This is a genomic window from Azospirillum thermophilum (genome assembly GCF_003130795.1).
Classification (GTDB): Bacteria; Pseudomonadota; Alphaproteobacteria; order Azospirillales; family Azospirillaceae; genus Azospirillum; species Azospirillum thermophilum.
In genome coordinates, this window is record NZ_CP029354.1 from 56,743 (window position 1) to 282,372 (window position 225,630).

203 protein-coding genes and 4 pseudogenes (2 of these 207 cut by a window edge) are annotated in these 225,630 nt (G+C 71.0%); 117 read left to right on the forward strand and 90 right to left on the reverse strand.

What is annotated here, in order from left to right; all coding sequences use genetic code 11:
• Positions 1 to 6,207, reverse strand: the 5' portion of a protein-coding gene (locus DEW08_RS18555; RefSeq protein WP_168220424.1) for an Ig-like domain-containing protein. The gene continues 2,133 nt to the left of window position 1, outside the view; 6,207 of the gene's 8,340 nt are visible here — the first part of the coding sequence; the start codon lies at positions 6,205 to 6,207; the stop codon falls past the left edge of the window.
• Positions 6,208 to 6,506: 299 nt separating this feature from the next.
• Here DEW08_RS18555 and DEW08_RS18560 point away from each other — a divergent pair, with 299 nt between their 5' ends.
• Both DEW08_RS18560 and DEW08_RS18565 read left to right on the forward strand, forming a co-directional pair.
• Positions 6,507 to 8,273 carry a type I secretion system permease/ATPase gene (locus DEW08_RS18560; protein WP_146214724.1) on the forward strand — a complete coding sequence of 589 codons (1,767 nt, stop codon included), beginning with the start codon at positions 6,507 to 6,509 and terminating at the stop codon, positions 8,271 to 8,273.
• The gene (locus DEW08_RS18565; RefSeq protein WP_109330079.1) at positions 8,270 to 9,613 is read left to right on the forward strand and encodes an HlyD family type I secretion periplasmic adaptor subunit; all 1,344 of its coding nucleotides are present in this window, start codon (positions 8,270 to 8,272) and stop codon (positions 9,611 to 9,613) included. The genes DEW08_RS18560 and DEW08_RS18565 overlap by 4 nt, the downstream gene beginning before the upstream one ends.
• A gap of 21 nt (positions 9,614 to 9,634) precedes the next feature.
• Here DEW08_RS18565 and DEW08_RS18570 read toward each other — a convergent pair whose 3' ends face one another.
• Positions 9,635 to 10,822 (reverse strand): hypothetical protein, encoded by a 1,188-nt coding sequence (locus tag DEW08_RS18570; RefSeq protein WP_109330080.1) that lies wholly within the window; start codon positions 10,820 to 10,822, stop codon positions 9,635 to 9,637.
• Positions 10,823 to 10,922: 100 nt separating this feature from the next.
• On the opposite strand from DEW08_RS18570, the gene DEW08_RS18575 reads away from it, so the two are divergent.
• Both DEW08_RS18575 and DEW08_RS18580 read left to right on the forward strand, forming a co-directional pair.
• A complete protein-coding gene (locus DEW08_RS18575) occupies positions 10,923 to 12,002 on the forward strand; it encodes an HlyD family secretion protein (protein ID WP_109330082.1) in 1,080 nt (359 codons plus the stop codon).
• Positions 12,003 to 12,077: 75 nt separating this feature from the next.
• On the forward strand, positions 12,078 to 13,001 hold the full coding sequence (locus DEW08_RS18580) for a hypothetical protein (RefSeq protein WP_109330084.1): 924 nt from the start codon (positions 12,078 to 12,080) through the stop codon (positions 12,999 to 13,001).
• A gap of 10 nt (positions 13,002 to 13,011) precedes the next feature.
• On the opposite strand, the gene DEW08_RS18585 is transcribed toward DEW08_RS18580, so the two are convergent.
• Complete coding sequence (locus DEW08_RS18585) at positions 13,012 to 14,313, reverse strand: glycosyltransferase family 2 protein (RefSeq protein ID WP_109330086.1); 1,302 nt, start codon at positions 14,311 to 14,313, stop codon at positions 13,012 to 13,014.
• A 251-nt stretch (positions 14,314 to 14,564) separates the two neighbouring features.
• On the opposite strand from DEW08_RS18585, the gene DEW08_RS18590 reads away from it, so the two are divergent.
• Positions 14,565 to 14,855: a DUF4339 domain-containing protein gene (locus DEW08_RS18590; protein ID WP_146214725.1), complete on the forward strand. Its 291-nt coding sequence runs from the start codon at positions 14,565 to 14,567 to the stop codon at positions 14,853 to 14,855.
• A 169-nt stretch (positions 14,856 to 15,024) separates the two neighbouring features.
• Entirely contained in the window at positions 15,025 to 16,200 is a 1,176-nt protein-coding gene (locus DEW08_RS18595) for a CaiB/BaiF CoA transferase family protein (protein WP_109330090.1), read from the forward strand.
• A gap of 85 nt (positions 16,201 to 16,285) precedes the next feature.
• Here DEW08_RS18595 and DEW08_RS18600 read toward each other — a convergent pair whose 3' ends face one another.
• The 4 genes from DEW08_RS18600 to DEW08_RS18615 form a co-directional block, all read right to left on the reverse strand.
• Entirely contained in the window at positions 16,286 to 17,731 is a 1,446-nt protein-coding gene (locus DEW08_RS18600) for a replication initiation protein (RefSeq protein ID WP_109330093.1), read from the reverse strand.
• 1,077 nt (positions 17,732 to 18,808) lie between these two features.
• A complete protein-coding gene (locus tag DEW08_RS18605; RefSeq protein WP_109330095.1) occupies positions 18,809 to 20,113 on the reverse strand; it encodes a TRAP transporter large permease in 1,305 nt (434 codons plus the stop codon).
• A gap of 30 nt (positions 20,114 to 20,143) precedes the next feature.
• On the reverse strand, positions 20,144 to 20,647 hold the full coding sequence (locus DEW08_RS18610; RefSeq protein WP_109330097.1) for a TRAP transporter small permease: 504 nt from the start codon (positions 20,645 to 20,647) through the stop codon (positions 20,144 to 20,146).
• A gap of 228 nt (positions 20,648 to 20,875) precedes the next feature.
• Positions 20,876 to 21,847 (reverse strand): TRAP transporter substrate-binding protein, encoded by a 972-nt coding sequence (locus DEW08_RS18615; RefSeq protein WP_109330099.1) that lies wholly within the window; start codon positions 21,845 to 21,847, stop codon positions 20,876 to 20,878.
• 335 nt (positions 21,848 to 22,182) lie between these two features.
• Here DEW08_RS18615 and DEW08_RS18620 point away from each other — a divergent pair, with 335 nt between their 5' ends.
• On the forward strand, positions 22,183 to 22,707 hold the full coding sequence (locus DEW08_RS18620; RefSeq protein WP_109330101.1) for a winged helix DNA-binding protein: 525 nt from the start codon (positions 22,183 to 22,185) through the stop codon (positions 22,705 to 22,707).
• Between the two features lie 63 nt (positions 22,708 to 22,770).
• On the opposite strand, the gene DEW08_RS18625 is transcribed toward DEW08_RS18620, so the two are convergent.
• The 13 genes from DEW08_RS18625 to DEW08_RS18675 form a co-directional block, all read right to left on the reverse strand.
• On the reverse strand, positions 22,771 to 23,382 hold the full coding sequence (locus DEW08_RS18625; protein ID WP_109330103.1) for a LysE family translocator: 612 nt from the start codon (positions 23,380 to 23,382) through the stop codon (positions 22,771 to 22,773).
• A 102-nt stretch (positions 23,383 to 23,484) separates the two neighbouring features.
• The gene (locus DEW08_RS18630; RefSeq protein WP_109330105.1) at positions 23,485 to 24,255 is read right to left on the reverse strand and encodes a LamB/YcsF family protein; all 771 of its coding nucleotides are present in this window, start codon (positions 24,253 to 24,255) and stop codon (positions 23,485 to 23,487) included.
• Between the two features lie 47 nt (positions 24,256 to 24,302).
• The gene (locus DEW08_RS31745; RefSeq protein ID WP_211107265.1) at positions 24,303 to 24,524 is read right to left on the reverse strand and encodes a hypothetical protein; all 222 of its coding nucleotides are present in this window, start codon (positions 24,522 to 24,524) and stop codon (positions 24,303 to 24,305) included.
• The gene (locus DEW08_RS18635; RefSeq protein WP_211107267.1) at positions 24,455 to 25,321 is read right to left on the reverse strand and encodes a 5-oxoprolinase subunit C family protein; all 867 of its coding nucleotides are present in this window, start codon (positions 25,319 to 25,321) and stop codon (positions 24,455 to 24,457) included. The genes DEW08_RS31745 and DEW08_RS18635 overlap by 70 nt, the downstream gene beginning before the upstream one ends.
• On the reverse strand, positions 25,318 to 26,070 hold the full coding sequence (gene pxpB, locus DEW08_RS18640; protein WP_109330112.1) for a 5-oxoprolinase subunit PxpB: 753 nt from the start codon (positions 26,068 to 26,070) through the stop codon (positions 25,318 to 25,320). The genes DEW08_RS18635 and pxpB overlap by 4 nt, the downstream gene beginning before the upstream one ends.
• 116 nt (positions 26,071 to 26,186) lie before the next feature.
• Positions 26,187 to 27,299, reverse strand: a complete 1,113-nt coding sequence (locus DEW08_RS18645) for a CgeB family protein (RefSeq protein ID WP_109330115.1) — start codon at positions 27,297 to 27,299, stop codon at positions 26,187 to 26,189.
• On the reverse strand, positions 27,296 to 28,399 hold the full coding sequence (locus DEW08_RS18650) for a CgeB family protein (protein ID WP_109330117.1): 1,104 nt from the start codon (positions 28,397 to 28,399) through the stop codon (positions 27,296 to 27,298). Before DEW08_RS18650 ends, DEW08_RS18645 begins: the two co-directional genes overlap by 4 nt.
• Before the next feature lie 23 nt (positions 28,400 to 28,422).
• Entirely contained in the window at positions 28,423 to 28,617 is a 195-nt protein-coding gene (locus DEW08_RS32650) for a glycosyltransferase family protein (RefSeq protein ID WP_245986739.1), read from the reverse strand.
• Positions 28,618 to 28,636: 19 nt separating this feature from the next.
• Complete coding sequence (locus DEW08_RS18655; RefSeq protein ID WP_245986740.1) at positions 28,637 to 29,569, reverse strand: CgeB family protein; 933 nt, start codon at positions 29,567 to 29,569, stop codon at positions 28,637 to 28,639.
• A gap of 7 nt (positions 29,570 to 29,576) precedes the next feature.
• Positions 29,577 to 30,764, reverse strand: a complete 1,188-nt coding sequence (locus DEW08_RS18660) for a glycosyltransferase (protein WP_109330119.1) — start codon at positions 30,762 to 30,764, stop codon at positions 29,577 to 29,579.
• Positions 30,761 to 32,059 (reverse strand): TIGR04295 family B12-binding domain-containing radical SAM protein, encoded by a 1,299-nt coding sequence (locus DEW08_RS18665; protein ID WP_109330122.1) that lies wholly within the window; start codon positions 32,057 to 32,059, stop codon positions 30,761 to 30,763. Before DEW08_RS18665 ends, DEW08_RS18660 begins: the two co-directional genes overlap by 4 nt.
• Positions 32,056 to 34,242: an NAD-dependent epimerase/dehydratase family protein gene (locus DEW08_RS18670; RefSeq protein WP_245986741.1), complete on the reverse strand. Its 2,187-nt coding sequence runs from the start codon at positions 34,240 to 34,242 to the stop codon at positions 32,056 to 32,058. Before DEW08_RS18670 ends, DEW08_RS18665 begins: the two co-directional genes overlap by 4 nt.
• Positions 34,239 to 35,357 carry an NAD-dependent epimerase/dehydratase family protein gene (locus DEW08_RS18675; protein ID WP_109330124.1) on the reverse strand — a complete coding sequence of 373 codons (1,119 nt, stop codon included), beginning with the start codon at positions 35,355 to 35,357 and terminating at the stop codon, positions 34,239 to 34,241. The genes DEW08_RS18670 and DEW08_RS18675 overlap by 4 nt, the downstream gene beginning before the upstream one ends.
• Before the next feature lie 640 nt (positions 35,358 to 35,997).
• On the opposite strand from DEW08_RS18675, the gene DEW08_RS18680 reads away from it, so the two are divergent.
• Positions 35,998 to 36,627: a calcium-binding protein gene (locus tag DEW08_RS18680; RefSeq protein WP_109330126.1), complete on the forward strand. Its 630-nt coding sequence runs from the start codon at positions 35,998 to 36,000 to the stop codon at positions 36,625 to 36,627.
• A gap of 266 nt (positions 36,628 to 36,893) precedes the next feature.
• The gene (locus tag DEW08_RS18685; protein WP_109330129.1) at positions 36,894 to 37,388 is read left to right on the forward strand and encodes a hypothetical protein; all 495 of its coding nucleotides are present in this window, start codon (positions 36,894 to 36,896) and stop codon (positions 37,386 to 37,388) included.
• Between the two features lie 36 nt (positions 37,389 to 37,424).
• On the opposite strand, the gene DEW08_RS18690 is transcribed toward DEW08_RS18685, so the two are convergent.
• Positions 37,425 to 38,468 (reverse strand): histone deacetylase family protein, encoded by a 1,044-nt coding sequence (locus DEW08_RS18690; protein WP_109330131.1) that lies wholly within the window; start codon positions 38,466 to 38,468, stop codon positions 37,425 to 37,427.
• A 240-nt stretch (positions 38,469 to 38,708) separates the two neighbouring features.
• Here DEW08_RS18690 and DEW08_RS18695 point away from each other — a divergent pair, with 240 nt between their 5' ends.
• Positions 38,709 to 39,695 (forward strand): LysR family transcriptional regulator, encoded by a 987-nt coding sequence (locus tag DEW08_RS18695; protein ID WP_245986746.1) that lies wholly within the window; start codon positions 38,709 to 38,711, stop codon positions 39,693 to 39,695.
• Between the two features lie 49 nt (positions 39,696 to 39,744).
• Positions 39,745 to 40,725 carry a D-erythronate dehydrogenase gene (denD, locus tag DEW08_RS18700; RefSeq protein ID WP_109330133.1) on the forward strand — a complete coding sequence of 327 codons (981 nt, stop codon included), beginning with the start codon at positions 39,745 to 39,747 and terminating at the stop codon, positions 40,723 to 40,725.
• Here the strand turns inward: denD and DEW08_RS18705 are convergent.
• The 4 genes from DEW08_RS18705 to DEW08_RS18720 form a co-directional block, all read right to left on the reverse strand.
• Complete coding sequence (locus DEW08_RS18705; RefSeq protein WP_146214726.1) at positions 40,722 to 41,069, reverse strand: hypothetical protein; 348 nt, start codon at positions 41,067 to 41,069, stop codon at positions 40,722 to 40,724. The genes denD and DEW08_RS18705 overlap by 4 nt on opposite strands.
• 130 nt (positions 41,070 to 41,199) lie before the next feature.
• Complete coding sequence (locus DEW08_RS18710) at positions 41,200 to 41,559, reverse strand: hypothetical protein (RefSeq protein WP_146214727.1); 360 nt, start codon at positions 41,557 to 41,559, stop codon at positions 41,200 to 41,202.
• Between the two features lie 122 nt (positions 41,560 to 41,681).
• Positions 41,682 to 44,900 carry a type 2 lanthipeptide synthetase LanM family protein gene (locus DEW08_RS18715; RefSeq protein WP_109330139.1) on the reverse strand — a complete coding sequence of 1,073 codons (3,219 nt, stop codon included), beginning with the start codon at positions 44,898 to 44,900 and terminating at the stop codon, positions 41,682 to 41,684.
• A 127-nt stretch (positions 44,901 to 45,027) separates the two neighbouring features.
• Complete coding sequence (locus DEW08_RS18720; protein ID WP_109330141.1) at positions 45,028 to 45,210, reverse strand: CstA-like transporter-associated (seleno)protein; 183 nt, start codon at positions 45,208 to 45,210, stop codon at positions 45,028 to 45,030.
• Positions 45,211 to 45,458: 248 nt separating this feature from the next.
• On the opposite strand from DEW08_RS18720, the gene DEW08_RS18725 reads away from it, so the two are divergent.
• The gene (locus DEW08_RS18725) at positions 45,459 to 45,935 is read left to right on the forward strand and encodes a universal stress protein (protein ID WP_109330143.1); all 477 of its coding nucleotides are present in this window, start codon (positions 45,459 to 45,461) and stop codon (positions 45,933 to 45,935) included.
• A gap of 24 nt (positions 45,936 to 45,959) precedes the next feature.
• Here DEW08_RS18725 and DEW08_RS18730 read toward each other — a convergent pair whose 3' ends face one another.
• From DEW08_RS18730 to DEW08_RS33550, 5 genes are all read right to left on the reverse strand, one after another.
• Positions 45,960 to 46,610 (reverse strand): YitT family protein, encoded by a 651-nt coding sequence (locus DEW08_RS18730; protein WP_109330146.1) that lies wholly within the window; start codon positions 46,608 to 46,610, stop codon positions 45,960 to 45,962.
• A 22-nt stretch (positions 46,611 to 46,632) separates the two neighbouring features.
• Positions 46,633 to 47,805 (reverse strand): amino acid aminotransferase, encoded by a 1,173-nt coding sequence (locus tag DEW08_RS18735; RefSeq protein ID WP_109330148.1) that lies wholly within the window; start codon positions 47,803 to 47,805, stop codon positions 46,633 to 46,635.
• A gap of 197 nt (positions 47,806 to 48,002) precedes the next feature.
• Positions 48,003 to 49,076, reverse strand: coding sequence for an aldose epimerase family protein (locus DEW08_RS18740; RefSeq protein WP_109330151.1), 1,074 nt, complete (start codon positions 49,074 to 49,076; stop codon positions 48,003 to 48,005).
• Between the two features lie 284 nt (positions 49,077 to 49,360).
• Entirely contained in the window at positions 49,361 to 50,302 is a 942-nt protein-coding gene (locus tag DEW08_RS33545; protein ID WP_342760784.1) for a methyl-accepting chemotaxis protein, read from the reverse strand.
• On the reverse strand, positions 50,266 to 51,462 hold the full coding sequence (locus DEW08_RS33550; RefSeq protein ID WP_342760785.1) for a methyl-accepting chemotaxis protein: 1,197 nt from the start codon (positions 51,460 to 51,462) through the stop codon (positions 50,266 to 50,268). Before DEW08_RS33550 ends, DEW08_RS33545 begins: the two co-directional genes overlap by 37 nt.
• A gap of 558 nt (positions 51,463 to 52,020) precedes the next feature.
• Here DEW08_RS33550 and DEW08_RS18750 point away from each other — a divergent pair.
• Together DEW08_RS18750 and DEW08_RS18755 are read left to right on the forward strand one after the other, a co-directional pair.
• Positions 52,021 to 54,876 carry a PAS domain S-box protein gene (locus DEW08_RS18750; RefSeq protein ID WP_109330153.1) on the forward strand — a complete coding sequence of 952 codons (2,856 nt, stop codon included), beginning with the start codon at positions 52,021 to 52,023 and terminating at the stop codon, positions 54,874 to 54,876.
• A 224-nt stretch (positions 54,877 to 55,100) separates the two neighbouring features.
• Positions 55,101 to 56,699, forward strand: a complete 1,599-nt coding sequence (locus DEW08_RS18755; protein ID WP_342760786.1) for a methyl-accepting chemotaxis protein — start codon at positions 55,101 to 55,103, stop codon at positions 56,697 to 56,699.
• A gap of 72 nt (positions 56,700 to 56,771) precedes the next feature.
• On the opposite strand, the gene DEW08_RS18760 is transcribed toward DEW08_RS18755, so the two are convergent.
• From DEW08_RS18760 to DEW08_RS18780, 5 genes are all read right to left on the reverse strand, one after another.
• The gene (locus DEW08_RS18760) at positions 56,772 to 57,269 is read right to left on the reverse strand and encodes a RidA family protein (RefSeq protein WP_109330157.1); all 498 of its coding nucleotides are present in this window, start codon (positions 57,267 to 57,269) and stop codon (positions 56,772 to 56,774) included.
• Between the two features lie 47 nt (positions 57,270 to 57,316).
• Positions 57,317 to 57,781, reverse strand: a complete 465-nt coding sequence (locus DEW08_RS18765; RefSeq protein ID WP_181449460.1) for a c-type cytochrome — start codon at positions 57,779 to 57,781, stop codon at positions 57,317 to 57,319.
• 56 nt (positions 57,782 to 57,837) lie between these two features.
• Positions 57,838 to 59,421 (reverse strand): flavin monoamine oxidase family protein, encoded by a 1,584-nt coding sequence (locus DEW08_RS18770; RefSeq protein WP_425429125.1) that lies wholly within the window; start codon positions 59,419 to 59,421, stop codon positions 57,838 to 57,840.
• Between the two features lie 323 nt (positions 59,422 to 59,744).
• On the reverse strand, positions 59,745 to 62,207 hold the full coding sequence (locus tag DEW08_RS18775) for a hypothetical protein (protein WP_109330162.1): 2,463 nt from the start codon (positions 62,205 to 62,207) through the stop codon (positions 59,745 to 59,747).
• A 162-nt stretch (positions 62,208 to 62,369) separates the two neighbouring features.
• On the reverse strand, positions 62,370 to 62,981 hold the full coding sequence (locus tag DEW08_RS18780) for a TetR/AcrR family transcriptional regulator (RefSeq protein ID WP_109330164.1): 612 nt from the start codon (positions 62,979 to 62,981) through the stop codon (positions 62,370 to 62,372).
• Positions 62,982 to 63,087: 106 nt separating this feature from the next.
• Between DEW08_RS18780 and DEW08_RS18785 the strand changes: the two genes are divergently transcribed.
• A complete protein-coding gene (locus tag DEW08_RS18785) occupies positions 63,088 to 63,324 on the forward strand; it encodes a putative antibiotic biosynthesis monooxygenase (RefSeq protein WP_109330166.1) in 237 nt (78 codons plus the stop codon).
• A 41-nt stretch (positions 63,325 to 63,365) separates the two neighbouring features.
• Here DEW08_RS18785 and DEW08_RS18790 read toward each other — a convergent pair whose 3' ends face one another.
• The gene (locus DEW08_RS18790) at positions 63,366 to 64,172 is read right to left on the reverse strand and encodes a DeoR/GlpR family DNA-binding transcription regulator (protein WP_109330168.1); all 807 of its coding nucleotides are present in this window, start codon (positions 64,170 to 64,172) and stop codon (positions 63,366 to 63,368) included.
• A 570-nt stretch (positions 64,173 to 64,742) separates the two neighbouring features.
• Here DEW08_RS18790 and glpD point away from each other — a divergent pair.
• The 15 genes and pseudogenes from glpD (at position 64,743) to DEW08_RS18865 (ending at position 82,919) form a co-directional block, all read left to right on the forward strand.
• Entirely contained in the window at positions 64,743 to 66,302 is a 1,560-nt protein-coding gene (glpD, locus tag DEW08_RS18795) for a glycerol-3-phosphate dehydrogenase (RefSeq protein WP_109330170.1), read from the forward strand.
• Positions 66,299 to 67,402 carry an ABC transporter ATP-binding protein gene (locus tag DEW08_RS18800; protein WP_109330172.1) on the forward strand — a complete coding sequence of 368 codons (1,104 nt, stop codon included), beginning with the start codon at positions 66,299 to 66,301 and terminating at the stop codon, positions 67,400 to 67,402. Before glpD ends, DEW08_RS18800 begins: the two co-directional genes overlap by 4 nt.
• Positions 67,403 to 67,412: 10 nt before the next feature.
• Positions 67,413 to 68,498 carry an ABC transporter ATP-binding protein gene (locus tag DEW08_RS18805; protein ID WP_109330174.1) on the forward strand — a complete coding sequence of 362 codons (1,086 nt, stop codon included), beginning with the start codon at positions 67,413 to 67,415 and terminating at the stop codon, positions 68,496 to 68,498.
• Positions 68,499 to 68,546: 48 nt separating this feature from the next.
• Positions 68,547 to 69,422, forward strand: a complete 876-nt coding sequence (locus tag DEW08_RS18810) for a carbohydrate ABC transporter permease (protein ID WP_109330176.1) — start codon at positions 68,547 to 68,549, stop codon at positions 69,420 to 69,422.
• Positions 69,419 to 70,288, forward strand: a complete 870-nt coding sequence (locus tag DEW08_RS18815) for a carbohydrate ABC transporter permease (protein WP_109330178.1) — start codon at positions 69,419 to 69,421, stop codon at positions 70,286 to 70,288. The genes DEW08_RS18810 and DEW08_RS18815 overlap by 4 nt, the downstream gene beginning before the upstream one ends.
• A 13-nt stretch (positions 70,289 to 70,301) precedes the next feature.
• On the forward strand, positions 70,302 to 70,580 hold the full coding sequence (locus tag DEW08_RS18820; RefSeq protein WP_211107269.1) for a DUF2160 domain-containing protein: 279 nt from the start codon (positions 70,302 to 70,304) through the stop codon (positions 70,578 to 70,580).
• Positions 70,581 to 70,761: 181 nt separating this feature from the next.
• The gene (locus DEW08_RS18825) at positions 70,762 to 72,423 is read left to right on the forward strand and encodes an ABC transporter substrate-binding protein (protein ID WP_425429128.1); all 1,662 of its coding nucleotides are present in this window, start codon (positions 70,762 to 70,764) and stop codon (positions 72,421 to 72,423) included.
• A gap of 127 nt (positions 72,424 to 72,550) precedes the next feature.
• Positions 72,551 to 74,053 carry a glycerol kinase GlpK gene (gene glpK, locus DEW08_RS18830; RefSeq protein WP_109330182.1) on the forward strand — a complete coding sequence of 501 codons (1,503 nt, stop codon included), beginning with the start codon at positions 72,551 to 72,553 and terminating at the stop codon, positions 74,051 to 74,053.
• A 177-nt stretch (positions 74,054 to 74,230) separates the two neighbouring features.
• Entirely contained in the window at positions 74,231 to 75,238 is a 1,008-nt protein-coding gene (locus tag DEW08_RS18835) for an HlyD family secretion protein (RefSeq protein WP_109330184.1), read from the forward strand.
• Positions 75,235 to 77,984: pseudogene (gene rbbA, locus DEW08_RS18840) on the forward strand (ribosome-associated ATPase/putative transporter RbbA). The gene DEW08_RS18835 and the pseudogene rbbA overlap by 4 nt, the downstream one beginning before the upstream one ends.
• 3 nt (positions 77,985 to 77,987) lie before the next feature.
• Positions 77,988 to 79,076, forward strand: coding sequence for an ABC transporter permease (locus DEW08_RS18845; RefSeq protein ID WP_425429126.1), 1,089 nt, complete (start codon positions 77,988 to 77,990; stop codon positions 79,074 to 79,076).
• Positions 79,077 to 79,231: 155 nt separating this feature from the next.
• Positions 79,232 to 80,767 (forward strand): PAS domain-containing sensor histidine kinase, encoded by a 1,536-nt coding sequence (locus DEW08_RS18850; RefSeq protein ID WP_245986748.1) that lies wholly within the window; start codon positions 79,232 to 79,234, stop codon positions 80,765 to 80,767.
• Entirely contained in the window at positions 80,764 to 81,450 is a 687-nt protein-coding gene (locus DEW08_RS18855) for a response regulator transcription factor (RefSeq protein ID WP_109330186.1), read from the forward strand. The genes DEW08_RS18850 and DEW08_RS18855 overlap by 4 nt, the downstream gene beginning before the upstream one ends.
• A 133-nt stretch (positions 81,451 to 81,583) precedes the next feature.
• On the forward strand, positions 81,584 to 81,982 hold the full coding sequence (locus tag DEW08_RS18860; RefSeq protein ID WP_245986749.1) for a response regulator transcription factor: 399 nt from the start codon (positions 81,584 to 81,586) through the stop codon (positions 81,980 to 81,982).
• A gap of 190 nt (positions 81,983 to 82,172) precedes the next feature.
• Positions 82,173 to 82,919: a helix-turn-helix domain-containing protein gene (locus DEW08_RS18865; RefSeq protein WP_109330188.1), complete on the forward strand. Its 747-nt coding sequence runs from the start codon at positions 82,173 to 82,175 to the stop codon at positions 82,917 to 82,919.
• 9 nt (positions 82,920 to 82,928) lie between these two features.
• Here the strand turns inward: DEW08_RS18865 and DEW08_RS18870 are convergent, their stop codons facing one another.
• From DEW08_RS18870 to atpD, 9 genes and pseudogenes are all read right to left on the reverse strand, one after another.
• A complete protein-coding gene (locus tag DEW08_RS18870) occupies positions 82,929 to 83,801 on the reverse strand; it encodes a F0F1 ATP synthase subunit gamma (RefSeq protein ID WP_109330190.1) in 873 nt (290 codons plus the stop codon).
• Positions 83,798 to 85,303: a F0F1 ATP synthase subunit alpha gene (locus DEW08_RS18875; RefSeq protein ID WP_109330193.1), complete on the reverse strand. Its 1,506-nt coding sequence runs from the start codon at positions 85,301 to 85,303 to the stop codon at positions 83,798 to 83,800. Before DEW08_RS18875 ends, DEW08_RS18870 begins: the two co-directional genes overlap by 4 nt.
• Positions 85,272 to 86,030 (reverse strand): F0F1 ATP synthase subunit B family protein, encoded by a 759-nt coding sequence (locus DEW08_RS18880; protein ID WP_109330195.1) that lies wholly within the window; start codon positions 86,028 to 86,030, stop codon positions 85,272 to 85,274. The genes DEW08_RS18875 and DEW08_RS18880 overlap by 32 nt, the downstream gene beginning before the upstream one ends.
• A gap of 22 nt (positions 86,031 to 86,052) precedes the next feature.
• A complete protein-coding gene (locus DEW08_RS18885) occupies positions 86,053 to 86,292 on the reverse strand; it encodes a F0F1 ATP synthase subunit C (RefSeq protein ID WP_109330197.1) in 240 nt (79 codons plus the stop codon).
• A gap of 6 nt (positions 86,293 to 86,298) precedes the next feature.
• Positions 86,299 to 86,973: a F0F1 ATP synthase subunit A gene (locus DEW08_RS18890; protein ID WP_109330199.1), complete on the reverse strand. Its 675-nt coding sequence runs from the start codon at positions 86,971 to 86,973 to the stop codon at positions 86,299 to 86,301.
• Positions 86,970 to 87,266, reverse strand: coding sequence for an N-ATPase subunit AtpR (locus DEW08_RS31285; RefSeq protein WP_168220421.1), 297 nt, complete (start codon positions 87,264 to 87,266; stop codon positions 86,970 to 86,972). The genes DEW08_RS18890 and DEW08_RS31285 overlap by 4 nt, the downstream gene beginning before the upstream one ends.
• 5 nt (positions 87,267 to 87,271) lie before the next feature.
• Complete coding sequence (locus DEW08_RS18895) at positions 87,272 to 87,622, reverse strand: AtpZ/AtpI family protein (RefSeq protein WP_109330201.1); 351 nt, start codon at positions 87,620 to 87,622, stop codon at positions 87,272 to 87,274.
• 100 nt (positions 87,623 to 87,722) lie between these two features.
• Positions 87,723 to 88,073 (reverse strand): annotated as a pseudogene (locus tag DEW08_RS18900) (F0F1 ATP synthase subunit epsilon); the annotation flags it as partial.
• Between the two features lie 11 nt (positions 88,074 to 88,084).
• A pseudogene (gene atpD / locus DEW08_RS18905) lies at positions 88,085 to 89,535 on the reverse strand (F0F1 ATP synthase subunit beta).
• A gap of 190 nt (positions 89,536 to 89,725) precedes the next feature.
• On the opposite strand from atpD, the gene DEW08_RS18910 reads away from it, so the two are divergent.
• Both DEW08_RS18910 and DEW08_RS18915 read left to right on the forward strand, forming a co-directional pair.
• Positions 89,726 to 91,219, forward strand: coding sequence for a thymidine phosphorylase family protein (locus DEW08_RS18910; RefSeq protein ID WP_109330203.1), 1,494 nt, complete (start codon positions 89,726 to 89,728; stop codon positions 91,217 to 91,219).
• Positions 91,220 to 91,242: 23 nt separating this feature from the next.
• On the forward strand, positions 91,243 to 92,856 hold the full coding sequence (locus tag DEW08_RS18915) for an MBL fold metallo-hydrolase RNA specificity domain-containing protein (protein ID WP_109330205.1): 1,614 nt from the start codon (positions 91,243 to 91,245) through the stop codon (positions 92,854 to 92,856).
• Positions 92,857 to 92,896: 40 nt separating this feature from the next.
• Here DEW08_RS18915 and DEW08_RS18920 read toward each other — a convergent pair whose 3' ends face one another.
• The 3 genes from DEW08_RS18920 to DEW08_RS18930 form a co-directional block, all read right to left on the reverse strand.
• Positions 92,897 to 93,142 (reverse strand): hypothetical protein, encoded by a 246-nt coding sequence (locus tag DEW08_RS18920; protein ID WP_109330207.1) that lies wholly within the window; start codon positions 93,140 to 93,142, stop codon positions 92,897 to 92,899.
• A 145-nt stretch (positions 93,143 to 93,287) separates the two neighbouring features.
• Positions 93,288 to 93,950: a pentapeptide repeat-containing protein gene (locus DEW08_RS18925; protein ID WP_109330209.1), complete on the reverse strand. Its 663-nt coding sequence runs from the start codon at positions 93,948 to 93,950 to the stop codon at positions 93,288 to 93,290.
• Between the two features lie 66 nt (positions 93,951 to 94,016).
• On the reverse strand, positions 94,017 to 95,903 hold the full coding sequence (locus tag DEW08_RS18930) for a methanol/ethanol family PQQ-dependent dehydrogenase (protein ID WP_109330211.1): 1,887 nt from the start codon (positions 95,901 to 95,903) through the stop codon (positions 94,017 to 94,019).
• Positions 95,904 to 96,444: 541 nt separating this feature from the next.
• Between DEW08_RS18930 and DEW08_RS18935 the strand changes: the two genes are divergently transcribed.
• On the forward strand, positions 96,445 to 97,776 hold the full coding sequence (locus DEW08_RS18935) for an ATP-binding protein (protein WP_245986751.1): 1,332 nt from the start codon (positions 96,445 to 96,447) through the stop codon (positions 97,774 to 97,776).
• The gene (locus tag DEW08_RS18940) at positions 97,773 to 98,405 is read left to right on the forward strand and encodes a response regulator (RefSeq protein ID WP_109330213.1); all 633 of its coding nucleotides are present in this window, start codon (positions 97,773 to 97,775) and stop codon (positions 98,403 to 98,405) included. The genes DEW08_RS18935 and DEW08_RS18940 overlap by 4 nt, the downstream gene beginning before the upstream one ends.
• A 45-nt stretch (positions 98,406 to 98,450) precedes the next feature.
• Here the strand turns inward: DEW08_RS18940 and DEW08_RS18945 are convergent, their stop codons facing one another.
• The 11 genes from DEW08_RS18945 to DEW08_RS18995 form a co-directional block, all read right to left on the reverse strand.
• Complete coding sequence (locus DEW08_RS18945; protein WP_109330215.1) at positions 98,451 to 98,960, reverse strand: hypothetical protein; 510 nt, start codon at positions 98,958 to 98,960, stop codon at positions 98,451 to 98,453.
• Positions 98,961 to 99,031: 71 nt separating this feature from the next.
• Entirely contained in the window at positions 99,032 to 100,207 is a 1,176-nt protein-coding gene (locus tag DEW08_RS18950; protein WP_109330216.1) for a hypothetical protein, read from the reverse strand.
• Positions 100,208 to 100,470: 263 nt separating this feature from the next.
• Positions 100,471 to 101,646: a CsgG/HfaB family protein gene (locus DEW08_RS18955; protein WP_109330219.1), complete on the reverse strand. Its 1,176-nt coding sequence runs from the start codon at positions 101,644 to 101,646 to the stop codon at positions 100,471 to 100,473.
• A gap of 168 nt (positions 101,647 to 101,814) precedes the next feature.
• Complete coding sequence (locus tag DEW08_RS18960) at positions 101,815 to 102,261, reverse strand: curli assembly protein CsgF (protein WP_109330221.1); 447 nt, start codon at positions 102,259 to 102,261, stop codon at positions 101,815 to 101,817.
• 340 nt (positions 102,262 to 102,601) lie between these two features.
• Positions 102,602 to 103,885, reverse strand: coding sequence for an NAD(P)/FAD-dependent oxidoreductase (locus DEW08_RS18965; RefSeq protein ID WP_109330223.1), 1,284 nt, complete (start codon positions 103,883 to 103,885; stop codon positions 102,602 to 102,604).
• A gap of 6 nt (positions 103,886 to 103,891) precedes the next feature.
• A complete protein-coding gene (locus tag DEW08_RS18970) occupies positions 103,892 to 105,127 on the reverse strand; it encodes an MFS transporter (RefSeq protein ID WP_181449461.1) in 1,236 nt (411 codons plus the stop codon).
• Between the two features lie 41 nt (positions 105,128 to 105,168).
• Positions 105,169 to 106,011, reverse strand: a complete 843-nt coding sequence (locus tag DEW08_RS18975) for a class I SAM-dependent methyltransferase (protein ID WP_109330225.1) — start codon at positions 106,009 to 106,011, stop codon at positions 105,169 to 105,171.
• A gap of 21 nt (positions 106,012 to 106,032) precedes the next feature.
• Complete coding sequence (locus DEW08_RS18980; RefSeq protein WP_109330227.1) at positions 106,033 to 106,959, reverse strand: PLP-dependent cysteine synthase family protein; 927 nt, start codon at positions 106,957 to 106,959, stop codon at positions 106,033 to 106,035.
• A 92-nt stretch (positions 106,960 to 107,051) separates the two neighbouring features.
• A complete protein-coding gene (locus tag DEW08_RS18985) occupies positions 107,052 to 107,813 on the reverse strand; it encodes an alanyl-tRNA editing protein (protein ID WP_109330229.1) in 762 nt (253 codons plus the stop codon).
• 106 nt (positions 107,814 to 107,919) lie between these two features.
• On the reverse strand, positions 107,920 to 108,549 hold the full coding sequence (locus tag DEW08_RS18990; RefSeq protein WP_211107271.1) for a serine O-acetyltransferase: 630 nt from the start codon (positions 108,547 to 108,549) through the stop codon (positions 107,920 to 107,922).
• Between the two features lie 615 nt (positions 108,550 to 109,164).
• Positions 109,165 to 109,662 carry a hemerythrin domain-containing protein gene (locus DEW08_RS18995; RefSeq protein WP_109330233.1) on the reverse strand — a complete coding sequence of 166 codons (498 nt, stop codon included), beginning with the start codon at positions 109,660 to 109,662 and terminating at the stop codon, positions 109,165 to 109,167.
• Between the two features lie 163 nt (positions 109,663 to 109,825).
• Between DEW08_RS18995 and DEW08_RS19000 the strand changes: the two genes are divergently transcribed.
• The 16 genes from DEW08_RS19000 (at position 109,826) to hemC (ending at position 121,948) form a co-directional block, all read left to right on the forward strand.
• On the forward strand, positions 109,826 to 110,536 hold the full coding sequence (locus DEW08_RS19000) for a Crp/Fnr family transcriptional regulator (RefSeq protein WP_109330235.1): 711 nt from the start codon (positions 109,826 to 109,828) through the stop codon (positions 110,534 to 110,536).
• A gap of 101 nt (positions 110,537 to 110,637) precedes the next feature.
• Positions 110,638 to 111,027 (forward strand): DUF1858 domain-containing protein, encoded by a 390-nt coding sequence (locus DEW08_RS19005; RefSeq protein WP_109330237.1) that lies wholly within the window; start codon positions 110,638 to 110,640, stop codon positions 111,025 to 111,027.
• Positions 110,990 to 111,367: a metal-sulfur cluster assembly factor gene (locus tag DEW08_RS19010; RefSeq protein ID WP_211107273.1), complete on the forward strand. Its 378-nt coding sequence runs from the start codon at positions 110,990 to 110,992 to the stop codon at positions 111,365 to 111,367. The genes DEW08_RS19005 and DEW08_RS19010 overlap by 38 nt, the downstream gene beginning before the upstream one ends.
• Positions 111,342 to 112,493, forward strand: coding sequence for a hypothetical protein (locus DEW08_RS19015; protein WP_211107275.1), 1,152 nt, complete (start codon positions 111,342 to 111,344; stop codon positions 112,491 to 112,493). The genes DEW08_RS19010 and DEW08_RS19015 overlap by 26 nt, the downstream gene beginning before the upstream one ends.
• A 92-nt stretch (positions 112,494 to 112,585) precedes the next feature.
• Positions 112,586 to 113,287, forward strand: a complete 702-nt coding sequence (locus tag DEW08_RS19020) for a Crp/Fnr family transcriptional regulator (RefSeq protein ID WP_109330241.1) — start codon at positions 112,586 to 112,588, stop codon at positions 113,285 to 113,287.
• Between the two features lie 47 nt (positions 113,288 to 113,334).
• Positions 113,335 to 114,126 carry a cyclic nucleotide-binding domain-containing protein gene (locus tag DEW08_RS19025; protein ID WP_109330243.1) on the forward strand — a complete coding sequence of 264 codons (792 nt, stop codon included), beginning with the start codon at positions 113,335 to 113,337 and terminating at the stop codon, positions 114,124 to 114,126.
• Positions 114,127 to 114,231: 105 nt separating this feature from the next.
• On the forward strand, positions 114,232 to 115,014 hold the full coding sequence (cobA, locus tag DEW08_RS19030; RefSeq protein ID WP_109330245.1) for a uroporphyrinogen-III C-methyltransferase: 783 nt from the start codon (positions 114,232 to 114,234) through the stop codon (positions 115,012 to 115,014).
• Positions 115,007 to 115,393 carry a c-type cytochrome gene (locus tag DEW08_RS19035; RefSeq protein ID WP_245986753.1) on the forward strand — a complete coding sequence of 129 codons (387 nt, stop codon included), beginning with the start codon at positions 115,007 to 115,009 and terminating at the stop codon, positions 115,391 to 115,393. The genes cobA and DEW08_RS19035 overlap by 8 nt, the downstream gene beginning before the upstream one ends.
• Complete coding sequence (locus tag DEW08_RS19040; RefSeq protein ID WP_109330247.1) at positions 115,390 to 116,619, forward strand: cytochrome D1 domain-containing protein; 1,230 nt, start codon at positions 115,390 to 115,392, stop codon at positions 116,617 to 116,619. Before DEW08_RS19035 ends, DEW08_RS19040 begins: the two co-directional genes overlap by 4 nt.
• Positions 116,616 to 117,074 carry an Lrp/AsnC family transcriptional regulator gene (locus tag DEW08_RS19045; protein ID WP_109330249.1) on the forward strand — a complete coding sequence of 153 codons (459 nt, stop codon included), beginning with the start codon at positions 116,616 to 116,618 and terminating at the stop codon, positions 117,072 to 117,074. Before DEW08_RS19040 ends, DEW08_RS19045 begins: the two co-directional genes overlap by 4 nt.
• Positions 117,062 to 117,622, forward strand: a complete 561-nt coding sequence (ahbB, locus tag DEW08_RS19050) for a siroheme decarboxylase subunit beta (RefSeq protein WP_245986755.1) — start codon at positions 117,062 to 117,064, stop codon at positions 117,620 to 117,622. Before DEW08_RS19045 ends, ahbB (DEW08_RS19050) begins: the two co-directional genes overlap by 13 nt.
• Entirely contained in the window at positions 117,619 to 118,110 is a 492-nt protein-coding gene (locus tag DEW08_RS19055) for an Lrp/AsnC family transcriptional regulator (protein WP_109330254.1), read from the forward strand. The genes ahbB (DEW08_RS19050) and DEW08_RS19055 overlap by 4 nt, the downstream gene beginning before the upstream one ends.
• Complete coding sequence (ahbB, locus tag DEW08_RS19060; RefSeq protein ID WP_109330256.1) at positions 118,107 to 118,631, forward strand: siroheme decarboxylase subunit beta; 525 nt, start codon at positions 118,107 to 118,109, stop codon at positions 118,629 to 118,631. Before DEW08_RS19055 ends, ahbB (DEW08_RS19060) begins: the two co-directional genes overlap by 4 nt.
• Before the next feature lie 30 nt (positions 118,632 to 118,661).
• Positions 118,662 to 119,846: a heme d1 biosynthesis radical SAM protein NirJ gene (nirJ, locus tag DEW08_RS19065; RefSeq protein ID WP_109330258.1), complete on the forward strand. Its 1,185-nt coding sequence runs from the start codon at positions 118,662 to 118,664 to the stop codon at positions 119,844 to 119,846.
• Positions 119,843 to 120,634 carry a CbiX/SirB N-terminal domain-containing protein gene (locus tag DEW08_RS19070; protein ID WP_168220425.1) on the forward strand — a complete coding sequence of 264 codons (792 nt, stop codon included), beginning with the start codon at positions 119,843 to 119,845 and terminating at the stop codon, positions 120,632 to 120,634. The genes nirJ and DEW08_RS19070 overlap by 4 nt, the downstream gene beginning before the upstream one ends.
• Positions 120,635 to 121,009: 375 nt before the next feature.
• Entirely contained in the window at positions 121,010 to 121,948 is a 939-nt protein-coding gene (gene hemC / locus DEW08_RS19075) for a hydroxymethylbilane synthase (protein ID WP_109330262.1), read from the forward strand.
• Between the two features lie 18 nt (positions 121,949 to 121,966).
• Here the strand turns inward: hemC and DEW08_RS19080 are convergent, their stop codons facing one another.
• The 4 genes from DEW08_RS19080 to ccoG all read right to left on the reverse strand — a co-directional run bounded on the left by DEW08_RS19080 (position 121,967) and on the right by ccoG (position 126,337).
• Entirely contained in the window at positions 121,967 to 122,686 is a 720-nt protein-coding gene (locus tag DEW08_RS19080) for a helix-turn-helix domain-containing protein (RefSeq protein ID WP_109330264.1), read from the reverse strand.
• A gap of 237 nt (positions 122,687 to 122,923) precedes the next feature.
• Positions 122,924 to 123,247 carry a hypothetical protein gene (locus DEW08_RS19085; RefSeq protein WP_245986757.1) on the reverse strand — a complete coding sequence of 108 codons (324 nt, stop codon included), beginning with the start codon at positions 123,245 to 123,247 and terminating at the stop codon, positions 122,924 to 122,926.
• A gap of 98 nt (positions 123,248 to 123,345) precedes the next feature.
• On the reverse strand, positions 123,346 to 124,797 hold the full coding sequence (locus tag DEW08_RS19090) for an aminotransferase-like domain-containing protein (RefSeq protein WP_109330266.1): 1,452 nt from the start codon (positions 124,795 to 124,797) through the stop codon (positions 123,346 to 123,348).
• A gap of 103 nt (positions 124,798 to 124,900) precedes the next feature.
• Positions 124,901 to 126,337 (reverse strand): cytochrome c oxidase accessory protein CcoG, encoded by a 1,437-nt coding sequence (ccoG, locus tag DEW08_RS19095; RefSeq protein ID WP_245986758.1) that lies wholly within the window; start codon positions 126,335 to 126,337, stop codon positions 124,901 to 124,903.
• 290 nt (positions 126,338 to 126,627) lie between these two features.
• Between ccoG and DEW08_RS19100 the strand changes: the two genes are divergently transcribed.
• Positions 126,628 to 127,239, forward strand: coding sequence for a GNAT family N-acetyltransferase (locus tag DEW08_RS19100; RefSeq protein WP_109330904.1), 612 nt, complete (start codon positions 126,628 to 126,630; stop codon positions 127,237 to 127,239).
• A 333-nt stretch (positions 127,240 to 127,572) separates the two neighbouring features.
• Here the strand turns inward: DEW08_RS19100 and DEW08_RS19105 are convergent, their stop codons facing one another.
• Positions 127,573 to 128,097, reverse strand: a complete 525-nt coding sequence (locus tag DEW08_RS19105) for a hypothetical protein (RefSeq protein WP_109330270.1) — start codon at positions 128,095 to 128,097, stop codon at positions 127,573 to 127,575.
• A gap of 181 nt (positions 128,098 to 128,278) precedes the next feature.
• Between DEW08_RS19105 and DEW08_RS19110 the strand changes: the two genes are divergently transcribed.
• The gene (locus DEW08_RS19110; RefSeq protein ID WP_168220426.1) at positions 128,279 to 129,424 is read left to right on the forward strand and encodes an ABC transporter substrate-binding protein; all 1,146 of its coding nucleotides are present in this window, start codon (positions 128,279 to 128,281) and stop codon (positions 129,422 to 129,424) included.
• Between the two features lie 15 nt (positions 129,425 to 129,439).
• On the opposite strand, the gene DEW08_RS19115 is transcribed toward DEW08_RS19110, so the two are convergent.
• Positions 129,440 to 130,639 (reverse strand): ROK family transcriptional regulator, encoded by a 1,200-nt coding sequence (locus tag DEW08_RS19115; protein WP_109330274.1) that lies wholly within the window; start codon positions 130,637 to 130,639, stop codon positions 129,440 to 129,442.
• Between the two features lie 196 nt (positions 130,640 to 130,835).
• Here DEW08_RS19115 and DEW08_RS32655 point away from each other — a divergent pair, with 196 nt between their 5' ends.
• The 18 genes and pseudogenes from DEW08_RS32655 (at position 130,836) to DEW08_RS19200 (ending at position 147,987) form a co-directional block, all read left to right on the forward strand.
• Positions 130,836 to 131,627, forward strand: a complete 792-nt coding sequence (locus DEW08_RS32655) for an ATP-binding cassette domain-containing protein (RefSeq protein ID WP_245986761.1) — start codon at positions 130,836 to 130,838, stop codon at positions 131,625 to 131,627.
• Positions 131,606 to 132,361: an ATP-binding cassette domain-containing protein gene (locus tag DEW08_RS32660; RefSeq protein ID WP_245986762.1), complete on the forward strand. Its 756-nt coding sequence runs from the start codon at positions 131,606 to 131,608 to the stop codon at positions 132,359 to 132,361. The genes DEW08_RS32655 and DEW08_RS32660 overlap by 22 nt, the downstream gene beginning before the upstream one ends.
• Positions 132,358 to 133,362 carry an ABC transporter permease gene (locus DEW08_RS19125; protein ID WP_109330276.1) on the forward strand — a complete coding sequence of 335 codons (1,005 nt, stop codon included), beginning with the start codon at positions 132,358 to 132,360 and terminating at the stop codon, positions 133,360 to 133,362. Before DEW08_RS32660 ends, DEW08_RS19125 begins: the two co-directional genes overlap by 4 nt.
• A 23-nt stretch (positions 133,363 to 133,385) precedes the next feature.
• Complete coding sequence (locus DEW08_RS19130; protein ID WP_109330278.1) at positions 133,386 to 134,339, forward strand: substrate-binding domain-containing protein; 954 nt, start codon at positions 133,386 to 133,388, stop codon at positions 134,337 to 134,339.
• A gap of 62 nt (positions 134,340 to 134,401) precedes the next feature.
• Positions 134,402 to 135,249, forward strand: a pseudogene (locus tag DEW08_RS19135) (sugar phosphate isomerase/epimerase family protein); the annotation flags it as partial.
• 56 nt (positions 135,250 to 135,305) lie between these two features.
• The gene (locus tag DEW08_RS33885; protein ID WP_425429129.1) at positions 135,306 to 135,455 is read left to right on the forward strand and encodes a hypothetical protein; all 150 of its coding nucleotides are present in this window, start codon (positions 135,306 to 135,308) and stop codon (positions 135,453 to 135,455) included.
• A gap of 252 nt (positions 135,456 to 135,707) precedes the next feature.
• Positions 135,708 to 136,655, forward strand: a complete 948-nt coding sequence (locus DEW08_RS19140) for a Gfo/Idh/MocA family protein (protein ID WP_342760787.1) — start codon at positions 135,708 to 135,710, stop codon at positions 136,653 to 136,655.
• 26 nt (positions 136,656 to 136,681) lie between these two features.
• The gene (xylA, locus tag DEW08_RS19145) at positions 136,682 to 137,989 is read left to right on the forward strand and encodes a xylose isomerase (protein ID WP_109330280.1); all 1,308 of its coding nucleotides are present in this window, start codon (positions 136,682 to 136,684) and stop codon (positions 137,987 to 137,989) included.
• A gap of 24 nt (positions 137,990 to 138,013) precedes the next feature.
• A complete protein-coding gene (gene xylB / locus DEW08_RS19150; protein ID WP_109330282.1) occupies positions 138,014 to 139,510 on the forward strand; it encodes a xylulokinase in 1,497 nt (498 codons plus the stop codon).
• A 10-nt stretch (positions 139,511 to 139,520) separates the two neighbouring features.
• On the forward strand, positions 139,521 to 140,285 hold the full coding sequence (locus tag DEW08_RS19155; RefSeq protein WP_109330284.1) for an SDR family NAD(P)-dependent oxidoreductase: 765 nt from the start codon (positions 139,521 to 139,523) through the stop codon (positions 140,283 to 140,285).
• 609 nt (positions 140,286 to 140,894) lie between these two features.
• The gene (gene rpoH, locus DEW08_RS19160; protein WP_245986763.1) at positions 140,895 to 141,791 is read left to right on the forward strand and encodes an RNA polymerase sigma factor RpoH; all 897 of its coding nucleotides are present in this window, start codon (positions 140,895 to 140,897) and stop codon (positions 141,789 to 141,791) included.
• Between the two features lie 522 nt (positions 141,792 to 142,313).
• Positions 142,314 to 143,756: a flagellin N-terminal helical domain-containing protein gene (locus DEW08_RS33275; RefSeq protein WP_281262063.1), complete on the forward strand. Its 1,443-nt coding sequence runs from the start codon at positions 142,314 to 142,316 to the stop codon at positions 143,754 to 143,756.
• Positions 143,757 to 143,929: 173 nt separating this feature from the next.
• The gene (gene flaF / locus DEW08_RS19175; protein WP_109330288.1) at positions 143,930 to 144,319 is read left to right on the forward strand and encodes a flagellar biosynthesis regulator FlaF; all 390 of its coding nucleotides are present in this window, start codon (positions 143,930 to 143,932) and stop codon (positions 144,317 to 144,319) included.
• A complete protein-coding gene (locus tag DEW08_RS19180) occupies positions 144,309 to 144,743 on the forward strand; it encodes a flagellar biosynthesis repressor FlbT (RefSeq protein WP_109330290.1) in 435 nt (144 codons plus the stop codon). The genes flaF and DEW08_RS19180 overlap by 11 nt, the downstream gene beginning before the upstream one ends.
• 4 nt (positions 144,744 to 144,747) lie before the next feature.
• Positions 144,748 to 145,128, forward strand: a complete 381-nt coding sequence (locus DEW08_RS19185) for a FlaG family protein (RefSeq protein ID WP_181449462.1) — start codon at positions 144,748 to 144,750, stop codon at positions 145,126 to 145,128.
• On the forward strand, positions 145,125 to 145,931 hold the full coding sequence (locus DEW08_RS19190) for a DUF1217 domain-containing protein (protein WP_109330292.1): 807 nt from the start codon (positions 145,125 to 145,127) through the stop codon (positions 145,929 to 145,931). Before DEW08_RS19185 ends, DEW08_RS19190 begins: the two co-directional genes overlap by 4 nt.
• Before the next feature lie 28 nt (positions 145,932 to 145,959).
• Positions 145,960 to 147,063: a hypothetical protein gene (locus DEW08_RS19195; RefSeq protein WP_245986764.1), complete on the forward strand. Its 1,104-nt coding sequence runs from the start codon at positions 145,960 to 145,962 to the stop codon at positions 147,061 to 147,063.
• Between the two features lie 285 nt (positions 147,064 to 147,348).
• Positions 147,349 to 147,987 (forward strand): hypothetical protein, encoded by a 639-nt coding sequence (locus DEW08_RS19200; protein WP_146214728.1) that lies wholly within the window; start codon positions 147,349 to 147,351, stop codon positions 147,985 to 147,987.
• A 56-nt stretch (positions 147,988 to 148,043) separates the two neighbouring features.
• Here DEW08_RS19200 and DEW08_RS19205 read toward each other — a convergent pair whose 3' ends face one another.
• Complete coding sequence (locus tag DEW08_RS19205) at positions 148,044 to 148,745, reverse strand: hypothetical protein (protein WP_109330296.1); 702 nt, start codon at positions 148,743 to 148,745, stop codon at positions 148,044 to 148,046.
• Positions 148,746 to 148,757: 12 nt separating this feature from the next.
• Entirely contained in the window at positions 148,758 to 150,104 is a 1,347-nt protein-coding gene (gene fliI / locus DEW08_RS19210; protein WP_109330298.1) for a flagellar protein export ATPase FliI, read from the reverse strand.
• Between the two features lie 111 nt (positions 150,105 to 150,215).
• On the opposite strand from fliI, the gene DEW08_RS19215 reads away from it, so the two are divergent.
• The 8 genes from DEW08_RS19215 to DEW08_RS19250 all read left to right on the forward strand — a co-directional run bounded on the left by DEW08_RS19215 (position 150,216) and on the right by DEW08_RS19250 (position 156,624).
• Positions 150,216 to 150,608 (forward strand): flagellar basal body rod protein FlgB, encoded by a 393-nt coding sequence (locus tag DEW08_RS19215; RefSeq protein WP_109330300.1) that lies wholly within the window; start codon positions 150,216 to 150,218, stop codon positions 150,606 to 150,608.
• A 17-nt stretch (positions 150,609 to 150,625) separates the two neighbouring features.
• Entirely contained in the window at positions 150,626 to 151,045 is a 420-nt protein-coding gene (gene flgC, locus DEW08_RS19220; protein WP_109330302.1) for a flagellar basal body rod protein FlgC, read from the forward strand.
• Between the two features lie 11 nt (positions 151,046 to 151,056).
• Positions 151,057 to 151,428, forward strand: coding sequence for a flagellar hook-basal body complex protein FliE (gene fliE, locus DEW08_RS19225; protein WP_109330304.1), 372 nt, complete (start codon positions 151,057 to 151,059; stop codon positions 151,426 to 151,428).
• Between the two features lie 27 nt (positions 151,429 to 151,455).
• A complete protein-coding gene (fliQ, locus tag DEW08_RS19230; RefSeq protein WP_109330306.1) occupies positions 151,456 to 151,722 on the forward strand; it encodes a flagellar biosynthesis protein FliQ in 267 nt (88 codons plus the stop codon).
• Positions 151,719 to 152,543, forward strand: coding sequence for a lysozyme family protein (locus tag DEW08_RS19235; RefSeq protein ID WP_109330308.1), 825 nt, complete (start codon positions 151,719 to 151,721; stop codon positions 152,541 to 152,543). Before fliQ ends, DEW08_RS19235 begins: the two co-directional genes overlap by 4 nt.
• A 119-nt stretch (positions 152,544 to 152,662) precedes the next feature.
• Positions 152,663 to 154,756, forward strand: coding sequence for a flagellar biosynthesis protein FlhA (flhA, locus tag DEW08_RS19240; protein WP_109330310.1), 2,094 nt, complete (start codon positions 152,663 to 152,665; stop codon positions 154,754 to 154,756).
• Positions 154,757 to 154,766: 10 nt separating this feature from the next.
• Positions 154,767 to 155,522, forward strand: a complete 756-nt coding sequence (locus DEW08_RS19245; protein ID WP_109330312.1) for a flagellar biosynthetic protein FliR — start codon at positions 154,767 to 154,769, stop codon at positions 155,520 to 155,522.
• Between the two features lie 10 nt (positions 155,523 to 155,532).
• Positions 155,533 to 156,624 (forward strand): EscU/YscU/HrcU family type III secretion system export apparatus switch protein, encoded by a 1,092-nt coding sequence (locus DEW08_RS19250; RefSeq protein ID WP_109330314.1) that lies wholly within the window; start codon positions 155,533 to 155,535, stop codon positions 156,622 to 156,624.
• Between the two features lie 9 nt (positions 156,625 to 156,633).
• Here DEW08_RS19250 and DEW08_RS19255 read toward each other — a convergent pair whose 3' ends face one another.
• Positions 156,634 to 157,236, reverse strand: a complete 603-nt coding sequence (locus DEW08_RS19255; protein ID WP_245986767.1) for a YitT family protein — start codon at positions 157,234 to 157,236, stop codon at positions 156,634 to 156,636.
• A gap of 393 nt (positions 157,237 to 157,629) precedes the next feature.
• Here DEW08_RS19255 and DEW08_RS19260 point away from each other — a divergent pair, with 393 nt between their 5' ends.
• Positions 157,630 to 158,070 carry a hypothetical protein gene (locus DEW08_RS19260; protein ID WP_245986769.1) on the forward strand — a complete coding sequence of 147 codons (441 nt, stop codon included), beginning with the start codon at positions 157,630 to 157,632 and terminating at the stop codon, positions 158,068 to 158,070.
• A 32-nt stretch (positions 158,071 to 158,102) separates the two neighbouring features.
• Here DEW08_RS19260 and DEW08_RS19265 read toward each other — a convergent pair whose 3' ends face one another.
• The 8 genes from DEW08_RS19265 to DEW08_RS19300 all read right to left on the reverse strand — a co-directional run bounded on the left by DEW08_RS19265 (position 158,103) and on the right by DEW08_RS19300 (position 166,620).
• The gene (locus DEW08_RS19265; RefSeq protein ID WP_109330316.1) at positions 158,103 to 159,248 is read right to left on the reverse strand and encodes an MFS transporter; all 1,146 of its coding nucleotides are present in this window, start codon (positions 159,246 to 159,248) and stop codon (positions 158,103 to 158,105) included.
• A 59-nt stretch (positions 159,249 to 159,307) separates the two neighbouring features.
• Entirely contained in the window at positions 159,308 to 160,642 is a 1,335-nt protein-coding gene (locus DEW08_RS19270; protein WP_109330910.1) for an HdeD family acid-resistance protein, read from the reverse strand.
• Positions 160,643 to 160,813: 171 nt separating this feature from the next.
• A complete protein-coding gene (locus DEW08_RS19275) occupies positions 160,814 to 161,338 on the reverse strand; it encodes a flagellar protein FlgN (protein ID WP_109330319.1) in 525 nt (174 codons plus the stop codon).
• The gene (locus DEW08_RS19280) at positions 161,335 to 161,670 is read right to left on the reverse strand and encodes a rod-binding protein (RefSeq protein WP_109330321.1); all 336 of its coding nucleotides are present in this window, start codon (positions 161,668 to 161,670) and stop codon (positions 161,335 to 161,337) included. The genes DEW08_RS19275 and DEW08_RS19280 overlap by 4 nt, the downstream gene beginning before the upstream one ends.
• 19 nt (positions 161,671 to 161,689) lie before the next feature.
• Positions 161,690 to 162,817 carry a flagellar basal body P-ring protein FlgI gene (locus tag DEW08_RS19285; RefSeq protein WP_425429127.1) on the reverse strand — a complete coding sequence of 376 codons (1,128 nt, stop codon included), beginning with the start codon at positions 162,815 to 162,817 and terminating at the stop codon, positions 161,690 to 161,692.
• Between the two features lie 30 nt (positions 162,818 to 162,847).
• On the reverse strand, positions 162,848 to 163,951 hold the full coding sequence (locus tag DEW08_RS19290) for a flagellin (RefSeq protein ID WP_109330325.1): 1,104 nt from the start codon (positions 163,949 to 163,951) through the stop codon (positions 162,848 to 162,850).
• Positions 163,952 to 163,955: 4 nt separating this feature from the next.
• Positions 163,956 to 165,368, reverse strand: coding sequence for a flagellar hook-associated protein FlgK (flgK, locus tag DEW08_RS19295; RefSeq protein ID WP_109330327.1), 1,413 nt, complete (start codon positions 165,366 to 165,368; stop codon positions 163,956 to 163,958).
• Between the two features lie 25 nt (positions 165,369 to 165,393).
• Positions 165,394 to 166,620, reverse strand: a complete 1,227-nt coding sequence (locus tag DEW08_RS19300; protein ID WP_109330330.1) for a flagellar hook protein FlgE — start codon at positions 166,618 to 166,620, stop codon at positions 165,394 to 165,396.
• Between the two features lie 247 nt (positions 166,621 to 166,867).
• Between DEW08_RS19300 and DEW08_RS19305 the strand changes: the two genes are divergently transcribed.
• Complete coding sequence (locus DEW08_RS19305) at positions 166,868 to 167,302, forward strand: hypothetical protein (protein WP_109330333.1); 435 nt, start codon at positions 166,868 to 166,870, stop codon at positions 167,300 to 167,302.
• Between the two features lie 16 nt (positions 167,303 to 167,318).
• Here DEW08_RS19305 and DEW08_RS19310 read toward each other — a convergent pair whose 3' ends face one another.
• The 3 genes from DEW08_RS19310 to DEW08_RS19320 all read right to left on the reverse strand — a co-directional run bounded on the left by DEW08_RS19310 (position 167,319) and on the right by DEW08_RS19320 (position 171,863).
• Entirely contained in the window at positions 167,319 to 168,341 is a 1,023-nt protein-coding gene (locus DEW08_RS19310; protein WP_109330335.1) for a flagellar motor protein MotB, read from the reverse strand.
• Between the two features lie 195 nt (positions 168,342 to 168,536).
• Positions 168,537 to 169,241, reverse strand: a complete 705-nt coding sequence (locus tag DEW08_RS19315) for a motility-associated protein (protein ID WP_245986773.1) — start codon at positions 169,239 to 169,241, stop codon at positions 168,537 to 168,539.
• 87 nt (positions 169,242 to 169,328) lie between these two features.
• The gene (locus tag DEW08_RS19320) at positions 169,329 to 171,863 is read right to left on the reverse strand and encodes a hypothetical protein (protein WP_245986775.1); all 2,535 of its coding nucleotides are present in this window, start codon (positions 171,861 to 171,863) and stop codon (positions 169,329 to 169,331) included.
• A gap of 143 nt (positions 171,864 to 172,006) precedes the next feature.
• On the opposite strand from DEW08_RS19320, the gene flgF reads away from it, so the two are divergent.
• The 5 genes from flgF to DEW08_RS19355 are packed head-to-tail and all read left to right on the forward strand — an operon-like array spanning position 172,007 to position 175,519.
• Complete coding sequence (gene flgF, locus DEW08_RS19335; RefSeq protein ID WP_109330339.1) at positions 172,007 to 172,738, forward strand: flagellar basal-body rod protein FlgF; 732 nt, start codon at positions 172,007 to 172,009, stop codon at positions 172,736 to 172,738.
• Between the two features lie 15 nt (positions 172,739 to 172,753).
• Complete coding sequence (gene flgG, locus DEW08_RS19340) at positions 172,754 to 173,539, forward strand: flagellar basal-body rod protein FlgG (protein ID WP_109330341.1); 786 nt, start codon at positions 172,754 to 172,756, stop codon at positions 173,537 to 173,539.
• Positions 173,540 to 173,544: 5 nt separating this feature from the next.
• The gene (gene flgA / locus DEW08_RS19345) at positions 173,545 to 174,252 is read left to right on the forward strand and encodes a flagellar basal body P-ring formation chaperone FlgA (protein WP_109330343.1); all 708 of its coding nucleotides are present in this window, start codon (positions 173,545 to 173,547) and stop codon (positions 174,250 to 174,252) included.
• Positions 174,253 to 174,296: 44 nt separating this feature from the next.
• Complete coding sequence (flgH, locus tag DEW08_RS19350) at positions 174,297 to 175,028, forward strand: flagellar basal body L-ring protein FlgH (protein ID WP_109330345.1); 732 nt, start codon at positions 174,297 to 174,299, stop codon at positions 175,026 to 175,028.
• Positions 175,029 to 175,042: 14 nt separating this feature from the next.
• Positions 175,043 to 175,519, forward strand: coding sequence for a hypothetical protein (locus DEW08_RS19355; protein WP_109330348.1), 477 nt, complete (start codon positions 175,043 to 175,045; stop codon positions 175,517 to 175,519).
• A 27-nt stretch (positions 175,520 to 175,546) separates the two neighbouring features.
• On the opposite strand, the gene DEW08_RS31290 is transcribed toward DEW08_RS19355, so the two are convergent.
• The 7 genes from DEW08_RS31290 to DEW08_RS19385 all read right to left on the reverse strand — a co-directional run bounded on the left by DEW08_RS31290 (position 175,547) and on the right by DEW08_RS19385 (position 181,710).
• Positions 175,547 to 176,011 carry a hypothetical protein gene (locus DEW08_RS31290; protein WP_168220428.1) on the reverse strand — a complete coding sequence of 155 codons (465 nt, stop codon included), beginning with the start codon at positions 176,009 to 176,011 and terminating at the stop codon, positions 175,547 to 175,549.
• Positions 176,012 to 176,477: 466 nt separating this feature from the next.
• Entirely contained in the window at positions 176,478 to 177,185 is a 708-nt protein-coding gene (locus tag DEW08_RS19360; RefSeq protein ID WP_109330350.1) for a flagellar hook assembly protein FlgD, read from the reverse strand.
• Positions 177,186 to 177,200: 15 nt separating this feature from the next.
• On the reverse strand, positions 177,201 to 178,667 hold the full coding sequence (locus DEW08_RS19365; protein WP_109330352.1) for a flagellar hook-length control protein FliK: 1,467 nt from the start codon (positions 178,665 to 178,667) through the stop codon (positions 177,201 to 177,203).
• Between the two features lie 18 nt (positions 178,668 to 178,685).
• On the reverse strand, positions 178,686 to 179,420 hold the full coding sequence (locus DEW08_RS19370; protein ID WP_109330354.1) for a MotE family protein: 735 nt from the start codon (positions 179,418 to 179,420) through the stop codon (positions 178,686 to 178,688).
• Positions 179,417 to 180,151, reverse strand: coding sequence for a DUF6468 domain-containing protein (locus DEW08_RS31555; RefSeq protein WP_181449463.1), 735 nt, complete (start codon positions 180,149 to 180,151; stop codon positions 179,417 to 179,419). The genes DEW08_RS19370 and DEW08_RS31555 overlap by 4 nt, the downstream gene beginning before the upstream one ends.
• Positions 180,132 to 181,172 carry a flagellar motor switch protein FliM gene (gene fliM, locus DEW08_RS19380; RefSeq protein WP_109330356.1) on the reverse strand — a complete coding sequence of 347 codons (1,041 nt, stop codon included), beginning with the start codon at positions 181,170 to 181,172 and terminating at the stop codon, positions 180,132 to 180,134. The genes DEW08_RS31555 and fliM overlap by 20 nt, the downstream gene beginning before the upstream one ends.
• A 28-nt stretch (positions 181,173 to 181,200) precedes the next feature.
• Positions 181,201 to 181,710 carry a flagellar basal body-associated FliL family protein gene (locus DEW08_RS19385; protein WP_109330358.1) on the reverse strand — a complete coding sequence of 170 codons (510 nt, stop codon included), beginning with the start codon at positions 181,708 to 181,710 and terminating at the stop codon, positions 181,201 to 181,203.
• Positions 181,711 to 181,897: 187 nt separating this feature from the next.
• On the opposite strand from DEW08_RS19385, the gene fliF reads away from it, so the two are divergent.
• From fliF to DEW08_RS19465, 16 genes are all read left to right on the forward strand, one after another.
• Positions 181,898 to 183,628, forward strand: a complete 1,731-nt coding sequence (gene fliF / locus DEW08_RS19390) for a flagellar basal-body MS-ring/collar protein FliF (protein ID WP_109330360.1) — start codon at positions 181,898 to 181,900, stop codon at positions 183,626 to 183,628.
• The gene (locus tag DEW08_RS19395) at positions 183,628 to 184,353 is read left to right on the forward strand and encodes a FliH/SctL family protein (protein ID WP_109330362.1); all 726 of its coding nucleotides are present in this window, start codon (positions 183,628 to 183,630) and stop codon (positions 184,351 to 184,353) included. Before fliF ends, DEW08_RS19395 begins: the two co-directional genes overlap by 1 nt.
• Entirely contained in the window at positions 184,341 to 184,700 is a 360-nt protein-coding gene (fliN, locus tag DEW08_RS19400) for a flagellar motor switch protein FliN (RefSeq protein ID WP_109330364.1), read from the forward strand. The genes DEW08_RS19395 and fliN overlap by 13 nt, the downstream gene beginning before the upstream one ends.
• A gap of 8 nt (positions 184,701 to 184,708) precedes the next feature.
• On the forward strand, positions 184,709 to 185,494 hold the full coding sequence (fliP, locus tag DEW08_RS19405) for a flagellar type III secretion system pore protein FliP (RefSeq protein ID WP_109330366.1): 786 nt from the start codon (positions 184,709 to 184,711) through the stop codon (positions 185,492 to 185,494).
• A gap of 4 nt (positions 185,495 to 185,498) precedes the next feature.
• Positions 185,499 to 185,768 carry a hypothetical protein gene (locus DEW08_RS19410; RefSeq protein ID WP_146214729.1) on the forward strand — a complete coding sequence of 90 codons (270 nt, stop codon included), beginning with the start codon at positions 185,499 to 185,501 and terminating at the stop codon, positions 185,766 to 185,768.
• A gap of 9 nt (positions 185,769 to 185,777) precedes the next feature.
• Positions 185,778 to 186,806, forward strand: coding sequence for a flagellar motor switch protein FliG (locus tag DEW08_RS19415; RefSeq protein ID WP_109330370.1), 1,029 nt, complete (start codon positions 185,778 to 185,780; stop codon positions 186,804 to 186,806).
• 129 nt (positions 186,807 to 186,935) lie between these two features.
• Positions 186,936 to 187,688, forward strand: a complete 753-nt coding sequence (locus DEW08_RS19420; RefSeq protein WP_245986777.1) for a hypothetical protein — start codon at positions 186,936 to 186,938, stop codon at positions 187,686 to 187,688.
• Positions 187,689 to 188,161: 473 nt separating this feature from the next.
• A complete protein-coding gene (locus DEW08_RS19425; RefSeq protein WP_109330372.1) occupies positions 188,162 to 188,989 on the forward strand; it encodes a response regulator transcription factor in 828 nt (275 codons plus the stop codon).
• Positions 188,990 to 189,306: 317 nt separating this feature from the next.
• A complete protein-coding gene (locus DEW08_RS31560) occupies positions 189,307 to 190,731 on the forward strand; it encodes a PAS domain-containing protein (RefSeq protein ID WP_109330376.1) in 1,425 nt (474 codons plus the stop codon).
• Complete coding sequence (locus DEW08_RS19435) at positions 190,635 to 191,588, forward strand: sensor histidine kinase (RefSeq protein WP_245986792.1); 954 nt, start codon at positions 190,635 to 190,637, stop codon at positions 191,586 to 191,588. The genes DEW08_RS31560 and DEW08_RS19435 overlap by 97 nt, the downstream gene beginning before the upstream one ends.
• Positions 191,585 to 193,195, forward strand: a complete 1,611-nt coding sequence (locus DEW08_RS19440; protein ID WP_109330378.1) for a sensor histidine kinase — start codon at positions 191,585 to 191,587, stop codon at positions 193,193 to 193,195. Before DEW08_RS19435 ends, DEW08_RS19440 begins: the two co-directional genes overlap by 4 nt.
• Before the next feature lie 10 nt (positions 193,196 to 193,205).
• The gene (locus DEW08_RS19445) at positions 193,206 to 193,658 is read left to right on the forward strand and encodes a response regulator (RefSeq protein WP_245986779.1); all 453 of its coding nucleotides are present in this window, start codon (positions 193,206 to 193,208) and stop codon (positions 193,656 to 193,658) included.
• Positions 193,659 to 193,673: 15 nt separating this feature from the next.
• The gene (locus tag DEW08_RS19450) at positions 193,674 to 195,056 is read left to right on the forward strand and encodes a GGDEF domain-containing response regulator (RefSeq protein WP_109330380.1); all 1,383 of its coding nucleotides are present in this window, start codon (positions 193,674 to 193,676) and stop codon (positions 195,054 to 195,056) included.
• A 58-nt stretch (positions 195,057 to 195,114) separates the two neighbouring features.
• Positions 195,115 to 198,411 (forward strand): PAS domain S-box protein, encoded by a 3,297-nt coding sequence (locus DEW08_RS19455; protein ID WP_109330382.1) that lies wholly within the window; start codon positions 195,115 to 195,117, stop codon positions 198,409 to 198,411.
• The gene (locus DEW08_RS19460; RefSeq protein ID WP_109330384.1) at positions 198,408 to 200,132 is read left to right on the forward strand and encodes a sensor histidine kinase; all 1,725 of its coding nucleotides are present in this window, start codon (positions 198,408 to 198,410) and stop codon (positions 200,130 to 200,132) included. The genes DEW08_RS19455 and DEW08_RS19460 overlap by 4 nt, the downstream gene beginning before the upstream one ends.
• The gene (locus DEW08_RS19465) at positions 200,122 to 200,571 is read left to right on the forward strand and encodes a response regulator (protein ID WP_109330386.1); all 450 of its coding nucleotides are present in this window, start codon (positions 200,122 to 200,124) and stop codon (positions 200,569 to 200,571) included. The genes DEW08_RS19460 and DEW08_RS19465 overlap by 11 nt, the downstream gene beginning before the upstream one ends.
• Positions 200,572 to 200,594: 23 nt before the next feature.
• Here the strand turns inward: DEW08_RS19465 and DEW08_RS19470 are convergent, their stop codons facing one another.
• The 3 genes from DEW08_RS19470 to DEW08_RS19480 all read right to left on the reverse strand — a co-directional run bounded on the left by DEW08_RS19470 (position 200,595) and on the right by DEW08_RS19480 (position 202,885).
• Positions 200,595 to 201,236, reverse strand: coding sequence for a TetR/AcrR family transcriptional regulator (locus DEW08_RS19470; protein ID WP_109330388.1), 642 nt, complete (start codon positions 201,234 to 201,236; stop codon positions 200,595 to 200,597).
• Positions 201,237 to 201,323: 87 nt separating this feature from the next.
• Positions 201,324 to 202,160, reverse strand: coding sequence for a universal stress protein (locus tag DEW08_RS19475; RefSeq protein ID WP_109330390.1), 837 nt, complete (start codon positions 202,158 to 202,160; stop codon positions 201,324 to 201,326).
• Positions 202,161 to 202,207: 47 nt separating this feature from the next.
• A complete protein-coding gene (locus DEW08_RS19480) occupies positions 202,208 to 202,885 on the reverse strand; it encodes a TetR/AcrR family transcriptional regulator (protein ID WP_109330392.1) in 678 nt (225 codons plus the stop codon).
• Positions 202,886 to 203,050: 165 nt separating this feature from the next.
• Here DEW08_RS19480 and DEW08_RS19485 point away from each other — a divergent pair, with 165 nt between their 5' ends.
• The 3 genes from DEW08_RS19485 (at position 203,051) to DEW08_RS19495 (ending at position 208,945) form a co-directional block, all read left to right on the forward strand.
• Entirely contained in the window at positions 203,051 to 204,250 is a 1,200-nt protein-coding gene (locus DEW08_RS19485) for an efflux RND transporter periplasmic adaptor subunit (RefSeq protein WP_109330394.1), read from the forward strand.
• A 16-nt stretch (positions 204,251 to 204,266) separates the two neighbouring features.
• Entirely contained in the window at positions 204,267 to 207,410 is a 3,144-nt protein-coding gene (locus tag DEW08_RS19490) for an efflux RND transporter permease subunit (protein WP_109330396.1), read from the forward strand.
• A 65-nt stretch (positions 207,411 to 207,475) separates the two neighbouring features.
• Positions 207,476 to 208,945 carry an efflux transporter outer membrane subunit gene (locus DEW08_RS19495; protein WP_109330398.1) on the forward strand — a complete coding sequence of 490 codons (1,470 nt, stop codon included), beginning with the start codon at positions 207,476 to 207,478 and terminating at the stop codon, positions 208,943 to 208,945.
• Between the two features lie 19 nt (positions 208,946 to 208,964).
• Here the strand turns inward: DEW08_RS19495 and mbfA are convergent, their stop codons facing one another.
• Complete coding sequence (gene mbfA / locus DEW08_RS19500) at positions 208,965 to 210,008, reverse strand: iron exporter MbfA (RefSeq protein WP_109330400.1); 1,044 nt, start codon at positions 210,006 to 210,008, stop codon at positions 208,965 to 208,967.
• 221 nt (positions 210,009 to 210,229) lie between these two features.
• Here mbfA and DEW08_RS19505 point away from each other — a divergent pair, with 221 nt between their 5' ends.
• The 13 genes from DEW08_RS19505 to DEW08_RS19565 form a co-directional block, all read left to right on the forward strand.
• Positions 210,230 to 211,012, forward strand: a complete 783-nt coding sequence (locus DEW08_RS19505) for a FadR/GntR family transcriptional regulator (RefSeq protein WP_109330401.1) — start codon at positions 210,230 to 210,232, stop codon at positions 211,010 to 211,012.
• A 280-nt stretch (positions 211,013 to 211,292) separates the two neighbouring features.
• Complete coding sequence (locus tag DEW08_RS19510; RefSeq protein ID WP_245986780.1) at positions 211,293 to 212,555, forward strand: four-carbon acid sugar kinase family protein; 1,263 nt, start codon at positions 211,293 to 211,295, stop codon at positions 212,553 to 212,555.
• Entirely contained in the window at positions 212,552 to 213,586 is a 1,035-nt protein-coding gene (gene pdxA / locus DEW08_RS19515; protein WP_109330403.1) for a 4-hydroxythreonine-4-phosphate dehydrogenase PdxA, read from the forward strand. Before DEW08_RS19510 ends, pdxA begins: the two co-directional genes overlap by 4 nt.
• 9 nt (positions 213,587 to 213,595) lie before the next feature.
• Complete coding sequence (locus tag DEW08_RS19520) at positions 213,596 to 214,732, forward strand: iron-containing alcohol dehydrogenase (protein ID WP_109330405.1); 1,137 nt, start codon at positions 213,596 to 213,598, stop codon at positions 214,730 to 214,732.
• Positions 214,733 to 214,783: 51 nt separating this feature from the next.
• A complete protein-coding gene (locus tag DEW08_RS19525; RefSeq protein ID WP_109330407.1) occupies positions 214,784 to 215,674 on the forward strand; it encodes a dihydrodipicolinate synthase family protein in 891 nt (296 codons plus the stop codon).
• Positions 215,675 to 215,751: 77 nt separating this feature from the next.
• Positions 215,752 to 216,756, forward strand: a complete 1,005-nt coding sequence (locus tag DEW08_RS19530) for a TAXI family TRAP transporter solute-binding subunit (RefSeq protein WP_109330409.1) — start codon at positions 215,752 to 215,754, stop codon at positions 216,754 to 216,756.
• A gap of 100 nt (positions 216,757 to 216,856) precedes the next feature.
• A complete protein-coding gene (locus DEW08_RS19535; RefSeq protein ID WP_109330411.1) occupies positions 216,857 to 218,809 on the forward strand; it encodes a TRAP transporter permease in 1,953 nt (650 codons plus the stop codon).
• Between the two features lie 117 nt (positions 218,810 to 218,926).
• Entirely contained in the window at positions 218,927 to 220,108 is a 1,182-nt protein-coding gene (locus DEW08_RS19540; RefSeq protein WP_109330413.1) for a sialidase family protein, read from the forward strand.
• Between the two features lie 82 nt (positions 220,109 to 220,190).
• On the forward strand, positions 220,191 to 220,949 hold the full coding sequence (locus DEW08_RS19545; protein WP_168220429.1) for a fumarylacetoacetate hydrolase family protein: 759 nt from the start codon (positions 220,191 to 220,193) through the stop codon (positions 220,947 to 220,949).
• On the forward strand, positions 220,946 to 221,665 hold the full coding sequence (locus tag DEW08_RS19550) for an SDR family NAD(P)-dependent oxidoreductase (RefSeq protein ID WP_109330417.1): 720 nt from the start codon (positions 220,946 to 220,948) through the stop codon (positions 221,663 to 221,665). The genes DEW08_RS19545 and DEW08_RS19550 overlap by 4 nt, the downstream gene beginning before the upstream one ends.
• Before the next feature lie 114 nt (positions 221,666 to 221,779).
• Positions 221,780 to 222,355 carry a sigma-70 family RNA polymerase sigma factor gene (locus DEW08_RS19555; RefSeq protein ID WP_211107279.1) on the forward strand — a complete coding sequence of 192 codons (576 nt, stop codon included), beginning with the start codon at positions 221,780 to 221,782 and terminating at the stop codon, positions 222,353 to 222,355.
• Between the two features lie 86 nt (positions 222,356 to 222,441).
• Complete coding sequence (locus DEW08_RS19560) at positions 222,442 to 223,434, forward strand: FecR family protein (RefSeq protein WP_168220430.1); 993 nt, start codon at positions 222,442 to 222,444, stop codon at positions 223,432 to 223,434.
• Positions 223,435 to 223,593: 159 nt separating this feature from the next.
• On the forward strand, positions 223,594 to 225,630 hold the 5' portion of the coding sequence (locus DEW08_RS19565) for a TonB-dependent siderophore receptor (protein WP_109330422.1). The gene runs 486 nt beyond the window's last position; only the first 2,037 of its 2,523 coding nucleotides appear in the window; the start codon lies at positions 223,594 to 223,596; its stop codon lies beyond the right edge, outside the window.

Genomic DNA, 225,630 nt, shown 5'->3' on the forward strand with positions numbered 1-225,630 from the left:
GCCGGCCCCGCCGGTCAGCGTGTCGCCGCCGCCCGAGCCGCCGGACAGGCTGTCGTCGCCGTCGCCGCCGTCGAGGTCGTCGTCCCCGCCGCCACCCGCAATGGTGTCGTTGCCCAGCCCGCCATGGACGGTGTCGGCGCTGCGGTTGTCGATGGTGACCAGATCGTCGCCGGCCCCGGCATCGATCACACCGGCCACCGACACCCCGGCCAGCGCGGTCAGCAGGATGGCATCGTTGCCCGCTCCGCTGGCGACGCGCACCGTCCCGGCGGCCCCGCTGCCCGCGACCGCCGCACCGGCGCTGGTGAACTCGATCCGGTCGTTGCCGGAGCCGGTGTTGACGGTCCCCGACAGTCCGTCACGGACGGTGACCGAGGAGTCGCCGCCGTCGGCCATGTCGATGTCGCTGCTGACGAACTTCTGCGTGGTGACGCTGGCGCCGCCCTGGCTCGCGACATGGACGTTGCGGACGGTGCCGAAGCCCTTGTCGGCGGTGACCGTCGGATTGTCGGCGGCGTCGCGCACCACCGACACCGTGCTGTCGGCCGCGACACCGGCGATGTCCATGGTGGTGCCGTCGACGGTCCGCCGGGTGGACGGACCGGCATAGGACAGGACATAGCCGTCGCTGCGGTCCTGCGCGCCCGATGCATCGACCGCGTTGCTGACCACGATGCGGTTGGGGCCGTCCACCACCGCCACATGCAGCGCCGCCGCCGTCGCCGCGGTGGAGCCGTCGCTTTCACGCGCGGTGGCGGTCACGGACAGCTCGAAGCTGCCGGCCTGTCCGGCCGGCGGCGTCAGGGTCAGGCCGGCGAGCTGCTGCTGGCTCAGCGTCCAGCTTCCATCGGCATTGCGGGTGCCGGCCGACAGGCTCGCCCCGGCGGGAAGGCCGGCGACGGTGACAGACAGGCTCTCCGACCCGTCGAGGTCGGCGAGCGCGGCCGCGATGTCGAGCGCCACCGGCTCGTTCACGCCGCCCGTCGCCGCCGTGACGGCCAGCGTCGGGGCGTCGGCCACCGGGGTCACGGTGACCGGCAGCGGCGCGGTGACCGTGGCCTGCGTCCCGTCGGGCAGCGGCGAGGAGACGGAGACCGTCAGTTCCAGCGCACCGCTGTAGTTCGGCGGCGCCACCAACGCCAGCGCGCCCAGGTCCCAGCCCGTCAGGTCGGCGGGCGTCAGCCCGTCGGCGGTCAGGCTGTGTACGCCGTCCGACAGCCGCGCCCCGGCCGGCAGGCCGGCGACGGTGACGAAGACCGGCAGGTCCGTGCCCTCCGGCGGCGCCGCCGTGATGGCCAGCGCGATCGCCGCATCCTCCGCCCCCGTCGCAGGCGCGACGGCGAGGATCGGATCGTCCGGCACCGGCGCCACCGCGACGGTCAGCGTCGCGGCCGGCGTGGTGGCGGTCTTGCCGTCGCTCTCGCGGCTGGTGGCGGTGACGGACAGGGTGAGGTCGCCGTTGAAGTCGCGCGGCGGGGTCACCGTCAGGCCGGCGAGGTCGCTGGCCTGCACCGTCCAGCTTCCGTCCTCGTTGCGCGTGCCGGCCGACAGCACGGCCTCGGCCGGCAGGCCGGCGATGGTGACCGACAGCGTCTCCGACCCGTCGGTGTCGGTAAGCGCCGCCGCGACGTCGAGCGCGATGGCGGTATCCTCGTCGCCCGCGGCATCCCGCACCGACAGCGTCGGCAGGTCGGCGACCGGGGTCACGGTGACGGTGAGCGCGGCGGTCGCGATGACGCTGCCGCCGCCCTGCTCGGTCGCGGTGGCGGTCACGCCGAGCGCGATGTCGCCGCTGAAGTTCGCGGGTGGAGTGAGGGTCAACCCGTCGAGCTGGACCGCCGTCAGGGTCCAGGTGCCGTCGGCGTTCTTCGTACCGGCCGACAGGCTGGCGTCCGCGGGAACCCCGGTGATGGTGACGGTCAGGCTCTCCGACCCGTCGGTATCAGCCAGGGCGGCGGAGAGGTCGAGGGGGATCGCCGAATCCTCGGCGCCGCTCGTGTCCGCCGCGGCCAGGACCGGTGCGTCGGCGACCGGCGTGACGGTCACCGCCAGCTCCGCCCTGCGGGTGGCCCGGCTGTCGCCGTCCGCCGCGGTGGCCGCGACGGTCAGGGCCAGGGTGCCGCTGTAGTCGGCGGGCGGCGCCAGGCTCAGCCCCTCGAGGTCGGCCGGCCGCAGGCTCCAGCTTCCGTCCGGATTGCGGGTGCCGGCGGACAGGGAGGCGCCCTCCGGCAGGCCGGCGACGGTGATCGACAGCGTCTCCGACCCGTCGAGGTCGGTCAGCGCGGCACGGATGTCGAGCGCGATGGCGCCGTCCTCCGCACCCGTCGCCGCCGTGACGGCAAGGTCGGGCGTGTCGGCGGCCCCAGCCACCGAGACGGTCATCGTGCCGCTGCGCGCCGTCGTGGCGCCATCCGATTCGGTGGCGGTGGCGGTCACGGCAAGGACGAGGTCGCCGCTGAAGTCCCTCGGCGGCGTGACGGTGACCGTCGCCGCCTCGGCCGCCGTCAGCAGCCACACGCCGTCGGGACCGCGGCTGCCGGCGGACAGCGTCGCTCCCTCCGGCAGGCCGGCGATGGCGACGGTCAGGCTCTCCGACCCGTCGGTGTCGATCAGCGAGGCGTCGATGCCAAGCGCGATGGGCTGGTCCTCCGCCCCGGTCACGTCGGACAGGGCGAGCAGCGGCGCGTCGGCGACCGGCGTCACGATGACCGCCATCACGGCGGCGGTGCTGGCCGTGGAGCCATCGGCCTCGCGGCTCGTCGCCGTCACCGACAGCGTCAGTTCACCGCTGAAGTTCGCCGGAGGCGTCAGCGTCAGGCCGTCGAGCTGTCCGGCGGTCAGCGTCCAGCTACCGTCCGCGTTGCGCGTGCCGGCCGACAGCGTGGCGCCGTCCGGCACGCCGTCGATGCTGATCGACAGCGTCTCCGATCCGTCGGCATCGCTCAAGGCGGCCGACAGATCCAGCGCGACGGCGCTGTCCTCGTTGCCGGTCGCGTCCCGCGCCGACAGGTCCGGCGCGTCGGCAACCGCCGCGACCGAAACGGCAAGGGTTGCGCTGGTCGTCGCCGTGGCGCCGTTCGTCTCGGTGCTGGTCGCGGAAACGGAGAGCGCCAGCGTGCCGCTGAAGTCCTTGGGCGGCGTCAGCGTCAGGTCGGTGAGGTCGGCCTCCGCCAGCGTCCAGGTGCCATCCGCGTTGCGCGTGCCGGCCGACAGGCTCGCTCCGTCCGGCACGCCGGCGATCGTGACCGACAGGCTTTCAGAGCCGTCGAGGTCGCCAAGCGCCGCGGTGATGTCCAGCGCGACCGCCCGATCCTCGCTGCCCGCGGCGTCTTCCACCGCCAGCGCCGGCGCGTCGGCGACCGGGGTCACGGTGACGGTCAGCACGGCGCTGGTGGTCGCGGTGTCGCCGCGCCACTCGGTGGAGACGGCATTGACGGTCAGAACGATCTTGCCGCTGAAATCCTTGGGCGGAACGAGGGTCAGGCCGTCGAGGTCGGCCGGGCCCAGCGTCCAGGTGCCGTCGGCGTTGCGGGAGCCGGCCGACAGGCTCGCCCCCTCCGGCACGCCGGCGACGGTGAAGGACAGGGTTTCCGAATCGTCCAGGTCTGTGAGCGCGCCGGAAATGTCGAGCGCCACCGCATGGTCCTCGGCACCCGTCGCATCGGCCACGGCAAGGGTGGGGGCGTCGGTGACCGGCGTGATGGCGAAGGTCAGCGACTCCGCCCGTACGGACTGGGCGCCGTTGCTCTCGGTGCTGATCGCGGTCACCGTCATGGTGATCTCGCCGCTGAAGTCCTTCGGCGGCGTGAAGGCGAGGTCGCGGAGCTGCTCCGGCGTGATGCTCCAGGTGCCGTCCGGATTCTTCACGCCCTTGTTGAAGACGACGCCGTCCGGCACGTCGGAGATGGTCAGCGACAGGCTCTCCGACCCGTCGAGGTCGGTCAGGCCGGCCGCGATGGTCAACGGGATCAGCGTGTCCTCGGTCCCCGTCGCATCGGCGACCGACAGGGTCGGCATGTCGGCCAGCGGAGCGACGGACACCGCCATCCCGGCGGTCACGCTGCGGCTGTCGCCGCCGCGGTCGGTGCTGGTCGCCGTCACCGTCAGCGCGATGTCGCCGGACCAGCCGTCGGCCGGCGTCAGGGTCAGCCCGTCGAGATCGGCCGCGGTCAGCGTCCAGGTGCCGTCGGCATTGCGCGTTCCGGCGGACAGGCTGGCGCCCTGCGGCACGCCGGCAAGGGTGACGCTCAGGCTCTCGGAGCCGTCGGCGTCGCCGACCGCGGCCCGGATGTCGAGCGCGATCGCCTCGTCCTCGCCGCCGTCGGTGTCCGTCACGGCAAGCGTCGGTGCGTCGGCCACCCCGGCGATGGACAGGGCGAGCGTGCCGGAGGTCGAGGCGCGGTCGCCGGTCCTCTCGGTGCTGGTGGCGGTGACGGTCAGGGTGAGGTCGCCGCTGAAATCCTTCGGCGGAGTCAGGGTCAGCCCGGCCAGATCATCGCGGGACAGGCTCCAGGTGCCGTCCGGATTGCGGTTGCCGGCGGACAGGCTGGCCCCGGCGGGCAGGCCGGCGAGGGTCAGCGACAACGTCTCGGACCCGTCCGTGTCGGTCAGCGCCGCCCGGAGATCGAGCGCGATGGCGCTGTCCTCCCGCCCGGTCACGTCATGCACGTCGAGCAGGGGAGCGTCGGCGACGGCGGTCACCGTCACGGTCGCGGCGGCGGATGCGGAGGCCGTCGCACCACCGTTCGACTCGGTCGAGGTGGCGGTGACGGACAGGGCGATGCTGCCGCTGAAGCCGGCCGGCGGAACCAGCTTCAGGCCGGGGAGATCGTTCGCCGACAGCGTCCAGGTCCCGTCCGCGTTGCGCGTGCCGGCCGACAGGCTGGCCCCGCCCGGCAGGCCGCCGACGGTGAGCGACAGACGCTCCGACCCGTCGGTGTCGGTCAGCGCCGCGGCCAGGTCGAGCGCGATCGCCTGGTCCTCCAGCCCGGCGGCCGGCTGGACGGCGAGCATCGGGGTGGAGGCGGTGGCGTCGACCGACATCGGGGTGGCGGTGACCGACCGCAGCAGGAAGTCGCTGTTGTTGCCGGAGCGGCCCGCGCCGTCGTTCAGGGGGGCGAGGGCGACCGATCCGATGGCGCCGCCGAACTGGCTGGCGGTCAGCGTGACGCTGGCGAGGCCGTTGATCGTCCCCGTCACCTCGACGGTGCCCAGCACCTGTCCGCCGGTGCCGAAGACGACGACCTGCGCCCGCTCCACATAGCCGCTGTCGTAGGGACCGCGGTCGGCGCCGGCGATGGCCGGATCGTCCTTGCCGTCGAACAGGGCGGAAAGCTGGATGGTGACCGACTGCATCGGCCGTTCGAAGGACAGGGCCATCAGCTCCGTCGTGGCGGAGGTGCCGCCGCTGATGGTGTCGATCTCGCCGCCGTCGATGCCGTTGCCGGAATTGACGCCGAGGCCGGAATACCGGTAGCTGCCCTGGATCGAGCCGTCGGTCGTGTTGGCGCCGGTGATCGAGAAGCTGACCGTCTTGGTGCCGAGCGCCGTCTGCTGCCAGGAGGCGGGGTTCCCCGCCTCGCCGACCAGCGCGCGGACGAAGACGCCCTGCTCGGCCCATTGCGACACCACGGCGGCGGTGTTGGCGTTGCTGTCCGGGGTGGTGACGCTGACGGTCGCCGGGACCGGCTCCGCACCGCCGCCCGTACCGCCACCCGTACCGCCACCAAGCAGGCCCAGGTCGAAGACCTTGTCGTCGACCGTGACGCGCAGATCCTCCCACCCCGCCGCCTTCAGGCCGAGGGCGGAGAAGGTGCCGATATGGTCATAGTCGCTGCCCCGGGTCTCGCCCTTGTGGTCGGCGATGAAGGCCTTCAGCGCCAGCAGGTCGGCGACGATCTTCGGGTCCTTGAGCTGGGCCGAGGACAGGCGGATCTCCAGCGTGTCGTTGCCCTGGCCGCCGAAATAGAAGTCCCAGCCCTTGGTGTCGGTGCGCAGGTCGTGGATGCCCAGGTCGTTGCCCGCCCCGCCATCGACCCAGTCGTTGCCGGCACCGCCGTTCAGCGTGTCGTTGCCCGCCCCGCCGAACAGCAGGTCGCCGCCGGTGCCTCCGGTCAGTTTGCTGGACGCGGCGCCATCCACAAGCGCGCGCGGGGCGTCGGTCCCGGCCCCACCACCTTTTCCCGGATTGCTCTTGCTGGTCGACACGGCTGCACCACGATCTGGACGGACTCCCGGATCCACACACCCAGGAATGCTCAATTTTTACATATATTTTTAGGATTCGGCAATCATGATGGCAGAACGAATGGTCGCGCTGATAAGGTATTCGTGCCTTTTGATTGCGCCATTCGGAGTCAAGGCCGCAGAAAACACGTAAACCGTGACTGATCGCGTCAAGTACACGACCACAATTGATCAACTGAAACCATTTGTGACGAAATGTGACGTCTCGGCGAACAGTCGGGCGGGAACCGGGACACAGGCGGATTGAAGGGCATGGCATTGTGAGCCGGGACTCGAGCAGGACGAAGGACACGGGCCTGCGGGCCGCGCTGCGGCGCTGCATGCCGGCCGTCGGCTTCTGCGCGCTGTTCAGCGGCGCCATCAACCTGCTGTCGCTGGCCGCCCCGCTCTACATGATGCAGGTCTACGACCGGGTCCTGAACAGCGGCAACCTCTCCACCCTCTTCGCGCTGACCCTGGCGGTCGCCGCCGCCCATATGGCGCAGGCGACGCTCGATTCGGTCCGCGGCCGCCTTCTGGCGCGTGCCGGCGTCATCCTGGAACGCGGGATGCGCGAGCGCGTCTTCCAGGCGGAACTGGCGGGCGCCGTGGAACCGCGCACCGGCCGGGACGGCCCCATCGGCGGGCAGGGGGCCCGCGACCTCGACCAGATCCGCCAGTTCCTCGCCGGACCGGCCGTCCTGGCGGCGATGGATGCCCCGTGGGTCCCGCTGTTCGTGCTGGTCATCGCCCTGATCCATCCCTGGCTCGCGGTGACGCTGATCGGCGGCGCCCTCCTTCTGCTCGTGCTGGCCATCCTGAACGAGGCGCTGATCGCCGGCCCGATCGGCAACGGCACCCGGAGCGCCATGGAGGCCCAGACCGTCTTCGACGCGGCGATCCACAACGCGCCGGTGGTGCGCGCCATGGCGATGGACGATGCCCTGACCCGGCGGTGGAGCGGCCGGCGCGACGAGGCGGTCGCCAGCCTGACCCGCGCCGCCGACCGCGGCGGCGTCCTGTCGGCCCTGGTGAAGTTCAGCCGCCTGTTCCTGCAGAGCCTGGTCCTCGGGCTGGGCGCCCTGCTGGCGCTGGAGCAGCAGATCTCCGCCGGCTCCATCTTCGCCTCCACCTTCCTGCTGGCCCGGGCGCTCGCGCCGGTGGAGCTGGTGGTGGGCTCCTGGCGATCCATCGTCACGGCCCGTCAGGCGTGGCGCCGTCTCAGCGTGCTGCTGCTGCGCCACCCGCCGGAAGCCGGCGGCATGGAACAGCCGCAGCCCCGCGGCGCCCTGGCGGCCGACCAGCTCGGCTGGGCGCCGGAGCCCGGGGCCGCACCGATCCTGCGCGGGATCTCCGTCTCGCTGGAGCCCGGGGAGGCGCTCGGCATCGTCGGTCCCAGCGGAGCGGGAAAATCCACGCTGCTGCGCCTGCTGGTCGGCATCCACCGGCCGGGGGCGGGCAGCGTGACGCTGGACGGGGCCGACCTGGCGGCGTGGAACCGCGCCCAGCTCGGCCGGCTGATCGGCTATCTGCCGCAGGATGTCGAGCTGATCGCCGGCAGCGTGCGCGACAACATCGCCCGCTTCCAGGACGCCTCGCCCGAAGCGGTGGTCGCCGCGGCGGAGGCTGCCGGCTGCCACGAGATGATCATGGCCCTGCCCAAGGGCTACGACACGCAGGTCGGGGATAACGGGCAGATCCTGTCGGGCGGCCAGCGCCAGCGCGTCGGGCTCGCCCGCGCCCTGTTCGGCACCCCGAAGCTGGTGGTGCTGGACGAGCCGAACGCCAACCTGGACGCCATGGGGGAAGACCGGCTGATGGCCAGTCTGCGCCACCTGAAGGAGGCGGGAACCACCCTCGTCATCGCCGCCCAGCGCCCGCGCGTGCTGGAGTTGGCCGACCGCATGCTGGTGATCCGCGACGGCGTGCCGGAGATGCTGGGCGACCGCGCCTCCGTGCTGGCCCGCCTGATGCGGCCGCAGGCGTCCGCGGCCCTCCCCGCCGCCGGCAGGACGGTGGTCAGCCTGAAGGGCGGGGGTGGCGCATGACCATGCTGACCGGCAACGACGCCGGCCCCAGCGGACCGCGGTCCGACGGGGTGCTCGCCACCGCGTCGGTCGGGCTGGCCGTCATCGCGCTGTTCTTCGGCGTGATGCTCGGCTGGGCGGCGCAGGCGCGGCTTGCGGGTGCCGTCATCGTCTCCGGCGTGGTCAAGGTGATCTCCGACCGCCAGCCGGTGAAGCACCAGGAAAGCGGCATGGTGGCGGAGGTCGCGGTCGCCGAGGGGCAGGAGGTGGCGGCCGGCCAGCTTCTGCTGAAGCTGGAGTCGACGCAGGCGAAGGCGCTGGCCGACCAGCTCGCCGGCCAGCTCGACCGGCTGTCGGCGGAGGAGGCGCGGCTCGCCGCGGAGCGCGACGGGCTGGAGGAGATCCTGTTCCCCGAATTCCTGACCGCAAGGGCGGCCGACAGCCGGGCGATGCAGGTGATGGCGACGGAGCGCGCGCTGTTCGCCAGCCGGCGGGAGGCGCTGGAGGGGGAAATCGGCCTGCTGCGCCAGAGCATCCGCCAGATGGAAGAGCAGATCGCCGGCCGCCAGGGCGAGATCCGCAGCCTGGATCGCCAGCTCGGGCTCATCCTGCAGGAGACGCAGGACATCCGCTATCTCTTCGACAAGGGCTACGCGCCCAAGAGCAAGCTGCTGGCGCTGGAACGGGCCGCGGCGGCGCTGGAAGGACAGCAGGCCTCCCTCCGGGCCGGCGTGGCGGAGACCGGGAAATCGATCGAGCAGGCCCGCATGCGCATGGCCCAGCTCTCCCACGACCGGCTGGCCGAGGTGAACGACCAGCTCAGCCAGACCCGCTCCGCCCTGCGCGACACCGAACCCCGGCTGCGCGCGGCGCTGCGCCAGCTCGACCTCACGGAAATCCGGGCGCCGCTCGCGGGTCGCGTGATGGCGCTGTCGGTGCGGGCGCCGGGGCGGGTGATCCAGCCGGGCGACCTGCTGATGGAGATCGTGCCGTCCAGCCAGGCGCTGGTCGTCGAAGGCCCCGTCCGGCCGGAGGACATCGACGACATCGAGACGGGGATGGGCGCCGAGGTGAAGCTGGTCGGGCTGAACCAGCGCCTCGCCCCCCGCCTGCCGGCCCGCGTCGCCACCATCTCCGCCGACCGCATGACCGACCCGCGCACCGGCTCGCCCTTCTACCAGGTGCAGCTCACGGTCGACGACAGCGCGCTGGCCGAGACCGGCCGCTCGCTGGGGCACCGCGTCTCCCTGCTGCCGGGCATGCCGGCACAGGTCGCCATCGCGACCCGGGAACGCACGGTGCTGGACTATCTGCTCTCCCCGATCACCGAAGGGCTGGACCGGGCCCTCAGGGAACCGTGACGCCCCCGTCCGCGGCGGGCGTCACATGATCGGTTTGTCGCCCGCCGGCAGGAAGCCGTCGTCGCTGCCGTTGCCGGCCCCCTTCGCCGGCTTCGCGCCGTCGGCCGGGTCCCCGGCGGCGGCCCCCGTGCCCAGGCTGCCGGCGACCCGGCTGGCCCGGGCGATGAACTCCGACAGCGGCCGTCGGCCGGACGGGGAGCGGGGCTTGACGGGGCGGTCCTGGTCCTCCGGAGCGGCCGGCGGCTCCAGTTCGAAGGTGGGCTCGGACACGGGTTCGGCCGCGGGTCCGGGCGCCGGCTCGGCGACGGCCGCGGCCGGGGTGGCCTCCTCCGGTTCGGCGACGATCTCGTCGCGCGGCACCTCCACCGCCGGCACGACGGCCGGTTCCACGATGGAGGAGGTCTCGACCCGCAGGGCGCCGACCCGCTCCGCGACATCGCCCGGCAGGCACAGCAGATCCGCGACCGGCATCACCGATCCGGCGAAGCGGCGCAGCCAGGACAGGATGCGCAGCCGGTCGGCCAGCGCCAGCCGGTCGTCGGCCACCGCCGCGGTGAAGCGCGCCATCCGCTGGTCGCACAGGATGGCCGCGTCGGTGTCGAGCCGCGGCATCTCGATCTCGATCCCGCCGGCGGCGGCGAAGGCCTTGGCCGCCTCCCGCTGCCAGACCCCGAAGCTTGCCGCCTCGAACAGGCCGTTGCGCACGGCGACCACCGTGGCGCCGGTCCCCAGCGTCTCCGCCAGCCAGGGGGCGGTGTGGAAGTCGGACGGGCTCGGCGTCATCACGTTGACCAGCACCAGCCGGTGGCCCATGGATGCGGCGCAGGCGGCGAACTCCTTCACCGCGACGGCCGGGTTCGTCACGCTCATCAGCCCGGCGATGTCGGTGCGGAAGCCGGCAGGCAGGTCGTGCAGGATGACCTCCACCCCCGGAAAGGCCAGGCTGTTCAGCAGGAAGTCGCGGCCGAAGCGGCGGTCGCGCGCGTCGTACAGGATGCACCCCTGCCGCGGGTCCTGCCGGTCGAGAGGCAGGGAACGGCCCTTCTCGTCGGAATTGCGGAAGAACTTGAACAGGCTGCGCGCCAGCCAGTCGCCATCGAACAGTGCTGCCGACCGCTCCGACAGGCGGTACAGGTCGGCAAGGCCGCGCGCCCAGGTGGACTTGCCGGTGCCGCCCTTGTCACCAACAACGCAGACGATGGTCGCCATTCGGATCTCCGCGGCACTGCAGCCGCATTCTGGAAGGTTTTAACTATTGGCAAGCTGTCCGGGGGCAATCATGGCCCCAACCGGTAAATGATTTCTGATTATGCTGAAAGCCCGTCACGCCGCCAACTACCGACGCCCGGCCCCGCGCATCCGCGTGGCGCGGATCGCGCTGCTCGGCATGCTGGGCGCCACCTTCGGCTGGCTGGCGCTCGTCAACCAGATCCGGGTGGTCGGCGTCGGCCATATCCGGGCCGAGGAGGCGATCGTCTCCACCCTGTTCGAGGGACGGATCCTCGCGCTGCGCGCCACCTGCAACGACCGCGTGGCGAAGGGCGACCTGCTGGCGCTGGTCGGCGATCCGGTGCGCGACCACGCCTACCGCGGCGAGATGATCGCGGAGGAAACGATGGCCCGCGTCCGCCGGATCGTCCAGCGGTCGCGCATCGCGGTGGCGGGGTCGCTGGTGGCCATCTCGGAGCGCCACGCCGCCGCCGCCCGCCGCCATGACGAAAATGCCGCAGCCCTCGCCACCGCCATCGAACAGGCCTGGCGGGCGGAGGCCGTCCCGCTGAAGGAGCGCGTCGCCGTCCTGTCGGCCCGTGACCGCGCCCGCGAAGGGCTGGCCGAGGCGGAGGCGACGCTGCGTCGCCGTCATGCCGAGCTGGAACGGCTGCGTGCCGAAATGGCGGCCCAGACCGCCGGCTTCGCCGAGCGGGTGGCGGCGCGGCAGGTCCTGGCCGGCCTTGGCGGCAACGAGGAGATCCGCGCGCCGTTCGACGGGGTGGTCACGGAATGCCCGCGCAGCCTGGGCGACGTGATCCGTCCCAGCGTCGCCATCGTCCGCCTGCAGCGCGCCGGCAGCGCCCGCATCTTCGTCTGGGTGCCGGCGGTGGAGCTTTCCCGTCTCAGGGAAGGGATGGCGGCGGACATCGTCGTCTCCGACAGCGGCCGGACGCTGGAGGCCCGCGTGATCCACCTGCCCCTGGAGGTCGGACCGCTGCCCGACAGCCTGCGGCGCTACTTCTGGCAGAACCAGACCTGGCAGCAGTATGCGAGGATCGAGGTGGAGCCGGCCGATCCCGCGGAGGCCGCGACCCTGCCGGGCGACGCCCGCGTCGACGCGATCATCCGCCTCACCCGGGAGCGCTGGCTGCCCCGCGACCTGATGAAGGCCCTTTGAACCGACGATGCATGCCCCCGGGATGCCCAGCCCATCACTCTCAACCCATCACTCTCAACCCATGACGGTCAGCCCATGACGCTCAGCCGCCGTACCCTGATGGCCGCCCCGCTTGCCGCCGCAGCGGCGCTCGCCGCCGGAGATCCCGGGCGCGCCGGTGCCGCTGCCGCCGGGACGGCCGGGGACAACGCCCTGTGGATCTGGAACACCGGCCGGGCGGACTGGCCGAGGGTCGCCGGGACGATGCGGCGGGAGGGGTTCGGCACGGCGTACCTCTCGATCCCGCCGGCCGACCGGGCGGGGATGACCGGTCCGGCGCTCGACGCCGCGCTGGCCACCTTCGCCGGGCGCGGCATCACCGTGCTGCTGGTCGGCGGCGATCCCGGCTGGGCGGACGGCCGCGCCCAGCCGCCGGCGCTGGCGGAGTTGCTGCGTCTGGCGGCCGCCGCGCGCGGCGTGGCCGGCGTCCAGCTCGACATCGAGCCCTACACGCTGCCGCTGTGGAAGTCGGGGGCGGAGGGCCGCGCCCGCATCGCCGCCGCCCTGGCCGACCGCCTGGCGGAGGCGCGCGGCGCGCTGTCCGGCTCGGGAAAGCGGCTCGGCATGGTGCTCCACCCGGCCTTCGCCAACGCGCCCGGCGCCGGCCGGGGCAATGCCGGCTTGGGAAACAGCGGCCTGGACACGCTGGCCGACGCGGTGGCCGCGCTCTCGGACGAGCTGGTGGTCATGGCCTACCGCAACCGGCCCGATGCGACGGAGCGCTTCGCGGCGAGGCTGCTGGCTTCGCTGGACGCCGCCCCCAAGCCCTGGCGCTTCGGCGTCACCGTGCAGGGCGGACCGGAACAGGCGACCATCAGCTATGCCGACGCGCCCTATCAACGGGTGAAGGACGACATGGCGGCGCTCGACACGCTCGCGCGCGCCCGGCCGGCGGGGGCGCAGTACCGCGGGGTGGCGGTCCATGCCTGGGCCTCGCTGGCGCCGAAGCTGGAGCGCTGAGGCCGCCCCGTCACCAGTGCGGCGTCTGCCGCCAGATCTTCTCCGGCACATAGCCGTGGCGCAGGCCGATGCGCAGCATCTCCTTCACGATGGCCGGCATCAGCGACAGCTTCAGCCCCAGCCGGTAGAGCGGCACGAGGGGCGCCAGCGGCAGGGCCGCCAGCCGCGGCACCCCCAGCACGTCGTTGGCCGCCAGCATGCGCAGCAGCGTCTCCCACACATGGATCCAGTACATGAAGGTCAGGATCCGCGAGGTGATGAAGGGATCGGTGGCGATGTACCAGAACAGTCCGGCCAGGAAGGCCAGCGGCAGCAGGAAGCGCACCAGGATCTGGTCGGCCATCATCAGGAAGTTGCTGAAGCCGAACAGGGAGACGCGCAGGATGTCGATCTGCTTGCGCAGCCGGATCTTGATCATGTTGCGCTCCCACCGGCTGCGCTGGCGGATCAGCCCGCGCCAGGTCGCCGGACAGTCGACCCAGATGACGGCATAGGGGGCGAAGACCAGCCGCCAGCCCGCCTTGCGCAGCCGCATCGTCAGGTCGGTGTCGTCGCCGAGCCCGGTGTCGTAGCCGCCGAGCGAGCGGATGGCGCCGGCCCGGAACATGCCGCCGGCCCCCGCGATGATCGACAGGATGCCGAGATGCGAGCGCCACAGGCGGCTTGCCGCCACGTTGAAGGCGTATTCGATCTCCTGCATGCGGGTGATCAGCGTGTCGCGCGCGTTGCGCACCCTGAGATGGGCGGTGACGGCGCCGACACGCGGGTCGTCGAAGGGGATCAGCATCTCGTGGATGGCGCCGATCTGCACGTCGGCGTCGGCGTCGACGATCATGATGTACTCGCCGCGCGCCCGCTGGATGCCGATGTTGAGGCAGCTCGGCTTGCCGGAATGGGTGGCGGCGCGGAAGCAGCGGACATGGCCGGTGCCGACGAAGCTGCCGGCGATCTCGAAGGTGTCGTCGGTCGAGCAGTCGTCGACGAAGATGATCTCCATCCGCGGATAGCTGCAGGCGAGCAGCGAGCGGATGGTGCCGGCGATGCCCGCCGCCTCGTTCCGGCCGGCGATCACCACCGAGACCAGCGGCAGCGGTCCCGGCCGGCGCTGCGGCGGTTCGGGGAACAGGCGGTGCGGCACCAGCAGGTTGGCGAGCCACAGCGCGATCATCGGCCCCTGGAAGCGCACCAGGGGCGCGATCACGAAGGCGACGAACAGGATGTTGTACCAGGGAAGATTCGGAAGGGCGTTGACCGTCAGGATGATGTTCACCGGGTCGATGCCTTCGACGAAATACCGGAAGAACTCCTGCACCGGTTCCTCACCACCTGTTTCGGGCCCGCAACCCCGGTCCCACGGAGCGCAGGACGGCGCAGCATGGACGCCGACCGGTTAAGAAAGGCCTGTTTTTCCGGTCCTTCCGCCAACCTCCGGGCCCGTCCCGACTTGCCGCGTCACAGTTTGATTCAATTTTCGTAACTTCCGGCATTGTGCGGCCGTCGCCTGCAGGATTAGGTTGACCGGCAGTAAGCGTATTGCGTGTCCCTCGTCGCAAACGGTCGGTCATGTCCGGAACCTATTACCTGATGCTGAAGGGAAAGAGCGTCGGCCCGCTGCGGGCCGAGCAGTTCCCCCGGCTGGCGGAAGAGGGCCTGATCACCCACCGCAGCCTGGTGCGCCAGCAGGGGACCGGCGACGCCCGTCCGCTCTACCGTCATCCCGACCTCGTCCGGGCCGTCTTCGGCCGCAAGGCCCCGCTGGTCTCGCTGAAGGGCCGGCTTGAGGATGCCCGCACCCGCCCGCTGGTCGGCGTCGCCGCCAGCCTGCTCGTCGGGATGCTGGCGACCTTCCGGTAAGCGCCTCCCCCCTCTCGTTTCCCCGGCTATCCCCGGTGTTCCATCGTGATCCGTTATGGGACGGATCATGAATATGTGTTTGTCATAATAGCTTTCGCCACGGCACAGTGCCGGCCAATCCACAACGACGCCGCGCCGGTCCCGCGCGGCGCAGCGGAAGGGAGCGACCGTGCCTGGACCCTTGTCGCATCTGCGCATCCTCGACCTGTCCCGCGTGCTTGCCGGCCCGTGGTCGACCCAGTTCTTCGCCGACCTCGGCGCGGAGGTGATCAAGGTCGAGCGGCCGGGGCTCGGCGACGACACGCGCGGCTGGGGTCCGCCCTTCGTCGTGGATCCCGACCCGGAGGCGGGGGAGGCCGGCATGGCCGCCTACTTCACCTGCGCCAACCGCGGCAAGAAGTCGGTCGCCATCGACTTCACCACGCCGGAGGGAGCCGCCAAGGTCCGCGAGCTGGCGGCCACCGCCGACGTGGTGGTGGAGAACTTCAAGCGCGGCGGCCTCGTCAAGTACGGCCTCGACTACGAGGCGCTGCGGGCGGTCAAGCCGGACCTCGTCTATTGCTCCATCACCGGCTTCGGGCAGGACGGCCCCTATGCCGACCGCGCCGGCTACGACTTCATGATCCAGGGCATGGGCGGGCTGATGAGCATCACCGGCCAGCCCGACGGCGAGCCGGGGGCCGAGCCGCTGAAGGTCGGCGTGGCGGTGGTGGATCTGTTCACCGGCATGTACGCCGCCTCCGGCGTCCTGGCCGCCCTGTCCCACCGCGACCGCACCGGCGAGGGCCAGCACATCGACGTGGCGCTGCTGGACGTGCAGGTGGCGATGCTGGCCAACCAGGCGGCCAACTTCCTCGCCTCCGGCAAGGCGCCCGGCCGCCTCGGCAACGCGCATCCCAACATCTGCCCCTATCAGGCCTTCGCCACCGCCGATGGCCATCTGATCCTGGCGGTCGGCAACGACCAGCAGTTCCGCCGCTTCTGCGAGGTGGCCGGGGCGCCGGAGCTCGGGGCCGACGAGCGCTTCGCCACCAACCGGCAGCGCGTCGCCAACCGGGTGGAGCTGGTGGCGCTGCTGCGTCCGCTGCTGGCCGCCCGCCCCCGCGGCTGGTGGATCGGGACGCTGGAGGAGGCCGGGGTTCCCTGCGGCCCGATCAACAGCATCGCCGACGTCTTCGCCGACCCGCAGGTGGTCGCCCGCGGCCTGAAGGTGGAGGGGACGCTGGAGGACGGCACCCCCGTCGCCATGGTCGCCAACCCGCTGAAATTCTCCGCCACGCCGCTCGGCCCCTGGGGCGTCCCGCCGACGCTCGGCCAGCACGACACGGAGATCCTGGGGGAGTAGGGCCGGCCCGGCGCCCCCCGATCCTTACCTCCCGGGGGCGCCGCCGCGTCCCTCCGGTCCCTCCATCCTTACGCCTTGGGGGCCCTTACGCCTTGGGGGCGGCTTTCGGACGGGCGGCGCGCTTGCCCGCCGCTTCGGCCGCCACCTCGAAGGCCACGTCGGTGATCAGCCCGTTGGTCAGCGAGGCCAGGGCCGACTTGAAGGTCGGCCAGTGGTTGTTGCGGGCGGTGTCCGCCACCACGGCGCTCTTGGCGTTGAGCGCGAGCCGCCGGCCGCCCTGCGGCGCCTCCTCCACCCGGCCGGGCTCCAGCGCCGCGAGCAGCGGGCCGGGGACCTTGCCCTTCAGCGCATGCAGGGCGGCGGCCCACAGGGCGTGGACGTCGTCGGCGTCGGGCAGGGGGCCGAGATCGGCCGGCCCGGCGGCCTCCGCCGCCACCTCGTCGGCGGGGGCGACCTGCTCCACCTTGCCGATGCGGCGCGCCCGGCGGCCGGCACTGTGGCGCTCGCGCTCCAGGAAGGTCTCGGCCGCCTCCTCCTCGTCCTTGGCGAGGAACTCCAGCGTCACCTTCTCCACCTTGCGGCCGCGCCGCTTCATCTTGTCTTCCGGCATCGAGACCCGGAAGGGGGCGAGCTGGTTCACCTCGGCGATGGCGCGGTCGATGGTGCGGGTGCGCAGGATGCCGAAGTCCTTGTAGGCCCCCTCCGGCACGTTCATCAGCTTGCGCAGCGTGTCGATGTCCAGCTCCAGCGACGGATAGTCCATCTGGTAGCGCTGCATGCCGATCTCGTAGAGCTTCAGCGCGTAGGTGCTGGTGACCTTGACCATCGCCGGCCCCGACAGCTTCGCCCAGAGCTGCGAGGTGCGCTGCAGCTCCAGGAAGGCGTCGGTGAACTGGAAGTGGATGTCGGCGGCGTCGCTGTCCTCCTCCTCCTCCGGGCGGACGTAGCTGGAGAGGATGCGCAGCTCGGCCCGCGACCGCCGGCCGCGGAAGGGGCCGATGACCACCAGGCTGGAATCGAAGATTTCCTTCAGCGCGTCGAAGATCCGCTCGTTGCCCTTGTGGTTGCCGCGCACCACCCGCTTGGGCAGCCGGTAGAGCTTGTTGGCGAAGTTCTGGCTGCCGGCGAGGTGGATCATGAAGTTCAGCATCTTCTGCGCCGGCAGCGACAGGCGCGTGCCGTTCGCCGGATAGCTGTAGACCGCCTCCGCCGCCTTGATCAGGTGCTTGTAGCCGTCGCGCTCGAAGGTCGCGCTGGCGACGCGGGCGGTCAGCCCGGCCACCGGGGCGCTGCCGTCGGGAACGGTGGCGAGCGCCGGTGGGGAACCGGCCGCCGCCTTCTCGCCGCCCGCCGCACCGGCCGCCGCGCCGGCATCGAAGCCGGCGGCGGGACCGGCGGGCGCGCCGGCGCTGTCGATGATGGCGCCGCCGCCGCCCAGATCCTCGGGCGCCAGCACGACGAGGTCGGTGCCGGACGGACCGCTCCCGTCATCCCCCGCCTTGCGCGTCTTCCTGCGCCCTGTCGCCGCCATCGCTCCCCCCGAACCGGATCGACGGAGGCTAAATCAATCCTTACATTGAAAACAAGTAAGGAAAGGGTCTTTTCCCGCTTTCACGTTCCTCCAACTGCGGCGCCCCGGGGCGCCGTTGTGCGGATTGTGCAGCGATCACTTTGCGCACAACGGCATCAGGACCGATTTCATGCCGTCTCTTCAAGGGCTTGGCCGGACCCGTCGGTACGCTGCCATTGTGCGGCCCCTGCCCCGTGGCGCGCCGCGGGAGCGGCAGCGCTGCAACACCCGACGACGCCGTGACGGCCCCGGCGATCGCCGGACGGCGGCTGCCGCGGGCGAGACAAGGCACAGGACGGGCGGTGATGTCCGGAATCCTAACGCAGCGGCCGGGGCGGAGCAAGGCACCGGCGAAACGCCGCGGTTCCTGCCGATCCTTACTCCCTGGGGGCGCATCCTTACCGCGTGGGGGCCGACCCTTACGCCCCGGGGGGTGCGGGAACCGCCCCCGTCCGGTAAGGCGAACGCCCCCGGCTGGTAAGGAAGATTCGCACCGACTCGCCGGACTCCCTCGCGATTCCGGCCGACGAATCCTTCAAAGGGGAACAGAGTCACAAAAACGGTTTTCAGATTCTGGAGGATGGGGGACTTCGCACGCCGTCGCCGGCTCCATCCTTACCGCCTGGGGGCGTCGGTGGAGAGGGCTTAAGTGCTTGAAACGACTCGAGCTTGGCCGGAGTGACCGGACGGGGGCCCGTATCCTTACTCCCTGGGGGCACGGAGCCGGACATCCGCCCCCAAGCGGTAAGGATGACGGCCTTCCGGCGCTTCCGAGTCGCGAATCGGGCTCGGATCGGGTTTACAGCGAGTCGCCCGCCCCCGGGAGGTAAGGAGCGGAGACCGGGCCGGCTGTGGCGAAAGTGCGGATCCGCCCCCAGGGAGTAAGGATCGGATATGGCCGGACGACGCCCCCAAGCGGTAAGGATGAACGTCCGCGCCCCCGGCCCGCCGGCCCGGCCGGACCCGGAAGCGGGCAAAGAAAAAGGGGGCCGAAGCCCCCTTGCCGGTTTCCGGCGCGCCTGTGCGGCCCGGTTCCGGTCAGCCTCCCAGCATCTGCCGCGGCAGGGCGGTCACCATCCCGGGGAACAGGACGACCAGCACCGTCATCACCACCAGCACCAGGAAGAAGGGGAGGGCGGCCCGGCTGATGTAGAGGATGTCGCGGTTGGTCAGCCCCTGGATGACGAACAGGTTGAAGCCGACCGGCGGGGTGATCTGCGCCATCTCCACCACCAGCACGACGAAGATGCCGAACCACAGCAGGTCGATGCCCGCCGCCTTCACCGCCGGCAGGATGATCGAGGTGGTCAGCACCACCATCGAGATGCCGTCGAGGAAGCAGCCCAGCAGCACGAAGAAGACGGTCAGCACCGCCAGCAGCGCATAGGGCGAGAGCTGCATGCCGGTGATCCACTGGGCGAGCGCCGCCGGAATGCCGGTGAAGCCCATGGCGACCGTCAGGAAGGAGGCGCCGGTCAGGATGAAGGCGATCATGCAGGAGGTGCGCGTCGCCCCCAGCAGGCTGTCCATGAAGGTCTTCACGCTGAGCGAGCCCGACGCCCAGGCCAGCAGCAGCGAGCCGAGGACACCCACCGCCGCGGCCTCCGTCGCGGTGGCGATGCCGGCGTAGATGGAGCCGATGACCGCGGCGATCAGCAGCACGACGGGGATCAGCAGCCGGCCGCGCCACAGCTTCTCGCCCAGGCTCAGCGTCTCCGTCTCCTGCGGCACCCTGGCGGGGTTCAGCAGCGACCACAGGGCGATGTAGCCGGAGAACAGCGCCATCAGCACCAGCCCCGGCAGGATGCCGGCGATGAACAGCTTCGCCACCGACACCTCGGCCGCCACGCCGTAGACGATCATGATGATGGAGGGCGGGATCAGCAGGCCCAGCGTGCCGGCGCCGGCCAGCGAGCCGATGCTCATCCGCTCGTCATAGCCGCGCGAGGACAGCTCGGGCAGCGAGATGCGCCCGATGGTGGCCGCGGTGGCGGCCGAGGAGCCGCTGACCGCCGCGAAGATGCCGCAACCGATGACGTTGGAATGCAGCAGCCGGCCGGGCAGCGTCTGCAGCCAGGGCGACAGGCCGGTGAACATGTCCTGCGACAGCCGGGTGCGGTAGAGAATCTCGCCCATCCAGATGAAGAGCGGCAGCGCCGTCAGCGTCCAGCTCGCACTCGACCCCCAGGTGGTGGTCGCCAGCACCGACCCGGCGGGCGAGGAGGTGAAGCCGAGCATGGCGACCAGCGCCACCCCCAGCAGCGACAGCGCCACCCAGACGCCGGTACCCAGGAAGAACAGCAGCAGCGACATCAGCGTCGCGGCGATCCAGAGCTTGTCCATGAGGTGAGGGTCCCTGTTCCCGGCTGGTCGTTATTCGGTGCGGGCGGCTTCGACGGACTGGCGCAGGTCGCCGCCGCGCAGCAGGCGGATCAGCTCGTCCAGCAGGGCGACCGCGATCAGCACGACCCCGACGGCCATGCCCGACTGCGGGATCCACAGCGGAACCGCCAGCACGCCCATGGAACGGTCGCCGAACTCGTAGGATTCGAGGACGAACAGGACGCTGTGGACGGCGAAGTAGACGCCGATCGCCCCCCCGACCAGATGCGCCCAGATCTCGAACAGCCGGCGCCGGGCCGGGCGCATCCGGTCGGTCAGCAGGCTGACGCGGATATGCTCGCCGCGGCGCAGCGTGGCGGCCAGCGCCAGGAAGCTCGACGCCGCCATGCACCAGCCGGCGAGGTCGTCGCCGTCGGGAACCGAATAGCCCGCCAGCCGGCCGCCGATCTGCGCCAGGATGACGACGGCGATCATCGCCAGGAAGATGGCAGCCAGATAGCCGGCCGCCGTGAAGATGCGGTCGAGTATGCTCATGGAATGCTCCGGAGAGGGGCGCCGGCCGTAGGGCGCCGGCCATATGGCACCGGAAGGGGTGCTGAACGGGTCCCAATTGCTGGCCGCCCCGGACCTGTCGTCCGATGTCCGCGGCCCCTGTCGCTGAAAAACCGCCTGCGTCGAACCGGACCGGCCGCGGCGGGACGGAGCCCGGCCTGTGGGCGCCGTCCCGCGCCGGTCCCTACGTCACCTCGGTCCGGCCGGGCCTTACTGGGTCTTGAAGCCGGTCAGCACCTTGCTGCCGTCCTCGCCGGCCTTGGTCGCCCATTCGCCCGACATCTGCACGCCGATGGCCTCCAGCTCCTTCTGGAAGGCGGCCGACGGCTTCTGGATGGACATGCCGCCCTGGCGCAGCTTGCCCAGCAGCTCGTCGTTGGCCTTGCGGGCGGTCTCCCAGCCGCGGGTCTCGGCATCGGCGGCCGCCTTCAGGACGGCCTTCTGCGTGTCCTCCGGCAGCTTGCGGAAGGCGCGCTCGTTGACGAAGACGACGTTCTTCGGGATGAAGGCCTGGACGTCGTAGTAGTTCTTCACGAAGTCCCAGGCCTGGGTGTCGACGCCGGTCGCCGGCGAGGTGATCATTGCCGAGATCAGGCCGGCGGAGAAGGCCTGCGGCACCTCGGCGGCCTGCACGGTGGCGGGCACGGCGCCGATCAGCTCGGCGAAGCGCGAGGTGGAGGCGTTGTAGGTGCGCAGCTTGACGCCCTTCAGGTCGGCCGACTGGGCCACCGGGTTCTTGGTGTAGAGGCCCTGCGGCGTCCACGGCACGGTGAACAGGACGCGCAGGCCGGTCTTCTGGAAGCGCTGCTCGACGAAGGGGCGGCTGACCTTGGCGAGCTTGTCGGCCTGGTCGAAGCTGGTGGCGAGGAAGGGAACCGAATCCACCTCGAACATCGGATCCTCGTTGGCGAGGATCGACATCAGCACCTCGCCCGCCTGGACCTGGCCGGTCTGGACGGCGCGCTTGATCTCCGGATGCTTGAACAGCGAGGCGTTGGAGTGGATGGTGATCTCCAGCCCGCCGTTGGTCGCCGCCTTCACGTCCTGGGCGAAGCGGCGGATGTTCTCGGTGTGGTAGTTGCCGTCGGGATAGGCGGTCGGCATGTCCCACTTCTCCGCCAGCGCGGCGGTGGAAAAGCCGAAGGCCAGGCCAGCGGCGACCAGTGCGGCAAACGTCTTCATTAGACCTCCCCGGTGTTCAGCCCGCCGGTGCGCGCCATGCGCACCGAGCAGGGCAGATGTTGTCATTTTGCCGATAAAATGCCAATAAGGAAATGACACAACCTCATCGATTCCGCGGGTCGCTTCGACATAAACTTGCGCATTTTTCGGGCAGACTGCCCCTTTGGTGGCAATCCGCCGCCGGAAAATGCCTTTTCCTGTCGGGACGCGCGTCGGGAGCCGTTTGGGGCATGGCGGAATTTGCCGACGCGTTATAAATAAGGTGTCGATAAAAACGTTTTCGTTTCGCCTGCGATACAGCCCGCCCCGCCCGAGAACCTGCGGAGTCCCGCCCGATGAACGCCCCGACCACCCCGTCCCAGCCGATCGTCTCCTCGGCCCATCTGGTGTCCGAGAGCAGTGCCGAGACCAGCGAGTTCGAGTATGGCCTGATCGTCGCGGGCAACGCCTTCAACCGCTGGGTCGTGCGCTGCATGGCCGCCGCCGGGATCGCCGAGCTGTCGGCGCTGGAGGTCCTGCTGCTGCACAGCGTCAACCACCGGGCGCGCGACAAGAGCCTTGCCGACATCTGCTTCGTCCTCAACATCGAGGACACCCATGTCGTGAACTACGCATTGAAGAAGCTGCACCGGCTGGGGCTGGTCGAGCGGGGCAAGCGCGGCAAGGAGGTGACCTACCGCACCTCGGAGAAGGGCAAGGAGGCGGTGGCGCGCTATCGCCAGATCCGCGAGGACTGCCTGATCGCGACGCTGCAGGCGCTGGGCACGCTCGACAACCGGCAGATCGGCGAGGCGGCCGGCATCCTGCGCGCCCTGTCCGGCCTCTACGACCAGGCGGCGCGGGCGGCGACCTCGCTCTGACCAAGGGCAAGGGGGCTGTGACGGACGGGGCGGCGACGGCCCCCGCCCCCGTCCCGTCCGGCCTCAGCGCTCGGCGAGCGCAAGCTTCGCCCCCAGCGCCGCGAAGGCCCCGGCGAAGGCGCGGCGCATCCAGGTCAGCACCCAGGGGCGGGAGACGATCCGGCTGCGGATCGCCGCGGCGAACAGGCCGTAGCCGACGAACACCACGAAGGTGACGGCCATGAAGACGGCGCTCAGCTCCGCCATGGCGGCGAGCGGCCGGGCGTCGTCGGCGCTGACGAACTGCGGCAGGAAGGCCAGGAAGAAGATCGACAGCTTCGGGTTCAGGATGTTGAGCAGGACCGCCGACAGGATCACCCGTCCGGCCGGGCGCGGCGTCACGTCCTGCTGCACCTGGAAGGTGCCGCGGTCGCGCAGGGTGGCCCAGGCCATGTAGAGCAGGTAGGCGACGCCGAGATATTTCAGGATCTGGAAGGCCAGCGCCGAGGTGTGCAGCACGGCCGCCAGCCCGAGGATCGCGGCGGCGATGTGCGGGACGATGCCCAGCGTGCAGCCGAAGGCGGCGACGATGCCGGCCTTCGATCCGCGCGACAGCCCGGCGGCCAGCGTGAAGAGGACGCCGGTGCCCGGCGAGATGGCGACGATCAGCGAGGTGATCAGGAAGTCGAGGCTCACGGGGCGGGTCCTCCCTGGCGCAAGGCGCTTGCCCGACGGACGGCGGGCGGCGATGCCCATGCTTCGCCCGGCACCCTGCGGTTGTCCAGCCGAAAGCGCGCGTCAGGCCGGCGCCAGCGGCGCGACGGTCACCCCGGCCGCCTCCAGCGCCGCCCGCACCTTGCGGGCCATGGCGACGGCGCTGGGGGTGTCGCCATGGACGCAGACGGTCTCGGCGGCGATGGGGACCGGCCTGCCGGTGCGGCTGGCGACGGCACCGTCCAGCACCATGCGGACCACGCGCGCCGCCGCCTCGTCCGGGTCGTGGATCACCGCCCCCGGCTGCGACCGCGGGGTGAGGGTGCCGTCCTCCTCGTAGGAGCGGTCGGCGAAGGCCTCGCGCGCCACCCGCAGGCCGGCGTCCCGCCCGGCGCGCTCCATCGCGCTGAAGGGCGGCACCACCAGGACCAGGGCGGGATCGACCGCCTTGACCGCGCGGGCGATGGCGCCGGCGACCTCCGGCTCCACCGCCGCGACATTGTAGAGGGCGCCGTGCGCCTTCACATGGCCGACGCGGTGCCCGGCGAGCGCGGCGCAGCCCTGCAGCGCGCCGACCTGGTAGGCGATCATCCGCTCGATGTCCTGCGGGCCGTCGCCGCGGATGACGCGGCGGCCGAACCCCCAGAGGTCGTTGAAGCCGGGATGGGCGCCGATGCGCACGCCCTTCTCGCGCGCCAGCCGGGCCGTCTCCGTCATGATCAGCGGGTCGCCGGCGTGGAAGCCGCAGGCGACGTTGGCGGAGGTCACGATGTCGAGCATCCCGGCATCGTCCCCCATCTTCCAGGGGCCGAAGCCTTCGCCCATGTCGCAGTTCAGATCGATCGTCGGCGCCATCCGTCCCGTCCTCCCATCCTTACCTGACCCGGTCCTGCCCGCCCCGTTCAGGCGAAGGCATCCACCATGCCGTCCACGAGGTTGAGCGACAACAGCCGCTCGCTGTCCAGCAGGTCGGCGCCCGCCGGCCTCACCAGCCCCGGCAGGGCGTCGATCGCCTTGCGGAACCCGGCATAGGCGACGCGGGCCTCCGCCGCCGTCACCCGGCGGAAACGGACCGACTCTCCCGGCCGCATCTGGGCCAGCGCCGCCAGATCCGGCGCCAGCACGCAGCCGATCTTGGATAGCCGCCGGTGGTCTGGCGGTCGGCCAGCAGCACGATGGGGCGGCCGGTGCCCGGCACCTGGACGGCGCCCGGCGGAATGCCGTCCGAGGTGATGTTGAAGCCGCGGGCATGCTCGATCGGCGGCCCGTCGAGGCGGTAGCCCATGCGGTCGGCCTCGTGCCCGATGCGGTAGGGCTGGCCGAAGAAGGTCTCCAGCCCGGCGGCGGTGAAGGCGTCGTCCTGCGGGCCGGGCAGCACGCGCAGCTCCGTCCCGCGCCGCGGCAGGCCGGCCGGATCGAGCGCCGCGTCGATGCGCTCGGGCGCCTGCTCCAGCCGCAGGGGGAGCCGGTCGCCGGGGCCGAGCGGCCGCCCGTCGAGGCCGCCGAGGCGGCTGCGCACATGGGTGGCGACGCTGCCCAGCACCGGCCGGAGCGCGAAGCCGCCGGCCGCCGCCAGATAGCCGCGCACGCCCGAGCGCAGCGCCCCGACCGCCAGCCGCTGCCCGCGGGTCAGGCGGTGGCTGCGCCAGGGCTGCGCCGGCTGCCCGTCGATGGTCACCACCGCATCGCCGGCCACGGCGACGAGGCAGCTTTCGGCCTCCACCACCAGCCGGTCGCCCAGCAGGGTGAACTCCACCGCGCCCTCGGCCGGGGCGTTGCCGACCAGCGCGTTGGCGGCGGCATGCAGCAGCGGATCGGCGGCACCGGCCACCGAGACGCCGAAGCGCTGGTAGCCGACGCGGCCGGCATCCTGGATGGTGGAGCTGGGGCCGGCGGCCTCGACGAGCAGTGCCGCCATCATGCCATCTCCTCGACGTCCGGCATCAGGTCGCTGCGGTCGGCCTCGGCGGCGAGGCGGTCATAGGTGGCGGCGTCGATCGGCGTCAGCCGCACCCGGTCGCCCGGCGCCAGCAGGAAGGGCGGGTCGCGGCGCACGTCGAAGCCCTTGATCGGGGTGCGGCCCAGCAGGTGCCAGCCGCTCGGCATCTCCACCGGCGACAGCGCCGCCTGGGCGCCGCCCTGCATGATGGAGCCGGCGGGCGTCCGCATCCGCGGATTCTCCCGCCGCGGCAGGTGCAGCGCCTCCGGCAGGCCGCCGAGATAGGAGAAGCCCGGCGAGAAGCCCAGCATGTAGACGCGGTAGTCGGCGGCGCAGTGCAGCTCGATCACCCGCTGCGCCGTCAGGCCGGTGCGGCGCGCCACCTCCTCCAGATCCTCGCCGTGGGCGCCGCCGAAGCAGACCGGCAGGATCCAGCGCCGGCCGCGCCGTTCGCCGGGGCCGCCGCCGGCCGAGGCGAGCCGCCGCAGCGAGGCGGCCAGCCTGTCGGCGTCGGTGGCCAGCGGATCGAAGGCGACGAGCAGCGAGCGGTAGGTCGGCACCGTCTCCACCACGCCGGGCAGGGCGGCCTCCGCCACCAGCCGGTCGAGCCGGTGGACGCGGTCGTTGAGGGCGGGATCGACGCCGTCGCCCAGCTCCACCACCAGGGCCTGATCACCCGCCGGCAGGATCTTCGGCTCCGGGTAGCGGAGGATGTCCGACGCGGCGCTCATCGCCCGCTCCTGCGGCAGCAGTCGTTCATGCGTCCCGTCTCCCGATCCGGTCCTGTGGCCCGGGGAAGACGTTCGCATTACATCGACAAAATGTCAACGTTATGTCAGCAAAGACACTAGGAGGCCACCCGCCGCGCCTCGCGTGCCTCCAGGACGTAGCCTTCCAGCGCCTGGGCGCGGTGCAGCGGCGTGTGGCCGTCGAGGAAGCGGCGGCGGGCGGCGAGGCCCATGGCGCGGCGCTCCTCCTCGTCCATGCCGCTCAGCGTGGCGAGCGCCTGCCCGGCGCTGTCGGCGATGACGATCTCGCGACCGGGGACGAACAGCTCGTCGAGCCCCTCCCAGCGGTCGCTGATGATCGGCACGCCGCAGGCCGCCGCCTCGAACAGGCGGACGCTGGGCGACCAGCCGGCGGCGATCATGTCGGCGCGGGTGACGTTCAGCGTGAAGCGCTGGGCGGTGTAGAAGGCGCGGTGCTCGCGCGGCGGCATGTGCTCGATGCGTAGCACGTTGGCCGGCCAGAGGATGTCCGCCGGATATTGCGGCCCGACCACCGCGAAGCGTCCCTCCTCCCAGCGGCGCGCCGGCTCCAGCAGCAGCCGGTCCAGCGTGGGCTGGCGGTCGGTGCTGTAGGTGCCGAGATAGCCGAGGTCCCAGCGGACCGCGGCGTCGGGATCGGGGAAATAGGCGTCCGGATCGGCGGAGCAGTAGAGCGGCCGGGCCATCGGCGAGCCGAACTCCCGTTCCAGCCGGCGCAGGGTCGGGCCGCCGGTGAAGGAGAGATAGAGGTCGTAGCCGGGGATCAGGTCCGGCGTCAGATACTCCCGGTCGCCGCGGGCCAGCCGGGCGAGCGTCACCGGCGTGTCGATATCGTAGAAGGCGGTGATGCCGCGCGCCGTCTCCTGCACCCAGTGGCCGACCTCCACCCCGTCCGGCACATAGGAGCCGACCACCGCCAGATCGGCCGAGCGGACCAGGTCGCGGAAGCGGGCGGCGAGGTCGGCGGGGTCGCCGTAGAGCTCCGTCCGGCAGCCTTCGGGCTGCGGGCAGTCGCGGTTGTCGCGGTACCAGGGCTTGTCGCATTCGAGGAAGGTCACCCGGTGCCCCCGCGCGGCAAGCGCCCGGATCAGCGCCCGGTAGGTGGTGGCGTGGCCGTTGCCCCAGGAGGAGGTGATGGTCAGCCCGACGATGACGATGGCGAGCGGGCTGTCGCTGCGGGAGGGAACCGTCATGCCGGCACCCGGTCGGCAGCGGCGCGGCGCCCGGTCAGCAGTGCCTCCACCTGCACCGCCCGGCTGGCGTAGGTGTGGTCGGCGAGCACGCGGCGCAGCGCCGCCTCGCCGATGGCGCGGGCGCGTTCCGGCGTCAGGGCGGCGACATGCTCCGCCACCGCGGCACCGTCCTCCGCCACCAGGATCTCGTGGCCCGGTTCGAAGAACAGCCCGATGCCTTCCCAGGCGTCGGTGATCAGGCAGGCGCCGGCGCCGGCCGCCTCGAACACGCGGGTGGCGGGGGAGAAGCCGGTGCGCGCCATGCTCTCCCGGCTGATGTTCAGCACGGCCAGCGCCGAGACGTTCAGCGCGTTGTGGTCGGCCGTGTAGACGTGGCCGAGGTCGGTGACGTTGGGCGGCAGGCCCTTGTCCGCCCAGCCGCTGCCGCCCAGCAGGAAGCGGCGGTCGGGCAGGCGCTGCGCCGCCTCCAGGAAGAAGGCCTCGACCCGCGCCTCGCGGTCCGGCAGACGGTTGCCGAGGAAGGCGAGGTCGCAGGCGAAGCGCTTCTCCCGCGGGACGGGGTGATGGGTGGCGGGATCGAGCGCGTTGTAGATCGGCACGCAGCGCCGCGCGCCGAACTCCCGCTCGTAGGCGGTCACCACGGGATCGCCGCCGCCGTAGGTCAGTACCATGTCGAAGTGCGGGACGAGCGGCGCCAGCCGGTCGTCCGGGTCGTGGCGCATGGAATCGAGCGTCGCCGGCGCGTCGACGTCCCAGAAGAGGACGATCTGCCCGGCCCGCCGGGCGGCCAGCACGCCGGCCTCGAGATAGGCGTCCAGCACCCCGACGCCCGAGGCCTTCACCAGCACGTCGGCGCCCGCGGCGTCGGCCAGCATGGCGTCGGCGTCGGCCTCTGTCGGCTGGTAGACGACGACGCGCGCCCAGGGCGGGTCGGGGATGTCGCGGTGGGCCTGCCGGTCGTAGGCGTCCGGCTCGTAGAAGGTGATGCGGTGGCCGCGCCCGGCCAATGCCCGCAGCATCCCGCGGTAATAGGTGGCGGCGCCGTTCCAGTAGGCGGATACCAGGCTGGACCCGAAGAAGGCGATGTTCAGTCCGCTCATGATCCTCGCTCCCTGACTCGGTCTTATTCGGCGGCGGTCTGTCGGGTGTCCTGACGGGCGGCTGGGCGGTCCGCCCGGAGGCCGGGGGCGCAGAGCGCCAGCAGCTCGTCCACGCGGTGGGCGCAGGTGTGGCGGGCCAGCACCGTCTCCAGCCCGGCTTGCGCCTGCTCGGCGGCGCGGGCCGGGTCGTTCAGCAACTCCGCCAGCGCCCGCTCCATCGCGGCGCCGTCCCGACCATCAGGAAGTCGGTGCCGACGCGGAACAGCCCTCGCTGTCGCGCCAGGGGGCGCTGACCAGCGGGATGCCGCAGGCGAGCGCCTCGAACACGCGGATGGTCGGGATGCCCGGCAGGTGGGTGGTGTAGAAGCGGCGCGGCACATGGACCGTCACCGCATGGGCGGCGAAGACCTCCGGCGCGCGGTGGTTCGGCAGATAGCCGCCGTAGCGGATGCCGGCCCTGCGCACCGCCTCCAGCGCCGGTTCCGGATAGCGCACGCCATGGATGGTCGCGGCCAGACCCAGCCGGGCCACCGGGTCGAGCAGGAAGCGGCGCAGCTCCTCGCTGCGCTCGTCGTCGCCCCAGTTGCCGATCCACACCAGGTCGCCGCGGCGCTCCGTGCCGGGCCGCGGCCGGAAGACGCTGGTGTCCGCCGCCTCGTGCCAGGTGTGGGCGCGGCTGCCCCATCCGTGCGTCGCATAGATCGCGCGCACGGTGTCGCCGAAGGCCAGCACCCCGTCATAGGCGTCGAGGTCGAAGGCGCGGATGGCGTCCGGCTCCGACACGGTGCGGTGGTGGGTGTCGTGGAACAGCAGGGTGAAGCGGCCGCCCGCCGCCCGCCGCCTGCCGATGGCGGAGACGAGGCGCTTGTCGTTCCACTCGTGCACCAGCACGACGTCCGCCCCCTCCAGCGCCTCGTCGAGCACCGGCTCGAAGGGACCGTCGGCCGGGTAGCTGCGGGAGGTCAGGTCGGGGAAGCTGGCGGCGAAGGCCTGCTCCGCCTCCGGACCCGCGTCGGCGACCAGATTGCCGCGGCTCCAGCCGCCGGCCGGCTCATAGACGCGCACCTCGTGGCCGCGGCGCTGCAGGTCGCGGACGACGCCGCGCAGGAAGTGGGCGTTCCCGTGATTCCAGTCGGACACCAGGGAATGGACGAAGAGGACGAAGCGCATGCGGAAATCACCCTGCCAGGGCATGGGAAAGGGAAGGGCGGTCCTGCCGCCGGCCGGCGCACAGCCGTCCATAGAGCGTGGCGGTCTCGCGGGCCATCCGGGCGGCGCCATAGGTCAGCGCGCGCCGCCGCGCCGCCCGGCCGAGGGCTGTCCGCCGCCCGCCGTCGCCGCACAGGGCGGCCAGCGCCTCGGCCAGGGCGGCCCGGTCGTCCGGCGGGACGAAGAGGGCGGCGTCGCCCCAGACCTCGCGCAGGCTGGGGATGTCGCCGAGGACGAGCGCGCAGCCGCTCAGGCCCGCTTCCAGGGCGGCGAGGCCGAAGGGCTCGTAGCGGGCGGGGCTGCAGAAGATGGCGGCCCGGCCGTACCAGCCGGCGAGATCGGACGGGGGCAGCGGGCCGAGCGCCCGCACCCTGTGCGGCGGACGGTCGCCACCGTTGTTGCCGCCGCTGCCGCGGTTGCCGTCATCGGTGCCGGGCCGCCGCCAGTCGCCGGCCAGCGCCACCGGCCAGGGCAGCGCCGGAGCGACGGCGGCGAGTGCCGCGGCGTTCTTCGCCTCGTCCCACAGCCGCCCGACGCCGAGGATCAGCGGCTCCTTCGTCGCCGGCCGCCATCCCCGCGGGTCGCGCCCGTTGGAAATTACCAGCGCCTCGCGCAGCCGGCCGTAATGGGTCTCCAGCGCCCGCAGCATGGCGGCGGTCGGTGCGGCGACGGCGTCCGCGGCGGCCAGCCCGGCCCGCACCCGCGCCTCGTAGCCGGCCCAATCCTTACGCGGTGGGGGAGCCTTGTGCACCGCCTGCCACCAGGACAGCACGCAGGAATGGCCGACGACCAGCACCGGCGCCGGCCAGGGCAGGGCGGCATGGGCGTAGCCGTTGAGATGGACGAGACCGGCGCCGCTCTCCGCGGCGAGCTGCAGCAGCCAGGACCCCGCCGCCTCCAGGTCGGCCTCCGGTTCCGCCATCCATTCCAGCCTGAAGGGCCCCTCGCGGAGGTCGAGGCCGGGGACGGCCAGCGCCCGCGCCCGCCTGGCCCCGTCCATGCCGCCGCCCATCACCGCCAAAGTGACCGACACCCCGAGCGGGGCGAGGCCGCCTGCCAGCTCCAGCGCATAGTCCCACACCCCGCCGACCGCGTCGGCGGTCATCAGGACGCGGCGGGGGAGGGACGGCGGCGGCGGGAGGACCGGGCCGGTCATGCCACCGCCCGGCGGGGCGGCCGTTCCAGCGCCTGCAGCGGCAGGGGGCGTTCCTCCTGGATGTCGCTGAAGCTGGTGTGGTTGGCCAGATAGTCGTCCACCGCCCGCTCCCAGGCGAGGTCGTCGGGCAGGCCCCAGGCCTTGCGGTAGTCGGGCGAGCCGGGATAGCGGAACAGCGGCACCGGGTCGTTGGCCCAGACGCCGTGGCTGCGCAGCTCGTCGCGCCAGGCCCGCACCATCTCCGGCGTGTCGGTGCCCGACGCGATCAGGTTGGCCTGGACGAAGGCGACATGCTGCTTCGCCAGGATCAGCCGCCGGGTCAGCGTGTCGGTGTCCATGCGGCAGTTCTTGTCGAGCGCGTTGCGCCCTTCCGGCGTCAGGGACTCCACCCCGGCCTCGATCGACACGCAGCCGGCCCGGCCGAGCAGCTCGATCATCGGCGGCTTCCACAGGTCGATGCGGGTCTGGATGCCGAAGCGCACCGGCCGGTCGACGAGGGCGGCCAGCAGCTCCTCGTTCGGCAGGAAGATCTCGTCGATGAAGTAGAGATACTCGACGCCCTGGGCGATCAGCCGGTCGATCTCCTCCATCATCACCGGCACCGGCCGGCGGCGGTAGCGGTCGCGGAAGGTCTCCTTGGCGCAGAAGGAGCAGCGGTAGGGGCAGCCGCGCGAGGCCTCGACCTCGGCCCCCGGACCTTTTGGCGGAACGTCGAAGCGGTGGTGGTGGTGGTGGTGCCGGCGCACCCAGGCGTCGGGCCAGGAGAGGGCCGGCAGGCTGGCGAAATCCACCTCGGCCAGCCCGCCCTGGAGATGCACGGTGCCGTCGCGGTCGCGGCGGACGAGCGACTGGACGGCGGTCCAGTCGTCGGTGGTCAGGCGGGCCAGCACCTCCTCGCACTCGCCCATCACCGCGGCGTCCACGTCCAGCTTGGCGAGGGCGGCGCGCGGCGTGGTGGAGGCGTGCGGGCCGACCGCGACCATGCGGGCGCCGAGCGGCCGCAGCAGCGCCACCGTCTCCTGCGGGACGCGCAGTTCCGGCGGGGCGCAGCGCCAGAACAGGTAGCTGGGGGCGGTGGTGACCACGATCAGGTCGGGCCGGACGGCGGCCACCCGCTCGCGCAGCTCCTGCGGCGTGAGGGAGAGGAGCTGGGCGTCGATGATCTCCGCCTCGCTCCCCGCCCGCTCGATCAGCGCCTTGGCGTAACCGAACTCCAGCGGCAGATGGGGCTCGCGGCAGCCGAAATAGATGCTGCCGTCGAAGCTCCAGGGCGGATTGACCAGGGCGACCCTCATAGCGCCACCCGTCCCTTCGCCCGCTGCGGCAGCCCGGTGGCGACCACCAGCGCCGGGGCGGCCACCACCGGCCCCGGCACCAGCCCGGCCTCCACCAGCCCGGCCTCTACCAGCCAGGCGGCGAGGCGCTGCACGCCCTCGGCGATGCCGACGCGCGGGCGCCAGCCGATGGCGGCGGTCAGCGCGCGGGTGTCGGACACGTACCAGGGCTGGTCGCCCGGCCGCCAGGAGCCGAAATCGACGTCCACCGGCCTGCCGGTGATGCCCTCGATCCGCTCCAGCAGCTCCAGCAGGCTGGTGGCGTTGCCCGGCCCGCCGCCGATGTTGAAGACGCGGCCGCGCACGGCCTCCGGCTTCTCCAGGCAGCCGAGCATGGCGTCCACCAGATCCTCGACGAACAGGACGTCGCGCACCTGCTTGCCGTCGCCGTAGAGGGTGATCGGCTTGCCGCGCATCGCCTGGATCAGGAAATGGGCGACCCAGCCCTGGTCCTCCGTCCCGAACTGGTGCGGGCCGTAGATGCAGCTCATCCGCAGCACGGTCGCCGGCAGCCCGTAGATGCGGGCATAGTCCAGGGCATACTGGTCGGCGGTGCCCTTCGAGCAGCCGTAGGGGCTGTAGAGGTCGAGCGGCCGGCTCTCCGGCACGCCGCGGGTGCGCAGCGTGCGGTCGTCCGGCTCCCACCGGCGGTCGCCGGCGGTGACGCTGATGTCGGCGAGCTTGCCGTAGACCTTGTTGGTGGAGGTGAAGACGACCGGCGGCGGCTCCGCCCGGCCGCGCACCGCCTCCAGCAGGGCGACCATGCCGCCGGCGTTGATGGTGAAGTCGTCGACCGGGTCGACCAGGCTGGTCGTCACCGCGACCTGGGCGGCGAAATGGTAGATGCCGGCCGCCCGCCGCACCGCGTCGCGCAGGACATGACGGTCGCGCACGTCGCCCAGCACGGCCTCGACCATGCCCGGATGACGGGCCTTCAGCCAGGCGAGATTCTCCTCCACCCCGGCGCGGGACAGGTTGTCGTAGACCAGCACGCGGCGGCCGCTGCGGGCCAGCCGGTCGGCGAGGTTGGTGCCGACGAAGCCGGCGCCGCCGGTGACGACGACCGGCGCGTCGGAACGCTGGTCGGCCGGCAGGACCGGACGGAGCTGCAGGCGCTGGCGGACCGGGGAGGAGGGGCCGGCAGGCTGGGAGGCGGATGGCGTCACCGGCGTCAGGCGCCCGCCGTCCGGGCAGGCGTCGATCAGCGTCTGCAGCCGCCGCAATTCGGCGACGCCGCCCTTCTCCAGCAGGCGGTGGGCCAGCTTCGGCACGCCGCTGGCGCGGGTCAGGCCCATGTGGTAGTGGCGCTCGTCGAAGTGGAAGCCCTCCTGGGTCTCCAGCTCCTCGGCGACATCCTCGTAGGCGTACCAGTAGACCCGCTCGACCGGGGCGGCGAGCGCCTCCAGCAGCGTGCGGATCTGGCCGTACTCGTCGTGGCGCCAGGTGGAATAGCCGACCTCGCTGATCCACAGCCCGGCCGTGCTGCCGTGGCGGTCGAGGACGACGCGGTGCGCCTCGGCCATCGCGGTCCAGCCGGGCCAGTGGCTGTCCCAGGTGCCGGGGAAGCCGTGCAGCCCGACCGCGTCGATGTACTGCAGCACGCCGCGCCGGCCGAACAGGTCGAGCAGGCCGGGATCGGACGGGCAGCAGCCGGCGAGCAGGGTCTTCTTGCCGCGCTGCTTCATCCAGTAGGCGGCGCCGCCGACCATCGTGCAGAAGGTCAGCCATTGCGGGTCGAGCCGGCTGTCCCAGTCATTGTGGTTGTTGGGCTCGTTCCACAGCTCGATCCACTCGAAGCAGTAGCCGAGCCGGTCGACGAACATGTCGAGGAAGTCGGCATAGCTCCTGGGATCGGCGGGCGGGGCCGAGCTGCGCGGCTCCACCGCGATGGAGGGGGGCGTATAGACCACGCAGGGCACGACGGTGAAGTCGGCCGCCAGCCGCGGCAGCAGCCAGTCGTACCACTCCGCCCCGCCCGGCCGGAACCAGTCGGCCCAGGAGACGCCCGTGCGCAGGTGGCTGATGCCGAGCCGCTTCAGCCCGGCCGCCACCCGCTCCACCCGTTCGCGGTCGTTGATGTGGAACCACTCCAGCATGCCGAGCGCCGGCATGGGTCCCGCCGTGGCGTCGACCCGCCCCGTCATGCGCTCAGTCCCCGCTGGGCCAGCTCGCGGCGCATGTCGTCGACCCGGTCCACCGCCGTCTGGCCGGCGACCCAGCCCGCCAGCTCCTGCAGGCCGGCGTTGAAGTCCATGATCGGGGTGAAGCCCAGCAGCTCGCGCGCCTTGCCGATGTCGGCGAAGCAGTGGCGGATGTCGCCGGCGCGGAAGGTCCGCGGGATCTCCGGCTTCAGGTCCGGCCGGTTCATGGCGGTGGCGACCGCCTCGGCGACCTCCGCCACGGTGACGCAGCGGCCGCTGGCGACGTTGATGGTCTGGCCGGCCGCGCCCGGCGCGTCGAGCGCCATGCGGCAGGCGCGGGCCACGTCATGGACATGGACGAAGTCGCGGCGCTGCTGCCCGTCCTCGAACACCAGCGGCGGCTTGCCGTTGAGGATGCGCGAGGCGAAGATCGCCAGCACGCCGGTATAGGGGTTGGACAGGGCCTGACGGGTGCCGTAGGCGTTGAAGAAGCGCAGCGCCACTGTCGGGATGTCGTAGGTCTCGCCGACGATCAGGCACATGCGTTCCTGCACGTACTTGTTCAGGGCGTAGACCGAGGCGAGGTCGGGCGCCTTGGTCTCCGGCGTCGCCAGCGGCGTCAGGGTGCCGCCGGTGCCGGTGCCGGGCTCCCAATGGCCGGCCTTGAGCTGGTCGATGCTGCGGCGCCCGGCCTCCACGACATGGCCGTGGGCGTCCTGGTAGAGGCCCTCGCCATAGACGCTCATGCTGGAGGCGACGACCAGCCGCTCCACCGGCCGCTCGATCAGCGCCTGCATCAGCACCGCGGTGCCGAGGTCGTTGACCCCGACATAGTCGCCGATCTGGTACATGCTCTGGCCGACGCCGACCAGGGCGGCGAAATGATAGACCGCGTCCACCCCCTGCAAGGCCGCCCGCACCGCATCGGGGTCGCGCACGTCGCCGCGGATGAGTTCGATGTCCGGGTCGAGGTAGTCGGGCCGCTCGCCGCCCGGGCCGTGCACCTGTTCAGAGAGATTGTCGAGCACACGAACCTTGTGGCCCTTGCCAATCAGGTCGTCGGCCACATGTGATCCAAGGAATCCTGCGCCGCCCGTGATCAGGATTGTCCGAGCCATTCGTCGACCTCGCCTCTTCTACTTCATCATCTTCCCCCTTCAACGCAGTGGTTACGCCCAGGTTACGCTGCCCGATGGAGGTAAATCGGATTCCGGGCCGCGACTCATAGGTTGCCTGTGCCTCCGGCCCAGAACCGGCCGTCGGGGACACCCCGTTGCGCCAGTGATCGGCTGCGCCGTCCGGGTGAAACGGCGGTGCGGGCGGTCTTTGCGGCGAGCACGGAGTGAAACAGACCTTCGCGGACCGGGCCGTTACCTGACCGTCGCGCGGCAGGACCGGAGTGGCCAGTACATGACCGGGGGATTCACTGGAGGCCGTGTCGGAAGTGTCGGGGCAGGGCGGAAACTCCTGCGGCCGGCCCCGGCGGACCGGCGGCGGCGACCGCGGGCACTTGGGCCATAAAACCATTACTTACCGAACTAAGTGATTTTTCTTTTGCTTCTAAGTATTCGATATTCATACGGTTGTACGATGCAGGGAAAATATACATCTTTCTGTTGTAACGGCGCTTGACAGTATTTGCAGTGTGGCTATAGCTTTGCACCGAAGGCGGTGAGAATGGAAGTTTCCGGCGGGGTCATCCCGTTCGGCAAATAAATCGCCTGTTCTTAAAAATAACGCTGATGGGAGAATCCCGACATGACTGTTCGGAACGGTACTTCTGCGTCCGAAGTGATCGACCTGCGCGGGCTGGTTCCGGGACCGGGCGAGAACGCCAACGGTTCGGCGGCCGGCGCCGGCAACGATACGGTGTATGGCAGCAGCTACAACGACCTGATCCAGGGCGAGGCGGGCAACGACCTGCTCTACGGCTTCGACGGCAACGACATTCTGGTCGGCGGCAACGACAGCGACACGCTCTACGGCGGTGCCGGCGGCGATTCGCTTCTCGCCGGATCGGGCAACGACCATCTGCTGGGCGAGGCGGGCAACGACACGCTCTATGGCGGCGCCGGCAACGACGTCTACTATCACTCGGCCAACGGCGGCGTCGACCTGATCAACGACGACAAGTCGGAGGCCGGCAACCCCGGCTATGGCGGCGGCAGCGCCGACATCGTCTATTTCACCAACGTCGCCATGGCCGACCTCGCCTTCTACCGCCCGCCGTCGAGCAACGACCTCTGGATCTCCAGCACCGCGGATTTCGCCGACGGCTACCTGAACGACGGGGTGATCATCCAGGATTTCTACCTCGGCGGAAACAACGTCATCGAATCGCTCTACAGCTCCGACAACTACGTCTTCAACCTGTCGTCGCTGCTGTAAGGCACCGCTCCGCCGTCCCGCAGCAGGGAAGCCGCCGCGCCCGTCGCGGCGGCTTCTGCCGTTTTCCGGGCGGGCCGTTTTCCGGGCGGGAGGCGGGGATTCCTTCGGTTCCATCGGCATTTCCCGCCGCCTTCCCGGCAAATTCAACCGCCCCGCCGGGGCGTCCCTGCCGGGTCCGGCCGCCCGTGTCCTGCGGTTGCAACGGCCGGCCTCCTGGCATGGCCGTTGCAACCTGTCCGCTATCAATCAAGCAGGAGGATCTTCCGATGGTCGCGATCGCCGCTTCCTCTTCCGCCTATCCCATGGCGACGGGCTACAGGCTGGCCGGTGGAGCCCTGGCGCAGCCGGCTACGGCGGCGGTCAGGGCCGATGCCGCGATGATGGCGCAGGTCCGCGTCAACGACGCCTCCTTCCAGCAGGAGCTGAAGGTGGCGAGCGACCCGAACGCGGTCGACCCGGCGATCACCGCGCGGGGGCGGGCGGTCCAGGCGCACACCGTCTTCCGCCAGGGCGGGCAGGTTGTCGCCGCGGTCTGGCGCGACGGGCAGACGACGCTGAGCAACGGGCTGGCCGGGCGGATGGACTGGCCGGCGCTGGAGCGGCGGACCGCCGGCATGACCGACGCGCAGCGCCGTACCGTCATCGCCGACGAGATCGCACGCCAGCTCGGCTCCGCGGTGCAGGTCCAGCGCTTCGGGGAGACCGGCCAGGCCCCGAGCCGCGGCGCCATCGACGAGGAGCAGGCGCGCGGGCGCCGCTAGGACCGCCCCCGCCGCCCGGCGGGCCGCTGACGCGGGTCACGCGGCGCCGTATCCCGACAGGAAGCTGTCGAGGTTGGCGGACAGGGCGTCGATGGCGTAGCCGCCCTCCTGCACCAGCACGGTCGGCAGGCCGGCGCCGGCGATCATCGCCGCCATGCGGGCGAAGCCCGGCGTGGTGACGCCGAAGGCGGCGAGCGGATCGTCGATGAAGGTGTCGAAGCCGAGCGAGACGAACAGCATGTCCGGCGCGAAGCGGCGGACCGCCTCCAGCCCCTCGCCGATGGCGGCCAGCACCGTCTCCTCGTCGCTGCCGATGGGGCGCGGCAGGTTCAGGGTATAGCCCTCGCCGCGGCCGGTGCCGCGCTCCTGCGCGAAGCCGGCCATGTGGGGATAGAAGTCGGCCGGGTCGGCATGGACCGAGACGAAGAACACGTCGTCGCGGTCGTAGAAGATGTCCTGGGTCCCGTTGCCGTGATGCAGGTCGACGTCGAGGATGGCGACGCGGGCCGGGCGCCCCTGGCCGCGCAGGACCGGCAGCACCGATTCGGCGGCGATGGCGACGTTGTTGAGGTAGCAGAAGCCGCCGGCCATGTCGCGGGTGGCATGGTGCCCCGGCGGCCGGCACAGCGCATAGGCCGCGCGGTCGGCGCCGGTGGCGACGAGGCGGGCGGCATGGATCGCGACGTCGGCCGCCGCCTTGACGGAGGTCCAGGTGTTGGCGTCCATCGGGCAGGCGGTGTCGAACATGTGCCAGCCGACCTGCCCGACGATGCCGGTCGGGTAGGAGGGGGCGCGCTGCATCCGGTGGACGTTGGGCAGCACCACCCCGCCCATGTCGCCCGCCGCGATCCAGCGGGCGTGCGCGGTCTCCAGGAAGGCGAGATAGGCCGGGGTGTGGACGGCGGCGAGCGGGCCGTAGCCGTGGTCGTCGGGGCGGATCAGGCCGTGGCCGCGCCGCTCGATGACGGCGGCGAGCGCGTCGACGCGCTCCGGCTTCTCCGGCAGGCTGCGCAGCAGCCCCTTGTTGAAGTAGGTCGCGGGACGGTGCATCGCCGCGTCGGGATGATGGACGAACTTCATGAACGCGCTCCTCGGACCGGCGCAGGACGGGCATTACCCGGATTGATACCATGGCTGGACAGGATGCCGCCCGCGCTCCGGCATCCGACCATCCGGCTGACGCTCCGTTGCGGGAGAAGTCCTGAACTAGGCGACAGGATCCGCCGCCGGGGCAAATAAGGAATATTCATTCCACCCATCAGTCCGGTTTATGGTGGCTCCGGCCCGGCGGCGGGGCGGGGGGAGCGGCAGGAGGATGCGGTGAGCGTCGGCGAAGCGGAGCGGCGGGGGACCGGCCAGCCGGACGGCCGCCTGGGCGCGCATCTCGACTGGAACCTGCTGCGCACCTTCATGGTGATCGTGCAGGAGCGCAGCATCACGCGGGCGGCGGTGCGGCTGTTCCTGACGCAGCCGGCGGTCAGCCTGGCGCTCAAGCGGCTGGAGGAGCAGCTCGGCCGCCGGCTCGTCGACCGGGCGCCGGGGCGCTTCCAGCTCACCGCGGCGGGCGAGCAGGTCTATGGCGAGGCGGTCGCCATCCACGCCACCGTCACCCGCCTCGGCACCCTGGTGCAGGACGCGACGGAGGAGATCAGCGGCCACGTCCACATCCTGGCGACCAGCCGCATCCAGACCCCGCTGCTCGACCGCTGCCTGCGCGACTATCACCGGCTGCACCCGCAGGTGACCTTCCGCATCGACGTGATGGCCTCGGCCGACGCGCACATCGCCCTGCAGCAGCGGGTGGCGGCCTTCGCCATCTGCCTGCTGCGCGAGCCGATCCCCGGCCTTGCCAGCGACGTCCTGATCCACCAGACCTACCGGCTCTACTGCGGGCCGGATTCGCCCTTCTTCGGCAGGCGGGCCATCGACATCGCCGAGCTGCGGCGCGAGGACTTCGTCTCCTTCACCTCCGACCAGATCGACGGGGCGCTGTCGCCGCTGACGCTGTTCCGCGCCAGGGAGGGCTTCGCCGGCCGCATCGTCGGATCCTCCGCCAACCTGGAGGAGGTGCGGCGGATGATCGTCTGCGGCCTCGGCATCGGGCCGCTGCCGGAGCATATCGCCGCCCGCGACGTCGCCGACGGCCTGCTGTGGGAGCTTCCCCCTTACGAGGGGGTGGCGCCGGTGGACGTGCACATCATCTGGAATCCGCAGGCCAGGCTGAACCGGGCGGAGCGCAGCTTCCTCGACTTCCTGCTGCGCCACGTCCGCGAACGCCCGCCGGAGGAGCGCCTGCCGGCGGACTGACCGGCGTGACACCATCACGGGCACGACAAGACCAAGGGGGAGGAACGGGATGAAGGTGCTGATCACCGGCGGGGCCGGCTTTCTCGGCCGGCGGCTCGCCATGCAGCTTCTGGCGCGCGGAACGCTGAGCGGTCCGGACGGCACGCCGCAGCCGATCGACCGGCTGACCCTGCTGGACATCGTGCCGGCCGAGGGGATCACGGATCCGCGGGTGGCGTGCGTCACCGGCGACATCGCCGACCCGGCGGTGACCCGCGGCCTGATCGATGCCGGAACCGGATCGGTCTTCCACCTCGCCGCCGTGGTCAGCGGCCAGGCGGAGGCCGATTTCGAGCTCGGCTACCGCATCAACCTCGACGGATCGCGCGCGGTGCTGGAGGCCTGCCGCGCCGCCGGCTCGCGGCCGCGGGTGGTCTTCACCAGCTCGGTCGCCGTCCATGGCGGGGACATGCCGGCCGTCGTGCAGGACGACACGGCGCTGAACCCGCAGAGCTCCTACGGGGTGCAGAAGGCGATCGGCGAGCTGTTGCTGTCGGACTACACCCGCAAGGGCTTCGTCGACGGCCGCATCCTGCGGCTGCCGACGGTGAGCGTGCGGCCGGGCCGGCCGAACAAGGCCGCCTCCTCCTTCGCCAGCGGCATCATCCGCGAGCCGCTGAACGGGGAGGAGGCGGTCTGCCCCGTCCCGCCGGACACCAGCCTGTGGCTGCTCTCCCCGCGCAAGGCGGTGGAGTGCCTGATCCGGGGGCATGAGCTGCCCTCCGACGCGCTGGGGCGGCAGCGCGCGATCAACCTGCCGGGCCTGTCCGTCCGGGTGGACGAGATGGTGGCGGCGCTGCGCCGCGTCGCCGGCGAGGAGGTGGCGTCGCGCATCCGCTGGGAACCGGACGCCGCCATCACCCGCATCGTCGCAAGCTGGCCCGGCGCCTGGAACCCCGCCCGTGCCGAGGCGCTCGGCCTGTCGGGCGACAGCGGGTTCGAGGCGGTGATCCGGGCCTACATGGAGGACGAGCTTGGGCGCCCGGCCTAGCCGAGCGCCGAGCCGCACTTGCCCGGCTTGTTGTTCGCCTGGATGGAGACGACCAGGCAGCCGATGCCGAGCGTGAAGATCGACATGAAGACGCTGTCGACCACGCCGCCGGCGCTGATCCGGTCGAGGTCGTCGTCGGACAGGGCGCTGCCGGAGGCCGCCACCTGCTCCTGGTAGAAGGCGGCGAGGGCGGCCGGGTCGATGGCGATGCCGCCGTCGCGGGCGGCGCCGGCCAGCAGCGCGGCGGCGGCCTGCGGGGTGGCGGCCCCCTTCAGCGCCTCGATCACCTCCGGCTTCTCGGAGAGCAGGCGGGTCAGGTCGTCGATGGGCAGGGAGGCGGTCATGGTGCTGTCTTTCTTTTCGTTGATAGCGGTGAACGGCATGGCGGGAGAATAGCCCCTCCCGCCATCGGGCACTTGGCTGCCGGTCCCGGAGTTTTGACAGGGCGTCCCAAAGTGGGGACGGGCGGCCGGCTCAGAGCTTTCCGTCCTTGAGCGCCTCGCCGCAGTCGTTGCGCGCGGCCTGCGCCTTCAGCGACACGACGGCGCAGCCGATGCCGAAGGTGACGATCGACACCAGGACGGCCGTGCCGACGCCGCCGGCGCTGATCCGGTCGAGGTCGTCGTCGGACAACGTGCCGCCCGGCCCCGCGGCCTGCTGCCGGTAGAAGGCGGCCAGGGCGGCCGGGTCGACGGCGATGCCGTTGCCGCGGGCGGCATCCGCCAGCAGTTCGGCGGCGGCCTGCGGCGTGGCGGCGCCGTTCAGCGCCGCGGCCAGTTCGGGCTTTCCGGAGAGCAGGCGGGTCAGGTCGTCGATGGGCAGGGAGGCGGCCATGATGCTGTCCTTCGTAACGATGGCGCCGGTGACCGGCATGGCGGGAGAGTAGCCAATGCCGCGATGCCGCACTTGGCACCGGGTCCCAGTCTTTCGACCGGGCGTCCCAAACCGCGCAGACCTCAGAAGGCGGGCGAGGGGGCGGGCAGCAGCACGTCGGGGATCAGCGTCGGATCGAGGGTGCGGGCGATGCCGTAGCCGAAGCCGGCCAGCCCCTTGAACAGATGCGGGTCGCCGCCCAGCAGGGCGCCCTCGTCGTGCCACAGCCGGCAGCAGCCCGCCGCGCAGGCATGGGCGAGGCGGGCGTGCAGCCCGGCTTCGGCCTCGGCCAGCAGCTCCGCCCGGCCGAGCGCGTGGCCGGCGCCGTGCAGGATGGCGAGGCGGCCGCCGTTGCCGCAGCAGAGATCGTCGGTGGTCTGCAGCGCGTAGCGCCGCGTGGTGGCGAGCGCCGTCTCCAGATCCGCCGCCGTGCCGGGGGCCTCCTCCTCGCCGCCCAGCGCCTGCAGGATGCCGAGCCGGGACAGCGCGATGCCCGGCGCGCCATGGCACCAGGAGGCGACGAGGCGCGGCGCGCCGCCCGGCGCCGCGGCGCCGTCGCGCAGGTCGGGCCAGTTGCCGTGCTCCGGCAGGAAGCAGCGCCGCTCATAGGCCAGCGCCCCGGCCATGGCGTCGCGCCACAGCCGGTCGCCGGTGGCGCGGTAGAGATGGGCGAAGGCCAGGGCGAAGCCCGCCGCGCCGTGCGACAGGCCGGTCAGGCCCGGCGCCCCGGACATCGGCCAGCGCAGGGCGTCGCCGTCGCGCACCGCCGCCCTCAGCGCGGCATGGCCCGCCGCCGCCGCCGCGGCGAGCAGCCGGGAGCCCGGCTTGCGGGCGTGCAGGGTCAGCAGGGCGAGCGCCAGCCCGGCCTCGCCGCCGATCAGGTCGTGGGGATGGCCGGCGCCGATGGCCGCCGCGGAAAGATCCGCGATCCGTCCGGCCGCGGCGGTCAGGTGCGGCGCGTCGAGCAGGTCGCCGCACCAGCCGAGCACCGCGATCAGCCCGCCGATTCCCCCGCCGTAGCCGGGACCGAGCCCGCGCGCCAGATCCTCCGCCCCGGCTCCGTCGAAGGGGGCGGCCAGCGGCTCCAGCGTGCGGCGGGAGAGATCCCGCAGGGCCGGGTCGTCGAGCAGCCGGCCGGCCGCCGCCAGGAACAGCGCGATCCCCGCCGCACCGCCATAGAGGCCGGGGCCGGACGGCTGCGCGACCACCAGCCCCGAGGTGGCGTCCGAGGTCAGCCCGAGCCAGCGCAGCCCGCCGTTGGGAAATTCCAACGCGCGGCCGGCGATGGTGTCGGCCACGGCGCGCAGCACGTCCCGCCGGATGTCGGGCCCGGCCGGGCGGGTGGCGCGGGGGAGGGCGAGCGGCGGCAGTCCGCCCAGCGCCTGCCGGATCAGCGCGGAGTCGAGCGCCAGGGCCTGCCCGTCATAGCTCCGCAGCCGGCGCGCGGTGCCGGCCAGCGGCGGTTCCCGCCACAGCGCGTGCAGCGGGCGGCCTTCCGCGTCGTGGACGCGCAGGTCGCCGGGCCGCACCGAGAAGCGCGGCACGTCGAGCCTGCGCAGCGCCGCCCGTTCCACCGGGACCAGCGCGCGCAGCGCGGGCGGCAGCCGCGCGCCCTGGCCGTGCAGGGCCTCCAGCAGCAGGTCGAACCCGATCCCGTCGGCCATGGCGTCGGGGCTGCCGGCCTTGGTCAGCAGCAGGCCGTAGCTCGGCGTCGGCCGCATCATGTAGCGGCCGAGCGCGCCGCCGAGCCGGGCCAGCGGCGAGTCCGGCGCCGACAGCAGCCAGTCCGCCCGCTCCATCAGCAGCCGGCGCGTGTCGGTGAAGCCGGCGACGATGGCCTCGACATGGTCGGCCGGGCCGCGCGGCACCCCGTCCAGCACCGGGACATGGCCGGCCGGGAAGGGGGCGGTCAGCTCGACCGCGGTCATCCAGTCGGTCCCGGCATTGGCGAAGCCGGGCTCGCCGATGCCCAGGGGTCCGGCGGGCGGCCCGAAGGCGGCGAAGTTGACGGGGCGGCCATCGCCGCTGAAGCCGTAGAGCGGCAGGAAGCCGCTGGTCGGCAGGCCCGGCAGGCGTGGCGCGTCGATCTCGGGCTGGCCGGCGATGGTCGAGGGATGCGGGTGGAGCAGGCATTCCACGTCGATCAGCACCGGGCAGGCTCCGGCGGCGACCAGATTCTCGTGGTGCAGGTCGTTGCCGTCGAGCGCCGTATAGAGCGCCATCAGGCTGCCGGCCCGCCACCAGTAGGCCTCCAGCTCCGCGGCGTCGCGGCAGGGGGCGGGCTCCACCCACTCCATCCAGCCGTAGCCGTCGCGCTCCAGCACCGCCGGCACCCGGTGGGCGTGGCGGAGCCCCTGGCCGTTCACCCAGCGCAGCAGGTCGGAGAAGGCCGCCTCCATCGACAGGTCGCGCGGCTTGTAGGCGACGGAGCGGCCGTCGGCGAGGCGCAGCCGGGCGACCGTCCGGCCGCCGGCATGGGGGTCCGACAGCCCGGCCTCGACCGCCACGGGCGGCGCGCCGGCGGCGACCGCCTCGGCGTCGGCGGCCAGCCGCTCCAGCAGTTCGGCCGCCGCCCCGGCGCCCTGCCCGACCAGCAGGCAGAGGCTGCGCGCCAGGACGGGATACCGCATGAACAGCCCGGCATAGCCGTCCGCCAGCGTGCCGGCGACGAAGGTGCGGTAGGCGGCGTCGGGCGCCTTTTCGCCGGCCGGGCTCCGGCCGAGCAGGACGGCGAGCAGGTCGGGCGGGTGGCCGTGGCGGAAGGCGGCGTGGAGCGTCGGGGCGGCGACCTGCGACAGGCGGCGGAGGATGGCGCGCTCCAGCCCGTCCAGCAGGGCGTCGCCGGTCCAGGCCGCGGGAACGCCGCGCTCGGCGAGCCGCCGGCACAGCAGGGCGCGGGCGAGGCGGGCGGCCGGGGCCAGCAGGTCGGCGAAGGGAAGGGTGCGCGGATCGGCCGGGGGTGGGCCCTGCGTGCCGGCGCCGCGCGCCGCCTCCATCAGCGCGGCCAGCGTGTCCGCCCAGTCCGGCACCCCGGGGCTGCGGAGCGGGCGCACCGCGGCCGGCCACAGCCCCTCCGCCCGCAGATGGCGCCGCATCGCCTGCCGGTCGCCGCCCGCGGCATAGCGGAGCCAGCGGGCATAGCGGCCGGCGGCGGCGGGATCGCGCAGCCGCTCGCCCGCGGCGGCGGCGCGCAGCCCCTCCGCCCGCCGGAACAGGTCGTCGGCATCGAAGACGGTGCGGTCGTCGCCGGAGGGAACGCCGGCGGTCGGATCGGGCGGGGCGGTGGGCACGGCGGTGGGCACGGCGGTCCTGTCGGCCGGGAGGCGGGGCGGCGGAGGATAGCGGAGCGCCGCCGCCCCGCGCTATCCGAGCCGTCCCAATTCCTTGACCTTTCGTCCCAGACCGGCCGTGCCGGGCCGGGGGAGCGGCTCAGCCGCCGCAGCAGCGCCGGCCCAGCGTCATCAGGATCTGCTTCTTCCTGAAGGCCTGGGGATCGAGCGGCGGCTCCTCCGGGGCGAGGCGGGCATGCTCCCGCAGGTAGCGCTCGTAGGAATCGTCTTTCAGCAGGCGGCACAGGCCGGTCCAGGCGGCGCGGAGATCGAAGGAGGACATCGGACTGCCTCGGGAAACGGGAAGCGGAAGAACGGTCACCCGATCCTAGCCCCGGCGGGCCGGGCGTCCGTCGCCGTTCGGGCGAGCGGCGGCAGGGGGAGGGCGAGCGGCGGCGGGAGCGGGGCGAGCGGCAGGGGACGAGCGGCAGGGGACGAGCGGCGGGGTGGTCTTTCCGGGCCGCAACCTTTTATAGTGGGGGGTGGCAGCCCGGCGGAACGGCCCGTCCCGTCGGCGTTCCGGAGAAGATCATGAGCTACTTCCTCGACCGCATCGTCTACGCCACCGAGCTGGAACCGGACGATGCGCGCGTCTTCCGTCATGCGGTCGGCCTCGCCCGCCAGTTCGATGCCAAGCTGCACGTCATCACCGTGGCGAAGGGGCGCGACCAGCCGCGCATCGACGATTATCTCAGCCACGAGGAGATCGCGCGGCTGCACGCCGATGCCGCCGATGCGCTGCACGTCCGGCTGGAAAGCCGCATCGACGCCTTCTGCACCGCCAACCCCGACCTGGACGCCCGCGGCGTCATCGCCGAGCTGCATGTGCGCGACGGCGACGCCGCCGCCCAGATCCTGGCGCTGGCCGGGCGGGTCGGGGCGGGGATGATCGTGCTGGGGTCGCACGGGCACAGCCCGCTCGGCGAGATGCTGATCGGCTCGGTGGCGCACACGGTGCTGGTGCGCTCGCGGGTGCCGGTGCTGCTGGTGCCGATCAACACGCACTGACCGGCGCTCCCGTCCGACGCCGGGTCAGCTGAAGCCGAGGTAACGGCCCGGCCGGTGGTTGATCGCCAGCAGCATGTTGACGATGGTCGCCCCCACCACCGACAGCAGCAGCCGGTCCGGCGTCAGCACGAACACCGCCGCCGCCAGGATCGACAGGTCGATGGCGAGCTGGAAGTAGCCGGCGCGGATGCCGTGCCGCTCCTGCAGGTAGAGCGCCAGGATGTTGATGCCGCCGAGCCCGGTGCGGTGGCGGAACAGCATCAGCAGGCCGGTGCCGCACAGCCCGCCGCCGATCACCGTGGCGTAGAGCGGGTCGAGGTGGGTGAAGCCGATCCACTGGTCGGTCAGCCGCGAGAACAGCGTCACCAGCGCGATGGCGATGAAGGTGCGCAGCGTGAAGGCCCAGCCCAGCCGCTTCCACGCCAGGACGTAGAAGGGCAGGTTGACGACGAAGAACAGCGGGCCGAAGGCGAAGGGCGTGACGTAGCTGAGCAGCAGCGCCGCCCCGGCGATGCCGCCGGTCAGCAGCATCGTCTTGCCGTAGATCACCATGCCCAGCGCGATGAACAGCGTGCCGAGCAGCATGGCGATGGCGTCTTCGTAGAGCCGGTGGCGGTGCGTCGGGGCAGGCACCGCCGTCACGCCGGACTCGGACGCGGAGAGGGTGTCGGACATGGCAGGCTCCCCCCTCTCCCGCTCAGCGCAGCGCCGCGAACCTGGCGACGACCTCGGCGACGTCCGCCGTCTTCAGCCCGGCGATGTTGATGCGGCCGGAGGTCGGCATGTAGATCGCGTGCTCCGCGCGCAGCCGCAGCACCTCGGCCTCGGTCAGCGGCAGCAGGGAGAACATGCCCTCCTGCCCCTCGATCGCCGAGAGCGCCGGCCAGACCGGGGCGAGGCCGGCGGCGAGCGCCCGGCGCAGCCCGACGATGCGGGCGCGCATGCCCTCCAGCTCCTCGCGCCAGTCGCGGGTCAGCGCCTCGTCGCCGAGGATGGTGCGGACCACGGCGGCCCCGTGGTCGGGCGGCATGGAATAGCTGGTGCGGGCCAGCGCCATCAGGTTGGAACGGGCGAGTGCGGCGGCGTCGGCGCTGGCCGACACGGCGAAGATGGCGCCGGTGCGCTCGCGGTAGAGGCCGAAGGACTTGGAGGAGGAGACGGCGACCAGCGTCTCCGGCACCGCGGCGATCAGGTGGCGCAGCCCGGCGGCATCCTCCTCCAGCCCGCGGCCGAAACCCTGGTAGGCGAGGTCGACCAGCGGCAGCACGCCCCGCTTCTCCAGCGTCGCGGCCAGCACGGCCCACTGGTCGGCCGACAGCGGCGCGCCGGTCGGGTTGTGGCAGCTTCCGTGCAGCAGGGCGGCGTCGCCCGGCCCGGCCGCCTCCAGCGCCTCGACCATGCGGTCGAACAGCACGGTCTGGCCGGCGGCGTCGAAGAAGGGATGGCTGGACACCGTCAGGCCGGCGGCGCCGAAGATGCCGACATGGTTCGGCCAGGTCGGCGTCCCGACCAGGATGCGCCTGCAGCCGCCGCGCAGCAGCAGGTCGGCGGCGAGACGCAGGGCGCCGGAGCCGCCCGGGGTCTGGACGCCGGCGGCGACGACGCGGCGGCCCGCCGCGCCGCCCACGAGGTTCCACAGCCGCTCCAGATAGAGCGTGTCGCCTTCCAGCCCGATGTAGGCCTTGCTGTCCTGGCTCTCCAGCAGCAGGCGCTCGGCCGCCTTGACGGCGCGGAAGACCGGGGTCCGCCCCGCCTCGTCGCGATAGACGCCGACGCCGAGGTCCACCTTGCCGGGGCGGCTGTCCTGGTTGTAGAGGCCGATCAGGGCGAGCAGGGCGTCGTCGGGCTGGCGCGAGAGGGCGTCGAACATGTGTGGCCGTCCGGTTGGCAGAGGGTGGCTGTCGGATGGGCGCCCCCGGGCGCCCGGCCGCGATCCTCCGCTTTCACGCGTCCGTGCACAATCGGGAAGTTCTCAAGGACGCCCTGCGCTGGAGCGGGGGACGCCGGGAGAAGAGGTGCGGGGGGAAGGCCGTTCCGCCTCGCCTTCCCCCCGTCCATCCCGCGGACTTACGCCACGCCGAAGCGGTAGACGATCTGTCCGGCATACCACTGCCCCGGCCACAACGCGGTGGAGGGGAAGTGGGGGATGTTGACGGAGTTCGGGAAGTGCGACGGCTCCGCGCAGAAGGCGCTGTGCCGGGTGTAGAGCGTGCCGCCCTTGCCGAGGTCGCGCGGGCTTTTGCCTTCCAGGAAGTTGCCGGTGTAGAGCTGCAGGCCGGGTTCGGTCGAGAGGACCTCCAGCGTCCGGCCGCTGCCGGGATGGAGGATGCGGGCGTGCAGGCCCATCAGGTCCGCCGGCTTGTCGATCACGTAATGCAGGTCGTAGCCGCGGCCGTTCACCAGCATCGGGTGGTCGGCCTCGATCCGCGCGCCGAAGGCGGTGGGGGCGCGGAAGTCGAAGGGGGTGCCGGCGACCTCCGCCTGCTCGCCGGTCGGGATCGCCGTCCCGTTCAGCGGCAGGTAGCGGCTGGCGCGCACGGTGGCGACATGGTCGAGGATGGAGGAGCCCAGGTCGCCCGACAGGTTGAAGAAGGTGTGGTCGGTGAAGTTGGCGACGGTGCGGCGGTCGGCGGCGACGGCGTTCCAGGCGATGGTCAGCGCGTTGTCGTCGCTCAGCGAATAGACCAGCCGGACCGGCAGCGTGCCGGGGAAGCCCTCCTCCCCGTCCTGGAAGACGTAGGTCAGCTCCAGGCTCGCCTCGTCGAGCTGGCGGGCGTCGAAGACGCGCATGCGCGAGCCGCGCTGGCCGCCGTGCAGCGTGTGCGGCGGGGCGTTGACCGCCGTCCGGTGCTCCACCCCGTCCAGCGTGAAGCGGCCCTGGTCGATGCGCCCGCAATAGCGGCCGATGAAGGAGCCCATGGAGGCCTGCCCGTTCATCGCGCCGTCGATGTCGTCATAGCCCTGCACCACGTCGCCGAGCACGCCGTCGCGGTCGGGCACCAGGATCTGCTCGATCTTGGCGCCGTAGTTGGTGATCCGTGCCACCATGCCGGTGCCGTTGCGCAGGGTGAACAGGTCGACAGGCCTGCCCTCGACGGTCGTACGGTAGTTCTCGCGCTGAAGTTCGCTGTAGCTCGCCATGGTCCACCCCGACAGAGAATCCGTCCCGGGCAATGCACCCGGAGGAAAAAGGGCCCGGAGGAAAAAAAGGGCCGACGGGCGGGGTACGCACGGCGGCCCAAGGCAAACGGGAGAAACGGCTTTGGCACTGCATCGACCTGTAGCAGCCCACCAAAGTCGGGCATATTAGTATATCAATCCGACATACCCGGCGATGTGGCAGAGTGACACAGTGACCGGTGACACAGTGACCGGTGACACAGTGACCGGTGACAGCGTTCAGAGCGAGGCGGCGCCGGTCCGGCTCACGCGGCGCGGACGGAGGTGATGAAGGCGGTCACCTCGCCGCGCAGCATCTCGGCCTCGCGGGCGAGGTCGCTCGCGGCCTCCAGCACCTCGGAGGCGGCGGAGCCGGTCTCGCCGACCGCTTGGTTGACGCCGACGATGTTCGACGACACCTCGCCGGTGCCGCGGGCGGCCTCGGTCACGTTGCCGGCGATGTCGCGGGTGGCGGCTCCCTGCTCCTCGATGGCGGCGGCGATGGCGGTGGTGATCTCGCTGATCTGGCCGATGGTCAGGCCGATGCCCTGGATCGCCTGCTGGGCGCCGCCGGTCGCCTGCTGGATCTCCCGCACCTTCGCCTGGATCTCCTCGGTCGCCCGGGCGGTCTGGGAGGCCAGAGACTTCACCTCGCCGGCCACCACGGCGAAGCCCTTGCCGGCCTCCCCGGCGCGGGCCGCCTCGATCGTCGCGTTCAGCGCCAGCAGGTTGGTCTGGCCGGCGATGGAGTTGATCAGCTCCATGACGCTGCCGATCTGGCGGGCGGCCTCCACCAGCGCCTGCATGGTGGCGTTGGTCTGCTCCGCCTGCGTCACCGCCTGGGCGGAGATGCGGGTGGAGGAGGCGACCTGACGGCCGATCTCCAGGATGGAGGCCGACAGCTCCTCCGTCGCCGAGGCCACGGTCTGCACGTTGACCGACGCCTGTTCGGAGGCGGCGGCGACGGCGGCGGCCTGGGCGCCGGCATGGGCGGCGGTGGAGGACATGGTGCCGGCGGTGCCCCGCATCTCCGTCGCGGCGGAGGCGACGGCCTCGACGATGCCCATCACCTTGGTGTCGAAGGCGCGCATCAGCTCCTCCAGTTGGGCGGCCCGGCGCTCCTTCGCGGCCTGCTCGCGCTCCTGCTCGGCGGCGAGGCGGTCGGCGGTGATCATGCTGTCGCGGAAGACGGTGACGGCGGCGGCCATGCCGCCGATCTCGTCCCCCGGCCGCGGCCGGGGATCTCCACCGTCGTCTCCCGCTCGGCCAGGCGCCGCATCGCCTCGGTCATCGCCTGGATCGGGCCGGTGACCCGCCGCTTGGTGACGATCAGGCCGGCGACGGTCAGGACGATCGCGGCGACGACCAGGATGCCGGCGACGATGGCGTCCCGCGTGGCGTGGTCCAGCCGGTCCTGCGCCCGCTCCACCATCTGGTCCACCGCGGCATGGGCGGTGTCGACGATGTAGCCCTGGCTGGCGGTGTCCTGCTGGCGCAGCGCGGCGATCTCGACCGGCGGCCTGCGGCCCTCCGCCAGGGCGGCCAGGATGGCCTTGCGCTGGTCGACCCGCGGCCCTTCGAAATTGACCTTGGCCTTGTCCGCCGCCTCGCGGATGGTGGCGGGCGTGTCGGCGCGCGACGCCGCCTCGGTCACCAGCGCCCAGGACTGGGCGGCGCGGCCGACCAGATCGGCGACGGCGAGCGCGTCGGCCTGGGTCCAGGGCTGGCCGGTGGCGACGGCGGTCTGGATGCGCAGCGCCATGCCGCCGGCGGCGAGCCGGGTGTTCCAGGCCGCCCGCTTCACCGACAGCAGATGATCGACCACCGGGTCGACCAGCTTCAGCGACGAGTCCAGCAGGTCCGTGGCGGCGGTCAGGGCGTCGAGGAAGGCGACGGGGGCCTTCGACCACTCCTCCGCCACGGCGGGGTTGCGCGCGGCCTTGGGCTGGCGGGCCGCCTCGTCGGCGTTGCGCCGGGCGGCGACCAGGGCGTCATGGGCGGCGCGCAGCCGGTCGGCGGCGCCGCGCAGCCCCGGCATCTCCAGCGTCTGCAGCGTCGCGACGATCGTCCCGTAGCCGGCCTCGGACACGCGGCGCTGGGCGGCGATCTCCGCCACGTCCGTGTCCTTGACCGGCTGGTCGGCGCCGAGCGCCGGGGTCAGGACGCCGCGCTCCAGCCGGACGGCCAGCAGGGTGCGCAGCAGGTCGCGGCTGGTCTCGCTGAGGGTTGCCACCGTGCCGGCGCTGCGCGTGCGCTCGACCACGTCGAAAAGCGAATAGGTGCTGGTGCTGATCAGCAGCAGCCCCAGGGCGGCGATCACCAACCCGAGCGTGGCGCGGATCGAGAGGCGCTGGAGGACATGTGTCATGACAAGGCCGTGAGTCTGGAAGGTGCGGGCTTGCCCCGGGGTGCCGGCAGTCTGCGGGCATCCGGAAAGGCGCCCGCAGCCTAGCAGATGCAGGGAAGATGTGAATATATTAGAATATCAGTAGGCTGCGACATTTCTTCGCTTGAAGTCCGCGTGAGGACCGGGGGGCGGAGTCATGCCTGTATTTGAGCTGATTTCCCCTTCGATCGGCGGGGCCGGCGTAGATTCGCGGATGGTGGGCGGGGTGCACGATCCTTGTGCAACGAAAACTTGAAGAGGTGCCGGGGCGCCTTGTCGGTCGGCCGGAACTCCACGAAGAGCGAGTCTGATACACGTCCGAAGTGATTACCAAACAATCATCCAGTTATCACGAAAACCATTCATTGCACTGACAAAGAAAATGCGTCATCTCCCGCCCGATTGTTTTAATGGGGTTCGGGGCCGCATGCTTCATCCGGGCCGCCAGCGTATCGGGAGCCGGGGAATGTACCGTCTGTTCATTGCATATGCCCATTGCCGCCATGCACCTATGTATGGAGAGCATTTCCGGACAACAAGATGATCCGTCGCAGGCGGGCAGGGACCAGGCCGCCGGGCCGTCTGTCCACCCGCGCCCCGCTTTTCCTGTTCCTGATCGTGTTCCCGCTGCTCGGCCTCAATCTCTACAATGCCCTGGCCGCCCGGGCGGAGCGGGAGAACGACCTCCACGAGGAGGCGATGCGCTGGCTCGCCATCGTCGAGACAGAGCAGGGCCACGTCTTCGACGAGGCCGGGCGGCTGCTGGATCTGCTGATCGACGGGGGGACGGCCACCCTGCCGGCGGAGCGGTGCAACGCGGCGGTGATGCACCTCGCCCCGCGCTTTCCCAGCTACCTGACGGTGACGGTCGCCGATGCCGACGGGCTGATCCGCTGTTCCTCCAACCCCGCCGCGCTGGGCCAGTCGATCGCCGACCGGCCCCTCTTCCACCATCTCCGCGAGACGGGCCGCAGCGTCGTCGGGGTCAGCGCCCCGTCACGCCTGTCGGGACGGCTGGAACTGCCGCTGGCGCGGCGGCTGGAGGATGCGGACGGCCGGTTCGCCGGGGCGGCGGTCGGGATGATCGACATCGGCTGGCTGGAGGATTTCCTGCGGCGCCAGCCCCTGCCCCCGGACAGCAGCCTGCTGGTGGCCGACCGGTCCGGCGTGGTGTTCGCGCGGGCGCCGGAGGAAGGCGGCCGGCGCAGCCTGCTGCCGCAGGTGTTCCGCCCCCTGCTGCAGAGCGCGCGGCGCGGCGTGGCCGAGATCCGTGACGGCGACCGGCGGCTGATCACCGCCTGGTCGCCCTTCAGCAGTGGGCTGCAGGCCACCCTGACCATCCTCGGCATCGACCGGGACGCCCGGATGGTGCCGGTGGACCGGTCCCTGATGCGGTCCCTGCTGCTGTCGGGCGCCGTGGTGCTGGGGGCGGTGCTGGCGACGGCGCTCGGCCTGCACCGCTACCTGCGCTACCGCGAGCGGGTGGAGCAGGCGCTGGAGCGCGCGCAGGAGCATCTGAGCCTCGTCCTGGCCTCGGTCGACGCCGGCGTGTGGGAATGGGACATCCGGGCGAACAGCGTCGTCTGGTCGGAGGGGATCTACCGGCTGTTCGGGGTGGATCCCGGAAGCTTCACGCCGGGCTTCACCGCCTGGCTCGACAGGCTGTCGCCGGAGGAACAGGTCTCCGTCCGCCGGATGATCGAGGATACCCTGGCCAACCGCCGGACCGACTACCGGCTGGAGCACCGCGTCCTCCTCCCGGACGGCGAGGTGCGCTGGCTCCTGGGGCTGGGGCGGGTGTTCTACGACCGCTCGGGCGAGGCGCTGCGGATGGTCGGCCTGACGGTGGACATCACCCAGACCAAGGAGACGGAGGAGGCCCTGCGGCGCAGCGAGCAGCGCTATCGCGGGCTGGTGGAATCGCAGACGGATATCGTGGTCCGCATGGATGCCGGCGGCCGCTACACCTTCGTCAACGACACCGCCTGCCGCGTCTTCGGCCGGCGGCGGGAGGCGCTGGTCGGGGCGCAATGGACGGAGTTCGCGGTGGCCGAGGACGTCGGGAACCTCGACGCCGCCATCGAGCGCATGAACGGCGATCCGCTGCGCCGCAAGACCTTCGAGGGGCGGGTGCGGACCACCACGGGGGTGCGCTGGTACCTGTGGGACGGCGGGCCGATCGTCGACGAGACCGGGGCCATCGCCGAGTATCAGGCGGTGGGCCGCGACATCAACGACCGCAAGCTGGTGGAGCAGCGGCTTCGCCTCGCCAAGGAGGAGGCCGAGCGGGCGACCGCGTCGAAGTCCCGCTTCCTCGCGGCGGCCAGCCACGACCTGCGCCAGCCGATGCAGTCGCTGTTCCTCTTCGCCGCGGTGCTGCGCGACCATGTCGACGCGGTCGGGCGCGAACAGCTCGTCCATCTGGAACGCAGCCTGGAGGCGCTGAAGGGGCTGCTCGACAGCCTGCTGGACGTCTCCAAGCTCGACGCCGGGCTGGTCAAGCCGCAGATCGAGGAGTTCCCGCTCGGCCTCGTGCTGGAGGAGCTGGACGCCGCCTACAAGCCGGTGGCGGACCGGCAGGGGCTGGGCTGGTCGATCGCCGGCTGCGACGGGACGGTCCGCAGCGACCGCGTCCTGCTGGCCCGGCTGCTGCGCAATCTGGTCGAGAACGCCCTGCGCTATACCCAGGAGGGCGCCATCGCGATCCGCTGCCGGGTGGACGGCGCCGACCTGCTGATCGAGGTCGAGGACACCGGCATCGGCATTCCCGCCGACCAGCGCGACCAGATCTTCGAGGAGTTCGTGCAGGTCGGCAACATCGAGCGCAACCGCCAGCAGGGGCTGGGGCTGGGGCTCGCCATCGTGCGCCGCCTCGCCCGGCTGCTGGGCTGCCGGATCGACCTGCATTCGGAGGTGGGCAAGGGCTCGGTCTTCTGCGTCCGCGTGCCGCGCGGGGCGGGGGCGCGGCGTCCGCCGCCGTCGAACAGCGACGCCGGGCTCAAGATCCGGTCCGGCCTGCTGGTCCTGGTGATCGACGACGAGATCCTGGTGCTGCTGGGGCTGCAGGCGATCCTGCGGGAATGGGGCTGCGGCGTGATCACCGCCACCGGAGCCGCGCAGGCGGTCGAGCGGCTGCGCGGGCTGGACCGCGGCCCCGACCTGATCCTGGCCGATTACCGGCTGGGCGGCGGCCGGCTGGGAACCGAGGCGGTGGAGCAGGTCCGCGCCGCCTGCGGCCGGCCGGTCCCGGCCATCCTGCTGACGGGCGAAACGGGAACCGAAGCGCTGCGCGAGGCGGCGTCGAAGGGGCTGCGCATCCTGCACAAGCCGGTCACCGCCAGGCTGCTGGTGGAGGCGCTGAACACCCTGACCGCCGGGCGGGCGGCAAATTCGTAGATAATTTTAACTATTTGCCGCGATTGTTTAGACCTGCGACCTTCTATCGCACAAGGCGCGGCTAACGCTTCGTGAGTAACGGGGTAATACTTTTTTGCACGATGTCCAGGCACTCCGCCTGAAGGTGGTGCAAAATGATGATCAAATCCCTCTCCGTCCGGACAAAGCTCCTGGGGCTTGCCGCAATCGCCAGTTTCGCGTGCCTGATTATTGCGGCAGCCGGGTTGTATCTCAGCTACAGCCGCATGTACCAGGACCGGATCGACTCGCTTCGATACATGGTGGAGGCCGGCCACAGCATGGCCACCCGGTACGAAGCGGAGGTCTCGGCCGGGCGCCTGACGCGCGAGGAGGCGCAGGCCCGCTTCAAGGACGCCTTCCTGGCGATCCGCTACAGCGGCGAGGAGTATCTGTTCGCCCACACCTACGGCTCCGTCGGCTTCGCCCATGCCAACCGCAAGCTGATGGGCGCCGACGTCTCCGGCATCAAGGACGCCCAGGGCGTGCCGGTGATCCCCGCGCTGATCCGCATCGTCAAGGCCAGGGGCGAGGGCACCTACGCCTATGACTGGCCGAAGACCCTCGGCGGCACGGACACCGCGGTGAAGCTGGCCTACGTCAAGGGCTTCGACCCCTGGGGCATCTTCATCGGCACCGGCATCTTCATCGACGACATCCGCACGGCCTTCCTGTCGCAGCTCTGGACCCTGCTCGGCATCTTCGCGGTCTTCGCGCTGCCGGCCCTGCTGCTGCTGGTGCTGTCCAGCCTGAAGCTCAGCACCACCATCCGCTCGCTGGCGCAGCGGATGCACGCGCTGGCCTCCGGCGACCTGTCCGTCACCTTCGCCGAGGCGGCCCGCGGCGACGAGCTGGGCGAGATGGGCCGCGCCGTCCAGGTCTTCAAGGAGAATGCCGAGGCCAAGGCGCATCTGGAGGCGGAGCAGGCCGAGCTTGCCCGCCGGGCCGAGGAGGACAAGCGGCGGGCGCTCGCCCAGCTTGCCGACTCCTTCGAGCAGACGGTGGGCGGCGTCATCCGCGCGGTCTCTCAGGAGGCCAGCGGCATGGAGCGGCGGGCCTCCGAGGTGACCGATGCGGCCGACCGCACCGGCCATCTGGCGAGCGCCGTCGCCTCGGCGACCGAACAGACCTCGGCCAACGTCCAGACGGTGGCGTCGGCGACCGAGGAGCTGTCCAGCTCGATCGGCGAGATCAGCCGGCAGGTCGGCCAGTCCTCGCAGATCGCCGGCGAGGCGGTCGGCATCGCCGAGCGGGCGAACGGCAAGGTCGGCGGGCTGGCCGGGGCCGTGGAGCGGATCGGCGCGGTGGTGGAGCTGATCAACTCCATCGCCAGCCAGACCAACCTGCTGGCGCTGAACGCCACGATCGAGGCGGCCCGCGCCGGCGAGGCGGGCAAGGGCTTCGCCGTGGTGGCGCAGGAGGTCAAGGCGCTGGCCAACCAGACGGCCAAGGCCACCGAGGAGATCGCCACCCAGGTCGCCGAGGTGCAGGCGATGACCGGCGAGGCGGTGGTCGAGCTGCAGGACGTCGTGCGGGTGATCGGCCACATCAACGAGGTGGCGACCTCCATCGCCTCGGCGGTCGAGCAGCAGGGGGCGGCGACCCGCGAGATCAGCCGCAACATCCAGCAGGCCGCCCGCGGCACGCAGGAGGTCACCGACAACATCGTCGGCGTGAACGACGCGGCGAGCCGGAGCGGCACGCTGGCGCACGAGGTCCTGCAGTCGGTGCGGCAGCTCTCCAGCCAGACCGACGCGCTGGGCGACGAGGTCAACCGCTTCCTCGGCCGCGTGCGCGCCGGCTGACCGCCGGGATGATGGAATGACGGCGGGGCCGGCCGGAGGGGGATGGTGCCCCGTCCGGCCGGCGCGCTGCCGTCAGTCCTTCTTCTTCACCGCGATCACCTCGATCTCCACCAGATAGCCGGGATTGGCCAGGGCGGAGACGCCGAAGACCGAGCGGGCCGGCAGGTTCGGCTGGCTGCCGCCGAAGAACTGGGTGTAGCCGGCCATGAAGCCCTTGAAATCCATGGAGTTGCCGTTCTGCGGGTCGGTCACGAGATAGACCTGCATCTTGACCACGTCGCCCATGCCGAGGCCGTGGGTCGCCAGGATGTCCTTGATCCGGGTCAGCACCCCGACCGTCTGCGTCGTGACGTCGCCATAGGCCTGACGGCTTTCCGGCGCGGCGGCCTTGTCGACCACCGGCGGCACCTGGCCGCTGACGTAGAAGGTCGTGACGTCGCCGGACACCGCGACCGCCTGGGCGATCGGGAAGGTGGAGTTGGGGATCGGGTGGCGCACCACGTCGGCCCGGGCGGAGCCGGCGGCGGCGAGGAGGGTGCAGGCCAGCAAGGCGGACTGGAACTTGGTCACGGGAAGTCCTTTTGTCTGAAGAGGGAGTGTGGCGGATCGGCAGCGGATCAGGGGCGGGCGGCCGCGACGTCCTTGGCCGTCACCGCGTCGGTGTAGGCGTTGCCGAAATGGCTGCGGACATAGTTGACGACCTCGGCGACCTGCTCGTCGCTCATCATCCGGCCGACCGGCGGCATGCCGCGATGGCCGTTGACCACCAGATGGACGGGATAGCCGGCGGCCTTGAGGTTGGCGTTGTTCGCCAGCGCCGGATAGGCGCCGGCGCCGACGGCGCCCGCCCCCTCCTTCATGTGGCAGGCCTGGCAGACGTTGGCGTAGAGGGCCTCGCCGCCCTGCTCGGCGAACTTGGCGGCCGGGCTCAGCATCGGCGCGGCAGCCCCCTGGGATTGGGTGCCCTGGGGCTGGGTGCTTTGGGGCTGGGCGCTTTGGGAGTGGGCGGCGGCCGACAGCGTCAGGGCGCCGAGCGCGGCGCAGGCGATCAGCGCCCGCGGCCGCAGGGACCGGAAGGTCATGGTGTCATCCTTGCGGTTGGGGGAGAGGGGGGCGGTCCGGCGAAGCGGTCCCGGCCTCACGCCGCGACGACGCGCTGGTGCAGGCGCGTGATGGCGTCGAGCGAGGAGAGGATCGCGCCCTCCATCCAGGCGGGGATGTAGGAGGCGTGCTCGCCCGCCAGCACGATCCGCCCGTCGATCTGGCAGAGGTCGTCGTAATGCTGGTGCCGCGCCTCCTCCGACCAGTCGCCGGCGCAGCCCAGCGTGAAGGGGATGCGGTGCCAGGCCACCGACACGCCGCTTTCGAACTCCGTCTTGTACTGCGGGTGGATCTGCGCGCCGTACTCCACCGCCCGCCTGATGCGCTCGGCCGGTCCCATGGCGGCGAACTCGTAGGAGTTGGGGCCGTTCCAGGTGTAGGCGCCGAGCAGGACGCCCTTGCCGCCGGCATTGTAGCCGGTGCTGGGGTAGGAGATCTGGCGGATCGGCAGGTCGGTGTAGCTGATGCCGCCGTAGATCGCCTCGTCCTGTTCCCAGAATCGGCGCTTGAACTGCAGCCCGACCTTGACGGAGGAGGCGTAGGGGACGGCGTCGATGGCGGCCTTCATCTTCGGCCCGACATCGACCTGGATCTGGCTGAGGATCGACAGCGGGATGGTGCAGACGCACCAGTCGGCGCTGGCCTGCAGCGTGCTGCCCGGCTGCTTGGTGTCCTGGTAGGTGACGGTGACGCCGCGACCGGTCTGCTGGATGCGGGTGACCTTGGCGTTGTAGCGGATCAGGTCGCCCACCTGCCTGGCGAAGCCCTTGCCGATCATGTCCATGCCGCCGACCGGCTGGAACATGGTGGTCTGGAACTCGTAGAGCGCGAAGTTCTGCAGGCTGCGCCACAGCCGCGACTTCAGGATCTCCGACAGGGCGATCGGCTCGCCCGGCACCGGGGCGGCCCCCAGCCCGCCGCCGGCATCCTTGGCGAAGCCGCGGAACTCCGCGGAGACCTCGCCCGCCCGGTAGGCATAGTCCTTGTCGAGCGCGCCCCAGGACTTCAGCGCCTGCAGCAGGATCTCCTGATCCTCCCTGGTCACCGCCCCGTCGAGCTTGCCCTGCTGCGTCGCCTTGGCCAGCAGTTCCGAGACATGGCCCTGGAAGTCCGTCTTGATCTCGCGGATGCGCTGCGGCTTGCCGCCGAAGGCCTTGGACGAGTGCAGATAGGCGTTGTGGTTGAGCTGGATGAAGGGCTCCAGCGCCACGCCGAGCCGCTGGCAATAGTCCAGCACCGCGTGATGGTGGTACGGGATGCGCCAGGGGCCGGGATTGATGTAGAGGCCGGGATCGAAGGTGCAGGTCTGCGTCGTGCCGTCGAGCTCGGTGAAGCTGTCGCCGCCGCGCAGCGACCAGTTGCGCCCGCCGGGCCGGTCGTTGAACTCCAGCACCTGCACCTTGTAGCCGGCCTGCCGCAGTTCGAGCGCCGCGGTCATTCCGGCAAGGCCGGCGCCGAGCACCAGGACCGAGGCGCCCTTCGGATCCCCCTCCAGCCGGATGCGCCCCTTGTAGCCCGACTCCGCCGCCAGCCCCAGGCTGGTCATGGCGTGATACATCACGGCCCCACCCGCGGTGGCGCCGATCAAGGACAGGAGATCGCGCCGGCTGACGCCGGTCAATCGCTCACCAGACATTGTTCCCCCTGTATTGACGGATGCCGGCGCGCCTTTGTTGCGACGTCTGCCGGACATGGGGGGCATACCCGCAAACGGTGTGCCAGACGGGGAAGCGCCGACAACCCTACACTGTGGCGCCCGGGGGTTGGGCATTTGCCACGTTCGGTGGCAGCGGAGGGAGGCGTTTGGTTAACTTTTCCTCAGACGGGGCTGTCCGCGGCGGGAACGGACAATCCGTGCCGCCGAAGACGGCGCCGGGAAACAGGCAGGGCCGGGCGGATCGCCGTCCGCGCCGGCCCTTGCGTCTCCTGCGATGCCGCGCGGGATCAGATGTCCAGCGTATCGCCGTCCTTGCGGTCGACGTAGCGGTAGCCCTTCGTCCGGGTGCCGCGCGAATACCAGCTCGCCTTCTTCGGCTTGCCGCCGTCGACGTTCACCCATTCCTCCACCGCGAGATAGCCCAGCCTCACCAGATCGTCGGCGATGCGGGTGACGGCGTCTTCGTCGGGCGGCAGGGCGGCGGCGTCCACCTCCACGTCGGCCTCGCCCTTGGCCCCGTCCTTGGCTTTTGCCATGGCCTTGGCGGTGGCGGCGTTGGCCCGCAGCTCCGCCAGGATGTCCCTGGCCGTGCGGTAGACGGGCGACGGGGTGGCGGTGGCGGAGGTGACCGTCTGCTCCAGCACGCCGCAATCGGGATGGGCGCGTTCCAGGCTCTTGCAGATGTTCTGCGCGAGAACCTCGACCGGCAGGCTGAGCAGCCCGTCGATGGCGTCGCTGATCTGCTGGACCAGTCCCGACAGCTTGGGCGTGTCGCGGGCGATGCGCTTGGCCACGATGTAGCGCGTCGGCGCGGTGGGCAGGCAGCATTCCAGGACGAGGCGCTGCGTCTCCGCCAGGATCTGGTCGCGCGTCACCAGGTCGCCGAAGCTGTAGTCGCGCACCAGCGAGCGGATCTTGTCCCGGCCGCCGAGCAGCCAGTCGATCAGCGGATCGGCCCAGCCGATCCAGGACCCGAAGGACCGCTTGAGCTGCGCGACGAGGATTTCCAGCAGCCGGTTGGCGCGCGTCATCACCGCATCGAGGAACGCGTCATAGTCGCCGGTGCTGACCGTCGGCCAGTCGCGGGCCTCGACCGGTCGGCGCGCCGTCCCGCACAGCGGGATGATGGGGTAGCGGACCTCCTGTCCCGCGATTCCGGTCGCCATCAGGTTGGGCAGCGGCGCGCCGGTGGGGTCGATGTGCGGATTGCTCCTCGGCAGGCCGAACCACTGTTCCAGGAAGCGCTGGCAGTTGCGGCGGCCCAGCTCGTAGTCGTGGCGGCGGAACTCGATGTCGAGGAAGCCGCCGAAGCCGCCCCACAGGCCGCAGGCGATGGCGGCGTCCTCCCGCCTCTCCTTGCCGTTGACGATGCTGTAGCGGGTGGGGGAGACGCGCCAGAGGTCGGCGTCGCTGTTGCTCGCCGAGCGCAGCAGCAGGTCGGGCCGGAAGCGGCTCTGCTCGACGAACATGCTGACCAGCTTGGCCGCGACCTTGGACAGCGCGGTGTTGGGCTTGCCGTCCGTCTCCAGCCCGTCGATGCCCGGCGCCTCCGGGAAGGGGCTGACCATCAGGACGATGCGGTCGACATTGGCGACATCGGCTGCCGAGGGGGTCGGCGGATCGTCCATCAGCGCATAACGCGCGAGGTCGAAGGGGTCGTTGTTGATCGCCCCGCCATCCACCGCCGCGAAGCGGTAGCCGGTCGGCGCCGTGACGGTCAGGCCGCTCCACGGCCATTGCGGCCTGATGTCCGCGAAGAGGGAGGGCGCCAGAGCCAGAGGCCAGGCCCGCTTGTCGTAGAAGGCGACGGGGTGTTCGAGGTCGATGGCCGACAGGCCGACCGGGAAGGCGCCGGACGCCAGCGTGTTCTTGATGAACCGCTCGCAGTTCGGCTTGGTGCCGGACGCGCTGTCCTTGAACCAGAGAGAGGCCGGGTCGGTCGACGGGCCGGTGACGGTGTAGTCGTAGGAGGCGTCGGCAGCGGCCCAGGCGCTGCCGAAGTCCGCGCTGCCCAGCCCCTTGATCGTGAAATGGGCATGGTCGAGATGGTTCATCATGCCGTAGATCGAGGAGCCCGCGCCGCCCTGCACCTGGATCTTGTAGGGAATCCCGCGGGTGTTGGTCTGGGTCAGGAAGATGCTCAGCTTCCCGGCGATATAGGGGGGGCGGGCGGCGGGTACCGCCTCCAGGCTGTTCAGCGCGATCTCGCCGATCTTCATCAGCGGCTCGGCGTTCAGCAGGGACCGCACGCTGCCGATCTGCGTCACCTTCGTCAGGTCGCCGGTGTCGAGCAGGCCCGGCACTCCCGTCGTGTCGCCGGGCTTCTTGACGAAGGCCGGACCGTCGACCCAGGCGGTGTAGAGCTCCGGCAGGACGTGCCAGGGAATCTTGCCGGCCTCCGGCTTTGCCCCGCGCGCGACGTGGGTGGCGGTGCTCGTGTCGTCCAGCGGGCCGGAGGGGCGGGCGCCCTTGCCGGCGGCCAGCGAGCCGATCGAGCTGGTGATGGCGCCGGCCGAGGCGCCGGTCATGACGGCAAGGACCACCCGATGGCGGGGAACGGTCCTGTCCTCCGTCCTGAGGTCCTTTTCCGCGTCCTTCGCCTTCTCCCACTCGCTGAGCGCTTCGACCAGGAAGTCGAGGACGCCCGCCGAATAGGCACCGGCGGAAATCGCACCGGACATGGCAAGGCCGAGGTAGATCGTCTTCTGATCGTCGTCGGCGACCGGTTCCGCGGTATTCGTTTCAGTCATGGCGCCCCCAGCCTTCCGGTGAATACCCATGTATGGTTTGCATAGCCACAAGTATTCGCGAAGATATACCTGAGACGGGCTCAGATTTTACAGGCAACGAGACCCTGTCAACCTGCGCGGAGGCTGGGGCGACTTCAAGAGATCGGAAGATGCTTCCGCCGGTCAGACCACCAGCGAGCGGACCGGCCGCGGACGCCCGGTGCCGGCGATCTGCCGGACGAGCGGGACCAGCGCCTCGTCCGACGGGTCGAGGCGACGGTGCAGCAGGCGGTTCCAGGCGGCGGCGACGGTCAGCTCGGCGGCGATGTCGCTGCTGGCCTGCGGGTCCATGTCGCCGCGCAGCAGTGCGCGGTCGAAGATCGCCGCGATCATCCGGCGGCGTTGCGCGACATAGTCGGCCAGTGCGGCGGCGACGTCCGGGTCCGACTGCGCCTCCGCGATGATCAGGCGGAACAGGTCGCCGTTCGGGCCGGTCGCCCAGAAGGCGAACAGCCGCTTGAGGAACAGGAGAAGGTCGCCGTCCAGCGAGCCGGTGTCGGGGATTGCAATGTCCTGCTTTCGGCGGTCATATACGGCGAGCAGCAGCCGGCCGCGGCTGGGCCACCAGCGATAGACCGTGGGCTTTCCCGCCCGGGCCCGGCGGGCGACCGCCTCGATCGACAGGGCGGGGTAGCCGCCCTCCACCAGGATGGCCTCCGCAGCGTCCAATACGGCCCGTTCCGTTTCGGGGTTGCGCCGGGCGCCGATCGAGCCGCGGGACTTCTGCTCCGTCACGATATCCCCCTCCTATACACAAAGGCCTGGAACGGTATCGGCTATTGAAAACGAAACGGACCGTTTATATAAACGGCTCGTTCCGTTTTTATGTGGGGAGTGTGCCATGTCCGCGTCGTCCCGTCCACAGCCTCCGATACGGTCCCGCCTGCGGTTCACCGCCCTGGTCGCGCTGGGGGTCTACCCGGTGGTGACCCTGCTGCTCTACGCCGTCCTGTCGGTCACGCCGGGCTGGGCGACATGGCAGCGGACGCTGATCGTCGCCCCGCTGATGGTGGTCATCGTCGTCTGGGTGCTGATTCCCACCATCAACCGGCGGTTCGGCCGCTGGCTCGCCGCCTGACGGCCCCGGGGGCGGCGCGTCCCGGCCCCGGCCGGGGGGCGTCAGTCCTCGTAGGCCGGATCCTCGGCGAGGACCGCCTGCCCCGCCGCGTCGGCCACCTGCACCTGGCAGTCGGCGGCGGCGAAGGTCTCCATCAGGTCCGGCGGCGGCAGCCGGTCGGTGAACAGCGTGTCCACGGCCCGCACATGGGCGACGCGGATCGTGGCGTTGCGGCCGAACTTGGTATGGTCGGCCACCAGGAAGATGCGGCGCGAGCTTTCGATGATGGCGCGCGCCACCCGCACCTCGGGCTCGTCATAGTCGAGCAGGTCGCCCTCGGCGTCGATGCCGCTGATGCCGATGATGCCGATGTCCACCTTGTACTGGCGGATGAAGTCGACCGTCGGCTCGCCGACGATGCCGCCGTCGCGTTCGCGGATCGATCCGCCGGCGATCGATACCGGGAAGCTGGTGTTCTTGTGGAAGATGGTGGCGACGTTCAGGTTGTTGGTGATCACCCGCAGCCGGCGGTGGCCGCAGAGCGCCAGCGCCACCGCCTCGGTCGTCGTGCCGATGTTGAGGAAGAGGGAGGCGTCCTCCGGCACGTGGCGGGCGACCAGCTCGGCGATGCGCCGCTTCTCCTCGGCCATCAGGCTTTGGCGGGTGGCGTAGGCGATGTTCTCCACGCTGGAGGGCACGGTCACCCCGCCGCGGAACCGCCGCACCGCCGACTGGCCGGCCAGCGTCTCGATGTCGCGGCGGATCGTCTGCGGCGTGACGTTGAAATGTTCGGCCAGCCACTGGATCTGCACCATGCCCTTGGCGTGCACCAGATTGATGATCGCCTGCTGCCGGCTCTCCGCATCCATTCGCTTCCCTCCCCCGTCCGGTCGGATCCCATGGTCCGGGCGCCGTCACCGGCCGCCGCATGGATCGTTTGTTCGTATAACCATCATGTTACTTTACGAAAATAGGCGCGCGTGATATAGCGACATTTTGAAAACTGCCGAAACAGAGGCTGCCGGCACGGCGCCGGGCGCACCGTGGGCGAGGGAGTCTACCCACCCGGATCACCCCGGGTCCAGCATGGACTCGACGGGACGGGCGGCGCTCCCGCCGGCCGGAGCTTGCCGGTCCTGCCGGCCCCGGCGGTGCGATGCGCGCTTTCGAACCGTTCCGAACCGCAACCGTGGGGCGCCCGCCGGATCGCCGAAACCCGAAGGCCGGGCGCGAAAACATGTTGAGTCGGACGAGTTTTTCTCACTGGCCCCCTCGCCCGGCGGACAGGACGGAGCCGGGTCCGCAACAGCCGATACTCCCTGCGGAGGATACTCGTAGGCACAACAAACATTTTCCTTTGCATACGCTGACGAAAACAATATGTTCGGAAACGAAAGCGACGGGGTCCCGAGCGGGCCGGCGCGATACGAGGAGGGACAATGGCGGACGCTTCCCAAGAAGCGGTGGATCTGCTGATCGTCGGCGGCGGCGTGAACGGCGTGGGCATCGCCCGCGATGCGGTCGGCCGGGGGCTGTCGGTGATGCTGTGCGAGCAGGGCGACCTCGCGGGCGCCACCTCGTCGGCCAGCACGAAGCTGATTCACGGCGGCCTGCGCTACCTGGAATACTACGAGTTCCGCCTGGTGCGGGAGGCCCTGCAGGAGCGCGAGGTGCTGCTGCGCGCCGCTCCGCACATCATCTGGCCGATGCGCTTCGTCCTGCCGCACGACGCCAGCATGCGGCCGGCCTGGATGGTGCGCATCGGCCTGTTCCTCTACGACCATCTCGGCAAGCGGCGCCTGCTGCCGGGCTCCTCCGGGCTCGACCTGACGCGCCATCCGGCGGGCGGGCCGCTCAGCCCCGGCTTCACCAAGGCCTTCGAATATTCCGACTGCTGGGTGGAGGACAGCCGGCTGGTCGTGCTGAACGCCATGGACGCGCGCGAGCGCGGCGCCACCATCCTGACCCGCACCCGCTGCGAGAAGGCGACGCGCGTCGACGGCGGGTGGGTGGCCCGCCTCGTCTCCACCGGGACGGACGAGGTGCGCACCGTGCGCGCCCGCGCGCTGGTCAATGCCGCCGGCCCCTGGGTCCGCGACATGATCGCCCGGCGCACCGGCGTGAAGGTCGACAAGTCGGTGCGGCTGGTGAAGGGCTCGCACATCGTCGTGCCGAAGATGTTCGAGGGCGGGCACGCCTACATCTTCCAGAACGACGACCGCCGCATCGTCTTCGCCATTCCCTACGAGGGCGACTTCACGCTGATCGGCACCACCGACCTCGACTTCACCGGCGATCCCGCCGGGGTGGCGATTGACGCGGAGGAGGTCACCTACCTCTGCCGGGCCGTCTCGCGCTATTTCAAGACACCGGTGGCGGAGTCCGACGTGGTGTGGAGCTACAGCGGCGTGCGGCCGCTGTTCGACGACGCCAGCGGCAACGCCTCGGCCGTCACGCGCGACTATGTGCTGGAGCTCGACGCGCCGGAGGGGCAGGGCGCCATGCTGTCGATCTTCGGCGGCAAGATCACCACCTTCCGCCGCCTCGCCGAGGAGGCGGTGGACAAGCTGCTGAAGCCGCTCGGCCGCGGCGGCGCCTCCTGGACCGCGGCGGTCCCGCTGCCCGGCGGCGACATCGCCGACGCCGACTTCGCGGGCTTCCTGGCCGGCGTCCGCCGCCGCCATCCCTGGCTGCCGGCCGAGACGGCCCGGCGCCTCGCCCGCGCCTACGGCACGCGGATCGAGCGGATCCTGAAGGGCGCGGCCGGCCCCGCCGACCTCGGCCGCGACTTCGGCGGCGGCGTGTACGAGGCGGAGCTCGACTACGCCGCGGCGGAGGAGTTCGCGCGGACCGGCGACGACTTCCTGTGGCGCCGGTCGAAGCTGGGGCTGCACCTGGACGAGGCGGCGCGCACGGCGATCGCCGGCTGGTTCGACGCCCGCCGGGAGAACGCGGAGGACAACCGCGCCGGCCGCCGCTCTGTGGGAGGGAACCGGTGACACTGAAACTCGACGGCGTGACCAAGAGGGTCGGGGCGGAGACGCATCTGCACGACCTGTCGCTGGAGCTGCAGCCCGGCACCTTCAACGTGCTGCTCGGCCGGACGCTGGCCGGCAAGACGACGCTGATGCGGCTGATGGCGGGGCTGGACGCGCCGACCGGCGGCCGGCTGTTCGAGAACGGCCGCGACGTCACCGGCGCCCCGGTGCGCCGCCGCGACGTCGCCATGGTCTACCAGCAGTTCATCAACTACCCGGCGATGACGGTGTACGAGAACATCGCCTCGCCGCTGCGCCGGCAGGCGCTGGACAAGGCGGAGATCGACCGGCGCGTCCGCCGCACCGCGGCGATGCTGCGCATCGATCCCTATCTCGACCGGCTGCCCGGCCAGCTTTCGGGCGGCCAGCAGCAGCGCTGCGCCATCGCCCGCGCCCTGGTGAAGGGGGCCGGCCTGCTGCTGCTCGACGAGCCGCTGGTCAACCTCGACTACAAGCTGCGCGAGGAGCTGCGCGCCGAGCTGCGCGACATCTTCGCCGACGGCCGCACCACCGTGGTCTACGCCACCACCGAACCGCAGGAGGCGCTGATCCTCGGCGGCTCCGTCAGCGTGCTGCACGAGGGACGGCTGCTGCAGAGCGGCGCCACCGCCGCCGTCTACCACGCCCCGGCGACCGGGACGGTGGCCGCCGTCTTCAGCGACCCGCCGATGAACTTCATCGACGGCATCCTGACCAACGACCGGGTGGCGCTCAGCGACGGCACGCAGCTTCCGCTCTCCTCGCACGAGCGCGGCCTGCCGCCCGGCCCCTGCCGCATCGGCATCCGCGCCAACCACCTGACGGTGCTGCGGCGGTCCGAACGGCTGGTGCCGATCCGCGGCAGGGTGGAGCTGTCGGAGATCAGCGGGTCGGAGACCTTCATCCATCTCAGCCACGGCGGCGTCACGCTGATCGCGCGGGAGGAGGGGGTGCACACCCATCCGATCGGGTCGGAGATCCAGGTCTATGCCGATCCCGACCGCGTCTTCGTCTTCTCCCCCGCCGGCCAGCTCGTCGCCGCCCCCGGCTGGCGGCAGGGCCGGCTGCGCAACATCGCGTGAGGGCCGGCCCATGGCGACCATCCATTTCGACGATCTCGGCCACTCCTACCACCCGAACCCCACGCGCCCGGAGGACTATGCGCTCCGCCGACTGTCGCAGGAGTGGGAGGACGGCAAGGCCTACGCCCTGCTGGGTCCCTCCGGCTGCGGCAAGTCCACGCTGCTGAACATCATCTCCGGCCTGCTGGTGCCGAGCGAGGGGCGCGTGCTGTTCGACGGCGTCGACGTCACCCGCCGCACCCCGGAGGAGCGGAACATCGCCCAGGTGTTCCAGTTCCCGGTGATCTACGACACCATGTCGGTGTACGAGAACCTCGCCTTCCCGCTGCGCAACCGCAAGGTCCCGGAGGCCGAGGTCGACCGCCGCGTCCGCGAGGTGGCCGACGCCCTCGACCTCACCGCCGACCTGAAGCGCCGCGCCCAGCGGCTGACCCCGGACGCCAAGCAGAAGATCTCCATGGGCCGCGGGCTGGTGCGCTCCGACGTGGCGGCGATCCTGTTCGACGAGCCGCTGACCGTCATCGACCCGCACACCAAGTGGCTGCTGCGCCGCAAGCTGCGCCAGATCCACGAGGACTACCGGGTCAGCATGATCTACGTGACCCACGACCAGGTGGAGGCGCTGACCTTCGCCGACCGGGTCGCGGTGATGTACGAGGGCGCCATCGTCCAGCTCGGCACCCCGCAGGAGCTGTTCGAGACGCCGCAGCACACCTTCGTCGGCTACTTCATCGGCAGCCCCGGCATCAACCTGATGCCCTGCGCCGTCGGCGCCGACCAGGTGACGGTGGACGGCACCGTCATCCCGCTCGCCTCGGGCAGCACCGCCGCCCTGCCGGCGCGCGACGGCCGCTTCGAGCTGGGCATCCGGCCGGAGTTCCTGGAGCTGACGCGCAGCGGCGCGGCCGGCGCCGTCCCGGTGCAGGTGGTGGGGGTGGACGACCTCGGCACCTCCAAGCTCGCGACGCTGCGGCTGGGCGCCCACACGCTGAAGGCCCGGCTGGGCGAGGAGCAGGAGGTCCCGGCGCTCGACGCCGCGGTCCGCTTCCCGCCGCGCTGGACCAGGCTCTACCGCGACAGCCACCTCGTCGCCTGAGTCCGAGAACACGTCGAAAACCAGATAACGGAGGGAGGAACCGGACCCATGGATAAAGTCCAGGACAACCGCGCCTGGTTCCTGATCGTCCCGGTGTTCCTGATCGTCGCCTTCAGCGCGATCCTGCCGCTGATGACGGTGGTGAACTATTCGGTGCAGGAGATCTTCGGCCCCGGCCAGACCTTCTTCGTCGGGACGGAATGGTTCGAGAAGGTGCTGGCCGACGACCGGCTGCACGACGCGCTGGTCCGCCAGATCCTCTACTCGCTGGCGGTGCTGGCGATCGAGGTGCCGCTCGGCATCCTGATCGCGCTCGGCATGCCCGGCGGCCGCAGCGCCAGGACCTCGCTGACGCTGGTGCTGCTGGCGCTGCCCCTGCTGATCCCGTTCAACGTGGTCGGCACCATCTGGCAGATCTTCGGCCGCGCCGACATCGGGCTGGGCGGGGCGGCGCTGCGCATGCTGGGGGTGAGCTACAACTACACCTCCAACTCGCTCGACGCCTGGGTCACCGTGCTGGTGATGGACGTCTGGCACTGGACCAGCCTGGTGGCGCTGCTGTGCTATGCCGGGCTGCAGTCGATCCCGCCGGCCTACTACCAGGCGGCGCGCATCGACGGCGCCTCGCGCTGGGCGGTGTTCCGCTACATCCAGCTTCCCAAGATGCGCGGCGTGCTGATCATCGCGGTGCTGCTGCGCTTCATGGACAGCTTCATGATCTACACCGAGCCCTTCGTCCTGACGGGCGGCGGCCCCGGCAACTCCACCACCTTCCTCAGCCAGTACCTGACGCAGATGGCGGTTGGGCAGTTCGATATCGGTACCGCGGCCGCCTTCTCGATCATCTACTTCCTGATCGTTCTGCTCTTCAGCTTCGTCTTCTACACCATCATCACCAACTACGGCGCGGGGGACAGGAAATGAGCAAGGCCGCAGTCCTCGCCCCCGGCTCGCTGGCGTCGCCCGCCTCGCTGCGCCGCAGCGGCAGCCGGGTCTCCACCCGGACGCTGGTCCTGGTCTTCTACATCGTCTTCCTGATGCTGCCCATCTACTGGATGGTCAACATGTCGCTGAAGACGAACGAGGAGATCCTGTCGGGCCTGACGCTGTTCCCGCGCAACCCGACGCTCCAGAACTACGTCACCATCTTCACCGACCCGAGCTGGTACGGCGGCTACCTCAACTCCATCCAGTACGTGGTGCTGAACACCGTCATCTCGCTGCTGGTGGCGCTGCCGGCGGCCTACGCCTTCTCGCGCTACCGCTTCATCGGCGACAAGCACGTCTTCTTCTGGCTGCTGACCAACAAGATGGCGCCGCCGGCGGTGTTCCTGCTGCCCTTCTTCCAGCTCTACTCCACGGTCGGGCTGTTCGACACCCACATCGCGGTGGCGCTGGCGCACTGCCTGTTCAACGTGCCGCTGGCGGTGTGGATCCTCGAAGGCTTCATGTCCGGCGTGCCGCGCGAGGTGGACGAGATGGCCTTCATGGACGGCTACAGCCTGCCGCGCTTCTTCGTCACGATCTTCATGCCGATGATCCGCGCCGGCATCGGGGTCACCGCCTTCTTCTGCTTCATGTTCAGCTGGGTGGAGCTGCTGCTGGCGCGCACCCTGACCTCGGTCAACGCCAAGCCGATCGTCGCGGTGATGACCCGCACGGTCAGCGCATCGGGCATGGACTGGGGGCTGCTGGCGGCGGCGGGCGTGCTGACCATCCTGCCCGGCGCGCTGGTCATCTGGTTCGTGCGCAACTACATCGCCAAGGGCTTCGCCCTGGGCCGCGTCTGACGGAGCCGTTCCCATGGACCTGCAATGGATGGCCTGGACGCTGCCCACGGCCCTGTTCTTCACCGCCATCGCCCTCATGCTCGCCGGCATGACGGTGTGGGAGCTGGTGTCCCCCACCGTCGAGCGGCGCGGCCTCCTGCCGATGCGCACGACGCGGGGCGACCGGCTGTTCATCGGCCTGCTCGGCAGCGCCTTCATCCATCTCGGCTGGCTGGCGGCGACGGAGGCGCCGCTGTGGGGGGCGTCCATCCTCGCCCTCGCCTGGATCATCGCCGTGATGCGCTACGGCTGATCCGCCTTCAATCACCAGAGAGTGACCACCAACACATCCGAAACTGGGAGGATTCATGCGTCAGGAAAACAAGACCGCGGGCGGGAAGCGCCCGTCTCTGCGCCAGCGGCTGGCGGCCGGCGCCATGGCCGGCGGCATCGGCATCCTGCTCGCCATGGGCAGCGCGGCTCCGGCCGCCGCCATGACGCCGGAGCAGGAGGCCGTCGCCAGGCGCATCATCGAGGAACTGCAGCCCTCCACGCTCTCCAAGGACGAGCAGATGAAGGAGCTGGAGTGGTTCGTGAAGGCGGCGGAGCCCTTCAAGGGCATGGACATCAACGTCGTCTCCGAGACCATCACCACCCACGAGTACGAATCGAAGACGCTCGCCCGGCTGTTCAGCGAGCTGACCGGGATCCGGCTGAAGCACGACCTGATCCAGGAAGGCGACGTCATCGAGAAGCTGCAGACCCAGATGCAGTCGGGCCGCAACGTCTATGACGCCTACATCAACGACAGCGACCTGATCGGCACCCATGTCCGCTACGGCCAGGCGGTGGCGCTCTCCGACTTCATGTCCGGCGAGGGCAAGGACGTCACCCTGCCGACGCTCGACGTCAAGGACTTCATCGGCACCAGCTTCACCACCGGCCCGGACGGCAAGCTCTACCAGCTCCCCGACCAGCAGTTCGCCAACCTCTACTGGTTCCGCGCCGACTGGTTCGCCCGCCCCGACCTGAAGGAGAAGTTCAAGGCCAAGTACGGCTACGACCTCGGCGTTCCGCTGGACTGGTCGGCCTATGAGGACATCGCCGACTTCTTCACCAACGACGTGAAGGAGATCGACGGGGTCCGCGTCTACGGCCACATGGACTACGGCAAGAAGGACCCGTCGCTCGGCTGGCGCTTCACCGACGCCTGGCTGTCGATGGCCGGCGCCGGCGACAAGGGCCTGCCCAACGGCAAGCCGGTGGACGAGTGGGGCATCCGCGTCGAGGGCTGCCGCCCGGCCGGCGCCTCGGTCGCCCGCGGCGGCGACACCAACGGCCCGGCGGCCGTCTACGCCCTGACCAAGTACATCGACTGGCTGAAGAAGTACGCGCCGCCGGAAGCCGCCGGCATGACCTTCTCCGAAGCCGGCCCGGTGCCGGCCCAGGGCAACGTCGCCCAGCAGATCTTCTGGTACACCGCCTTCACCGCCGACATGACCAAGCCGGGCCTGCCGGTGGTCAACGCCGACGGCACGCCGAAGTGGCGCATGGCGCCCTCGCCGCACGGCCCCTACTGGGAGGAGGGCATGAAGCTGGGCTACCAGGACGTCGGCTCCTGGACGCTGCTGAAGTCCACTCCGCCGGAGCGCCGCAAGGCCGCCTGGCTCTACGCCCAGTTCACCGTGTCGAAGACCGCCTCGCTGAAGAAGACGCTGGTCGGCCTGACCCCGATCCGCGAGAGCGACATCAAGTCCGAGGCGATGACCGCCGCCGCCCCCAAGCTGGGCGGGCTGGTCGAGTTCTACCGCAGCCCGGCCCGCGTCTCCTGGTCGCCGACCGGCACCAACGTGCCGGACTATCCGAAGCTGGCCCCGCTGTGGTGGCAGAACATCGCCGAGGCCGTCACCGGCGAGCGCACCCCGCAGCAGGCGATGGACAAGCTGGCCGACCAGATGGAGCAGGTGCTGGCCCGCATGGAGCGCGCCGGCATCGGCGGCGACTGCGCGCCGAAGCTGAACAAGCAGCAGGACGCGAAGGTCTGGTTCGACGCCCCCGGCGCCCCGAAGGCCAAGCTGGCCGACGAGAAGCCCAAGGGCCAGACCGTCGCCTACGACGACCTGCTGAAGGCGTGGCGCGAGGGCCGCGCCCGCTGATCGCGCCGCGCGGTGCCGTTCGTTCGGGGGCGGCCGGTCGCCGCCCCCGTTTCTTCCTGTGACGCACAGTTTCCTGATAAACGGGTAACCGCCGCGCCGCTGCGACGCGCGGGGAAGGGGAAGCCGCATGACCAAGGTGAGCAAGGCCGGCCACGTCCTGGCGATCGACCAGGGCACCACCTCGACGCGGGCGATCCTGTTCGACGCCCACGGCACCCCGGTCGCCGTGGCGCGGCGGGAGTTCCCGCAGCATTATCCCGGCGAAGGCTGGGTGGAGCACGAGCCGGCCGACATCCTGCGCGACGTGCGCATCGTGGCGCGCGAGGCGATGGAGACGGGCGGCCAGGACGCCTCCGGCATCGCCGCCATCGGCATCACCAACCAGCGCGAGACCACCGTGGTGTGGGACCGCCGGACCGGCGAGCCGATCCACCGCGCCATCGTCTGGCAGGACCGCCGCACCGCCCCGGTCTGCCGCGCGCTCACCGTGGCCGGCCACGACCGCAAGGTGCGGCAGAAGACCGGCCTGCTGATCGACGCCTATTTCTCCGCCACCAAGATCGCCTGGGTCCTCGACCATGTGGAGGGGGCGCGGACCCGTGCGGAGCGCGGCGAGCTGTGCTTCGGCACCATCGACAGCTTCCTGGTCTTCCACCTGACCGGCGGCAAGGTCCATGCGACCGACGCGACCAACGCCTCGCGCACCCTGCTGTTCGACATCCACCGCCAGGACTGGGACGACGAGCTGCTGGCCATCTTCCGGGTGCCGCGCGCCATGCTGCCGCAGGTGCTGGACAGCGCCGACGACTACGGCATGACGGTGCCCGACCTGCTGGGCGCCCCGGTGCCGATCGCCGGCGTGGCCGGCGACCAGCAGGCGGCGACCTTCGGCCAGTCCTGCCTGGAGCCGGGCATGGTGAAGTCGACCTACGGCACCGGCTGCTTCGCCCTGATCAACACCGGCTCCACCCCCGTCGAGTCGCAGAACCGCCTGCTGACGACGGTGGCCTACCGGCTGGACGGCCGGCCGACCTATGCGCTGGAAGGCTCGATCTTCGTCGCCGGCGCGGCGATCAAGTGGCTGCGCGACGGGCTGGGCGTCATCACCCACGCCTCGCAGACCGACGACATGGCGACCCGCGTGCCGGACAGCCACGGCGTCTATTTCGTGCCGGCCTTCGTCGGGCTGGGCGCGCCGCACTGGGACCCCGACGCCCGCGCGGCGATCCACGGCATGACCTTCGACGCCGGGCCGGCCCATATCGCCCGCGCGGCGCTGGAGGCGGTGGCCTACCAGACCCGCGACCTGATGGACGCCATGGCCGGCGACTGGGGCGGCCGGCCGAACGCCCTGCGCATCGACGGCGGCATGGCGGCCAACGACTGGCTCTGCCAGTTCCTCGCCGACATGACCGGCCTGCCGGTGGAGCGGCCGGAGGTGATCGAGACGACCGCGCTGGGGGCCGCCTGCCTGGCGGCGCTGCGCGTCGGCCTGTTCGAGGGGATCGGCGCGGTGTCGCAGGCCTGGAAGCTCGACCGCCGGTTCGAGCCGCGGATGGACGAGCCGCGGCGGGCGAAGCTCTACGGCGGCTGGCTGGACGCGGTGGACCGGGCGCGGTCGCGGCCCTGACCGGGAGGCGCCGCGCGCCGGGGCGGCCTGTGACTCCATTGCAACTGCGAACGATTGCGCACCGAGCGCGGCTGCACACCACATCCCGCAGACCGGGCCGGTGTGATATCAGGGTAAGGTGATGAACCGATCCTGAGGCCGGTGCTCCGCCGGCCACCTCCAGTAGAGACGCCGGTCATGAAGCTGAAACGCATCGTCATCGCTGCGGTGGCCCTGGCCCTGCTCGCCGCCGGGGGATTCTACGGCTGGCAGGCGATGCAGGGCCGCCGCCTGCCCGCCGGATTCGCCTCCGGCAACGGCCGGATCGAGGCGAACGAGATCGACGTCGCCACCAAGTTCGCCGCCCGCATCCTGACCGTCCCGGTGGAGGAGGGCGACCTGGTGGAGGAGGGGGCGGTCGTCGCCACGCTCGACATCCGCGAGCTGGAGGCGCAGCTCCGCTCCGCCCAGGCGCAGCTCCGCCAGTCGCGCCAGTCGCGCGAGGAGGCGGCCTTCACCATCGCCCAGCGCGAGAGCGAGGCCGACTTCGCCGCCAAGGAGCTGGAGCGGGCGCTGGTCCTGTTCGGCAACGGCCATGTCTCGCAGCAGCGGGTCGATCAGGCGCGCAACCAGCGCCGCACCGCCGACGCCGCGCTGAATGCCGCGCGCAGCCGCCTCGGCAGTGCGGAGGAGGCCATCGCGGCGGCGGCCGGCGAGGTCGACCGGCTGCAGGATCTGGTGAACGAGGGGGTGCTGAAGGCCCCGCGCAAGTCCCGCGTGCTCTACCGCCTCGCCGAGCCGGGGGAGGTGCTGGCGGCCGGCGGCAAGGTGGTCACGCTGCTCGACCTCTCCAACGTCTACATGACCTTCTTCCTGCCGACCGATACCGCCGGCACGCTGGCGGTGGGGGCGGAGGCGCGGCTGCTGCTCGACCCGCTGCCCGACCTCGCGGTGCCGGCCGCCGTCTCCTTCGTGGCGCCGCGCGCCCAGTTCACGCCCAAGCAGGTGGAGACGCGGACCGAGCGCGACCGCATGATGTTCCGCGTCAAGGCCCGCGTGCCCGAGGCGCTGGTCACCCGCCATATCGAGCGGGTGAAGACCGGCGTCACCGGCGTGGCCTTTGTCAGGCTCGACCCCAAGGCGGTCTGGCCGGACTGGCTCGAATCGCGCCTGACCAAACCGGAGGCGCAAGGGGCCGGATCATGACCGCCCCGGCCGTCCGGCTCGCCGGGGTCAGCCACCGCTACGGCGGGACGGTGGCGCTGCAGGGGATCGAGCTGGAGATCCCCGCCGGCATCAGCGTCGCCATCATCGGCCCGGACGGGGTGGGCAAGTCCAGCCTGCTGGGCCTGATCGCCACCGCCAAGACGCTGCAGGCCGGCCGGGTGGAGGTGCTGGGCACCGATCTGGCCGACCGGGCGGGCCGCACGGCGCTGCAGCCGCGCATCGCCTACATGCCGCAGGGGCTGGGCCGCAACCTCTACGCCGACCTCAGCGTGCGCGAGAACCTGGAGTTCTTCGGACGGCTCTTCGGGCTCGACAAGGCCGGGCGCGCCGCCCGCATCGCCGACCTGCTGGAGGCGACCGGGCTCGCCCCCTTTCCCGACCGGCCGGCGGGCAAGCTGTCCGGCGGCATGAAGCAGAAGCTCGGCCTGTGCTGCGCGCTGCTGCACGACCCGGACCTGCTGATCCTGGACGAGCCGACCACCGGCGTCGACCCGCTGTCCCGCCGCCAGTTCTGGGAGCTGATCGCCCGCATCCGCGCCTCGCGCGCCGGCATGACGGTGCTGGTCGCCACCTCCTACATGGACGAGGCGGAGCGCTTCGACCAGGTGCTGATGATGAATGCCGGCCGGCTGCTCGCCCAGGACAGCCCGGCGGCGCTGAAGGCCCGGCACGGGGCGTCCGACCTGGAGGAGGCCTTCATCGCCCTGCTGCCGGAGGAGGACCGCCGCGGCCACGAACGGCTGGTCGTCCCGCCGCGCCCGGACGGCGCCGACCGGGAGGTGCCGGCGATCGAGGCGCGCGGCCTGACCCGGCGCTTCGGCGACTTCACCGCGGTGGACCATGTCAGCTTCCGCATCGGCAAGGGGGAGATCTTCGGCTTCCTCGGCTCCAACGGCTGCGGCAAGACCACCACCATGAAGATGCTGACCGGCCTGCTGCCCGCCACCGAGGGCGAGGCGCGGCTGTTCGGCGGGCCGGTGGAGCCCAACGACCTGGAGACCCGCCGGCGCGTCGGCTACATGACGCAGGCCTTCTCGCTCTACGGCGAGCTGTCGGTGCGGCAGAACCTGACCCTGCACGCCCGGCTGTTCGGGCTGCCGGGGACCGGGCCGCGCATCGACCGGCTGGTGGAGCGCTTCGACCTTGCCGACCATCTCGACGCGGTGGCGGACAGCCTGCCGCTCGGCATCCGGCAGCGCCTGTCGCTGGCGGTGGCGGTGCTGCACGATCCGGAGCTGCTGATCCTCGACGAGCCGACCTCCGGCGTCGATCCGGTGGCGCGCGACCAGTTCTGGCGCGACCTGATCGCGCTGTCCGCGACCAGGGCGTCACCATCTTCGTCTCGACCCACTTCATGAACGAGGCGGCGCGCTGCGACCGCGTCGCCTTCATGAGCGCCGGCCGCGTCATCGCCGAGGGGCCGCCCGACGAGCTGCGCCGGCAGCAGAACGCCGCGACGCTGGACGACGCCTTCATCGGCTTCATGCGCCAGGCGGAAGGGGAGGAGGAGCCGTCCGCCCAGGGCAAGGGGGAGGCGCCCGCCGCCCCCGTCGCGTCCCCCGTCCTGCCGTCCGGGGGGAGCGGGGGCGGGACCGGGCGCGGCCCGTCGCGCCGCCGGCTGCTCGCCTATGCGTGGCGGGAGGCGCTGGAGCTGCGCCGCGACCCGGTGCGGCTGACCGTGGCGCTGCTCGGCACCGTGCTGCTGATGCTGGTCTTCGGCTTCGGCATCACGATGGACGTGGAGGACCTGACCTTCACCGTGCTCGACCGCGACCAGTCGGCGGAGAGCCGCGCCTATGTCGAGCAGTTCGCCAATTCCCGCACCTTCGTCGCGACGCCGCCGGTGGCGAGCCAGCGCGAGCTGGAGCTGCGGCTGCAGCGCGGCGAGACGGCGCTGGCCATCGAGATCCCGCCGGACTTCGGCCGCGACCTGCGCCGCGGGCGGGAGACCGAGGTGGCGGTGACCATCGACGGCGCCATGCCCTTCCGGGCCGAGACGATCCAGGGCTATGTCGCCAGCCTGCACCAGCGCTTCCTCCAGGATCAGGCCCTGCTGGCCGGGGCGGCGCTGCCGGCGCCGCCGGCGCAGATCGAGACGCGCTACCGCTACAACCAGGCCTTCCGCAGCCTGGACGCCATGGTGCCGGCCGACATCGGCCTGCTGCTGATCTTCATCCCCGCCATCCTGGCGGCCCTGGGCGTGGTGCGCGAGAAGGAGCTGGGCTCCATCACCAACCTCTACGTCACCCCGGTCACCCGGCTGGAGTTCCTGCTCGGCAAGCAGATTCCCTATGTGGTGCTGGCCTGCCTGAACCTGCTGCTGATGCTGGCGATGGCGGTGACGCTGTTCGGCGTCCCGGTGAAGGGCAGCCTGGCCGGGCTGCTGCTCGGCGGCTTCGCCTATGTCTGCGCCACGACGGCGCTGGGGCTGCTGATCTCGGTCTTCACCGCGACCCAGACCGCGGCGGTCTTCGGCACCGCCATCCTGACGATGACGCCGGCGACCCAGTTCTCCGGCCTGCTGCAGCCGGTCTCGACGCTGGAGGGGCCGGCCTACGTCATCGGCACGCTGTTCCCCACCACCCATTTCCTGAAACTGTCGGTCGGCGCCTTCACCAAGGGCCTGGGATTCGTCGACCTGCTTCCCTTCATCGCGGCGACGGCCGCCTTCGTGCCGGTCTATCTGGCGCTGGGCGTGCTGTTCCTGCCGAAACAGGAGCGCTGAGCCATGCGCTTCCTCCGCAACAGCCTCGTGCTCGCCCGCAAGGAATGGATCAGCCTGCTGCGCGACGTGTTCATGCTGGGCTTCGTCATCTATTCCTTCACCTTCGCCATCCACAGCCACGCCACCGGCATCTCGCACGAGCTGCGCAACGCCGCCATCGCGGTGGTGGACGAGGACGGCTCCACCCTGTCGCAGCGGCTGATCTCCGCCTTCCGCGCGCCGGAGTTCCAGCCGCCGGTGCTGATCCGCGACGGGCAGGTCGATCCCGGCATGAACGCCGCGCGCTACACCTTCGTGCTCGACATCCCGCCGAACTTCCAGGCGGACGTGCTGGCCGGGCGCAGCCCGACCCTGCAGTTGCTGGTCGACGCCACCGCGATGATGCAGGCGGGCATCGGCGCCGGGACCATCCAGGGCATCCTGGACGACGAGCTTGCCCGCTTCGTCCGGCGCGGCGTGCCGGCCTCGCCGGCGCGGATCGGCCTGCAGCTCCGCGTCGCCTTCAACCAGGGGCTCGACACCCGCTGGTTCATGGGCATCATGTCGGTGGTCAACAACGTCACCATGCTGGCCGTGCTGCTGGCCGGCGCCGCCCTGATCCGCGAGCGGGAGCACGGCACGCTGGAGCATCTGCTGGTCATGCCCGTCCGCCCGGCGGAGATCATGACCGCCAAGGTGCTGGCCAACGGCGCGGTCATCCTGCTGCTGACCATGGTGGCGCTGTTCGTGGTGGTGCGCGGCGTGCTCGACGTGCCGCTGGCCGGCTCGGTCCCGCTGTTCCTGGCGGGCACGGCGCTCTACCTGTTCTTCGCCACCGCACTCGGCATCTTCCTCGGCACGGTGGCCCAGTCGATGCCGCAGATGGGGCTGCTGTTCATCCTGATCGTGCTGCCGATGAACCTGCTGTCCGGCGGCAACACCCCGCTGGAGAGCGAGCCGAAATGGCTGCAGATGGTCATGCAGCTCTCCCCTCCACCCATTACGTCGCCTTCGCCCAGACCATCCTGTTCCGCGGCGCCGGGCTGGACGTCGTCTGGCCGCGCTTCGCCGCGACCATCGGCATCGGCGCCCTGTTCTTCGCCGTCAGCCTGATGCGCTTCCGCCGCCATCTGGCGAGCTTCCGATAAGGGCTTACCCTGACACCCCGGACCCTGCCCCTAAATCCCTGCCGTCATTACGGTTGACCGACACCAGGGGTCAACTAATCTAGAACCTGAGGTTATGACCGCAGGTTGAGGAAGACGATTTTGGCCGACGGTTCCGGGGAGGCATCGGGCGACATCCTGTCGCGGTTCCAGGCGATGCTGGACACCGTTCCCGACGGTGTCGTGATCATGGACGCCCGGGGGCTGATCCAGGCCTTCAACCCGGCCTGCGAGGGCCTGTTCGGCTGGACCGCCGCCGAGGTGATCGGGCACAACGTCAAGATGCTGATGCCGTCCCCCTACCGGGAGGAGCATGACGGCTATCTCGACCGCTACCAGCGTACGGGGGAGCGGCGGATCATCGGCATCGGGCGCGAGGTGACCGGCCTGCGCAAGGACGGCAGCACCTTCCCCATGGAGCTGTCGGTCGGCGAGGCGCAGGGCGGCCCGCCGGTCTATATCGGCATCATCCGCGACATCAGCGGGCGCAAGCGCGCCGAGGCCGAGCTGCGCGAGCGCGAGGCGCGGCTGACCTCGATCCTGGAGACGGTGCCCGACGCCATCGTGGTGATCGACGAGCGCGGGCTGATCCAGTCCTTCAGCCCGGCGGCGGAGCGGCTGTTCGGCTATGCCGCCGCCGAGGTCGTCGGCTGCAACGTCAAGATGCTGATGCCCTCGCCCCACCGCGAGCAGCACGACGGCTATCTCGAACATTACCTGACCACCGGGGAGCGGCGGATCATCGGCATCGGCCGCATCGTCACCGGCCAGCGCAAGGACGGCACCAGCTTCCCCATGGAGCTGGCGGTGGGCGAGGTCAATCTCGGCGGGCGGCGGATGTTCACCGGCTTCGTCCGCGACCTGACCGAGCGGCAGGCGACCGAGAAGCGGATGCAGGAGCTGCAGGCCGAGCTTCTGCATGTCGGGCGGGTCAGCGCCATGGGCCAGATGGCCTCCACCCTGGCGCACGAGCTGAACCAGCCGCTGACCGCCATCATCAACTACGTCAAGGCCACCCGCCGGCTGCTCGACCGCATCGACGGCCCCGGCGTCGCCAAGGTGGTGGAGACGATGGACAAGGCGGCGCAGCAGGCGACCCGCGCCGGCCAGATCATCCGCCGCCTGCGCGACTTCATCGAGAAGGGCCACACCGACCGCAGCGTCGAGTCCCTCAACAAGGTGGTGGAGGAGGCGAGCGCGCTGGCGCTGGTCGGCGCCAAGCAGAGCGGCGTGCGCGTCCGCCTGTCGCTCGATCCCGGCGACGGGCTGGTGCTGATCGACAAGATCCAGATCCAGCAGGTGGTGCTGAACCTGATCCGCAACGCCATCGAGGCGATGGCGGAGTGCGAGCGGCGCGACCTGGAGGTCGCCACCGGCCCCGACGCCGAGGCGGCCGGGCTGATGCGGGTGACGGTGTGCGACACCGGGCCCGGCCTGTCGGAGGAGGTGCTGGCCCGCCTGTTCCAGCCCTTCGTCACCACCAAGGAGAAGGGCATGGGGCTCGGCCTGTCGATCTGCCGGTCGATCGTCGATTCCCACGGCGGGCGGCTGTGGCAGGAACGGACGGAGGAGGGCACCGCCTTCCATTTCACCGTGCCGGTCGCCGAATTGAGGGACGGGCCGGAGGGCGGGGCATGAGCGCCGTTGCTCAGCCGGCGGCACCGCCGACCGTCTTCATCGTCGACGACGACGACGCGGTGCGCGATTCCCTGGCGGTCCTGCTGGAATCCGAAGGGCTGCGGACGGAGTGCTTCTCCTCGCCGGTGGAGTTCCTCGACTCGGGCGCCGCGGCCCGGCCGGGCTGCCTGCTGACCGACGTCCGCATGCCGGAGATGACCGGCCTCGATTTGCAGGAGCGGCTGGTCAGCGAGGGGCGCTGCCTGCCGGTGATCGTCATCACCGGCCATGCCGACGTTCCGCTCGCCGTCCGCGCCATGAAGGCCGGCGCCCACGACTTCGTGGAGAAGCCGTTCGACGACGAGGCGCTGATCGCCAGCGTGCGGACGGCGCTGGCCCGGACGGTTCCGGTTCCCGCCGCCGCTCCTGCCGCCGCTTCCACCCGGGCCGCCCCGCCGCCGGCCCCCGAGGGACCGCCGCCGGAGATCGCCGGGCGGCTCGCCCTGCTGACCCCGCGCGAGCGCGACGTGCTGGGTCTGCTGGTCGAGGGCAAGTCGAACAAGGTGATCGCCCACGAGCTGTCGATCAGTCCGCGCACCGTCGAAATCCACCGGGCGCGCGTGATGGAGAAGATGCAGGCCGACAGCCTGCCGGCCCTGGTCCGCATGGCGCTGGCCGCCGGCCCGTCTGCAACGTCCTCTTGAGACAGATCAAATACGCGCCGCATACGCATAAGCCCGTATTACCGGCCGGAGAGCGCCGACTTATTGTCTCCACCATGCGGAGCACGCGCTGTCATGCGGCTCCGCCGGTTCGAATTGGTGGCTGGAGGCGGTCGTGACCGCGCAAAGTGAAGGTCTGGTCTATATCGTCGACGACGACGACCCCGTGCGCGACTCCATGAAGGTGCTTCTGGAAGCCTGCGCCTATGACGTTCGGGATTTCACCTCCTGCGGCGACTTCATCGAGCAGTTCGACGGCGACCCGCGGGCCTGCCTGCTGCTGGACCTGCATCTGCCGGTGATGAGCGGCCTGGAGTTCATGGAGCGCTACCGCAAGGCGCTGAACGGCATGCCCGTCATCATGGTGACCGGCCGCGGCGACGCCGCCACGGCCGCCCGCGCCCGCGACGCCGGCGTGTCGATCGTGCTGGAGAAGCCGTTCGACGAGGACGTGCTGCTCGACGAGATCCACCGGCTGCTGCCGCAGAAGGAACCGGTGCCGGTCGCCCCGTAAGGGGGTATCCGGCCCCCCGTACGCAAAGCCCCCGATACGTAGGTCTACGTACGCATCTTTCCTTAGGTACTAATACGATCTGCACAGACAGCAGTTTCGTCGCTAGGTTCTGGTCATCGAACGGCGCCACGGTCCGGACCCAGGGAACAGGGTCGCCGCGGAGCCCACCGCAAAGCCGGGGATGACAGTCATGGCCGCTCAGCTCACCACCCTCACCCGTACCGCCCAGCCCTTCCGCGGCTTCATCGCCGCCAGCGCGGCGCGGGAGCTGTCCCCGGCCGGGACGACCCTGGGCGCGCGTCCGGTCGAGAGCGATCCGCTGGCCACCGTCGGCACGCTGCGTTGCGTCGAGCGCGACATGGCGGTCTTCTCCGAAGGGGACGACGCCGACTCCGTCTACCGCGTCGTCGACGGCATGATCCGCCTGCACAAGCTGCTGCCCGACGGGCGGCGCCAGGTGGTCGGCTTCCTGCAGGCCGGCGACATGCTGGGGCTGTCGGTCGGCGGCCTCTACATCTACACGGCCGAGGCGGTCACCACGTCGAGCCTGCGCCGCATCCCGCGCGAGCGTCTGGACAGCCTGATGGACGAGCAGCCGGCCCTGGCCCGCAAGCTGCTGACCACCATGACCACCGAGCTGGTGGCCGCCCAGGACCAGATGCTGCTGCTGGGCCGCAAGACCGCGGCGGAGAAGCTGGCCTCCTTCCTGATCGCGCTCGGCAAGCGCGCCGCGGCCCGCACCCCCGGCTGCCGCCGGGTCGAGCTGCCGATGAGCCGCACGGACATCGCCGACTATCTGGGCCTGACCACCGAGACCGTCTCGCGCGGCTTCACCAAGCTGAAGACCGCCCGCCTGATCCGCCTGCTGGAAGGCAACCGGGTCGAGCTGGTGGACCAGGACGCGCTCGCCGACATGGCCGGCTGCTGCTGCGGCTGAGGCGCGGCGTCAGGCCCTTCCCCGAGGGCGCGCCGCCGGGCGGAAGGCGCCGGCGGACAGCTCGATCACCTCGTTGGTGATGTCCTCCTGCCGCAGGCGGCGTTCGGCGGCGACCAGTTCGGCCAGCTTCTCGTCGACATTCTGGCGGGCGGACACCATGACGGAGAGGCGGGCGGCATTCTCCGCCGCGAAGCTCTCCATCGCCGCCAGCGCGATCTGCGCGAAGAGATACTCGTCCACCAGCCGCTCGACGAGCCGCCGCGGCTCCAGGTTGGTCAGCGGCGCCGGCCGGTTCGGATGGCCGTCCAGCCGGCCGAGGTCGACCGGCAGCAGGGCCTCGCGCCGGATCGTCCCGCTCCCCGTCCCGGTGCGGGCGTAGATCACCTGCAGGCCGCGCAGCGCGCCGCTCCGCGCCCGCTCGTCGATCGCTCCTGCCACCAGCCGGCAGGTGGCGAGCACCGCGTCGGTGTGCGTCGCCATCGCCGCCGACCAGCCGACGGGAATGCCGCGCTCCTCCGCCAGCACCTGACCGCGGCTGCCGACGATCCACAGCTCTCCCGCCTCCTCGCCGGCCGCGGCCAGCAGCCGTTCGGCGAAGCCGCCGACGAAGCCGTGCTCTGCGGTGAAGAGGATGGTCAGGAGGGCCGCATGGCCGTCGCCAGTCCCGTTCGTCGCCGGCCAGCGGGCCGGCGGCTCCTCCAGCAGCGAGACGGCGCGGGCCAGGGCGCCGGCGATGACGCCGGCATAGGCGCGGATGCCGGGCAGCGCCGCCCCGGCCTGCTGCTGCCGCACCGCGGCCAGCGAGCGCATGGCGTCCACCACCTGGCGGAGCCCGTCGATGCTCTGCCGCCGGGCCGTGACCTCGGCCAGCCGCTCCGTCATGATCCGGTCCCCGCCGCGATACGGGCGAGGGCGGCCCGCGCCGCCGCCAGCAGCCGGTCGCGCGCCGCCGGATCCTCGGCGCCGCCCAGCGCCTCGGCCAGCGCGGTGCGGAAGGCGGCGACCGCCTCCACCGGCAGGCCGTCCAGCATCCCCTCCTTCAGGGCCAGCAGCCCGGCCACCTGGAGCGCCAGCGGCTGCGGCGAGAGGCGCGGCTGCGCCAGCAGGGCGCGCATGCGCCGGCCATGCTCCACCGCCCTGCGGGTCCGCTCGTCCACCATGCCGCCGAAGCGGGTGAAGGCCTCCAGCTCGAGGAACTGGGCGTAGTCCAGCCGCAGGCTCTCCGCCAGCTCGCGCAGCGGGCCGGGCTGGGTCCTGCCGCCGACGCGCGACACGCTGCGCCCGACGTCGACCGCCGGCTTCTGCCCCTCGTGGAACAGCTTGGCGTCCAGGCAGATCTGCCCGTCGGTGATGGAGATCAGGTTGGTCGGGATATAGGCGCTGAGGTTTCCGGCCTGCGTCTCGGCGATCGGCAGGGCGGTCAGCGAACCGCCGCCGCGCGCCTCCGACAGCTTGGCCGCCCGCTCCAGCAGGCGGGAATGCAGGTAGAAGACGTCGCCCGGATAGGCCTCGCGCCCCGGCGGGCGGCGCAGCAGCAGCGAGATCTGGCGGTGGATGGCGGCATGCTTGGTCAGGTCGTCGACGATCACCAGCGCATGGCGGCCGCGGTCGCGGAAATACTCCGCCATGGTGAAGCCGGCGAAGGGGGCCAGCCATTGCAGCCCCGGCGCCGCATCGGCCGCGGCGACGACGAACAGGGTGCGGGCGGCCGCCCCGCCGGTGCGCACGGCCTCCACCACCTCGCGCACGGTCGAGGTCTTCTGCCCGACCGCGACATAGACGCAGGCGACGTCGCCGTCGCGCTGGTTGAGGATGGCGTCGACCGCGATGGCGGTCTTGCCGGTGGCGCGGTCGCCGATGATCAGCTCGCGCTGGCCGCGGCCGAGCGGGAAGAGGGCGTCGACCACCAGCGTGCCGGTCGCCATCGCCTGGGTCACCGCGGCGCGGTCGGCGATGGGCGGGGCGGGGCGCTCCGCCGGCTCCATCCCCTCCGCCGCCACCGGCGGCCCGTCGTCGAGCGGCCGGCCGAGCGGGTCGAGCACGCGGCCGAGCAGCCCCTCGCCGACCGGCACCGACAGGATGCGGCCGGTCCCGCGCACCTGCTGCCCGGCCGAGAGATGGGCGCCGTCGCCCAGCAGGACGCAGCCGACGCCGTCCTCGTCCAGATCCTCGGCGATGCCGGCGACGTCGCCGGGAAAGGCCAGCAGCTCGCCCGCCCGCAGGTCGGGCAGGCCGGAGACGCGGGCGATGCCGTCGCCCACCGCCTCGATCCGGCCGACGCTGTCCAGCCGGGCGGCGGCGGCGAGCCCCTCCATCCGGCGTTCGGCCTCCGGCACCCAGGCGTCGAGCGCCTCAGACAGCGTGTTCGGCGTGGGACTGGTCATCGCTCATCAGCTCCTTCCCGGCGCGGGCCAGCGCGTCGCGCCAGCTCTCGGCCAGGATCAGGCCGGGAAACCGCAGCTCCACCCCGGCGACGAGATCGGGATCGACCTCCAGGTCGAGGCGCACCGGCCGGCCGAGCAGGGCGGACAGCCGCTGCGTCCAGGCGGCCCGCTGCGCGTCGCCGGGGTCGGCGGCGGCGGCCATCGCGATCCGCCCGTCCGCCGGCAGCAGGGCGTCGCGCCGCTCCGCCGGCAGGGCGGCGAGGGCGGCGCAGGCCCGCTCGAACAGCAGCGGCGTCGCGTCGGGCGCCAGGTCGCGCAGCAGCCGCTGCGACAGGCCGGTGCCGAGCGCCAGCGCGCTGCGCTTCAGCGACTGCAGCGCGTCGCCGCGCTCGTCGGCGATGCGGGCGCGGGCCTCGGCCAGCAGCCGGTCGGCCTCGGCCCGCGCCTTGTCGAGAAGGGCGGCGCGCTCGGCCTCCGCCGCGGCCAGCGCGTCGGCGATGCTGCGGTCGTGCTCGGCGGCGATGCCCGCCCGCTCGGCCTCCACCGCGCGGCTGGCCGTCTCGGCGGCGGCCTGCAGCGCGGCGGCGGCGGCGCGGTTGCCGGCGGTCTCCGCCTCCCGCGCCGCGATGACCGCCAGCACGGGCCGGTAGAGGAAGCGGCGCAGCAGCCACACCAGCACCAGGAAGTTCACCGCCTGGAGCAGGATCGTCCAGCCGTCGATGGTCATGACGCCCCCCGTCCCGGCGCGGTCAGACGAAGGGGTTGGCGAACAGCAGCAGCAGCGCCACGACGAGGCAGTAGATCGCCATCGTCTCGATCATGGCGAGGCCGACGAACAGCGTCCGCGACAGGGTGTTGGCCGCTTCCGGCTGGCGGGCGATGGCCTCCATGGCGGCGGCGACCGCCCGCCCCTCCGCCAGCGCCGGCCCGATGGCGCCGAAGGAGACCGCGAGGGCCGCGGCGATGATGCTGATGATCTGCGGGGTCATGTCCTGTCACCCTCTCTCGATCGTCCCGACCGCGCCGCCGATGAAGACGGCCGCCAGGATGGTGAAGATGTAGGCCTGCACCAGGCCGGTCAGCAGCTCCAGCGCCATCAGCGGCACGGGAACGAACAGGCCGGCCAGCGCCAGCACGATTCCGATGACGAACTCGCCGCTCATCACATTGCCGAACAGCCGCACCATCAGCGAGAAGGCGCGGGTGACCTCGCCGACGAGGTTCAGCGGCAGCATGACGACGGTCGGCTCGGCGAAGCCCTTCAGATAGCCGCGCAGGCCGCGGGCGCGCAGCCCGTAGAACTGGGTGGCGGCGAAGACGGTCAGCGCCAGCGCCGCCGCCGTCTCCAGCGAGGCGGTCGGCGGATGCACGCCGGGCAGCAGCCCCGACAGGTTGGCGACGGCGAGATAGAGGAACAGCGTGCCGAGCAGCGGCAGGAACGGGCGGGGGTCGCCCTGCATGGCGTCGGCGATCTGCCGCTCGATGGTCTGCACCACCAGCTCCAGCGCCGTCTGCAGCCGGCCGGGCGCGTCGGGCGACAGCCGGCGGGTGGCGAGCGCCGAGGCCCCCGCCATGACGGCCATGATCCCCCAGGTGGTGACCACCGGCAGCGTGACCGGCACCGGCCCGACGGTGAAGAGCGTGACGGTGGCGAGCGGGGAGGCGGTCACGGCAGCCTCCCCGGCTCGCCCCTGGCCGCGCGGGCCAGCAGGACGCGCCGCGCCAGCTCGAAGCCGGCCAGCGCGCCGAGCAGGGCCGCCGCCCCCTGCAGCGCAGCGGCGGCCAGCACCCCGGCGGCGAGCGCGAAGCGCGCCACATGCAGGGCGACGCCGCGGAGCGCCGCGCCGCCGGTGACCAGCCGCAGCTCCAGCGCCAGCCCGCGGAAGAAGGCGACCGCCAGCAGGGCGCCGCCGAGGGCCCCGGCCAGGAAGAGGGCCAGGAGGAGGGGGAGGTGGGCGGTCATCTCGGTCACTCCCTGTGGATGCGGTCCCAGGCCATGCGGCAGCCCAGGACGAGGCCGGCGAACAGCAGCGAGACGGTCCAGAAGATGCCCGGCCCCTCCCCGCCGCCGGGCGGACCGCCGAGGCTGCGGTCGAGCCAGCGCCCGGCGAACAGCCCCAGCAGGGTCGGCGTCACCACCAGCCAGCCGAGCGCGCCGATCAGCGCCAGGTTGCGCGCCATCGGCCGCTCGCCGGTGGCCAGCCAGCGCTCGCGCCGTTCGCGGTGGCGCCGCACGGGCTCGGCCAGGCGACGGCCCCCCGGATCGGCGCCGGAACCGGCATCGGAATCGGCGCCGGGATCGGGCTGGCGGCCGGTCATGATCCGCCCCCCTCCGCCCGTCCTGCAGGCCGCCGGGGCCGTAGCCGCCCGGTCGGCGGTCGGGCCGCAGGTAGGACAGCATGTGGCGCACGGCGGTCAGGTGCAGGTGCTGCGCGCCGGTGCGGGCCGCGGCCTCCTCGCTCTCGCTCCGGCGGAAGCGGGCCAGCACCTCCTCCTCCAGCCGGTGCAGGTCGTCGCCGACCACCGCCTCGGCCGTCGCCACGGCGATGCGCCCGCCGTCCTCGACGGAGAGGACGCCGCCGCGCACGGCGCAGAACCCCTCGCCGCCGTCCTCGCGCCGCCAGGACAGGACGGACACGGCGAGCGCCGTCAGGAAGTCGGCGTGGCCGCGCCGGATGCCGAAGCTGCCGGTCGGATCCTCCGCCCGCAGATGCGCGATGCCGTCGAGCTCGGCGACGATGGCGGTCGGGGTGGTGATGACGAGATGCATCGGCCGCTCCCCTACGCCGCCCGGCCGGCCGTCCCGGCCTGCTGCTCGCGCCGGCGGGCGTCGTCCAGCGTGCCGGTCATGTAGAGCGAGGATTCGGCCCAGCCGTCGGTCTCGCCGTCCAGGATGGCGCGGCAGCCCTTCAGCGTCTCGGCCAGCGGGACCGAGACGCCCTTGCGGCCGGTGAAGGCCTCCGTCACCAGGAAGGGCTGGGTCAGGAAGCGCTGCAGCCGCCGCGCCCGGTTGACCGCCCGCCGGTCGGCGGCGCTCAGCTCCTCGATGCCGAGCAGCGCGATGATGTCCTGCAGGTCGCGGTAATGGGCGATGGTCCGCCGCACCTCCTCGGCCAGCCGGTAATGCGCCTCGCCGACCTGCAGCGGGTCGAGCAGCATCGAGGTGGAGGCGAGCGGATCGACCGCCGGATACAGCCCCTCCGCCGCCATGGCGCGCGACAGCACGATCGAGCTGTCGAGATGGCCGAACAGCTCCGCCACCGCCGGGTCGGTGAAGTCGTCGGCCGGGACGTAGACCGCCTGGATCGCCGTCACCACCGCGCCCGGCACCGAGGCCACCCGCTCCTCCAGCGCCGCCACCTCGGTCGCGAGCGTGGGCTGGTAGCCGACGCGCGACGGCAGCCGGCCGAGCAGCCCCGACACCTCCGCCCCGGCCTGGACGAAACGGAAGACGTTGTCCATCAGCAGCAGCACGTCGCGCCCGGCGACGTCGCGGAAATGCTCGGCGATGGTCAGTGCGGTCAGGCCGACCCGCCAGCGCGCGCCGGGCGGCTCGTTCATCTGGCCGAAGACCAGGGCGGTGCGCTCCAGCACGCCCGAACGGCCCATCTCCTCCCACAGCTCCTGCCCCTCGCGCAGCGCTCGCCGATGCCGGCGAAGACGGAGATGCCGGTGTAGCGCTCCACCATCTTGCGGATCAGCTCCATCACCAGCACGGTCTTGCCGACGCCGGCGCCGCCGAACATGGCGCCCTTGCCGCCCTGCACCAGCGGGGAGAGCAGGTCGATGACCTTGATGCCGGTCTCGAAGGGCGAGCGGTGCGGGGTCTGCCGGGCGAGCGGCGGGGCGGCGGCATGGATCGGCCGGCGCGGCACGCCGGCGGCGAAGGGCGGGCCGCCGTCCGCCGGCTCCCCCAGCACGTCGACCAGCCGGCCCAGCGTCGCCTCGCCGACCGGCACGGCCAGCGGTCCGCCGCCGCGCCGCGCCGGGGTGCCGCGCCGCAGCCCGGCGGTGTCGGACAGCGCGATGGCGCGCACGGTGCGCTCGTCGAGGTGGAGCTGCACCTCGGCGACGAGGCGGCGCGGGCCGTCCCAGGCGATCTCCACCGCCTCGTTCAGGGCGGGCAGCCGGCCGGGCGCGAAACGCAGGTCGATCACCGAGCCGCGCACGGCGGCCACGACGCCGTCCTTCCGGGAGGCGTCTTCCCCGGCGTCCGGTTCCCGTCCCTGCATTGTCGTTGCGTCGGCGTCGGCCATGACGCTGCTCCTGGCTTCGGGGGCCAAGTGGAAAGCCGAAGCTTCAGCGGATCACGGATGCTCCGGCCGGGGAATGATCCGGATCAAAAAGTTACACGCCCCGCGGCATGGCTGCCGCGCAGGTTGAGCGCCGCTGCCATGCGCGGGCGGGGCATACACTTTCGGGATGCTGACCCTAAGACGCCTCCCGATCGACACCTTCCGCGAGAACGTCGCGTTCCTCAACCGGGGCTGCACCGGCTACCATGTCGAGGATTTCCTCGGCCTCGGCCGGGTGGAGGTGCGGGGCGACGGGCGCTCGCTGCTCGCCGTGCTGAACCTCGTGGACGATCCCGCCATCCTGGGGCCGGAGGAGATCGGGCTGTCGCAGTCGGCCTTCCGCCATCTCGGCCTGCCGGAGGGATCGCCGGTCCATCTCGTCCCGCCGACCCCGCCGGTCAGCTTCGACCGGGTGCGCGACAAGGTGCTGGGCGCCACGCTGTCGCCGGAGGATCTGCGGCGGATCATCGCCGACATCACCGACCACCGCTATTCCAAGATCGAGATCGCCGCCTTCCTGATCGCCTGCGCCAGCTTCATGACGACCGAGGAGGTGCTGGGCCTGACCCGCGCGATGGTCGCGGCCGGCGCCCGGCTCGACTGGGACGGGGTGCGGCCGATCGTCGACAAGCACTGCATCGGCGGCATCCCCGGCAACCGCACCTCGATGATCGTGGTGCCGATCGTCGCCGCCCACGGGCTGCCGATCCCCAAGACCTCCTCGCGGGCCATCACCTCGCCGGCCGGCACCGCCGACACCATGGAGGTGCTGGCGAATGTCGACGTGCCGGTCGAGCGCATGCAGGAGCTGGTGCGCGAGGCCAGGGGCTGCCTCGTCTGGGGCGGCCACGTCCGGCTGTCGCCCGCCGACGACATCCTGATCTCGGTCGAACGGCCGCTCGCCATCGACACGCGCGAGCAGCTCGTCGCCTCGATCCTGTCGAAGAAGGTGGCGGCGGGCTCCAGCCATCTGGTGGTGGACATCCCGGTCGGCCCGACCGCCAAGGTCCGCTCGATGGCCGAGGCGGCGCGGCTGCGCAAGCTGTTCGAGCATGTCGGCGACCAGCTCGGCCTGTCGCTCGACGTCGCGGTGACCGACGGGTCGCAGCCGGTCGGCCGCGGCATCGGCCCGGTGCTGGAGGCGCGCGACGTGATGGCGGTGCTGCGCGGCGATCCGGCGGCACCCGCCGACCTGCGCGACCGCGCCCTGCTGCTCGCCGGGCGCATCCTGGAGTTCGATCCGGCCGTGCGCGGCGGCGCCGGCATCGCCATCGCCCGGCAGATCCTGGAGTCCGGACGGGCGCTGGCGGCGATGGAGCGCATCATGGCGATGCAGGGTCCGCCGCCGGCCGCAGCCACCCTCGGCACGCTGGTGGCGGAGATCCCGTCGCCGGCCGAGGGGGTGGTGACCGCCATCGACTGCTTCCGCATCGCCCGCATCGCGCGGCTGGCCGGCGCCCCCAACGACAAGGGGGCCGGCATCGACCTGCTGCGCAAGGTGGGCGACCCGGTGCGCCGGGGCGAGCCGCTCTACCGCATCCACGCCCGTACCGGCGCCGACTTCGCCTTCGCCCAGAGCTTCGCGCTGGAGGAGACCGGAGTCTCGGTCGCCATGCCCTGACCCATCCCGTGGGAGCCCGTGCCATGACTGGACGTCCTGCAAGCCTGTCGCTGACCTTCCATGGGGCCGCCGGCGCCGTGACCGGCTCCTGCTTCCGGCTGCGGACGCCGGAGGGCGACGTGCTGATCGACTGCGGCCTGTTCCAGGGCACCAAGACGATCAAGGAGCTGAACTACCGGCCCTTCCCCTTCGATCCCGCCTCGATCCGCGCGGTGCTGCTGACCCATGCCCACATCGACCATTCCGGGCTGATCCCCAAGCTGACGCGGCTGGGCTTCCGCGGCCGCATCCATGCGACGGCGGGCACGGTGGACCTGCTGGAATACATGCTGCCCGACAGCGGCTACATCCAGGAGACGGAGGTGGAGCGGCTGAACCGCCGCAACCGGCAGCGCGGCCGGGCCGCCGTCCAGCCGATCTACACGCAGGAGGACGCGATCCGTTCGCTGCGCCGCCTGCGGGCGGCGGACTATGACGACTGGATCGACGTGATCCCCGGCCTGCGCGCCCGCTTCTGGCGGGCCGGGCACATCCTGGGCTCGGCCTCCGTCGAGGTCGAGGTGGGGCGGGCGGCCGGCTCCCCGCCGGTGCGGCTGCTGTTCTCCGGCGACCTCGGCCCCGGCGGCAAGAGCTTCCACGCCGACGCCGACGGGCCGGAGCGGCCGGACTGGATGGTGCTGGAGACGACCTACGGCGACCGCGACCGCCAGGACGTCGACGAGGCCGGGCGGCAGGCCCTGCTGTGCCAGGAGGTGAAGGCGGCGCTGGCGGCCGGCGGCACGCTGGTCATCCCGACCTTCGCGGTGGAGCGCACGCAGGAGCTGCTCTACGACCTCGACCGGCTGTTCGACACCGGCCGGCTGCCGGCGGTGGAGGTCTTCCTCGACTCGCCGCTGGCCGATGCGGTGACCGGGGTGTTCCGCCGCCATCTCGACGATCTGGAGACCGACGGCGACCCCTTCGGCCGGGCCAACCTGCACCACATCCGCAGCGTGGCGGAGAGCCAGTCGCTGAACAGCCTCGCCGGCGGGGCGATCATCATGGCGGCGAGCGGCATGTGCGACGCCGGCCGCATCCGCCACCACCTGAAGAACCGCCTGTGGCGCCCGCAGGACACCGTGCTGCTGGTGGGCTACCAGGCGCCGGGCACGCTCGGCCGCATGCTGCAGCAGGGGGTGCAGCGCGTGCGCATCCATGGCGAGGAGGTGCAGGTCCGCGCCCGCATCCGCTCGCTCGACGTCTATTCCGGCCATGCCGACCGCTCCGCCCTGCTGGAGTGGGTGGAGGAGCGCAAGGGCGTCGACCGCGGCCTGTTCCTCGTCCATGGCGAGCCGGAGGCGCGCGCCTCGATCCGGCAGGCGCTGCTCGACCGCGGCTGGAGCCCGGAGTCCGTGGAGCTGCCCGACCTCGACGAGACGGTGGACCTGACCGCCGCCCATCCGGCGCCGCAGCCGGCGACGGCGGAAGCCCGCCTCGCCCCGCCGGCCCTGGCCGGCAGCGACTGGCACAACCGCTATGCCCAGGCGCTGCTGTCGCTCGGCCGCGTGCTGGACGCCGCCCCGGACGACGCGGCTCGCGAGCGGATCCTCGCCCGCGTGCAGGAGGCGCTCGCCAACGGGCAGGCGCCGGCGGGCTGAGGCGCCCGCCGGTCCCGGCGGCTACCCAGTGGCCGCCCGGTCAGTGGTCGCCCAGCTTGTGGGCGACCTCCCTGGTCAGCCTCTCGGCGATCTCGATCGAGCGGCGGCGGTCCTCCGCATGCATGTCGGGCATCGGCTCGGCCTGCACCGGGAAGGACTCGTGCAGGCAGAAGCCGCGGCCCTTGGCGCAGACCATCACCTCGTAGCTGCGCTGGTCCTCGTTGAACATGCACTCGGATTCGAAGCCCTGGGCATCGGTTTCGGCCCACATCATGGTCTTGCTCATGCCGCTCTGGTCCCTTCGCAGAAGCCGGGTGACGATGCGTTCATCAACCCGTCGGGGACCAGTCTGTCACCGCTCGGGAGCGGGATCCATGGCCGGCGACGCCGCAGCCCCGGACCGTGCCGCGGCGGCCGTCGCCAGTCCGCCGTCACCAGTCCGCCGGGCAGCCGCGGCAGCCGGTCATCAGCGTGTTCTGGAAGATCGCGAAGCGGATCCTCGTCCCCTCCATCACCGCGTCCGACAGGTTGGCGTTCGCCAGCTTCGCCTCCTGAAGGTCGGCGCCTTCCAGGTTGGCGCCCGACAGGTCGGCCTTGTCCGCCCGGACCGCCTCCAGGCTCGCGGCGGTGAGGTCGGCGCCGCGCAGGTCCGCCCCGGTCGCCCGCGCGAATTCGAGGTTGGCCCCCCTCAGCCGGGCCCCGGTCAGCTTGGCCCCCTGAAGGAAGGCGGTGCGCAGGTCCGCCCCGTCGAGGATGGCGCCCGACAGGTCGGCGCCGCGCAGGTCGGCGTGGCGCAGGTCGGCCCGCATCAGGTTGGCGCCGCGCAGATCGGCGCCGGGCAGCGCGATGCTGCGGAGGTTGCGGTGGCGCAGGTCGAGACCCGGACAGACGGCCTTCGCCACCAGGCGGCAGCCGGCGACCTCGCCGGGCCGCTCCTCCTCCCCGCCTCCCGGCGCGGGCGCGGCCTCCCCGCCTTCCGAAAGGACGCCTCCCGAGAGGACGGCTGTGCCGCCGGTTTCCTGGGCCGGGACGGCTGACGCTCCGGCAAGCGCGATGAGGCCGGACAGGCCCAGCGCGCGCAGCAGATTGCTCATCGATCATCTCCACGGACGGGGGGCGGGGCCGGGCGGGGAGAGCGCTCTCCCCCCGCCCCCGGCGCCCTACTTGGCGCTCGACACCTTCACGTCGGCCAGCTTGAACACCCAGAAGGACCCGCCCTGGGTCACCCGCGTCGTCAGGTCCGCGAGGTCGCCGCCCCACAGCGGCACGGCACCGCCGTAGCCGGTGGTGATGCCGACATACTGCACCCCGTCGAGCTCCCAGGTGACCGGCGACGAGACGATCCCCGAGCCGGTCTGGAACTTCCACAGCTCCTCGCCGGTCCTGGCGTTGAACGCCTTGACGAAGCCGTCGCCGGTGCCGGTGAAGACGAGGTTGCCGGCGGTCGCCAGGGTCCCGGCCCACAGCGGCAGCTCCTCCTTGTGCTCCCAGACGATCTTCCCGGTCCCGGGATCGAGCGCCCGCAGGACGCCGACATGGTCGTCGAACATCTTGTGGATGCGGAACCCCATGCCGAGATAGGCGGAGCCGGGGTTGTAGCCGACATGTTCGGTCCAGTAGTCCTCCTTCCAGTGGTTGGCCGCGATGTAGAACAGCCTGGTGTCCTCGCTGTAGGACATCGGGTTCCAGTTCTTGCCGCCGAGGAAGGGCGGGGAGACCTCGACCGGCTTGCCGCGCTTCTCGCCCTCGGCCGGCAGGGGCGGGCGCTGGCCCTCCACCTCGATCGGGCGGCCGGTCTTCAGGTCGATGCCCTTGGCCCAGGTGATGCCGTCGACGAAGGGCCAGGCCGCCAGCACGCTGTTCGGCTTGTTGGGCTCGCCGCCCGCCGTCGCCAGCTTCACCCGGTCGGTGACGTAGAAGAAGCCGTTGCGGTCGGCATGCGCCGTCGCCTTGACCGTCTTGCCGTTCGCGTCCGTGTAGTCGAACAGGACCAGCTCGTTGTTGCCGGAGAAGTCCCAGGCGTCGTTCGGGGTGTGCTGGTAGAAGCCCTTCAGCTCGCCGGTGCCCGGATCGACATAGGCCTGGCCGGAGGTGTAGAGGCTGTCGCCCGGCCAGCGCGCCCAGCCGTTCCACGGCGCCGGGTTGCCGGTGCCGATGACGATGGTGTTGGTCTCGACGTCGAAGGTGGCGCTCTGCCACGGCGCGCCGCCGCCGTGGCTCCAGGCCTCGACGAGCTGGCCGTCCTTGCCGCGCGGCCAGGAGGGAGCCTGCGGATTGCCGGTCGGGGTGCTGTCCTTGCCGTCCAGCCGGCCCATGTGCCCTTCGACCAGCGGGCGCATCCACACCTCCTCGCCGGTCTCGGGATCGCGGGCGAACAGGCGCCCGACCACGCCGAACTCGTCGCCGGAGGATCCGTGGATCAGCAGCACCTTGCCGGTCTTCTGGTCCCGCACGACGGTCGGGGCGCCGGTCATGGTGTAGCCGACCTTGTGGTCGGCGAACTTCTTCTTCCAGACGACCTTGCCGGTGTCCTTGTTCAGCGCGACGATCGAGGCGTCGAGCGTCCCGAAGAACACCTTGTCGCCGTATATCGCCGCGCCGCGGTTCACCACGTCGCAGCAGGGCCGGATGTCGTCGGGCAGCCGGTGGGCATAGGACCACAGCCGCTTGCCCGTCTTGGCGTCGAGGGCGAACATGCGCGAGTAGGAGGCGGTGACGTAGATCACCCCGTCATGCACCAGCGCCTGCGTCTCCTGCCCGCGCTGCTTCTCGTCGCCGAAGGAGAAGGACCAGGCCGGCACCAGCCGGGACACGGTCTCGGCATTGATCTGGGCGAGGGGGCTGTAGCGCTTGCCCTCCACGCCCATGCCGTACATCAGCACGTCCCTGGTGGTCCTGGCGTCGCCGGCGATGTCGTCCCAGGTGACCGGCCCGGCGGTCGCCGCCCCCGGCGGCACCAGGGCGAGAAGGGCGGCGACGGCGGCGGCAAGCCCGAGACCATGGGCGGCGCGCGGCCGTCGGCGGGTGGTGTTGGACGAAAGTGTCATGCGTTTCCCCCGACTGTTCTGCTGTTCGACTGTTCCGGCCCGGCCACCGCCACCGGACCTCCAGGTTCCGGCGGCCCAGGTTCCACCGGCAGGTTCCGGCGTCCCAGAGTCCGGCGACAGGATCCGGTGAAGGTGAGCGGTGCCGGCCGCGCACATCCCTCCGGATGAAACGTCGGCGGGAGGTCGTGCCGGCCGCTCACCAAGATGAACCTGCGGGACGGCACCGCTCCTCGGACCCTGGTCAAATGGCAAGCGGTTGAGTGCCGGCGAATGCATCCCTTCCTTTGAAATGCAAAGCCATGCTTGCCGCAGCCATTATTTCCGCAGACAGTCAGTTTTGCTATCCAACAATCGGAGGATGATATAATCGCACTTGCTCCGGGATATTTTCATGGAGCAGCCGGGAAAATTTCCCGTCCGTTCTTCTTCGCCGGATCGCGGTTCGCCGGCTCTTGCGTAGGATAGTCACAACGGCGGATGGAATCGGCCGGGGATGGTTTGCTACCCTTCCGCCGCTGGTCTTGCCGCCGGGAGGGGAACCGTGTCGCTGAAGCTGCGCATGCTGATGCTGATCGGCCTTTTCCTGGTCCTGCTGGCCGGCACCGGAGGCGTGGTGATGATCGCCAACGCCCGCGAGGCCGTTCAGGCGGAGATGCGCTCCGTCCTCAACCTCGCGGTTGCGCTGGGCGGCACGGCGCGGCTTTCCGACGCGCAGGCGTTCAACGCGCTCGGGCTGCGCCATCTGCGCGTCGTCGAGGCGGGGGAGCCGGTGCCGCCGTCCGGCCCGTCCGCCGCCGGCGCCCCGTCCTGGTTCGTCGCCCTGATCGGGGTCGGCATCCAGGACCGCATCCTCGACCGGCCGGGGGGCCCCGCCCTGCGGCTGATCGCCGAGCCGGACGACGAGATCGCCGAGGTGTGGGAGGATATGACCGGTCTCGCCCTGGCGATGCTGGTGACCGGCGCCCTGCTGCTGGCCGCGGCCTGGGTTGCGGTGGACCGGGCGCTGCGGCCGCTCGACCGCTTCGCCGAGGCGATGGACCGGCTGCGGGCCGGCACCTACGAGGTCCGGTTCGACGGGGGGGAGGTGCCGGAGCTGGCGCGGCTCGGCGCCGGCATCGTCGCGCTGACCCGCGCGCTCGCCGCCGCCGAGGCGGAAAGCCGCCGGCTCGGCCATCAGCTCGTCGCGGCGCAGGATACCGAACGGCGGGAGATCGCCCGCGACCTTCATGACGAGCTCGGCGCCGCCCTGTTCGGCATCAAGGTAGATGCCGGCCGCATCCTGCGCCTGGGCGATCCGGCCGCCGCGGCGGGAACGGCCGCCGCTGAAACGGTGGAGCGCGCGCGGTCCATCCTGACCACGGCCGACACCGTCCACCGGCTGAGCCGCCGCATCCTGAAGCGTCTGCGCCCGGCCGTCCTCGACCAGCTTCCGCTGGGGGAGGCGCTGGGCGAGCTGGTCGGGGAGTGGAGCCGCCGCCAGCCGGGCGTGCGCTGGACGTTCGACCTGCGCACCGATCCGGACGGAGAGGGCCTCGACGGGCTGGACGAGGCGCTGCGGATCACCGTCTACCGGCTGGTCCAGGAATCGCTGGTCAACGCGCTGCGCCACGCGCGCCCCTCGACGGTCGCCGTCTCGGTCCGCGTGACGGAGGGGGAGATGGCCATCCGCATCGCCGACGACGGCCCCGGGGTCGACGCGCGCGCGGTGGGGCCGGAGACGGGCTCCTCCGGCGGCTTCGGGATTTCCGGCATGGAGGAGCGCGTCCGGGCGCTGGGCGGCCAGCTCGTCATCGGCTGCGGCGACCTGGGCGGCACGGAGGTGTGCGCCCGGCTGCCGGTGCGGCGGGACCGGCTGGCGGAGCGGGCGGCATGAACCGGACGATCCTGCTGGTCGACGACCATCCCGTCGTCCGCGCCGGCTGCCGGAGCCTTCTGGCCGAGGCCGGCCCCTACCGCCTGGTGGAGGCGGCGGACGTGGCGGCCGCGCTCGACCTCTGGCAGCGCGAGCGGCCGGATGCGGTGGTCCTCGACCTCAACCTGCCGGGCGACGGGAGCGGCCTGGATCTCCTGCGCCGGATGCTCGCCGGACAGCCCGGCCTGCCGGTGCTGATCTTCAGCATGCATGACGACCCGGCCATCGCCGCCCGCGCCCTGAAGGCCGGGGCCAAGGGATACATCACCAAGAACGACGCCCCCGACACGCTGGCCGCCGCCGTCGACAGCGTGCTGGCCGGCCGCATCTGGCTCGATGCCGCGATGGCCCGCGAGCTGGCGCTGATGACGCTGGCGCCGCCCTCCGACCCGCTGTCCGCCCTGACCGCCCGCGAACAGCAGATCCTGGCGCTGATCGGCCGGGGGCTGACCGCCGCCGCCATCGCCCAACGGCTCGGCATCAGCCACAAGACCGTCGCCAACGCCTGCACCCAGATCAAGGACAAGCTGGGCGCCGACAGCCCGCGCGCCCTGATCCGCATCGCCATCGACAGCGGGCTGGCCCGCTGACCCGGTCCGGGGCGGGCGGTGGACGGCGTGCCGGCCGATCCGCCGTCAGCGACCCTTCAGCGGGAAGACCCGGGGCTCCGCGTCGAGCCCGCGCTGCAGGACGATCGCCGGGCTGTCGGGGAGCCGGTCCGGCGTCAGCCTGTTGAAGGCGCCCCGCTGGTAGATCCAGATGGCCTGACCGCCGGTCTGCTCCACCAGGGTCAGATTGTAGGCGCCCTGCTGGCTGGCGGAAGCGATGTTGCCCGTACCGAACTGGGCGGTGCCGGCGAGGTTGGACTCCCCGCTCTGCGAGACCGCAGCGGTGTTCGCGGTCCCCACCTGGATGGAGACGGCCCTGTTCCGGCCGGCCTGGATCTGGGACGCGACGGGGCCGCGGCCGGTCTGGGCGACCGGCCCGGCCGCCTGGTCCGCCGTCGGCGGGCTCCGGTCGCCGCCGGCTTGCCGGTGCGCGGCCGTGAGCTCGTCGAGGATCGTCGCCTGCAGGATGGACGCCTCGTCGGCCATGGCCGGAACGCCGCAAAGCAGCGTGGCGAGGAGCGGCAGTGTGTGACGCATGGGGTGCTTTCCCTTCCGCGATGGGCCGGGCGGGCGCGGGGGAAAGGCGTCCCTCTCCCCCGCCGCCCCCGTCAGCGCTGCACCTGCAGGACGGCGTTGCTGCGGCCGAACTGCGTCGCGGTGGCGACGTTGGCGGTGCCGGTCCGCTCCTGGGTCTGGATGATGCCGTTGTCGACGCCGACCTGGACGGCGTAGGCGGCGTTGGACAGGCCCGCCTGGGTCTGGATCACCGTGTTGTCGAAGCCGAACTGACGGGAGGAGGCCAGATTCTCCCGCCCGCCCTGGGTCTGCGTCGCCTCGTTCCTGGAACCGGCCTGCAGGATGGAGGCCTCGTTGTTTCTGCCGGTCTGGGTCTGCATCGCCTCGTTCAGGCGGCCGGTCTGCAGGATGCCGGCCTCCAGGGCGCCGCCGTCCTGAAGCTGGACCGCATCGTTGTTGTGGCCGGACTGCCGGGCGGTGGCGCGGTTGCCCTTGGCGCCGGCGTTGGTCTGTTCCTGCACGGCGCCGTTGCCGGTACCGGTCTGGAGGATGGTCGCCTCGTGCTTGCCGGTGCCGCCCTGGGTCTGCTGGGCCTTGTTGTCGTCGCCGGACTGGACCACGCGGGCGACGTTGCCGGCCGCGGTCTGGACCTGCCTGGACTCGTTGCGGTTGCCGGCCTGCAGGGCGATGGCCAGCTGGTCCTCGCCCTTCTGGTTCTGCGTCGACGTGTTGCGCTTGCCCGCCTGGACGGCCAGCGCCAGGTTGTCCTTCGAGCCGTTGGCCTGGGTCTGGGTCGATTTGTTGCGGTCGCCGACCTGCAGGGTGGCGGCGATGTTGCCCTGCGAGCCCTTCGACTGCTTCTGGGTGGCCTTGTTGCGGTCGCCGATCTGCACCGCGGCGGCCAGATTGTCCTGCGAGCCGTCGGCCTGGGTCTGGGTGATCGTGTTCTTCCTGCCGAACTGGCCGGCGATGGCGAGGTCGTTGCCGACGTCGGCGCCGGTCTGGCTCTGGGTGGCGCGGTTGCCCTGGCCGGCCTGCACGACATAGGCGTCGTTGAGGGTGTTCAGCTTCCCGCCGCCCTGGGTCTGCTTCGAGAGGTTCTCGGAGCCGCCCTGGACCGCGACCGCGCTGTTCACGCTGCCGGACTGGTCCTGCATGGCGTCGTTGGCATAGCCGACCTGGAGGATGTAGACGTCGTTGGCCGAACCGGCCAGCGCCGCGCCGCCCATGGCGACGAGAGCGGCGGATGCGAGAAGAATGGTGCGCATTGTGGTTTTCACCTTTCGTCAAAAATAATCGGAGCGCCTGTCAAAGTGGACATCGGAGGCCGCGTCGCGATCCGGCCGGTCCTGGGCCAGATCCCCACGGCCGATCGGACCGATCGGCGCAAGCGGTGTGGAGGCCCGTGACGGGCACGGGCCGGACGCCTGGCGGGCAAGTCCCGCGGCACGGCTTCCTGGCGAAATGTCCTAACGAACGGGAGGCTGGAGGGGCCGGGGAACCGGAAACCGGTCTCCGGCCCGTCATGCGGTCAGGAGGCCGGCGGCGCCGGGGTTGCCGCCTCGGCCGCCCGGGTGGGAGGGGTGGTTTCCTCCGGCGCCGGCGTGGCGGAGGGGGACATCGGCGCGGCACCGGGAGGCAGCACGCCGGGCGGCAGCCGCTGTCCGGGCAGCGGGTTCTGTCCGCCGGGGACGATGTAGGTCGGGCCGGGCGCCGGCGCGCTGGGCTGGACCGGCGGGGTCATCCTCTCCTCGCCCTCCTCGCCCCCCTTGCCGTCGATCGGGGCGCGGCGGGGCGGCGGGGCCACCTGGATGTCCTCCGGCGTCGCCTTGATGGTGGTGACGTTGAAGACGCCGTCCCGCTCCTGCCAGTACCTGTCGATCAGCGGCTGGGCGAGCCCCATGTCCTGGAGCCGCCAGTATCCGTCGATCAGCCCCTCCACGATGAGGCTGTGCACCGCCTTCTCGACCGCCGACTTGACGGCCAGCGTCACCGGCTCGTTGGTGGTGAAGCCCGTCTCGATCTCCAGCAGGTCCTTGAAGCCGACATAGCGGAAGGCGCCGCCCTTGAGGCCCGCCGAATAGATGGTCTTGGAGACGTTGACCGACTTCAGCACCTCGCCGGTCTGGGTGGAAACGGCGCGCAGGAACACCGTCACCGTGTCCCGGCGGTAATCCGCGTTGCCCCCGACGCCGAGAAAGCGCGCGCCGAAGCCGCCGGTCAGCGTGTTGCTGTCGTATCCGATGATGCCGCCTTCCAGCATGATGCCGGCATAGGTCAGCGGCGGCAGAGGCGGCAGGCCGTTGCCGCCATACTGGTCGCGGGTCACGCGGATGAGCTGGCGTTCCTGCAGCAGGGACGGCAGCGCCGCGCGCTCCACCGTGCGGAACCAGGAACGGTTGCCGGCGCGCTCCAACGCGTTGATCAGGATCGCGGTGCCGCCCTGGGTGACGGCGCGGGAATATTCGCTGAAGCTCTCGTTCGGCTTGTTCTGGCCGGTCTGGTCCTCGAACCGGTAGACGGCCACCGCGATCTTGTGCGCCGGCGGCGGCAGGGACTGGAGCGAGTCGAGGGCGACGGTCTTGTATTCCTGCTGCACGGGTTCGGAGAAGGCCAGTTCCGGGCGGCTGGCGCCGGGGGCGCCGGCGCAGGCCGACAGGGCGGCCGTCCCGGCGGCGGCCAGCAGAAGCTTGCGAAGCACACGCATGGTCGAAATCTCTCGGCGGAAGTCCGGCGTCCGGTCGCGCGCGCCCGTTGCCCGGCCCGCGCATGCGGCGGCGGGCGGGCCGTCAGGCGAAGACGCCGGGACGGATTTGCGAAGGCGCTGGGCTCGAGCAGGGATCGGGGAACGGTCCCCGGATCGCCCGCTGCCGGATCACCTGCCGGCGGCGCTGCCGGCCAGCGGTACGTCGTAGACGGTCTGCGCCCCGGTATCGAGGTTCTGCAGGACGATGCGCCGGGTCTGCCCGTCGGCGTTCGGGCTGATCGAGACCTTCGAGCTGCCCAGCGTGTAGTTGCCGGAATTCTGCGACAGCACGCTGTCGATGGCGTTGCCGTTGACGCCCTGCGTCACCTGCTGCTGGAGCTGTTCGTTCAGAAGGGCCTGCGGGTTCTGCCGGTCGAGCAGGCTGAACGGATCGACGGCACTGGGATCCTTGTATTTGTCGATGGCGTTCGCGATGCCCAGCAGGTGGGAGCTGTTGAACGGATCGCCCCCGAAGGACGGGTTGACCGGCCGATAGACGAGCTGTCCCGAATGGGCCGCACCACCGGCGCAGGCCAACAGGGAGCCGATAACAATAGCGTTTCTGACCCCGGCCATAGCGGCATTCCTTATGATTGTCTCTATTGTCGGTCGGCGCCCGGGGCGCTGACGGAGAGTATTAGGAATTCTCTATTCAGTTCTCTGATTTACTTGCTGAACAGACCATATCGATGGGATTGGGTCGGGAACAACGGGGGGAAAGAGGTATCGGCTTTGGGAGGAATTGGTTCGAAATCGCATCCAAAACAGCGCGGTTCGCCGGCGGTGAGGAGGCGGCCTCTCGAAATGGGGCGGTGTCCGGGCTACTACCGGGAGAAGCCGGGCGGCGCAATTGGAGATTGTTTCACAGGGACGGCCGCGCCGGCGGCGCCCCCGCCTCCCGCCGGCCGGGGCGGGATCACGGGAAGGTGTTGCGCCCGCGCAGCATCGCATTCCAGTAGAGGTGCGGGAAAAGACGGGTCTTGGCGATCCAGGCGCTGCGACGGGGCTTCGTGCTGTCCCACGGCAGGGAGGGCATCAGCTTGCCATTGTAGCCGAATTCGGCGAGCACCACCTTGCCGTGCTCGACGGTCAGGGGACAGGATCCGTACCCGTCATAGACGGCACAGGGGCTTCGCCCGTCCAGCACCGACAGCACGTTGAGGACCACGACCGGCGCCTGTCTGCGCACGGCGGCGGCGGTTTTCGCGTTGGGTGCCGAGCATGCGTCGCCCAATCCGAAGATCGTCCCGTAGCGGGTGTGCTGCAGGGTGTGGTGGTCGACCTCCACCCACCCCGCGGCGTTGACCAGCGGGCTGGCGCGCACCGCGTCCGGCGTCGTCTGCGGCGGGGTCACGTGAAGGAGATCGAAGCTCTCCTCCCGCAGGGAGACGGCGCCGCCGTCGCCCCGGACCTCGAACCAGGCCTTGCGCGCCGGACCATCGACCTTTCTCAGGACGGACTGGAAGGTGATCCGGGCGCCGTAGCGCCGGACATAGCCTTCCAGGCTGGGGACATAGTCCGGAACACCGAACAGCACCGCGTTGGCGTTGTGGAACCGGACGTCGATGGCGTCGAGCACCCCCCGCCTCTCCCACGTGCTGCAGGACAGGTAGAGCGCCTTTTGCGGTGCGCCGGCGCATTTGATCGGCATCTCGGGCTGGGTGAACAGCGCCCGCCCTCCGCGCAGCGCGCGCACCAGCGCCCAGGTGTAGGGCGCCGTGTCGATCCGGTAGTTGGAGGTGACGCCGTTGCGCCCCAGGGTCTCGGCGAGCCCTTCGATGGCGGTCCAGTCCAGCTTGATGCCGGTGCAGACGACCAGCACCCGGTAGCGGATGCGGTCGCCGCCCTGCAGAACCACCGTGGCGTGTTCCGGCTCGAAGGCGGTTGCCGTGTTCCGGATCCAGGTCACGCCGTCCGGAAGCAGGGCCGCCTGCGGCCGCACGGTGCGCCGCACGTCCAGGACGCCGGCGCCGACCAGCGTCCATCCCGGCTGGTAATGGTGTTCGGCCCTCGGCTCGACCATGACGATCGAACAGTCCGGGCGCCGGCGCCGCAGGCCGGCCGCCACGGCGACGCCGGCACAGCCGCCGCCGACGACGAGCACGTCGCAGGAGATCGTGGGCGCCCGTCCCGCCGCGCGGCCGGGTGCGGGATGGCCGGCGCAGGGCGCCGCGCCGTCCCCGGAAGCGATCCTGTCCATGCCGCGTCACGCCGACTGGAGTTGCGGGGCCCGTGCCACGGCCGGGGTCTCGCGGATCGGCAGGTTCAGCAGCGCCGCCGCAAAGGCGAGCACGACATCGGCATACCACATCCAGTCGAAGCTCCCGAACCGCGCGACGGCCAGGCCGCCGAGCCAGGCGCCGAGGAACCCGCCGATCTGGTGGAACATCAGCGCCATGCCGAACAGGGTGCCGATCCGGCTGCTCCCGAACAGCTTGGCGATCACGCCGATGGTCGGCGGCACCGTCGCGAGCCAGGTCAGCCCCAGCCCCGCCGCGAAGATGTAGAAGGTGAGCTCGTCCTTCGGCCCGACGAGGTAGAGCGAGACGAAGAGCCCGCGCAGGCCGTAGATCCAGAACAGGATGTACCTGTTCTCGAAACGCTGGCTGAGGAGCCCGGCCAGAAAGCTGCCCGCGATGTTGGTCAGTCCGATGATGGACAGCGCCCAGCTGGCGACGCTCGCGGACTGGCCGCAGAGCCGGACCTCGCCCGGCATGTGGGTCATCAGGAAGGCGATGTGGAAGCCGCAGGTGAAGAAGCCGGCCGTGAGCAGGAGATAGCTCGGAACCGTCAGGGCGTGGCGGATGGACGCCAGGGCGCCCCCGCCGGCCCCCGGCAGCAGGTCGCCGCCCGCCTCCCCGCCGGCCTCCCGCGGCTGTCCGCGCAGGGCCAGCGCCAGGGGCAGCGCGGCCAGGGCCACGGCCGCCAGCGACCACATCGCGCCCGCCCATCCCAGCACGACGATCAGCTTCTGCGTCACCGGCGGAAACAGGAACTGGCCGATGGATCCGCCGGTGCTGATGACGTTCGCCGCCATCGGCCGCTTCGCCGCCGGCAGCCGCCGGGCGGTGGCGCCGATCAGGACCGAGAAGCTGCCGATCCCGGTGCCGACCGCCGGCAGGATGCCGAGCGCCAGGACGACCGCCCACACGCCGTCGACCAGCGGCAGCATGGCGTTGCCCAGCACCAGGAGAAGCATCCCGGCCGCGAGCACCCGCCCGGCCCCGTAACGGTCGGCCGCCGCGCCGGCGACCGGCTGGATCGCGCCCCAGATGAACTGGGCCATCGCCAGGGCGAGGCTGATGACGGAAATGTCGAGCCCGGTCGCGAAGATCAGATCGGGGACGAACAGGCCCATCGTCTGCCGCGATCCCATGGTGACGAGCATCACGGTTCCCGCCGCCACCGCGACCATGCTCCAGCGCGCCGTGTCTGTGGCCATGATCCCCGTTCCCTTCACTGCCGGTGCATGACGGTGCGGCATCACAGCCGCCGCGCGGCGACCACGTGGGCCGCCATCGGAATGCGGATGACGCCGTCGCGCAGGTACCGCCTCTCGACGTCCGCCGCCATGTCGCTGCGGATGCGCCGGGCGGTCGCCTCGTCCTGCTCGCGCAGCCGCGCGCCCGACCGGACCGACGCGGTGTGCTCGGCCCAGTAGAGGTGGTCGGCGCTGGGAACCTGCCAGTCGACGCGGACGGTGCGGGTCGAGACGCTCTCCGCATCGAAGCCGTTCGAGCGCAGCAGCCCGATCCGGGCGCGGTCGTCGCACAGTTCGAGGTAGGACGGCCCCCGCGGCACCCGGCTGTCCCGCGCGGCGTGGGCGTCGAGCGCGCGTTCCAGGACGCCGGCCCCTTCGTTCAGCGCGCCGTCGGCCCAGATGGTCAGGGCGAGCCGCCCCCCCGGCCGCAGCACGCGCGCGATCTCGGAGAAGGCCCGCTGGAGGTCGGCGAAATGCTGGACGCCGAAATTCACCACGGCGGCGTCGAACTCCCCGTCCTCCAGCGGCAGGCGATGGACGTCGCCCTGGAGAAACCTGACCTCCGGATAGCGCGCCCGCGCCCGGTCGATCATGCTCGCGGAGAAGTCGAGCCCCGTCGCGGCGGCTCCGCCGGAGCGCGCGGCGTCCGCCGCATAGCCGAGGCCGGTCGCGAGGTCGAGAAGACGCACCCCGTCCAGCGGGGCGACGGCCTCGATGAGGGCCGGAACGAAGGCGTTGGTCAGGCCTTCCCAGCAGTCGCCGTAAAGCCCGGAAACGGACTCCCAGCCGTCATGTTCGAACCGGTGGAACTCCTTGAGTTCATCCGGCAGGAAATCGAGCGTCATGCAAAGATCCCGGAATTATCGTCAGTGTTTGAAGTACCACAGCCCATGGTCGTAGATGATCGCCAGGATCTTGTGCGTCTTGGTGGCCCGGTGCGACAGCGACTGCGCGACGTGCAGGCACGCGGCGGAGCTGTTGCCGACGAAGTATCCGGTGCGGGCCGCGAACTCCCGCTGGGTCGCGGCCATCTCCTCGGCGCTGACGGGGGCCGCATGGCTGACCATGCTCCAGTCGACCATGGGCGGCGCCACCCCGACGGACGCCCCTTCCAGACGGTGGTCGACGAAGACGCCGTTGCGCGAATCGCATCCCGCGGGCTCCACCAGCACCACCTCGACGTCGTAGCCGGCCGTCCGCAGCGCGCGCGCGACGCCCGACAGGCAGGCGCCGGTGCCGGCGCAGGAGACGAAGGTCAGCGACGTCACCTCGTCCCGCGCGGCGAGCTGGCCGGCGATCTCCGGTCCGGTCTCGAACTCGTGCGCCGCCAGACTGGCCGGATTGTTGAACTGGTCGGTGTAATGGTACTGCCTGCCCAGCTCCTTGCCCCTGGCCAGGTGCCACTCCACCACCTCGCGCGGGGTGGCGCCGGCCTCCAGCATCGGGATGCCGATGAGCCTGGCCCCGAACATCTCCAGGCAGCGGCGCTTGACCGGACTGAAGCCGAGGCCCACCGCCAGCTCGACCGGCACGCCGATGTCGCGGCAGGCGACGGCCAGGCCGAAGCCGAAGTTGCCCCCGGTCTTCTCGATCACCGTGGTGACGCCGGGAACGATCTCGCCCCGGTCGAGCGCCCGCTGAACGATGTGCCTCGCGGCACGGACCTTGTGGCTGCCTCCCGGATTGTTGCATTCCAGCTTGACGAGCACCCCGGGGAGCAATTCGAGGAGTGGCGTCGCGACGGGCGCGGCCGTCGGCCGGCCCGTCGGCGGATTCTGTTCGACTGCGCGCATTCGCGGCCTTCCCTATCGCGATCGATGGCGTCGGCACGGCCCCGCACCGGCCATCGCGGCCCGGAGCCGGTGCCGGGGAACCGAGGGTCTGCTCAGTGGTATCGGCCCAGGTCGTAGCGGGCCTCGGCGAAGCTGCAGGAGATGCGCTCCTTGCCGGCGCCGAGGTTCTTTCTCTTCACCTGCAGCGGCCCGACCGCCCGGGTGTTGTCGAGGTGCGTTCCGCCGCAGGGGATGACATGCCCCTCGCATTCCCAGTAGCGGGCGTCCGGGACGGTGTCGTGGGAGTAGGTCCTGATGTCGCTCGCCCGCTCGACGAAGCCGTTGGCGAGGGTCTCGATGGTCCTGATCTCGGTCTCCGTGAAGCGGTCCCGGACCCGGAAGTCGAACCGGGCGCCGTCCGGCTTGATGTGGCATCCGATCACGTCGAGGTCGGCGCGCACCATGCCGATGGCGATATAGAGGAGGTGCGAGGCGGTGTGGCTCAGCGACAGCCGGCTGCGCCGGTCGGCGTCGATCTCGATTTCGGCGGCCTCGCCGGCGGCGAGACGGCTCAACGCGGCGACGTCGTCCGGATGGACGATGTGCTGGATCACCCCGCCGGCCTCGATGTCGGGGACGTCCGGCAGGTTGACGGGGCTGCCGTAGAGCTTCCGCGCGCCGATGAACCGCAGGACCTCGCCGCCGGCCGTGCGGATGACGCCGCAATCGGCCTCCTGCCCGCCGCCCTCGGGATAGGCGACCGTCGCGTCCAGCTCGACATGGTCGGCGCCGGTCTTGACCACGGCGGCCGTGCAGCGCTTCCGGTAGGCATCCTCGTAGTAGAGCTTGCGGGTGGCTCGGCTGAGCATCGTCATCTGGTCGATCCTGGTTTTCTGGGAACAATCGGGAAAGCCGGTCCGGTGCCCGGCGCCCGGAGTGGGCGGCCCGGGGGCAGGCGGGCGGGCGGGCGGCTGCGGCCGGTCAGCCCTGTATCGGTCCCGGCGCGGCCGGCCGCGCGGCGGGCATCTGGAAGACGCCGCGCTCGGTGCGGGTGATCTGGAGCGCCGTCTTCAGCATGACGGTCGAGCCCGAGGGGATGTCCTCCTTGATCACGCAGTGCGGCCCGATGAAGACGTCGTCGCCGATGGTGACCGGGCCGAAGATCCGGGAGAAGGCGCCGATCTGGACGCGGTTGCCGATGGTCGGATGCCGCTTCGCCGCGGGGTTGCCGGCGATGCCGGTCGCCCCGAGCGTGACGCTGCCGAGCACGTAGCAGTCGTCGCCGATCCGGGTGGTCTCGCCGATCACGGTTCCATAGCCGTGGTCGAGGATGAAGCGCAGGCCGATGCTGCAGCGGTGGTGGATTTCCGCCCCCGACAGCAGCTTTCCCCGGCAGGAGATCAGGTGCGCGTTGGCGTCGAGCTCTTCCGCCGTCGCCAGATCCCGGCATTCCGGAGAGGTCGCCAGCGCGTGCGCCAGCCGGTAGTGCAGCACGGCCCGGTAGGAGGAATAGGCGTGGGCGACCCGGTGGGAATCATTGTTCGCCGCGGGATCCTTCTTCGTGAAGACATCCAGGTCGCCGCAGGCGACGTTGACGACGGACTCGAACACCCTGTGTGAAATCACGCCTTTCGTGAAGGCCGGAGTACAGCAGTCGTACAGAGCCGCTTGCAGCAAGTTTCTGATGGATTCTTCCATTAAGCGCCTCGCCGATGAAGGGTTTCGGTATGCCGCCGGAAAATATATCAATCGAATTCATCAAGTCTTTTGGCGGCCACACCAAAGTATGATGGAAATCAAAATCTCATTCGATTGTGTTTCATATAATTGTATGTCGCCTCTGCAAGGATATTTCATTTCCCTTATGTATCGATAAATTATGCAGGTGTGACGCCAGCGCAAAGGAAATTTTCCAATAAGCCACGACATGCGACAAAAACGCGCATTTTCTTCTGCAGGGAAGTAATTTTCTTGCTGAGCATGGAATGGCCGGCGGGGCGCCGGACCCGGGGCTTGCGTGCTCCCCGGCAGGGGGCAGCCGCTATTGTCCCCCGGAGGGGATTGGCGGGCGCGGGGGGCACGCGGCCCGGAAGACGGCCCGGCACGCCGCCCGGAAGACGGTCAGGAAGAGGGGATGGGCATCGTCTTCGGGCATGCCGCTGTCCTGGGGCCGGAGCCCCCCGGGCAGGGCGCGGTTCGACCGCCGGCGCGCGCCGGCCTGTTGGATCAGGCGGACGCCTGCGCGTCGGCGAGCTGCGCGTCCTGCTCCGGCGTCAGCACCTCGTCCACCGCGGCGAGCAGGCTGCCCTCCTCCTTCTGGATATGCAGGACGAGGCCGTCGACCAGCTCCCGGCCGAAATAGCGGAAGACCGGCCAGGTCTCCTCGTCGAACCCCTCGCGCAGGGCGAGGTCGCACAGCCGGGCGAGGCGGCGGGCCAGCGGCAGCAGCGTCTGGTGGTCGGCGTCGAGGTCGGCCGTCAGCTCATAGGCGCCGGCGGCGGCGATCCGCGGGAACAGCGCCTCCTCCAGCGCGAAATGACGCTCCAGCTCGCGGCCAAGCTCGGGCGACAGGTCGGCCAGCAGCTTGCGGGCGTCCGGCTCGTCGCAGGCCGGCGGGCGGTCCTCCCCGGTGAGGACGAGGAAGCGGTCGAGCGCGTTCAGCAGGTCGATGGCGCGGTGATGGTCCTCGTGCAGGAGCTGGCCGGTCCGGCTGTCGGCGTGCATGGGGGTGGCTTTCTCGCTTGCGGTCGGAAGAGACGTCGGCCGCACCATAGGTGCTTCGCGGCGAAAAGTCGTTGCGCCAGCGCAATCATTGCCCTCCGGCCCGTCCCGTCCCGGGGGCGCCCCTTGCTTGTCGCCGGCGGGGGAGTGGCGTAGAGGTTGGGCCATGACCATCGCTCCCGATCCCGCCGTCCTCCATGGCATGCCGCTGTTCGCCGGGCTCGACGCCGCGGCGCTGGCCGACGTGGTCCGTCAGGCGCGGACCGCCCGCATTCCCAAGGGGGCGCAGATCTTCGCCCAGGGCGACGAGGGGGCGGGCGGCCACGCGCTGATCGACGGGCGGGTGAAGATCGTCCAGACCGGGGCGGAGGGGCAGCAGGTCGTCATCCGCTTCATCGGGCCGGGGGAGATGTTCGGCACGCTGGCGATGTTCATGGGCGGTGTCTATCCGGCGGGCGCCGTCGCCGTGGCCGACTGCGTCGAGATCCGCTGGACGCCCGCCGCCATGACGGCACTGATGGAGCGGCATCCGCGCATCGCGCTGAACGCGCTCGGGATCATCGGCGGCCGGCTGGCCGAGGTGCAGGACCGGCTGCGGGAGCTGTCGACCCAGCGGGTGGAGCGGCGCATCGCCCATGCCCTGCTGCGGCTGGTCCGGCAGGCCGGGCGGCGGGTGGAGGCGGGGGTGGAGATCGGCTTCCCGCTGTCGCGCCAGGATCTGGCGGAGATGACCGGCACCACGCTCCACACCGTCAGCCGCACCCTGTCGGCCTGGGAGGCGCAGGGGCTGGTGGAGAGCGGGCGCCAGCATGTGGTGATCCGCAAGCCGCACGCCCTGGTCGCCATCGCCGAGGATCTGCCGCCGGCCTCCCGCTGACGCCTGCCCGCCGCCGCCCGCCTGCTTGCGCCGGCGCAAAGTCGCCGGACGGGCCCCGGCCTATCCTGGCGCCGGTTGGATCGCAGGATGGAGCCCTTCCCATGGCCGCGGACCCTTCGCCGCCCCGTCCCGACGCCGTGCCGTCCGCCGACGAGGCGGCCGCCCGGATGACCGTCGGCGAGCTGTTGCGGCAACGGCCGGCGCTGGTCGCCGTCTTCGTCAGGCGCCGCATGGCCTGCCCCGGCTGCGCCATGGCCCCCTTCATGACGCTGGGCGAGGTGGCGGACGCCTACGGCCTGCCGGTCGGCGCCCTGCTGTCCGACCTGGGGCTGGCGGGTGCCACCCATTCTCCCGCCCATTCGCCTGAAAGCTTGCGCGGGATCAAAGAGCCGGCCGGCCCCGCGCCGCATCATGCCCATTGCCCGCCGCGGCGGCGGGAGGTGGAGGGCAGCAATGGCAATGCCGGAATTCCTGAACCGCTGGACCCGTAAGGCCGCCGACGCCAACGGCCGGCCGCCCCGTCCGGCCCCGGAGACTCCCGGGGAGATCGTCCGCGAGGCGCTGCGCACCGTGCTGGATCCGGAGGTCGGCGTGAATATCGTCGATCTCGGCCTCGTCTACGCCGTCGAGGCGACGGAGGAGCGCGTGCGGACCGACATCACCCTGACGACCCCGACCTGCCCGCTGGGCGAGACGGTCGCCGAGGATGCGCGGGCGGCGATCCGGCAGGCGCTGCCCGGCGTGCGCGACCTCAGCGTCCGGCTGGTGTGGGAGCCGGCCTGGACCCCTGCGATGATGAGCGACGATGCACGCCGGCAGCTCGGCTGGTGATCCGGCCGCCGCATCGGCTCCGGCTCCGGTGACCCGGTCCCTGCCGGTGCGGCTGGGCCGGGCGCCGCTGCTGGCGCTCGCCGCGCTCTCCATGCTGGCGGGCGTCGCCGGGGGGCTGGCGCGGCTGGGGGTGGCGCTGCCGGGACCGGCCGCCGACCTGACCCTGCATCACGGCCCGCTGATGGTGGCCGGCCTGTTCGGCACGGTCATCGGGCTGGAACGCGCCGTCGCCGCCGGCGCGCGCTGGACCTTCCTCGGTCCCCTCGCCTCCGGCCTCGCCGGGCTGCTCCTGGTGGCCGGCGGTCCGGTGGGGGTGGCGGCGGGCCTGTTCGCGCTGGCCGGACTCGTGATGCTGGCGGGCGGTCTCGTCATGGCCGTGCGTCATCCGGCGCTGCACACGGCGGTGCTGGCGGGCGGCGGCGCCTGCTGGCTGGCCGGCAACCTCGTCTGGCTGGCGGGGCGTCCGCTGGCCGAGGCGGTGCCCTGGTGGATCGGCTTCCTCGTCCTGGTCATCGCCGGCGAACGGCTGGAACTGAGCCGCCTGCTGAAGCCGCCGCCGGGGCGGACGGCGCTGTTCCTCGCCGCCGCCGCCCTGCTTGCCGGCGGGATCGTGCTGTCGTCCCTGGACCGGGCGGGGGAGCTGGCGCCGGTCGGGCCGGGGCTGCTGGCGCTGGCGGCCTGGCTGCTGCGCTACGACATCGCCCGCCGGACGGTGCGGCAGGGCGGCCTCGTCCGCTATGTCGCCGTCTGCCTGCTCGGCGGCTATGGCTGGCTGGCGGCCGGCGGCCTGCTCGCCCTCTCGGATGCCGCCTTCGCGCGGGACGCCGCGCTGCATGCGGTCTTCCTCGGCTTCGTGCTGACCATGGTGTTCGCCCATGCGCCGATCATCCTGCCGGCCCTGCTGAAGGTGACGGTGCCCTACCGGCCGCTCTTCTACCTGCATGTCGCGATCCTGCACGGTTCGCTGGCGCTGCGGCTGCTGGCGGACCTGACGGACCGGGTCGAGCTGCGGGCCTGCGGCGGCCTCGGCAACGCCCTCGCGATCCTGGTCTTTGCGGCTATGACCGTGGCCTCGGCCGTCCGGGGTAGGACAGCCGGTCGCAGGGGGCCGCCCTCCGCGCCTTGACCACAGTCAAGTGAGCGGGAAGCACCCTTGGGTAGCGTGGCCGGGCGATTCCACCCCCTGCGCCTGCGCGCCGAGCCCGAGGGTCGATCCCGATGGACCTGAATGTCGCCTATCATGTGGCGAACGCCCCGGCCTTCACCCTGCTGCCGGAGGAGGACCGCCGCCGCCTCGTCTCCTACAGCGCGCTGCGCGGCTTCGCCGCCGGGGATCTGCTGGTGCCCGCCGACTCGCCGGCGCAGGAGTTCCTGCTCCTGCTGACGGGAAGCGCCGTGCTGGGCCGCTCGGGCGAGGGGAAGGGGCAGGAGATCTGCTGCACCGGCGACCTGATCGGCTTCGAGGCCGTGCTCGACGGCGGGACCCACGTCGCCGACGCGCGGGCGCTGACCGAGGGGCTGGCGCTCGGCGTGCCGGCGGAGCCCTTCCGCGACCATCTCGCCGCCCGCTTCGACGTGATGCTGGGGCTGCTGGCCGCGACCTCCGCCCGCATGCGCGCGACCGTCCACGAGATCACCGAGATCAAGCTGCTCTCGACCACCCGGAGGCTGGCCAGCTTCCTGCTGGGGCTGGCCAGGGCCCAGACCGGCCCGGCCGCGCGCGGGCCGCAGCGCATCCTGCTGCCCTGCGAGAAGCACATGCTGGCGGAGCGGCTGGGCATGCAGCCGGAAAGCCTGTCGCGGGCCTTCGCCAAGCTGCGCGGCATCGGGGTGACGACGCGGCGCGACCAGGCGGTGGCGATCGCCAGCCTGGAAGAGCTGACGCACTTCTGCGGCGACCCCGACGGGACGTCGCAGTGATACCGGCCGAACCAGAGAGCCGGGCCAGTGGAAGGAGGAAGGGTGTCATGGGTTGCACCGCCAGTGTGTGCATGGTGCGGGATGCCGGGTTGCCGACCGGGCGCTGCCGCGGCCGGGCCTGCCGCAGCCGCCGGCTGGACCCGCAGTCGGTCCTCGGCCTGCCGATGTTCGAGGGGCTGCCGGCCGAGCAGGTGCAGCAGCTCCTCTCCGGCGCGCAGGTCGGCGTCTTCCCGCCGCGCACCTCGCTGTTCGACGCCGGCTCCAGGGCCGACGCCTTCTACATCCTGCTGCGCGGCCGGGTGAAGCTGTTCGCGCTGACCGAGGACGGCAAGGAGAGCATCGTCGAGATCATCCATCCCGTCAGCACCTTCGCCGAGGCCGCCATGTTCGCCAGCGGCAACTACCCGGTCAGCGCCGGGACGATCGAGGAGGCCGACCTGGTGCGGGTGCGCGCCCGGCCCTTCCTCGCCTGCCTGCGGAACAACCCGGAGCTCGCGCGCCGCATCCTCGCAGCGCTATGCCGCTGGAACCGCCGGCTGAACGGCGAGCTGCGCGCGCTGAAGGAACTGACGCCGATCCGCCGGCTGGCCGGCTTCCTGCTGACCCTCGCCCCCGACGGCGAGGGGGAGGCGGTGATCGAGCTGCCGCTGAAGAAGGCCGTCATCGCCAGCCGCCTCGGCATGGAGCCGGAGAGCCTGTCGCGGGCGCTGGCGCGGCTGCGCGACGTCGGCGTCAGCTCGCGCGGGCGGACGGTGGAGGTCGCCTGCCTGGAGACGCTGCGCGCCTTCTACGCCAGCGAGCGGCCGGCCGGCGCCCAGGGGATGGCGCGATCGACCTGACCGAAGCCTCGACATAACCAAAGTCAAGGATGCGCCGGCCGCCCGGCGGCAGGCTGGCGAACAGACGGGAATCCCCCCGCAGTCTCACATCCGGTGGAACCATCCATGACGGTTGGACGGGTATTTCTGGTGGGTGCCGGTCCGGGCGATCCCGACCTGCTCACCGTCAAGGCGCGGCGGCTGATCGAGGCGGCGGACACCGTCGTCTACGACCGGCTGGTCGGGGCGGGCGTGCTGGATCTGGTGCCGCGGCGGGCCGAGCGCATCTTCGTCGGCAAGGAGCCGCGCCGCCACGCCGTCCCGCAGGAGGAGATCAACGGGCTGCTCTGCCGGCTGGCGCTGGCCGGGCGGCAGGTGGTCCGGCTGAAGGGCGGCGATCCCTACATCTTCGGCCGCGGCAGCGAGGAGGCCCTGGCCGCCGCCGCCGCCGGCATCCCCTTCGAGATCGTGCCCGGCGTCACCGCCGCCTGCGGCTGCGGCGCCTATGCCGGTATCCCGCTGACCCACCGCGGGCTTGCCACCGGCGTGCGCTTCGTCACCGGCCATTGCCGCGGCGACGAGGAGCTGGACCTCAACTGGGCGAGCCTCGCCGACCCGCAGACGACGCTGGTCTTCTACATGGCGCTGATGAACCTGGGCGAGATCCGGCACCGGCTGGTCGCCGCCGGCCTGCCGGCCGCCACCCCGGTCGCCATCGTGTCGAACGGCACGACCGACGCGCAGGTGATGCTGACCGCCACGCTGGCCGACGTCGTGGAGCGCGTGGCCGAACGGCCGCTGCCGTCGCCCTGCCTGACCATCATCGGGCAGGTGGTCGCGCTGGCGCCGCAGCTCGCCTGGACGGCCGCCGCCGCGGCCCCGCCGGTGGCGGAGGCCGTCGGTGCGTAGCCGCCTGCCGCTGCTGGCCGGGGCCGTGGTGCTGCTGGCCGCCGCCGTCCAGGCGGGGGAGCCGCCGCCAAGCCCGGATCCGTCGCGTCCGGAGATGTCCGCCGCCCGGCGGGCGGAGCTCGGCCGGATGCTGGTGCATGACTGCGGCTCCTGCCACGGCTTGACGATGAAGGGCGGGCTCGGCGCGCCGCTGCTGCCGGAGGGGCTGGCCGGCAAGGATCCCGACGCGCTGGCGCAGCTCGTGCTGGAGGGCATCGCGGGGACGCCGATGCCGCCCTGGGCGCCGCTGCTGTCGCGGGACGAGGCGCGCTGGATGATCGACCAACTGCGCGAGGGCCGGCTACGCGAGGGCCGGCTGCGCGAGGGGAAACGGGAATGACCGGACGGATGTCCATGATGCGCGGCGCGCTGCTCGGGCTGATTCTCGGCGCGCTGCCCGCCGCCTCCTTCTTCGCCTCCGCCGTCTCCGCGGCGGAGCTGCGCGGCACCGGCGATCTCGGCATCGTCGTGGAGCGGGCGGCCGGCCGGGTGATGGTGGTGGAGAACAGCCACCGCCGGACGCTGGCCTCGGTGGAGGGGCTGGGCGACCTCAGCCATGCCTCCGCCGTCTTCTCCCGCGATGCGCGCTATGCCTTCGTCTTCGGGCGCGACGGCGGCCTCAGCAAGGTCGATCTCCTGACCGCGACCGTGGTGAAGCGCGTCCAGCAGGCCGGCAACAGCATCGGCGGCGCCATCTCCGAGGACGGGCGGCTGGTGGCGGTGGCGAACTACGAGCCGGGCGGCGTGCGCGTCTTCGACGCCGACAGCCTGGATCCCGTCGCCGACATCCCCGCGGAATACGGCCCGGCCGGCGAGGCCGGCGCCGCCCGGCCGCGGTCGAAGGTGGTCGGGCTGGAGGATGCGCCGGGCAACCGCTTCGTCTTCAGCCTCTACGATGCCGGGGAGATCTGGATCGCCGATCTCTCCGATCCCGCCGCCCCGGCGGTGCGCAAGTTCACGGGCATCGGGCGCCAGCCCTACGACGCGCTGGTGACGCCCGACGGCCGCCACTACATCGCCGGCCTGTTCGGCGAGGACGGGCTGGCCGTGCTCGACCTGTGGAACCCGGACAAGGGGGTGCGGCGGGTGCTCGACGGCTACGGCCGCGGCGAGCAGCCGCTGCCCGTCTACAAGATGCCGCACCTGGAAGGCTGGGGATTCGCCGACGGCAAGGTCTTCCTGCCCGCCATCGGCCGGCACGAGGTGCTGGTGGTCGACGCGACGACCTGGCAGGAGGTCGGGCGCATCGCCGTCGCCGGCCAGCCGGTCTTCGTCATGGCGCGGCCGGACGGGCGGCAGATCTGGGTGAACTTCGCGCTGCCCGACAATCATCTCGTCCAGGTGCTCGACGTGCCCTCGCTGGCGGTCGCCGCCACCCTCACCCCCGGCAAGGGCGTGCTGCACATGGAGTTCACGCCGCGCGGCGAGCAGGTGTGGGTGTCGGTGCGCGACCTCGACACCGTGCGGATCTACGACACCGGCAGCCTGCGGGAGGTCTCGACCCTGCCCGCCGACAAGCCGAGCGGCATCTTCTTCACCGCCCGCGCGCACAGGATCGGGCTATGACCGCGCCGGACCCGCTCGACCGCCAGCTTCTCGACCGCTTCCAGCGGGACTTCCCCCTCGACCCGCGCCCCTACGCCCGCATCGCCGAGCGGCTCGGCTGCGGCGAGGCGGAGGTGCTGGACCGCCTGGCGCGGCTGACGGACTCCGGGGCGATCGGACGCATCGGCGTCACGCTGCGCCCCAACACGGTGGGGGCGAGCACGCTGGCGGCCCTGGATGTCCCGCCCGGCCGGCTGGAGGCGGTCGCCGCCGCGGTCAGCGCGGTGGAGGAGGTCAACCACAACTACCAGCGCGAGGGCAGCCCGAACCTGTGGTTCGTGGTGACGGCGCCGACCCGGCCGCGGCTGGACGCGGCGCTGGAACGCATCGCCGCGGAGACCGGCCTGCCCGTGCTCGACCTGCCGATGGAGGCGGGATACCACCTCGACCTGGGATTCGCGCTATGGGATCGATGAGGGCCGATGGAGCGGTTGCGGATCCGGCGGCTGCGGATCCTGCAATCGATGATCCTGCAGTCGATGCCGGGCGCCTCCTGCACCGGCTGCGCCGCGGCCTGCCGCTGGTCGAGCGGCCCTATGCCGCCATCGCCGGCGAGCTCGGAATCGGCGAGCAGGATGTCCTGCGCGCCCTGGCGCATCTCATCGAGGCCGGGGCGGTCGGCCGCTTCGGCGTCATCGTCGATCACCAGGCGCTCGGCTACACCGCCAACGCCATGGTGGTGTGGGACGTCCCGGCGGAGCGGATCGACGAGGCCGGCCGGCGGATCGCCGCCTGCGGCGGCGTCTCGCTCTGCTATCGCCGCACGCCGCGGCCCCCCGTATGGCCCTATGCCCTCTACACCATGATCCACGGCCGCAGCCGCGACGAGGTCGCCGGGCGCGTGCAGCGCATCGCCGCCCGCTGCGGGCTGGAGGAGGCGGACCGCCGCATCCTCTTCACCGTGCGCCGCTTCAAGCAGACCGCCGGCTGCTATGGCCGCACCGAGGGGGGAGGGCAGCGATGACCGCCACCACCAACACCGCCGCCGCCAACACCGCCGCCGAAACGCTCGACGCGGTCGACCGCGCCCTGGTCAACCGCCTGCAGGACGGCATCGCGGTGGAACGGCGTCCCTTCGCCGGCATCGCCGCCGACCTCGCCCTGTCGGAGGAGGAGGTGGCCGGCCGGGTGGCGGCGCTGGTCGGGCGGGGCGTGCTCAGCCGCTTCGGGCCGATGGTCCATGCCGAACGGCTGGGCGGCGGCCTCACCCTGGCCGCCCTGGCGGTGCCGGCCGACGACTTCGACCGCGTCGCCGCAATCGTCAACGGCTTTCCGGAGGTCGCGCACAATTACGCCCGGCAGCATGCGCTGAACATGTGGTTCGTCGTGGCGACCGAACGGCCGGACCGCGTGGATACGGTGCTGCGGGCCATCGCGCAGGCGACCGGCCTGCCGGTGCGCAACTTCCCCAAGCTTGCCGAATATACGCTGGATCTGAGGTTCCGGGCATGACCGCAGGACCGACCGCACAATTGCCGGCAGAGCCGCCCGCCGACCGGCTTGACGACACCGACCGCCGGCTGATCCGCGCGACCCAGGCCGGTCTGCCGGCCGGTCCGGCCCCCTTCGACACCGTCGCCGACGACCTCGGCCTGCCGGTGGCGGAGGTGCTGGAGCGGTTCCGCCGGCTGCTGGCCGCCGGCGTCATCCGCCGCATCGCCGCGGTGCCCAACCACTACCGCCTCGGCTACACTGCCAACGGCATGAGCGTGTGGGAGGTGCCGGCCGACCGGGTGGACGAGGCCGGGCGGCAGTTCGCCGCCCTTCCCTGGGTCAGCCACTGCTACCGCCGGCCGGCCGATCCGCCCGACTGGCCCTACACCCTCTTCGCCATGGTCCATGCCCGGAGCCGCGGCGAGGTGGAGGCCCTGGTGGCGGAGATGGCCGCCTTCCTGGGCGACCGCTGCCGCAGCCATGCCGTGCTCTACAGCACCCGCATCCTGAAGAAGACCGGGTTCCGCCTGACCGCCTGAGGCCCGGCCCCGGCGAAGGAGACCGCCAGCATGTTCCGTCTCAGCCAGTTCATGCACGACCTCGCCGCACCGGAACCTGCCGCATCGGGCCGCCGCCCGCCGGCCGGCACCGGCGGCCCGATGGGGCAGGCTCCGGTGGTGATCTGGAACCTCGTGCGCCGCTGCAACCTCGGCTGCCTGCACTGCTACTCCTTCTCCGCCGACCACGACTTCCCGGGCGAGCTGACGACGGCGGAGGCCTTCGCCGTGCTCGATGACCTCCACCTCTCCGGGGTGCGGGTGCTGATCCTGTCGGGGGGCGAGCCGATGATGCGGCCGGACCTGCCGCGCATCGCCGCGCGGGCGAAGGCGATGGGCTTCTATGTCGGGCTGTCGACCAACGGCACGCTGATCGACGAGCGGCGCATCGGCGAGGTGGCGGAGGTCGGCTACGACTATGTCGGCATCAGCCTGGACGGCATGGAGGAGACGCACGACCGCTTCCGCCGCCGCGCCGGCGCCTTCGCCGAGGCGTTGCGCGGCATCCGCCTGTGCCGGGAGGCCGGCCTGCGCGTCGGCATCCGCCTGACCCTGACCGAGACGACGGCGCGCGACCTGCCGGCGCTGATCGGCTTGATGGATCGCGAGTCCATCGACAAATTCTATCTCTCGCACCTGAACTATGCCGGGCGCGGCGACGTAAACAGGCGTGCCGATGCATTGAAGGCGACGACGCGAGGGGTGATGGAGCAGCTGTTCGATCTGGCGCTGAGCGATGTCCGCTCCGGCCGCCGGCGGGAAATCGTGACCGGCAACAACGACGCCGACGGCGTCTACCTGCTGTGGTGGGCGCGGCAGCGCTTCCCGGAGAAGCTGCCGGCGCTGCAGGCGCGGCTGCGCCGCTGGGGCGGCAACGCCTCCGGCGTCGGGATCGCCAACATCGACACGCAGGGCGACGTCCACCCCGACACCATGTGGGGCCACCACCGGCTGGGCAATGTCCGCTACCGCTCCTTCGGCGCCATCTGGAACGACCTCGGCGACCCGCTGATGGCGGTGCTGAAGACCCGGCCGCGTCCGGTCAAGGGCCGCTGCGCCGGCTGCGCCCATCTCGCCATCTGCAACGGCAACACGCGCATCCGCGCGGAAAAGACGACCGGGGACACCTGGGCGGAGGATCCCGGCTGCTACCTGAGCGACGCCGAGACGGCGCCGCTGCCGGAGACGGTGCAGTGACCCGGCTGCCGCCGGACCGCGCGCCGGCCGCCGATACCGGACTCCTCCTCTTCGCCCACGGCACGCCCGACGGCAGCGGCGGCACCATCGCCGCGGCGGTGGCGGCGGCCCTGACGGCGCGCGGCCGTTTCGCGGAGGTGGCGGCCTGCTTCTCCCGCCAGTCGCCGTCCCCGGCCGCCGCCCTGGCGGCCATGCGCTCGCCGCGGGTTCTGGTGGCGCCCCTGCTGACCTGCCGCGGCGGGCTGGCGACCCGCGTCCTGCCCGCGCTGCTCGCCGAGGCCGGGCAGCCGGAACGCTGGTCGATCCTGCCGCCGCTCGGCGAACTGCCGGACATCGCCGGCATCGCCCGCGACCTCGTGCAGGCGGCGTTGGCCGGCACCGGCCTGTCGCCCGGCGACGTCGCCGTCCTGGTCGCCGGCCATGGCAGCTCCCGCGACTCCGCCTCCCGCGCGGCGACGGAGGCGCTGGCGCGGACGCTCGCGTCGTCGGGCGGCTATGGCGGCGTCGGCACCGTCTTCCTCAGCGAGGAGCCGGTCGCCTCCGACTGGCGCCGGGTCACGGCGGCGCAGCGGGTGGTGGTGGTCCCCTTCCTGCTGTCCGGCGGCAACCACGAGGAGCACGATTTGCCGGCCCTGCTGCGCGAGGGCGGCGGCGGTCTCGACGGCCGCGAGATCGACGGCCGCCGCCTCTGGCTGACCCCGGCGATGGGCCGCCATCCCGCCATTCCGGCCCTGGTCGAGGCGGCGGCGCTCGCCGCCGCGGACGCACCGGAGCCGCAGGACCGTTGATCCAACGGCCTTGCCGCGTGCCGCCGCTCCCGCTACTCTTTCTCCCGACACCACCCGACCCATGTCCGCAGTCGGCAGGCGCCCTCTCCCGTGGAGGCGGCGCGTTGATCCGCATTGTGCATCCCCTGCACAACGGCGGTATACGAATGGGTCGGCCAAACTGTTGACCGACAAGGAAAAATGACGGAACGACCCATTGTGCAGCGGAAACACTCTGCACAATGCGCCCAACGCCGCACCTCCGGCGCGGACGCCGGGAACCACCGGCGCGGCCGCGGACTTGACCGTCATCAAACGAATCGGACGTGGGATCGGTGACGATGGGGCGTCGCCGGGACGCAGGGTTCCGGCCGCCCGCAAGAAGGAGTTCCCCGAATGCCCCCGGTCCGGATCGGTACGCGCGGCAGCCCCCTGGCGCTGGCGCAGGCCCATGAGGTGCGCGGCCGGCTGGTCGAGGCCTTTGCGCATCTGGCCGAACCGGGCGCCGTCGAGATCGTGGTCATCAGCACCACCGGCGACCGCATCCTCGACCGCACGCTGGCTGCGGCCGGCGGCAAGGGCCTCTTCACCAAGGAGATCGAGGAGGCCTTGCAGGACGGCCGCATCGACCTCGCGGTCCACTCCATGAAGGACGTGCCGACCCGCCTGCCCGAGGGGATGGAGATCGCCGCCCTGCTGCCGCGGGAGGACCCGCGCGACGTGCTGATCTCCCGCTGCGGCGGCGGGCTGGACGATCTGCCGGCGGGGGCCGTGGTCGGGACGGCGGGGCTCCGCCGCCAGGCGCAGGTGCTGGAGCGGCGGCCCGACCTCAGGGTGGTGCCGCTGCGCGGCAATGTGCAGACCCGGCTGTCGCGGATGGCGGCGGGGGAGGTGGATGCGACCCTGCTGGCGCTGGCCGGCCTCCGCCGCCTCGGCCTCACCGACCCCATCGCCCCCACGCTGGCGGTGGGCGTGCTGGAGGTGGAGGAGATGCTGCCGGCGGTCGCCCAGGGCGCCATCGGGATCGAGATCCGTTCGGCCGACAGCGCCACCCGCCGGCTGGTGGAGCGGCTGGACTGCGTCGACACGGCGTGCCGGGTAACGGCGGAGCGTGCCTTCCTCGCCGCCCTCGACGGCTCCTGCCGCACGCCGATCGCCGGCCTTGCGGTGCTGGAGGACGGGCAACTGACGCTGTCGGGCAAGGTGCTGTCGCCGGACGGCCGCACCGGCTTCGCCATCCGCCGCAGCGCCCCGCGCAGCGACGCCGCCCGGCTGGGGACCGAGGCGGGGATGGAGATCGCGGCCCGGCTGCCGCCCGGCTTCCTCTGCGTCTGACGGAGCGGGAGCCGGCCGTCACTCGGTGGCGGCCGGCCGGGGCGGACGGTCGGCCAGCAGCCGGCTCTCGCAGGCGGCGGCCAGCGTGGCGACGTCGCCGATGCGGACGAGGTCGCTGCGCGTCGTGGTGACGCCGAGCGGCCGCAGCCGGGCGAACATGCGCGACAGGCTCTCCGGATTGACCCCCAGCACGGCGGCGATGGTCCGCTTCTCGTAGGGCAGGCGGATGGTCGCCGGCCCCTCATGCTGGGCGGCGAGCGACAGCAGGAAGGCGACCAGCCGGTCGATGGGCGGCGTGCCGCGCAGCTCGGCATTCTCCAGCCGCAGCGAGCGGAGCAGGCGCGAGGTGCCCTCCAGCACCGCGAAGGCCATGGCGGCGCTCTCGGCGACATGGCGGTGGAAGGGCTCGCCCAGCACGGCGACCGCCGCGACCTCGTCCAGCGCGCGGGCGGCGGCGGCATGGGGGGCGCCGTCCAGCACCGTCTCCAGCCCCACCACGTCCCCGGCCGACAGGACGGCCATCATCCGCTCGCGCTCCGCCGAGGCGGGGGTGGTCAGCTCGACATGGCCGTGGACGAGGATGAAGAACTGCCGGTCCCGGCCCTGGGCGCCGGGCAGCCGGTCGCCCGGCCGGAAGGCGGCGAGCCTCGCATAGCCGCCCAGCCGGTCCAGGTCGGCCTGCGGCACGCTGCGCAGCAGCGCGCAGGCCCCGAGCGCGTTGACGAGCGTAACATCCATCCCGCGAGCCCCGATGCGAGGGAAAACAGCAGGATGACGCTAACCGTCGCCGCTTCCGGGCGACCTTGATGTTGGTCAAGACGCCGGCGGCGGCAGCGGTTCCACTCGCCGTGACTTGCCGGCTGCTCGCCGATGCCTGGGCAGGGGGCCTGTTTGTCCTGCGGGCCATTCACCGGCGCGGCGGTGCTCCCTGCCGGACGTCTATGCCGATCGGACTAACCCTGCGGGGCCGCCGGATCAGAACCCGCCGTCGCCGGCCGGGCCGCCGATCAGGTTCAGCGGGCAGTGGCAGGTCGGGCAGCTCAGCCGCGCCAGCAGGGCGGAGCGTTCCTCCGCCGTCAGGCCGGCGCCGGCGACGCGGACGGCCTCGTCGATCAGGCGGCGGTGGTAGGCGGTGGCGCCGCAGCCCTGGTCCAGGGCGCCCCTCATGTCGTCGGTCGGCAGCATCTGCAGGGCGGCGGCCGGTCCGGGCAGGCCGGCAACGGTCCCGCCGACGGTCCCGCCGATGGCGAGGGCGCCGAAGCCACGCAGGAAACGGCGACGGTCGGCAAGGGATGCCATGGCTCCTCCTGGTACGTCCTGGTGTCCGGGTCCCGGCGCCCGGCCGGTCCGGCGGACCATAGCACGCTGCCGCGCCCCGGCCTAGATGACGACCCGGCCTAGATGACCACCCCCGCCATCGCCGGGGTCTGGTCCAGCGCGTCGGCCAGGATGCCCAGCATGCGCCGGGTCTCCTCGCGGCCGTTGGGGGCGCCCAGGCAGATGCGCAGGGCCTCCGGCGGCGCCCCCGGCCCCGGGGCCGATCCCGGCCCGGCCACCGCGAAGGCGTCGCTCGGGACCGCCGCGATGCCGTGGGCGTGCAGGTGGGTGGCGAACTCCCCGCGCGTCCAGGGCGGCGGCAGGCGGAGCCACAGGTGGAAGCCCTCGGGATGCGCCAGCGCGTGCCCGGCCGGCAGCAGGGCGGCCGCCAGGCGCTGGCGGGCCGCCGCCTCGGTCCGGATGGCGTCCAGCATCAGCCCGGCGGTCCCGTCCTCGACCCAGCGGGTGGCGACGGCGGCGAGCAGCGGCGGGGTGGCCAGCACGGTCGCCCGCTGCGCCCCGGCCAGCCGCGCCGCCTGCCGGGCGTCGGGGGCGGCGACATAGGTGATGCGCAGTCCCGGCGCCACGCATTTGGCGAGCCCGGCCAGATGGAAGGTCATGTCGGGCGCCAGCGCCGCGATGGGCGGCTCCGCCGCCGTCGGCAGGACGCCGTAGATGTCGTCCTCGATGACCGGCACGCCGTGCTCGCGCGCCAGGGCGGCGACGGCCTGCCGGCGCTCGGCATCCATCGTGGCGGTGGTCGGGTTGTGCAGGGTCGGCGTGCAGTAGAGCGCCTTCGGCCGGTGGCGGCGGAAAGCCTCGCGCAGCGCGTCGGGATCGAGCCCGCGCTCGTCGAGCGGAACCCCGGCCACGGTCAGGCCGAGCTGCCGCGCCGCCGCCTTGAAGCCGGGATAGGTCAGGGCCTCGGCACAGACGGTGTCGCCGGGCCGCGCCAGCAGGGTCAGCAGCGCCAGCAGCGCGCTCTGCGTGCCGGGGCAGACCACCAGCCGCTCCGCCGTCAGGCCGGGCAGGCGGCGGCCCAGCCAGCGCAGCCCGGCGGCGCGGTCGCGGGACCCCGCCGCCATGTCGGGATAGCGCAGCAGGCTGCGCAGGTCCGCCTCGGCCGCCGCCTGCACCATGCCCCGGCGCACCCGATCCAGCAGCTCGGGCTGTTCGGGCAGCGGCGGCTGGTTCATCGTCATGTCGATGAAGCCGCCGTCCTCGGCGCGCTCCGCCGCGGCCGTGGCCGTGGCAATGGCCGTCGCCGCGGGGCTGTCCGCAGCCCGCACGAAGGTGCCCTGGCCCACCCGCGCGTCGAGCAGGCCGCGCCGCCGCGCCTCGGCATAGGCGCGGCTGATGGTGGTGAAGTCCAGGCCGAGCTGGCCGGCGAGCGTGCGCTGCGGCGGCAGCCGCTGCCCCGGCACCAGCCGCCCGTCGCGGATGTCCTCGGCGATGCGGTCCGCGATGGCGAGATAGACCGGCTTGTCCTTGCCGGCGATGTCAGGAAGCCAAGCCGTCCGTCCCGATTGCATCTCTTCGTCCCTGTCGGCCCCGCACCCTCTTATGGCCGCGCCGGACGGGCCATGCAAGGGGGCGGGGCGGCCGGCTTTCCGGCGCATCAATCCATACAATTGGTCAGGGCGCCAGGAACACCGTGTCGCGCCGGACGTCCTGGTCGCCGCTCCCGTCCTCCGGTACGAGGTGGAAGGCCAGCGGGGTCGAGGTGGCGGCCAGGGACGACGGCGGGACGCGGACATAGACGCGGTAGCTGTCGACCGCGTTGGCGTGGGCGGACAGGCTCAGCCGGTCGGCTTCCCCGGCGGTGCCGGCAAGGCCCAGCGTGGCCCCGGCCGGCCCCGACAGGGTCAGGCGGTAGCGCGTCCCGGCCAGCGTCATGTTGGCGATCTTGACGGTGTAGGCGTTCTGGATGCGCCCGTCGGCAAGCTGCACGAACAGCGGGGCCCGGTCGCGCAGCACCGAGATGTCGGAGCGCGGCTTCAGCGCCAGCCCGATGCCCATCAGCCCGGCCACCACGACGATCAGCAGGGTGTAGACGATGGTCCGCGGGCGGATCCAGCGGTAGGGCGCCGCCGGCCGGCCGGTCGCCTTGGCGGCCTGCGCCGCCTGGGTGTCGTAGCGGATGAGGTCGCCCGGACGGCCGATGCGGGCCATCACGTCGTTGCAGGCGTCGATGCACAGGCCGCAGCTGATGCACTCCATCTGGATGCCGTCGCGGATGTCGATGCCGGTCGGGCAGACCTGGACGCAGGCGCCGCAGTCGATGCAGTCGCCGAGGCCGTCCGCCGCCCGCTCGTCCCAGCCCTGGCTCTTGCGCACCGGCGCCCGCCCCTCGCCGCGCCAATCCTGGTAGGTGACGACCAGGCTCTCCTCGTCCAGCATGGCGGCCTGGATGCGCGGCCACGGGCAGACGTAGATGCACATCTGCTCCCGCATGAAGCCGGCCATGGCGTAGGTGCAGGCGGCGAAGAACAGGATGGACCAGACGGCCGGCGCCGGCGCCTGGAACCGCAGCAGGTCGGCGACCAGGGCCGGGGCGTCGGTGAAGTAGAAGACGCCGATGGCCCCGGTCGCCAGCGCCACCAGCAGCCAGCCGGCATGCTTCACCAGCTTCCTGGCGATCCAGCCGGCGGTCCAGGGGTGGCGGTCCAGCCGGATGCGGTCGCCGCGGTCGCCCTCGACCAGACGCTCGATCCAGATGTAGAGGTCGGTCCACACCGTCTGGGGGCAGCTGTAGCCGCACCACACCCGTCCGGCGAGCGCGGTCGCCAGGAACAGCCCGACCGCCGCCAGGATCATGGCGCCGGTGACGTAGTAGATCTGCTGCGGCCAGAGCTCGACCGCGAACAGGTAGAAGCGCTGGTTGCCCAGGTCCAGCAGCACGGCCTGGCCCGGCGCGTCCGGCCCGCGGTCCCAGCGCAGCCAGGGCAGCAGGGCGAACAGGGCGAGCAGGACCGTCCCGGTCGCCGTCTTGATCCGCCGGTAGCGGCCGCGCACCGCCTTGGGGTGGATCTTGCGGTGCGGGGCATAGGCGGGCGGCGCGGCCTGCGCCACTGCCGAACCGCCGGAGGAGGAAGCGAGGCCTGTCGCCCTGTTTTGCATGGAGCACCCGATTGCATTGATCGCATCTGGGTGATTTGTATGTCTTAATGTATGGGTCACGCAACGGAATTGATGGCATCGCGACAGCGCGCCGCATAGGCCGTCCGGGCTGTTGGCGGGCGGCGGGCCGTCGGGTAGTGCTGTCCCGGCCCCGCCGGTTCCGCGTCGTGCGGAAGGCGGCCCTCGAAGATGGAAAGGCATAGCCCATGCAGTCGCCCGTGCAATCGCCCGTGCAATCGCCCATGCAGACGACGCTCCGGACAGACCGGCTGCTGCTGCGGCCCTGGCGCGACGATGATCTCGACGCCTTCTTCCGGCTCTCCCGCGACCCCGCGGTGATGGAGTTCCTGCTGCCGCTGGCCGACCGCGCGGCCAGCGATGCCGCCGTGGCCCGCCTGCGGGACCATGGCGAGCGGCACGGCTTCTGCTTCTGGGCGCTGGAGTTGCCCGGCGTCAGCCCCTTCATCGGCTTCGCCGGGCTGATGCAGGTCGCGTACGAGGCGCATTTCACGCCGGCGGTGGAGATCGGCTGGCGTCTCGGGTCCGCCTTCTGGGGGCGGGGCTATGCGACGGAGGCGGCCGGACGGGCGCTTGCCCATGGGTTCGAGGATCTCGGCCTGGAGGAGATCGTCGCGCTGACCGTTCCGGCCAACCGGCGCTCCCGGGCCGTCATGGAGCGGCTGGGCATGAGCCGGTCGGAGCGGGATGATTTCGCTCATCCGCGCGTACCGGAGGGCCACCCGCTGAAACGGCATGTGCTCTATCGTCTGCGCCGGCAGGACTGGGCGACGCGCCCCGCTGCAGGCGGCGGCCGAACCCCACCGTCCGCGCGATCAGCAGAAGCGGGAAGGTGAGCCGTTCCCGTTCCGCGCACTCGTAATGCCAGGGGTGCCCCTGCGGGTCGCCGGCCCAGTGGGGCTGGCCCTTCAGGATCGGCGCGCCGCAGCAGACGCAGAGCGGACGCCGGGAGATCCCGGTATCGGAAGCGGGCGGAGGTACGGCGGGCACGGGCATCGCAGTCATGATGGCCTCGCGGCAGGCGAAAGCCCCCGTCGAATATCCCGCGGTGCCGCTGTCGGGGGTGATCTCCATCAATTCCGTCCCGCATATCACACCGGAAGCCTGACGATTGTCCGCGGCCTGTGTCCGCCGCGCCACGCTGCCGCGACGGCCTGCCGGACGCCCCGTCAGGTGGACCGGGGGCGGCCCGGTGCCGTCAGCGGCGTCACCACCGGGCGCGGCGCCGGCGGAACCGCGGACCCGGTCGGCGCCGTCACCCCTCCCGCTCCCCCCTGCGGCACCGGCGGAAGCACCGGAGGGGGAAGCGAGGCCAGGGCACGGGAGGCGAAATCCCGCTCGAACTCGAAGTTGGGGCCGGGGAAGCGCTGCAGCAGCATCTCGTAGGTGGCCCGCGCCACGTTGGCGCAGCCGAGGATGCGGAACATCTCGCCCTGGCGCAGCAGCGCCTCGGCCTCCGAGTTGGGATGGTAGTAGCCGATGCTGGTGGAAACCGCGTACCAGCGGTGATAGGCCGCCCACATCGCCTGGACCTGCGGCCCCTCGCAGCGCCCGGCCTCGATCGCCTTCTCCAGGGCCTGCCGATACTCCGTGTCGGGGGCGGGAGAGGACATCATGCAGCCGGCGACGGCGAGCGTCGCGGTCAGCAGGGCGGCCAGGGGGGCCGCAACGGCGGCGGGGGTGCGCTTCGGCATCGGGGCCATTCCGGTCTTGCGGTTTTCCGCCAGTGAAGCCTACCGCGATTAAAGCGCGGTTCACGCTTGCGCGCCGCGCTGCGATCCCATAGGACGGCCCCGCGGCCGGTACGGACGCCGGTCCTGCGACGGGGAGGGGAAGGGGATGCCGAAGTCCAGTTTGTCCGCGACGGTCGCTGTCATGGCCGTCGCTGCGATCGCCGGCCCGGCCGCCGCCGATACGGTCAAGGTCGGGGTGATCGGTCCGTTCTCCGGCCCCTACGCCTTGTTCGGCAAGGGGTTCCGCACGGGCGTCGAGGCCTATGTCGCCGAGCATGGCCGCAAGGCCGGCGGACATGATGTGGAGTTCGTCTACAAGGATCTGGACGGCCCCAGCCCGGCGCGGGCCAAGGCGCTGGCGCAGGAGCTGGTGGTCAAGGACCGCGTCGGCTATCTGGCCGGCTTCTACCTCACGCCCAACGCGCTGGCGGTGACCCCCCTGCTGGAGGAGGCGAAGGTGCCGCTGGTGGTGTTCAACGCCGCGACCTCCGCGATCACGGAAAAGAGCCCCTACGTCGTCCGCACCTCCTTCACCATGTGGCAGAACACCGTTCCGGCGGCCCAGGTGGCGGTGCGGCAGGGGGCCAGGAAGGTCGCCATCGCGGTCAGCGACTACGCGCCGGGCATCGACGCCGAGACGGCCTTCCGCAAGTCGTTCGAGGCGTCGGGCGGCACGGTGGTCGAAGCGGTCCGCATGGCGCTCAGCATGACCGACTTCGCCCCGGTGATGCAGCGGCTGGCGGACTCCGGGGCCGACACGGTGTTCGCCTTCCTGCCGAGCGGGCCGGCCACCCTCGGCTTCGTCAAGGCCTTCCACCAGACCGGGCTGAAGGACAAGGGGATCCGGCTGCTGACGACCGGCGACCTCGTGCCGGAACCGGACCTGCCGGCGCTGGGGGAGGCCGGGCTCGGCATCCTCTCCACCTATCATTATGCGGTCTCGCACGACTCGCCGGAGAATGCGCGGTTCCTGGCGGCGGTGGAGAAGGCCGGCGGCAAGCGGTCGGAGGTCACCATGGCGACGGTGGCCGCCTATGACGGGGCCCACCTGCTCTACCGGATGATCGGGGCGGCCGGGGCGGAACGGGCGCCGGACAAGGCGCTGGCCGCGGTGAAGGACTATGGCTGGATCAGCCCGCGCGGCCCGGTGCGCATCGATCCGCAGTCGCGCCACATCCGCCAGACCGTCTATCTGCGCGTCGTCGAACGGAAGGACGGCACCTATCTCAACCGCGAGCTGGACGCTTTCCCCGACCAGCCCGACCACGGCTTCGGCCTGGGGAGGTAGCCGGACCCGGTCCCCTCACAGCATGCCGACGGCGAGGCTGGGGGCCGACAGGAACCCCTCCATCGCCAGCGCAATGCCGCCCATCGGCACCGCGTCCGGGCCGAGCGGGGAGACCAGCAGCCGCAGATCCCTCCGCAGCGGCTCCAGCGCATGCTCCTCCAGCGCGCGGTGCAGGTGGGGCAGGATCAACCCGGCCACCGTCGACAGGTTGCCGCCCAGCACCACCAGGCCGGGGTCGGTCAGGTTGACGAGGTGGGACAGGGCGAATCCCAGATGGCGCCCGGCCTCCGCCAGCACCTGCGCCACGGCGGCATCGCCGGCGCGGGCGGCGACGGCGACGCTCGCGAGGTCGGGCAGGGTCCGGCCCCGTTCGGCGGTCCGCGCCAGGATCGCCGGCTCCGACACATACGTCTCCAGGCAGCCGCGCTTGCCGCAGGCGCAGGGCCGGCCGCCGGGCACCACCGTGACATGCCCGACCTCGCCCGCGAAGCCGTGGGAGCCGCGATAGAGCCGCCCGCCGAGGAAGAGCCCGCCGCCCACCCCGGAATGGCCGGTCAGGTAGATGAAGTCCTCCACGCCGCGGCACAGGCCGAACAGCCGCTCCGCCATGGCGGCGGCCTTGGTGTCGTTGTCCACCTGGACCGGCATGCCCAGCGCCTCCTCCAGCAGGGGGCGGATCGGCGTGTCGCGCCAGCCCAGGTTGGGAGCGAGCACCAGGCGGCCGCTATGGTCCATCAGCCCGGGAAGCCCGACCCCGATCCCGCGCACCGGCGGTGCCGTGGCCCCCGACCCGCCGGTGGCGGGCGGACGGCTGGCGGCCACCGCCTCGTCGATGCCCCGATGCAGGCGGTCCAGCGCGGTGGAGATGTCGGTGCTGCCGGCGATCTGCAGATGCTCCAGCACAATGCCGGCCAGCGTGGTGGTGACGATGCGGATGGTCCCGGGTTCCAGCCGCGCCCCGACCAGCAGGCCGGCGGCCGGCGCGATGCTCAGCGCCGTTTCCGGGCGCCCGATGCGGCGCGCCCGCGGAGCGTCCGTCCGCTCCACCAGCCCGTCCTCCAGCATCTGCGTCACGATCGCCGAGGTCGTCGCCTTGTCCAGCCCGGTCAGCCGGCTCAGGTCGCGCTGGGCGCAGCCGGGATTCTCGCGCAGCGCGTGGAAGACCTTCGTTCTGTTCAGGCGGCGGATCGCGGCCGAATTGACCCTGGGCAGCATGCGCGGTTCCGTCTTTGGAAGGTCCGTCTCCGGGAGGATGCGTCATACCCTGAAGAGCCGGGCCAAAGCCATCCTTCCGCGCCTTGACGGGCATCGCAAACAAGCATACGCTCCCTTTTGTTCGACGGTCTATTTAATTCGCGGCAAGCCTTAGAAACCAAAAGTCCGTCACGCCGCGCGCAGGGATGGGACAACCATGGCGGAGCCGATCCTGTCGGCATCCGGCGTCACGAAGTGCTTCGGGCCCGTCGAGGTCCTCCATGGGGTGGATTTCGCCGTTCATGCCGGCGAAGTGCACGCCCTGGTCGGCGAGAACGGGGCCGGCAAATCGACGCTGATGCGAATACTCGCCGGCTATCATCAGCCGACGTCGGGCACGATCTGCGTGGACGGCCGGCCGGCCGTCTTCGCCGGCAGCGGCCCGGCGGAGGCGCTGGGCATCGTGCTGATCCACCAGGAGTTCAACCTTGCCGAACACCTGACGGTGGAAGAGAACGTCTTCCTCGGCCGCGAGCTGCGGCGCGGTCTCTTCCTCGACAAGCGCACCATGCAGGACCGTTGCCGGGCCGTGCTCGCGGAGCTGGAATGCCCGATCGATCCGCGGCTGCGGGTGCGGGACCTCGCCGTCTCCGAGCGGCAGATGGTGGAAATTTCCAAAGCCGTGTCGCGGGACGTGCGCGTCCTGATCATGGACGAGCCGACCGCGGTGCTGACGGGGGCGGAGACCGCGGTCCTGTTCCGCCTGATCCGCCGCCTGCGCGACCAGGGGGTGGGGATCGTCTACATCTCCCACAAGCTCGACGAGGTGAAGGCGATCTCCGACCGCGTCACGGTGCTGCGGGACGGCCACTTCATCGCCAGCCGGCCGACGGCGGACCTGTCGCAGGACGACATCGCCCTGCTGATGGTCGGCCGTCCGATCAGCGACCTGTTCGCGGCGAAGGCCCCCGGCCCGACGCTCCGGTGGTGCTGGAGGTGCGGGGGCTGACCGTTCCCGGCTGGGTGCGCGACGCCTCCTTCGACCTCAGGCGCGGGGAGATCCTGGGCTTCGCCGGCCTGGTCGGCGCCGGGCGGACGGAGTTGATGGAAGGGCTGTTGGGACTGCGCCGGCACAGCGGCGGAACGGTCCTGCGCGACGGGCGCCCGGTGCGCATCCGCCGTCTCGAAGACGCCGTCGCCGCGGGAATCGCCTATCTGACGGAGGACCGCAAGGGCAAGGGACTCCTGGTCGGCAAGCCGCTGCGCCCGAACCTCACCCTTCTGGCGCTCGACCGCTATGGCCGGATCTTCATCGACGAGGGGAAGGAGGCGGCGGCGCTGGACCGCGCGGTGGAGGAGTTCGACATCCGCGTGAAGTCGTCCGACGCGCTGGTCGGCAGCCTCAGCGGCGGCAACCAGCAGAAGCTGCTGCTCGCCAAGACCATGCAGGTGGAGCCCGTCATCCTCATCGTCGACGAGCCGACCCGCGGCATCGACATCGGCACCAAGCAGCAGATCTACCGCTTCCTGCACGACTTCGCCCGGCGCGGCGGGTCGGTGATCCTGATCTCCTCGGAACTGCCCGAGATCATCGGGCTGTCGCACCGGGTGGCCGTCATGCGCTCCGGCGTCGTGACCGGCGTGCTGGAGGGCGACGCCGTGGAGGAGGGGGAGATCGTCCGCTACGCCACCGGCCTGAAGGGCCGCGACCCGACCCGCCAGCCCCAGGGAGTTTCCGCATGACGCCCACAGTGCTGCCTGAAGCGGCGCGCAGGTCCGGCGCCGGCTTCGATCTGAAGCTCTACGGGCCGTTCCTGGCGCTCGCCGCCCTCATCCTGCTCGGCGCCCTGGTCAATCCGGCCTTCCTCAGCCCCACCAACATCGGCAACGTGCTGACCCGCACCGCCTTCATCGGCATCATCGCGGTCGGGGCCACCTTCGTCATCACGGCGGGCGGCATCGACCTGTCGGTCGGCTCGCTGGCCGCCTTCGCCTCCGGCGTGATGATCGTCGTGATGAACGCGCTGGTGGCCGGCATGGGGCCCGGGGTGCCGGTGATCCTGGTCGGCGTCCTGGTCGCGCTCGGGCTCGGACTGGCGGCCGGGCTGGTCAACGGCCTCCTGGTGACCAAGGGGCGGATGGAGGCCTTCATCGTCACCCTCGGCACCATGGGCATCTTCCGCTCGCTCGTCACCTACATGGCGGACGGCGGCACGCTGTCGCTGAACTCCGCCGTGCGCAACGTCTACCGGCCGGTCTATTACGGCGGCGTCTTCGGCGTCTCCTTCCCCATCCTGATGTTCGCCGTGGTGGCCGTCGCCGGGGCGGTGATCCTCTACCGCACGCGCTTCGGCCGCTACTGCGCCGCCATCGGCTCCAACGAGGACGTGGCGCGCTATTCGGCCATCGACACCGACCGGGTCAAGCTGGCGGCCTTCGTGCTGCAGGGCCTGTGCGTCGCGCTGGCCGTGGTGATCTACGTGCCGCGGCTGGGATCGGCCTCGGCCACCACCGGCCTCTTGTGGGAGCTGGAGGCCATCGCCGCGGTCATCATCGGCGGAACCATGCTGAAGGGCGGCTACGGCCGCATCTGGGGCACGGTGGTGGGCGCGGTCATGCTCACCCTGATCGACAACATCCTCAACCTGACGGGCGCCATCAGCGTCTACCTGAACGGCACCATCCAGGGGGTCATCATCATCGTCGCGGTGCTCCTGCAGCGGAGCGCCGGGTCGCGTCGCTGAACGAGAACAAGGGAGAATCGACCATGAAGTTCGGTTTGGCTCTGGTCGCGGCGCTGGCCGCGGGTCTGGTGCTGGCTCCGTCCGGCGCCTCCGCCCAGCAGAAGATCAAGATGGGTGTCTCCATCCCGGCGGCGACCCACGGGTGGGCCGGCGGCCTCAACTGGCATGCCCAGCAGGCGGAGAAGAAGCTGGAGAAGCAGTATCCCAACCTGGACGTCGTCATCGTCACCGCCCGCGACGTGGGCAGGCAGGCCAACGACATCGAGGATCTGGTGTCCGTGCGCAACATCGATGCGCTCGTCATCCTGCCCTTCGAATCCGCCCCGATGACCGATCCGGTGCGTGCGGTGAAGCAGGCCGGCAAGTTCGTCACCGTGGTCGACCGCGGCCTGACCGACCCGTCGATCCAGGATCTCTACGTCGCCGGCAACAATCCGGAAATGGGCCAGGTGTCCGGCCGGTTCATCAAGGAGAGGCTGGGCGGCAAGGGTGACATCGTCGTGCTTCGCGGCATTCCCACCGTCATCGACAACCAGCGCGTCGACGGCTTCATGAAGGAGATCGAGGGGACCCAGATCAAGGTCCTGGGCATGCAGTACGCCAACTGGAACCGCGACGACGGCTTCAAGGTGATGCAGGACTTCCTCGCCCGCTTCCCGAAGATCGACGCGGTCTGGGCGCAGGACGACGACATCGCGCTCGGCGTCATCGAAGCGGTGAAGCAGGCCAAGCGCGAGAAGGAGATGTTCATCCTGGGCGGCGCCGGCATGAAGGACATGATCAAGCGCGTCATGGACAAGGACACGCTGGTCCCGGCCGACGTTCTCTATCCGCCCTCCATGATCGCCGAGGCGATGGAGATCACGGCCAAGCATCTGGTCGAGAAGGCGCCGATCAAGAAGGAATACATCATCGAGGCGACGCTGGTGACCCCGGAGAACGCGGCCAAATACTACTACCCGGACTCGCCGTTCTGACCCTCGCCCGCACACCCCGCCGCGGCCGCGGCCGCGGCGGGCAGACCATCGGGAGACCCATCATGAAGACCATCAAGGGGCCGGCGATCTTCCTTGCCCAGTTCGCGGGCGACGCGCCGCCGTTCGACAGCCTGTCGGCCATCGGCAGATGGGCCGCCGGGCTGGGGTTCAAGGGCGTGCAGATCCCCGCCTGGGACGCGCGGCTGTTCGACCTCGCCAAGGCGGCGGAGAGCAAGGATTATTGCGACGAGGTGAAGGGCGTGCTGGCGGAGGCCGGCGTGCAGGTGACGGAACTGGCCACCCACCTGCAGGGCCAGCTCGTCGCCGTGCATCCCGCCTATGACGAGGCCTTCGACGGCTTCGCCGCCCCGGAGGTGCGCGGCAACCCGAAGGCCCGGCAGGCCTGGGCGGTCGATCAGATGATGAAGGCGGCCAGGGCGTCGGCCAACCTGGGGCTGACGGCGCATGCCACCTTCTCCGGCGCGCTCGCCTGGCCATTCCTCTATCCCTGGCCGCAGCGGCCGGCCGGGCTGATCGAAACGGCGTTCGACGAGCTGGCGCGGCGCTGGCGCCCGATCCTGGACGCCTTCGACGCCGCGGGGGTCGACGTCTGCTTCGAGATCCACCCGGCGAGGATCTGTTCGACGGCGCGACCTTCGAGATGTTCCTGGAGCGGGTCGGCAACCATCCCCGCTGCAACATCCTCTACGACCCCAGCCACTTCGTGCTGCAGCAGCTCGACTATCTCGGCTACATCGACGTCTATCACGAGCGGATCCGGATGTTCCACGTCAAGGATGCGGAGTTCAATCCCTCGCCGCGCCAGGGCGTCTATTCCGGCTACCAGCCCTGGATCGGCCGGGCCGGGCGGTTCCGCTCGCTGGGCGACGGGCAGGTCGATTTCGGCGGCATCTTCTCCAAACTGACGCAGTACGGCTTCGACGGCTGGGCGGTGCTGGAGTGGGAGTGCTGCATGAAGCACCCGAGCAGGGGGCCGCGGAAGGGGCGGAGTTCATCGCCGCCCACATCATCCGGACCACCGAGAAGGCCTTCGACGATTTCGCCGGGACCGGGACCGATCCGGAGGCAAACCGGCGCATGCTCGGCATCGTCTGAGCGGGAGGACGTCATGACCATTGAAGGGACTGCGGCCGGCGGCGTCTCCGCCGGCTCCCGCCGCCGGTTGCGCCTGGGCATGGTCGGCGGCGGGCAGGGGGCTTTCATCGGTGCGGTGCACCGCATCGCCGCCCGTCTCGACGACCGTTACGAGCTGGTGGCGGGGGCGCTGTCCTCCGACCCCGGGCGGGCGCGGGCGAGCGGGGCGGAGCTCTTTCTGGCCCCGACCGCTGCTATGCCGGCTTCGCCGAGATGGCGCGGGCCGAGGCGGCGCGGCAGGACGGCATCGACGTGGTGGCCGTCGTCACGCCCAACCACCTGCACCACCCCGTCGCCAAGGCCTTCCTGGAGGCCGGAATCCACGTCATCTGCGACAAGCCGATGACCACGACGGTGGAGGATGCCGAGGATCTGGCGGCGCTGGTGGAGCGCAGCGGCCTCGTCTTCGCCCTGACCCACAACTACTCCGGCTATCCGCTGGTCCGGCAGGCGCGCGCCATGGTCGCCGAAGGGCGGCTCGGCAAGATCCGCGTGGTGCAGGTGGAGTATCCGCAGGACTGGCTGACCACGGCGCTCGAGGCGACCGGGCAGAAGCAGGCGGCCTGGCGGACCGATCCCGCGCGCAGCGGCGTCGCCGGCTGCGTCGGCGATATCGGGACCCATGCCTTCCAGCTTGCCGAGTTCGTCACCGGGCTGCGCTGCACGGAGGTCGCCGCGGATCTCTCCACCTTCGTGGAGGGACGCCGGCTGGACGACAACGCCAACATGATGCTGCGCTACGACAACGGGGCGCGGGGCATGCTGTGGGCGAGCCAGGTGGCTCCCGGCCACGAGAACGGGCTGCGGCTGCGCGTCTATGGCGACAAGGGCGGCATCGAGTGGTTCCAGGAGCAGCCCAACGCCCTGCGCTTCGCTCCCTTCGGCGAGCCGCCGCGCATCGTCACCCGGGGCGGCGCCGGGTCCGATGCCGCCGCCGCCCACGGCACCCGCACCCCGTCGGGCCATCCCGAGGGCTATCTGGAGGGCTTCGCCAACCTCTACCGCGACGCCGCCGACCTGATCGCCGCCCGCATGGCCGGGAGCGAGCCCGATCCGCAGGCCGCCCTCGTCCCCGGCGTGCGGGACGGGGTCCGCGGAGTCCGCTTCATCCATGCCGCCGTCGACTCCAGCCGCCGCGGCGCCGGCTGGGTCGCGGTGTGAACGACAGATCGCTGAAAGGAACCGTCATGAGCGAACCCTTCTTCACCGGCGTCGGCAGGATCCGTTACGAGGGGCCGGACAGCGACGATCCGCTGGCGTACCGCTGGTACGATCCCGACCGCCCGGTGCTGGGCCGGCGGATGGCGGACCATCTGCGTTTCGCCGTCTGCTACTGGCACAGCTTCTGCTGGCCGGGCACCGATCCCTTCGGCGCCGCCACCATGGAACGGCCGTGGATGGCGGCGGGCGATCCGGTGGCGCTCGCCGAGCGCAAGATGGACGTGGCGTTCGAGCTGTTCGAGACGCTCGGCGCCCCCTTCTTCACCTTCCACGACCGCGACGTGGCGCCGGAGATGGGCAGCCTGCGGGAGACGCAGGCGGTCTTCGCCCGCATGGTCGACCGGCTGCAGGCGGCCATCGAGCGGACGGGCGTCAGGCTCCTGTGGGGGACGGCCAACCTCTTCTCGCACCCGCGCTACATGGCGGGGGCGGCGACCAATCCGGATCCGGAGGTCTTCGCCTGCGCCGCCGCCCAGGTGCGCGATGCGCTGGAGGCGACGCACCGGCTGGGCGGCGTCAACTACGTCCTGTGGGGCGGGCGCGAGGGCTATGACACCCTGCTCAACACCGACCTGCGGCGGGAGCTCGACCAGCTCGGCCGCTTCCTGGCGCTGGTGGTGGAGCACAAGCACAGGATCGGTTTTCCCGGCACCATCCTGATCGAGCCCAAGCCGATGGAGCCGACCAAGCACCAGTACGATCACGACGTCGCCACCGTCTACGGCTTCCTCAAGCGCTACGGGCTGGAGGACGAGGTGCGCGTCAACATCGAGGTCAACCACGCCACGCTCGCCGGCCACAGCTTCGAGCACGAGGTGGCGACCGCGCTGGCGCTCGGCATCTTCGGGTCGATCGATGTCAACCGGGGAGACCCGCAGAACGGCTGGGACACCGACCAGTTCCCCAACGACGCCGCCGAACTCGCCCTGCCGATGGCGCGCATCCTGGAGGCCGGCGGCTTCACCACCGGCGGCTTCAACTTCGACGCCAAGATCCGGCGCCAGAGCATCGAGCCGGAGGATCTGCTGCACGCCCATGTCGGCGGCATCGACACGCTGGCCCGCGGCCTGCTGGCGGCCGCGCGCATCGTCGAGGACGGCCGGCTGAAACGGCATGTGGAGGAGCGCTATGCCGGCTGGGACGGCGATCTCGGGCGGCGGCTGATGTCGGGGCTGGATCTGGCGGGGGCGGCGGATGCCGGCCTGCCGCTCGACCCCGGACCGCGCTCGGGCCGGCAGGAGATGCTGGAGAACCTGGTGAACCGGCTGGTGTGACGTCAGAAGAAGGGGAGGGCGGCGATGTATCTCGGCATCGATCTCGGCACGTCCGGTGTCAAGGCCGTGCTGGTGGACGAGGCGCAGCGGTTCGTCGGGCAGGCGGCCGCCCCGCTGGAGGTCGGCCGCCCCCACCCCCTGTGGTCGGAGCAGGACCCGGAGGACTGGTGGACCGCCACCGGCCGGGCCGTCGCCGCGCTGCGCGCCGCCCATCCGCGGGAGATGGCGGCGGTGCGCGGCGTCGGCCTGTCCGGACAGATGCACGGCGCCACCCTGCTCGACGCCTCCGACCGGGTCCTGCGTCCGGCCATCCTGTGGAACGACGGGCGCAGTGGTGACGAATGCCGGGAACTGGAGCGCCGGGTGCCGGAGCTTCGGCGCCTCACCGGCAACCGCGCCATGCCGGGCTTCACCGCGCCCAAGCTGCTGTGGGTCGCCCGGCACGAGCCGGATCGCTTCGCCGCGACGGCGCATGTCCTGCTGCCGAAGGATTACCTGCGCCTGCGCATGACCGGGGACCATGCCTCCGACCTGTCGGACTCCGCTGGCACCTTGTGGCTCGACGTCGGCCGGCGATGCTGGTCGGCGGAGATGCTGGCCGCCACCGGCCTGGACGAGGCGCAGATGCCCCGGCTTTACGAAGGGTCGCAGGCGACCGGCACGCTGCGGGCCGAGGTCGCCGCCGGTTGGGGCGTGCCGGCGGGGACGCCGGTGGCCGCCGGGGCGGGAGACAATGCCGCCGGGGCGGTCGGCGTCGGGGTGGTGGCTCCCGGCAGCGCCTTCCTGTCGCTCGGCACGTCCGGCGTCATCTTCGTCAGCGGCGACCGCTTCTCGCCGAATCCCGACCGGGGCGTGCACGCCTTCTGCCATGCCCTGCCGCGCCGCTGGCACCAGATGTCGGTGATGCTGAGCGCGGCGAGCTGCCTGACCTTCGCCGCCCGGCTGACCGGGGCGGACGACGAGGCGGCCCTGCTGCGCGAGGCGGAGGCCGATGTCGCCGCCGGGAGCGACATCGGCCCGCTGGTCTTCCTGCCTTACCTCTCGGGGGAGCGGACGCCGCACAACGACCCCCACGCCAAGGGCGTCTTCTTCGGCCTGACCCACGACAGCGGCCGGTCCGCCCTGGCCCGCGCGGTGCTGGAGGGCGTCGCCTTCGCCTTCGCCGACGGGCTGGAGGTGTTGGAGGAGGCGGGCGACCGGGTGGAGCGGCTGCTGGTCATCGGCGGCGGCGCACGCAGCCCCCTGTGGGGCCGCATCCTGGCAAGCGCGCTGGACCGGCCGCTCGACTATCCGGCCGGAGGCGAGGTCGGCCCCGCCTTCGGTGCCGCCCGGCTCGCCCGGCTGGCGGTGACCGGCGAGGCGCCGGAGGAGGTCTGCCGCCCGCTGGAGGTCCGCGACACCGTGCGTCCCGACCCGGCGCTGTCCCGCGCCATGGCCGGCCGGCGCCGTCTGTTCCGCCGCCTCTACGGCGATCTCAGGGCGGCCTTCCGGGAGTCGGCCGTTCCGGACCCGGGCGGTTGAGGAGATCGAGATGCCGCAGTTCGCGACCTATCCCAGCCTGAAGGACCGCGCCGTGCTCGTCACCGGCGGGGGCACCGGCATCGGAGCCGCCCTCGTCGAGCGCTTCTGCGCCCAGGGCAGCCGCGTCGCCTTCCTGGACATCGCCGAGGACCCGTCGCGGGCCCTGGCGGAGCGGCTGGGGGCTGCCGGGAACGCACCCCTGTTCCTCCCCTGCGACCTGCGGGACATCGGGGCGCTGCGCGCCGCGGTGGCCCGGGCGGGCGAGGCGGTCGGGCCGCTCCGCGTTCTGGTCAACAACGCCGCGCGCGACGACCGCCACCGATGGGAGGAGGTCACCCCGGAGTATTGGGACGAGGCGATGGCCGTCAACCTGCGCCACCAGTTCTTCGCCGCCCAGGCCGTGGCGCCGGTGATGAGGAGCGCGGGCGGCGGTTCCATCATCAATCTCGGCTCGATCAGCTGGGTGATCGGGCAGGGCGGCATGGTCGCCTACACTGCGGCCAAGTCCGCCGTCCTGGGCCTGACGCGCAGCCTCGCCCGCGATCTCGGCGAAGCCGGGATCCGCGTCAACGGCATCATGCCCGGTGCGGTGATGACGGAACGCCAGCTCCGCCTGTGGATCGGCGAGGAGGACAAGCGCCGCATCCTGGACCGCCAGTGCCTGAAGCGGCTTCTGGAACCGGACGATGTCGCCCGCATGGCCCTGTTCCTTGCCGCCGACGACAGCGCGATGTGCACGAACCAGAGCTTCATCGTCGACGGCGGCTGGGTCTGACCGCCGGGCGCCACGAAATTCCCTCTTGAAGAGCGACCGGCGATGGCCACATCAGGGGCCGGATGCGGCTGTCCGCAGCGGATCACGGTGACCGCGGGAAAAGCGCGTCCGGCCTCTTGAATCCGTACCACCACGGTCCAATATGATCGTGGTGCCGGTGAGCTTTGCCGTTCGGATCGACGCAAACCACCCCGGCATCTTGAAACCGGCAGGTTCGATGCCCACATCAGTCCTTCGTGTTCGTGGCGGTTTCGCCGTTTCAAACCATCAGGTCAGGGCTCCGGCTCCAGGCTCGGCGCCCGCAAGGATGCACTGCGTTGAACAAGGTCCGCTGAGGGAGTCGTTCCCTGGGCTTTCCGGTTCGGCCGTCCCGCTCGCGGGGTTGCCGGCCCTTTCCTCTCCGGTCCGTCGCGGGCCGGCTGCCTCGACGTCTTTCCCCCGTCCTGGCGCTGCCGCACGGCGCCGGAGAGGTCTTTTCCCAATTCGGCATCGCCCCCTGTAAGCAACCACAACAGGCGATGCACGCCCGTCCGGCAGCGTCGAATGCCGGCGTGTCCAAGACCGACAACAGGTATCGCCCGCCCGACACGCGGGCCAGGGAGAGTATGGATGCACGCTGAGTACACGTCTGCCGAGCCGATGCAACTCTATCTGCAGGACGCCAGGAAGTACGAGTATCTGACCGCCGAGCAGGAGCGCGAGCTGGCCGTCCGCTGGCGGACCGGGCAGGATCGCCGCGCGCTCGACAAGCTGGTGGGCAGCCATCTGCGCCTCGTCTTCAAGCTGGCGCGGGGGTACCAGGGCTACGGCCTGCCGCTGTCCGACCTCGTGGCCGAGGGCAATGTCGGGCTGATGCAGGCCGCCCAGAAGTTCGAGCCGGAAAAGGGCTTCCGCTTCGCCACCTATGCGTCCTGGTGGATCCGGGCGGCGATCCAGGAATATGTGCTGCACAACTGGTCGCTGGTGAAGATCGGCACCACCGCGGCGCAGAAGAAGCTGTTCTTCAGCCTGCGGCGCCTGAAGGCGCGGATGCAGGAATTGGAGAGCGGCGACCTGTCGCCGGAGGCGGTGTCCGCCATCGCCACCGAGCTGGACGTGCCCGAGGCCGAGGTGGTGGAGATGAACCGCCGCCTGTCGGTCGACAGCTCGCTCAACGCGCCGTTCGGCGAGGACGGCGACAGCGAGTGGCAGGACCAGCTTGCCGACGACCGGGCGAGCCACGAGACCGTGATTGCCGACAGCGAGGAGCGCCGGCAGCGGCTGGACTTCCTGAAGCTGGGGCTGGAGGCGCTGAATGACCGCGAGCGGGCGATCCTCGTCGCACGCCGTCTGGCCGACGAGCCGGTTACGCTGGAGGAGCTGAGCCAGCGCTTCAAGGTCTCGCGCGAGCGTGTCCGCCAGCTCGAGGTGCGGGCATTCGAGAAGGTGCAGAAGGCGGTGATGGCCAATGCCCGGGCGCAGCAGATCGCGTCGTCGGACAAGAGCCGGGCCTGGCTGGGCGCCTGAGCCTCTGCTGTAATGGGCGAGTAAATGAGGCGGGACCGATAAAGATCACATCGGCCTGAGCACGTCGGGGCTTGCGGGATCAGCACCCGCGGCCCATATCAAGGCTCGGTCGTTAACAACTGAAAGGAGGTGATCTCGTGTCTCATTGTCGCAATCTGCTTTCGTCGGGCGTCATGGCCGGGGTCTTTTCCTCCGTGAAGGGCTCCTGCTTCCGATAAGGACGCGACCGTGATCCGACGGATTGCGGAATTGACAATGGAAGGGCTGCCGGAAACGGCGGCCCTTCTTTGTTTTCGGCCGATCCTTCCCGATTAATTTATCTATCTTTTGAAGTTTATCCGGGTGTGTCGGTGGTGATTCGCTTCCTTGCGGGTCGGCCGCGGTTTTTACGCCGGTTTAAACCGGGTCGGTCACAGTTTCCCTGCCGACAGCGCGCCCGTGAGACATGATGCGGCGGGAAGGCCCGCGCAGATCGGCCCCGGCGTCAGAAAGGCGCTCTGCATCTCACGAACGGAGATACACATGGCCTCGATTCTGACCAACTCCTCGGCGATGACCGCGCTGCAGACCCTGCGCCGCGTGACGGAAGACCTGGCGACCACCCAGGACCGTATCTCGACCGGCCTGAAGGTCAACAACGCCAAGGAAAACGCCGCCTACTGGTCGATCGCCACCACCATGCGTGCTGACGTCGCCGGCTTCAAGGCGGTGAAGGAGTCGCTGGAGCTGGGCACCGGCACCACCAACACCGCGTCGGTGGCCTCCAAGAACATCGTCGAGAACCTGCGGACCCTGAAGGCCCGCGTCATCGCCGGCCAGACCAACGGCGTCGACAAGTCGCTCATCCAGAACGACATCGACGAGCTGGTCAAGCTGGTCAAGGGTGCTGCCGCCGACGCGTCGTTCAACGGCGACAACCTGCTGCGCGTCTCCTACTCGAACGACGGTTCCGCGAAGGACCTCGGCGTCCAGATCCTGGCGTCCCTGAGCCGCAACGGCAACACGGTCGACCCGTCCTACATCTCCTTCCAGCGTCAGGACATGCAGGTCACCTCGATCATTGGCAAGGCCAAGATCGAGCAGCAGCTCGACTCGACCAACGCGCTGAAGGCGACCCAGACCTTCGACATCGGCGATGTGGGCAAGACCTTCATCGAAGGCCAGAACCTTGGCCTGGGCAAGATGACCTTCTCGTTCACCACCGAGAAGATCAAGACCCCGTCGAACGTCGAAGTCGCTGCGCAGACGGTCAACGTCGAAGTCGACCTGTCCAACATCACCTACGACGACACCCGTGCCCACACCGAGCAGCGCATCACCGACCGCATCAACTACGCGGCCGCCAAGGCGGTGTACGACAAGCTCAGCGCCACGCTCCCGGCCGGTGACGTGGCTGCCGTCCTGGGCGCTGCCGCTCCGACCATCGGCAACGCCGGCGCGAACGACCTGACCCTGGTTTCGGCCGGCGGCTACACCGCCCCGACCATCGACCCGCTGCTGAAGGCCCTGTCCCCGACCGTGTCCTTCGGCACGGGCGCCGACACCGGCAAGCTGTCCTTCACCGTCGGTGCCGGCTTCACCGACGCCAGCAGCTTTACCGCGGGGGTCAAGAACCTCTGGGTGTCCAGCAGGGAGAGCGATGCGTTCGGTGGTCTCGCCGATCTGACCCAGATCGACGTCGTCAACAACGCCGAGCAGTCTCTGGTCGCCATCAACTCCCTGCTCGACAAGGCGATCGGCAAGTCGGCGGTGATCGGCTCGATCGAGAACCGCGTGTCGGTGCAGAACGACTTCGTGTCGAAGCTGACCGACGCCATGAACCGCGGTATCGGCGCCCTGGTGGACGCCGACATGAACGAGGAATCGAGCCGCCTGCAGGCCCTCCAGGTCCAGCAGCAGCTCGCGACCCAGGCGCTCTCGATCGCCAACCAGGGCCCGCAGAACATCCTGTCGCTGTTCCGCTAAGGCCTTGAGGGATCGGCGCCGGCGCGCACCGGCGCCGATCCCCTTCTTCGTTCATTCGGGCGCCCCCATCGCCGCCGCCCGCTGCCTTGCCGTCCGCACTCCGGCCACGGCCCGGACCGTCGCCCGCGCCGCAGGTCCCTTCCAGTGTTCCTTCCCCATTGCAAGGTGCGACCATGAGCATCGCCGCCTACCAGCAGACCATCACCGAGTGCGAAGATCCCCGCCGGATCGAGTACCGGGTCTTTCTGCGCATCACGCTGGACCTCGAAGCCAACCGCGATGCCGACTGGCGGTCCGCCGCGCTCAAGGACGCCCTGTGGCGGAACCTGGAACTCTGGAACACGCTGCGCGCCGACCTGCTGGAGGAGGACAACGCCCTTCCCGAGGACCTTCGGGCCGGGCTGGTCTCGCTCTCCTTCTCGGTCGACCGCCACACCCGGCGGGTGCTGCGCGGCGAGGCGGACGTAAAGCTTCTCATCGACATCAACCGTGCCGTCATGCAGGGGTTGCAGGGGGTGCCGCAGCCTGCCGCACCAGCCCTGGAGGTCGTTCATGGCGCTTAAGCTCCGCCTCAAACCCTGTGAACGCGTGGTGATCAACGGCTGCGTTCTGCAGAACGACAACCGTCGCCACACCCTGACGGTCAGCAACTTCGCCCACATCATCCGCGGCAGCGACATCATGCAGGAGGAGGAGGCGGACACCCCCGTCCGTCGCGCCTACTTCGTGATCCAGAGCATGCTGCTCGACCCTGGTGCGGCGGAGCAGTACAGCAGCATCATCACCGGCATCATGGCGAAGCTCTACAACGCCTTCGTCCATCCGGAGATGCAGGACCGCATCATGCAGGCGATGCAGAACGTCAGCGAGCGCGACTACTACAAGGCGCTCGCCTGCCTGCGGCCGGTGATGCAGTACGAGGAGACGGTGCTCGACGGCGCCAAGCGGCGCCACGATGCCATGGACGAACCCCGCGTGGGAGGATGATGCCATGCCGAATCCCGTCAACGGCGTAACCGGAGTGGCCGGCGAACGCTCGCCCGCCAGCGCCGACATCGTCGCCGAGGTGCGCCAGCGCCAGGCCGACCGGCTGCGCGCCGCCCAGGCCGAAGGGATCAAGCCGACCGAGGTGGTGGAGGCTGCCGAGAAAGGCGACACGACCGCGACCACCGCGCGGCGGGAGTCCATCCATCCCTACCGCGTCAACCTGGATCCCGACACCGGTCGCCTGTCGACAGAGGTGCTGGACACCGCCACCGGCGACGTGATCATGCGCATCCCCCCGCAGTACATCGATCCGGCGGAAGCCCTGGAGGACGGCGAGCCCGTCCATGCCGGCCACCGCCGCGAGCCGCGGGAACTCAAGGCATGACCACGCTCCAGGACCTTCGGCAGGTCACGCGCAACCAGGACCGCTACGACCAGATGATCCGGTCGCGCGCCGACGTGAAGCGTCAGATCGAGTATTTCACCGCCAACATCGGCAAGGTGACGACCGTCGACGAGTTCATGAAGGACGACAAGCTCTATCGCTTCGTGATGGAGGCCTTCGACCTCGGCAGCCAGGTCAACGCCAAGGGACTGATCCGCAAGGTGCTGAACGAGGGCGTGACCGATCCGTACGCCCTCGCCAACCGCATGAGCGACAGCAAGTTCAAGGAGATGGCGAAGATCCTGGCCTTCAAGGAGACGGACGGCAAGACCCTGAAGGAGCCGAAGATCGTCCAGGCGATCGTCGACCGCTTCGTCAAGGTGAAGGCCGAGATGAAGGCGGAGGAGACGAATCCGGCGGTCCGTCTTGCCCTCTATTTCCAGCGCAAGGCGCCGACCATCAACAACTGGTATCAGGTTCTGGCCGACCGCGCGCTGCAAAAGGTCGTCTTCACCGCCCTCGACATTCCCAACCAGGCGGCCCTGCAGGATCTCGACCGCCTGGTCACGAAGATCAAGACGCGCTTCGACATCGCGGACTTGAAGGATCCCAAGAAGCTGACGAAGTTCATCGAGCGCTTCTCGGCCATGTACGACGTGCAGAACGGCTTCTCCAGCGGGACGTCCTCCGTCTCGTCCACGGTGGTGTCGATGATGTCGCCGGTCAGCCGGCGTGGCCGGGCCTCGATCATCTCGATCGATCCGTCGGTGACGATGTCGCTGCTGAAGTTCCCGCGCTTCTGATCCTGCGGACGCGCCACCCCGGGAGAGCATGAGCGTGGAGGCGAGCCACCGTCTGCACCGGTTTCACCCGCAGTCGCGGGCGGCTCCCCTGCCGGAGGACATCGGTTCGGGCAGCGACGAGGAGGCGCGCGACGCGCTGCACATCCTTCCGCTGTCCGCCCTCCCGCTGGAGACGTCCTGCCTTCGCCGCGCCCGGCTGGTGAAGAACGTCCGGCTGCAGACGGCGGTCGAGCTGTTCAACGACATCCATGCCGGCAGCGGCCAGATCGCCCCGGGGCAGCTCCCCCAGCATCTCGGCTTCCGCACGCCCGAGCTGGAGCGCGACCTCGTCAAGATCACGCGCATCGCCCAGGCCCCGAGCTTCGACGTCTATACCCTGCGCATCGAGCTGCGCCGGCTCAGCATCAACGTCGAGGAGCATGAGTCGCTGCGCCTGTCGGACGCGCGCAAGACCCAGCTCACCCGCTACATGCGGGTCTTCACCCGCCCGCTGATCGAGACGGTCTACGGCACCGACGAGGTGCAGGTGGAGAGCGTCGACGACCTGATCCGCATCTTCACGGCGCCGGACGTGGCGGAGGTGCGCCGGCGGCTGCGGCTGCTCGCCGACCGGCTGGATATTCCGCTGACCGAGATCCCGGCCTTCCTTCAGGAGTATGGCGACATCTTCCTGTCGCTGGCCTACTTCAAGGAGCGGCTGGACGACATCGTGCCGGACGTGCAGGCCTTTCTCGCCTGGACCGACGGCATCCGCGCCTCCAACGAGATCCGGCGCGACGCCCGCCACCGCCGCCTGCTCGACGACGTGGGGCGGGACCTGACGGAGATCTCCACCTCCATCACCGGCCGCTTCGAGAGCTTCGACAACCGCTCGCGCGATTTCTGGCGCGACATCAACGCCACCAGCTTCCGCAGCATCCGCGAGCTCATCACCGCGCATCACGTCACCATCGGCGGCGTGCTGTGCGGCCTCGCCGTCAAGATGAACCTGTGGAAGGCCCGCTTCGCCTCCGGCGGCGGTCCGATCCGGCGGATGGAGTTCGTCCGCTCCGAGATCCTGCCGGGTCTTTCCCATATCAAGGCGCTGGAGCGTTCCGCCCGCGGCGAACGGACGGCCGAAGACACCCAATGACCGTTACCCCCAGTGACCGCTGCAGCTGCCCGCTTTTTCGCCAAAGCGGAGCCGTTGCCCCGTAATTGCAGATAGTCCACCGGGAACATTTCCCACTTCGCCGCCGCGGCCACGCAGAAGCGTTAACAGTCTGTCCACCCCGCAGCCCCCTGCTTATTTTGGCGTCACGTAACCGTCACACAACAGTCATAAAACGGGGAGGCTCGCGCCATGCTGATGAAAAGTCCTGCGCCTGCGGGACAGACGCTGGATGTGCCCCTGGGGCGGATCATCACGGGACTTTTCGTGATTTTCGGGACGCTGGCCTTTTTGAGCCTCGCGCAGAACGTCGCCGCATACGGCTTCCACCTGATCAACCCGGCGCACAAGATCTGGTTCCTCGACGTCGACGAGGAGCGCAGCCTCTACACCTGGGCATCCTCGATGCTGATGGGGGCCATCGGGCTGGTGAACCTGTTCGTCGCTGCGGAGAAGGCGGACGAGAGCCGGACCGCCGTCCTGCAGTGGCTCATCCTCTCGCTCGCCTTCTTCGCCATTTCCTGCGACGAGATGCTGGCGCTGCACGAGAAGATCGGGAACCTGTTTCCGGCCGAGATGCTGACCGGCGTGCTGCGCTTCGCCTGGGTGCTTCCCGGCGGGATTCTCTGCCTGATCGGGCTCGTCCTCTACATCCCCTTCATCCGCGGCTTCCCCGGCCGGGCGCGCGTCTATCTGATCGCCTCGGCCGTGGTGTTCCTGTCCGGCGCCATCGGCCTGGAGATGGTCGGCGGCATGATCGAGGAGGCCAACGGCGTCCACAACCTGACCTACCGTCTCGCCTCCACGGTGGAGGAGACGATGGAGGGCTTCGGACTGATCCTCTATCTCCATGCCGTGCTGCTCTACCGCCGCCAGTATACCGACCGTCTCTCGATCCGTTACTGACGACGGCTCCGGTCCCGCTCGCCCTGCCGATCCGGGCGGATCGGCGAGGCCGGGGATCACAGTTTGACCGACCGCTGTCCTGCCGGCTGCGTCGCCTGCATCTCATAGAGCTTGGCGAGGAGCTGCGGCGCCGGTCGCGTCGTGTCTCCCGCCGCCCCGGCACCTGCGCTGCCCGCCACTCCGGTGCCGGCCGCCGCAGTGCCGGCCGTGGCAGCCTGTGCCGGCCGCGGGTTCATCTTCCTCAGCGCGGCATCGAACGCCGCGGCGGAGGGCAGGGCGGTTCCGCCTTTCGTCCCGTCCGCTTCGGCCGCCATCCAGGGCACCGTCGGCTTGCCCGTCCCGGCGTCGGCCAGCGCGGTGCCGGCGGCCGCCTTCGATCCCGCAGCCGGATCCTTGCCGTCACCGTCCGCCAGGGAGGCGAGATGGCCGAGCGGCGTGTCGCCGCTGATGCTCTCGAACGCCGCCATGCCGGCGCTCGCCAGCAGGCCGATCGGCCCGCCGAAGATGAAGCCTCCGGCCAGCCGGGCGGCCAGCCCGATGTTGTCGCCCGACACCTCGCGGTAGACGGAGGAGACGACCGGCAGGTGCTGCAGCGGGTTCACCGCATCGACGAGGTCGCCGAAGCTCAGTCCCCTGTCCGACTGGAAGATCGACAGCGGATCCTGTTTCTGTTCCTGATTCGGGGCGGGGCGCTGCTGGGCCGGCGTCGGTAGGGTGGGGGCCAGGGCGCGGGCGGCAAGCCGCGGGTTGTCGGTCATGCGGGGGCTCCGTTAGGCCGGCGCGTCGGCCGGAAGGCTGGACAGGATCTGCTCCAGCAGGTGAAAGGACTCCGCCGGCGCGGTGGTGTCGTCCTTGCCCTGGCGCAGGAAATCCTCGAGGTGGGGGTGCAGGAGCACGGCGGCGTCCACTTCCGGATCGGCACCCTTCTTGTACGCGCCGAGCCGTACCAGCTCGCGCATGTTCTCGAAGGTGACGGCCAGCCGGCGGGCCGTGGTCACCAGCCGGTTCTCTTCGGCGGAGTGGCAGCCGGGCATGGTGCGCGACACGCTGCGCAGGATGTTGACGGCGGGATAGCGCCCGGTCTCGGCGATCTTGCGGTCGAGCACCATGTGCCCGTCCAGGATGCCGCGCACCGCGTCGGCGATCGGCTCGTCATGGTCGTCGCCGTCCACCAGCACCGTGAAGATGCCGGTGATGTCGCCCGGGCTGTCGGCGTTGCCGGGGCCGGCGCGTTCCAGCAGGCGCGGCAGTTCGGCGAAGACACTCGGCGGATAGCTCTTGGTGGTCGGCGGTTCCCCGGCGGCCAGCCCGATCTCGCGCTGGGCCATGGCGAATCGCGTCACGCTGTCGATCAGGCACAGCACATGCTGGCCCTGGTCGCGCAGTTCCTCCGCCACCGTCATGCAGAGATAGGCCGCCTGGCGGCGCATCAGCGGCGGCTCGTCGGAGGTCGCCACGATGACGACGGAGCGGGCCAGCCCGTCCTCCCCCAGATCGTCCTGGATGAACTCCTGCACCTCGCGTCCGCGCTCGCCCACCAGGCCTATGACGATGGCGTCGGCGTTGGCGTGGCGGGCCAGCATCGACAGCAGGGTCGATTTGCCCACGCCCGATCCCGCGAAGACGCCGAGGCGCTGGCCGCGGCAGACCGGCACGAAGGCGTCCATGGCGCGCACGCCGGTGGCGATCTTGCCGCCGACCCGGCGGCGGGCGCAGGCGGCGGGCGGGCCGGCCCGCAGCGGGCGCGGATGCTCGCCGTTGCGCAGCGGTCCCTTGCCGTCCACCGGCTGGCCCAGCGCGTTGACGACGCGGCCGAGCCAGCCGCGGCCGGGGCGCAGGGTGAAGGCGGTGTCGTCGGTGACGGCGGCGCAGCCCTCCGCCACCCCTTCCAGATTGTCGAAGGCCATCAGCAGGGACCGGCCGTTGCGGAACCCGATGGTCTCGCACAGCAGCCGGCCGCCGCGCGTCGTCTCGGCATAGCATTTGTCGCCGACCGCCAGCGCCCGCTGCAGCCCGTCCACCTCCAGCGTCATGCCGACGGCGGTGCGGATGGTGCCGCGCAGGCTGCGCGTCGGCATCCGTTCGATCTCCGCCAGCAGGTTCGAGAGTACGCGCATCTGGGGCCTTTCCGGTCAGGTCGGAACCCCCCGACCCTAGCCCGGCCGATTTAAATCCGGTTTTAAACGGGCACGATCATCTTGGCCTTGTTTTCGGGGAGAGCCGATAAGATGGATTTTAGCAATATTTCCGTGTTCCGGCTGGCCGGCGCCCGCCTCGATTACTTGGCGGAGCGGCAGAGGCTGATCGCCGAGAACGTCGTCAACGCCAACACGCCGGATTACCAGGCGAAGGACCTGAAGCCCTTCGAATCCCTGATGAACGGCCAGCGCCCGGTCACTCCGTCGCGGACCAGCTCCATGCATCTGGCCGGGCTGCGGCCGGCCGGCTCCGCCCAGGAGGCCCGCCGCCCCGACCAGTGGGAGGTGACGCCCGACGGCAACTCCGTCTCGCTGGAGCAGGAGATGAACAAGGGCAGCGAGACCCGCGACGCCTTCTCGCTGACCGCCGGCGTCTTCCAACGCAACGTCCAGATGCTGCGCGCCGCCTGGCGCGTCGGCTGATCGCGGAAGGGACCGCCATGATCACCGATCCCCTGTCGGCAACACTGCGCATCGCCAGCTCGGGCCTCCAGGCCCAGGGCACCCGCCTGCGCGTGGTCGCCGAGAACATCGCCAACGCCGACTCCACGGCGCCGACCGCCGGCGGCGACCCCTATCGCCGCAAGACCATCTCCTTCACCAGCGCGATGGACCGGTCCACCGGTTCCGAGATCGTCAAGGTGAAGCAGATCGGCCGCGACCGCAGCGACTTCCAGCTCGCCTACGACCCGTCCCATCCCGCCGCGGACGAGAAGGGCTACGTCAAGCGCCCGAACGTCCAGCCGCTGATCGAGATGATGGACATGCGGGAAGCCAGCCGGTCCTTCGAGGCCAGCGTCAACGTCATCGAGCAGACCCGGTCCATGATGAACCGCATGGTCGACCTGCTGCGCAGCTAAGGAGACATCCCATGATCGAACCCATCGGCCGCGCCGCAGCCGCCTATGCCGGCCAGCGTGCCACCCTGGTTCCGGGCGGCCTGGCGTCCGATCCGTCGGCGGCCGTCACCTCCGCCGCCAGCGGTGCCGCCTCGGCCACCGAGACGCCGCCGGCCGCCGGTGCGGAATCGAGCTTCGGCGCCTTTCTCGACCGTCAGGCGACGCAGGCGATCGACACGCTGAAGGAGGGCGAGCGGGTGTCGCTGGCCGCCGTCGCCGGCAAGGCCAGCGCGCACGAGGTCGTCCGTGCCGTGATGGCCGCCGAGATGACCGTCCAGACGGTGGTGTCGATCCGCGACCGCATGGTGCAGGCCTATCAGGACATCATGCGGATGACGGTCTGAGGCCGTCGGTCCGAGGGAGGTTCCGCGATGAACGAAGCGGACGTGCTGGAGGTGCTGCGCAGCGGGATCTGGACGGTGCTGCTGATCGCGGCCCCGCCGCTGGTCATCGCGGTTCTGGTCGGCGTCGCCATCTCGCTGGTGCAGGCGCTGACCCAGGTGCAGGAGATGACGCTGACCTTCGTGCCGAAGATCGTGGCGATCCTGGTCACCACCGTGCTGGCGCTGCCCTTCATGTACAGCTCGCTCGCCACCTATGCGGAGCGGTTGAGCAGCCTGATCGTGTCGGTCAGATGAGCGCGCGGCGGGGTCTCGCCGCCGCCCTGCTGCTCGCGCTGTCCGCCGGGACGGCGCAGGCCGCCGAGCCGCGGGTCCCGGCTCCCGCCAACGCCCAGATCGGCACCTGGTCGACCGCGCTCTACGTCCCGCGCCCCGCGCCGCCCTCCGCCCGCGCCCTGCCGCCGGAGGCCGCCTGCATCGACGCCATCCTGACCGCGGAGCGCGAGGCCGGCGTGGCGGACAACATGCTGCTCGCCATGGGCTTCACCGAGGCCGGGCGGATGACGCCCGACCGTCTCTTCACCATCTGGCCGTGGACCGTCAACACGGAGGGCGTGTCGCGCTACTTCGCCACGAAGGAGGATGCGATGGCCTTCGTGCGGGAGACGCAGGCCCGCGGCGTGCGGTCGATCGATGTCGGCTGTCTGCAGGTGAACCTGAAATGGCATCCCGACGCCTTCCCGGATCTGGAGACCGCCTTCGAGCCGCGGGCCAACGCCCGCTACGCCGCGAAGTTCCTCGGGGAACTGCGGCAGGCCCATGGCAGCCTCGACGACGCCATCGCCCGCTACCACTCCGCCCAGTCGGAGCGGGGGGCCGCCTACCGCCAGCGCGTGGTCGGCAACCTGCGCTGGGTGTCCGGCGCGCTCGACTATCTGCGCCAGCTCGCCGCCGGCCCGCGCAACCCGACGCCGGCCGGCGCCCCGTCGGGCGCCATCGCCGTCTGGGGCCGGGAGGAACTGGGGCGGCTCTCCTTCCTGTCCAGCCTCTATGGCCGTACCAACGGCCAGCCGCTGCTGCCGCAGATGGTCCAGGAACCGCGGCCGGCCAACCGCTGATCCGTGTTCCTGCCGCCCGACGCCCTGCCGCCCCCCGCGGCGTAAAAGCCGGTTTTACCGGGCCGGCCTAGCATGGCCCGCGTGTCCTCCCGACGTCTTGCCCCTGGAGCAGCGCCGACATGAGCTTTACCGGCACCTTCCGGACCCGGATGACCAACCTCGGCGACCTGGGGCTGGCCAACCGCGACGTGCTGTTCGCCATCGGCATCCTGCTGGTGCTGGGTGTCCTGTTCCTGCCGGTCCCGAACTGGTTCCTCGACCTCGGCCTCGCGCTGTCGCTGTCGGTCAGCGTGCTGATCCTGATGGTCTCGCTGTGGATCGCCAAGCCGCTGGACTTCTCGTCCTTCCCGACCGTGCTGCTGGTGGTGACGGTGCTGCGGCTGGCGCTGAACATCGCGTCGACCCGCCTGATCCTCAGCCAGGGCCACACCGGCCCGTCGGCCGCCGGCCATGTGATCGAGGGTTTCAGCCGCTTCATCATGGGCGGCAACTTCGTCATCGGCGTGGTGATCTTCGCCATCCTGATCGTCATCAACTTCGTGGTGATCACCAAGGGCGCCACCCGCATCGCCGAGGTGGGCGCCCGCTTCACGCTGGACGCCATCCCCGGCAAGCAGATGGCGATCGACGCCGACCTGTCCGCCGGCATGATCGACGACGTCGAGGCCCGCCGCCGCCGCAAGGAGCTGGAGGACGAGAGTACCTTCTTCGGCGCCATGGACGGTGCGTCGAAGTTCGTGCGCGGCGATGCGGTCGCCGGCCTCGTCATCACCTTCATCAACGTGCTGGGCGGCATGGCGATCGGCATCGCCCAGCAGGGCATGTCCTTCGAGGCGGCGGCATCGGTCTACACCATCCTGACGGTGGGCGACGGGCTGGCGACGCAGATCCCGGCGCTGGTGGTGTCGCTCGCCGCCGGCCTCCTGGTCACCAAGGGCGGCAACGTCGGTTCGGCCGACCAGGCGGTGCTGCAGCAGCTCGGCGGCTATCCCAAGGCGCTGATGGTGGCGGGCGGCCTGCTGGCGCTGCTGGCGATGACCCCCGGCCTGCCGCTCGGCCCCTTCCTGTTCCTCGGCGCCACCTTCGGGATCGCCGGCTGGTACCTGCCGCGCCAGCGCGCCAGGCGCACGGCGCTCGCCAAGCTGGAGGAGTCGCGCAAGACCGCCGCCGCCCCGGCGGAAGAGGCGGTGGAGGACATGCTGAAGGTGGACGACGTGAAGGTGGAGGTCGGCAACCACCTCGTCCCGCTGATCCTCAACAAGAACGGCCCCCTGACCGGCAAGGTGAAGACGCTGCGCAAGCGCTTCGCCAAGGAGTTCGGCTTCATCCTGCCGTCGGTCCGTATCAAGGATTCGAGTTTCCTGCCGCCCAAGGGCTATGTGATCAGCGTCATGGGGGTGGAGGTCGCCAGCGGCGAGGTGCGGCCCAAGCAGCTCCTCGCCATCGATCCCAACGGCGGGAGCGCTCCCGACATCCCGGGCGAGGCGACGCGCGAGCCGACCTTCGGCCTGCAGGCCAAGTGGATCGACCCGGCCCGCCACGAGGAGGCCGTCGCCAAGGGCTACACCGTCGTCGATCCGGAAAGCGTCATCACCACGCACCTGACCGAGGTGATCAAGGACCATCTGCCCAACCTGCTGACCTTCGCGGCGACGCAGAAGCTGATCGACGGGCTGGGGCGGGAGTACCAGAAGCTGATCTCCGACATGGTGCCGAGCCAGATCACCCTGGTGGTGGTGCAGCGCGTGCTCCAGGCCCTGATGGCGGAGCGCGTGTCGATCCGCAACCTGCCGGCCATCGTCGAGGCGATCGCCGAGGCGGTGAACTGGACCCGCAACATCACCATGATCACCGAGCATGTGCGCAGCCGCCTGGGCCAGCAGATCTGCCAGGCGCTGACGGCGTCGGACGGCTTCATGCCGGTGATCGCGCTGACCCCGCGGTGGGAGCAGGCGCTGGTGGAGAGCATCGTGACGGAGGGCGAGGACCGCCGCTTCGCCATGCCGCCCAGCCAGGTGCAGGAGTTCCTGACCGCCGTGCGCATGTGCATCCAGCGCCATGCCACGCCGCAGGTCTGGCCGGCCCTGCTGGTCGGCGCCGAGGTGCGGCCCTTCGTCCGCTCCCTGCTGGAACGGGTGAGCCCGATGACACCGGTCATCAGCCACGCCGAACTGCATCGCAAGGTGGCCGTCAAGACCATCGACCAGGTGTGAGGCCGGCACCATGGACATGCTGGCGCAACTCATCGGCCAGGAGATCTACGGGACCTTCCTGGTCTTCGTCCGGGTGGCGGCGGCGATCGGGCTGCTGCCGGGCTTCGGCGAATATGCGGTGCCCATGCGGGTCCGGCTGATGATCGCCGTGGTCACCGCCCTGGCGCTCGCCCGCACGGTCACCGGCCTGCCGCCGATCCCGCCCGACGCCGCCGTGATGGCCGGCCACATGGCGGCGGAGATGCTGGTCGGCGCCTTCCTCGGGCTGGGCGCCAAGCTGTTCCTCGCGGCCCTGCAGGTGTCCGGCAACATCGCCGCCCAGGCGGTCGGCCTCGCCAACCCCTTCAACATCGAAGGGGCGGGATTCGAAGGCGGCTCCATGCTCTCGGGGACGCTGGTCATCGCCGCGCTGGCGGCGCTGTTCGCGACGGACGTCCATTACCTGATGCTGGATGCGCTGGTGCGGTCCTATGGAACCTGGCCGGCGGCGGTGATGCCGGACATCGGCATGATGGCCGGCCGCTTCGCGCAGCTGGTGGCCGGAACCTTCCGGCTGGGGGTCGAGCTGGCGGCGCCCTTCCTGGTGTTCGGACTGATCGTCAACGTCGCGCTGGGCCTGATCAACCGGGTGATGCCGGCGATGCCCGTCTATTTCGTCGGCACGCCGGCCATGCTGGGGGCGGGTCTGATCGTCTTCATGGTGACGGCGGGCGTCATGCTCACCGCCTGCCTCGCCGCCCTGACGGCCTGGCTGGCCGGACGGTGAGGAGACGGCGGTGGCGGACGAGCAGGACAACGAGCAGAAGACAGAAGAGCCGACGGAAAAACGCCTGCGCGACGCGCTGGAGAAGGGCGACGTCCCGCGGGCACGCGACGTCGGGCTGCTGGCCGGCATGGCGGCGGCCTGGCTGATCGTCGCGGCCGGGGCGCCGCGCACCGCGTCCGGCGTGGCGGAGGTGCTGCTGCCGCTGATCGAGAACCCGGACGACTTCCGCCTGGACGGCAGCGCCTACGACGTGCTGCACGGCCTGAGCTGGGTGATCGGCGGGATCGGGGTGGCGATGCTGCCGGTGCTGGGCATCCTGCTGGCCGGGGCGGCGGCCTCGGCGCTCGGCCAGGGGCCGCTGGTCTCGACCACCGAGCGCATCCGGCCCAAGCTGTCGAACATCTCGCTGCGCAGCGGGTGGCGCCGCATCTTCTCGCGGACGGCCCTGATCGAGTTCTGCAAGAGCCTCGCCAAGCTGACGGCCATCGCCGGCGCCGTCTGGTTCGCGGTGGCGCCCTACATAAGATGGACGGAGGGAATCGTGGGCATGGATGTCGCAGCGCTGCCCAACCTGTTGCGGGACCTGACGCTGCGCCTGCTGCTGGCGGTCCTGCTCGCGACGGTTCTGATGGCGGCCGTGGACGTGCTGTGGAACCGGCTGGAATGGCGCAAGCGCCTGCGCATGACCTTCCAGGAGCTCAAGGACGAGTACAAGCAGACCGAGGGCGACCCGCACCTGAAGGCCCGCCTGCGCGAGATCAGGCGCGACCGCTCCAGGCGGCGCATGATGGCCGCCGTGCCGCGGGCGACCGTGGTCATCGCCAACCCCACCCACTTCGCCGTGGCGCTGGAATATGACCGGTCCCGCATGCCGGCGCCGATCTGCCTCGCCAAGGGGGCGGATCTCGTCGCGCTGCGCATCCGCACCATCGCCGAGGAGAACGGCGTGCCGGTGATCGAGAACCCGCCGCTGGCCCGTGCCCTCTACGCCTCCGCCGAGATCGACAAGCTGATCCCGCTGCAGCACTACCAGGCGGTGGCCGAGGTCATGATGTATGTGCTGCGCCTGAAGGGCGGGACCGCGCGGCGGACCGGCTCGTGACGCGGCGCCTCAGCGCGCCACGTACCAGTCCGTCCGGTGGTTGAAGGCGACGAAGGCGTTCAGCACCGCCGCTCCCAGCATGGAGGCGAGCAGCGCCTTGCCGTCGATCACGAAGAGGGCGCCGGCGAAGATCAGCACGTCGATCATCGCCTGCAGCCAGCCGGCGCGGAAGCCGGTCTTCTCCTGGATATAGTAGGCCAGGATGCCGACGCCGCCACCGCTGGAGCCGTGGCGGAACAGCCCGATGACGCCGATGCCGATGCAGAAGCCCGCCAGCACCGCCGCCACATGCGGCTGGATCACGCTGTAGCTCAGCACCAGGGGCAGGGCGCTGGTCAGCAGCGAGACGCCCGTCACCGCGATCAGCGAGCGGATGGTGAAGCGCCAGCCGATGCGGGCGGCCGCCAGGGCGTAGAAGGGCAGGTTCACCAGCAGGAACACCAGCCCGAAATTGGCCCCCGTGGCATAGGAGATCAGGAAGGCCAATCCCGCCGCCTGCCCGGTGATCAGGCCCGCGGCATGCAGCAGCGAGATCCCGAAGGCGGTCATGATGATGCCGAAAAGCTGCCCCTGCGCATTGTCGAACGCGCTGTGGGAGGCGGCTTTCCGCACATTTATTGCCATGGCCGAGTTGTCAGGAGAAGTCGCAAGAGTTCCTTCAGGCATTCCCGGCACCTTCCAAAGCACTCACCTCTGCGAAGACTAGCATCGTTGCTCCAGCCGTGCATCGGTTATGTTGCAACGCAACAGAAGTGCGTGCTATCAACTGTCAGTCGTTTTAATAATGGCCGTGAAGCGGATGGGGCGGTGCTTGCCGTGGAAAAGCGCCGGCGGCGCCCGCTCTTAATCCCTTCTCAACGGGTTGCACATAAGGTGCATGGGTGGAAAACCGGTGCGCACCAAGGCGATGAGCAACCCCGACGACCTGTTCGAGATGTACCGCACCGATCGCGGCCGGGGGCGGCGCTGAAGACCGATGCGCTCGCCGCCGCGCTGGCCGACAATGTGCGCCGCACCTTCGCCACCATGGACCGGCTGGTGGGGGAGGTCGGACAGGCGCTCGCCCAGGCGCGCTTTTCCATCAAGCTGGCGACGGCCGTGGTCGACCGCAGCAGCTATGTCCGGCTCGACCGCACCTCCGAGAACTTCCGCGATTACCTGAAGCTGTGGAGCCACCGCCGGGCGGAGAGCGGCAGCGGCGGCATGCACTGGGAAGCCGCCATCACCGTCACCGACCACTGGCGCCAAAGCGCCGAGATCGGGCTGGGCGTCGCCATCGAATGGCCGAACGGCGAGGGTGGCGACCTCGCCTTCGTCGAGTTCTGGACCAACGGCCAGGGCATGACCCTGCCGGGGGAGGAGCGCAACTTCCAGCGCGCGCTCGTCTCCTCGATCGTCCGTCTGGAGGAGGCCGGCACCGTCAAGTCGGCCAAGCCGCGGGCATAGCCTGCGGACATGGCTCGCGGCGGGGCGCCCGGTTACGGCGCCGCCGGCACCGGCGCCTTGCGCCGCGCCATCACCACCGACAGCAGGAAGGCCGCGCAGGCCGTCGCCGCGAAGAAGGCGAGGCCGTGGAAGCTCATCTCCATGGCGGCACCCGCCGCCACCGGGCCGACCAGCGCGCCGACACCCCACATCAGCCCCATCACGGCATAGATGCCGATCAGCTCGGACCCGGCGAAGCGGCTGCCCACCACCGTCAGCATGATGGTGTAGATGCCGACGAAGGCGCCGCCCCAGACGAACAGCAGGGCGTAGGTGGCGATCTCGTTCTTCAGCGCGACCGGCCAGACCAGGGCGCCCAGCGCCGACAGGGCGGCCAGCGCGCCGACCAGCGCGATGCGGTCCATCTTGTCGCCGAGCCAGCCGATGGGAAGCTGCAGCAGGATCGCGCCGATCATCATGCAGGACATCAGCCGCGTGGCGCTGTCCTCCGGCCAGCCGAGATTGACGGCGTAGATCGCCAGGAAGGACAGGCCGGCGGTCTCGATCGCCGCGTTCAGCACCGTTGCCGACATGGCGACGGGGGCGAGTTGCATGAAGCGCAGCGGGCTGCCGGCCGCCGGCTTCTCGAACTCCGGCGCCACCACCTTCGGCGAGGCGATGAAGGCCGCCGCGGCCAGCGTGATGGCGGAGCCTAGGAGATAGGGGGTGTAACCGGTCGAGCCGATCACCGACAGGATCAGCGGCCCGACCGCGAAGCCCACCGACAGGGCGGCCGTGTAGGCGGCCATCGACCGGGCGCGGGTGTCCTCGGTGCTCAGGCTGTTCGTCCAGGTCTCGGACAGCACGAACAGGATCTCCGACGAGGTGCCGAGCAGGAAGCGCAGCGGGAACCACAGCCACAGGAAGGGCGCCGCCGGGAAGGCGGCCAGGACCAGCGCCGCCAGCACCAGCGCCAGGATCACCAGACGCCGCATGCCGACCCGCGCGACGATGCGCGGCAGCACCATCGCGGTGGCGAGGACGCCCACCGCGTGCATCGCGACATTCGCGCCGATCATCGTCTCGCTCAGTCCCCGCGCCACGAGGTCGAGCGCGATGAGGGCGGCGCTGAGGCTGTAGGTGAGGCCGAACATCATGGCGATCAGGATGACGGCGCCGCGCGAGAACAGGGTCGGCATGGGGCGGTCCGGTATGGTGGCGGGGAAGGGAGGCGCAGGCGCAGGCGGGGTCGGGCCGGTCACAGGCCGGCCGCTTCGGCCTGCCGGCCCTCGTCCGGGGACAGGCGCTTCAGGAAGCCGCGCAGCCGCTGCAGCCAGGACAGTTGCCGGCCGTCGACCAGGCGCGACAGCGTGCGGGCGTAGTCCAGAACCAGCCCGGGGGTCCAGGTGGAGGACACCGCCCGGCCGCGGAGCAGCGCCGCGGTCCAGACATCCGGGTTCACCATCAGGCGCAGGAGGTCGAGCCAGGGCGTGCGGCTCGCCAGCGATCCCTCCAGCGCCGCTTCGAGCGCCGCGGCGACGGCGACCGAGCAGTTGCGGTTGGTCAGGTTGTAGGTGTCGTCCTGCCGGTAGCCGGCCCAGAAGACCCGCAGCCGGCGGGTGCTGAAGTTGCGGAACTCGACATGCGCGTCGGCCGGCCGCCACCAGTCGGACTCATGCTCGTAGGAGGGCTGGAAGCGTCCTGCGGTGTCGTTGTCGGCGGTGCCGCGCAGCGCCCCGATGAAGGCGGCGGAGGAGCGGTCCAGCTCGACGGCCGGGTAATGGCTGATGTAGACGTGCGGCTGGAACTCCAGCGCCGCGTGGCCGGTCGAGATCACGCCGTTGCGGTCCACCGCCGCGACGTAGCGGTCGATCAGCGGGCGGCGCCCCACCCCGTCCCCGGCGCCCGTCGGGGTCCAGACATGGACGGTCATCGGCGGCCGGTCGGGTGCCGGCGGCGCCTCGTCCCCCACCAGGACGGGCGCATGCTCGTACCAGCCGCGGCCGGTGAAGACCGGCAGGGCGAGGATGGCGACCTCGCTTTCCAGCGTCCGGAACATCAGCCCGAAGCGGAAGAGCTGCCATCCCATCAGGGCGATCAGCAGGCTGACGCAGAAGGGAATGCTGCGGTCATGCGGTAGCGGCCAGTCGGACAGGATCAGCAGCGTGACCACCAGCTCCACCATGCCGATCGCGATGGTGCCGCGCCAGCCGCGGAACCGCACCAGCAGCGCCATGCCGATCCGCGTCAGACCGTCGACGGCGAAGGCCAGGGCGAACAGCGCCGCCACGGCGATCTGGGTCCACAGCAGGGAGATCAGGATCAGGACGCCGAGCAGCGTCAATCCGGCCCCGCGCAGAAGGACCGGGTTGCCGGTGCCGTGAGTCTCCTCCGACAGAAAAACCAGAATAGAGAGCAGTCCGTTCAGGAAAAAGATCAGGCCCATCGCTTCGTACGCGGCGATGGTCATGCCATCCGCCAGGACGAACAGTGCCAGCGGCAGGACGATCAGCGCAGCCCCGACGGCCGAAACGGCGTACCATCGCTCCCGGAACGCCCCCGGACCGATGAGCATGAACGCCAACTGGAGCATCATTACCCTCTTCGATAACTTTATTTCAATTATATACGAATCGTCTCGGGACGGAAACCTTCGTGGTAACCCGAACATCCGGGATGAGCATGCAGAAAGGCCCGGATGCAATCGCACCCGGGCCTTTTCGATCCCTCCGCAGCCGGCGGGTGCCGGCCCGCCATCCTGTCTTCAAAGCTCGGCGTTGAGCCCGGATGCGGAAAGCTCCACCGGCCGCACCGCGTGGCCGGTCGGGGCGTAGAGCCCGTCGCTGGCCGACTTTTCGAGGGCGGTCAGGATGCTGCGGTTGATGGTCAGCACCGCCTTGCGCATGGCGACGAGGCCGGACGCGTTGTCGCTCACCGCCCGGTCCAGCCGCTCGATCCGCTCCAGCACGATGGCGCGCAGATCGTCGTTCAGCCGGGTATCCTCCTGCTGCAGCCGGCCGATCAGCCCTTCCAGCCGCTCCGCCATCGCCTGCTTGCGCTGCGAGAAGCCGTCCAGCCCGCCGAGGCTGCCGGCGGCGAGGGCACCGGTCTCCTCCTCCAGCAGGCGGGTCAGTTCGTCCACCGCATCCATGAACTCGACCATGATGGCGGCGGTGGCGCCGTCGACCGCCAGCGGCGCCTCGGGCTCGGGGGCGGCGGCCTCGACCGGGGCCTCGGGCTTCTCCTCCGGCCGGAACTCCCGGATCAGGTCCTTGAAGCTGAGCTTCATCGCACGGTTCCTTCCGCCTGTTGGCCATAAAGACGCGCGACGTCCGCCTGCACCATCCTGCCGATGCCGAGGCTTCCGGCCGCGGCGATCGCCTTGCCGTATTCCTGGAGCATGAAGCCGCGCCAGGTCTTTTCCGCCTGCCCGCCGCCGAACGCCCCGCCGGTGGAGATTCCGGCGAACATGCTGTCCAGCATCTGGCCGACCATCATCGCCTCGAACTCCTGCGCGACGCGCTGCACCGGGTCGGCGGGCCTGCCGGCCACGCCGCGGTCCGGTACGGTCCGCGCGGCGGTCGCCGTGGCGGGGATCGGGGGAAGGGCACTCACGTCCATGGGGTCCTCGACCGGTCCGTCAGATGATTTCGAGATCGGCGTGCAGCGCGCCGGCCGCCTTGATCGCCTGGAGGATGGAGACCATGTCGCGCGGTCCCACGCCCAGCGCGTTCAGCCCGTTGACCAGCTGCTGCAGGCTGACATTGCCGCCCAGCGTGACGAACTGGCGCCCGTTGCCCTCCTGCACCTGCACGTCGGTGCGCGGCACGACCACCGTCTGGCCGTTGGAGAAGGGTTGCGGCTGCGAGACCTGCGGCGTCTCGACGACGCGGACCGTCAGGTTGCCCTGGGTGATCGCGACGCGGCTGACGCGCACGTCGTCGCCGATGACGATGGTGCCGCTGCGCTCGTCCACCACCACGCGGGCGATGCCGTCCGGCCGGACCGAGAGCTGCTCGACCTCGCCGATCAGGCGGGCGACGGCGCCGTGGAACTGCGGCGGGATGCGGACGTCGACCGTCGTGGAGTCCAGCACCCGGGCGCTGCCGCCGCCGAGCCGGGCGTTCACCGCGTCGGCGATCCGGTTGGCGGTGGTGAAGTCCGGGTTGCGCAACGCCATGCGCACGGCGCCGATATCGTCCAGGGCGAATTTCAGCTCGCGCTCCACGATGGCGCCGTTGGCGATGCGGGCGCTGGTCGGCACGCCCTTGGTGACGGAAGCCGCGGCGCCGGCGGCGGAGAAGCCGCTGACCGACAGCGACCCCTGCGCCACCGCATAGGCTTGTCCGTCCGCACCCAGCAGCGGCGTGACCAGCAGCGTGCCGCCGAGCAGGCTGGTGGCGTCGCCGAGCGCCGAGACGGTCACGTCGATCGTCGTGCCCTGGCGGCTGAAGGGCGGCAGGGTGGCGGTCACCATCACCGCCGCGGCGTTGCGGGTGCGCAGCACCTCGTCGCGGGTGTTGATGCCCAGCCGCTCCAGCATGCCCTTCAGGCTCTGCTCGGTGAAGGGCGTGTTGATCAGCCGGTCGCCGGTGCCGTTCAGGCCGACGACCAGACCGTAGCCGATGAGCTGGTTGCGGCGGACGCCGTCGAAGGTGACGAGATCCTTCACCCGCGTCTGCGCCGCGGACGGAACGGCGCCGGCCAGCAGGGCGAGCAGCAGGACGGCCGCGGCAAGCACGGCGCGAACGGGGCTGAGGATCGACACGGGCATTCGTCCGCCGCCTAATGGTTGCAGTCAGAGGTAGTTGGACAGGCGCATCTTGGCGATCCTGGCCGTGGCCGAGGAAGCCGCCTCGATCTGCACCTCGAGCTGGTTCAGCCGCACGCTCGCCTCTTCCGGCGGAACCTCTTCCAGGCTGTTGATCTGCTCGGAGAGGACCTTCTGCCGGGTCTTGTGGCTTTCGATCGACTCGTCGAGCTGATGGCGGTAGATGCCGAGCTGCGAGGTGACGTTGCGGATGTTGTCGAGGCCGCCCGACATCTTGGACACCGCGGTCTCGATGTAGGGCTTGTAGGCGTCGAGCTCCATCTTGCTGGTGTCGACGGTCGCCAGCATGTACAGCCCCTGCATCAGGTCGCGGAAGGGCTTGTCGTTGGCCTGGATGCCGTAGGGCAGCTCCACCGCGTCGGCCGGCCGGCCGGTGACGCGCGGGGTGTCGGCGCCGCCGGGCTGCTTGGCGGTGGCACCGAGGTAGAAGCCGCCCTCATAGGTCTGGGTCAGCGGCGCCGGCGCCGGAAGGGCCGGGTCGCGGACGTCGAACAGGTCGTTGAGGGTCGACACCACCGCCGCGGTCTGCGCCGCCGTGGTCGGCACGCTGCTGCCGCCGGTGGCCGCCGTGATGGCGTCGGCGACGATCTTCAGCGGGGAGGGCAGGCCCGACCCGTCGCCCTGGACCGCGCGCATCGGAGGCGACTTCACCTCCACGCCGCCGAACAGATAGCCGTTGCCGGTGGAGGCGTTGAGCAGGCCGACGATCTGTTCGAGCACGCCGCGCGCGCGGACCTGGAGCGACGAGCCGGTCGGTCCGGGCTGCCCGAGCCCGGTGGAGGCCGCCGCCAGGACGTCCTTGCCGGCGTCCAGGATGTTGTTCAGCGCACTGTCCATGGTGTCCATGCGACCCTTGAGCAGCGAACCGCCTTTCACGAACTGGTCGGCCTCGTCGTACAGGTTGCGCAGGCCGATGGCATAGCCCGTCCGCGCACCCAGCGCCTGGGCCATGTCGTAATGCTTGCCGCTGGCGATCTCGTCGTTGGTGCGCAGCTGCTCGAGCTGCATTTCGCCGAGCGAGGTCATCAGCCGCCGGCTCATCCCGACGGTGGATACGGAGTTGTACAGCATGGCGTCAGTTCCGGAGCTGGAGCAGCGTGTCGAGCATGCGGCCGGCGACCTGGATCACCTGGGCGCTGGCGCCGTAGCTCTGCTCGATGAGCTGGAGCTTCTGCATTTCGGTGTCGATGTTCACGCCGTCGCGGTTGATGCGGGCGCTTTCCAGCACGTCCGCGCTGATCTTTCGGCTCTTCATGTCGGACTCCGCGGTGGTGCGGTAGCCCTGCTGGGTGGAGACCATCGCCTTGGCAAAGTCCCCGAGCGTGGCGGTGCCCGGCGTGTCGGGGGCCGTGAAGCCGGTGCTGGTCTTGAAGACCGCGAGGTACTTCTTGATCTGCGTCTGGTCGCCGGGCGGGAGCGGCGTCGCGGCCTGCATGCCGCTCTGCACGCGCCAGCTGTTGCCCTGGACGACGGAATTGACCTGCAGGCGCGTGGCGAGGCCGTCGGTCGAGGCGGGGGTCGGCGGATTGCCGTCGACGAACAGGCCCGGCTTGGTCGGATCGGCCTCGGCGTCCTGGAAGCCCTTGACCAGCCCGGCCGCCAGCGTGTCGAGCTGCTTCAGGACCTTCGGCATGTCCTGGGTGGCGACCTGGACATACCCCATGATCCGGCCGCTCTGGATGTCCTGCTCCGGATTGGCGGAGATCACCTTGCCGCCGGCGGTCAGCTCGAAGCCGGCCGCCGTCTGGTTCACCTGCAGCGGCTGCGCGCCCGGCGCCAGCTCACGGTCCAGAAGGGTCTGGCCGTTGCGGGTCATCACCACCACCTGCCCGTCCTCGCGGGTGTAGGTGCGGATGCCGATCTCCTGCGAGACGCTGTCCAGCAGGCGGTCGCGCTGGTCGCGCAGGTCGGTGGAGTCGCCCTTGATGGCTTCCTGGTAGGAGATCTTCTGGTTCAGCTGGCTGATCTGGACCAGCGCCTTGTTGACGTCCTCGACCGAGTTCTTCATCCGCTCGACCGCGTCCGCCTGGGCGGTCGTCGCGGCGGAGGCGGTGTCGCGGATGCTGCGGGCCAGGCCGTTGGCGCGGTCGACGACCGCCTGCTGCGCCGCTTCGTCCTCCGGCTGGCCGTGAAGCTGGCTGAAGGTCTGCTGCAGCTTGGCGACGGCGGTGGCCACCGAACGCTCGTCCTGCGGCTGGCCCAGCACGTCGGTGTACTGCGACAGGGCGGAGGCGCGCGCCTCCTGGGCGGTATAGCGGCTCTGCTCGAAGCGGGCGTCGCGGATCAGCATCTCGTCGACGCGGCGGGCGATGCCCTCCACCCGCACGCCGTCGCCGTGGCCGCCGGTGAAGGAGGCGGTGATGTCCAGCTCCTTGCGGACGAAGCCGGGAGTGGTGGCGTTGCTGATGTTGTGCGAGACGGTCGCGGCCTGGAGCTGCGTGGAGCGCAGTCCCGACAAGGCGGCGTAGAGCGCGGTCTGGATGCTCATGGGTCAGGTCTCCCGGTCGCCGTGGTCAGCGCTTCAGCCGCGTCGTCTCTTCCACCATCTCGTCGGTGGTGCGGACGATGGTGGCGTTCGACGAATAGGCACGCTGCGTCTCGATCAGCGAGACCAGCTCCTCGGCGATGTCGACGTTGGACTGCTCCAGCGCATAGCCTTCCACCGCCCCGACCGAACCGCTGTTTCCGGCGGACAGGGACAGAGCGCCGCTGTCGGAGCCCAGCGTGTAGGTGTTGCCGTCCTGGACCTTCAGCCCGTCGGGGTTCACCACGTCGGCCACCGGGACCTGGTAGAGCGACTGGCGGGCGCCGTTGTCGTAGATCGCCCACAGCTTGCCGGTCTTGTCGATCTCGACCGTGGTGACCTTGCCGGCCTTGGCGCCGTCGCCCACCAGCTTCGGCACATAGTCGCCGTTGAACTGGGTCAGGTTCTCCATCCCGACCTTGATGGTGTCGACGCCGTCGGGAGAGGTCACCGTGATGGTCGGGAGCGCGCCGGTGGGCAGGCCGGCGCTGGGGCCGGTCGCGCCGAAGGTGACGGTCGTCGGCAGGCCGGCGACCGTATAGCCGCCCGTCGCGGTGCCGTTCAGCGACCACTCGTTGGGGTTGGCGGTCTTCGTCCAGGTCAGCTTGAGGTCCCGCGTATTGCCGAGACCGTCGTAGAATCCCGACGTCGTGTCGAAGGTGGAGCCGTTGGCGGCCTGGGCCGGCAGGTTGCCGGAGAAGGTCATGGCCGTGGTGCGGCTGCCGCCGTAGGCGAGGTTGCCGACCTTCACCGTGGTCAGGCTGTCGAAGCTGGACTTGCTCACCGCCGGCAGGCTGCCGTCCGGGTTCAGCTTCCAGCCCTGCAGGTACTGGCCGGCGCTGTTGCGCAGATATCCTTCGTCGTCCGGCAGGAAGCTGCCGGCGCGCGTCAGGCCGAAGGTCGGCGCGCCGTCGGCGGCCGTCGACTTGTTGGCGATGACGAAGAAGCCGCGCCCGCCGATCGCCATGTCGGTCGAGGACTGGGTTCCCTGGATGGTTCCGTCCTTCTGCACCTGATAGTGCACGTTGGACTGCACGCCGCCGGCCGAATAGGTCGTGGTCGAACCGGAGCCGGTCACCAGCGTGGAGAAATCGACGGCCGCGCGCTTGTAGCCCACCGTCGCGGAGTTGCTGATGTTGTCCGAGATGGCGGCCAACCGCGAGCTTTGCGCGGACATGCCGCTGACACCGGACCGCATGGCGCTGAACAGGCTCATCGAGGGATCCTCTTGTCACGACTGGGGAACGAAGGGGAAGTCCCGGGATTCTCCACGATGGACTTGATGCTCGGACAGTACAGATGCCGCTTTAAAGGCGGTTTAAAGGGAAAACCCGGCAATTCATGCCGGTTTTTATGCAGATTCGCCTTGTCTCCGCATCGCCGGGATTCCCGGCCCGCCGTCGATGGACGCTCACACCGCTTTCGAGGTATGCTGCAATCCAACGAGCCCGCACGGTGACGCCATGGACGAGTTGAAGCCCCTGCTCCTCCAGCTTCTGACCAAGGTCGACGTCATCCAGTCGGATGTCACCGGCCTCAAGGCGGATGTGGCCGAACTGAAGGCGGATGTCGCGGTGCTGAAGACGGATGTGGCGGAGCTGAAGGCGGATGTGGCGGAGCTGAAGGCGGACGTGGCGGAGCTGAAGGCGGACGTCGCGGTGCTGAAGGCGGATGTGGCTGAGTTGAAGTCCAACGTCTCGACGCTCAACGCCGATGTCGCCACGCTGAAATCCGACGTCTCCTCGCTGACGGAAGGGCAGGCCCGCCTGGAGACGGAGGCCCGCCAGATCAAGGAGGTGGTGGGCACCGTCCGCATGCGGGAGATCGCCCGTCTCGACGGCCGGATCGACCAGCTCGCCCAGGATGTCGCCCTGGGCCGGAGACCGGCCGCCGAGTGACGGTTTCCGTGGCGGATCAGCCGCCGGTCGGGGCCGAGCGCAGCAGCGTGATGCTGATGCGGCGGTTGCGCGGGTCGAGCGGACTGCCCTGTTCCAGATGGTCGAGGTCGGCGCGGCCTTCGACGCGGGTGATGCGTTGTGCCGGGACGCCGGCCGAGATCAGCTCCCGCCGGGCGGCGTTGGCGCGGTCGCTCGACAGCTCCCAGTTCCCGTACTTCGCGCCATCGGCATAGCCGAGCGCGTCGGTGTGGCCGCTGATGCTCAGCGCGTTGGGAGCCGCCGCGACCGCCGAAGCGACGAGACGCATCAGGCGCCGTCCCTGATCGTTCATCCGGGCCGAGCCGACCGCGAACATCGAGAACTTCGCCTGGTCGGTCAACTGGATGCGCAGGCCTTCCGGGACCTGCTGGATGATCACGCTGTCCGACAGGGCGCTCAGCTCGGGGGAGCCGGCGATGCGCCTGCGCAGGTCGCGTTCGGTCTGCTCCAGGGCGAACTGCTCGTTCAGCGCCGAGGTCTGGCGGTCCAGCAGAGCCTCCAGCTCGGCCCGGGCATCGCGCTGGGCGCCTTGCTGCTGCTGCGCCTGCTGCTGGGCGGCCTGGGCCTGCTGCGCGGTGCCGCGCTCGGCCGGCGGGGCGGGGCTGCCCGGCGGGTTCGGCATCGGGTCCTTGCGCCCGGCCGGTTCGCGGTCGCTTTCCCCGACCGATGCGACCACCGGCGGCGAGGCCACCGGGATGCTGTGCTCGCCGGGAGCGTTCGGCGTGGACAGCGCGCCCGACTTGTCGACCGCGCGCCCGGACAGCATGCCGTCCGCGCCCGAATTGGCCTGCGACAGGGCGACGGGGTTGAAGTAGTCGGCGATGCCCTTCCTCTGCTCGACCGTGGTGATGTTCATCAGCCACATGATCAGGAAGAAGGTCATCATCGCCGTCACGAAGTCGGCATAGGCCAGCTTCCAGGAGCCGTTGTGCTCCTCCTCGTCCTCGATCGGGCGCCGCTTGATGATGATGGTGGGATCCAGGCGCTTGCGCGGTGCCATCGGCCGGCCCTCACGCCACGGCCTGGCGTCCCTCGCGGGCCTTGGCCTGCGAGGTCAGCGTGGTGGCCACCTCGACCTCGGCGAGGCTCGGCTGGATGTCGGCGAACAGCACCTTGCGGGCGAACTCCGCGCAGACCTGCGGAGGGCTGCCGCGCAGGTACGCGCCGAGGCCGGCCTTGATGCAGATGTAGAGGTTCAGCTCCGACTCCCGGCGGTGGCGGGCGGCGCTGGCGATGGGCCGACAAGGCCGTAGGAGAGCAGCACGCCGAGGAAGGTGCCGGTCAGCGCGCCGCCGATCATGCGGCCCAGCACCTCGGGCGGCTCGCTGATGGCGCTCATCGCGTTGATGACGCCCAGCACCGCCGCGACGATGCCCAGCGCCGGCAGGGCGTCGGCGAGGTTCTGCAGCGCCTTCGGCACCTGGTTCATCTCGCGGCTTATCGTCTCGATCTCCTCGCTCATCAGCGCTTCCAGATCGTGGGGATTGTCCTGGCCCAGCGCGATCAGCCGGAGGTAGTCGCACAGGAAGGTCAGGCTGCGCTCGTGGCGGAAGACCGCCGGATACTGGGTGAAGATCGGGCTGTCGCCGGGCTTGTCGATGTCCTGCTCGATCTGCGAGACGCCCTTGGATTTCGCCACGCGGAGCAGCGCGTAGAGAAGCGAGATCACGTCGAGATAGTCGTTCTTGTTCGATCGGTGGCCGCGGGCGACGAAGCCCACGGTGCGCACCGTATCGCGCAGCACGCTCGGCGTATTGGCGATGACATAGCCGCCGACGCCGGCGCCGATGATGATCACGATCTCGACGGGTTGCCACAGCACGCCCATGCGTCCGCCCATGGCGGCGAAGCCGCCGAGCACGCTCAGGAACACCGCAACGATACCGAACAGCAAACGCATGTCTCTTGTCCTCCGGCTCGACCGACCTGCCCGGCCTTCCCTTCTGCGGTACGGCTTCGACGGTAGGGGGCGGCGATTAAAGCGGCTTTACGGGTTGGCTTTGCGGGACGCCTCGGGACCGGCCTGCCAGCGCTGCAGCACGCCGGCCAGCGCGTCGGCCGCGGCGAGCTGGCGCGTCACCTCGGCGGCGGCGAGCGGCTTGTTGCCGGCGGGCGGAATGGCCAGCGCCTCCAGCAGGCCCTGCCAGCGGGTGCCGGCCAGCCGGGCGCGGTGGCGTTCGGCCGTGGCGTTGACCGCCTCCTGGTCGCCGGCGCGGAAGGCGGCGAGCGCCTGATAGGCGATGTCGTCGGGGCCGCCGTTGCCCTGGTCGACCAGTTCGGCGAAGGCGGCGCGGGCGGCCGTCCACTCGCCGGCGCGGAACAGGCTCTGCGCCCGGATGCGGCCGGCCTCCGGACCGGCGATGCCGCGCAGCGAATCGATGGCGCGCATCGCGTCGCCGTCCGTGGCGAAGGCCTCCGCCCGCAGCAGGGCGCGGCGCTCCGCCAGCGCCGGTTCCAGCGCCGAACCGGCGGTGCTGCCCAGCACCTCCAGCGCCTCGCCGGCCCGCCCGCTGTCGAGCAGCACGCGCGCCAGCTCCAGCCCGATCTCCGTCCGGCGGGTGCCGCGGGCCTCCTCGGCCAGCGCATGCAGAAGGCGCGAGGCCTCCAGCACATAGCCGTCGCGCGCCAGGATGCGCGCCAGGCGCCGCTGCTGCGTCGCCTCCTCGTCGTCCATCTGCGCGATGGCGCGGCCGTGGCGCACCTGCAGCGCCAGCGAGTCGAGCGCGCCCGGCCTGGTCTGTTCCAGCCGGTCCATCACCACCATCAGCAGGCTGCGCCCGGCGGAAAGCGCCGTGCGGCCGCGCGCGGTGGCACCGAAGCGCCGGCCGAGCACGCCGAACAGCTCCAGCGCCTGTTCGGTCTTGCCGACGCGGGTGTAGGCCTCGCCCAGCGCCGCCAGCGCATCGGTTTCCACATCGTCGCCGCGCCAGGCGAAGCGCAGCGCCTCCAGTTCCGCGATCGTTCCGGCGTCGTCGAGCGCGCCGGACATGCGGCGCAGCTCGATGGAACGGATCTTGGCGCGATGGCCGTAGAGGCCCGGCGCCTGCGCGGCCTTCTGGTAGCGCTCCAGCGCCGCCGCCGGCTCGTTCTGCAGCTCGCCCAGTCGGCCGCGGAAATAGTCGATCCGCCCGTCGGCGCTGTTCGGCCCGTCCAGCGTGATCATTTCCAGCACGATCATGTTCAGCGAGGCCGCGTCGAACACGCCCGCCGCCTCGGCCAGCAGGGTCAGCAGCCGGGCGCGCAGGTCGGGCGGGTAGTCCAGCAGCCGCTTCAGCACGATCGGCAGGCCCTCCTTCGCGGCGGACCAGCGGGCGGGTGCCAGGGTGGCGCTGCGCCAGACATGGTGATCGGGGGCGGCGCCGGGCGGGGTGCGGACGAAGATGCTGTCCTGCGGATCGGCGGTGCCGTCCAGCGCGCGGAAGGCGTCGGCGAGGATGCGCAGCTCATAGCGCTGGTCGGGGGCCGGGTCGTGGCTGTCGGCGGCATCGAGGGCGGCGCGGCCTTCCTCCGACATCGCGCGGGCCAGAGCGAATCGCGCCATGGCGATCAGCGCATCGACGCGCGCCCGTCCGCTCGACATGGTGATCGCCTGCTCCAGCGCCTGCTTGCGGGCGACATAGTCGGTGCCGGCCCAGGCCGTCAGGTCGAAGGGACGCAGCGGCGGCGGTTCCGGCTGCGCCGGGGCCGTGACCGTGGCCTTCGGCGGAGCGGCCGGCTTGTCGGTCTGCTGCAGCTTCCTGATCGTCTGGTCCACGCTCTGCCGCACCGACTGCTCCAGCGTGTCGGGTGCCGGCGCCGTCGTCTTCACCGGGATTGCCATGGCCGGCGGCTGTGCCGGGGGCGGAGCCGGCTGAGCGGCCGGGGCGGGCTGCGGGGCCGGCTGCTGCGCCTGCGGAGGCTGCGGCGCCGGGGGGCGCAGGGGGATCGGCTGGGCCTGGGCGCTGGCGATCGGGGCGAAGGCCGCCGCGATCTCTTCCCCCAGGGACGGGCCGGGGCCGGGCGCCGCCGGGTTCTGGGCTGCCGCACTCTGGGCTGCCGCACTCTGGGCCACCTGCTCGGCCTGCGGGTCCTCCGCGGGGGCCTCGGCGACCGGCGGCGCGTCCTCGAACATGAAGGGCGGCGGTTCCGGCTTGTAGCCGGGCACCGGCGGCCCGGCCACGTCGATCATGGTGATGTTTCGTTCGCGCAGGGTCCGGACGCGCGCGCCGCAGCTCCATTCCAGGGAGAAGCCCTTGCCGTCCTCGGCGATCTGGAAGCCGGTCATCCGCTTCGAATAGGCGGCGGCGATCTCCTCGGCCGGCCAGGCCGCGGGCTTGGCGAGGCTGATGCGTCCGCCGCAGGGTCCGATCTCCACCTCCGGCTCCTCGCGCGCATTCACCAGCGCCAGCCGCGAGAAGTCGGCATGGTCGCCGATCTGCAGCTTCACCGGCGTCCTGGCCGATGCCGCCAATGCCGGCAGCGCCGTGGTCATCATCAGCAGCGCGATCATGGCGGAGAAGCGCCGGTCCTTGCAGGGATACATCGCAGCCGTCCCAAATTTTATCTAAATCGTAGACGAGGCGGGTCAGACACCGACCAGTCATCGGACCGGGGGCGCAGGTTGAAACCCGGCTTTAAACTGCATCGCCTAGGTTAAGGCCACGTTCAAACTCCAGGTGCTCGGCGATGGAAAATCCCATTTACATTGGATTGTCGCGACAAGTGGCGCTGCGCCGGCAGCTTGAGGTGATCGCGAACAACGTCGCCAACATGAATACAGCCGGATTCCGGGCGGAGCGCACGCTGTTCGAGGCGGCGATGGAACGCGGCGGGCGCAAGCCCAGCGATCAGGTCGCCTTCACGATCGACCGCGCCACCTATACCGACATGCGCTCCGGCAGCCTCGCGCCGACCAACAATCCCTACGACGTGGCGCTCGACGGCGACGGCTGGCTGCAGGTGCGCACCCCCGACGGCGTGCGCTACACCCGCGACGGCCGGATGCGGCGCGACATGGACGGGCAGCTCGTCAACGCCAGCGGCCACCCCTATCTCGACGACAACCAGCAGCCGATCGTCATTCCTTCGGACCGCACCGTCGTCTCCATCGGCTCGGACGGGCTGATATCGGCCGACAACGAGATGCTGGCCCGGCTGCGCGTCGCCCGCTTCACCAACACGCAGGCCCTGCGCCAGACCGGCGACGTCCTGTTCGCCGCCGATCCCGGCGCCGAACCGCTGCCCGCCCCGAACACCCGGGTCATCCAGGGCAAGCTGGAACAATCGAACGTCCAGAGCATCGCCGAGGTCACGCGGATGATGGATCTGACCCGCGACTACCAGGCGGTCACCCGCATGGTGGACGAAGGGCAGGAGCTGATGCGCTCCGCCATCAACCGCCTCGGCAAGTCGTCCTAAAGGAGTTCCCCTTCCATGCGAGTCCTCAACATCGCCTCGACCGGCATGATGGCCCAGCAGTTGAACGTCGAGGTCATCTCCAACAACATCGCCAACATCAACACCACCGCCTACAAGCGTGGCCGGGCCGAGTTCCAGGACCTGATGTACCAGTCCGAGCGGCGGCAGGGCGCCCAGTCCACCGACAGCGGCACCATCGTCCCGACCGGCATCGAGATCGGCCTCGGCGTGCGGCCGGCCTCGGTCAACCGCATCAACACCACCGGCAACCTGACCTCCACCGGCAACGAGCTGGACGTCGCCATCGAGGGGCGCGGCTACTTCAACGTCCGCATGCCGGGCGGCGACACCGCCTATACCCGCGCCGGCGGTTTCAAGCTGTCGCCGGAGGGCACCATCGTCACCGCCGACGGTTATCCGATCATGCCGGAGGTCACGGTGCCGCAGGGCACCCGCGAGATCGTCATCAACCGCTCGGGCGAGGTGCAGGCCTATGTCGACGGCCAGACCAAGCCGCGCACGCTGGGCCAGCTCGTCATGTCGGTCTTCGTCAACGAATCGGGGCTGGAGGCGATGGGCGACAACCTGTTCCGCGCCACTCCGGCGTCGGGCGAGGCGCAGGACGGGGCGGGCGGCCAGGCCGGTTTCGGCACCATCCGGCAGAAGTACCTGGAGTCCTCCAACGTCAACGTCGTGCAGGAGATCACCGACCTCATCTCGGCCCAGCGCGCCTACGAGATGAACGCGAAGGTCGTCGAGGCCGGCGACCAGATGGCCTCGACCCTGTCGAACATGCGGTAATTGCCATGGCCCTGCTCCGCACCCTCCGTCGCACCGTCCTGGCGCTGGCCGTCCTGGCCGCCGGGCCGGCGCTCGCCCTGTCGCCGGCAGACGGTTCCGTCGAATCGCTGCTGGCCCGCGAGCTGGCCTCGACGCTGGGCGGAGCGGTGCCGTCCGACGCCCGCGTGTCGGTCGTGCTGACCGCCCCCTTCGGCGGGTCGGTGGAGGCGGTGCGCGACCTGTCCTACGATCCGCGCAGCGGCAGCCTGCGGGCGCTGGTCAGCAGCGACGGCCGCATCGTCGAGCTGAAGGCGAAGGCCGAGATCCTGGTGGAGGTGCCGGTGCCGACCCGCCGCATCCTGCCGGGGGAAATCATCGGCGACGGCGACCTCACCACGGTGACCATGCCGATGGAGCGGCTGAACGACACGGTGGTCACCTCGCGCGAGACGCTCCTGGGCCAGGCGAGCCGCCGGCAGCTTCCGCCCGGCCGCCTGATCCAGACCTCCGCCGTCGGGGTGCCCATCGTGGTCCAGCGCAACAAGCAGGTGAGCCTCGTTTACGAGGACGGGCCGCTGCAGCTCGTCGCGCGCGGCCGGGCGCTCCAGGACGGCGGCGTGGGCGAGGTCGTGCGCGTCATGAACAACTCCAGCAACATCGTCGTCACCGGGGTCATCACCGGCCCGCAGACGGTCGCCGTGGCCGGATCGCAGCAGCAGCCGGGCAAGCCGTGAGCCCGCGCATCACCAGCCTTCGGGCGGAAAGGGAGAGTCTCCGCATGCGCAACACCCTGCTTCCCATCCTGGCGACGGCCCTGGCGCTCGCCGGCTGCGGACGCCTGTCGGAGATCGGGCAGGCGCCCTCCCTGTCGGAAATCTCCAACCCCGCCCTGTCGCCGGAGGCCCGCGTCATCTCCATGCCGATGCCGCGGCCGCAGAACCTGGACCAGGAGCCGAGCTCGCTGTGGCGCGCCGGTTCGCGCGACTTCTTCCGCGACCCGCGGGCCAAGCAGACCGGGGACCTGCTGACGGTGATCATCAACATCGCCGACCAGGCGCAGTTGCAGAACCAGACCCAGCGGTCGCGCTCCAACAACGAGAAGGCCGGGGCGAACAACTTCTTCGGCCTGGAGAGCCGGTTGCCGGCGGTGCTGCCCGACGCGGTGAACCCGTCGAGCCTCGTCGACATGGAGAGCAGCAGCGGTTCCACCGGCAACGGCACGATCCAGCGCAACGAGCGCATCGCCATGCGCGTCGCCGCCGTGGTGACCGAGGTGCTGCCCAACGGCAACTTCGTCATCGCCGGCCGGCAGGAGATGCGGGTGAACTACGAACTGCGCGAGCTGCGGATCGCCGGCGTCATCCGGCCGGAGGACATCACCAACGTGAACACCATCGACTATGACAAGATCGCCGAGGCGCGAATCACCTATGGCGGCCGCGGCCAGATCACCGATGTCCAGCAGCCGCGCTACGGCCAGCAGGTGCTGGACGTGATCCTGCCCTTCTGACGGTCGGACCGGCCATGGAACGCCGCTTCTGGAGGGACAGCGCCCTCTTCCTCGCCAGCGCCGCCGTCGCCGCCGGGATCGGGTACGGCGTCGGCCGGCTCGACCTCGGCACCCGCGCGACGCCGGAGCAGGCCGCCGTCACGGACAAGCCGCTGGAAGGGCCGGGGCCGTTCCTGGTCGACATCGGGCAGCTCATGGTGCCGGTGCTGGTCGACGGCCGCACCAATGCCTTCATCCTGACGCAGATCACGCTGGAAGCCGGCAGCGTGGACCAGGCGAACCTGATCCGCCGCCACATGATCCACGCGCGCAGCGCGTTGCTGCAGGGGCTGTTCGGGCTGGCCGGCACGGGCTTCTTCGACGGCCCGACCGTCGATCCGGCCGCCGCCTCGCGCGCGCTGCGCCAGAGCGCCAACGAGCAGCTCGGCAGCAACATCGTCAAGGGCGTGCTGATCGACCGGCTGATGCGGCAGGAGAACACCCGCCTCTGACGCCCCCGCTTCCGGCCGGCGGCCCGTTCAGGGGGCCGCGGCCGCAGGGGCGGCCGGCCGGGCAGGTCCCGCATAGGCGTCGTAATAGTCCCAGATCATGTTGTTGGCGTAGAACAGGCCGGCCTTGAACACCGAAAGACCGGCATAGAGCCCGACCGCCCCCGCCCCGGTGCCGGTCGCGTAGTAGGACAGGCCGAGCATCACCGGCATGTTCACCGCCTTGTAGGTGACGAATTTCGCGGTGGTGCGCCAGGCGCTCTCCTCCAGCACCTCCTGGGGCGTCCGCGCCTCGGCCGAGCGGGGATAGAGCGTGTCCCACAGGTAGTCGGTGGCGACGTAGCTGCCGTAGGAGTAGGCGGTGATCAGCGCCGACATGCCGGTCCCGTCGAGCGCGCTCCCCGTGAGGTAGGAGAAGGCCAGCAGGTTGGTCAGGAAGGTCCCGGTCTTGTAGGTCAGGCCGCGCACCGCCGAGTTGCCGATCGAGGCGTCCACCGTGTCCGGCAGCGGAGCCCCCGCGGCCCCCGTCTCCGCCGCCCTCGCCTCGGCCGCCCCGCCTCGGCCGCCCCCGCCTCGGCCGCCCGTGCCTGCGGGCTGACGCCGCCCAGCAGCAGGACCGCCATCACGAGGGCGGCGTACGCCCGGCGCCCGGCGCCCCTCTTATCGCATGCATCCATAGGTGAACGGTCCCGCCGCGACCAGTTGTGGGAGGTCGATCTCTCGACCACGGTTGCACAGTGACCATGGAACTCGCTTCACCGTCAATCGGAAAGCAGCGGAACCGGAGTGCTGCGGCAGGAGGGACCTGACCGCCGCCAGTATCTCTTGCGATAGTTATTCGGCGGCAGCGGGAATTGTCGGACCAGCGCCGGCCTGTTCTTTCCCAAGTGTTCGTATGGAACACGAAAGGCCCCGGCGCGGCGTCCGGGGCCTTCGGCGCGGAGCGCCCGAGGCAGGAGGGTCAGGAGGCCGACAGGATGTCGGCGCTGCCGACCGTGGTGCCGCCCTTCAGGACGAACTGGGTGGCGCCGTCCACGCTGCGCACCTCCTTCACCGTGTCGGACACCACGCTGGCGACCTTCAGCGCCTTGCCGTCCTTGTCCTTGGCGGTGAAGCGGACGTGGTAGATGCCGTCGGTCGCGGTGGCGCCGTCGGTCCGCTTGCCGTCCCAGGTGAAGGTCTGGCGGCCGACCTGCGGGTTGCCGGCGGTGCTGTAGATCGGCCGGCCGGCCTCGTCCAGCACCTCGATCTTCACGGACGCGGCGGCGCCGTCGATGGCGTAGGCCATCTGGCCGCTGCCGCCGGACAGCGAGATCTGGTCGGTGGCGGCCTCCACCTTGCGGCCGAGATAGGCCATGTCCATGCGCATCCCGCTGTTCTTCAGCGTTTCGAGCACCTGGGTCAGCGTGTCGTTGGTCTTCACGCCCTGCTCGACGGTCGAGAGCTGGGCGAGCTGCGTCATGAACTGCGTCGCGTCCATCGGCGACAGCGGATCCTGGTTGCGCAATTGCGCGGTCAGCAGCTTCAGGAAGGCCTCGTAATCGACGGTCGGCTTGTTCCCGCCGGAATTGCCGCTGCCCGTCGCCTGGGCGGTCACCTGATTGATCGCCGTGCTCGCCGCCTTGGAGGCGGAGGTCGCGGCGGCGTTGGTCTGGGTGGTCGTGGTCATCGGTGATCCTTGCGTCTAGACGGTGACGTCGACGAGGCCGTCGATCAGGATGGTCGCGCGCTCCGCCGCCGCGGCCTGGACGGGATCCTCCCGCGGGATGAACGGACGCCCGCCGGCGTCCTGGCCGGAGCCCTGGCCCGCCCCCTGTCCCTGTCCCTGTCCCAGGCCGGCGAAGCCGCGGGACTGGTCGTCGCCGCGCAGCGAGAATTGCAGGGTGCCGCCGTCCAGCTCGAACCCGGCGCCCGATAGCGCGCGCTCCAGATGGTGCAGGTCGCGGCGCAGCAGGTTCAGCGTGTCGGCATTCTCCGCCTGCACGTTCAGCGACACGCGGCCGTCGGTGACCTCCGCCACGACGCGGACATGGCCGAGGTCCGGCGGGGTCAGCTCGATCCGGAACTCGCCGCCGCCGGTCTCGACCACCCGCAGCAGGGGCGAGGCGATCTGGGAGGCCGGCGGCCGGGCCGCGGCGGCGTGCTCCGCCACCGTGGCGCTGTAGTGCGAGGCGGCATGGGCGGACAGGGCGGGGAAGCCGTCCACCGCCGTCGCCACCGGCTGGAAGGGCTGGGCCGCCGCCATCGCCTCGCGCGCCGGCGCCGGCTGACCGGGTTGGCCGCCCTGGCCGTTTCCGGTGCCGGCCTGCTGGCCGGCGGCGGAGTCGGCGGCGAGGCGCTGCTGCGGCCGGTCGGCTGCGGACCTGGCGTCGGCGATGCCGTCGCCCGCCGCCTTGTCGGCGCTGCGGGCCTCGCTGCGGGCCGTCTGCCTCGCCTCGCCCTCGGACGCGCCCGCGGACTTGCGCAGCGCCGCCGCGAGAGCCTCGGTCTGGACCTGAGCCGCCTGGTTGGCCGCATCGGCGGCCTGGGCGGCCTGGGCGGCCTGGGCTGCTGCCTGGGCGGTCGTCTGGGGAGCGGCGTCCGCCGCCTGCGCCGCCGGCTGTCCGGCAGCCTGGGGCGCCTTCGCCTGCGCGGCCTGCGCCGTCTGGAGCTGCGCCGCCGCGCCCTTGGCCGCGTCCGCCGCGGTCCTGGCGAGGTCGGCCGCCGTCTGCGCGGCGTTGGCCGGAGGCTGGAGCTCGGGCTGGCCCGCCTCCCTCGCGGCCGCGGCCTGCGCGGCGGCCAGGGCTTCGGCGGTCGCGGTCGCCGCCGCCGTCGTGGGGGCCGTCGCCGCGGCCGTCGGCTGGATCCCCGCTTGGGGAGCCGCCTGGGCGTTGGCGGCCGCCAGCCCCGGCTGGACGGGGGACGTGTCGGCCTGCGGTCCGGTCAGCCAGGGGATGACCGCGGCCAGCGCGGACTCGGCATTGGCCGGTGCACGGCTCTTGCGCGGCTTGGAGTCGTCCTCCTCCGGCAGCTCGTCCTTGCCGGCGGCGTCCACCAGCTCGGCGAAGGGGCTGCCGGAGGGGTCGTCGCGGTCGTCGCGGCCGGCCGGCGCGGCGGGAGCCGGGGAGGGGGCGGCCGTCCGCGGGGCGGCCAGATCGATGGCGCTGGGCATTCTGGGGCCGGTCTCCGCTCAGTTCGTCAGCGAGGGGCGGGCAGGGGTGCCGACAGGAGCGGCGGCACCGGCGCCGGGAACGGCATTGGCCGTGGCGCGGTCGCCGGGCAGGGCGCGGCGCTGCAGCACGATGCGCGTGACCTCGCGGGCCTTGCCGTCCTCCATCTCCGCGATGATCGGGGCGGAGCGGCGCTCCTGCATGCGGTCCAGCACGTCGATGACGATGTCGGTCTCCAGTTCATTGAAGATCCGGGCGGCGTCGCGCGGCTTCATCGTCTCGTAGATCGTCACCATGCGCCGCAGATCCTCCTGCTGCAGGTTGGAGCGCTGCTTCATCAGCGCCTCGACCTCGCGCTTGACCTCGCTCAGCCGCTGGATCTGCATGCCGGCGCGCGTCTCGGCGGCGGCCAGCACCGCCTCGGCCTCGCCCAGGTGGCGAAGACGGTTGGCGGTGTCGGCCTTCTGCTCGGCCAGCGCGTTGCGCAGGGCCGAATCGTTGCAGGACGGGGCCGCCAGCGTCACTTCGGTGGCGGTCGCCGGGGTGGGGGCCGGCGTCACGGCGGCGGTCTGCTGATCCTTCGCCGGGTCCTGCTGCGCCTCGGCCTTCATGTCCTTGGCCCAGGGCCGTTCATGGCTGCCGAACTCGCGGTCGAACTGCTGGGCGATGACCGGGAAGCCGTCCCACAGCGAACCGAGCTTCAGCGGCAGCACCATCAGGATGGCGACCAGCGTGATGGGAAGAATGCGCATCATGGCTCAGGCTCCCGATCCGACGGTGCGCAGCCGCGCATAGAAGGCGCTCGCCGCGACCTGCTGGCGCGCTCCGTCCGCATCCTCCGCGGCGTCCGCCTCCGCCTCCGCGCGGGGGCGGGCCGGCTCTTCGCCCTCGGAACGGACGAGGGAGACGAAGGGGCGGAATCCGCTTCCCTCCGCCGGTGCCTCGGGGGCGCATCCGCCGGCTGGGCGGGCTGCGCCGCCCTGGGGTCCTCGACCGGCGCCGGCCGGGGCTCTGCCGCCGGTCTGGCCGGGAGCGGCGTTGCGGTCAGCGGTGCGGCCGGCGCCGGCGCGGCCTCGCCGCCGTCCTCGTCGAACAGCGACAGCGGCATGCCGCTGCGCGGCGTGCGGGTGCGCGGCATCGGCGCCTCGTCCAGCCGCCGCGCCAGGGCGCGGGCCTGGTGGACGGACTCCTCGATGCGGCGGGCGGTGCGCTCGCAGGAGCCGAGCAGAAGCCCGATCTCCTCCTTCATGACCTTGCCGCGGTCCAGCTCGTCGGCCAGCTTGGCGGAGATCTCGGTGGCGGCGGCGGCCAGCCGCTTTACCGAGGCGTCCGTCTCGTCGATCGTCCGGGAGAAGGTGGTGATCAGGCCGTTGATCTCCGCCTGCCCGGACTTCAGGACGCGCAGGCGCTTGTTGACGATCACCAGGAACACCGTGGCGGTGACCAGCATCACCGCCAGCACGGCATCAATGAGAAAGGAGACCATCGATCAGCTCCTGCTTCGTCTCCAGGTCCGTCTCGATCTTGACGGCGATGTTGTCGTTGCGCTGGCCCATGTGGCCGGCGAACAGCGGCGTCGTCTTGCTCAGCAGCATCACCGGGTTGTCCGGGTCGATGCGCAGCTTCAGCGACGTGCCCTTCTGCCAGTTCAGCACCTCGCCCAGCGGCACCTGCGTCTCGTGCAGTACGGCCGTCAGGTCCAGCTTGGTGCGCATCAGCTCGTTCTTCAGGTGGGTTTCCCACACCGTGTCATGGCCGAACTTCTCGCCCATGAACATCTGCACCAGCTTGCCGCGCACCGGCTCCAGCGTCGCGTAGGGGATCACCACCTCGGCATGGCCGACGCGGCGCTCCACCTCGATCGCCACGCGCACGCGGATGACCGCGTTGGTCCCGCGGGTGATGGTGGCGAACTGCGGGTTGACCTCCAGCCGGTCGAAGGTGAAGTCGACCTGCGCCAGCGGGTCGAAGGACTGGCCGAGGTCCTGCAGGATGACGCGGATCAGCCGCTCGGTCATCTTGCGCTCGATGGAGGTGTAGGCGCGCCCGTCGATCCGGCCCGGCCGGCTGCGCCGCCCGCCCAGCAGGACGTCCATCATGCAGTAGATCAGCGCGCTGTCGACCGACACGACGATCTGGTTGTCCCACTGCTCGGCCCGGGCGACGCCGATCAGCGCCGGCAGCTCGATCGTGTCGAGGAATTCGTTGTAGCGCAGCCAGTCGATCCGCAGCAGCGACGCTTCGACGTTGGTCGACGAGAACTGCCGCAGCGAGGTGTTCAGCAGCCGCACCATCCGGTCGAAGACCACGTCCAGCATCGGCAGACGGTCCTTGTTGACCGTCGTGGAGCTGATCAGCCGCTCGATGGCGCCGGGCTGGTTGGGTTCGTGCTGGGGTGCGTCGAAGTTCAGGAGGCGGTCGATCTCCTCCTGGCTCAGGGTCTTGGTGTCGGTCATGAAGTCGCCCATACCCTCGTCTTTGCCCGCGCTGTCGCTGGGATCGCTCATGAATGCCTCCGAGTGTCTTCGCGGGCCGCTACTGCGTAAGAAGGCTGCGCAGCAGGACGTCGATGACGGCGTCCCGGCCGATGATCAGGTTGAAGCGGCGGCGCAGCTCGGTGCGCAGCCGGTAAAGCCCGTTGGATCCCTGCAGGTCGTGCTGGTCGATGTTGCGCAGGAACTCCTGCTGGGCATCCACCAGATAGGGCAGCACGCTTTCCACCCGCGCCCGGTCCTGCGGCGCGATGGACAGCGTGATGCCGATCTTCAGGTAGCGCGACGGGGTGTCGAGGCGCAGGTTGACGATCACTTCCGGCAGGTCGAGCGTCACCTGCGGGCGCTCCACCTCGTGCGACGGCGTGAAGAGCGCAAGCACCCGGTCGGTGCCGACGGCCATCCAGTATCCGCCGATCCCGGCCGCGATCACCCCTGCGAGCACCGCGAGGCCAAGGGTCAGACGGGCGAGCGGCAGCACGACGACAAGCACCCGGCGGCCAGCCAGCAATCTGGAAAGAACTGCTCGCGCCCCCTCGGCGTCTGTATTCATCGCGCGTGTCCTCTTCAAAATCTCAAAAATTTGAGCAAAGAACCGAAACCATCAAAGTTTATCCACTTCCCGGTGGCCCGATCGTTCCGCTTTTACTCCGCTTAAAAGCTGAGCCGGTAGCGTGTATCGGCGTACGGGCTGCAGAGTATGGGCCCCGATTTTCGGAAACTTTAAAGGTGCGGGTGTCGTGAGCGGTCTGATCGACAATTTGCGAACGCTCGGACGGGGCCGTCTGCTGGCGTTGGCTGGAACGGGTGTCGGCATCGTGCTGGCGGTCGCCCTGATGGCGGTGCTGGTGTCCCGTCCCCAGATGACGCCGCTCTATACCGGCCTCGATCCGGCGGATGCCGGGCGGATCGTCAAGGCGGTGGAGCAGATGGGCGTCCCGGTCCATGCCGCGTATGACGGCACGGCCGTGGAGGTGCCGCAGAGCGAGGCGGCGCGGGTGCGCATGCTGCTGGCCGAGAAGGGGCTGCCGTCGCGCGGCAGCGTCGGCTACGAGCTGTTCGACACCGACAAGCCGCTGGGCATCACCAGTTTCATGCAGCGGATGAACCGCCTGCGCGCCATGGAGGGCGAGCTGGGCCGGACCATCGAGACGCTGTCCGGCGTCGAGACCGCCCGCGTCCACATCGTGCTGCCCGACCGCGAGGAGTTCTCGCGCGCGGCTCCCAAGCCGACCGCGTCGGTGGTGGTGCGCATGCGCGGCGGGGCGGCGATGGAGCGGCGCCAGGCGCTGTCCGTCCGCCACCTGATCTCCGCCGCCGTGCCGAACCTGAAGCCGAGCGCCGTGACCGTGCTCGACAGCTCGGGCGAGGTTCTGCTGACCGAGGACGACGGCGAAGGCGTCGCCGCCGCGCGCGGCGACGGCATGCGGGTGGCGCACGAGCAGCGCATCGCCAAGGCGATCGAGCAGATGCTGGCCGCCCGCCTCGGCCGCGGCAACGTCCGCGTCCAGGTCGCCGCGGAGGTCGAGACCAAGCGCGAGGTCGTGCGCTCCAGCAGCTTCGACCCGAACAGCCAGGTGGTCCGCTCCACCCAGACGGTGCAGGAGCAGGAGCGCTCGCAGGACAGCTCGGGCGATCCGCCGGTGACCGCCGAGCAGAACCTGCCGCAGCGCGAGGTGCGCGCCCAGACCAACAACAGCCGGTCCACCAGCGACACCAAGCGGCAGGAGGAGACCGTCAACTACGAGATCTCCAACATCTCGCGGGAGACGGTGATCGAGCCCGGCGACCTGCGCCGCCTGTCGGTCGCGGTCCTGGTCAACGGCACCTGGAAGACCGCCGCCGACGGCACCCGCAGCTACGAGCCGCGTTCGCCCGAGGAGATCCAGCGCATCACCGAGCTGGTGCGCTCCGCCATGGGCTACAGCGAGACCCGCGGCGACCGCGTCACCGTCGACAACCTGGAATTCGTCGATCTGGCGCCGGAGATCACCCCGCGCTCGCTGGGCGACGAGATCGCCGACACGCTCACCCGCAACGTGATGACCCTGATCCAGTGGGTCATCCTGCTGGTCCTGTGCGGCCTGATGATCACGGTCGGCCTGCGCCCGCTGATCCGCCGCGTCTTCCCGGCGCCGGAGCCGGTGGTCGCCGAGGCCCCGGCCCTCACCCAGGCCCCGGCCGTTCCGCAGCTCGCGGCCCCCGCCGCCGCCGCCGGTGCGGCCGCCGAGGGCGCGGACGGGGCGGAGGGCGAGACGCCTCAGCTCGCCGGCGCCGGCGCGACCGGCGAGGCCGCCGCCGTCCTGCCGCGGCTCGGCATCGACGAGACGGTCGACCAGCTCATCGAGCTGCGCGCCGTCGAGGGCCGGGTGCGCGCCTCCTCGATCCGCCGGCTGGGCGACATCGTCGACCAGTACCCGGACGAGGCGATCGACATCCTGCGCTCCTGGCTCTATGAGGAGGCCGCCTGATGGGCTATCCGCGCTACCGGTTCGATCAGCGCTTCGACAGCACGGCGCAGGCCGCCGCCGCGGCCGCCGCGATCGAGCCGGCGGCCGAGGAGATCGACCCGCTCGACGTTCCGGTCCATTCCGAACGCTTCCTGCAGGCCACGCTCGCCGCCAAGGAAATGCTCGCCTACTCCGACGGCGTCGAGCAGGGCCGGCGCGAGGGCGAGGCCGCCGCAGCCGACCGCATCGAGGCCACGCTGGTCGAGGCGCTGCAGCGGCTCGACGAGCGGCTGGGCTCGCTCGACGACCGCTTCGTCGAGGTCCTGCAGGAGGTCGAGGCGCACGGCTCGGCCATCCTCGTGGCGCTCGTCCGCCGTCTGGCGCCCCGGCTGCTGGAGCAGGTCGGCCGCGCCGAGGTGGAGCGGCTGGCCGGCGAGGCGCTTCGCCTGGCCGGCGGCGCCCCGGTGCTCCGCCTGACCGTCCATCCGGAGATGGAGGAGGCGGTGCGCGCCCGCGTCGCCGCCTCGGCCTCCGTCACCGGCGGCTTCGCCGGCACCGTCCGCATCGACGACGACCCGGCCCTGCCGCCGGGCACCATCGACGCCGCCTGGGACACCGGCGGCCTGCGCTACGACCCCGCGGCGGTCGAAACCGCCGTCGCCGGGCTGTGCGACCGCGCGCTGGCCGCCCTTACCGACATCCCCGCATACACTGACAGGGAAGACCCCGAATCATGTCCACGCTGAACCTCGAAACGCTGGAAGACGATCCCCGGTGGAACGAGAAGGGGCCTGCCGAGAAGGCGGCGACCGAGAAGCCCGCCGTCGACAAGGCTGCCGGCGATCTGGTGAGCGCCATCTACAACGTTCCCGTCGACGTCCAGGTCGTGCTCGGCCGCACCAGCATGCTGGTGGCGCAGCTTCTCAAGCTCGGCCGCGGCGCGGTGGTGGAGCTGGAGCGCAAGGTGGACGAGCCGGTGGAGGTGCTGGTGAACCACCGCCTGGTCGCCCGCGGCGAGGTGGTGATCGTGGAGGACCAGAAGCTGGGGGTCACGCTGACCGAGATCGTGCGCACCGACCTCGGCCTCGATTGAGCAGCCGCATGCCCCGTCCCCGGATCCCCTCCAAGACCCTGCCGGCGGTCCTGCTGCCGGCGCTGCTGCTGATGCCGGCGGCCGCCTCGGCGCAGGCGCTGGGGCTCGACCTCGGCTCCCTGGCGGGGGCCGTGTCGGGCGACGGCGCCAGCCTGTCCGGCCGCATCATCCAGGGCATCGTCGTCCTGACGGTGCTGAGCGTGGCGCCCGGCCTGCTGATCATGGTGACCTCCTTCACCCGGATCATCGTGGTGCTGTCGCTGCTGCGCTCGGCGCTCGGCCTGCAGCAGTCGCCGCCGAACATGGTGCTGCTCAGCCTCGCCATGTTCCTGACCTTCCACATCATGGGGCCGGTCTTCGACAGCGCCTGGCAGGAGGGCCTGCGTCCGATGCTGAACGAGCAGGTGACGCAGGAGCAGGGGATCGAGCGGATGGTGGAGCCGTTCCGCAGCTTCATGGCGACGCAGGTGCGCGACAAGGACCTGTCGGCCTTCGCGTCCTTCTCCGGAAAGCCGGAGGCGGAGCGGCCGCAGAGCGCCGACAAGGCGGAGCTGCGCCTGCTGGTGCCGGCCTTCCTGCTGTCGGAACTGCGGCGGGCCTTCGAGATCGGCTTCCTGGTCTTCCTGCCCTTCCTGGTGATCGACATGGTGGTGGCGGCCGTCCTGATGGCGATGGGCATGATGATGCTCCCGCCGGCGATGATCGCGCTGCCCTTCAAGATCATCTTCTTCGTGCTGACCGACGGCTGGTTCCTGATCGCCGGCAGCCTCATCCGATCCTATGGCGGGGCGTGAGGGCATGGCCGAGGCCGTTCCCCCTCCCGATCCGTCCTCCCAGGCAGGCGTCGCCGACAGCCTCGTCGCGCTCGCGCGGCGCCGGGGCATCGATGTCACCGACGACCTGCCGATCGTCGCCCTGCTGGAGGCGATCGACCCCGCCCCCCTGGTGCCGCACCGCATGGTGCTGGTGGCCGGGGCGGTGATGGCGCTCGCCTTCCGCCACGACCGATCCCTCGCCGCCGCTGCCGCCGACCCCGGCGACGGCCCGACCGCCGACCGTTCCTTCTGAGGTGTCCCCATGGGTATGCCGGTCAAGATCCGAGACAACTACAAGAGCCTGAGCGGTGCCGAGAAAAGCGCCATCATCTTCCTGGCGCTGGGGGAGGAGCGCGGGTCGCGCCTGATGGAGAAACTGGACGAGGACGAGATCCGCATGGTCAGCCGGGCCATGGCGGGGCTCGGCAACGTCACCTCCAACCTCGTCGAGTCGCTGCTGCGCACCTTCACCGAGCGCTTCGCCAACGTCGGCTCGGTCGTCGGCTCCTACGACACGACCGAACGCATGCTGGCCCGCTTCCTGCCCAACGACCGCGTCGCCGAGATCATGGGCGAGATCCGCGGCCCGGCCGGCCGGACGATGTGGGAGAAGATGTCCAACGTGAACGAGGGGGTGCTGGCCGCCTACCTCAGCGGCGAATACCCGCAGACCGCCGCGGTCATCCTGTCGCGCATGCGCAGCGAGCACGCCGCCAAGGTGCTGCCGATGCTGCCGCCCAACCTGCGGCTGGAGGTCATCGAGCGCATGATCCAGATCGAATCGGTGCAGCGCGAGGTGCTGCTGGACATCGAATCGATCCTGCACAACGAGTTCATGGCGAATTACGCGCGCACCCACGGCTCCGACACCCACGAGCGGATGGCGGAGATCTTCAACCGCATCGACCGCGAGACGCTGGGCGAGATCTTCGGCGACCTGGAGCCGGTGATGCCCGAGTCGATGCAGCGCATCAAGCAGCTGATGTTCACCTTCGAGGATCTGCTGCGGCTCGACCGCGTCTCGCTGCAGGCGGTCATCCGCCGCTGCGACACCGGCCAGCTCGCCATCGCCCTCAAGGGTGCCGAACTGCAGCAGCGCGATCATTTCCTGTCGGTGCTGTCGGAACGCGCCCGGATGATCCTGCAGGACGAGATCGAGAACATGGGGCCGGTGCGCATGCGCGACGTCCACGACGCCCAGGCGGAGATCGTGCAGATCGCCAAGGGAATGGCCGACGCCGGTTCCATCGTCATCCCGCAGACGGGCGACGCCGACGCCGTCGTCTATTGAGGACAGGCAACCGCGGCATCATGGTCCGGTCCGGGCCATGATGCGCCCTGTCGGCGGTGCTCTCGGTAATTCCGTCTGCCGGAAGAAGAAACGGCAGTCGTCACGTCCTTGTCTTGAAGAGGCCCGCCGATGAACGGTGATTTCGCCGGCTCGACGCCGGCCCCGACTCCGCTCGATCAGCCGCTGCTGGCGCCGCCGGCGTCCGGCCGTTTCCTCGCCGGCGCGGCGCCTGCCCGGCCGGCCGGGCAGGGCGGCGATCCCCTCGCCTGGTTCCACCGGCTGATGCCGGTCCTGGAGGCCCTGGAGCCCGGCGAGGCCGCCTTCCTGCAGGCCGGCCTTCCCCGTTGCGACTCCACCTTCGGCCTTGCGCTCGCCGTCTTCCTCGCGGCGACGGCGCGCGGCGCGCAGGACTGGCTGGGCGGGGAGACCTCCGCCAGCCTCGACGAGCTCGACGGCGGCGCCCTGCTGGAGGAGGTGGAGGAGGCGCTGGAGCCACGGTCCCGCCGCTCCGCCGACGGGCGCCTGTGGCGCACGCTGCGCATTCCCGTGGCCGCCGGAGACGGCGCGCACAGCCTGCTGTGGGGAGTGGCCGTGGAGGACGGGGAAGCGGGCGACGGGGTGCATACCGCCGTCAGCTTCCTGCTGCAGATGCGGCTGCCGGCGCTGGGGGCCGTCCAGCTCCTCGCCGCCGGGGACTTGCGGCGCCTCGACGTCACGCTGCAGACGGCGGAGGGGATGCCGGCCTCCGTCCTTGCCGATCTTCATGCCGACTATGCCGCCGCCATGGCGGATGCCGGGCTGACCGGCCAGCTCACCATCGGGTCCGTCGTGGGGTCATGGCTCGACCTCGACGGCACGCTCAGCGCCGACACCACCCTCTGACCCGTCCCCGATCGGCAGTCTCCGCGACAGGGGGCGGAGTCCGAGTCGCCGCCGGCACCTTTCGATTCGGTCGGAAGCCGCCGTCCGGGCCGCGCGGCGGCGGCCCCGCCCCATTCGCAGATCCAACAATCATTCTAGTATATCAATCCCGTCTTTCCTGGTGCCCGGGCCGGGCAGGACACACGGGGCCGTGAACAAGATTATCGGAGAGCCTTCCGCAGTCGGTGACCCATGGTCAGCGGACAAGGCGAGATTGCAGACGATTTCCTTCGAAAAAAGGGTTAATTCGACACGTTTACTCTTATTAACGCCGCACTAACGCGAAAACGCAGAAATCCTACAAGCGGTAACCCGTTTGGTTGACACCGCGTTGGAAGATTGGTTCTTTGGGGCTGTGATAAGAGTATGACCAAGTGAAATTTGCTTAAAAAGCGCTTGGTCGACTCTCAATTATTAACGCGGCGGAGAATCCCATGCGAGCTGTTCTGATCGAGCCGGACAATCTGATCGCTAGAGCTATCGGTCGGCAGTTGGAAATCAGCAAGATCAGGTATGATTTGCTCGACTGGCAGAGCTTGGAATCCACGCTGCTCGAGCAAGGTGCCGATGCGCTGAACTACGACGCCATTATCATCGGCGGGATCGAGGATCCCGAGAAGCCGGTGGCTCTATTGCGGTCACGCAACGTCACGGCGGCCGTCGTCTGTCTGATCGACCGGCGCTGCGCCAACACCACGGTGAACCTTCTGCGCGCCGGGGCGGACGACGTGCTCGTCAAGCCGGTGGTCAGCGCGGAGGTCCGCGCCCGCATCGAGGCGACCCGCCGCCGGACGCGCGGCCTCGTCAGCAACGCGGTGAAGGTCGGCCGCCTGACCGTCTATCTCGACGGCCGCGATCCCGACGTGGACGGCGAGCGCCTGCGCCTCAGCCAGCGCGAGCATGCGATCCTCGGCGTTCTGGCGGCCAACCATCGCCGCGTCGTCTCCAAGGAGCATATCTACGACGAGGTCTACGGCCTGTCGGGCGCCGACCCGCTGGACAAGGTCATCGACGTCTACATCTGCAAGCTGCGCAAGAAGATCGCCGAGGCGACCGGCGGCGGCCGCTATATCGAGACTGTCTATGGACGCGGCTACAAGTTCGAAGCGCCGCCGGAGCACGAGGACGTGTCGGGTCTCCCCGGTGCCGGTGCGACCAGCGCCGCCGCGCTGCGCGTCGCCGCCGGTGCGTCGCGCCGGGTGATGGCTCCCTTCGCCGGACGCGGCATGGCCCACGCGGAGCAGCTTGTCGTCGGGGGCTGATCGGGGACCGCCCCCGGCGGGCGACCGCCCATGGTTGCAGTCGACCGTCCGTCCCGGCATGACATTCCGGTGTGTCGGGACAAGAGAGAGGCGGGACCATTGGTCGCTGAAACGGTATAGCGTGTAAAAATTGCGGACCATCTCTTGAGTGCGCGTTTTGCAGGCCATCGTGTCGCCTGTGACAATTCGCCGATGGACTGAAAGCGACGATCTATCAACTTTGACCATATCCGATCGGAGGGGCGGGCCGCCGAACAAGCCGCCTCGACTCCGGCCGGAAATCGGTCAACGTCCTTTCCGGCCCTGAAGACGAGAGTATGGTGAGCGCATCCAGCCGGACATTCGCGCATCAATGCGCCGACCTTTCGTCCCCATCCCCCTTCGACGATCCCTCGGGGGAGATCGCCGGATTATCGGTCCTCAAGGCTCTGCGTTCTCCGATCTGGCTTTTCGATCCCCAGTCCTGCCGCCTTCTCTGGGCCAATCCCGGCGCCTGCCTGCTGCTGGACGCTCCGGACCTCGCGTCGCTGCTGGCGAGCAGTCTCCCGCATGCCCTCTCCGCTTCCCTTCAGCGCTGCCTGGCGCCCCATCGCGACGCGCTCGCCCGCGCGGAGGCGGTGCAGATGCAGGTGCAGTGGAGCCTTCCGCCGGCGGACCGCAACATCCTGGTGGACTGCCTGTGCTCCACCACCGTGATCGACGGCCGGCCGGTCCTGCTGGTGGAGGGGCGGGAGACGAGCAACCGGTGGGAGGTGGAGGAGTCCCGGGCGACCTTCGACGCCATTCTGGCCAACGCTCCGATGGGCATCGCCATCATCGACGGCGACCGGCGCATCCGCCGCGTCAACCAGGCGATGGCCGACATCTTCCAGCGGCCGGCGGCCTCGCTGCTGGGGGCCGAAACGCGCGTGATGTACAGCGACGACGCCGTCTACGAGGAGGTCGGGCGGCGCGCCTATCCCGTGCTGCAGCGGGGCGGCGTCTTCCGCGACAGCTTCCCGATGCTCCGCGGCAACGGCAGCGAGGTCTGGTGCAGCCTGACCGGTCGCCGCATCTGCCCCGACGACGACTCGCTCGGCTATGTCTGGATGGTCGAGGACATCTCGGTCCGCCGGCGGGCGGAGCAGACGCTGAACGACAGCGTCGCCTTCCAGCGGGTCCTGCTCGACACGGTTCCGGTGCCGATCTTCATCCAGGACGTCTCCGGCTATTACGTCAACGCCAACGCCGCCTTCGAACAGTGGCTGGGGATCGACCGCCAGTCGCTGTTCGGCAAGACGGTCGCCGACCTCGCCTCCGGGGAGCATGCCCAGCGGGACGAGGAGGCCGACCGGCTGCTGCTCGCCGGCGGCGGCACCCAGACCTTCGAGACGCGGGTGCGCTGCGCCGACGGCAGCCAGCGCGACGTCGTCGTCTCCAAGGCGGTCTACTGCCGCAGCGGCGACAAGCCGGCGGGCATCGTCGGCACCATGGCCGACATCAGCGAGCGCAAGCGCGCCGAGCAGGCCCTGCGCGAGCGTCACGCCCTGTTCGAGCAGATGTTCGTCTCCAGCCGCGCGGTGAAGCTGCTGGTCGATCCGGCGGGGGGGTGCTGGTGGATGTCAACCCGGCCGCCGCCGACTTCTACGGCCATCCGCTGGAGGGGATGCGCGGCATGCCGCTCTCCGTCATCGCCGCGCCGGCGTATGCGGGGAACGAGCCGGACCTCGACTGGGCGAGGCACGAGGACTGCCGCACCGTGACCTGCGGCCACCGCCTCGCCTCGGGCGAGCGGCGGGAGGTGGAGATCTACAGCAGCCCGGTGCAGGTCAACGGCCGCACCCTGCTGCTGTCGCTGGTCCACGACATCACCGAGCGGCGCCGGGCCGAAGAGGCGCTGCGCCGCAAGACGGCCGAGCTGGAACGCTCGAACGAGGAGCTGGAGGCCTTCGCCTATGTCGCCTCGCACGACCTGCGCCAGCCGCTGCGGGTGATCAACAGCTACCTCACCCTGCTGGAGCGGTCGCTCGCCGGCAAGCTGGACGAGGAGACGGGGGAGTTCATCGGCTTCGCCCGCGACGGGGCGCAGCGGATGGACCGGCTGATCGTCGACCTGCTGGAATACAGCCGCGTCGGCCGGCGGACCCGCGCCTTCCGCCCGGTCCCGCTCGGCCAGGTGGTGGAGACGGCGCTGCTGAACCTGCAGGTCGCCGTCGAGGAATGCGGGGCGCGGGTGCAGGTGCAGGACGATCTCCCCACCGTCTCCGGCGACGAGGTGGAGCTGGTCCGGCTGCTGCAGAACCTGATCGGCAACGCCGTGAAGTACCGGCTTCCCGACCGGGCGCCGGTGGTGGAGGTCACCTGCGCCGCCGACGGCGGCGGCTGGCGGCTGGGCGTGCGCGACAACGGCATCGGCATCGCGCCGGAACACCGCGACCGCGTCTTCGGCATCTTCCAGCGCCTGCACCGCCGCGACGAGTATGAGGGGACAGGCGTCGGGCTCGCCATCTGCAAGAAGATCGTCGAGCATCACGGCGGGCGCATCTGGCTGGAGTCGGTTCCCGGCGAAGGCAGCGCCTTCTTCTTCAGCCTTCCGGCGGGGGACGGGGGGCGGCCATGATCCCGCTGCCGAACCGGTTGCGGGGGCCGTTGCGCCGGTACGGCCTGCTCGTCGCCGGCCAGCTCGCCGCGACCGCCCTGCTGGCCGCCGCCTTCGTCTGGACCGCCGACGTCTACACCCGCTTCCTGATCGCGGAACGGCGCGCCGCCGCCGCCATGACCGCCGTCAGCATCTCCAGCACCCTGTCCAGCGCCCTGAACGAGAGGCTGGCGCTGGTGCGGGGCCTCACCGCCTTCGTCGATGCGGAGGTCTCGGGCGGGACGCTGGAGGACCGCTTCGCCCATTTCGCCACGGCGCTCCGCCGCTCCGTTCCCGGCGTGCGCAACATCTCGATCGCTCCCGATTTCGTCGTCCGCCACGTCCATCCGCTGGAGGGGAACCAGCGCGTGCTGGGCAATGCGCTGCTGTCCGACCCGCGTCCGGGCTTCGCCGAGACGGTGCAGCGGGCGCTGGTCACCGGCGACGTCACGGTGCACGGGCCGGTCGACCTGATCCAGGGCGGCCAGGGGGTGATCGCCCGCCAGATCGTGTTCGGCAAGGATCGTCCCTGGGGGGCGGTCGGCATGGTGTTCGACGTGAAGCCGGTGCTGGACGAGCTGCGGCTGGGGACCCTGCCGCCCGACCTCGGCTATGTGCTGCGCTCCGACAACGGGGTGACGCTGGCCGGCGATACCGGGGTGCTGCGCCTGTCGCCGATCATCGAGCGGGTGGCGCTGCCCGACGGCATGTGGGAGCTGGCGGTCGCCCCGCGCGCCGGCTGGCCGGGGGCGGCGCGGGCGGAGCCCGGCTATGCCGCCTTCCTCGGCGTCTTCCTGCTGCTGGCCGTGCTGACCGAGATGCTGGCCTACCTGATGCTGAGCCGCCGCCTGACGCTGGAGCGGCTGGTGGAGCGGCGCACGGCCGAGCTCGACGCCGCCAACCGGCAGCTGGAGCGCTTCGCCTACGTCACGGCGCACGACCTGCAGGAGCCGCTGCGCGCCATCGCCAGCTACACCCAGCTCCTCGACCGCCATTTCCGCGACCGGGTGGACGAGGAGGGGGCGGAGTTCATCCGCCAGATCGTCGACGGCGCCGGCCGGCTGAAGATGCTGCTGCGCGACGTCCAGCTCTTCCTGGCGGAAGACCGGGTGCCGCTCGCCATCCGGCCGGTGCCGGTGGAAGACGCGCTGCAGGCGGCGCTGACCATCCTCGACCGGCGGGTGCGCGATGCCGGCGCCGCGGTCACCGCCGGAGACCTGCCGGTCCTGCTGGCCGATGAGCGCCGCCTGCGCGAGATTCTGGTGGTCCTGATCGGCAACGCGCTGGAATACCGCCATCCCGACCGGGCGGCGGAAATCTCCGTCGTGCATCGCCGCGTCGACGGCCGCGACGTGATCGAGGTGCGGGACAACGGCATCGGGATCGAGCCGCAGTACCGCGAGCAGATCTTCGAGGTGTTCCGCCGCCTGCATTCCCGCGAGGCGCATCCCGGCACCGGCATGGGCCTCGCCATCGCCCGCAAGATGGCGGAGCGCATGGGCGGCCGCATCACGGTCGAGTCCACGCCGGGAGCGGGCAGCGCCTTCTCCCTCCACCTGTCCGGCAGCCGATCCCTGAGCCGTGCCTGAGGCCCCCCGCATGATGCGACCCGCGAAAGACGACGACGCCCTGCCCTTCGAGATCCTGCTGGTGGAGGATGATCCGGCCGATGCCGGGCTTGCCAAGCGGGCGCTGAAGGACGGCCGCATCCTGTGCCGCGTGCACCATGTCCGCGACGGGGTGGAGGCGCTGGCCTTCCTGCGGCGCGAGGGGGAATTCGCCGGGGTGCCGCGGCCCGACCTCGTCCTGCTCGACCTCAACATGCCGCGGCTCGACGGGCGCGGCGTGCTGGAGGCGATGAAGGGCGACGGCGATCTCAAGACCATTCCGGTGGTGATCCTGACGACCTCCGACGTCGACCGCGACGTCAACGCCAGCTATCTGCTGGGCGCCAACAGCTTCATCACCAAGCCCATGGACATGGACGCCTTCTTCGACGCCATCCGCAGCGTCGAGGAATACTGGTTCCGTGTGGTCCGCCTGCCGCGTTGAGAAGGGGGGACGACGATGACGATGGTTCACCTGTCGAATGAACCCACGGCCATCCTGCTGGTGGAGGATGACGATGCCGATGCCGGGCTGGTCATCCGGGCGCTGCGCCCCTATGGCCGCCGCTTCACCCTGACCCGCGCCACCTCGCTGCAGGAGGCGCGCGCCTGGCTGCGCCGCAACGCCTGCGACGTCGTGCTGCTGGACCTCTCGCTGCCCGACAGCTTCGGCTTCGAGACGGTGCGGCGCATGCGGGGGGACGTGCCCTCGCTGCCTCTGGTGGTGCTGACCGGCCTCGACGACGAGGAGTTCGCCCTGCAGGCGCTGGCCGCCGGGACGCAGGACTATCTGGTGAAGGGACAGGCCGACGGGCCGCTGATGTGGCGCGCGGTGCAGCATGCCATCGCCCGCAAGCGGCTGGAGGAGGAGCTGCGCCTGTCGGAGGAGCGGCTGGCCGGCATCATCGAACTGGCGCAGGACGCCATCCTGACCACCGACGGCAACCTCACCATCACCCTGTTCAACCCCGCCGCCGAGCGGCTGTTCGGCTACCGGTCGGAGGAGATCGTCGGCCGCCCGCTGTCCCTGCTGATCCCCGAGCGGTTCCGCCGCGGCCACGACCGGGCCATCGGCGACTTCGCCGTAGCACCGGTCTCCACGCGCGCCATGGCCGACCGCAACGAGGTGATGGGGCTGACCTTCGACGGCCGGGAGTTCCCGGCGGAGATCTCCATCGCCAAGCTGCACCATCCGCAGGGCATGCTCTACACCGCGGTGGTCCGCGACATCTCCGAACGCAAGCGGGTGGAGGCCGAGCTGCGCCGCATGGCGACCACCGACCCGCTGACCGGGCTGTGGAACCGCCGCCGCTTCCTGGAGCTGGCGGAGGGCGAGCTGGCGCGGCTGCGCCGCTACGGCCGGCCGGTTTCGGTGCTGATGCTGGACATCGACCATTTCAAGTCGATCAACGACGGCTATGGCCATGCCGCCGGGGACGAGGCGCTGTGCCGCGTGGCGGAGCTGTGCCGGTTAGAGCTGCGCGACACCGACCATCTCGGCCGGCTGGGCGGGGAGGAGTTCGCCATCGCCCTGCCGGAAACCGGGCTCGGCCGGGCGGTCGAGGTGGCCGACCGGCTGCGCCAGCACCTCGCCGCCATGGAGGTGCAGACGGACGGGACCTTCCTGCGGCTGACCGTCAGCATCGGCGTCGCCGCCTGCCGGCTGGAGGACGTCTCCATCGACCGGGCGCTGGGCCGGGCCGACCGTGCGCTCTACGACGCCAAGCATCGTGGACGCAACCGCGTCGTCGTGTCGTCGGAGGACGAGGAGCTGATGATGCCCTCGGCCACGTCGTCGCTGTCGGCCGGCTTCCCGGAAACCGCGGACGCCTTCCCGCTCTGATCCCCCCGCCCGCGACTCCAGGACAGGCCGCCGGACCGCCGCCCATCGGAACGCAACCATGAGTGCCGCAACCGACATGAAGACCGGACAGGAGGACGGGATCTCGCCCCGTCCGGACCGGGTCGCCGCCCGCGCGGCGGGACTTCGGCGGCAGACGGTCCGGCTGCTGCCGGCGCTGGTCGTCCTGCTCGGCGGGCTGCTGATCGCCGCGGCCGTCTGGCTGACCCTCGCCGGCCTGGACCGGGAACGGTCGGAGGTCCTGCGCGCCAAGGAGGCCGACGCCGCCAACCTCGCCCGCGGCTTCGAGGAGAACATCCGCCAGACGGTGCGCCGCATCGACCAGGCGCTGGTCCATCTGCGCGACGAGTACACCAGCCATCCCGATGCCTTCCTCGACAAGGCGGCGTCGCTGCAGCGCTCGCTCTATGCCGACCTCGACTTCCAGATCGGCGCGGTGGATGCCCGGGGCATGATGCGGTTCTCCGGCCTGACCGTCCCGCACGACCCCATAGATCTCAGCGACCGCGAGCATTTCCGGGTCCACCGCGATTCCGACGGCGACGAGCTCTTCATCAGCAGGCCGATGATCGGCCGGTTCAGCGGCCGGCAGGTCGTCCAGTTCACCCGGCGCATCCCCGCGGCGGACGGCGGGTTCGGCGGCGTGATGGTCCTGTCGGTGCACCCCGCCAGCCTCGCCCGCTTCTACGGCACGGCGGACCTCGGCGTGCAGGGCGCCCTGATGCTGGTCGGCGCCGACCGGGTGATCCGCGCCCGCGCCGCCGCCACCCCGGCACCCGTCGATCCGATCGGCCATCTCTATCCCGACCAGCCGTTCTTCGATGCCGCCCAGCCGGCGGCCGGCGTGTTCCAGGTGCAGAGCCCGATCGACGGGCAGGCGCGCATCACCGCCTACCGCCGGCTGAAGGACTATCCGCTGATCGTTTTCGTCGGGCTGGGGCTGGAGGAGGCGCTGGCCCCCTACGAGGCGCGGCGGGCGCGGATCGAGCAGGCGGTCTGGGGCCTCGGCGGCCTCGGCGTGGCGGTGGTCCTGCTGATCGCCTGGCTGCTGCGCCAGCAGCTCCGCCACCATCGCCGGATCGAGGAGGCGCAGGCCCTTCTCGCCGAGACCGAGGAGCGCTGGCGCCTGGCGCTGGAGGCGGTGGGCGACGGGGTCTGGGACTGGAACGCCGCGACGGGCGAGGTCTTCTACTCCCGCGGCTGGAAGCGCATGCTCGGCTACGGCGAGCGGGAGATCGGCAACCGCCTGGCGGAGTGGGAGAGCCGCGTCCATCCCGAGGACGTGCAGGCGGTGCACCGCGAGCTGGACCGCCACTTCTCCGGCGGGACCCCGTTCTACATCAGCGAGCATCGCATGCTGTGCAAGGACGGCCGCTTCCGCTGGATCCTCGACCGCGGGGTGGCGGTCGACCGGGCCGAGGACGGATCCCCCCTGCGGGTGGTGGGAACCCACACCGACATCACCCGCCTCAAGCGGACGGAGGAGGCGCTGGCCGCGGCGGCGGCGCGCACCACCGCGATCCTGCAGAGCGTCCCGCTCGGCGTCGCCATCGTCGATCCGCAGCGCCGCATCCAGATCGTCAACCCCAAGATGGCGGAGATCTTCCTGCGCGGCATCCGCGAGCTGGAAGGATCCCGCACCCGGATCTTCTACGACAGCGACCAGGACTTCGACGAGGTCGGCCGGCGCGTCTACCCGGTCATCCACCGCGGCGAGGTGGCGGTCGAGGAGCTTCCCCTGCGGCGCGGCGACGGCAGCGTCTTCTGGGCGCGCATCATAGGCCAGCGCGTCTCGGCCGCGGATCCGGCGCTCGGCATCGTCTGGGTGGTGGAGGACGTCAGCGTCCGCCGCTCCGCCGACGAGGCGCTGAAGGCCAGCATGGAGTTCCAGCGCGTCCTGATCGACACGGTGCCGATCCCCATCTTCGTGAAGGACGCCCAGGGCCGCTATCTCGACGCCAACGCGGCGTTCGAGCGCTGGCTGGGCCTTCGCCGCGGCGAGCTGCGCGGCCGCACCGCCCGCGACATCGCGCCGTCCGACCTCGCCGCCACCTACGAGGTGGCCGACCAGGTGCTGCTCGCCTCGCCCCACACCCAGCTCTACGAGGGCCGCGCCCGCGGCGCCGACGGGACGGTGCGCGACATCGAGTTTTCCAAGGCGGTCTTCTTCGATGCCGCCGGCACGCCGGCCGGCATCGTCGGCGCGATGATCGACGTGACCGAGCACAAGAAGGCGCAGCAGGCCCTGCGCGAGCGGCAGGAGCTGTTCGAGCGCATCTTCGTCTCCAACGCGGCGGTCAAGCTGCTGATCGACCCGAGCGACGGGACGATCGTCGACGCCAACGGCAGCGCCGCGGAGTTCTACGGCTACCCGCTGGAGCGGCTGCGCAGCCTGCGGATCACCGACCTCAACATCCTTTCGCTGGAGGAGGTGCGGCACGAGATGGCGGCGGCGGCGACGGAGGAGCGGAAGTTCTTCCGCTTCCGGCACCGTCTGGCATCGGGCGAGATCCGCGACGTCGAGGTCTACAGCAGCCCGATCCGGGTGAACGGGCGGGAACTTCTCTTCTCCCTCGTCCACGACGTCACCGGCCGGCTGGCGGCGGAGGCGGCGCTGCGCGACAAGACGGCGGAGCTGGAGCGCTCGAACGCGGAGCTGGAGGCCTTCGCCTATGTCGCCTCGCACGACCTTCGCCAGCCGCTGCGCACCATCAACAGCTACCTGTCGCTGCTGCAGAAGGACCTGGACGGCAGGCTGGACGACGAGACGCGGCAATACATGGACTTCGCCCGGTCCGGCGCCCAGCGGATGGACCGGCTGATCGTCGATCTGCTGGAATACAGCCGCGTCGGCCGCAAGACACGGCCCTTCGCCGCCCATCCGGCCGGCGGCATCCTGGCGGCGGCGCTCGACAATCTGGAGGTCGCCATCGCCGAGACGCAGGCACGGGTCACGGTGGCGCAGGATCTGCCGGTCCTCTGGGGCGACGACAACGAGCTGATCCGGCTGTTCCAGAATCTGATCGGCAACGCGGTCAAATACTGCCCGGCCGACCGCCGGCCGGAGGTCGCGGTCACCTGCGGGCCGGTGGAGCAGGGCTGGCGCTTCACGATCCGCGACAACGGAATCGGCATCGAGGCCGAGCATTTCGACCGCATCTTCGGGATCTTCCAGCGCTTGCACAGCCGCCAGGACTATGATGGCACCGGCGTCGGCCTCGCCGTCTGCAAGAAGATCGTCGGGCATCACGGCGGCACCATCGGCGTGGAGTCGGACCCCGGGCTGGGCAGCCGCTTCTTCGTCGTCCTGCCGCGCTGGGAGGGCGGGGCGGAATGACGCTGGCCTGGGATCTGCTGTCCGGTCTGCGGCTTTCCGCGCGGCGGCGCGCCGGTCCGCGCTGCCGCCACCGGGTGACGCTGGCACTGGTCGCGGTGCTGCTGCTCTCGCTGTGGGCCGTGTGGGGCTGGGTGGATGCCATCCGCATGCGCTGGGCGCTGGCGGAGCTGCGCGCCGCCGTCGCAACCACCGCCACCCCCTATGCCGGCAGCCTGGGCAGCGCGCTCAACAAGCGCCTCGCCCTGGTGCGCGGGCTCGCCGCCTTCGTCACGGTGGAGGCGCACAAGGCCGGCGCGCCGGACAGCCTCAGCGACGAGCTGGCGGAGAACTTCGCCGCCTATGCCGACGCGCTGCGTGCCTCGGTCCCCGGCATCCGCAACATCTCGGCCGCTCCCGGCTTCGTCATCCGCCTCGTCAATCCCGTCGCCGGCAATGAGAAGGTGCTGGGCAACAACCTGCTGGCCGATCCGCGGCCGGGCTTTCCCGACACCGTCCGCCGGGCGATGGCGACGCGCGAGGTGGCGACCCATGGGCCGGTCGAGCTGATCCAGGGCGGGCAGGGGCTGATCGCCCGCGCCGTGGTCTTCCGCGACGGTACGCCCTGGGGGGCGGTCGGCGCCGTCTTCGACCTCGCCCCCATCCTGGAGGAGGCCAACCTGTCCGGGATGGGGCCGCAGGTCGTCTTCGCCCTTCGCCGGGTCGGCGGCCATCCCTTCGCCGGGCGGGAGGCGGTGCTGGAGATGGCCCCGATCGTCGAGCGCATCCGCGTCCCCGACGGCGACTGGGAGCTGGCGCTGGCGCCCGCCGAGGGGTGGGAGGCGGCGGCCCGCGTCCGTGCCGCCCACGGCCCGGTGCTCGCCCTCTTCGTCGGGATCGGCGGGCTGCTGGTCCTCGTCGTGGTCCTGGTGGCCGAAGGGCGCGGCGCGCTCGCCCGGCTGGTGGAGGAGCGCACGCGCGAGCTGGAGCAGGCCCGCCGCGACGCCGACCGCAAGGCGGAGGAGCTGGCGCTCGCCCGGCGGGAGCTGGAACAGTTCGCCTTCGCCGCCGCCCACGACCTGCAGGAGCCGGTGCGCACGATGGGCAGCTACGCCCAGCTCCTGCAGCGCGAGATCGGGCCGGTCCTCGACGAGGAGCGCGCCGTCCTGCTGGACCGGGTGGTGGAGGGGGCGAAGCGGCTGAAGGCGCTGCTGCGCGACGTGCAGATCTTCATCGCGGAGAATGCCATCCCGCTGCCCGAGGGGCCGGTGGAGGCCGGCCGGGCGCTGGACGCGGCGCTTCTGGCGCTGGGGCCGCAGGTGGTGCGGGCGGAGGGGCGCATCACCCGCGACCCGCTGCCCGCCGTGTTCGCCGACGAGCGGCGGCTGCGCGAGATCTTCGTCGCGCTGATCGCCAACGCGCTGGAATACCGCCATCCCGACCGCGCGCCCGACATCCATGTCGGGGCATGCCGCATCGGCGACGAGGCGGTCATCGAGGTGCGCGACAACGGAATCGGCATCGATCCCTGCTATCACGAGCAGATCTTCCAGGTCTTCCGCCGGCTGCATGGCCGGGACGAGCATCCCGGTACCGGCATGGGGCTGCCCATCGCGCGCAAGATGGCCGAGCGGCTGGGCGGCGGCCTCACCGTCCGGTCCGAAGCGGGGCAGGGCAGCAGCTTCCTCATCCGCCTGCCGGCCCCCGCCGGCTCCCGAACCGTCACCCCGGAGCATGCATCGTGACCAGCGACGACACCGCCCCTTCCGCATCCTGCTGGTCGAGGACGATCCGGCCGACGCCGCCCTTGCCAAGCGGGCGATCCGCGAGGGGCGCATCCTGTGCGACGTGCGCCATGTCCAGGACGGCGAGGAGGCGCTGGCTTATCTGCGGCGCGAGCCGCCGCGCTTCGCCGATGTCCCGCGGCCCGACCTCATCCTGCTCGACCTCAACATGCCGCGGCTGGACGGCCGCGGCGTGCTGAAGGCGGTGAAGCAGGACGAGGCGCTGCGGCGCATCCCGGTGGTGGTGCTGACGACCTCGGACGCGGACTGCGACGTGGAGGCCATCTATCGCCTGGGCGCCAACAGCTTCGTGACCAAGCCGATGGACCTGCAGGACTTCTTCAACGTCGTCGCCGGGCTGGAGAGCTACTGGTTCAACATCGTCAAGCTGCCGCGCTAGGAGGTCGTCACGCCGGACGGGCGCTACCTCCGCCCCGCCCCGCGCAGGAACAGCGTCACCGCCTGCCGGACATAGCAGTCGATCTCGTCGACCGGCAGGGACCGTTCGGGCAGGATCAGGCGGCGCATCAGGATGTTGCCGCTGACCATGCCGAGGAAGGCGCGGGCGGCGACCTGCGGGTTGTCGATCCGCAGGGCGCCCGCCTCCGACAGCCGGCGCAGGTAATCGGCCAGCCGCGTCAATGCCGTCTCCGGGCCGATGCGGAAGAAGGATTCGGCGATGTCGGGGATGCGGCTGCCCTCCGACACCAGGATGCGCAGGATGGCGGTGGTCTGGTCGTTCAGCAGGGCCTGGACGAAGCGCAGGGCGAACTTCGTCAGCTCCACCTCGGGGGAGGCGAGGTCGTCGGCCCTCGCGTCTGCCAGACCGGCCAGGATGTCGGCGCTGTTCTCCTCCATCATCGCGCGGAACAGCCCGGCCTTGTCGCCGAAATGCTCGTACAGCGTGGCGCGCGACCCGCCGGCCCGGCCGATGATGTCGCTCAGCGTCGTCTGCTCGAACCCCTTCTCGATGAACAGATGCTCCGCCGCCTCCAGGATCGCCCGCCGGCGCGCCATGCCGCGCGGGCCGATGCTGGCCGGCGCCTTCGGGCTGCTGCTGGTCATGCGTCCCACCCCCCTGCGATCCGGCGCGCAAGCTAATCCAGTTTCCCTTGCGGGGGTAGGGCGTCGATGCGACGCAGGCGGCGCCCCCTATCGGGACAACAGGATGGGAAGCCCGGCGTTCGCCAGGACGGTGCGGGTGGCGCCGCCGAACACGAACTCGCTGATCTTGGAGCGGCCGTAGGCCCCCATCACCAGCATGTCGGCGTCGAGCGCGCGGGCGCGGTCCAGCAGCACGGCGCCGGCGTCGGTTCCCGGACACTGCTCCAGCACCACCTCCACCCCGTTGCGGACGAGATGGCGGGTCATGTCGGCCCCCGGCTCCGCGCCCAGGCTCGCCTGCAGCGTCGCCGCGGGCACGACGACCAGATGGACGGCCTCGGCCGCCACCAGGAAGGGCAGGGCGTTTCCGATGGCGTTGGCGGCTTCCCGGCTGCCGTTCCAGCCCACGACGATCCGCCGCCCGATGCGGTCCGACGGCCAGTCCCGCGGCAGCAGCAGCGACGGCCGGCCGGAGGCGAAGATCACGTCCTCCGACAGGCTCAGCAGCCGGCGCAGCTCCTTCGGGCGGTCGGGCGGCCCGACGATGGCGAGACAGGCATGGCGGGCGTGCAGCATCAGCGCCTCGCCGTCCTCGTTCTCCGACACCCGCCATTCCGCCGGGATGCCGGCGCGCTGGGTGAGGGTCTCGAACACCGTCTTCGCCCATGTCTCGGCATCGCGCACGCTCGCCTGATGCTTGCGCAGCATGGCGCCCACCCCGGCGCCGCGGGCGAAGCCGCTGGCATGGTGGAGGTCGAGCCGCCCGGCGACGAAGGTGGCGGTCAGGTGGGCCTGCCACCGCTCGGCCAGCGCCGTGGCGTAGGAGAGCCGGTTGACCAGCCCCTCTTCCTCTTCGATGAAAACGACGATGTCCTTGGGGGTCACGGGGACGGTCTCCGTCAGGTGGCGGGGGGATCGGGAAGGCGGGGCCGTCAGCCGCTCTGCGGCGCGGCGCCCTGCAGGAACAGGTGGACGGCCGAGCGGACATAGGCCTCGGTGTCGGCACGGGGGATCGCTTCCTCCGGAAGGATCAGGCGGCGCATCAGCAGGTTGCCGGCGATCATGCCGGTGAAGGCCTGGGCGGCGCTCTGCGGCGAGTCGACGGCGATCAGCCCGGCCTCCGCCAGCTCCAGGAAATAGTCGGTGATGCGGCCGTTGGTCTGCTGCGGCCCGATGCGGAAGAAGGACTCCACGATGTCCGGGATCCGGGCGCCTTCGGAGACCAGCGTGCGCAGGATGGCGATGGTCTGCTGCGAGACCAGCGTGTCGGAGATCTGCATGCCGAGCTGGAACAGCCGCTCCTCCGGCCTGTCCGTGCCGTCCGACTCCCTGCGGACCACCATCGTCTCCAGGATCTGGGCGCAGTGCTCCTCCATCATCGTGCGGAACAGCCCCTCCTTGTCGCCGAAATGCTTGTAGAGCGTGGCGCGCGAGCCGCCCGCCCGTTCCAGGATCTCGGTCAGCGAGGTCGCGGCATAGCCCTTCTCGACGAACAGGTCGGCGGCGGCGTCCAGCAGGGCCCGGCAGCGCAGGCGGCCGCGCGGCTGCGCCCCCGGCTCGTGCCGGCCCGTCTCCTGCGGTTCCGCCCCCTCAAGCTCTGACTCGGCCATGTCGGATCCCCCTTGCGGATGTCCCGCATAGACTGTATCGTTTAGTACAGTGTACTGTATGGAACAGTACGAGGCAACGGGGATGTTCGGGGGTTGCCGATCCGGTCCCGCCATGGCCGCGCGGGATGACCAACGCCGCGTCGCGGCGTCCTGATGAGGAAACAGATGTCGAGAGCGAACCCAGTCTTTTCCCTGGCCGTCGCGGCCTCGCTCGCCGTGGCGCTCGCCGCGTGCGACCAGAAGGCCCGGACGTCCGAACCGCCGAAGGCCGGCCCCGCGGAAGTCGGCGTCATCACCATCGAGCCGCAGCGCCTGCCGGTGACGGTGGAGCTGCCCGGCCGCACCGCCGCCTACCGCGTGGCGGAGATCCGCCCGCAGGTCAGCGGCATCGTCCTGAAGCGCATGTTCCAGGAGGGCAGCGACGTCAAGGCGGGCGACCAGCTCTACCAGATCGACCCCGCCACCTACGAGGCGTCGCTGGCCAGCGCCCAGGCCGACATCCAGAAGGCGGAGGCCAACCTGCAGGCCGCCCGCAACAAGGCCTCGCGCTATTCCGACCTCGTGAAGTCCAGCGTGGTCAGCAAGCAGGACTATGACGACGTCATGGCCTCGCTGAAGCAGAACGAGGCGCAGCTCGCCGCCGCCAGGGCGGCCTACAACCTCGCGCGCATCAACCTGGACTACACGCGGGTGTTCGCGCCGATCTCCGGCCGCATCGGCAAGTCCAGCGTGACGGAAGGGGCGCTGGTCACCGCCAACCAGGCGACGGCGCTGGCGACCATCCAGCAGCTCGACCCGATCTACGTCGACGTGACGCAGACCGCCTCGCAGCTCATGCAGCTTCGCGACGACATGGCGAGCGGCCGCATCCGCCCGGCGGAGCCCGGCAAGATTCCGGTCACCCTTTTCCTCAACGCGGCGGAGGCCCCCTACGCCCAGCGCGGCGAGCTGCAGTTCTCCGACGTCACGGTCGATCCGGGCACCAGCTCGGTGCAGCTCCGCGCGGTGTTCCCCAACCCGAAGCTCGACCTGCTGCCCGGCCTGTTCGTCCGCGCCAAGGTGGAGCAGGGCGTGGCGGAGAATGCCATCGCCGTGCCGCAGGCGGCCGTCTCGCGCGGTCCCGACGGCGCCGCCCGCGTCTGGGTGGTCGACGGCGAGAACAAGGTGACGATGCGTCCGATCCGCACCGACCGCGCCGTCGCCAACGCCTGGCTGGTCGCCGACGGGCTCAAGCCCGGCGAACGCATCGTGGTGGAGGGGCTGCAGAAGGTCCGCCAGGGCGCCACGGTGAAGCCGGTGCCGGCGCAGGCCGCCGTCGCGGCCCTCCCCGCCGCCCAGCCTGCCGCCGCCCAGCCTGCGCGCTGATCCGGGAACCCGACCAATGTCAAAATTCTTCATCGACCGGCCGGTCTTCGCCTGGGTCATCGCCATCGTCATCATGATGGCCGGTGCGCTGGCGATCCGCGGCCTCCCCGTCGAGCAGTACCCGAAGATCGCGCCGCCGACGGTGTCCATCTCCGCCAGCTATCCGGGTGCCTCGGCCAAGACGCTGGAGGATACGGTCACCCAGGTCATCGAGCAGAAGATGACCGGGCTCGACCATTTCCGCTACATGTCCTCCAGCAGCGATTCCTCCGGCAACGTCACCATCACCCTGACCTTCGAGCCGGAGGCCAACCCCGACATCGCCCAGGTCCAGGTGCAGAACAAGCTGCAGCTCGCCACTCCCCTGCTTCCGCAGGAGGTGCAGCAGCGCGGCCTGCAGGTGTCCAAGGCCTCCAACGACTTCCTGATGGTGGCGGGCTTCGTCTCGACCGACGGGCGGCTCAGCCAGGGCGACATCGCCGACTACGTCTCCTCCAACCTGCAGGACACCATCAGCCGCGTCGAGGGCGTGGGCGACGTCACGGTGTTCGGGCCGCAGCATGCGATGCGCATCTGGCTCGACCCCGACGCGCTGAACAGCCACAGGCTGACGACCATCGACGTCACCAACGCCATCAAGACGGAGAACGCGCAGGTCTCCGCCGGCCAGCTCGGCGGCGCGCCCGCCGTGCCGGGTCAGCAGATCAACGCCACCATCACCGCCCAGACCCGCCTGCAGACGCCCGAGCAGTTCGGCGCCATCCTGCTGCGCGTCAACCCGGACGGTTCGCAGGTGCGGCTGCGCGACGTGGCGCGCATCGAGATCGGCTCGGAAACCTACGAGATCGCGGCCCGCTACAACGGCCAGCCGGCGGCCGGCCTCGGCATCAAGCTGGCGACCGGCGCCAACGCGCTGAACACCGCCGCCGCCGTCAAGGCGCGCATCGCCGACCTGTCGGGCTTCTTCCCGGCCGGGCTGGAGGTCATCTACCCCTACGACAGCACGCCCTTCGTCGAGGTCTCGATCCACGAGGTGGTGAAGACCCTGATGGAGGCCATCGTGCTGGTCTTCGTCGTGATGTACGTCTTCCTGCAGAATTTCCGGGCGACGCTGATCCCGACGATCGCGGTGCCGGTCGTGCTGCTCGGCACCTTCGGGGTGCTCTCCGCCTTCGGCTTCTCGGTCAACGTGCTGACCATGTTCGGCATGGTGCTGGCGATCGGCCTGCTGGTCGACGACGCCATCGTGGTGGTCGAGAATGTCGAGCGCGTGATGAGCGAGGACGGGCTGCCCCCGCGCGAGGCGACCCGCAAGTCGATGGGGCAGATCACCGGCGCGCTCGTCGGCATCGCCCTGGTGCTGTCGGCGGTGTTCGTGCCGATGGCCTTCTTCGGCGGTTCGGCCGGCGCCATCTACCGGCAGTTCTCGCTGACCATCGTGTCGGCCATGGCGCTGTCGGTACTGGTCGCCCTGGTGCTGACGCCGGCGCTGTGCGCCACCATCCTGAAGCCCGTCGAGAAGGGCCACGGCCATGCGCAGCGCGGCGTCTTCGGCCCGTTCAACCGCGGCTTCGACGGCGGCAGCCGCCTCTACCTGCGCGGCGTGCGCGGGTCCGTCTCCCGCCTCGGCCGCTTCGGCATCGCCTATCTGCTGATCCTCGGCGGGCTCGGCTACCTGTTCCTGCAGATGCCCTCCTCCTTCCTGCCGGAAGAGGACCGCGGTCAGCTCTTCGTCCTGTGGTCCGGGCCGCCCAACGCCAGCATCGAGCGCACCTCCGAGACGGCGAAGGCGGTCACCGCCCATTTCCTGGAGAACGAGAAGGACAGCGTCGAAGGGCTGTTCTCCATCGTCGGCTTCAACTTCGCCGGCCGCGGCCAGAATGCCGGCATGGCCTTCGTCCGCCTGAAGGACTGGAGCGAGCGGCCGGGCGCGGCGCAGAAGCCGGCCGCCATCGCCCGCCGGGCGATGGGTGCGCTGTCGCGGCTGAAGGACGCCGTGGTCTTCGCCTTCATGCCGCCGTCGGTGCCCGGCCTCGGCAACGCGACCGGCTTCGACCTGCAGCTCGTCGACCGCGGCGGGCTGGGGCACGAGCGGCTGATGCAGGCGCGCAACCAGCTCCTCGGCATGGCGGCGCAGAACCCGAAGCTGGTCGGCGTCCGCCCCAACGGGTTGGAGGACACGCCGCAGTTCCGGCTGGAGGTCGACCGCGAGAAGGCGAGCGCGCTCGGCCTGTCGCTCGCCGACATCAACACCACCCTGTCGGCCGCCTGGGGCTCGTCCTACGTCAACGACTTCATCGACCAGGGCCGCGTCAAGAAGGTCTACCTGCAGGCCGACGCGCCCTACCGCATGCAGCCGTCCGACATCGACCGCTGGTACGTCCGCAACGGCAGCGGCCAGATGGTGCCCTTCTCCGCCTTCTCCATGGCGCACTGGACCTACGGCTCGCCGAAGCTGGAGCGCTACAACGGCATCTCCTCCGTCAACATCCAGGGTGCGGCGGCGCCGGGCGTCAGCTCGGGCGAGGCGATGGCGGAGATGGAGGCGATCATGGCGAAGCTGCCGCCCGGCATCGGCTACGAATGGACCGGCCTGTCCTACGAGGAGCGGCTCAGCGGCTCGCAGGCGCCGGCGCTCTACGCCCTGTCGATGATCTTCGTCTTCCTCTGCCTCGCCGCCCTCTATGAAAGCTGGTCGGTGCCGGTGTCGGTCATCCTGGTGGTGCCGCTGGGCGTCATCGGCGCGGTCGTCGCCGCCACGCTGCGCAGCCTGCCGAGCGACGTCTACTTCCAGGTCGGCCTGCTGACCACCATCGGCCTGTCGGCGAAGAACGCCATCCTGATCGTCGAGTTCGCCAAGGCGCTCTACGACGAGGGGATGGACCTGAAGGAGGCGGCGATCGAGGCCTGCCGCCAGCGGCTGCGCCCGATCATCATGACCTCGCTCGCCTTCATCCTCGGCGTGCTGCCGCTGGCGATCAGCAGCGGCGCCGGCTCGGAAAGCCAGAACGCCATCGGCGTCGGCGTGATGGGCGGCATGATCTCGGCCACCGTGCTGGCGATCGTCTTCGTCCCGGTCTTCTTCGTCGCCGTCTACCGCCTGTTCAGCCCGAAACGGATCGGTCACCCCGAGGCGGCACCCCCCGCCGCCGCCGACTGATCCGTGCGGCCCGGTCCGGCAGCCCCCGCGCCGGATCGGGCCGTTCCCCACTCCGGAGCTTCTCCATGACCAAGACCATCGCCGCGGCCGGATTGCTGGCCGCGCTGCTGTCGGGCTGCTCGCTGATCCCCGAACAGCCGCAGGTGACCTCGCCCGTGCCGGCGAGCTGGCCGACCGGCCCCGCCTACGGCGGCGCCTCGCCGGCCGCCGCGTCGCCCGTCTCCGCCGTCCCCGTTTCCGCGACCGTGACGGAGGCGGAGACCGCGGCGGCGCTGGGCCGGGACTTCTTCCGCGCCCCCCAGCTCCGTCGCCTGATCGACCAGGCGCTCGCCAACAACCGCGACCTGCGCGTCGCGGCGCTGAACATCGAGACGGCGCGGGCGCAATACCGCGTCCGGCAGGCGGACCAGCTTCCCTCGCTCGATGCCGGCGGCTCCGTGACGCGCCAGCGCTCGCCCGCCGGCGTCCGCTCCGCCGCCACCACCACCGGCAGCCAGTACAGCGTCCAGGCCAGCCTGCCCTCCTTCGAGATCGACCTGTTCGGCCGGGTCCACAGCCTGGAGCAGCAGGCGCTGGAGCAGTATTTCGCCACGGAGGAGGCGCGCGCCAGCACGCAGATCGCGCTGGTCGCCGAGGTCGCCGACGCCGTCCTGACCCTGCTGGCCGACCAGCGGCTGCTGGCGCTGACCGACCGGACGCTCGCCACCCGTCAGCAGTCGCTCGATCTCGTGCGGCGCAGCCTCGACCGCGGGGTCGGCACCGAGCTCGACCTCGCCCAGGCGCAGGCCGCCTTCGAATCGGCCCGTGCCAGCCGCGAACGCTATGTCCGGCAGGTGGCGCAGGACTGGAACGCGCTCGGCCTGCTGGTCGGCGCCCCGGTGGACGGGAGCGCCGTCGCCGGCCTGACCCTCGACGACGGCATCCTGGCCGACGTGCCGGTCGGGCTGTCCTCCTCGATCCTGCTGAAGCGGCCCGACATCCGTCAGGCGGAGCACCAGTTGAAGGCGGCCAACGCCAACATCGGCGCCGCGCGGGCGGCCTTCTACCCGACCATCACGCTCACCGGCAGCGCCGGCACCGCCAGCAGCGAACTCGGCAAGCTGTTCGCCGGCGGTTCGGCGGCCTGGAGCTTCATGCCCTCCATCTCGCTGCCGATCTTCGACGGCGGCCGCAACGAGGCCAGCCTGGATTCCGCCGTCGCCGGCCGGGACATCGCCGTGGCGCAGTACGAGAAGGCCATCCAGTCCGCCTTCCGCGATGTGGCCGACGCGCTGGCCGCCCGCGGGACGCTCGGCAGGCAGCTCCAGGCCCAGTCGGCGATGGTGGCGGCGACCCAGCGCAGCTACGACCTCGCCCAGGCGCGCTACGACCGGGGCATCGACAGCTTCCTCAACGTGCTGGACGCCCAGCGGTCCCTCTACGGTGCGCAGCAGGATCAGATCAGCCTGGAGCTGTCCCGCCTGTCCAACCGCGTGGTCCTCTACAAGTCGCTCGGCGGCGGCAGCTTCCAGGGGGAGGCGGGCCAGGGGACGTGAGGCCGGGCGTGGCGGCGCCTTACGAACTGCCGATCAGGATCCCCGTGGCGAACACCAGCAGGCCGCCGACCACCACCTGGAAGGCGGCGGCCAGCAGGGGCGTGTCCATGTAGCGGTTGCGGATCCAGGCGATGACGCCCAGCTCGACCAGCACCACCGCCGCGGCGATGGCCGTCGCCGTCCAGAAGTCGGAGATCAGGTAGGGCAGGGCGTGGCCCAGCCCGCCGACCGCGGTCATCAGGCCGCAGACGGAACCGCGCAGCCAGGGGCTTCCCCGCCCGGTCAGCGACCCGTCGTCGGACAGCGCCTCGGCGAATCCCATGCTGATGCCGGCGCCGAGCGCGGCGGCGAGGCCCACCAGGAAGGTCTCCCACGAGTCGCGGGTGGCGAAGGCGGCGGCGAACAGCGGTGCCAGGGTGGAGACGGAGCCGTCCATCAGCCCGGCCAGTCCGGGCTGGATGAACTGCAGGACGAACAGCCGGCGCTCGGCCTCGCCCTCGCTCCTGGCCACCTGCGGGGTCACGTATTTGGCTTCCAGCCGCTCGGCCGTCGCCTCGTGCCGCCGCTCCTCCGCCGCGAGGTCGCCCAGCAGCTGGCGCACCGCCGCGTCGGTGGAGCGCTGGGCGGCCCGGGTGTAGAAGCGCTTGGTCTCCGCCTCCATCAGCTCGGCCTGCGCCCGCACCTTCTCCAGCCCCAGCGGCTGCGTCAGCCAGATCGGCTTGCGTTGGATGAAGCCCTTGACGTCGTGGCGGCGGATCAGCGGGATATGCTCGCCGAAGCGCTTGCGGTACAGCTCGATCAGCCGGTGGCGGTGGCCGCTCTCCTCGGCCGACATGGCGCTGAACATCCGGGCGGTGTCCGGGTAGCTCTCGCGCAGCGCCGTGGCGAACTCGTCATAGATGCGCTCGTCCTCCTCCTCCAGCGAGATGGCGAGCGCCAGCAACTCCCGCTCCGTCAGGTCGGAGAAGTTGAGCGGCCCGCGGCCCCGGCGGGAGGGCGGCGGCCCGTCCGCTCCGCTCCGGTCGCTTCCGGCGGACGGCTTGGGGGCGGCATCATCGGCCATCACGGTCTCCTCGCGTCGGCGTCCCGGCCGACATGCTACACCGCAGCAGGGAAGCGTCCTAGCCGTGTGCTCCCCGGGAAGGGCGTCGGCGGCCGTCCGCCCCGTCCGTCAGGGATGAGATTGTCGGGCCGGCCGGTCCGGAAAAGCTGGCAACCTGTCACTTACATGTTTACAAATATGCGATGGCTTGACGCCGATGACCAGCGGGTGGGAGTAGCACGATGGGAGCAGGGGCAATGAACGCGGTCGGCGGGCATGCAGCAGCCGTCGACGACCGCGAAGAGGCGGCTCTCCTCCGCGGGCGCCAGTCTCCGCTCGTCCAGCGGGTCTACCAGCAGCTGCTGGCCCAGATCAGCGCCGGCGACTTCCAGCCCAACGAGCGGCTGCCGGGCGAGAACGACCTCGCCACCCGCTTCCAGGTCTCCCGCCCGGTGGTGCGCGAGGCGTTGAAGCGCCTGCGCGCCGAGGGGCTGATCTATTCCCGCCAGGGGGCCGGCAGCTTCGTCCGGCTGGCGGTGGAGGAAAGCCGTCCGGTGCTCGGCTATGCCCCGGTGGAGACGATCGCCGACATCCAGCGCTGCTACGAGTTCCGCCTGACCATCGAGCCGGATCAGGCCTATCACGCCGCCCTGCGCTGGAACGACGCGGCGCTGGACAACATCGCGGCGGCGCTGAGCCTGATGGGCGACGCCACCCGCGCCCACCGGCACCGCGAGGACGCCGACTTCGCCTTCCACATCGCCATCGCCGAGGCGACGAACAACCACTATTACCTGTCCTCGATGCAGGCGCTGAAGGATCACATCTCCGTCGGGATGAAGTTCCACGGCGTGTCGCTGATGGGGCCGACCTCCGGCCTGTCGGGGGTGTTCGACGAGCACCGCGGCATCTTCGAAGCCATCCGCGACCGTGACGCCGAGTCGGCCAGCAGCCGGATGCGCCGGCACCTGGAAGGCTCGCGCGACCGCGTGTTCGAAGGGCGCGCCCTCGACCTGTCCCTGTAGCCTCCCGGTCCACGGCTCCCTCGCGCCGCCCCCCGGCGGCCCGCGCCCGGCCATCCCGGCAACTGGCCTGGGTCCCGGGGTGCAGTCTCCCTGGCATGTAAACATGTAATGCCCGGATAATCCCAAAAGCGCGCGATTCCGCGCTGCACAAGATTACAACATATTGACATCTCCGCAGCGCTATGATGAGGTGGGCCATCTTCGGGGGCGGAGGCGATGCCCCGGCTTCGGTCCTTGCGGCCGAAGCGCCGGGACGCCGCCAAGAGATGGGGGAGCGCCCATGGACAGCATGGTTCCGCAGGCCGGTCCGGCAGCAAGCGCCGGCTGCCGGTCCGAGATGCCGGATCAGGGTCCGGCCCGGGGTCCCGCCCCTGATCCGGCCGGCGCGCCGGGCTCCCGCCGCCTGTGCCTGATCGCCGACGACCTGACCGGCGCGCTCGACACCGCGGCGCAGTTCGCCGCCGTCGGCAGCCCGATCCCCGTCCACTGGCGCGCCCCGTCGCAGCCGGTCCCGCCGGCCGGCATCGCGCTCGACAGCGGCACGCGCGAGCTGTCGCGGGAGGAGGCGCGCCGCCGGGTGGCGGGCCTTGCCGCGGCCTTTCCGCGCGAGTCCCGCACGCTCCATTACGCCAAGCTCGACAGCCTGCTGCGCGGCCATGCCGGGGCGGAGATCGCCGCCTGGACGGCGGCCCTGGCGCCCGTCCACTGCATCGTCGCGCCGGCCTTCCCCTATCAGGGCCGCATCACGCGCGGCGGCCTGCAACTCGCCCTGAGGGAGGATGGCCGCGGCTGGACGGCGGCGGCCGGCGACCTGCGCGCCGACCTGGAGGCGGAGGGGCTGCGCGTCTGGCTTTGCACCCCCGGCGCCGCGGTGCCGGCGGGCGTCAGCCTGTGGGATGCCGAGACGGAGGCCGATCTCGACGCCATCGCCGCCGCCGGCCTCGCCTTGGGCGCTCCGGTGCTGTGGTGCGGCAGCAGCGGATTGGCCGGCGCCCTGGCCCGGCAGGCCGGCACCCCCCGCCGGGGCCGCTCGCCGGGCGATCCGGCGCCGGTCCTGCTGCCGCGCCCGATCCTCGGGCTGTTCGGAACCAACCATCCCGCGATGCGGGCCCAGCTCGACTCCTGCGCCTGGGATGTGCTGGCGCTGCCCGACGGCACGGCGGCCAGCGCGGCGGCCCTGGCGCGGCGGCTGGAGCGGCGCGGGCTGGCCCTCGCCACCCTCGCCCTGCCGGACGGGCTGTCCCATGCCGAGGCCGCCCGGCGCATCGAGCGGGAGTTCGGCCGTCTGGTCCGGCAGCTCGATCCGCCCGGCACGCTGCTGGCGGCGGGCGGCGAGACCCTGCGCGGCCTCTGCCTGGCGCTGGAGGCCGACCGGCTGGATCTGGACGGCCACATCTGGCCGGGGGTGCCCTGCTCGATCTTGCGCGGCGGACGGTTCGACGGCGTCCGCGTCATTTCCAAATCGGGCGCGTTCGGCGACCCGGCGCTGCTGTGCCGGCTGCTCGCCCTGGGCGCGCCGCCTCATCAGGGAGACCAAGCATGACACCGCATCTGGCCATCACCATGGGCGACCCGGCCGGCGTCGGGCCGGAGATCATCGTGAAGGCCTGCGCGCGTCTGAAGGACCGGCTGGCCGACGGTTCGCTGCGCCTGCTGGTCATCGGCAGCAACCCTGCCCTCCATGCGGCGCGCGATGCGCTCGGCGCCGACCTCGACATCCCCGAGCTGGCCGACGTCGGAGGCGAATGGCCGGCGCTCGCCTGCCTGCAGGCCGGGCCGGAGGGGGAACCGATCCACCCCGGCGTCCTGTCGGTCGACGGCGGCCGCTTCGCCTATCTGGCGGTGGAGCGCGCGGTCCGGCTGGCGGAGGCCGGCCGCATCCAGGGCATCGTCACCGCGCCCCTGAACAAGGAGGCGATGAACAAGGCCGGCTATCATTACGCCGGCCACACCGACCTGCTGGCCGCGCTGACCGGCGCCCGCGGCTCGGTGATGATGCTGGCGCACGGCAACATGCGGGTCAGCCACGTCACCACCCACATCGCGCTGGAGGACGTGCCGAAGAAGCTGACGCCGGAGCGGCTGCGCTACGTCATCGACCGCACCGACGAGACGCTGTCCGGGCTGGGCCTGCCGCGCCGCCGCATCGCGGTGGCCGCCTTGAACCCCCATGCCGGCGAAGGCGGGCTGTTCGGCCGCCAGGACATCGAGGTGACCGGACCGGTGGTCGCGGCCTGCGTCGCCGACGGGCTGGACGTGGTCGGGCCGGTGCCGGGCGACACCGTCTTCGTGAAGCTGCGCGCCGGCCAGTACGACGCGGTGGTCGCCATGTACCACGACCAGGGACACATCCCGGTCAAGCTGCTGGGCTTCAACGTCAATCCCGAGACCGGCACCTGGGACGCGCTGAGCGGGGTCAACATCACGCTCGGCCTGCCGATCATCCGCACCTCGGTCGACCACGGCACCGCCTTCGACATCGCCGGCAAGGGCATCGCCAACGAACTGAGCCTGATCGAGGCCATCGATTACGCCGAAAAGCTTGCCGCCGCCCGCGTCCGCGCGGCGGCCTGAGGAGCCGACATGACACCGATCGACCTGACGACCCCCATCGAGCTGCTGCGCCCGCCCCGCGTCGTCTTCGGCGCCGGGGCGGCGCCGGAGACCGGCCGCTGGCTGCGCGGGCGCGGCCTGACCCGCGTCCTGGTGGTCGCCGACGCCTTCAACGCCGCGCGGGTGGACCTCCTCGGCCTGGAGGGCGCCGTCACCGTCTTCGCCGACATCAAGCCGGAACCCGACGTCCCCAACCTGGAGGCGCTGCTCGCCGTCGCCGGACGGGTGGAGCCGCAGGCGGTGATCGGCTTCGGCGGCGGCAGCGCCATGGATCTCGCCAAGCTGGCCGCCGTCCTGCCCGGCAGCGGCCAGACCATCCATGAGGTGGTGGGGCCGGAGAAGGTCGCGGACAAGCGCGCCGTCCTGGTCCAGGTGCCGACCACCGCCGGCACCGGCAGCGAGGTCGGCACCCGGGCGCTGGTCACCGATCCGGCGACCATGAGCAAGCTGGCGGTGCAGAGCGTCCACATGCTGGCCGACCTCGCGGTGGTCGATCCCGACCTGACGCTGAGCGTGCCGCCCGCCGTCACCGCCGCCACCGGCGTCGATGCGCTGGCCCATTGCGTGGAGGCCTACACCAACCGCAAGGCCCACCCGCTGATCGATCTCTATGCGCTGGAAGGCATCCGGCTGGTCGGCCGCTTCCTGCCGCGCGCCATCGCCGACGGCAACGACCGCGAGGCGCGGGCCGGCCTGTCGCTGGCCTCCTTCTACGGCGGCATCTGCCTGGGGCCGGTCAACACGGCGGCCGGCCATGCCGTCGCCTATCCGCTGGGCACCCGCCACCACATCCCCCACGGGGCCGCCAACGCGCTGATCTTCCCGCATGTCCTGGCCTTCAACGCGCCGGCCGCGCCGGTGAAGACCGCCGCCGTGCTGGAGGCGCTCGGGCTGCCGCCGGCCACCGAGCCGGCCGCCGTGCTCGACGCCGCCCGCGGCTGGTGCCTGCGGCTCGGCTGCAGGATGCGGCTGTCGGAGTTCGGCGTTCCCGAGACCGACCTGCCGCGCATGGCCGAGGAGGCGCACGCCATCCGCCGGCTGCTCGACAACAACCCGCGCGACCTCAGCCGCGAGGACATCCTGGGCATGTACCGCGCCGCCGCCTGACGGCGCGGCTCCATCCCCCTCTTCACGATCCGTGCAAAGGCACAAAGGCTCATGACCAAGATCAGCGGTCCCTTCGTCGCAATCGTCACGCCCTTCGACGGCGACGAGCAGCTCGATATCGCAGCGCTGCGACGGCAGGTGAAGCGGCAGGCGGGCGCCGGCAACGGCGTGTTCTGCGCGGGCACCAACGGCGAGTTCTACGCCCTGTCCTTCGAGGAGAAGCTGGCGGTCGCCGAGGCCTGCGTCGAGGCGGCGGACGGCCGCGTGCCGGTCCTTGCCCATATCGGCGAGATCTCCACCCGCCAGACCATCCTGCTGGGCAAGGCGATCCAGGGGCTGGGGGTCAAGGCGGTGTCCGCCATCACCCCCTCCTTCATCGCCTGCTCGCAGGCGGAGCTGACCGCCCATTACCGGCGCGTCGCCGATGCGCTGACCGTGCCGCTCTACCTCTACAACATCCCGGCGCGCACCGGGAACACGCTGGAGCCGCAGACCGCGCGCATCCTGGCCGACCATCCGAACATCATCGGCATCAAGGACAGCGCCGGCTCGCAGGAGAGCCTGGACGCCTTCCTGGCCATCGCGCGCGAGCGTGACGATTTCGACGTGCTGGTCGGGCCGGATTCGCTGGTGCTGCACGGGCTGCGCAACGGTGCCGCCGGCTGCATCTCCGGCCTCGGCAACATCGCCCCGGTCACGCTCAACGGCATCCATGCCGCCTTCGTGGCCGGCGACGCCGCCGCGGCCGACGCGCACCAGACCCGGTTCGGCGCGCTGCGCAAGGAGCTGTACGCGCTGGGCTTCCCGCCGGCGATGGTCAAGCGCGCCCTGTACCGCGCCATCCCGGAGGTCGGGGCGAGCCGGCTGCCGGTCTGCATCTCCGCGGAACTCGACGCGCGCATCGCGGCGATCGCTGCGGACTATGTCGAGCTCCGGGCCTGACGGGGCATCGAAGACATCGCCACAGGTCAATCAAGACACAAAGGGGGGTCACGCCCCCGTTCCAGCGAGGAAAGACCATGAAGAAAGCCACTCTCATCGCCGCGGTCCTGGCCGGAGGGGTCGCCATGACCGCGGCGGGCGTCACGCTCGCGGCCGACACGGTGAAGATCGCCGCGCAGGAGCCGGGCGGAAGCTTCTATTCCTATGGCGCCACCTTCGCCAAGCTGATCGACGACAACAAGGCGGCGGGACTCTCGGCCGAGATCGTTCCGCGCGGCGGCGCCTTCGCCAACCCGAGCTCGGTCGACCGCAATCTGGCGCAGTTCGGCTTCACCACCTCCAACGCCGCCGCCTGGGCGGTGAGCGGGCTGGAGGAGGTGTACAAGGGCCAGAAGGCGCAGAACCTCCGCACCGTGACCGGCGCCATGCAGGCCGCCTACACCATGGTGCTCGCCCGCAAGGCCTATGTGGACTCGACGGGCCTGACCTCGCTCGAAGCGATGCTGAAGTCGCCGAAGCCGCCGCGCATCGGCCTCAAGCCGACCGGCAGCCAGGTGCCGATCATCGCCGACCTGATGTTCCAGTCGGCGGCCGGCGTCACCCTCGCCGAGCTGCGGTCGAAGGGGATCGTGACGCAGGCGGCGCCGGGGCAGTTGACGGGCATGCTGTCCGACAGCCGTCTCGACGTCTACATCGAGAATGCGCCCGCCGGAACGGCGACCGTGACCGAGATGACGCTGACCAACGAGATGGTCTTCATCCCGATCTCGGACAAAATCCTGTCCGATCTCGCCAAGGCCGGCCTGCCCACCGGGCCGATGCCGAAGGGCACCTTCCGCGGCCAGGACAGCGACTATCCGAACCCGATCAGCGCCACCATCCTGATCACCAACAAGGACGTTCCGGAAAAGACGGTCTACAACGTCCTCAAGACGCTGGTCGACAACAAGGCGACCATCGGCGAGCAGCACGCCGCCTTGAAGGCCTGGGACCCGGCCGCCGGCTGCCAGCCGGAGAACGCGGTGCTGCCGCTGCATCCCGGCGCCGAGAAGCTGTGCAAGGAGCTCGGCTACCTCAAATAGGGGCCCATCCCCGGGGGCGCCGGACCGCGAATAGCCGGCTCCCCGCCCCGTCGAGGACGGAGCCGTCGCGATCAAGCCTTCTCGCACCGTGAGCCCCACGATGACCACATACGACAAATTCCACCGCCTGATCCTGGCCGTGCTGTCCTTGGTCTATTTCGCCTTCCTGGTGAAACAGTTCTACTGGCCGGATCCGCCGATGCTTGCCGCCCCCGTCCATGTCTTCCTGGCGATGGCGGTCACCACGCTGCTGGTTCCCTTCAAGGCTGCCTCGCCGGTGCTGCGTCTTCTCGGCCGCGCGGTCGAGCTGGTGATGATCGTCTCCTGTCTGGCGATCGCCGTGCACTATGTGCTCGACCTCGACCGGATGCAGACGCGGCTGCCCTACATCGACGAGGTCTTCACGGTCGACAAGGTCGTGTTCGTCGTCGGCACGCTGGCGCTGCTCGAGGGCGTGCGCCGCTGCGTCGGCTGGAGCCTGCTCGGCATGATCCTGGCGTTCCTCGCCTACGGCGCCTTCGGGAACCTGGTGCCGGCACCGCTCGGCTTCTCCGGGTTCGACCTCGGCCAGCTCGCCGACATGATGTCGATGAACACCGACGGCCTGTTCGGCGTCACCGCGACGACGTCGATCAACTTCGTGTTCTACTTCATCATGTTCGGCGCGATCTTCGCCTCGACGGGCGGAGGCCAGCTCTTCATCGACATCGCGATGATGGCGGCCGGCCGCATGGTGGGCGGTGCGGCGAAGGCGGCCCTGATCGGCTCGGCGCTGTTCGGCACGATCTCGGGCTCGGCCGTGTCCAACGTCGCCGCGGTCGGCGTGCTGACCATCCCGCTGATGCGCCGCGCCGGCTACACTGCCGAGCAGGCCGCCGCCACCGAGGCGATCGGCTCGACCGGCGGTCAGCTCATGCCGCCGGTGATGGGCATCGCCGCCTTCGTCATGGCCGACATCCTCGGCGTGCCCTACACCCGGATCGCGCTTGCCGGCATCATCCCGGCGCTCGCCTTCTACGGCGCCCTCTTCCTCATCGTCGACCTGCGCGCCCGCAAGTCCGGCGTCGGCACCATCGACTTCGACGCTTCGATGATCGCGCCGCTGATGCCGCGCCTGCATCTGCTGATCGGCCCGCTGCTGATGCTCGGCATGCTGTTCACCGGCTTCTCGGCACCGTTCTCCGCCTTCTACGCCTCGATCGTGGCCCTGCTCGTGCCGCTCCTGCGCAAGGAGACCCGCTACGACCTGCGCCGGCTCTACGAGATCGCGCTCGACGTGCCCAAGCAGATGGCGATGCTGTCCATCCCGCTGTGCACCATCGGCATCATCATGGCGATCGCCACCCAGTCCAACCTGGCCCTGAAGTTCGTCACCGGGCTGACGGTGCTCGGCGGCGGCAGCCTCTATCTCTCGCTGATCCTCATCGTCATCGGCTGCCTGATCATGGGCATGGGCCTGCCGACCGTGGCCGCCTACATCATCGGATCGGTGATGTTCGTGCCGGCGCTGGTCGACATGGGCGTCGACCGCCTCGCCGCGAACTTCTTCGTCATGTTCTTCTGCGTGCTGTCGATGGTGACGCCGCCGGTGGCGCTCGCCTCCTTCGCGGCGGCCGGGATGGCGAAGGCCAACACGATGAAGACCGGCATGCTGGCGAGCGGGCTCGGTGCGGTCAGCTTCCTCATCCCCTTCGGCTTCGTCAGCGACCCGATCATCCTGTGGAGCGGTCCGATCGGCCCGATCCTGATCGCCGCCTTCGGCATGATGTGCGCCATCGTCGCCTGGGCGATGTTCATCCAGGGCTGGATGAAGCAGAACCTCTCCTGGCCGGAACGGCTGGTCTGCCTGGCGATCTGCGTCGGCATCGTGCTGCTCAAGAGCCTCGATCCGCTGTGGTTCGCGCTGCTCGGTGCCTTCTTCCTGATGATCGGCTGGTGCTTCCTCCTGCGTCCGAAGTTCTTCGACGATGCGCCGAGGATCGTGGCCCCGCCGCCGGCGATGACGGCGGACGAGCTGATGGCCCAGGCCCCTTCCGCCGCGCATGCGGAATGACCTGCCGCGCGGGCGCCGCCAGCCGCGGCGCCCGCCGGCCCGGTCCCAATCCAACGCCCGACCCAACGCCCGAAAAACGGCCCGACATACCGGCCTGACAGAACGGTGGAACCAACGATGACGGACGTCGCCACGCTTGCCGACACGCTGCCGCAGGACGGCGTGCTCCGCCCCAACCCCGTCGCCGCCGGCGCGACCGTGGCCCTCATTCCCTCGCCCTGCGTCCAGAACCACGCGGCCAATCTCCTCGAACTGCCGAACGGCGACATGGCCTGCGTCTGGTTCGGCGGCACGCAGGAGGGCATCCCCGACATCTCCATCTGGTTCTCGCGCCTGCGCCGCGGCGCAGGCGCCTGGAGCCCGGCGGTGAAGCTGTCGGACGACCCGACGCGGTCCGAACAGAACCCGGTGCTCTTCCTCGCCCCCGACGGGCGGCTGTGGCTGCTGTGGACCGCCCAGATCAACGGCCGCCAGGACACCGCCATCGTCCGCCACCGCATCTCCACGGACGGCGGCGAGAGCTGGGGACCGATCGAGACGCTGATCGGAACCCCCGGCACCTTCATCCGCCAGCCGGTCATCGTCGCCGGGGACGGGACGTGGCTGCTGCCGGTGTTCCTCTGCCGCACGGAACCGGGCATCGCCTGGGTGGGCGACGACGACGTCTCCGCCGTCGAGATCAGCCGCGACCAGGGGCGGAGCTGGTCCCGGACCGAGGTTCCGTCGAGCCTCGGCGCGGTGCACATGAACATCGTTCCGCTCGGCGGGGCGGAGATGGTCGCGCTCTACCGTTCGCGCTGGGCCGATCACGTCCGCTGCTCGCGCTCCCGCGACGGGGGCCTCAGCTGGAGCGCGCCGGAGGACACGGCGCTGCCCAACAACAACTCCTCGATCCAGGCGATCCGCCTCGCCGACGGCCGCCTCGCCATGGTCCACAACTGGGCGAGCCGTCTCGACGCCAGGGAGCGCCGCCTGTCGCTCTATGACGAGATCGAGGACGCGGAGGCCGGAAAGGCCAGGGAGACCGCTCCGGGGGACGACCGCCCGACCGCCTTCTGGGGGGCGCCGCGGGCGCCGATGACCCTCTCGGTCTCCGACGACGGCGGCCGCACCTGGCGCCGCGCTCTCGACATCGAGGACGGCGACGGCTTCTGCCTGTCGAACAACTCGCGCGAGGACAAGAACCGCGAGCTGTCCTACCCCTCGATCCGCCAGTCCGCGGACGGCCGGATCCATGTCGCCTACACATGGTTCCGCAAGGCGATCAAGCACGTCTCCTTCGCCCCGGACATCCTCTGACCGCAACGGCGCCCCGTCCCCCGTTCCCGGTCCGCCGGCGCGCGGGGGAGGGGAGGCCACACCCGGAAAGCCGATCCACATCATGCCCGACAGTGCCAAGACCGGGCGTCTCGCCCGCCTCCTCCTCGACGCGCGCGCCGCCGCCGCGCCGCTCGCCGTCCTTCCCGAAGAACTGGCGACCGTCACTGCCGCCGAGGCCGACGCCGTCCAGCTTCTCTGCGCCGACGCGCTCGGCCCGACCGGCGGCTACAAGGTGCTGCAGGTCGCCGACCGCGACGGCAGCTTCGGCTTCATCCCGGCGTCGGCCATCCTCGCCTCGCCGGCGACGATGCCCGCGACCGGAACCCGGCTGAAGATCGAGATCGAGATCGCCTTCCGGATCGGCCGCGACCTGCCGGGCCGTGCCGACGGCGCCCCCTATTCCGCCGAGGAGGTGGGCGCGGCCGTCGCCGGCGCCTTCGCCGCCTTCGAGATCGTGGAATCGCGCCTGCCGCCGACCCCGCCGCCGCTTGCCGCGCGCGCCGACGCGATGAGCAACCGCGGCCTCGTGGTGGGTCCGGAGGTTGCGGACTGGCGTGGGTGCGTGCGCGCGGACGTGGCGGCAACCCTCGCCATCTCCGGCCGCGTCGTGGTGGCGGTGACCGGCGGGCATCCGTCAGGCGATCCCTTCCACTCCGTGCCCTGGCTGGCGAACGCTCTGGTGCGCGCCGGCCGGCCGCTGACCGCCGGACAGGTGGTGACGACGGGCGCCTTCGGCGGCAGCCATCCCATCGCGCCGGGCGACGAGGTCACCGGCGAGATCGCCGGCTTCCCGCCGATCGCCTTCAGGCTCGTGCCGTGACCGGCGCGCGCGATGGCGGGCCGACGCCCCGCACCGCCCTCCTCACCGGCGTCAGCTCCGGGATCGGGGAGGCGATCGGGGCGGCGCTGCTCGACGCCGGCTGGCGGGTGGTCGGTCTCAGCCGCACCCCTCCGGCGACGGCGCACGAGCGGCTCGTCCATTTCCCGGTCGACCTGTCCGACGCCGCGGCTCTCGACGGAACGCTCGACCGGATCCTGACGGCGGCCGGTCCGGTCGAGGCGGTGGTCCATGCCGCCGGCATCCTCAGGGTGGGGCGGATCGGCGAGCAGACGCTTGCCGATGGCGCCGCCATGTGGCGGCTCCATGTCGAGGCGGCGACGCAGCTCGTCGAGCGTCTGGCGCCGCGCCTGCCGGACGGGGGGCGCATCGTCCTGCTCGGCAGCCGGACGGCGGCGGGGGCGGCGGGGCGCGCCCAGTATGCCGCGACCAAGGCGGCGCTGACGGGGCTGGCGCGGTCCTGGGCGATGGAGCTCGCGCCCCGGCGGATCACGGTGAACGTCATCGCGCCCGGCGCCACCGATACGCCGATGCTGCGCGATCCCGGCCGGGCGGCGGTCGCCCCGCGCCTGCCGCCGATGGGCCGCTTCGTCGATCCGGCCGAAATCGCCGCCCTGGCGCTGTTCCTGCTGTCGCCCGGTGCGGCGAGCCTGACGGGACAGCAGATCGTCGTCTGCGGCGGCGCCTCGCTCCTGTGACGGGGGAGGGGCCGCGGCCGGCGCCGGCTGTCTCTCAACAAACGATATTGATAATCAATCGCAGTCTTGCTATCAGCGCCCGGACGGCTCTCCTTCCCAAGGCATTGGACGGACATGGCTTCCGATCGGGCCACCGATATGCGCCGCCTGCTGGTCGACGGCCTCTTCCGGCAGCATAACTCCGGCCTTCTGCGCTTCCTCGTCCGCCGGCTCGGCTGCCGGGACAGGGCGGCCGACGCCGCGCAGGAGGTCTATCTGCGCCTGCTTCGCTTCGCCGGGCCGGGTCCGGTCAGGCACGAGACGTCGTACCTCTACACCGCCGCCGCCAACGTCGCGGCCGACGTGGCCCGCGCCCGCCGGGCCGAGGAGAAGCGGGCCGTAGCCGACCTGCCCGACTGCCTGCCCGATCCGGCCGGCGCCGCCGAGGCTGTGCGGCCGGACGACGCTGCCGCGGCGCGCCAGCGGGTCCGCCTGATGCAGGCGGTCGTCGACGAGCTGCCGCCGCGCTGCCGCGAGGTCTTCCTGCTCAACAAGGTCGACGGGTTGAGCCACGGCGAGATTGCGCAGCGCCTTGGAATTTCCCGCAACATGGTGGAAAAGCACATCATCAAGGCGCTGCTCCATTGCCGGCGGCGGCTGGGCGATGGGCTTGACGGCGGGGCCGGCTGTCCTGCCGGCGACCCTTCATAAGGGGCACTCCCTCCATGGAGGTCAGGGGCGGCGCCTCTGTCCAGGTCACATACGGTAAGGGTCCCAGCGAGCGTCAGGAACAGTCGATGACCTCCCATCACAGAACCGGACCGGATGCGCTCGCCGAAGAGGCCGCAAGGCGCCTCGTGCGCCTGCACTCCGACGCGGTGACGGACGCCGAGCGGCGCGACACCGAGGCGTGGCTGGCGGCCCGCCCGGAGAACCGCAAGGCCTTCGACAGCCTGCGCGCGGTCTGGAGCGCGCTGGACCTCCTGCCCGGATCCGGTGCGGCGGCCGCGGCCGTGCCGCTGCCCGGGCACCGCTTCCCCGGCCGCCGCCTCTCCGGCCGTCTGGCTCCGCCGGCGCTGCTGGCCGCCGGGCTGGCGCTCGCGGCGCTCTTCGGCCCGGCGACGCTCGACCGGTTGCGCAGCGACCACAGCACGGTGGCGGGGGAGCGGCGCACGGTGACGCTCGCCGACGGCTCGCAGGTCCAGCTCAACACCGACAGCGCCATCGCGGTCGATTTCAGCGGCCGGAACCGCCGGGTGACCTTGCGGCGCGGCGAGGCCTTCTTCACCGTGACCCCCGACCGCAGCCGCCCGTTCGAAGTGGTGGCGATGGGGGCCGTCACGCGCGTGGTCGGCACGCGCTTCGCCGTGCGCCGGATGGACGAGGTGACCCGCGTGGCGGTGGAGGAGGGCACGGTCGAGGTCCGCTGCCCCGCCGGCATCGCGACGCCGGAGGACGGCCTCCGCCTGACCGCCGGGGAGGCCGCCCGCTACCGGTCCGACGCCTGCCCGACCCGCGAGGCCGGAGTGAACGTCGCCCGGGCGACGGCATGGCGCGACGGGCGCGTGGTCTTCGACGACCGCAGCCTGCGGGAGGTGGTGGACGAGCTGAACCGCTACCGGCCGGGTCCCATCCTGCTGCTCGCCCCCGATCTTGCGCAGCGCCGGGTTACCGGCGTCTTCGACATCGGCGACCCCGACCGCGCGCTGTCCGCCATCGAGCAGGTGCTCCCCGTCCGCGTCCGCCGCGTCGCCGGCTATCTGGCCATCGTGACCGGGCGGGACGGGTGAGCCGGACGGTCCCCGCGGGGTCTTGCTGAGAATAATTCGCAAAAATCGTCGGGGCCGGCGTCAGGGGTTTCGCACCGCCATCGGTCTTAGGGATCAGGAGGATCCCGGCTTGGCCCTGGCAACAGGGGACGGGATCGATCGACGACCGAAGAGACGACGATGGCGACCGACTACCGGACGGCGGGGAGCGCAGGGCAACCCGCGTATCGGACATTCCCGGGCCGTTCCGCATGGCCCTGCTTCCCCCGCGAAACCCTGCGCGTCCTTCTGCTGGCGACCATCGCCGGGGTGGCGGTGCAGGGCGGGGCCGTCCATGCCCAGCCCGCCGTGGCGGACGAGCCGCGCCAGTACGACATCCCGGCGCAGCCGCTGTCCTCGGCCCTGACCGACTTCGCCAGCCGGGCCGGCATCCAGCTTCTCTACAGCTCGGACATGACGGCGAACCTGCGGTCGCCGGGAGCCAGCGGCCGGCTGTCGGTGGATCAGGCGCTGCCGCGGCTGCTGGCCGGAACCGGGCTGACCTGGCGCTACACCGATGCCGGCACGGTGACGCTGCTGCCGGCCCCGGCGGTGTCGGGCGATGCTGGCGGCGCCCTCCAGCTTCCGGAGGTGACCGTCCAGGCGACGGCGTGGCGGAGCTGGCAGCCGGTGACCGGCTATGTCGCCGGGGTGACCACCACCGGCACCAAGACCGACACGCCCCTGATCGAATCGCCGCAGTCGGTCAGCGTGGTGACGCGCGACCAGATGGACGACCAGGGTTCGCAGACGGTGTCGCAGACCCTGCGCTACACGCCCGGCGTCCTGGCGGAGGTGCGGCCCAGCGCCCGCTACGACAGCGTCTTCGTCCGCGGCTTCGGCGGGCAGGGGGCCGGCGCGGCCTACGTCAACTTCCTCGACGGGCTGCGGCAGCAGCGCAGCATCTCCTACGCCATCCCGACGGTCGACCCCTGGCTGCTGGAGCGCATCGAGATCCTGCGCGGCCCGGCCTCGGTCCTCTACGGGCAGGCGGGCTCGGGCGGCATCGTCAATCTGGTCAGCCGCCGCCCGACCGAGACCCCCACCCACGAGGTGCGGGTGGAGGCCGGCAGCAACAACCGGCTGCAGACCATGGTCGACGCCGGCGGCAAGCTGACGGAGGACGGGCAGTTCCTCTACCGCCTGACCGGCATCGCCCGCAGGTCGGGCACCCAGTTCGAGGGCGTCCACGACGACCGCATCGCCATCGCGCCGGCCGTCACCTGGAAGCCGACCGCCGACACCAGCCTGACGGTGCTCTCCAGCTACCAGCGCGACCCCGAGGGCGGATTCTACAACTTCGCCCCGGCCGTCGGCACCGTGCTGCCGAACCGCAACGGCAAGCTCGGCTCCGGCTTCTATGCCGGCGACCCCAACTACGACAACTACACGCGCAACTCGGCGTCCATCGGCTATCAGTTCGAACACCGGCTGAGCGACGTCTGGACGCTGCGGCAGAACGCCCGCTACAACCACGTCGACTCCGCCTTCAAGGCGCTGTCCTTCTCGTCGCTGCAGGCCAACCAGCGCACGGCCAACCGGTCGATCAGCCGGGTCAGCGACATGGCCAACACCGTGGCCGTCGACAATCAGGCCCAGGCCACGGTGGCGACCGGGCCGGTCGATCACACGCTGCTGTTCGGCGCCGACTGGTCGCGCGGCTTCGCCCGCCGCGACCTCGGCCAGTTCACCGGGGTGACGGTGCCGACGCTGGACATCTTCAATCCGGCCTACGGCCTTAGCTATCCCGCCGTGCGCAGCGTGCAGGCCACGCGGCAGATCCAGACCCAGCTCGGCATGTACGCACAGGATCAGGTGGCGTACGAGAACTGGCGCCTGACGGTGGGCGTGCGGCACGACCGCGCCGACAGCGAAACGGTGCAGCTCGCCTCGAACAGCCGGACCAGCCAGTCGGACACCGCCTTCACCTGGCGGGCCGGGCTGCTCTATCTGTTCGACAACGGCATCACGCCCTACGTCAACTACTCCACCAGCTTCCTGCCGAACTCCGGCACCTATTCGCCGGCGCGCGGCGGTGCCGCCTTCTCCCCGACCAAGGGCGAGCAGTACGAGGCCGGCGTCAAGTACCAGCCGCCGGGGATGAACAGCTTCATCCAGCTGGCCGGCTATTCGATCCGCCAGCGCGACGTGCTGACCGTCGATCCGCTGAACACCCTC

Excerpts from the sequence above, each read along its gene's own strand:
- DEW08_RS18565 (WP_109330079.1), top strand. The coding sequence starts at position 8,270 with ATGACCATGCTGACCGGCAACGACGCCGGCCCCAGCGGACCGCGGTCC.
- DEW08_RS18570 (WP_109330080.1), bottom strand. The coding sequence starts at position 10,822 with ATGGCGACCATCGTCTGCGTTGTTGGTGACAAGGGCGGCACCGGCAAG.
- DEW08_RS18575 (WP_109330082.1), top strand. The coding sequence starts at position 10,923 with ATGCTGAAAGCCCGTCACGCCGCCAACTACCGACGCCCGGCCCCGCGC.
- DEW08_RS18580 (WP_109330084.1), top strand. The coding sequence starts at position 12,078 with ATGACGCTCAGCCGCCGTACCCTGATGGCCGCCCCGCTTGCCGCCGCA.
- DEW08_RS18590 (WP_146214725.1), top strand. The coding sequence starts at position 14,565 with ATGTCCGGAACCTATTACCTGATGCTGAAGGGAAAGAGCGTCGGCCCG.
- DEW08_RS18600 (WP_109330093.1), bottom strand. The coding sequence starts at position 17,731 with ATGGCGGCGACAGGGCGCAGGAAGACGCGCAAGGCGGGGGATGACGGG.
- DEW08_RS18605 (WP_109330095.1), bottom strand. The coding sequence starts at position 20,113 with ATGGACAAGCTCTGGATCGCCGCGACGCTGATGTCGCTGCTGCTGTTC.
- DEW08_RS18610 (WP_109330097.1), bottom strand. The coding sequence starts at position 20,647 with ATGAGCATACTCGACCGCATCTTCACGGCGGCCGGCTATCTGGCTGCC.
- DEW08_RS18615 (WP_109330099.1), bottom strand. The coding sequence starts at position 21,847 with ATGAAGACGTTTGCCGCACTGGTCGCCGCTGGCCTGGCCTTCGGCTTT.
- DEW08_RS18620 (WP_109330101.1), top strand. The coding sequence starts at position 22,183 with ATGAACGCCCCGACCACCCCGTCCCAGCCGATCGTCTCCTCGGCCCAT.
- DEW08_RS18630 (WP_109330105.1), bottom strand. The coding sequence starts at position 24,255 with ATGGCGCCGACGATCGATCTGAACTGCGACATGGGCGAAGGCTTCGGC.
- DEW08_RS18635 (WP_211107267.1), bottom strand. The coding sequence starts at position 25,321 with ATGATGGCGGCACTGCTCGTCGAGGCCGCCGGCCCCAGCTCCACCATC.
- pxpB (WP_109330112.1), bottom strand. The coding sequence starts at position 26,070 with ATGAGCGCCGCGTCGGACATCCTCCGCTACCCGGAGCCGAAGATCCTG.
- DEW08_RS18645 (WP_109330115.1), bottom strand. The coding sequence starts at position 27,299 with ATGACGGTTCCCTCCCGCAGCGACAGCCCGCTCGCCATCGTCATCGTC.
- DEW08_RS18650 (WP_109330117.1), bottom strand. The coding sequence starts at position 28,399 with ATGAGCGGACTGAACATCGCCTTCTTCGGGTCCAGCCTGGTATCCGCC.
- DEW08_RS32650 (WP_245986739.1), bottom strand. The coding sequence starts at position 28,617 with ATGGAGCGGGCGCTGGCGGAGTTGCTGAACGACCCGGCCCGCGCCGCC.
- DEW08_RS18655 (WP_245986740.1), bottom strand. The coding sequence starts at position 29,569 with ATGCGCTTCGTCCTCTTCGTCCATTCCCTGGTGTCCGACTGGAATCAC.
- DEW08_RS18660 (WP_109330119.1), bottom strand. The coding sequence starts at position 30,764 with ATGACCGGCCCGGTCCTCCCGCCGCCGCCGTCCCTCCCCCGCCGCGTC.
- DEW08_RS18665 (WP_109330122.1), bottom strand. The coding sequence starts at position 32,059 with ATGAGGGTCGCCCTGGTCAATCCGCCCTGGAGCTTCGACGGCAGCATC.
- DEW08_RS18670 (WP_245986741.1), bottom strand. The coding sequence starts at position 34,242 with ATGACGGGGCGGGTCGACGCCACGGCGGGACCCATGCCGGCGCTCGGC.
- DEW08_RS18675 (WP_109330124.1), bottom strand. The coding sequence starts at position 35,357 with ATGGCTCGGACAATCCTGATCACGGGCGGCGCAGGATTCCTTGGATCA.
- DEW08_RS18680 (WP_109330126.1), top strand. The coding sequence starts at position 35,998 with ATGACTGTTCGGAACGGTACTTCTGCGTCCGAAGTGATCGACCTGCGC.
- DEW08_RS18685 (WP_109330129.1), top strand. The coding sequence starts at position 36,894 with ATGGTCGCGATCGCCGCTTCCTCTTCCGCCTATCCCATGGCGACGGGC.
- DEW08_RS18690 (WP_109330131.1), bottom strand. The coding sequence starts at position 38,468 with ATGAAGTTCGTCCATCATCCCGACGCGGCGATGCACCGTCCCGCGACC.
- denD (WP_109330133.1), top strand. The coding sequence starts at position 39,745 with ATGAAGGTGCTGATCACCGGCGGGGCCGGCTTTCTCGGCCGGCGGCTC.
- DEW08_RS18705 (WP_146214726.1), bottom strand. The coding sequence starts at position 41,069 with ATGACCGCCTCCCTGCCCATCGACGACCTGACCCGCCTGCTCTCCGAG.
- DEW08_RS18710 (WP_146214727.1), bottom strand. The coding sequence starts at position 41,559 with ATGGCCGCCTCCCTGCCCATCGACGACCTGACCCGCCTGCTCTCCGGA.
- DEW08_RS18720 (WP_109330141.1), bottom strand. The coding sequence starts at position 45,210 with ATGTCCTCCTTCGATCTCCGCGCCGCCTGGACCGGCCTGTGCCGCCTG.
- DEW08_RS18725 (WP_109330143.1), top strand. The coding sequence starts at position 45,459 with ATGAGCTACTTCCTCGACCGCATCGTCTACGCCACCGAGCTGGAACCG.
- DEW08_RS18730 (WP_109330146.1), bottom strand. The coding sequence starts at position 46,610 with ATGTCCGACACCCTCTCCGCGTCCGAGTCCGGCGTGACGGCGGTGCCT.
- DEW08_RS18735 (WP_109330148.1), bottom strand. The coding sequence starts at position 47,805 with ATGTTCGACGCCCTCTCGCGCCAGCCCGACGACGCCCTGCTCGCCCTG.
- DEW08_RS18740 (WP_109330151.1), bottom strand. The coding sequence starts at position 49,076 with ATGGCGAGCTACAGCGAACTTCAGCGCGAGAACTACCGTACGACCGTC.
- DEW08_RS33545 (WP_342760784.1), bottom strand. The coding sequence starts at position 50,302 with ATGGCCGCCGCCGTCACCGTCTTCCGCGACAGCATGATCACCGCCGAC.
- DEW08_RS33550 (WP_342760785.1), bottom strand. The coding sequence starts at position 51,462 with ATGACACATGTCCTCCAGCGCCTCTCGATCCGCGCCACGCTCGGGTTG.
- DEW08_RS18750 (WP_109330153.1), top strand. The coding sequence starts at position 52,021 with ATGATCCGTCGCAGGCGGGCAGGGACCAGGCCGCCGGGCCGTCTGTCC.
- DEW08_RS18765 (WP_181449460.1), bottom strand. The coding sequence starts at position 57,781 with ATGACCTTCCGGTCCCTGCGGCCGCGGGCGCTGATCGCCTGCGCCGCG.
- DEW08_RS18775 (WP_109330162.1), bottom strand. The coding sequence starts at position 62,207 with ATGACTGAAACGAATACCGCGGAACCGGTCGCCGACGACGATCAGAAG.
- DEW08_RS18785 (WP_109330166.1), top strand. The coding sequence starts at position 63,088 with ATGTCCGCGTCGTCCCGTCCACAGCCTCCGATACGGTCCCGCCTGCGG.
- DEW08_RS18790 (WP_109330168.1), bottom strand. The coding sequence starts at position 64,172 with ATGGATGCGGAGAGCCGGCAGCAGGCGATCATCAATCTGGTGCACGCC.
- glpD (WP_109330170.1), top strand. The coding sequence starts at position 64,743 with ATGGCGGACGCTTCCCAAGAAGCGGTGGATCTGCTGATCGTCGGCGGC.
- DEW08_RS18805 (WP_109330174.1), top strand. The coding sequence starts at position 67,413 with ATGGCGACCATCCATTTCGACGATCTCGGCCACTCCTACCACCCGAAC.
- DEW08_RS18810 (WP_109330176.1), top strand. The coding sequence starts at position 68,547 with ATGGATAAAGTCCAGGACAACCGCGCCTGGTTCCTGATCGTCCCGGTG.
- DEW08_RS18815 (WP_109330178.1), top strand. The coding sequence starts at position 69,419 with ATGAGCAAGGCCGCAGTCCTCGCCCCCGGCTCGCTGGCGTCGCCCGCC.
- DEW08_RS18820 (WP_211107269.1), top strand. The coding sequence starts at position 70,302 with ATGGACCTGCAATGGATGGCCTGGACGCTGCCCACGGCCCTGTTCTTC.
- DEW08_RS18825 (WP_425429128.1), top strand. The coding sequence starts at position 70,762 with ATGACGCCGGAGCAGGAGGCCGTCGCCAGGCGCATCATCGAGGAACTG.
- glpK (WP_109330182.1), top strand. The coding sequence starts at position 72,551 with ATGACCAAGGTGAGCAAGGCCGGCCACGTCCTGGCGATCGACCAGGGC.
- DEW08_RS18835 (WP_109330184.1), top strand. The coding sequence starts at position 74,231 with ATGAAGCTGAAACGCATCGTCATCGCTGCGGTGGCCCTGGCCCTGCTC.
- DEW08_RS18845 (WP_425429126.1), top strand. The coding sequence starts at position 77,988 with ATGCGCTTCCTCCGCAACAGCCTCGTGCTCGCCCGCAAGGAATGGATC.
- DEW08_RS18855 (WP_109330186.1), top strand. The coding sequence starts at position 80,764 with ATGAGCGCCGTTGCTCAGCCGGCGGCACCGCCGACCGTCTTCATCGTC.
- DEW08_RS18865 (WP_109330188.1), top strand. The coding sequence starts at position 82,173 with ATGGCCGCTCAGCTCACCACCCTCACCCGTACCGCCCAGCCCTTCCGC.
- DEW08_RS18870 (WP_109330190.1), bottom strand. The coding sequence starts at position 83,801 with ATGACGGAGCGGCTGGCCGAGGTCACGGCCCGGCGGCAGAGCATCGAC.
- DEW08_RS18875 (WP_109330193.1), bottom strand. The coding sequence starts at position 85,303 with ATGACCAGTCCCACGCCGAACACGCTGTCTGAGGCGCTCGACGCCTGG.
- DEW08_RS18880 (WP_109330195.1), bottom strand. The coding sequence starts at position 86,030 with ATGACCATCGACGGCTGGACGATCCTGCTCCAGGCGGTGAACTTCCTG.
- DEW08_RS18885 (WP_109330197.1), bottom strand. The coding sequence starts at position 86,292 with ATGACCCCGCAGATCATCAGCATCATCGCCGCGGCCCTCGCGGTCTCC.
- DEW08_RS31285 (WP_168220421.1), bottom strand. The coding sequence starts at position 87,266 with ATGACCGCCCACCTCCCCCTCCTCCTGGCCCTCTTCCTGGCCGGGGCC.
- DEW08_RS18895 (WP_109330201.1), bottom strand. The coding sequence starts at position 87,622 with ATGACCGGCCGCCAGCCCGATCCCGGCGCCGATTCCGATGCCGGTTCC.
- DEW08_RS18910 (WP_109330203.1), top strand. The coding sequence starts at position 89,726 with ATGCTGACCCTAAGACGCCTCCCGATCGACACCTTCCGCGAGAACGTC.
- DEW08_RS18915 (WP_109330205.1), top strand. The coding sequence starts at position 91,243 with ATGACTGGACGTCCTGCAAGCCTGTCGCTGACCTTCCATGGGGCCGCC.
- DEW08_RS18920 (WP_109330207.1), bottom strand. The coding sequence starts at position 93,142 with ATGAGCAAGACCATGATGTGGGCCGAAACCGATGCCCAGGGCTTCGAA.
- DEW08_RS18925 (WP_109330209.1), bottom strand. The coding sequence starts at position 93,950 with ATGAGCAATCTGCTGCGCGCGCTGGGCCTGTCCGGCCTCATCGCGCTT.
- DEW08_RS18930 (WP_109330211.1), bottom strand. The coding sequence starts at position 95,903 with ATGACACTTTCGTCCAACACCACCCGCCGACGGCCGCGCGCCGCCCAT.
- DEW08_RS18940 (WP_109330213.1), top strand. The coding sequence starts at position 97,773 with ATGAACCGGACGATCCTGCTGGTCGACGACCATCCCGTCGTCCGCGCC.
- DEW08_RS18945 (WP_109330215.1), bottom strand. The coding sequence starts at position 98,960 with ATGCGTCACACACTGCCGCTCCTCGCCACGCTGCTTTGCGGCGTTCCG.
- DEW08_RS18950 (WP_109330216.1), bottom strand. The coding sequence starts at position 100,207 with ATGCGCACCATTCTTCTCGCATCCGCCGCTCTCGTCGCCATGGGCGGC.
- DEW08_RS18955 (WP_109330219.1), bottom strand. The coding sequence starts at position 101,646 with ATGCGTGTGCTTCGCAAGCTTCTGCTGGCCGCCGCCGGGACGGCCGCC.
- DEW08_RS18960 (WP_109330221.1), bottom strand. The coding sequence starts at position 102,261 with ATGGCCGGGGTCAGAAACGCTATTGTTATCGGCTCCCTGTTGGCCTGC.
- DEW08_RS18965 (WP_109330223.1), bottom strand. The coding sequence starts at position 103,885 with ATGGACAGGATCGCTTCCGGGGACGGCGCGGCGCCCTGCGCCGGCCAT.
- DEW08_RS18970 (WP_181449461.1), bottom strand. The coding sequence starts at position 105,127 with ATGGCCACAGACACGGCGCGCTGGAGCATGGTCGCGGTGGCGGCGGGA.
- DEW08_RS18975 (WP_109330225.1), bottom strand. The coding sequence starts at position 106,011 with ATGACGCTCGATTTCCTGCCGGATGAACTCAAGGAGTTCCACCGGTTC.
- DEW08_RS18980 (WP_109330227.1), bottom strand. The coding sequence starts at position 106,959 with ATGCGCGCAGTCGAACAGAATCCGCCGACGGGCCGGCCGACGGCCGCG.
- DEW08_RS18985 (WP_109330229.1), bottom strand. The coding sequence starts at position 107,813 with ATGACGATGCTCAGCCGAGCCACCCGCAAGCTCTACTACGAGGATGCC.
- DEW08_RS18995 (WP_109330233.1), bottom strand. The coding sequence starts at position 109,662 with ATGCACGCCGACAGCCGGACCGGCCAGCTCCTGCACGAGGACCATCAC.
- DEW08_RS19000 (WP_109330235.1), top strand. The coding sequence starts at position 109,826 with ATGACCATCGCTCCCGATCCCGCCGTCCTCCATGGCATGCCGCTGTTC.
- DEW08_RS19005 (WP_109330237.1), top strand. The coding sequence starts at position 110,638 with ATGGCCGCGGACCCTTCGCCGCCCCGTCCCGACGCCGTGCCGTCCGCC.
- DEW08_RS19010 (WP_211107273.1), top strand. The coding sequence starts at position 110,990 with ATGGCAATGCCGGAATTCCTGAACCGCTGGACCCGTAAGGCCGCCGAC.
- DEW08_RS19015 (WP_211107275.1), top strand. The coding sequence starts at position 111,342 with ATGCACGCCGGCAGCTCGGCTGGTGATCCGGCCGCCGCATCGGCTCCG.
- DEW08_RS19020 (WP_109330241.1), top strand. The coding sequence starts at position 112,586 with ATGGACCTGAATGTCGCCTATCATGTGGCGAACGCCCCGGCCTTCACC.
- DEW08_RS19025 (WP_109330243.1), top strand. The coding sequence starts at position 113,335 with ATGGGTTGCACCGCCAGTGTGTGCATGGTGCGGGATGCCGGGTTGCCG.
- cobA (WP_109330245.1), top strand. The coding sequence starts at position 114,232 with ATGACGGTTGGACGGGTATTTCTGGTGGGTGCCGGTCCGGGCGATCCC.
- DEW08_RS19040 (WP_109330247.1), top strand. The coding sequence starts at position 115,390 with ATGACCGGACGGATGTCCATGATGCGCGGCGCGCTGCTCGGGCTGATT.
- DEW08_RS19045 (WP_109330249.1), top strand. The coding sequence starts at position 116,616 with ATGACCGCGCCGGACCCGCTCGACCGCCAGCTTCTCGACCGCTTCCAG.
- ahbB (WP_245986755.1), top strand. The coding sequence starts at position 117,062 with ATGGGATCGATGAGGGCCGATGGAGCGGTTGCGGATCCGGCGGCTGCG.
- DEW08_RS19055 (WP_109330254.1), top strand. The coding sequence starts at position 117,619 with ATGACCGCCACCACCAACACCGCCGCCGCCAACACCGCCGCCGAAACG.
- ahbB (WP_109330256.1), top strand. The coding sequence starts at position 118,107 with ATGACCGCAGGACCGACCGCACAATTGCCGGCAGAGCCGCCCGCCGAC.
- nirJ (WP_109330258.1), top strand. The coding sequence starts at position 118,662 with ATGTTCCGTCTCAGCCAGTTCATGCACGACCTCGCCGCACCGGAACCT.
- hemC (WP_109330262.1), top strand. The coding sequence starts at position 121,010 with ATGCCCCCGGTCCGGATCGGTACGCGCGGCAGCCCCCTGGCGCTGGCG.
- DEW08_RS19080 (WP_109330264.1), bottom strand. The coding sequence starts at position 122,686 with ATGGATGTTACGCTCGTCAACGCGCTCGGGGCCTGCGCGCTGCTGCGC.
- DEW08_RS19085 (WP_245986757.1), bottom strand. The coding sequence starts at position 123,247 with ATGGCATCCCTTGCCGACCGTCGCCGTTTCCTGCGTGGCTTCGGCGCC.
- DEW08_RS19090 (WP_109330266.1), bottom strand. The coding sequence starts at position 124,797 with ATGCAATCGGGACGGACGGCTTGGCTTCCTGACATCGCCGGCAAGGAC.
- DEW08_RS19100 (WP_109330904.1), top strand. The coding sequence starts at position 126,628 with ATGCAGACGACGCTCCGGACAGACCGGCTGCTGCTGCGGCCCTGGCGC.
- DEW08_RS19105 (WP_109330270.1), bottom strand. The coding sequence starts at position 128,097 with ATGCCGAAGCGCACCCCCGCCGCCGTTGCGGCCCCCCTGGCCGCCCTG.
- DEW08_RS19110 (WP_168220426.1), top strand. The coding sequence starts at position 128,279 with ATGGCCGTCGCTGCGATCGCCGGCCCGGCCGCCGCCGATACGGTCAAG.
- DEW08_RS19115 (WP_109330274.1), bottom strand. The coding sequence starts at position 130,639 with ATGCTGCCCAGGGTCAATTCGGCCGCGATCCGCCGCCTGAACAGAACG.
- DEW08_RS32655 (WP_245986761.1), top strand. The coding sequence starts at position 130,836 with ATGGCGGAGCCGATCCTGTCGGCATCCGGCGTCACGAAGTGCTTCGGG.
- DEW08_RS19125 (WP_109330276.1), top strand. The coding sequence starts at position 132,358 with ATGACGCCCACAGTGCTGCCTGAAGCGGCGCGCAGGTCCGGCGCCGGC.
- DEW08_RS19130 (WP_109330278.1), top strand. The coding sequence starts at position 133,386 with ATGAAGTTCGGTTTGGCTCTGGTCGCGGCGCTGGCCGCGGGTCTGGTG.
- DEW08_RS19140 (WP_342760787.1), top strand. The coding sequence starts at position 135,708 with ATGGCGCGGGCCGAGGCGGCGCGGCAGGACGGCATCGACGTGGTGGCC.
- xylA (WP_109330280.1), top strand. The coding sequence starts at position 136,682 with ATGAGCGAACCCTTCTTCACCGGCGTCGGCAGGATCCGTTACGAGGGG.
- xylB (WP_109330282.1), top strand. The coding sequence starts at position 138,014 with ATGTATCTCGGCATCGATCTCGGCACGTCCGGTGTCAAGGCCGTGCTG.
- DEW08_RS19155 (WP_109330284.1), top strand. The coding sequence starts at position 139,521 with ATGCCGCAGTTCGCGACCTATCCCAGCCTGAAGGACCGCGCCGTGCTC.
- rpoH (WP_245986763.1), top strand. The coding sequence starts at position 140,895 with ATGCACGCTGAGTACACGTCTGCCGAGCCGATGCAACTCTATCTGCAG.
- DEW08_RS33275 (WP_281262063.1), top strand. The coding sequence starts at position 142,314 with ATGGCCTCGATTCTGACCAACTCCTCGGCGATGACCGCGCTGCAGACC.
- flaF (WP_109330288.1), top strand. The coding sequence starts at position 143,930 with ATGAGCATCGCCGCCTACCAGCAGACCATCACCGAGTGCGAAGATCCC.
- DEW08_RS19180 (WP_109330290.1), top strand. The coding sequence starts at position 144,309 with ATGGCGCTTAAGCTCCGCCTCAAACCCTGTGAACGCGTGGTGATCAAC.
- DEW08_RS19185 (WP_181449462.1), top strand. The coding sequence starts at position 144,748 with ATGCCGAATCCCGTCAACGGCGTAACCGGAGTGGCCGGCGAACGCTCG.
- DEW08_RS19190 (WP_109330292.1), top strand. The coding sequence starts at position 145,125 with ATGACCACGCTCCAGGACCTTCGGCAGGTCACGCGCAACCAGGACCGC.
- DEW08_RS19195 (WP_245986764.1), top strand. The coding sequence starts at position 145,960 with ATGAGCGTGGAGGCGAGCCACCGTCTGCACCGGTTTCACCCGCAGTCG.
- DEW08_RS19205 (WP_109330296.1), bottom strand. The coding sequence starts at position 148,745 with ATGACCGACAACCCGCGGCTTGCCGCCCGCGCCCTGGCCCCCACCCTA.
- fliI (WP_109330298.1), bottom strand. The coding sequence starts at position 150,104 with ATGCGCGTACTCTCGAACCTGCTGGCGGAGATCGAACGGATGCCGACG.
- DEW08_RS19215 (WP_109330300.1), top strand. The coding sequence starts at position 150,216 with ATGGATTTTAGCAATATTTCCGTGTTCCGGCTGGCCGGCGCCCGCCTC.
- flgC (WP_109330302.1), top strand. The coding sequence starts at position 150,626 with ATGATCACCGATCCCCTGTCGGCAACACTGCGCATCGCCAGCTCGGGC.
- fliE (WP_109330304.1), top strand. The coding sequence starts at position 151,057 with ATGATCGAACCCATCGGCCGCGCCGCAGCCGCCTATGCCGGCCAGCGT.
- fliQ (WP_109330306.1), top strand. The coding sequence starts at position 151,456 with ATGAACGAAGCGGACGTGCTGGAGGTGCTGCGCAGCGGGATCTGGACG.
- DEW08_RS19235 (WP_109330308.1), top strand. The coding sequence starts at position 151,719 with ATGAGCGCGCGGCGGGGTCTCGCCGCCGCCCTGCTGCTCGCGCTGTCC.
- flhA (WP_109330310.1), top strand. The coding sequence starts at position 152,663 with ATGAGCTTTACCGGCACCTTCCGGACCCGGATGACCAACCTCGGCGAC.
- DEW08_RS19245 (WP_109330312.1), top strand. The coding sequence starts at position 154,767 with ATGGACATGCTGGCGCAACTCATCGGCCAGGAGATCTACGGGACCTTC.
- DEW08_RS19265 (WP_109330316.1), bottom strand. The coding sequence starts at position 159,248 with ATGCCGACCCTGTTCTCGCGCGGCGCCGTCATCCTGATCGCCATGATG.
- DEW08_RS19270 (WP_109330910.1), bottom strand. The coding sequence starts at position 160,642 with ATGCTCCAGTTGGCGTTCATGCTCATCGGTCCGGGGGCGTTCCGGGAG.
- DEW08_RS19275 (WP_109330319.1), bottom strand. The coding sequence starts at position 161,338 with ATGAAGCTCAGCTTCAAGGACCTGATCCGGGAGTTCCGGCCGGAGGAG.
- DEW08_RS19280 (WP_109330321.1), bottom strand. The coding sequence starts at position 161,670 with ATGGACGTGAGTGCCCTTCCCCCGATCCCCGCCACGGCGACCGCCGCG.
- DEW08_RS19290 (WP_109330325.1), bottom strand. The coding sequence starts at position 163,951 with ATGCTGTACAACTCCGTATCCACCGTCGGGATGAGCCGGCGGCTGATG.
- flgK (WP_109330327.1), bottom strand. The coding sequence starts at position 165,368 with ATGAGCATCCAGACCGCGCTCTACGCCGCCTTGTCGGGACTGCGCTCC.
- DEW08_RS19300 (WP_109330330.1), bottom strand. The coding sequence starts at position 166,620 with ATGAGCCTGTTCAGCGCCATGCGGTCCGGTGTCAGCGGCATGTCCGCG.
- DEW08_RS19305 (WP_109330333.1), top strand. The coding sequence starts at position 166,868 with ATGGACGAGTTGAAGCCCCTGCTCCTCCAGCTTCTGACCAAGGTCGAC.
- DEW08_RS19310 (WP_109330335.1), bottom strand. The coding sequence starts at position 168,341 with ATGGCACCGCGCAAGCGCCTGGATCCCACCATCATCATCAAGCGGCGC.
- DEW08_RS19315 (WP_245986773.1), bottom strand. The coding sequence starts at position 169,241 with ATGCGTTTGCTGTTCGGTATCGTTGCGGTGTTCCTGAGCGTGCTCGGC.
- DEW08_RS19320 (WP_245986775.1), bottom strand. The coding sequence starts at position 171,863 with ATGTATCCCTGCAAGGACCGGCGCTTCTCCGCCATGATCGCGCTGCTG.
- flgF (WP_109330339.1), top strand. The coding sequence starts at position 172,007 with ATGGAAAATCCCATTTACATTGGATTGTCGCGACAAGTGGCGCTGCGC.
- flgG (WP_109330341.1), top strand. The coding sequence starts at position 172,754 with ATGCGAGTCCTCAACATCGCCTCGACCGGCATGATGGCCCAGCAGTTG.
- flgA (WP_109330343.1), top strand. The coding sequence starts at position 173,545 with ATGGCCCTGCTCCGCACCCTCCGTCGCACCGTCCTGGCGCTGGCCGTC.
- flgH (WP_109330345.1), top strand. The coding sequence starts at position 174,297 with ATGCGCAACACCCTGCTTCCCATCCTGGCGACGGCCCTGGCGCTCGCC.
- DEW08_RS19355 (WP_109330348.1), top strand. The coding sequence starts at position 175,043 with ATGGAACGCCGCTTCTGGAGGGACAGCGCCCTCTTCCTCGCCAGCGCC.
- DEW08_RS19360 (WP_109330350.1), bottom strand. The coding sequence starts at position 177,185 with ATGACCACGACCACCCAGACCAACGCCGCCGCGACCTCCGCCTCCAAG.
- DEW08_RS19365 (WP_109330352.1), bottom strand. The coding sequence starts at position 178,667 with ATGCCCAGCGCCATCGATCTGGCCGCCCCGCGGACGGCCGCCCCCTCC.
- DEW08_RS19370 (WP_109330354.1), bottom strand. The coding sequence starts at position 179,420 with ATGATGCGCATTCTTCCCATCACGCTGGTCGCCATCCTGATGGTGCTG.
- DEW08_RS31555 (WP_181449463.1), bottom strand. The coding sequence starts at position 180,151 with ATGGTCTCCTTTCTCATTGATGCCGTGCTGGCGGTGATGCTGGTCACC.
- fliM (WP_109330356.1), bottom strand. The coding sequence starts at position 181,172 with ATGAGCGATCCCAGCGACAGCGCGGGCAAAGACGAGGGTATGGGCGAC.
- DEW08_RS19385 (WP_109330358.1), bottom strand. The coding sequence starts at position 181,710 with ATGAATACAGACGCCGAGGGGGCGCGAGCAGTTCTTTCCAGATTGCTG.
- DEW08_RS19395 (WP_109330362.1), top strand. The coding sequence starts at position 183,628 with ATGGGCTATCCGCGCTACCGGTTCGATCAGCGCTTCGACAGCACGGCG.
- fliN (WP_109330364.1), top strand. The coding sequence starts at position 184,341 with ATGTCCACGCTGAACCTCGAAACGCTGGAAGACGATCCCCGGTGGAAC.
- fliP (WP_109330366.1), top strand. The coding sequence starts at position 184,709 with ATGCCCCGTCCCCGGATCCCCTCCAAGACCCTGCCGGCGGTCCTGCTG.
- DEW08_RS19410 (WP_146214729.1), top strand. The coding sequence starts at position 185,499 with ATGGCCGAGGCCGTTCCCCCTCCCGATCCGTCCTCCCAGGCAGGCGTC.
- DEW08_RS19415 (WP_109330370.1), top strand. The coding sequence starts at position 185,778 with ATGGGTATGCCGGTCAAGATCCGAGACAACTACAAGAGCCTGAGCGGT.
- DEW08_RS19420 (WP_245986777.1), top strand. The coding sequence starts at position 186,936 with ATGAACGGTGATTTCGCCGGCTCGACGCCGGCCCCGACTCCGCTCGAT.
- DEW08_RS19425 (WP_109330372.1), top strand. The coding sequence starts at position 188,162 with ATGCGAGCTGTTCTGATCGAGCCGGACAATCTGATCGCTAGAGCTATC.
- DEW08_RS31560 (WP_109330376.1), top strand. The coding sequence starts at position 189,307 with ATGGTGAGCGCATCCAGCCGGACATTCGCGCATCAATGCGCCGACCTT.
- DEW08_RS19435 (WP_245986792.1), top strand. The coding sequence starts at position 190,635 with ATGCGCGGCATGCCGCTCTCCGTCATCGCCGCGCCGGCGTATGCGGGG.
- DEW08_RS19440 (WP_109330378.1), top strand. The coding sequence starts at position 191,585 with ATGATCCCGCTGCCGAACCGGTTGCGGGGGCCGTTGCGCCGGTACGGC.
- DEW08_RS19445 (WP_245986779.1), top strand. The coding sequence starts at position 193,206 with ATGATGCGACCCGCGAAAGACGACGACGCCCTGCCCTTCGAGATCCTG.
- DEW08_RS19450 (WP_109330380.1), top strand. The coding sequence starts at position 193,674 with ATGACGATGGTTCACCTGTCGAATGAACCCACGGCCATCCTGCTGGTG.
- DEW08_RS19455 (WP_109330382.1), top strand. The coding sequence starts at position 195,115 with ATGAGTGCCGCAACCGACATGAAGACCGGACAGGAGGACGGGATCTCG.
- DEW08_RS19460 (WP_109330384.1), top strand. The coding sequence starts at position 198,408 with ATGACGCTGGCCTGGGATCTGCTGTCCGGTCTGCGGCTTTCCGCGCGG.
- DEW08_RS19465 (WP_109330386.1), top strand. The coding sequence starts at position 200,122 with ATGCATCGTGACCAGCGACGACACCGCCCCTTCCGCATCCTGCTGGTC.
- DEW08_RS19470 (WP_109330388.1), bottom strand. The coding sequence starts at position 201,236 with ATGACCAGCAGCAGCCCGAAGGCGCCGGCCAGCATCGGCCCGCGCGGC.
- DEW08_RS19480 (WP_109330392.1), bottom strand. The coding sequence starts at position 202,885 with ATGGCCGAGTCAGAGCTTGAGGGGGCGGAACCGCAGGAGACGGGCCGG.
- DEW08_RS19485 (WP_109330394.1), top strand. The coding sequence starts at position 203,051 with ATGTCGAGAGCGAACCCAGTCTTTTCCCTGGCCGTCGCGGCCTCGCTC.
- DEW08_RS19490 (WP_109330396.1), top strand. The coding sequence starts at position 204,267 with ATGTCAAAATTCTTCATCGACCGGCCGGTCTTCGCCTGGGTCATCGCC.
- DEW08_RS19495 (WP_109330398.1), top strand. The coding sequence starts at position 207,476 with ATGACCAAGACCATCGCCGCGGCCGGATTGCTGGCCGCGCTGCTGTCG.
- mbfA (WP_109330400.1), bottom strand. The coding sequence starts at position 210,008 with ATGGCCGATGATGCCGCCCCCAAGCCGTCCGCCGGAAGCGACCGGAGC.
- DEW08_RS19505 (WP_109330401.1), top strand. The coding sequence starts at position 210,230 with ATGGGAGCAGGGGCAATGAACGCGGTCGGCGGGCATGCAGCAGCCGTC.
- DEW08_RS19510 (WP_245986780.1), top strand. The coding sequence starts at position 211,293 with ATGGACAGCATGGTTCCGCAGGCCGGTCCGGCAGCAAGCGCCGGCTGC.
- pdxA (WP_109330403.1), top strand. The coding sequence starts at position 212,552 with ATGACACCGCATCTGGCCATCACCATGGGCGACCCGGCCGGCGTCGGG.
- DEW08_RS19520 (WP_109330405.1), top strand. The coding sequence starts at position 213,596 with ATGACACCGATCGACCTGACGACCCCCATCGAGCTGCTGCGCCCGCCC.
- DEW08_RS19525 (WP_109330407.1), top strand. The coding sequence starts at position 214,784 with ATGACCAAGATCAGCGGTCCCTTCGTCGCAATCGTCACGCCCTTCGAC.
- DEW08_RS19530 (WP_109330409.1), top strand. The coding sequence starts at position 215,752 with ATGAAGAAAGCCACTCTCATCGCCGCGGTCCTGGCCGGAGGGGTCGCC.
- DEW08_RS19535 (WP_109330411.1), top strand. The coding sequence starts at position 216,857 with ATGACCACATACGACAAATTCCACCGCCTGATCCTGGCCGTGCTGTCC.
- DEW08_RS19540 (WP_109330413.1), top strand. The coding sequence starts at position 218,927 with ATGACGGACGTCGCCACGCTTGCCGACACGCTGCCGCAGGACGGCGTG.
- DEW08_RS19545 (WP_168220429.1), top strand. The coding sequence starts at position 220,191 with ATGCCCGACAGTGCCAAGACCGGGCGTCTCGCCCGCCTCCTCCTCGAC.
- DEW08_RS19555 (WP_211107279.1), top strand. The coding sequence starts at position 221,780 with ATGGCTTCCGATCGGGCCACCGATATGCGCCGCCTGCTGGTCGACGGC.
- DEW08_RS19560 (WP_168220430.1), top strand. The coding sequence starts at position 222,442 with ATGACCTCCCATCACAGAACCGGACCGGATGCGCTCGCCGAAGAGGCC.